Annotated in this window: 258 protein-coding genes, 1 tRNA gene, 4 pseudogenes, 4 riboswitches and 1 other annotated feature (2 of these 268 cut by a window edge); of the genes and pseudogenes, 220 read left to right on the top strand and 43 right to left on the bottom strand. The window is 41.5% G+C overall.

The window, feature by feature from the left end; translation table 11 throughout:
- Together ACSLGF_RS03150 and ACSLGF_RS03145 are read left to right on the top strand one after the other, a co-directional pair.
- A protein-coding gene (locus ACSLGF_RS03150) for a DEAD/DEAH box helicase (RefSeq protein ID WP_456002469.1) crosses the window boundary here: on the top strand, positions 1 to 572 show its end. 748 nt of this gene lie to the left of the window's left edge; the window shows 572 of its 1,320 coding nt (coding positions 749-1,320); its start codon lies beyond the left edge, outside the window; its stop codon occupies positions 570 to 572.
- 9 nt (positions 573 to 581) lie between these two features.
- Positions 582 to 1,475 carry a deoxyribonuclease IV gene (locus ACSLGF_RS03145; protein WP_456002466.1) on the top strand — a complete coding sequence of 298 codons (894 nt, stop codon included), beginning with the start codon at positions 582 to 584 and terminating at the stop codon, positions 1,473 to 1,475.
- A 49-nt stretch (positions 1,476 to 1,524) separates the two neighbouring features.
- On the opposite strand, the gene ACSLGF_RS03140 is transcribed toward ACSLGF_RS03145, so the two are convergent.
- Positions 1,525 to 1,779 carry a DUF2624 domain-containing protein gene (locus ACSLGF_RS03140; RefSeq protein ID WP_034319529.1) on the bottom strand — a complete coding sequence of 85 codons (255 nt, stop codon included), beginning with the start codon at positions 1,777 to 1,779 and terminating at the stop codon, positions 1,525 to 1,527.
- A 140-nt stretch (positions 1,780 to 1,919) separates the two neighbouring features.
- On the opposite strand from ACSLGF_RS03140, the gene ACSLGF_RS03135 reads away from it, so the two are divergent.
- The 5 genes from ACSLGF_RS03135 (at position 1,920) to ACSLGF_RS03115 (ending at position 6,019) form a co-directional block, all read left to right on the top strand.
- On the top strand, positions 1,920 to 2,801 hold the full coding sequence (locus tag ACSLGF_RS03135) for a YitT family protein (RefSeq protein ID WP_456002463.1): 882 nt from the start codon (positions 1,920 to 1,922) through the stop codon (positions 2,799 to 2,801).
- A gap of 135 nt (positions 2,802 to 2,936) precedes the next feature.
- On the top strand, positions 2,937 to 3,713 hold the full coding sequence (locus ACSLGF_RS03130; RefSeq protein WP_456002460.1) for a metal ABC transporter ATP-binding protein: 777 nt from the start codon (positions 2,937 to 2,939) through the stop codon (positions 3,711 to 3,713).
- The gene (locus tag ACSLGF_RS03125; protein ID WP_007501274.1) at positions 3,713 to 4,573 is read left to right on the top strand and encodes a metal ABC transporter permease; all 861 of its coding nucleotides are present in this window, start codon (positions 3,713 to 3,715) and stop codon (positions 4,571 to 4,573) included. Before ACSLGF_RS03130 ends, ACSLGF_RS03125 begins: the two co-directional genes overlap by 1 nt.
- Entirely contained in the window at positions 4,551 to 4,979 is a 429-nt protein-coding gene (locus ACSLGF_RS03120; protein WP_456002457.1) for a Fur family transcriptional regulator, read from the top strand. The genes ACSLGF_RS03125 and ACSLGF_RS03120 overlap by 23 nt, the downstream gene beginning before the upstream one ends.
- Positions 4,980 to 5,113: 134 nt before the next feature.
- Complete coding sequence (locus tag ACSLGF_RS03115; RefSeq protein ID WP_456002454.1) at positions 5,114 to 6,019, top strand: ROK family protein; 906 nt, start codon at positions 5,114 to 5,116, stop codon at positions 6,017 to 6,019.
- On the opposite strand, the gene ACSLGF_RS03110 is transcribed toward ACSLGF_RS03115, so the two are convergent.
- Positions 6,016 to 6,594, bottom strand: coding sequence for a 5' nucleotidase, NT5C type (locus tag ACSLGF_RS03110; RefSeq protein ID WP_456002452.1), 579 nt, complete (start codon positions 6,592 to 6,594; stop codon positions 6,016 to 6,018). The genes ACSLGF_RS03115 and ACSLGF_RS03110 overlap by 4 nt on opposite strands.
- Before the next feature lie 139 nt (positions 6,595 to 6,733).
- Here ACSLGF_RS03110 and ACSLGF_RS03105 point away from each other — a divergent pair, with 139 nt between their 5' ends.
- On the top strand, positions 6,734 to 7,096 hold the full coding sequence (locus ACSLGF_RS03105; protein WP_309175298.1) for a DUF308 domain-containing protein: 363 nt from the start codon (positions 6,734 to 6,736) through the stop codon (positions 7,094 to 7,096).
- Between the two features lie 29 nt (positions 7,097 to 7,125).
- On the opposite strand, the gene ispG is transcribed toward ACSLGF_RS03105, so the two are convergent.
- Together ispG and ACSLGF_RS03095 are read right to left on the bottom strand one after the other, a co-directional pair.
- A complete protein-coding gene (gene ispG, locus ACSLGF_RS03100; protein ID WP_456002449.1) occupies positions 7,126 to 8,244 on the bottom strand; it encodes a flavodoxin-dependent (E)-4-hydroxy-3-methylbut-2-enyl-diphosphate synthase in 1,119 nt (372 codons plus the stop codon).
- A gap of 105 nt (positions 8,245 to 8,349) precedes the next feature.
- A complete protein-coding gene (locus ACSLGF_RS03095; RefSeq protein ID WP_456002446.1) occupies positions 8,350 to 8,652 on the bottom strand; it encodes a LysM peptidoglycan-binding domain-containing protein in 303 nt (100 codons plus the stop codon).
- Positions 8,653 to 8,926: 274 nt separating this feature from the next.
- Between ACSLGF_RS03095 and ACSLGF_RS03090 the strand changes: the two are divergent.
- Positions 8,927 to 9,142, top strand: a pseudogene (locus ACSLGF_RS03090) (GNAT family N-acetyltransferase); the annotation flags it as partial.
- Between the two features lie 131 nt (positions 9,143 to 9,273).
- Here ACSLGF_RS03090 and ACSLGF_RS03085 read toward each other — a convergent pair.
- Complete coding sequence (locus ACSLGF_RS03085) at positions 9,274 to 10,026, bottom strand: DUF1189 domain-containing protein (RefSeq protein WP_456002443.1); 753 nt, start codon at positions 10,024 to 10,026, stop codon at positions 9,274 to 9,276.
- Positions 10,027 to 10,170: 144 nt separating this feature from the next.
- Here ACSLGF_RS03085 and ACSLGF_RS03080 point away from each other — a divergent pair, with 144 nt between their 5' ends.
- The 11 genes and pseudogenes from ACSLGF_RS03080 to pstB (ACSLGF_RS03030) all read left to right on the top strand — a co-directional run bounded on the left by ACSLGF_RS03080 (position 10,171) and on the right by pstB (ACSLGF_RS03030) (position 20,162).
- Positions 10,171 to 10,656, top strand: a complete 486-nt coding sequence (locus ACSLGF_RS03080) for a DUF456 domain-containing protein (RefSeq protein ID WP_456002521.1) — start codon at positions 10,171 to 10,173, stop codon at positions 10,654 to 10,656.
- A 187-nt stretch (positions 10,657 to 10,843) separates the two neighbouring features.
- The gene (sodA, locus tag ACSLGF_RS03075; RefSeq protein WP_007501264.1) at positions 10,844 to 11,452 is read left to right on the top strand and encodes a superoxide dismutase SodA; all 609 of its coding nucleotides are present in this window, start codon (positions 10,844 to 10,846) and stop codon (positions 11,450 to 11,452) included.
- A gap of 122 nt (positions 11,453 to 11,574) precedes the next feature.
- Positions 11,575 to 12,861: an MFS transporter gene (locus tag ACSLGF_RS03070; RefSeq protein WP_456002440.1), complete on the top strand. Its 1,287-nt coding sequence runs from the start codon at positions 11,575 to 11,577 to the stop codon at positions 12,859 to 12,861.
- A gap of 122 nt (positions 12,862 to 12,983) precedes the next feature.
- Positions 12,984 to 15,119: a peptidoglycan D,D-transpeptidase FtsI family protein gene (locus tag ACSLGF_RS03065; protein WP_456002437.1), complete on the top strand. Its 2,136-nt coding sequence runs from the start codon at positions 12,984 to 12,986 to the stop codon at positions 15,117 to 15,119.
- 214 nt (positions 15,120 to 15,333) lie between these two features.
- The gene (locus ACSLGF_RS03060) at positions 15,334 to 16,251 is read left to right on the top strand and encodes a phosphate ABC transporter substrate-binding protein (protein WP_456002434.1); all 918 of its coding nucleotides are present in this window, start codon (positions 15,334 to 15,336) and stop codon (positions 16,249 to 16,251) included.
- 79 nt (positions 16,252 to 16,330) lie between these two features.
- The gene (gene pstC / locus ACSLGF_RS03055) at positions 16,331 to 17,257 is read left to right on the top strand and encodes a phosphate ABC transporter permease subunit PstC (protein WP_034319569.1); all 927 of its coding nucleotides are present in this window, start codon (positions 16,331 to 16,333) and stop codon (positions 17,255 to 17,257) included.
- A complete protein-coding gene (pstA, locus tag ACSLGF_RS03050; RefSeq protein WP_456002430.1) occupies positions 17,257 to 18,141 on the top strand; it encodes a phosphate ABC transporter permease PstA in 885 nt (294 codons plus the stop codon). Before pstC ends, pstA begins: the two co-directional genes overlap by 1 nt.
- 23 nt (positions 18,142 to 18,164) lie before the next feature.
- Positions 18,165 to 18,323 (top strand): annotated as a pseudogene (locus tag ACSLGF_RS03045) (phosphate ABC transporter ATP-binding protein); the annotation flags it as partial.
- Positions 18,319 to 18,528, top strand: a pseudogene (locus tag ACSLGF_RS03040) (phosphate ABC transporter permease PstA); the annotation flags it as partial. The pseudogenes ACSLGF_RS03045 and ACSLGF_RS03040, both read left to right, overlap by 5 nt.
- Before the next feature lie 23 nt (positions 18,529 to 18,551).
- Positions 18,552 to 19,364, top strand: coding sequence for a phosphate ABC transporter ATP-binding protein PstB (gene pstB / locus ACSLGF_RS03035; RefSeq protein WP_410608547.1), 813 nt, complete (start codon positions 18,552 to 18,554; stop codon positions 19,362 to 19,364).
- A gap of 15 nt (positions 19,365 to 19,379) precedes the next feature.
- Positions 19,380 to 20,162: a phosphate ABC transporter ATP-binding protein PstB gene (gene pstB / locus ACSLGF_RS03030; protein ID WP_099726636.1), complete on the top strand. Its 783-nt coding sequence runs from the start codon at positions 19,380 to 19,382 to the stop codon at positions 20,160 to 20,162.
- 43 nt (positions 20,163 to 20,205) lie between these two features.
- Here pstB (ACSLGF_RS03030) and ACSLGF_RS03025 read toward each other — a convergent pair whose 3' ends face one another.
- Together ACSLGF_RS03025 and ACSLGF_RS03020 are read right to left on the bottom strand one after the other, a co-directional pair.
- Complete coding sequence (locus tag ACSLGF_RS03025) at positions 20,206 to 20,706, bottom strand: endolytic transglycosylase MltG (RefSeq protein WP_456002427.1); 501 nt, start codon at positions 20,704 to 20,706, stop codon at positions 20,206 to 20,208.
- On the bottom strand, positions 20,703 to 21,050 hold the full coding sequence (locus tag ACSLGF_RS03020; RefSeq protein ID WP_456002424.1) for a hypothetical protein: 348 nt from the start codon (positions 21,048 to 21,050) through the stop codon (positions 20,703 to 20,705). Before ACSLGF_RS03020 ends, ACSLGF_RS03025 begins: the two co-directional genes overlap by 4 nt.
- A 450-nt stretch (positions 21,051 to 21,500) precedes the next feature.
- Between ACSLGF_RS03020 and rpmG the strand changes: the two genes are divergently transcribed.
- The 10 genes from rpmG to ACSLGF_RS02970 all read left to right on the top strand — a co-directional run bounded on the left by rpmG (position 21,501) and on the right by ACSLGF_RS02970 (position 30,548).
- Positions 21,501 to 21,650 (top strand): 50S ribosomal protein L33, encoded by a 150-nt coding sequence (gene rpmG, locus ACSLGF_RS03015; protein ID WP_008360061.1) that lies wholly within the window; start codon positions 21,501 to 21,503, stop codon positions 21,648 to 21,650.
- A gap of 48 nt (positions 21,651 to 21,698) precedes the next feature.
- Positions 21,699 to 22,259: a 5-formyltetrahydrofolate cyclo-ligase gene (locus ACSLGF_RS03010; protein WP_456002421.1), complete on the top strand. Its 561-nt coding sequence runs from the start codon at positions 21,699 to 21,701 to the stop codon at positions 22,257 to 22,259.
- Positions 22,260 to 22,400: 141 nt separating this feature from the next.
- The gene (locus ACSLGF_RS03005) at positions 22,401 to 22,574 is read left to right on the top strand and encodes a hypothetical protein (protein ID WP_017367602.1); all 174 of its coding nucleotides are present in this window, start codon (positions 22,401 to 22,403) and stop codon (positions 22,572 to 22,574) included.
- A gap of 86 nt (positions 22,575 to 22,660) precedes the next feature.
- On the top strand, positions 22,661 to 24,199 hold the full coding sequence (locus tag ACSLGF_RS03000) for a rhomboid family intramembrane serine protease (RefSeq protein WP_456002418.1): 1,539 nt from the start codon (positions 22,661 to 22,663) through the stop codon (positions 24,197 to 24,199).
- 70 nt (positions 24,200 to 24,269) lie between these two features.
- Positions 24,270 to 24,473: a YqgQ family protein gene (locus ACSLGF_RS02995; protein ID WP_456002415.1), complete on the top strand. Its 204-nt coding sequence runs from the start codon at positions 24,270 to 24,272 to the stop codon at positions 24,471 to 24,473.
- A 13-nt stretch (positions 24,474 to 24,486) separates the two neighbouring features.
- Entirely contained in the window at positions 24,487 to 25,440 is a 954-nt protein-coding gene (locus tag ACSLGF_RS02990) for an ROK family glucokinase (protein WP_456002412.1), read from the top strand.
- 212 nt (positions 25,441 to 25,652) lie between these two features.
- Positions 25,653 to 27,572, top strand: coding sequence for an LTA synthase family protein (locus ACSLGF_RS02985; protein ID WP_456002409.1), 1,920 nt, complete (start codon positions 25,653 to 25,655; stop codon positions 27,570 to 27,572).
- Positions 27,573 to 27,657: 85 nt separating this feature from the next.
- Positions 27,658 to 28,782 (top strand): M14 family metallopeptidase, encoded by a 1,125-nt coding sequence (locus ACSLGF_RS02980; protein WP_456002406.1) that lies wholly within the window; start codon positions 27,658 to 27,660, stop codon positions 28,780 to 28,782.
- Positions 28,783 to 28,902: 120 nt separating this feature from the next.
- Positions 28,903 to 30,156: an MFS transporter gene (locus tag ACSLGF_RS02975; protein ID WP_456002403.1), complete on the top strand. Its 1,254-nt coding sequence runs from the start codon at positions 28,903 to 28,905 to the stop codon at positions 30,154 to 30,156.
- Positions 30,157 to 30,233: 77 nt separating this feature from the next.
- Entirely contained in the window at positions 30,234 to 30,548 is a 315-nt protein-coding gene (locus tag ACSLGF_RS02970) for an MTH1187 family thiamine-binding protein (protein ID WP_024427984.1), read from the top strand.
- Between the two features lie 221 nt (positions 30,549 to 30,769).
- On the opposite strand, the gene ACSLGF_RS02965 is transcribed toward ACSLGF_RS02970, so the two are convergent.
- Positions 30,770 to 30,943, bottom strand: coding sequence for a DUF2759 domain-containing protein (locus tag ACSLGF_RS02965; RefSeq protein WP_003217333.1), 174 nt, complete (start codon positions 30,941 to 30,943; stop codon positions 30,770 to 30,772).
- Positions 30,944 to 31,100: 157 nt separating this feature from the next.
- On the opposite strand from ACSLGF_RS02965, the gene ACSLGF_RS02960 reads away from it, so the two are divergent.
- The gene (locus ACSLGF_RS02960) at positions 31,101 to 31,739 is read left to right on the top strand and encodes an MBL fold metallo-hydrolase (protein WP_456002400.1); all 639 of its coding nucleotides are present in this window, start codon (positions 31,101 to 31,103) and stop codon (positions 31,737 to 31,739) included.
- Between the two features lie 55 nt (positions 31,740 to 31,794).
- Here the strand turns inward: ACSLGF_RS02960 and ACSLGF_RS02955 are convergent, their stop codons facing one another.
- Positions 31,795 to 32,037 carry a DUF2626 domain-containing protein gene (locus tag ACSLGF_RS02955; RefSeq protein ID WP_003217440.1) on the bottom strand — a complete coding sequence of 81 codons (243 nt, stop codon included), beginning with the start codon at positions 32,035 to 32,037 and terminating at the stop codon, positions 31,795 to 31,797.
- A gap of 200 nt (positions 32,038 to 32,237) precedes the next feature.
- Between ACSLGF_RS02955 and ACSLGF_RS02950 the strand changes: the two genes are divergently transcribed.
- A complete protein-coding gene (locus tag ACSLGF_RS02950; protein WP_034319603.1) occupies positions 32,238 to 32,618 on the top strand; it encodes a Spx/MgsR family RNA polymerase-binding regulatory protein in 381 nt (126 codons plus the stop codon).
- A 55-nt stretch (positions 32,619 to 32,673) separates the two neighbouring features.
- Here ACSLGF_RS02950 and ACSLGF_RS02945 read toward each other — a convergent pair.
- Positions 32,674 to 32,744 (bottom strand) — tRNA-Gln (locus ACSLGF_RS02945).
- Positions 32,745 to 32,843: 99 nt separating this feature from the next.
- Between ACSLGF_RS02945 and ACSLGF_RS02940 the strand changes: the two genes are divergently transcribed.
- From ACSLGF_RS02940 to ACSLGF_RS02900, 9 genes are all read left to right on the top strand, one after another.
- A complete protein-coding gene (locus ACSLGF_RS02940; protein WP_456002397.1) occupies positions 32,844 to 33,704 on the top strand; it encodes an STAS domain-containing protein in 861 nt (286 codons plus the stop codon).
- Between the two features lie 176 nt (positions 33,705 to 33,880).
- Positions 33,881 to 34,951, top strand: coding sequence for a competence type IV pilus ATPase ComGA (gene comGA / locus ACSLGF_RS02935; RefSeq protein WP_456002394.1), 1,071 nt, complete (start codon positions 33,881 to 33,883; stop codon positions 34,949 to 34,951).
- The gene (gene comGB / locus ACSLGF_RS02930; protein WP_456002391.1) at positions 34,932 to 35,972 is read left to right on the top strand and encodes a competence type IV pilus assembly protein ComGB; all 1,041 of its coding nucleotides are present in this window, start codon (positions 34,932 to 34,934) and stop codon (positions 35,970 to 35,972) included. The genes comGA and comGB overlap by 20 nt, the downstream gene beginning before the upstream one ends.
- Positions 35,973 to 35,988: 16 nt before the next feature.
- Positions 35,989 to 36,282, top strand: a complete 294-nt coding sequence (comGC, locus tag ACSLGF_RS02925) for a competence type IV pilus major pilin ComGC (protein ID WP_008360227.1) — start codon at positions 35,989 to 35,991, stop codon at positions 36,280 to 36,282.
- Positions 36,275 to 36,721 (top strand): competence type IV pilus minor pilin ComGD, encoded by a 447-nt coding sequence (gene comGD, locus ACSLGF_RS02920; RefSeq protein WP_456002388.1) that lies wholly within the window; start codon positions 36,275 to 36,277, stop codon positions 36,719 to 36,721. Before comGC ends, comGD begins: the two co-directional genes overlap by 8 nt.
- Positions 36,705 to 37,019, top strand: a complete 315-nt coding sequence (gene comGE / locus ACSLGF_RS02915) for a competence type IV pilus minor pilin ComGE (RefSeq protein WP_456002385.1) — start codon at positions 36,705 to 36,707, stop codon at positions 37,017 to 37,019. The genes comGD and comGE overlap by 17 nt, the downstream gene beginning before the upstream one ends.
- Entirely contained in the window at positions 37,006 to 37,458 is a 453-nt protein-coding gene (gene comGF, locus ACSLGF_RS02910; protein WP_456002382.1) for a competence type IV pilus minor pilin ComGF, read from the top strand. The genes comGE and comGF overlap by 14 nt, the downstream gene beginning before the upstream one ends.
- Positions 37,455 to 37,838, top strand: a complete 384-nt coding sequence (locus ACSLGF_RS02905; protein ID WP_456002379.1) for a hypothetical protein — start codon at positions 37,455 to 37,457, stop codon at positions 37,836 to 37,838. The genes comGF and ACSLGF_RS02905 overlap by 4 nt, the downstream gene beginning before the upstream one ends.
- 60 nt (positions 37,839 to 37,898) lie before the next feature.
- The gene (locus ACSLGF_RS02900; protein ID WP_008360237.1) at positions 37,899 to 38,087 is read left to right on the top strand and encodes a YqzE family protein; all 189 of its coding nucleotides are present in this window, start codon (positions 37,899 to 37,901) and stop codon (positions 38,085 to 38,087) included.
- 33 nt (positions 38,088 to 38,120) lie between these two features.
- Here the strand turns inward: ACSLGF_RS02900 and ACSLGF_RS02895 are convergent, their stop codons facing one another.
- The gene (locus ACSLGF_RS02895) at positions 38,121 to 38,447 is read right to left on the bottom strand and encodes a YqzG/YhdC family protein (RefSeq protein WP_456002376.1); all 327 of its coding nucleotides are present in this window, start codon (positions 38,445 to 38,447) and stop codon (positions 38,121 to 38,123) included.
- A gap of 248 nt (positions 38,448 to 38,695) precedes the next feature.
- On the opposite strand from ACSLGF_RS02895, the gene tapA reads away from it, so the two are divergent.
- From tapA to tasA, 3 genes are read left to right on the top strand one after another with little or no spacing between them, the layout of a single operon-like run.
- Positions 38,696 to 39,223: an amyloid fiber anchoring/assembly protein TapA gene (gene tapA / locus ACSLGF_RS02890; RefSeq protein ID WP_456002373.1), complete on the top strand. Its 528-nt coding sequence runs from the start codon at positions 38,696 to 38,698 to the stop codon at positions 39,221 to 39,223.
- Positions 39,224 to 39,274: 51 nt separating this feature from the next.
- The gene (sipW, locus tag ACSLGF_RS02885; RefSeq protein WP_456002370.1) at positions 39,275 to 39,847 is read left to right on the top strand and encodes a signal peptidase I SipW; all 573 of its coding nucleotides are present in this window, start codon (positions 39,275 to 39,277) and stop codon (positions 39,845 to 39,847) included.
- Positions 39,848 to 39,904: 57 nt separating this feature from the next.
- Positions 39,905 to 40,705 (top strand): biofilm matrix protein TasA, encoded by an 801-nt coding sequence (gene tasA / locus ACSLGF_RS02880; RefSeq protein WP_456002367.1) that lies wholly within the window; start codon positions 39,905 to 39,907, stop codon positions 40,703 to 40,705.
- Positions 40,706 to 40,771: 66 nt separating this feature from the next.
- On the opposite strand, the gene sinR is transcribed toward tasA, so the two are convergent.
- The 4 genes from sinR to ACSLGF_RS02860 all read right to left on the bottom strand — a co-directional run bounded on the left by sinR (position 40,772) and on the right by ACSLGF_RS02860 (position 43,969).
- The gene (gene sinR, locus ACSLGF_RS02875; protein WP_099726659.1) at positions 40,772 to 41,107 is read right to left on the bottom strand and encodes a transcriptional regulator SinR; all 336 of its coding nucleotides are present in this window, start codon (positions 41,105 to 41,107) and stop codon (positions 40,772 to 40,774) included.
- Positions 41,108 to 41,140: 33 nt separating this feature from the next.
- A complete protein-coding gene (locus tag ACSLGF_RS02870; protein ID WP_099726660.1) occupies positions 41,141 to 41,305 on the bottom strand; it encodes an anti-repressor SinI family protein in 165 nt (54 codons plus the stop codon).
- Positions 41,306 to 41,486: 181 nt separating this feature from the next.
- Positions 41,487 to 42,284, bottom strand: a complete 798-nt coding sequence (locus tag ACSLGF_RS02865) for a YqhG family protein (protein ID WP_456002364.1) — start codon at positions 42,282 to 42,284, stop codon at positions 41,487 to 41,489.
- Between the two features lie 14 nt (positions 42,285 to 42,298).
- Entirely contained in the window at positions 42,299 to 43,969 is a 1,671-nt protein-coding gene (locus ACSLGF_RS02860; RefSeq protein WP_456002518.1) for a DEAD/DEAH box helicase, read from the bottom strand.
- A 250-nt stretch (positions 43,970 to 44,219) separates the two neighbouring features.
- Positions 44,220 to 44,327: riboswitch (glycine riboswitch) on the top strand.
- Between the two features lie 3 nt (positions 44,328 to 44,330).
- A riboswitch (glycine riboswitch) is annotated at positions 44,331 to 44,426 on the top strand.
- 105 nt (positions 44,427 to 44,531) lie between these two features.
- Between ACSLGF_RS02860 and gcvT the strand changes: the two genes are divergently transcribed.
- From gcvT to gcvPB, 3 genes are read left to right on the top strand one after another with little or no spacing between them, the layout of a single operon-like run.
- On the top strand, positions 44,532 to 45,629 hold the full coding sequence (gene gcvT, locus ACSLGF_RS02855; RefSeq protein WP_456002361.1) for a glycine cleavage system aminomethyltransferase GcvT: 1,098 nt from the start codon (positions 44,532 to 44,534) through the stop codon (positions 45,627 to 45,629).
- Between the two features lie 16 nt (positions 45,630 to 45,645).
- Entirely contained in the window at positions 45,646 to 46,992 is a 1,347-nt protein-coding gene (gcvPA, locus tag ACSLGF_RS02850; protein WP_456002358.1) for an aminomethyl-transferring glycine dehydrogenase subunit GcvPA, read from the top strand.
- Positions 46,985 to 48,445, top strand: coding sequence for an aminomethyl-transferring glycine dehydrogenase subunit GcvPB (gene gcvPB / locus ACSLGF_RS02845; protein ID WP_099726665.1), 1,461 nt, complete (start codon positions 46,985 to 46,987; stop codon positions 48,443 to 48,445). Before gcvPA ends, gcvPB begins: the two co-directional genes overlap by 8 nt.
- A gap of 42 nt (positions 48,446 to 48,487) precedes the next feature.
- Here gcvPB and ACSLGF_RS02840 read toward each other — a convergent pair whose 3' ends face one another.
- Positions 48,488 to 48,868 (bottom strand): rhodanese-like domain-containing protein, encoded by a 381-nt coding sequence (locus tag ACSLGF_RS02840; protein ID WP_456002515.1) that lies wholly within the window; start codon positions 48,866 to 48,868, stop codon positions 48,488 to 48,490.
- Between the two features lie 220 nt (positions 48,869 to 49,088).
- On the opposite strand from ACSLGF_RS02840, the gene ACSLGF_RS02835 reads away from it, so the two are divergent.
- From ACSLGF_RS02835 to ACSLGF_RS02825, 3 genes are all read left to right on the top strand, one after another.
- Positions 49,089 to 49,925: a lipoate--protein ligase family protein gene (locus ACSLGF_RS02835; RefSeq protein WP_456002355.1), complete on the top strand. Its 837-nt coding sequence runs from the start codon at positions 49,089 to 49,091 to the stop codon at positions 49,923 to 49,925.
- An 85-nt stretch (positions 49,926 to 50,010) separates the two neighbouring features.
- Entirely contained in the window at positions 50,011 to 50,445 is a 435-nt protein-coding gene (mntR, locus tag ACSLGF_RS02830; RefSeq protein WP_003215946.1) for a transcriptional regulator MntR, read from the top strand.
- Between the two features lie 310 nt (positions 50,446 to 50,755).
- Complete coding sequence (locus tag ACSLGF_RS02825) at positions 50,756 to 51,631, top strand: patatin-like phospholipase family protein (RefSeq protein ID WP_456002352.1); 876 nt, start codon at positions 50,756 to 50,758, stop codon at positions 51,629 to 51,631.
- Here ACSLGF_RS02825 and ACSLGF_RS02820 read toward each other — a convergent pair.
- Both ACSLGF_RS02820 and ACSLGF_RS02815 read right to left on the bottom strand, forming a co-directional pair.
- Positions 51,628 to 52,026 (bottom strand): SA1362 family protein, encoded by a 399-nt coding sequence (locus ACSLGF_RS02820; protein ID WP_099726668.1) that lies wholly within the window; start codon positions 52,024 to 52,026, stop codon positions 51,628 to 51,630. The two genes, ACSLGF_RS02825 and ACSLGF_RS02820, sit on opposite strands and share 4 nt — an antisense overlap.
- Positions 52,027 to 52,064: 38 nt before the next feature.
- Positions 52,065 to 53,021, bottom strand: a complete 957-nt coding sequence (locus tag ACSLGF_RS02815) for a DUF1385 domain-containing protein (RefSeq protein WP_099726669.1) — start codon at positions 53,019 to 53,021, stop codon at positions 52,065 to 52,067.
- A 221-nt stretch (positions 53,022 to 53,242) separates the two neighbouring features.
- On the opposite strand from ACSLGF_RS02815, the gene ACSLGF_RS02810 reads away from it, so the two are divergent.
- The 29 genes from ACSLGF_RS02810 (at position 53,243) to ACSLGF_RS02670 (ending at position 78,764) form a co-directional block, all read left to right on the top strand.
- Positions 53,243 to 53,770: a YqhR family membrane protein gene (locus tag ACSLGF_RS02810; protein WP_456002349.1), complete on the top strand. Its 528-nt coding sequence runs from the start codon at positions 53,243 to 53,245 to the stop codon at positions 53,768 to 53,770.
- A gap of 108 nt (positions 53,771 to 53,878) precedes the next feature.
- The gene (gene aroQ / locus ACSLGF_RS02805) at positions 53,879 to 54,322 is read left to right on the top strand and encodes a type II 3-dehydroquinate dehydratase (RefSeq protein ID WP_099726671.1); all 444 of its coding nucleotides are present in this window, start codon (positions 53,879 to 53,881) and stop codon (positions 54,320 to 54,322) included.
- Positions 54,319 to 55,380 carry a M24 family metallopeptidase gene (locus ACSLGF_RS02800; RefSeq protein WP_456002346.1) on the top strand — a complete coding sequence of 354 codons (1,062 nt, stop codon included), beginning with the start codon at positions 54,319 to 54,321 and terminating at the stop codon, positions 55,378 to 55,380. Before aroQ ends, ACSLGF_RS02800 begins: the two co-directional genes overlap by 4 nt.
- Before the next feature lie 25 nt (positions 55,381 to 55,405).
- Complete coding sequence (gene efp, locus ACSLGF_RS02795) at positions 55,406 to 55,963, top strand: elongation factor P (RefSeq protein ID WP_012010541.1); 558 nt, start codon at positions 55,406 to 55,408, stop codon at positions 55,961 to 55,963.
- 374 nt (positions 55,964 to 56,337) lie between these two features.
- Positions 56,338 to 56,622, top strand: coding sequence for a YqhV family protein (locus tag ACSLGF_RS02790; RefSeq protein ID WP_099726673.1), 285 nt, complete (start codon positions 56,338 to 56,340; stop codon positions 56,620 to 56,622).
- Positions 56,623 to 56,688: 66 nt separating this feature from the next.
- Complete coding sequence (spoIIIAA, locus tag ACSLGF_RS02785; RefSeq protein ID WP_456002343.1) at positions 56,689 to 57,612, top strand: stage III sporulation protein AA; 924 nt, start codon at positions 56,689 to 56,691, stop codon at positions 57,610 to 57,612.
- Positions 57,606 to 58,121 (top strand): stage III sporulation protein SpoIIIAB, encoded by a 516-nt coding sequence (spoIIIAB, locus tag ACSLGF_RS02780; protein WP_099726675.1) that lies wholly within the window; start codon positions 57,606 to 57,608, stop codon positions 58,119 to 58,121. Before spoIIIAA ends, spoIIIAB begins: the two co-directional genes overlap by 7 nt.
- A gap of 19 nt (positions 58,122 to 58,140) precedes the next feature.
- Entirely contained in the window at positions 58,141 to 58,347 is a 207-nt protein-coding gene (gene spoIIIAC, locus ACSLGF_RS02775) for a stage III sporulation protein AC (RefSeq protein ID WP_003153142.1), read from the top strand.
- Positions 58,344 to 58,757 carry a stage III sporulation protein AD gene (gene spoIIIAD / locus ACSLGF_RS02770; RefSeq protein WP_099726676.1) on the top strand — a complete coding sequence of 138 codons (414 nt, stop codon included), beginning with the start codon at positions 58,344 to 58,346 and terminating at the stop codon, positions 58,755 to 58,757. Before spoIIIAC ends, spoIIIAD begins: the two co-directional genes overlap by 4 nt.
- A 19-nt stretch (positions 58,758 to 58,776) precedes the next feature.
- On the top strand, positions 58,777 to 59,970 hold the full coding sequence (gene spoIIIAE, locus ACSLGF_RS02765; RefSeq protein ID WP_456002340.1) for a stage III sporulation protein AE: 1,194 nt from the start codon (positions 58,777 to 58,779) through the stop codon (positions 59,968 to 59,970).
- Between the two features lie 14 nt (positions 59,971 to 59,984).
- Positions 59,985 to 60,617 carry a stage III sporulation protein AF gene (gene spoIIIAF, locus ACSLGF_RS02760; RefSeq protein ID WP_456002337.1) on the top strand — a complete coding sequence of 211 codons (633 nt, stop codon included), beginning with the start codon at positions 59,985 to 59,987 and terminating at the stop codon, positions 60,615 to 60,617.
- Positions 60,610 to 61,281, top strand: a complete 672-nt coding sequence (spoIIIAG, locus tag ACSLGF_RS02755) for a stage III sporulation protein AG (protein ID WP_456002334.1) — start codon at positions 60,610 to 60,612, stop codon at positions 61,279 to 61,281. Before spoIIIAF ends, spoIIIAG begins: the two co-directional genes overlap by 8 nt.
- Complete coding sequence (locus ACSLGF_RS02750) at positions 61,281 to 61,913, top strand: SpoIIIAH-like family protein (RefSeq protein WP_456002512.1); 633 nt, start codon at positions 61,281 to 61,283, stop codon at positions 61,911 to 61,913. Before spoIIIAG ends, ACSLGF_RS02750 begins: the two co-directional genes overlap by 1 nt.
- A 194-nt stretch (positions 61,914 to 62,107) precedes the next feature.
- Positions 62,108 to 62,590: an acetyl-CoA carboxylase biotin carboxyl carrier protein gene (accB, locus tag ACSLGF_RS02745; RefSeq protein WP_456002331.1), complete on the top strand. Its 483-nt coding sequence runs from the start codon at positions 62,108 to 62,110 to the stop codon at positions 62,588 to 62,590.
- 11 nt (positions 62,591 to 62,601) lie between these two features.
- Complete coding sequence (gene accC / locus ACSLGF_RS02740) at positions 62,602 to 63,951, top strand: acetyl-CoA carboxylase biotin carboxylase subunit (protein ID WP_456002328.1); 1,350 nt, start codon at positions 62,602 to 62,604, stop codon at positions 63,949 to 63,951.
- Between the two features lie 25 nt (positions 63,952 to 63,976).
- Positions 63,977 to 64,384 carry an Asp23/Gls24 family envelope stress response protein gene (locus ACSLGF_RS02735; RefSeq protein ID WP_034319693.1) on the top strand — a complete coding sequence of 136 codons (408 nt, stop codon included), beginning with the start codon at positions 63,977 to 63,979 and terminating at the stop codon, positions 64,382 to 64,384.
- Positions 64,385 to 64,592: 208 nt separating this feature from the next.
- The gene (nusB, locus tag ACSLGF_RS02730) at positions 64,593 to 64,988 is read left to right on the top strand and encodes a transcription antitermination factor NusB (RefSeq protein WP_099726682.1); all 396 of its coding nucleotides are present in this window, start codon (positions 64,593 to 64,595) and stop codon (positions 64,986 to 64,988) included.
- Between the two features lie 11 nt (positions 64,989 to 64,999).
- The gene (gene folD / locus ACSLGF_RS02725) at positions 65,000 to 65,851 is read left to right on the top strand and encodes a bifunctional methylenetetrahydrofolate dehydrogenase/methenyltetrahydrofolate cyclohydrolase FolD (RefSeq protein WP_099726683.1); all 852 of its coding nucleotides are present in this window, start codon (positions 65,000 to 65,002) and stop codon (positions 65,849 to 65,851) included.
- 70 nt (positions 65,852 to 65,921) lie between these two features.
- A complete protein-coding gene (gene xseA / locus ACSLGF_RS02720; RefSeq protein WP_456002325.1) occupies positions 65,922 to 67,268 on the top strand; it encodes an exodeoxyribonuclease VII large subunit in 1,347 nt (448 codons plus the stop codon).
- Entirely contained in the window at positions 67,265 to 67,525 is a 261-nt protein-coding gene (locus tag ACSLGF_RS02715) for an exodeoxyribonuclease VII small subunit (RefSeq protein WP_003215880.1), read from the top strand. The genes xseA and ACSLGF_RS02715 overlap by 4 nt, the downstream gene beginning before the upstream one ends.
- Positions 67,509 to 68,408: a polyprenyl synthetase family protein gene (locus ACSLGF_RS02710; RefSeq protein WP_456002322.1), complete on the top strand. Its 900-nt coding sequence runs from the start codon at positions 67,509 to 67,511 to the stop codon at positions 68,406 to 68,408. The genes ACSLGF_RS02715 and ACSLGF_RS02710 overlap by 17 nt, the downstream gene beginning before the upstream one ends.
- A gap of 151 nt (positions 68,409 to 68,559) precedes the next feature.
- Positions 68,560 to 70,461: a 1-deoxy-D-xylulose-5-phosphate synthase gene (gene dxs / locus ACSLGF_RS02705; protein ID WP_456002319.1), complete on the top strand. Its 1,902-nt coding sequence runs from the start codon at positions 68,560 to 68,562 to the stop codon at positions 70,459 to 70,461.
- On the top strand, positions 70,458 to 71,312 hold the full coding sequence (locus ACSLGF_RS02700; protein ID WP_456002316.1) for a TlyA family RNA methyltransferase: 855 nt from the start codon (positions 70,458 to 70,460) through the stop codon (positions 71,310 to 71,312). Before dxs ends, ACSLGF_RS02700 begins: the two co-directional genes overlap by 4 nt.
- Positions 71,313 to 71,472: 160 nt before the next feature.
- Positions 71,473 to 71,922: a transcriptional regulator AhrC/ArgR gene (ahrC, locus tag ACSLGF_RS02695; RefSeq protein WP_456002313.1), complete on the top strand. Its 450-nt coding sequence runs from the start codon at positions 71,473 to 71,475 to the stop codon at positions 71,920 to 71,922.
- 34 nt (positions 71,923 to 71,956) lie between these two features.
- On the top strand, positions 71,957 to 73,690 hold the full coding sequence (gene recN / locus ACSLGF_RS02690; protein ID WP_456002310.1) for a DNA repair protein RecN: 1,734 nt from the start codon (positions 71,957 to 71,959) through the stop codon (positions 73,688 to 73,690).
- Positions 73,691 to 73,888: 198 nt separating this feature from the next.
- A complete protein-coding gene (gene spoIVB / locus ACSLGF_RS02685; RefSeq protein WP_456002307.1) occupies positions 73,889 to 75,166 on the top strand; it encodes a SpoIVB peptidase in 1,278 nt (425 codons plus the stop codon).
- A gap of 284 nt (positions 75,167 to 75,450) precedes the next feature.
- Entirely contained in the window at positions 75,451 to 76,254 is an 804-nt protein-coding gene (gene spo0A / locus ACSLGF_RS02680) for a sporulation transcription factor Spo0A (protein WP_456002304.1), read from the top strand.
- 446 nt (positions 76,255 to 76,700) lie between these two features.
- Positions 76,701 to 77,801, top strand: a complete 1,101-nt coding sequence (locus tag ACSLGF_RS02675) for a response regulator aspartate phosphatase (RefSeq protein ID WP_456002301.1) — start codon at positions 76,701 to 76,703, stop codon at positions 77,799 to 77,801.
- Between the two features lie 225 nt (positions 77,802 to 78,026).
- Positions 78,027 to 78,764, top strand: a complete 738-nt coding sequence (locus tag ACSLGF_RS02670) for a glycerophosphodiester phosphodiesterase (protein WP_456002298.1) — start codon at positions 78,027 to 78,029, stop codon at positions 78,762 to 78,764.
- A 198-nt stretch (positions 78,765 to 78,962) separates the two neighbouring features.
- On the opposite strand, the gene ACSLGF_RS02665 is transcribed toward ACSLGF_RS02670, so the two are convergent.
- Positions 78,963 to 79,199, bottom strand: a complete 237-nt coding sequence (locus tag ACSLGF_RS02665) for a DUF2627 domain-containing protein (protein WP_034319728.1) — start codon at positions 79,197 to 79,199, stop codon at positions 78,963 to 78,965.
- Positions 79,200 to 79,648: 449 nt separating this feature from the next.
- Between ACSLGF_RS02665 and ACSLGF_RS02660 the strand changes: the two are divergent.
- The 9 genes and pseudogenes from ACSLGF_RS02660 to ACSLGF_RS02620 form a co-directional block, all read left to right on the top strand.
- Positions 79,649 to 81,418 (top strand): annotated as a pseudogene (locus ACSLGF_RS02660) (sigma 54-interacting transcriptional regulator); the annotation flags it as partial.
- A gap of 126 nt (positions 81,419 to 81,544) precedes the next feature.
- Positions 81,545 to 82,438: a phosphate butyryltransferase gene (gene yqiS, locus ACSLGF_RS02655; RefSeq protein WP_456002295.1), complete on the top strand. Its 894-nt coding sequence runs from the start codon at positions 81,545 to 81,547 to the stop codon at positions 82,436 to 82,438.
- Between the two features lie 25 nt (positions 82,439 to 82,463).
- The gene (bcd, locus tag ACSLGF_RS02650; protein ID WP_249705708.1) at positions 82,464 to 83,558 is read left to right on the top strand and encodes a branched-chain amino acid dehydrogenase; all 1,095 of its coding nucleotides are present in this window, start codon (positions 82,464 to 82,466) and stop codon (positions 83,556 to 83,558) included.
- Between the two features lie 33 nt (positions 83,559 to 83,591).
- On the top strand, positions 83,592 to 84,713 hold the full coding sequence (gene buk / locus ACSLGF_RS02645; protein WP_099726698.1) for a butyrate kinase: 1,122 nt from the start codon (positions 83,592 to 83,594) through the stop codon (positions 84,711 to 84,713).
- On the top strand, positions 84,703 to 86,127 hold the full coding sequence (gene lpdA / locus ACSLGF_RS02640; RefSeq protein WP_456002292.1) for a dihydrolipoyl dehydrogenase: 1,425 nt from the start codon (positions 84,703 to 84,705) through the stop codon (positions 86,125 to 86,127). The genes buk and lpdA overlap by 11 nt, the downstream gene beginning before the upstream one ends.
- A 17-nt stretch (positions 86,128 to 86,144) precedes the next feature.
- The gene (locus tag ACSLGF_RS02635) at positions 86,145 to 87,137 is read left to right on the top strand and encodes a thiamine pyrophosphate-dependent dehydrogenase E1 component subunit alpha (protein ID WP_456002290.1); all 993 of its coding nucleotides are present in this window, start codon (positions 86,145 to 86,147) and stop codon (positions 87,135 to 87,137) included.
- Between the two features lie 12 nt (positions 87,138 to 87,149).
- Positions 87,150 to 88,133, top strand: coding sequence for an alpha-ketoacid dehydrogenase subunit beta (locus ACSLGF_RS02630; RefSeq protein ID WP_456002288.1), 984 nt, complete (start codon positions 87,150 to 87,152; stop codon positions 88,131 to 88,133).
- Positions 88,134 to 88,151: 18 nt separating this feature from the next.
- On the top strand, positions 88,152 to 89,393 hold the full coding sequence (locus ACSLGF_RS02625; RefSeq protein WP_456002285.1) for a dihydrolipoamide acetyltransferase family protein: 1,242 nt from the start codon (positions 88,152 to 88,154) through the stop codon (positions 89,391 to 89,393).
- 69 nt (positions 89,394 to 89,462) lie between these two features.
- Complete coding sequence (locus ACSLGF_RS02620; RefSeq protein WP_456002282.1) at positions 89,463 to 89,753, top strand: YesK family protein; 291 nt, start codon at positions 89,463 to 89,465, stop codon at positions 89,751 to 89,753.
- A gap of 18 nt (positions 89,754 to 89,771) precedes the next feature.
- Here ACSLGF_RS02620 and ACSLGF_RS02615 read toward each other — a convergent pair whose 3' ends face one another.
- Entirely contained in the window at positions 89,772 to 90,662 is an 891-nt protein-coding gene (locus tag ACSLGF_RS02615; protein ID WP_456002278.1) for a YegS/Rv2252/BmrU family lipid kinase, read from the bottom strand.
- Between the two features lie 167 nt (positions 90,663 to 90,829).
- Here ACSLGF_RS02615 and ACSLGF_RS02610 point away from each other — a divergent pair, with 167 nt between their 5' ends.
- The 6 genes from ACSLGF_RS02610 (at position 90,830) to ACSLGF_RS02585 (ending at position 95,360) form a co-directional block, all read left to right on the top strand.
- Complete coding sequence (locus tag ACSLGF_RS02610; RefSeq protein ID WP_099726705.1) at positions 90,830 to 91,267, top strand: BrxA/BrxB family bacilliredoxin; 438 nt, start codon at positions 90,830 to 90,832, stop codon at positions 91,265 to 91,267.
- Between the two features lie 196 nt (positions 91,268 to 91,463).
- A complete protein-coding gene (locus ACSLGF_RS02605; RefSeq protein WP_456002275.1) occupies positions 91,464 to 92,228 on the top strand; it encodes a transporter substrate-binding domain-containing protein in 765 nt (254 codons plus the stop codon).
- A gap of 126 nt (positions 92,229 to 92,354) precedes the next feature.
- The gene (locus ACSLGF_RS02600) at positions 92,355 to 93,008 is read left to right on the top strand and encodes an amino acid ABC transporter permease (protein ID WP_456002272.1); all 654 of its coding nucleotides are present in this window, start codon (positions 92,355 to 92,357) and stop codon (positions 93,006 to 93,008) included.
- Positions 93,001 to 93,723: an amino acid ABC transporter ATP-binding protein gene (locus ACSLGF_RS02595; RefSeq protein WP_456002269.1), complete on the top strand. Its 723-nt coding sequence runs from the start codon at positions 93,001 to 93,003 to the stop codon at positions 93,721 to 93,723. The genes ACSLGF_RS02600 and ACSLGF_RS02595 overlap by 8 nt, the downstream gene beginning before the upstream one ends.
- Before the next feature lie 120 nt (positions 93,724 to 93,843).
- Positions 93,844 to 94,797 carry an aromatic acid exporter family protein gene (locus ACSLGF_RS02590; protein WP_456002266.1) on the top strand — a complete coding sequence of 318 codons (954 nt, stop codon included), beginning with the start codon at positions 93,844 to 93,846 and terminating at the stop codon, positions 94,795 to 94,797.
- A 53-nt stretch (positions 94,798 to 94,850) separates the two neighbouring features.
- Complete coding sequence (locus ACSLGF_RS02585) at positions 94,851 to 95,360, top strand: L,D-transpeptidase (protein WP_456002263.1); 510 nt, start codon at positions 94,851 to 94,853, stop codon at positions 95,358 to 95,360.
- A gap of 38 nt (positions 95,361 to 95,398) precedes the next feature.
- On the opposite strand, the gene prli42 is transcribed toward ACSLGF_RS02585, so the two are convergent.
- Entirely contained in the window at positions 95,399 to 95,491 is a 93-nt protein-coding gene (prli42, locus tag ACSLGF_RS02580; RefSeq protein ID WP_149865350.1) for a stressosome-associated protein Prli42, read from the bottom strand.
- A gap of 101 nt (positions 95,492 to 95,592) precedes the next feature.
- On the opposite strand from prli42, the gene mce reads away from it, so the two are divergent.
- Genes mce through ACSLGF_RS02560 form a run of 4 tightly spaced genes read left to right on the top strand, consistent with a single transcriptional unit; the run spans position 95,593 to position 99,088 of the window.
- Positions 95,593 to 96,015 (top strand): methylmalonyl-CoA epimerase, encoded by a 423-nt coding sequence (gene mce / locus ACSLGF_RS02575; RefSeq protein ID WP_456002260.1) that lies wholly within the window; start codon positions 95,593 to 95,595, stop codon positions 96,013 to 96,015.
- Complete coding sequence (locus tag ACSLGF_RS02570) at positions 96,002 to 97,471, top strand: acyl-CoA carboxylase subunit beta (RefSeq protein ID WP_456002257.1); 1,470 nt, start codon at positions 96,002 to 96,004, stop codon at positions 97,469 to 97,471. The genes mce and ACSLGF_RS02570 overlap by 14 nt, the downstream gene beginning before the upstream one ends.
- Positions 97,472 to 97,487: 16 nt before the next feature.
- On the top strand, positions 97,488 to 98,609 hold the full coding sequence (locus ACSLGF_RS02565; protein ID WP_456002254.1) for a tripeptidase T: 1,122 nt from the start codon (positions 97,488 to 97,490) through the stop codon (positions 98,607 to 98,609).
- A 14-nt stretch (positions 98,610 to 98,623) separates the two neighbouring features.
- Positions 98,624 to 99,088, top strand: a complete 465-nt coding sequence (locus ACSLGF_RS02560) for a chemotaxis protein CheW (protein ID WP_099726712.1) — start codon at positions 98,624 to 98,626, stop codon at positions 99,086 to 99,088.
- Between the two features lie 237 nt (positions 99,089 to 99,325).
- Here ACSLGF_RS02560 and ACSLGF_RS02555 read toward each other — a convergent pair whose 3' ends face one another.
- Together ACSLGF_RS02555 and ACSLGF_RS02550 are read right to left on the bottom strand one after the other, a co-directional pair.
- On the bottom strand, positions 99,326 to 100,144 hold the full coding sequence (locus ACSLGF_RS02555) for a membrane protein insertase YidC (RefSeq protein WP_456002251.1): 819 nt from the start codon (positions 100,142 to 100,144) through the stop codon (positions 99,326 to 99,328).
- A 26-nt stretch (positions 100,145 to 100,170) separates the two neighbouring features.
- Positions 100,171 to 100,452 carry a hypothetical protein gene (locus ACSLGF_RS02550; protein ID WP_008342247.1) on the bottom strand — a complete coding sequence of 94 codons (282 nt, stop codon included), beginning with the start codon at positions 100,450 to 100,452 and terminating at the stop codon, positions 100,171 to 100,173.
- Positions 100,453 to 100,633: 181 nt separating this feature from the next.
- Here ACSLGF_RS02550 and ACSLGF_RS02545 point away from each other — a divergent pair, with 181 nt between their 5' ends.
- The 10 genes from ACSLGF_RS02545 to ACSLGF_RS02500 all read left to right on the top strand — a co-directional run bounded on the left by ACSLGF_RS02545 (position 100,634) and on the right by ACSLGF_RS02500 (position 110,972).
- Positions 100,634 to 101,626, top strand: coding sequence for a carbon-nitrogen hydrolase family protein (locus ACSLGF_RS02545; protein ID WP_456002248.1), 993 nt, complete (start codon positions 100,634 to 100,636; stop codon positions 101,624 to 101,626).
- Between the two features lie 148 nt (positions 101,627 to 101,774).
- A complete protein-coding gene (locus ACSLGF_RS02540) occupies positions 101,775 to 103,019 on the top strand; it encodes a DNA polymerase IV (RefSeq protein WP_456002245.1) in 1,245 nt (414 codons plus the stop codon).
- A 98-nt stretch (positions 103,020 to 103,117) separates the two neighbouring features.
- Entirely contained in the window at positions 103,118 to 104,527 is a 1,410-nt protein-coding gene (gene gndA / locus ACSLGF_RS02535; RefSeq protein ID WP_456002242.1) for an NADP-dependent phosphogluconate dehydrogenase, read from the top strand.
- A gap of 114 nt (positions 104,528 to 104,641) precedes the next feature.
- Entirely contained in the window at positions 104,642 to 105,487 is an 846-nt protein-coding gene (locus ACSLGF_RS02530) for a GRP family sugar transporter (protein ID WP_456002239.1), read from the top strand.
- A 12-nt stretch (positions 105,488 to 105,499) separates the two neighbouring features.
- On the top strand, positions 105,500 to 106,285 hold the full coding sequence (locus ACSLGF_RS02525; RefSeq protein WP_456002236.1) for an SDR family oxidoreductase: 786 nt from the start codon (positions 105,500 to 105,502) through the stop codon (positions 106,283 to 106,285).
- A gap of 186 nt (positions 106,286 to 106,471) precedes the next feature.
- Positions 106,472 to 106,783 carry a PTS sugar transporter subunit IIB gene (locus tag ACSLGF_RS02520; RefSeq protein ID WP_456002233.1) on the top strand — a complete coding sequence of 104 codons (312 nt, stop codon included), beginning with the start codon at positions 106,472 to 106,474 and terminating at the stop codon, positions 106,781 to 106,783.
- 3 nt (positions 106,784 to 106,786) lie between these two features.
- Positions 106,787 to 107,119, top strand: coding sequence for a PTS lactose/cellobiose transporter subunit IIA (locus ACSLGF_RS02515; RefSeq protein WP_456002230.1), 333 nt, complete (start codon positions 106,787 to 106,789; stop codon positions 107,117 to 107,119).
- Positions 107,120 to 107,144: 25 nt separating this feature from the next.
- A complete protein-coding gene (celB, locus tag ACSLGF_RS02510) occupies positions 107,145 to 108,491 on the top strand; it encodes a PTS cellobiose transporter subunit IIC (protein ID WP_456002227.1) in 1,347 nt (448 codons plus the stop codon).
- On the top strand, positions 108,475 to 109,881 hold the full coding sequence (locus ACSLGF_RS02505) for a glycoside hydrolase family 1 protein (RefSeq protein WP_456002224.1): 1,407 nt from the start codon (positions 108,475 to 108,477) through the stop codon (positions 109,879 to 109,881). Before celB ends, ACSLGF_RS02505 begins: the two co-directional genes overlap by 17 nt.
- 368 nt (positions 109,882 to 110,249) lie before the next feature.
- Positions 110,250 to 110,972: a GntR family transcriptional regulator gene (locus tag ACSLGF_RS02500; protein ID WP_099726724.1), complete on the top strand. Its 723-nt coding sequence runs from the start codon at positions 110,250 to 110,252 to the stop codon at positions 110,970 to 110,972.
- A gap of 47 nt (positions 110,973 to 111,019) precedes the next feature.
- Here ACSLGF_RS02500 and zwf read toward each other — a convergent pair whose 3' ends face one another.
- On the bottom strand, positions 111,020 to 112,495 hold the full coding sequence (gene zwf / locus ACSLGF_RS02495) for a glucose-6-phosphate dehydrogenase (RefSeq protein ID WP_456002221.1): 1,476 nt from the start codon (positions 112,493 to 112,495) through the stop codon (positions 111,020 to 111,022).
- A 221-nt stretch (positions 112,496 to 112,716) separates the two neighbouring features.
- On the opposite strand from zwf, the gene rnz reads away from it, so the two are divergent.
- Positions 112,717 to 113,646, top strand: coding sequence for a ribonuclease Z (gene rnz / locus ACSLGF_RS02490; RefSeq protein ID WP_456002218.1), 930 nt, complete (start codon positions 112,717 to 112,719; stop codon positions 113,644 to 113,646).
- 139 nt (positions 113,647 to 113,785) lie between these two features.
- Positions 113,786 to 115,093 carry an aminotransferase class I/II-fold pyridoxal phosphate-dependent enzyme gene (locus ACSLGF_RS02485; protein ID WP_456002215.1) on the top strand — a complete coding sequence of 436 codons (1,308 nt, stop codon included), beginning with the start codon at positions 113,786 to 113,788 and terminating at the stop codon, positions 115,091 to 115,093.
- Between the two features lie 46 nt (positions 115,094 to 115,139).
- Here ACSLGF_RS02485 and ACSLGF_RS02480 read toward each other — a convergent pair whose 3' ends face one another.
- Together ACSLGF_RS02480 and namA are read right to left on the bottom strand one after the other, a co-directional pair.
- The gene (locus ACSLGF_RS02480) at positions 115,140 to 115,904 is read right to left on the bottom strand and encodes an alpha/beta fold hydrolase (protein ID WP_456002212.1); all 765 of its coding nucleotides are present in this window, start codon (positions 115,902 to 115,904) and stop codon (positions 115,140 to 115,142) included.
- 118 nt (positions 115,905 to 116,022) lie between these two features.
- A complete protein-coding gene (gene namA / locus ACSLGF_RS02475) occupies positions 116,023 to 117,039 on the bottom strand; it encodes an NADPH dehydrogenase NamA (protein ID WP_456002209.1) in 1,017 nt (338 codons plus the stop codon).
- A gap of 140 nt (positions 117,040 to 117,179) precedes the next feature.
- On the opposite strand from namA, the gene ACSLGF_RS02470 reads away from it, so the two are divergent.
- Positions 117,180 to 118,793 carry a M20/M25/M40 family metallo-hydrolase gene (locus ACSLGF_RS02470; RefSeq protein WP_099726730.1) on the top strand — a complete coding sequence of 538 codons (1,614 nt, stop codon included), beginning with the start codon at positions 117,180 to 117,182 and terminating at the stop codon, positions 118,791 to 118,793.
- A 33-nt stretch (positions 118,794 to 118,826) separates the two neighbouring features.
- Here ACSLGF_RS02470 and proC read toward each other — a convergent pair whose 3' ends face one another.
- Entirely contained in the window at positions 118,827 to 119,657 is an 831-nt protein-coding gene (gene proC / locus ACSLGF_RS02465) for a pyrroline-5-carboxylate reductase (protein ID WP_456002206.1), read from the bottom strand.
- A gap of 41 nt (positions 119,658 to 119,698) precedes the next feature.
- Positions 119,699 to 119,910 (bottom strand) — a binding site (T-box leader).
- A 168-nt stretch (positions 119,911 to 120,078) separates the two neighbouring features.
- On the opposite strand from proC, the gene ACSLGF_RS02460 reads away from it, so the two are divergent.
- Together ACSLGF_RS02460 and ACSLGF_RS02455 are read left to right on the top strand one after the other, a co-directional pair.
- Positions 120,079 to 121,029 (top strand): MBL fold metallo-hydrolase, encoded by a 951-nt coding sequence (locus ACSLGF_RS02460; RefSeq protein ID WP_456002203.1) that lies wholly within the window; start codon positions 120,079 to 120,081, stop codon positions 121,027 to 121,029.
- A gap of 12 nt (positions 121,030 to 121,041) precedes the next feature.
- Positions 121,042 to 121,818 carry an SDR family NAD(P)-dependent oxidoreductase gene (locus ACSLGF_RS02455; RefSeq protein ID WP_456002200.1) on the top strand — a complete coding sequence of 259 codons (777 nt, stop codon included), beginning with the start codon at positions 121,042 to 121,044 and terminating at the stop codon, positions 121,816 to 121,818.
- 155 nt (positions 121,819 to 121,973) lie between these two features.
- Here ACSLGF_RS02455 and ACSLGF_RS02450 read toward each other — a convergent pair whose 3' ends face one another.
- Both ACSLGF_RS02450 and ACSLGF_RS02445 read right to left on the bottom strand, forming a co-directional pair.
- A complete protein-coding gene (locus ACSLGF_RS02450) occupies positions 121,974 to 122,249 on the bottom strand; it encodes a VOC family protein (RefSeq protein ID WP_456002197.1) in 276 nt (91 codons plus the stop codon).
- Positions 122,250 to 122,266: 17 nt separating this feature from the next.
- On the bottom strand, positions 122,267 to 123,595 hold the full coding sequence (locus tag ACSLGF_RS02445) for a CoA-disulfide reductase (protein WP_456002194.1): 1,329 nt from the start codon (positions 123,593 to 123,595) through the stop codon (positions 122,267 to 122,269).
- Positions 123,596 to 123,783: 188 nt separating this feature from the next.
- On the opposite strand from ACSLGF_RS02445, the gene coaA reads away from it, so the two are divergent.
- Positions 123,784 to 124,743 (top strand): type I pantothenate kinase, encoded by a 960-nt coding sequence (gene coaA / locus ACSLGF_RS02440; RefSeq protein ID WP_456002191.1) that lies wholly within the window; start codon positions 123,784 to 123,786, stop codon positions 124,741 to 124,743.
- A gap of 230 nt (positions 124,744 to 124,973) precedes the next feature.
- Here the strand turns inward: coaA and ACSLGF_RS02435 are convergent, their stop codons facing one another.
- The 4 genes from ACSLGF_RS02435 to ACSLGF_RS02420 form a co-directional block, all read right to left on the bottom strand.
- Complete coding sequence (locus ACSLGF_RS02435) at positions 124,974 to 126,209, bottom strand: MDR family MFS transporter (protein WP_456002188.1); 1,236 nt, start codon at positions 126,207 to 126,209, stop codon at positions 124,974 to 124,976.
- Between the two features lie 235 nt (positions 126,210 to 126,444).
- Positions 126,445 to 126,789 (bottom strand): YolD-like family protein, encoded by a 345-nt coding sequence (locus ACSLGF_RS02430; RefSeq protein ID WP_456002185.1) that lies wholly within the window; start codon positions 126,787 to 126,789, stop codon positions 126,445 to 126,447.
- Positions 126,790 to 126,804: 15 nt separating this feature from the next.
- Positions 126,805 to 128,037 (bottom strand): DNA polymerase IV, encoded by a 1,233-nt coding sequence (locus tag ACSLGF_RS02425; protein ID WP_456002182.1) that lies wholly within the window; start codon positions 128,035 to 128,037, stop codon positions 126,805 to 126,807.
- 151 nt (positions 128,038 to 128,188) lie between these two features.
- Positions 128,189 to 128,638 carry a YfmQ family protein gene (locus ACSLGF_RS02420; RefSeq protein WP_456002179.1) on the bottom strand — a complete coding sequence of 150 codons (450 nt, stop codon included), beginning with the start codon at positions 128,636 to 128,638 and terminating at the stop codon, positions 128,189 to 128,191.
- Between the two features lie 284 nt (positions 128,639 to 128,922).
- Here ACSLGF_RS02420 and ACSLGF_RS02415 point away from each other — a divergent pair, with 284 nt between their 5' ends.
- Positions 128,923 to 129,402: a GNAT family N-acetyltransferase gene (locus tag ACSLGF_RS02415; RefSeq protein ID WP_456002176.1), complete on the top strand. Its 480-nt coding sequence runs from the start codon at positions 128,923 to 128,925 to the stop codon at positions 129,400 to 129,402.
- Positions 129,399 to 130,358 (top strand): GNAT family N-acetyltransferase, encoded by a 960-nt coding sequence (locus ACSLGF_RS02410; RefSeq protein WP_456002173.1) that lies wholly within the window; start codon positions 129,399 to 129,401, stop codon positions 130,356 to 130,358. Before ACSLGF_RS02415 ends, ACSLGF_RS02410 begins: the two co-directional genes overlap by 4 nt.
- Before the next feature lie 21 nt (positions 130,359 to 130,379).
- On the opposite strand, the gene ACSLGF_RS02405 is transcribed toward ACSLGF_RS02410, so the two are convergent.
- Positions 130,380 to 131,087: an expansin EXLX1 family cellulose-binding protein gene (locus tag ACSLGF_RS02405; RefSeq protein ID WP_456002170.1), complete on the bottom strand. Its 708-nt coding sequence runs from the start codon at positions 131,085 to 131,087 to the stop codon at positions 130,380 to 130,382.
- Between the two features lie 219 nt (positions 131,088 to 131,306).
- Between ACSLGF_RS02405 and ACSLGF_RS02400 the strand changes: the two genes are divergently transcribed.
- The 3 genes from ACSLGF_RS02400 to ACSLGF_RS02390 all read left to right on the top strand — a co-directional run bounded on the left by ACSLGF_RS02400 (position 131,307) and on the right by ACSLGF_RS02390 (position 133,450).
- Complete coding sequence (locus tag ACSLGF_RS02400) at positions 131,307 to 131,633, top strand: iron-sulfur cluster biosynthesis family protein (protein ID WP_034319861.1); 327 nt, start codon at positions 131,307 to 131,309, stop codon at positions 131,631 to 131,633.
- A gap of 12 nt (positions 131,634 to 131,645) precedes the next feature.
- Entirely contained in the window at positions 131,646 to 131,885 is a 240-nt protein-coding gene (locus ACSLGF_RS02395) for a DUF2552 family protein (protein WP_456002167.1), read from the top strand.
- Positions 131,886 to 132,187: 302 nt separating this feature from the next.
- Positions 132,188 to 133,450 (top strand): response regulator aspartate phosphatase, encoded by a 1,263-nt coding sequence (locus tag ACSLGF_RS02390; protein WP_456002164.1) that lies wholly within the window; start codon positions 132,188 to 132,190, stop codon positions 133,448 to 133,450.
- Positions 133,451 to 133,476: 26 nt separating this feature from the next.
- Here ACSLGF_RS02390 and ACSLGF_RS02385 read toward each other — a convergent pair whose 3' ends face one another.
- The gene (locus ACSLGF_RS02385) at positions 133,477 to 134,403 is read right to left on the bottom strand and encodes an alpha/beta hydrolase (RefSeq protein WP_456002161.1); all 927 of its coding nucleotides are present in this window, start codon (positions 134,401 to 134,403) and stop codon (positions 133,477 to 133,479) included.
- A gap of 122 nt (positions 134,404 to 134,525) precedes the next feature.
- Here ACSLGF_RS02385 and ACSLGF_RS02380 point away from each other — a divergent pair, with 122 nt between their 5' ends.
- A complete protein-coding gene (locus tag ACSLGF_RS02380) occupies positions 134,526 to 134,750 on the top strand; it encodes a YqkE family protein (RefSeq protein WP_456002158.1) in 225 nt (74 codons plus the stop codon).
- Between the two features lie 29 nt (positions 134,751 to 134,779).
- Here ACSLGF_RS02380 and ACSLGF_RS02375 read toward each other — a convergent pair whose 3' ends face one another.
- Positions 134,780 to 135,709 carry an aldo/keto reductase gene (locus ACSLGF_RS02375; RefSeq protein ID WP_456002155.1) on the bottom strand — a complete coding sequence of 310 codons (930 nt, stop codon included), beginning with the start codon at positions 135,707 to 135,709 and terminating at the stop codon, positions 134,780 to 134,782.
- A 166-nt stretch (positions 135,710 to 135,875) separates the two neighbouring features.
- Here ACSLGF_RS02375 and ACSLGF_RS02370 point away from each other — a divergent pair, with 166 nt between their 5' ends.
- The 23 genes from ACSLGF_RS02370 (at position 135,876) to lysA (ending at position 153,842) form a co-directional block, all read left to right on the top strand.
- Positions 135,876 to 136,433 carry an NUDIX hydrolase gene (locus ACSLGF_RS02370; protein WP_099726749.1) on the top strand — a complete coding sequence of 186 codons (558 nt, stop codon included), beginning with the start codon at positions 135,876 to 135,878 and terminating at the stop codon, positions 136,431 to 136,433.
- Positions 136,430 to 137,611 carry a TIGR00375 family protein gene (locus tag ACSLGF_RS02365; RefSeq protein ID WP_456002152.1) on the top strand — a complete coding sequence of 394 codons (1,182 nt, stop codon included), beginning with the start codon at positions 136,430 to 136,432 and terminating at the stop codon, positions 137,609 to 137,611. The genes ACSLGF_RS02370 and ACSLGF_RS02365 overlap by 4 nt, the downstream gene beginning before the upstream one ends.
- The gene (locus tag ACSLGF_RS02360) at positions 137,598 to 138,050 is read left to right on the top strand and encodes a GNAT family N-acetyltransferase (protein WP_456002149.1); all 453 of its coding nucleotides are present in this window, start codon (positions 137,598 to 137,600) and stop codon (positions 138,048 to 138,050) included. The genes ACSLGF_RS02365 and ACSLGF_RS02360 overlap by 14 nt, the downstream gene beginning before the upstream one ends.
- Before the next feature lie 68 nt (positions 138,051 to 138,118).
- Positions 138,119 to 138,346: a hypothetical protein gene (locus ACSLGF_RS02355; RefSeq protein ID WP_456002146.1), complete on the top strand. Its 228-nt coding sequence runs from the start codon at positions 138,119 to 138,121 to the stop codon at positions 138,344 to 138,346.
- 104 nt (positions 138,347 to 138,450) lie between these two features.
- Positions 138,451 to 139,581 carry a S8 family peptidase gene (locus ACSLGF_RS02350; protein ID WP_456002142.1) on the top strand — a complete coding sequence of 377 codons (1,131 nt, stop codon included), beginning with the start codon at positions 138,451 to 138,453 and terminating at the stop codon, positions 139,579 to 139,581.
- A gap of 117 nt (positions 139,582 to 139,698) precedes the next feature.
- Complete coding sequence (spoIIM, locus tag ACSLGF_RS02345; protein WP_034319889.1) at positions 139,699 to 140,343, top strand: stage II sporulation protein M; 645 nt, start codon at positions 139,699 to 139,701, stop codon at positions 140,341 to 140,343.
- Positions 140,344 to 140,464: 121 nt separating this feature from the next.
- Positions 140,465 to 140,917 carry a ferric iron uptake transcriptional regulator gene (gene fur, locus ACSLGF_RS02340; RefSeq protein WP_456002138.1) on the top strand — a complete coding sequence of 151 codons (453 nt, stop codon included), beginning with the start codon at positions 140,465 to 140,467 and terminating at the stop codon, positions 140,915 to 140,917.
- A 117-nt stretch (positions 140,918 to 141,034) separates the two neighbouring features.
- The gene (locus tag ACSLGF_RS02335; RefSeq protein WP_003215798.1) at positions 141,035 to 141,262 is read left to right on the top strand and encodes a YqzK family protein; all 228 of its coding nucleotides are present in this window, start codon (positions 141,035 to 141,037) and stop codon (positions 141,260 to 141,262) included.
- A 6-nt stretch (positions 141,263 to 141,268) separates the two neighbouring features.
- Positions 141,269 to 142,159 carry a site-specific tyrosine recombinase XerD gene (xerD, locus tag ACSLGF_RS02330; RefSeq protein WP_456002135.1) on the top strand — a complete coding sequence of 297 codons (891 nt, stop codon included), beginning with the start codon at positions 141,269 to 141,271 and terminating at the stop codon, positions 142,157 to 142,159.
- Between the two features lie 153 nt (positions 142,160 to 142,312).
- Positions 142,313 to 143,497 (top strand): phosphopentomutase, encoded by a 1,185-nt coding sequence (gene deoB / locus ACSLGF_RS02325; protein WP_456002132.1) that lies wholly within the window; start codon positions 142,313 to 142,315, stop codon positions 143,495 to 143,497.
- 11 nt (positions 143,498 to 143,508) lie between these two features.
- Positions 143,509 to 144,321 (top strand): purine-nucleoside phosphorylase, encoded by an 813-nt coding sequence (locus tag ACSLGF_RS02320; RefSeq protein ID WP_456002129.1) that lies wholly within the window; start codon positions 143,509 to 143,511, stop codon positions 144,319 to 144,321.
- A 159-nt stretch (positions 144,322 to 144,480) separates the two neighbouring features.
- Positions 144,481 to 145,635 carry a D-alanyl-D-alanine carboxypeptidase family protein gene (locus tag ACSLGF_RS02315; protein ID WP_456002510.1) on the top strand — a complete coding sequence of 385 codons (1,155 nt, stop codon included), beginning with the start codon at positions 144,481 to 144,483 and terminating at the stop codon, positions 145,633 to 145,635.
- Between the two features lie 162 nt (positions 145,636 to 145,797).
- The gene (gene spoIIAA, locus ACSLGF_RS02310; protein ID WP_099726758.1) at positions 145,798 to 146,151 is read left to right on the top strand and encodes an anti-sigma F factor antagonist; all 354 of its coding nucleotides are present in this window, start codon (positions 145,798 to 145,800) and stop codon (positions 146,149 to 146,151) included.
- A complete protein-coding gene (spoIIAB, locus tag ACSLGF_RS02305) occupies positions 146,148 to 146,588 on the top strand; it encodes an anti-sigma F factor (protein WP_099726759.1) in 441 nt (146 codons plus the stop codon). The genes spoIIAA and spoIIAB overlap by 4 nt, the downstream gene beginning before the upstream one ends.
- A gap of 12 nt (positions 146,589 to 146,600) precedes the next feature.
- Entirely contained in the window at positions 146,601 to 147,368 is a 768-nt protein-coding gene (sigF, locus tag ACSLGF_RS02300) for an RNA polymerase sporulation sigma factor SigF (protein ID WP_456002126.1), read from the top strand.
- A gap of 113 nt (positions 147,369 to 147,481) precedes the next feature.
- Positions 147,482 to 148,102: a stage V sporulation protein AA gene (locus ACSLGF_RS02295; RefSeq protein ID WP_456002123.1), complete on the top strand. Its 621-nt coding sequence runs from the start codon at positions 147,482 to 147,484 to the stop codon at positions 148,100 to 148,102.
- Positions 148,092 to 148,508, top strand: coding sequence for a stage V sporulation protein AB (locus ACSLGF_RS02290; RefSeq protein WP_456002120.1), 417 nt, complete (start codon positions 148,092 to 148,094; stop codon positions 148,506 to 148,508). Before ACSLGF_RS02295 ends, ACSLGF_RS02290 begins: the two co-directional genes overlap by 11 nt.
- 20 nt (positions 148,509 to 148,528) lie before the next feature.
- Positions 148,529 to 148,981, top strand: coding sequence for a stage V sporulation protein AC (gene spoVAC / locus ACSLGF_RS02285; RefSeq protein ID WP_456002117.1), 453 nt, complete (start codon positions 148,529 to 148,531; stop codon positions 148,979 to 148,981).
- A 12-nt stretch (positions 148,982 to 148,993) separates the two neighbouring features.
- Positions 148,994 to 150,010, top strand: coding sequence for a stage V sporulation protein AD (gene spoVAD / locus ACSLGF_RS02280; protein ID WP_456002114.1), 1,017 nt, complete (start codon positions 148,994 to 148,996; stop codon positions 150,008 to 150,010).
- Entirely contained in the window at positions 150,010 to 150,360 is a 351-nt protein-coding gene (gene spoVAE, locus ACSLGF_RS02275) for a stage V sporulation protein AE (protein ID WP_230030347.1), read from the top strand. Before spoVAD ends, spoVAE begins: the two co-directional genes overlap by 1 nt.
- 6 nt (positions 150,361 to 150,366) lie before the next feature.
- Entirely contained in the window at positions 150,367 to 150,975 is a 609-nt protein-coding gene (locus ACSLGF_RS02270; protein ID WP_456002110.1) for a stage V sporulation protein AE, read from the top strand.
- The gene (locus ACSLGF_RS02265; RefSeq protein ID WP_456002107.1) at positions 150,929 to 152,401 is read left to right on the top strand and encodes a spore germination protein; all 1,473 of its coding nucleotides are present in this window, start codon (positions 150,929 to 150,931) and stop codon (positions 152,399 to 152,401) included. The genes ACSLGF_RS02270 and ACSLGF_RS02265 overlap by 47 nt, the downstream gene beginning before the upstream one ends.
- A 115-nt stretch (positions 152,402 to 152,516) precedes the next feature.
- Complete coding sequence (gene lysA / locus ACSLGF_RS02260; protein ID WP_456002507.1) at positions 152,517 to 153,842, top strand: diaminopimelate decarboxylase; 1,326 nt, start codon at positions 152,517 to 152,519, stop codon at positions 153,840 to 153,842.
- A 40-nt stretch (positions 153,843 to 153,882) separates the two neighbouring features.
- Here the strand turns inward: lysA and ACSLGF_RS02255 are convergent, their stop codons facing one another.
- Positions 153,883 to 154,767, bottom strand: coding sequence for a DUF1002 domain-containing protein (locus ACSLGF_RS02255; RefSeq protein ID WP_456002104.1), 885 nt, complete (start codon positions 154,765 to 154,767; stop codon positions 153,883 to 153,885).
- A gap of 294 nt (positions 154,768 to 155,061) precedes the next feature.
- Between ACSLGF_RS02255 and ACSLGF_RS02250 the strand changes: the two genes are divergently transcribed.
- The 7 genes from ACSLGF_RS02250 (at position 155,062) to ACSLGF_RS02220 (ending at position 159,515) form a co-directional block, all read left to right on the top strand.
- Positions 155,062 to 155,499, top strand: a complete 438-nt coding sequence (locus ACSLGF_RS02250; protein ID WP_008359679.1) for a peptidylprolyl isomerase — start codon at positions 155,062 to 155,064, stop codon at positions 155,497 to 155,499.
- A 443-nt stretch (positions 155,500 to 155,942) separates the two neighbouring features.
- A complete protein-coding gene (locus ACSLGF_RS02245; RefSeq protein ID WP_099726770.1) occupies positions 155,943 to 156,179 on the top strand; it encodes a DUF2164 domain-containing protein in 237 nt (78 codons plus the stop codon).
- 237 nt (positions 156,180 to 156,416) lie between these two features.
- Positions 156,417 to 156,761, top strand: a complete 345-nt coding sequence (locus ACSLGF_RS02240) for a hypothetical protein (protein WP_456002101.1) — start codon at positions 156,417 to 156,419, stop codon at positions 156,759 to 156,761.
- Between the two features lie 115 nt (positions 156,762 to 156,876).
- A riboswitch (FMN riboswitch) is annotated at positions 156,877 to 157,018 on the top strand.
- Positions 157,019 to 157,268: 250 nt separating this feature from the next.
- On the top strand, positions 157,269 to 157,919 hold the full coding sequence (ribE, locus tag ACSLGF_RS02235; RefSeq protein WP_456002098.1) for a riboflavin synthase: 651 nt from the start codon (positions 157,269 to 157,271) through the stop codon (positions 157,917 to 157,919).
- Between the two features lie 11 nt (positions 157,920 to 157,930).
- Entirely contained in the window at positions 157,931 to 158,557 is a 627-nt protein-coding gene (gene ribB, locus ACSLGF_RS02230) for a 3,4-dihydroxy-2-butanone-4-phosphate synthase (RefSeq protein ID WP_456002095.1), read from the top strand.
- A gap of 26 nt (positions 158,558 to 158,583) precedes the next feature.
- Positions 158,584 to 159,048, top strand: coding sequence for a 6,7-dimethyl-8-ribityllumazine synthase (ribH, locus tag ACSLGF_RS02225; protein ID WP_034318783.1), 465 nt, complete (start codon positions 158,584 to 158,586; stop codon positions 159,046 to 159,048).
- 113 nt (positions 159,049 to 159,161) lie between these two features.
- Positions 159,162 to 159,515: a GNAT family N-acetyltransferase gene (locus ACSLGF_RS02220; RefSeq protein ID WP_034318785.1), complete on the top strand. Its 354-nt coding sequence runs from the start codon at positions 159,162 to 159,164 to the stop codon at positions 159,513 to 159,515.
- Between the two features lie 24 nt (positions 159,516 to 159,539).
- Here ACSLGF_RS02220 and ACSLGF_RS02215 read toward each other — a convergent pair whose 3' ends face one another.
- Positions 159,540 to 160,064, bottom strand: coding sequence for a DUF309 domain-containing protein (locus tag ACSLGF_RS02215; protein WP_456002092.1), 525 nt, complete (start codon positions 160,062 to 160,064; stop codon positions 159,540 to 159,542).
- 88 nt (positions 160,065 to 160,152) lie between these two features.
- Complete coding sequence (locus ACSLGF_RS02210; RefSeq protein WP_012010430.1) at positions 160,153 to 160,245, bottom strand: YjcZ family sporulation protein; 93 nt, start codon at positions 160,243 to 160,245, stop codon at positions 160,153 to 160,155.
- A 209-nt stretch (positions 160,246 to 160,454) separates the two neighbouring features.
- Here ACSLGF_RS02210 and ACSLGF_RS02205 point away from each other — a divergent pair, with 209 nt between their 5' ends.
- The 15 genes from ACSLGF_RS02205 (at position 160,455) to ACSLGF_RS02135 (ending at position 174,860) form a co-directional block, all read left to right on the top strand.
- Positions 160,455 to 161,213 (top strand): segregation/condensation protein A, encoded by a 759-nt coding sequence (locus tag ACSLGF_RS02205; protein WP_099726774.1) that lies wholly within the window; start codon positions 160,455 to 160,457, stop codon positions 161,211 to 161,213.
- Positions 161,203 to 161,796, top strand: a complete 594-nt coding sequence (gene scpB / locus ACSLGF_RS02200; RefSeq protein ID WP_099726775.1) for an SMC-Scp complex subunit ScpB — start codon at positions 161,203 to 161,205, stop codon at positions 161,794 to 161,796. Before ACSLGF_RS02205 ends, scpB begins: the two co-directional genes overlap by 11 nt.
- Before the next feature lie 304 nt (positions 161,797 to 162,100).
- The gene (locus ACSLGF_RS02195; RefSeq protein ID WP_456002089.1) at positions 162,101 to 162,580 is read left to right on the top strand and encodes a YpuI family protein; all 480 of its coding nucleotides are present in this window, start codon (positions 162,101 to 162,103) and stop codon (positions 162,578 to 162,580) included.
- Positions 162,581 to 163,094: 514 nt separating this feature from the next.
- On the top strand, positions 163,095 to 164,246 hold the full coding sequence (locus ACSLGF_RS02190) for a D-alanyl-D-alanine carboxypeptidase family protein (protein ID WP_456002086.1): 1,152 nt from the start codon (positions 163,095 to 163,097) through the stop codon (positions 164,244 to 164,246).
- Positions 164,234 to 164,821, top strand: a complete 588-nt coding sequence (locus ACSLGF_RS02185; RefSeq protein ID WP_456002083.1) for a nucleoside recognition domain-containing protein — start codon at positions 164,234 to 164,236, stop codon at positions 164,819 to 164,821. Before ACSLGF_RS02190 ends, ACSLGF_RS02185 begins: the two co-directional genes overlap by 13 nt.
- A 4-nt stretch (positions 164,822 to 164,825) precedes the next feature.
- A complete protein-coding gene (locus tag ACSLGF_RS02180; protein ID WP_099726779.1) occupies positions 164,826 to 165,362 on the top strand; it encodes a spore maturation protein in 537 nt (178 codons plus the stop codon).
- 135 nt (positions 165,363 to 165,497) lie between these two features.
- Complete coding sequence (rluB, locus tag ACSLGF_RS02175) at positions 165,498 to 166,232, top strand: 23S rRNA pseudouridine(2605) synthase RluB (protein ID WP_249705727.1); 735 nt, start codon at positions 165,498 to 165,500, stop codon at positions 166,230 to 166,232.
- A 90-nt stretch (positions 166,233 to 166,322) separates the two neighbouring features.
- Positions 166,323 to 166,853 carry a thiol-disulfide oxidoreductase ResA gene (resA, locus tag ACSLGF_RS02170; RefSeq protein ID WP_456002080.1) on the top strand — a complete coding sequence of 177 codons (531 nt, stop codon included), beginning with the start codon at positions 166,323 to 166,325 and terminating at the stop codon, positions 166,851 to 166,853.
- Position 166,854: 1 nt separating this feature from the next.
- Complete coding sequence (gene resB / locus ACSLGF_RS02165) at positions 166,855 to 168,534, top strand: cytochrome c biogenesis protein ResB (RefSeq protein WP_456002077.1); 1,680 nt, start codon at positions 166,855 to 166,857, stop codon at positions 168,532 to 168,534.
- Entirely contained in the window at positions 168,518 to 169,696 is a 1,179-nt protein-coding gene (gene ccsB, locus ACSLGF_RS02160; protein ID WP_456002074.1) for a c-type cytochrome biogenesis protein CcsB, read from the top strand. The genes resB and ccsB overlap by 17 nt, the downstream gene beginning before the upstream one ends.
- A gap of 86 nt (positions 169,697 to 169,782) precedes the next feature.
- Positions 169,783 to 170,505 (top strand): response regulator transcription factor, encoded by a 723-nt coding sequence (locus ACSLGF_RS02155; protein ID WP_003215596.1) that lies wholly within the window; start codon positions 169,783 to 169,785, stop codon positions 170,503 to 170,505.
- Positions 170,502 to 172,283 (top strand): ATP-binding protein, encoded by a 1,782-nt coding sequence (locus tag ACSLGF_RS02150; RefSeq protein WP_456002070.1) that lies wholly within the window; start codon positions 170,502 to 170,504, stop codon positions 172,281 to 172,283. The genes ACSLGF_RS02155 and ACSLGF_RS02150 overlap by 4 nt, the downstream gene beginning before the upstream one ends.
- 202 nt (positions 172,284 to 172,485) lie before the next feature.
- The gene (gene sigX, locus ACSLGF_RS02145; protein ID WP_099728825.1) at positions 172,486 to 173,094 is read left to right on the top strand and encodes an RNA polymerase sigma factor SigX; all 609 of its coding nucleotides are present in this window, start codon (positions 172,486 to 172,488) and stop codon (positions 173,092 to 173,094) included.
- Complete coding sequence (locus tag ACSLGF_RS02140) at positions 173,006 to 174,112, top strand: sigma X negative regulator (RefSeq protein ID WP_456002067.1); 1,107 nt, start codon at positions 173,006 to 173,008, stop codon at positions 174,110 to 174,112. The genes sigX and ACSLGF_RS02140 overlap by 89 nt, the downstream gene beginning before the upstream one ends.
- Positions 174,113 to 174,212: 100 nt before the next feature.
- Positions 174,213 to 174,860 carry a peptidoglycan DD-metalloendopeptidase family protein gene (locus ACSLGF_RS02135; RefSeq protein WP_456002064.1) on the top strand — a complete coding sequence of 216 codons (648 nt, stop codon included), beginning with the start codon at positions 174,213 to 174,215 and terminating at the stop codon, positions 174,858 to 174,860.
- 35 nt (positions 174,861 to 174,895) lie between these two features.
- On the opposite strand, the gene serA is transcribed toward ACSLGF_RS02135, so the two are convergent.
- Positions 174,896 to 176,470 (bottom strand): phosphoglycerate dehydrogenase, encoded by a 1,575-nt coding sequence (gene serA, locus ACSLGF_RS02130; RefSeq protein ID WP_456002061.1) that lies wholly within the window; start codon positions 176,468 to 176,470, stop codon positions 174,896 to 174,898.
- 287 nt (positions 176,471 to 176,757) lie between these two features.
- Positions 176,758 to 176,889: riboswitch (FMN riboswitch) on the top strand.
- A gap of 142 nt (positions 176,890 to 177,031) precedes the next feature.
- On the opposite strand from serA, the gene ACSLGF_RS02125 reads away from it, so the two are divergent.
- Positions 177,032 to 177,616 (top strand): ECF transporter S component, encoded by a 585-nt coding sequence (locus ACSLGF_RS02125; RefSeq protein ID WP_456002058.1) that lies wholly within the window; start codon positions 177,032 to 177,034, stop codon positions 177,614 to 177,616.
- A gap of 236 nt (positions 177,617 to 177,852) precedes the next feature.
- Here the strand turns inward: ACSLGF_RS02125 and ACSLGF_RS02120 are convergent, their stop codons facing one another.
- Positions 177,853 to 178,101 carry a ferredoxin gene (locus ACSLGF_RS02120; RefSeq protein WP_003215700.1) on the bottom strand — a complete coding sequence of 83 codons (249 nt, stop codon included), beginning with the start codon at positions 178,099 to 178,101 and terminating at the stop codon, positions 177,853 to 177,855.
- A gap of 268 nt (positions 178,102 to 178,369) precedes the next feature.
- On the opposite strand from ACSLGF_RS02120, the gene ACSLGF_RS02115 reads away from it, so the two are divergent.
- From ACSLGF_RS02115 to fni, 17 genes are all read left to right on the top strand, one after another.
- Positions 178,370 to 179,422 carry a helix-turn-helix domain-containing protein gene (locus ACSLGF_RS02115; protein WP_456002055.1) on the top strand — a complete coding sequence of 351 codons (1,053 nt, stop codon included), beginning with the start codon at positions 178,370 to 178,372 and terminating at the stop codon, positions 179,420 to 179,422.
- The gene (locus ACSLGF_RS02110) at positions 179,415 to 180,923 is read left to right on the top strand and encodes a RecQ family ATP-dependent DNA helicase (RefSeq protein WP_456002052.1); all 1,509 of its coding nucleotides are present in this window, start codon (positions 179,415 to 179,417) and stop codon (positions 180,921 to 180,923) included. The genes ACSLGF_RS02115 and ACSLGF_RS02110 overlap by 8 nt, the downstream gene beginning before the upstream one ends.
- On the top strand, positions 180,920 to 181,561 hold the full coding sequence (locus ACSLGF_RS02105) for a CPBP family intramembrane glutamic endopeptidase (protein WP_456002049.1): 642 nt from the start codon (positions 180,920 to 180,922) through the stop codon (positions 181,559 to 181,561). Before ACSLGF_RS02110 ends, ACSLGF_RS02105 begins: the two co-directional genes overlap by 4 nt.
- The gene (locus ACSLGF_RS02100; protein WP_456002046.1) at positions 181,506 to 182,267 is read left to right on the top strand and encodes a LysM peptidoglycan-binding domain-containing protein; all 762 of its coding nucleotides are present in this window, start codon (positions 181,506 to 181,508) and stop codon (positions 182,265 to 182,267) included. Before ACSLGF_RS02105 ends, ACSLGF_RS02100 begins: the two co-directional genes overlap by 56 nt.
- A 61-nt stretch (positions 182,268 to 182,328) precedes the next feature.
- Entirely contained in the window at positions 182,329 to 182,781 is a 453-nt protein-coding gene (locus ACSLGF_RS02095) for a DUF2663 family protein (RefSeq protein WP_456002043.1), read from the top strand.
- Between the two features lie 86 nt (positions 182,782 to 182,867).
- Complete coding sequence (locus ACSLGF_RS02090; RefSeq protein ID WP_456002040.1) at positions 182,868 to 183,656, top strand: metallophosphoesterase; 789 nt, start codon at positions 182,868 to 182,870, stop codon at positions 183,654 to 183,656.
- Positions 183,657 to 183,823: 167 nt separating this feature from the next.
- The gene (locus tag ACSLGF_RS02085) at positions 183,824 to 184,408 is read left to right on the top strand and encodes a genetic competence negative regulator (RefSeq protein ID WP_099728104.1); all 585 of its coding nucleotides are present in this window, start codon (positions 183,824 to 183,826) and stop codon (positions 184,406 to 184,408) included.
- 196 nt (positions 184,409 to 184,604) lie between these two features.
- Entirely contained in the window at positions 184,605 to 185,879 is a 1,275-nt protein-coding gene (locus ACSLGF_RS02080; RefSeq protein WP_456002037.1) for a Glu/Leu/Phe/Val family dehydrogenase, read from the top strand.
- A gap of 124 nt (positions 185,880 to 186,003) precedes the next feature.
- Positions 186,004 to 186,975 carry a YpdA family putative bacillithiol disulfide reductase gene (locus ACSLGF_RS02075; RefSeq protein WP_456002504.1) on the top strand — a complete coding sequence of 324 codons (972 nt, stop codon included), beginning with the start codon at positions 186,004 to 186,006 and terminating at the stop codon, positions 186,973 to 186,975.
- Between the two features lie 158 nt (positions 186,976 to 187,133).
- A complete protein-coding gene (prsW, locus tag ACSLGF_RS02070; RefSeq protein WP_456002034.1) occupies positions 187,134 to 187,790 on the top strand; it encodes a glutamic-type intramembrane protease PrsW in 657 nt (218 codons plus the stop codon).
- A gap of 151 nt (positions 187,791 to 187,941) precedes the next feature.
- A complete protein-coding gene (gene sleB, locus ACSLGF_RS02065) occupies positions 187,942 to 188,844 on the top strand; it encodes a spore cortex-lytic enzyme (RefSeq protein ID WP_370461105.1) in 903 nt (300 codons plus the stop codon).
- A gap of 16 nt (positions 188,845 to 188,860) precedes the next feature.
- Positions 188,861 to 190,210, top strand: coding sequence for a germination protein YpeB (gene ypeB, locus ACSLGF_RS02060; protein WP_456002031.1), 1,350 nt, complete (start codon positions 188,861 to 188,863; stop codon positions 190,208 to 190,210).
- A gap of 102 nt (positions 190,211 to 190,312) precedes the next feature.
- Positions 190,313 to 190,960, top strand: coding sequence for a flagellar brake protein (locus ACSLGF_RS02055; RefSeq protein ID WP_456002028.1), 648 nt, complete (start codon positions 190,313 to 190,315; stop codon positions 190,958 to 190,960).
- A gap of 63 nt (positions 190,961 to 191,023) precedes the next feature.
- A complete protein-coding gene (locus ACSLGF_RS02050) occupies positions 191,024 to 191,206 on the top strand; it encodes a DUF5359 family protein (protein WP_003215744.1) in 183 nt (60 codons plus the stop codon).
- Positions 191,207 to 191,277: 71 nt separating this feature from the next.
- The gene (gene cmk, locus ACSLGF_RS02045; RefSeq protein ID WP_456002025.1) at positions 191,278 to 191,955 is read left to right on the top strand and encodes a (d)CMP kinase; all 678 of its coding nucleotides are present in this window, start codon (positions 191,278 to 191,280) and stop codon (positions 191,953 to 191,955) included.
- A gap of 223 nt (positions 191,956 to 192,178) precedes the next feature.
- Positions 192,179 to 193,330 carry a 30S ribosomal protein S1 gene (rpsA, locus tag ACSLGF_RS02040; RefSeq protein ID WP_456002022.1) on the top strand — a complete coding sequence of 384 codons (1,152 nt, stop codon included), beginning with the start codon at positions 192,179 to 192,181 and terminating at the stop codon, positions 193,328 to 193,330.
- Between the two features lie 14 nt (positions 193,331 to 193,344).
- Positions 193,345 to 194,412, top strand: a complete 1,068-nt coding sequence (gene fni / locus ACSLGF_RS02035; RefSeq protein WP_456002019.1) for a type 2 isopentenyl-diphosphate Delta-isomerase — start codon at positions 193,345 to 193,347, stop codon at positions 194,410 to 194,412.
- Between the two features lie 164 nt (positions 194,413 to 194,576).
- Here fni and ACSLGF_RS02030 read toward each other — a convergent pair whose 3' ends face one another.
- Positions 194,577 to 194,708, bottom strand: coding sequence for a YpzI family protein (locus ACSLGF_RS02030; protein ID WP_456002016.1), 132 nt, complete (start codon positions 194,706 to 194,708; stop codon positions 194,577 to 194,579).
- Positions 194,709 to 194,828: 120 nt separating this feature from the next.
- Between ACSLGF_RS02030 and ACSLGF_RS02025 the strand changes: the two genes are divergently transcribed.
- From ACSLGF_RS02025 to ypjB, 36 genes are all read left to right on the top strand, one after another.
- Positions 194,829 to 195,431, top strand: coding sequence for a YphA family membrane protein (locus tag ACSLGF_RS02025; RefSeq protein WP_456002013.1), 603 nt, complete (start codon positions 194,829 to 194,831; stop codon positions 195,429 to 195,431).
- On the top strand, positions 195,428 to 196,312 hold the full coding sequence (locus ACSLGF_RS02020; RefSeq protein WP_456002010.1) for a YIEGIA family protein: 885 nt from the start codon (positions 195,428 to 195,430) through the stop codon (positions 196,310 to 196,312). The genes ACSLGF_RS02025 and ACSLGF_RS02020 overlap by 4 nt, the downstream gene beginning before the upstream one ends.
- Positions 196,313 to 196,318: 6 nt before the next feature.
- Entirely contained in the window at positions 196,319 to 196,513 is a 195-nt protein-coding gene (locus tag ACSLGF_RS02015; protein WP_456002007.1) for a capping complex subunit for YIEGIA, read from the top strand.
- Positions 196,514 to 196,674: 161 nt separating this feature from the next.
- Positions 196,675 to 197,985, top strand: coding sequence for a ribosome biogenesis GTPase Der (gene der / locus ACSLGF_RS02010; protein ID WP_456002004.1), 1,311 nt, complete (start codon positions 196,675 to 196,677; stop codon positions 197,983 to 197,985).
- Between the two features lie 14 nt (positions 197,986 to 197,999).
- A complete protein-coding gene (locus ACSLGF_RS02005; RefSeq protein WP_456002001.1) occupies positions 198,000 to 199,037 on the top strand; it encodes an NAD(P)H-dependent glycerol-3-phosphate dehydrogenase in 1,038 nt (345 codons plus the stop codon).
- Positions 199,038 to 199,303: 266 nt separating this feature from the next.
- Positions 199,304 to 199,507, top strand: coding sequence for a DUF2768 domain-containing protein (locus tag ACSLGF_RS02000; protein WP_034318888.1), 204 nt, complete (start codon positions 199,304 to 199,306; stop codon positions 199,505 to 199,507).
- Between the two features lie 18 nt (positions 199,508 to 199,525).
- On the top strand, positions 199,526 to 200,251 hold the full coding sequence (locus ACSLGF_RS01995) for a hypothetical protein (RefSeq protein WP_456001998.1): 726 nt from the start codon (positions 199,526 to 199,528) through the stop codon (positions 200,249 to 200,251).
- 205 nt (positions 200,252 to 200,456) lie between these two features.
- On the top strand, positions 200,457 to 201,935 hold the full coding sequence (gene spoIVA, locus ACSLGF_RS01990) for a stage IV sporulation protein A (RefSeq protein ID WP_456001995.1): 1,479 nt from the start codon (positions 200,457 to 200,459) through the stop codon (positions 201,933 to 201,935).
- A gap of 373 nt (positions 201,936 to 202,308) precedes the next feature.
- A complete protein-coding gene (gene hbs / locus ACSLGF_RS01985; protein WP_003215863.1) occupies positions 202,309 to 202,587 on the top strand; it encodes a non-specific DNA-binding protein Hbs in 279 nt (92 codons plus the stop codon).
- A 190-nt stretch (positions 202,588 to 202,777) separates the two neighbouring features.
- Positions 202,778 to 203,347: a GTP cyclohydrolase I FolE gene (gene folE / locus ACSLGF_RS01980; RefSeq protein WP_456001992.1), complete on the top strand. Its 570-nt coding sequence runs from the start codon at positions 202,778 to 202,780 to the stop codon at positions 203,345 to 203,347.
- A 23-nt stretch (positions 203,348 to 203,370) separates the two neighbouring features.
- Positions 203,371 to 203,601 carry a trp RNA-binding attenuation protein MtrB gene (gene mtrB / locus ACSLGF_RS01975; protein ID WP_034318894.1) on the top strand — a complete coding sequence of 77 codons (231 nt, stop codon included), beginning with the start codon at positions 203,371 to 203,373 and terminating at the stop codon, positions 203,599 to 203,601.
- Positions 203,602 to 203,716: 115 nt separating this feature from the next.
- The gene (locus tag ACSLGF_RS01970; protein ID WP_099728089.1) at positions 203,717 to 204,484 is read left to right on the top strand and encodes a heptaprenyl diphosphate synthase component 1; all 768 of its coding nucleotides are present in this window, start codon (positions 203,717 to 203,719) and stop codon (positions 204,482 to 204,484) included.
- A 3-nt stretch (positions 204,485 to 204,487) separates the two neighbouring features.
- Positions 204,488 to 205,192 (top strand): demethylmenaquinone methyltransferase, encoded by a 705-nt coding sequence (locus ACSLGF_RS01965; RefSeq protein WP_456001988.1) that lies wholly within the window; start codon positions 204,488 to 204,490, stop codon positions 205,190 to 205,192.
- A 24-nt stretch (positions 205,193 to 205,216) separates the two neighbouring features.
- Positions 205,217 to 206,179 (top strand): heptaprenyl diphosphate synthase component II, encoded by a 963-nt coding sequence (gene hepT, locus ACSLGF_RS01960; RefSeq protein ID WP_456001985.1) that lies wholly within the window; start codon positions 205,217 to 205,219, stop codon positions 206,177 to 206,179.
- A gap of 128 nt (positions 206,180 to 206,307) precedes the next feature.
- On the top strand, positions 206,308 to 206,754 hold the full coding sequence (gene ndk, locus ACSLGF_RS01955; protein WP_456001982.1) for a nucleoside-diphosphate kinase: 447 nt from the start codon (positions 206,308 to 206,310) through the stop codon (positions 206,752 to 206,754).
- Between the two features lie 145 nt (positions 206,755 to 206,899).
- Positions 206,900 to 207,679 (top strand): CheR family methyltransferase, encoded by a 780-nt coding sequence (locus tag ACSLGF_RS01950; RefSeq protein WP_099728086.1) that lies wholly within the window; start codon positions 206,900 to 206,902, stop codon positions 207,677 to 207,679.
- Positions 207,680 to 207,752: 73 nt separating this feature from the next.
- The gene (gene aroC, locus ACSLGF_RS01945) at positions 207,753 to 208,925 is read left to right on the top strand and encodes a chorismate synthase (protein WP_456001979.1); all 1,173 of its coding nucleotides are present in this window, start codon (positions 207,753 to 207,755) and stop codon (positions 208,923 to 208,925) included.
- Entirely contained in the window at positions 208,925 to 210,016 is a 1,092-nt protein-coding gene (gene aroB, locus ACSLGF_RS01940; protein ID WP_456001976.1) for a 3-dehydroquinate synthase, read from the top strand. The genes aroC and aroB overlap by 1 nt, the downstream gene beginning before the upstream one ends.
- A complete protein-coding gene (gene aroH / locus ACSLGF_RS01935) occupies positions 210,013 to 210,396 on the top strand; it encodes a chorismate mutase (RefSeq protein WP_456001973.1) in 384 nt (127 codons plus the stop codon). The genes aroB and aroH overlap by 4 nt, the downstream gene beginning before the upstream one ends.
- A gap of 232 nt (positions 210,397 to 210,628) precedes the next feature.
- Entirely contained in the window at positions 210,629 to 212,176 is a 1,548-nt protein-coding gene (gene trpE, locus ACSLGF_RS01930; RefSeq protein ID WP_456001970.1) for an anthranilate synthase component I, read from the top strand.
- Positions 212,148 to 213,170 carry an anthranilate phosphoribosyltransferase gene (gene trpD, locus ACSLGF_RS01925; RefSeq protein WP_456001967.1) on the top strand — a complete coding sequence of 341 codons (1,023 nt, stop codon included), beginning with the start codon at positions 212,148 to 212,150 and terminating at the stop codon, positions 213,168 to 213,170. The genes trpE and trpD overlap by 29 nt, the downstream gene beginning before the upstream one ends.
- On the top strand, positions 213,163 to 213,915 hold the full coding sequence (trpC, locus tag ACSLGF_RS01920; protein WP_456001964.1) for an indole-3-glycerol phosphate synthase TrpC: 753 nt from the start codon (positions 213,163 to 213,165) through the stop codon (positions 213,913 to 213,915). Before trpD ends, trpC begins: the two co-directional genes overlap by 8 nt.
- Positions 213,912 to 214,580 (top strand): phosphoribosylanthranilate isomerase, encoded by a 669-nt coding sequence (locus ACSLGF_RS01915; protein WP_456001961.1) that lies wholly within the window; start codon positions 213,912 to 213,914, stop codon positions 214,578 to 214,580. Before trpC ends, ACSLGF_RS01915 begins: the two co-directional genes overlap by 4 nt.
- Complete coding sequence (trpB, locus tag ACSLGF_RS01910) at positions 214,561 to 215,760, top strand: tryptophan synthase subunit beta (RefSeq protein WP_456001959.1); 1,200 nt, start codon at positions 214,561 to 214,563, stop codon at positions 215,758 to 215,760. The genes ACSLGF_RS01915 and trpB overlap by 20 nt, the downstream gene beginning before the upstream one ends.
- On the top strand, positions 215,757 to 216,560 hold the full coding sequence (gene trpA / locus ACSLGF_RS01905) for a tryptophan synthase subunit alpha (RefSeq protein WP_456001956.1): 804 nt from the start codon (positions 215,757 to 215,759) through the stop codon (positions 216,558 to 216,560). The genes trpB and trpA overlap by 4 nt, the downstream gene beginning before the upstream one ends.
- 11 nt (positions 216,561 to 216,571) lie before the next feature.
- Complete coding sequence (hisC, locus tag ACSLGF_RS01900) at positions 216,572 to 217,669, top strand: histidinol-phosphate transaminase (RefSeq protein ID WP_456001953.1); 1,098 nt, start codon at positions 216,572 to 216,574, stop codon at positions 217,667 to 217,669.
- Between the two features lie 115 nt (positions 217,670 to 217,784).
- Entirely contained in the window at positions 217,785 to 218,900 is a 1,116-nt protein-coding gene (locus tag ACSLGF_RS01895) for a prephenate dehydrogenase (protein WP_456001950.1), read from the top strand.
- A 10-nt stretch (positions 218,901 to 218,910) separates the two neighbouring features.
- Positions 218,911 to 220,197: a 3-phosphoshikimate 1-carboxyvinyltransferase gene (gene aroA, locus ACSLGF_RS01890; RefSeq protein WP_456001947.1), complete on the top strand. Its 1,287-nt coding sequence runs from the start codon at positions 218,911 to 218,913 to the stop codon at positions 220,195 to 220,197.
- A 289-nt stretch (positions 220,198 to 220,486) separates the two neighbouring features.
- Positions 220,487 to 221,758, top strand: a complete 1,272-nt coding sequence (locus ACSLGF_RS01885) for a tetratricopeptide repeat protein (RefSeq protein ID WP_456001944.1) — start codon at positions 220,487 to 220,489, stop codon at positions 221,756 to 221,758.
- Between the two features lie 75 nt (positions 221,759 to 221,833).
- Positions 221,834 to 222,373 carry a ReoY family proteolytic degradation factor gene (locus ACSLGF_RS01880; protein ID WP_008344562.1) on the top strand — a complete coding sequence of 180 codons (540 nt, stop codon included), beginning with the start codon at positions 221,834 to 221,836 and terminating at the stop codon, positions 222,371 to 222,373.
- Positions 222,374 to 222,434: 61 nt separating this feature from the next.
- Positions 222,435 to 222,881: a YpiF family protein gene (locus ACSLGF_RS01875; protein ID WP_456001941.1), complete on the top strand. Its 447-nt coding sequence runs from the start codon at positions 222,435 to 222,437 to the stop codon at positions 222,879 to 222,881.
- 145 nt (positions 222,882 to 223,026) lie between these two features.
- Positions 223,027 to 223,533, top strand: a complete 507-nt coding sequence (locus ACSLGF_RS01870) for a ubiquinol-cytochrome c reductase iron-sulfur subunit (protein WP_007500911.1) — start codon at positions 223,027 to 223,029, stop codon at positions 223,531 to 223,533.
- Positions 223,534 to 223,535: 2 nt separating this feature from the next.
- Positions 223,536 to 224,210 (top strand): menaquinol-cytochrome c reductase cytochrome b subunit, encoded by a 675-nt coding sequence (qcrB, locus tag ACSLGF_RS01865; protein ID WP_003215804.1) that lies wholly within the window; start codon positions 223,536 to 223,538, stop codon positions 224,208 to 224,210.
- A 41-nt stretch (positions 224,211 to 224,251) separates the two neighbouring features.
- Entirely contained in the window at positions 224,252 to 225,019 is a 768-nt protein-coding gene (locus tag ACSLGF_RS01860) for a c-type cytochrome (RefSeq protein ID WP_456001938.1), read from the top strand.
- Positions 225,020 to 225,120: 101 nt separating this feature from the next.
- Positions 225,121 to 225,714 carry a lipoprotein heptaprenylglyceryl N-acetyltransferase LhaT gene (lhaT, locus tag ACSLGF_RS01855; RefSeq protein WP_456001935.1) on the top strand — a complete coding sequence of 198 codons (594 nt, stop codon included), beginning with the start codon at positions 225,121 to 225,123 and terminating at the stop codon, positions 225,712 to 225,714.
- Positions 225,715 to 225,779: 65 nt separating this feature from the next.
- Positions 225,780 to 226,583 (top strand): sporulation protein YpjB, encoded by an 804-nt coding sequence (ypjB, locus tag ACSLGF_RS01850; protein WP_099728070.1) that lies wholly within the window; start codon positions 225,780 to 225,782, stop codon positions 226,581 to 226,583.
- Positions 226,584 to 226,614: 31 nt separating this feature from the next.
- Here the strand turns inward: ypjB and ACSLGF_RS01845 are convergent, their stop codons facing one another.
- The gene (locus ACSLGF_RS01845; RefSeq protein WP_003215598.1) at positions 226,615 to 227,487 is read right to left on the bottom strand and encodes a YitT family protein; all 873 of its coding nucleotides are present in this window, start codon (positions 227,485 to 227,487) and stop codon (positions 226,615 to 226,617) included.
- 137 nt (positions 227,488 to 227,624) lie between these two features.
- Between ACSLGF_RS01845 and ACSLGF_RS01840 the strand changes: the two genes are divergently transcribed.
- Positions 227,625 to 227,924, top strand: the 5' portion of a protein-coding gene (locus tag ACSLGF_RS01840; RefSeq protein WP_008344575.1) for a nucleotide pyrophosphohydrolase. 36 nt of this gene lie beyond the right edge of the window; only the first 300 of its 336 coding nucleotides appear in the window; its start codon is at positions 227,625 to 227,627; its stop codon lies off the right edge, out of view.

Below are 227,924 nucleotides of genomic sequence, written 5' to 3'. Positions count from 1 at the left end.
TCATCTTTGCCAATACAAAATCAACCGTTGATGAAATTGCTTCATTCCTTCAAGAAAAAGGAATGAAAATTGGTGTGCTTCATGGCGGACTAACGCCGCGCGAACGTAAAAAAGTCATGAAACAAATTGATGATTTGGAGTTCACCTATATTGTGGCATCTGATCTTGCAGCCCGCGGAATTGATATTAAGGGCGTCAGCCACGTGATCAACTATGAACTTCCATCTGATCTGGATTTCTATGTTCACCGTGTTGGAAGAACAGCTCGAGCTGGTTCCTCTGGAATTGCGATGACCATTTATGATCTCGCTGATGAGGATGCACTTGTTCAGATTGAGAAAATGGGTGTTGTGTTTGAGAACAAAACCATTGTTCACGGAGAATGGCGAGATGCGGATGACCGTCTGAAGCGTCAAAGACGTAAAAAAGCACCAAATGAAATTGAAGAAAAAGCGAAGCGTCTTGTGAAAAAACCGAAAGCCGTCAAACCTGGATATAAAAAGAAAATGACACGTGAGATGGATAAAATCAAAAAGCAGGAACGTAGAAAGTCAAAGCGTAACGGAAAGTAGGGGGAAACATTGTTGAAGATTGGATCACATGTATCCATGAGCGGAAAACATATGCTTCTTGCAGCGAGTCAAGAAGCTGCCTCTTATGGTTCGAATACTTTTATGATTTATACAGGTGCACCACAAAATACACGCCGTAAAAAAATTGAAGACCTTAATATTGAAGCTGGACAAGCGCATATGAAAGAGCATGGCATGACAGATATCGTCGTTCATGCACCGTATATTATCAATATTGGGAACACAGTCAATCCAGCGACATTCGAGCTTGGAGTGGACTTCCTTCGCTCAGAAATAGAGCGTACGGAAGCACTTGGCGCAAAACAAATTGTTCTCCATCCAGGTGCGCATGTCGGAGCAGGGGCAGAAGCGGGAATTCAAAAAATCATCGAAGGTTTAAACGAAGTCATTGTGAAAGGACAAGAGGTTCAAATTGCACTTGAAACAATGGCAGGCAAAGGCTCAGAGTGCGGAAGAAGCTTTGAAGAGCTTGCCCAAATTATCGACGGTGTGACACATAACGAAGCACTTTCTGTCTGCTTTGATACGTGTCACACGCATGATGCTGGTTATCCGATTGTGAGTGACTTTGACGGTGTGCTAGAAGAATTTGATCGAATCGTCGGTATTGACCGAATCAAAGTTCTTCATATTAATGACAGTAAAAACGTACAAGGCGCAAGAAAAGACCGACATGAAAATATCGGTTTTGGTGAAATTGGCTTCGATGCATTGAACTATATCGTGCATCATCCGCAGCTTCAAGATGTGCCGAAAATTCTAGAAACGCCTTATGTAGGTGAAGATAAAAAGAACAAAAAACCACCTTACAAATTCGAAATTGAGATGCTGAAAGAAAAGCAGTTTGATGAAGGCTTACGAGAAAAAATTACGGGTCAGTAAAAAAAGCATGCAATGTGATGAGGTGCCGCTAAATGCGGCCCTTTTTTGCCTAATTTGTAAATTGGTTAAACAGATCATTGACAGTCTGTGCTGTTTGTTTAGAAGTAATCGCTTCCACTTGTTTAAGAAGCCGACTGCGCTCTGCATCATTAAAAATATTGACGTTTTTCCCATTCATGAGTTTGGCGACTTCAGCAGCCTGAGTTGATGTTAAGCTAACCCCATACTGTTTCGCATACCTTAACAAATCATTTGCTGTGATCTGGTTGAGCCGTTGCAGCACAATTTTTTGAATTAAGATCAATTCCATTCCTCCCCTCTGTAACAATGTATGGTCGAAAACGGAAAATGTGCAAAAAATTTAATTTTACTCTGTGAAATGATAAAATAGTAAAGAGTATAAAATGTTCATTGAAAATTTAACAAGTGTAGAAGGGAGAACGTATGGCAAATAGTAAACAGCATAGAAAGGAATCAGTGCCTCATTTTATTATGAGAATTTTTCTGATTCTAGTAGGCGCTGCATGTGCAGCAGTCAGCATTGAATTATTTTTAGTGCCAAACAATATTATTGATGGGGGCATCATCGGCATTTCGCTTATTTTGGATTATCTCTTTACAGATAACCCATTCATTAATTTTGCGACGATTGTTGTCATTTTAAATATTCCATTTATGATATCAGGATACAAACATATTGGGAAAACCTTTCTCATTTCCACTGTGATTGGGATTGTCAGCTTAGCCGTGATTGAATCTTCACTCCATCATGTAGAGGCATTTACAAATCAGCCGATCTTAGCCACTGTATTTGGAGGACTGTTACTAGGGTTTGGCGTTGGACTCGTCATTCGGAATGGAGGCTCAATGGACGGAACAGAGATTTTAGGAATTCTTCTGACGAAAAAAATTCCTTTCTCCGTCGGTGAGTTTGTCATGATCGTCAATGTGTTCATTTTTATTTGGGCAGGCTTTGTCTTTGGACCAGAGCAGGCTATGTATTCTGTCATGACATATTATTTGGCAATGAAAACAATTGATGCTGTTATTCAAGGGCTCGATGAAACAAAAGCTGTTATTATCGTGTCAGATTATTATGATGAAATTTCAGATGCAATTCTTCACCGTCTTGGTAGGGGAACAACAAAGCTTAGAGGAAAAGGCGGCTATACAGATGAAGAAAAAGATGTCATTTACGCCGTTGTAACAAGGCTTGAAATAACAAAGCTCAAATCCATTGTCTTTGAAATAGACGGCAATGCCTTTATTACAATTATGGATACGCATGAAACTAAAGGCGGTAAGTTCAAAACAGCCATTCATTAGCTTTTATTTTACTTTTTTATTTTTCTTTTATATAATGAGACGTATGTATGGACAAAGAAAATGGCTCTTGCCATTTTCTTTTTGTTGTATAAATCGTAATCATTCTTTTTATATTGATTAAAGGTGGAAAGATTCATGGCAAAGCCAATTATTGAAATGAAAGACATTTCGTACTCGTATGGGCAGCGAAATGTCATTGATCACATTCATTTAACAGTAGAGGAAGGGAATTTTCTGGCACTCGTTGGACCGAATGGATCTGGTAAAACAACCCTATTAAAATGTTTGCTTGGGCTAATTAAACCCCAACAAGGTGAATTAAAGCTATTTGGCACCCCTGTTTCAAAATTCAGAGACTGGGATCAAATTGGATTTGTTTCACAAAAAGCGAACAGCTTTAATACAGGATTTCCTGCTTCTGTGTACGAGGTGGTCGCAAGTGGATTGACGGCGAAAATTGGTTTATTCAAGCGAATGAGTAAGCAGGATAAATGGCAGGTTGAAGAGGCTATTCGTTCAGTTGGTATACAAGATCTAAAGCACCAAAACATTGGTGAGCTGTCTGGTGGCCAGCAGCAGCGTGCATTTATCGCCCGTGCGCTCGTCAGCCAGCCGAAGCTGCTCATTTTAGATGAACCGACTGTTGGAGTGGATCAACGAACAGTAGAAGGCTTTTATCAGCTGTTAGAAACATTGAACAAAGAAAAAGGAATGTCTTTAATTCTCGTCACACATGACGTTGGAACCGTCTCTGATAAAGTCACCCATGTGGCTTGCTTAAATCAGACCCTTCATTTCCATGGAGATGCGGAAACGTTTGATTCAATGGATGATCAGGCGTTATCTCAATTTTACGGACATGACATTCAAGTGATTCACCACGACCATCACCATCATGGGGGACATGAATAATGCTATTTCCATTTTTTCATTATGAATTTTTACAAAATGCGTTTATCGCAGGAATGCTGATTGGTTTTATTGCGCCCTTACTTGGTGTATTTATTGTCGTGAGAAGGCTTTCGCTTATTGCAGATGCCCTTAGTCACGTGTCACTGGCAGGGATTGCAGCGAGCCTGTTCTTAGATAAGAAATTTGGACTTCTGACAGGGGTTAGCCCGCTGTACTTAGGGATGGCTTTTTCTGTTGCCGGTTCATTGTTTATTGAACGCCTGCGCTCTGTATATAAGCATTATCAGGAGCTTGCGATTCCAATTATTTTATCAGGTGGTATTGGGATTTCTGTCATTTTCATTTCACTTGCTAATGGCTTTAATACAGATTTGTTTAGTTATTTGTTTGGTAGTGTCAGTGCGGTTTCGAGACTGGATCTTTGGATTATTGTTGGGATCTCACTCGTTGTTGTGTTAGTTGTTGTACTTTTATATAAAGAATTGTTTTTGCTTTCTTTTGATGAAGAGCATGCAAAGGCTTCTGGTATTTCAGCAAAATGGATTCATTTTATTTTTATCTTAGTCGTCGCACTTGTCATTGCGGCATCGATGCGTATCGTAGGTACACTGCTTGTGTCCGCGCTCATGACGCTGCCTGTTGCGGCAAGTATTCGGATTGCCAAAGGGTTTAAACAGGCGATTTTCCTTTCTATCTTGTTCGGTGAATTGTCTGTCATGGTCGGATTGATCTTAAGCTATTATCTTGATTTAGCGCCGGGCGGAACCATTGTGATGCTGTCCATTTTGATTTTAATCGGATGTATTAGTATTGGAAAATTCAGAAGGGGGAATCATCATGAACGTACAAGAAGCGCTTGATTTATTAAAGGAAAAAGGCTACAAATATACAAGCAAACGTGAAGATATGCTTCATTTGTTTTCTGATTCTGACAAATACTTAACAGCTAAAAATGTGTTAACGTCATTAAGTGAAGACTACCCGGGTCTTAGCTTCGATACGATTTATCGGAACCTGTCCTTATATGAAGACCTTGGGATATTAGAGACAACGGAATTGTCAGGGGAGAAACTATTTCGTTTTAAATGTTCATTTTCCCACCACCATCACCACTTTATTTGTCTTGCATGCGGTAAAACAAAGGAGATCGATGCGTGTCCTATGGACAAGCTTGAAGCCGATCTAGAGGATTATCATATTAGCGGACATAAATTTGAAATATACGGAACGTGTCCTTCCTGCGAACCGAAGGAAGTTCACTCGTAAAAAGCCAGCCGCGAAGCTGGCTTTTTTGTTTTGTCTTTTTGAAAACGTTTTACAAAGGACAGCTGGTTCATTAGAATGGGATCAGGCAGGTTCAAGCAATCTTGAGTCTTTTGGAATATAGGGAGGGGTCAAAAGTGGCATATTATATCGTGTTCGATGTAGGCGGAACGAGAACAAAACATGGATTAATGGATGAGGATGGGGAGCTGATCACTGGCGGTGACTATGAAACGAATTGCCGGCAGCTTGAACCGTTTTTAGAGGCAATGGAGGACGTGGTTAAGCAATATCAAAAGACTCGAGATGTCAGCGGAATCGCCATCAGTCTTCCGGGGTTTGTGGACAGTCAAACGGGTTTTACGGAATTTGCAGGAGCAATCATTGCCTTAAATGGTCAAAATATAAAAACGCTTTTAGAACAAAAAACATCTCTTCGTGTCGAAGTGGAAAATGATGCGAACTGCGCAGCCCTGGCAGAAAAATATAGTGGTCATGCGAAAGATTGTGACAGCTTTATTTGTATGACGATCGGCACAGGTGTTGGCGGCGGTATTTTTGCTGGCGGCCAGCTTGTTCGCGGGGTCTCCTTTCGCGGTGGTGAATTTGGCATGATGCTGACAGAAACAGAAAACGGCCAGTTTACGACACTCAACAGCAGTGCTTCAACGGCTGGATTAATTCGAAGCTATAAAGAAAAGCAAGGAATTTCGCAAAGTAAACAAATAGACGGTCAAGCGATATTTGATAAGATAAAGCACGATCCGTCTATTGAGAAGCTGGTGGATCAGTGGTACAAACGAATAGCCATTGGTATTTACAATGTAGCAACTGTCCTCAATCCAGAGAAAATTCTCATTGGCGGCGGGGTGAGTGCAAGGCCGGATTTGATTTCAAGCATTGAGAAACATTTACATACACTGCATGCCTGGAAGAACATTCAGGTGAAGCTGGAAACATGCTACTATTTGAATCAGGCTGGCATGAAGGGGGCACTGTACCATTTTTTAATGAAAGAAGGACATCTTGATTCACTACATTAATAAGCAGTTTGCAGACGCTGTTCGTATTGTTTAATCCATTGAGACGCTTCTTGCCAGTTATTGACGCGAATGATTCTATCGTCAATTGGCATTTGATTATAAGGTGAGTTAAAAAGAATGACCGGAATGTCAGCCTCTTTTGCAATCAATGTGGCATTGCCATGATGATCCTCGAAAAACACATCAATCTTGTGCTTTTGAACAGCTTCCAGCTTATGATGACCGCCAACCAGCTCAATGTCATCATAGTGCACGTGATTTTCTTGAAACCACGTGTAGGTGACATCTGTGTGATGCTGCCTTCTTGCTGTGATATAAATCAGTTTGTGGTGATGTTTCATTTGATCGAGGATCTCTTTTGCACCCTCAGCAGGCTTTGCCTGTTTATAAATAAGAGGCTCATGCTGATCCATCCAGCCCCAAAATTCTTCATTTGAAATCTTTAAAAGCTTCGTCAAATCATATTCTGTCATATCATCTAGTGTAATGGCACATTGAAACGACTCATTTAAGTAGGGAACAAAGGTGTCCTGCGCCGTCACTGTGCCATCAATATCAATTCCTAAACGTAACATGCCCACACTCCTCATATTTATACTCTTTAAGTGTAACATAATCAATTCACAATTCCAGCAAGTTTTAGCAAACATGAAACAGACATTTTTGCTCATACTAAAAAAGCTCCTTTCTATTAACCACAAGGGGGAATTGATCATGGAAAGAGACGAGGATTTCAGAAGAAATGATCGTGAAATCGACACACACTTTAGTAATGATGATGGCTATTTAGAGGAAACAGCTGCTGAAATTGCAGAGCCATATCAGGCATCAAGAGAACGAGAAGACAGACGAGAACGTGACCATGTAGGTGACGATTCAGGCAGTAAGGGGATAGGCTATACAGCACTCGCGATTGCGATTATCTCATTATTTGTCTTGCCGGTGCTATTAGGGGTAGCGGCAATCGTCGTTGGTTATATTGCAAGAAGAAAAGGAGCACATGCGCTTGGCGCGTGGTCAATCGGGATCGGAATTGTTTCCGTCATCCTTGGCATATTTATCACCCCGTTCTTTTAACAAGAACAGAAAAACGCCTGACAGTGACGTCAGGCGTTTTTGCTATGCTTTTCTTTTTCAGCTTCCATTTTCGCATAGTGTTCTTCAGCGATTTTATCGATTTCTTTTTTCAGCTCTTCGACCATTGTTTCTTCTGGTACTTTACGCACAATTTCACCTTTACGGAACAATAGGCCTTCGCCTCTAGCGCCTGCGATTCCGATGTCAGCCTCACGCGCTTCACCTGGACCGTTTACAGCGCAGCCGAGAACAGCTACTTTAATCGGTGCTTTAATTGTAGAAATATATTCTTCGACTTCATTTGCAATGCTAATGAGATCAATTTCAATTCGTCCACAAGTTGGGCAAGAGATCAGTGTTGCTGCATTTGCTGCAAGACCAAATGATTTCAACAATTCACGTGCTACTTTTACTTCTTCGACTGGGTCAGCACTTAATGAGATGCGGAGTGTGTTACCAATCCCCATATTCAAGATAGCGCCAAGTCCAGCTGCACTTTTTACTGTACCTGCAAATAACGTACCTGATTCTGTAATCCCAAGGTGAAGAGGATAATCAAAGGCTTTTGCCGCTTTTTCGTACGCCTCAATCGCAAGGTTTACATCAGATGCTTTCATACTGACGATAATGTCATGAAAGTCTAGGTCTTCTAGAATTTTAATGTGATGCAGTGCACTTTCGACCATGCCATCTGCTGTTGGGTAGCCGTATTTATCAAGAATCTTTTTCTCTAATGAGCCGGCGTTTACACCAATACGAATCGGAATACCTTTTTCTTTTGCTGCTTTCACAACAGCTTCGACTTTTTCTCGTCTTCCGATGTTTCCTGGATTGATGCGGATTTTGTCTGCACCTGCTTCAATGGCTTTTAGTGCAAGCTTGTAGTCAAAATGTATATCAACAACAAGCGGGATGTTGATTTGTTTTTTAATGTCCGCAATCGCATTTGCTGCACGCTCATCAGGGCATGCGACACGCACGATTTGACAGCCTGCTTCTTCTAAACGTTTAATTTCAGCTACTGTCGCTTCGACATCATGTGTTTTGGTTGTTGTCATACTTTGAATGACAACCTCATTATTTCCACCTATAGTTAAAGGTCCCACTTTGACGGGACGCGTTTTAGTACGATGTGTGACTTCACTCACTTGTCAATCGCTCCTTAGTGTACACGCAATCATTTGCCATGTACGTCGTGTTTTACAGTTCATATTGTACCAGTCTCTTTGTATGAATGACAAGGAATTAACGTTTTATCTCTTATAGACCGGAAACTTATATGTCCTGCCTGCCCGAATGTCGTTCGCTTTGACGCCTTTATTCAGCTCCTCGAAATCTTCAATGACTTCATCAAGTGGCTTACTTGTATGTACAATGGATACGACGGTTTCACCTTGTTTGACAGTGACCGTCTTATACGCTTTTTTCTCAGTTGTTTGAAAGGCACTTGCAGGAACAGCAGGCTCTTCTTGAACAGGAATGGTTCCATTTTTTAAATCAAAAAAGATAATAAAGAGCACAAACAAACTGATTAGTAAAAAAACAATTCGCCGCATTTCACTCACCGCTTTTAAGAGTTTACTTCAGTGTATGCATGTCCTGAAATGATAGAACCAAAAAGGGCAGGAAAGCTAGAATCTGTGGTTCTAGTTTGTTCTAGCAAGCCTTGTAATGGATTGAAAAACCCCATTTTATCTTCTTTTCAGCGTGATAGAAAGCCCTTGAAGTCTGGAAGGACGAGTACAGGAGCGAATTTGACATTCGTGAGCACCGGCACGCAAGAATGACACCGAATGCGAGGGTTTGTCTTCACGCTATCACCAAAACCTTATGACAGAGGCTATTCGTTTAATCATCGATTATGCCTTTTATGAACTGCACCTCCATCGTATTGAGGTTGGAGTAAAGCCGGATAACATTGGTTCCATTCGTGTGCTTGAAAAGACAGGTTTTGAAAATGAGGGACTCAATCGTAAAAAAGTAAAGATTAATGGAGTGTGGGAGGATCACTATTTATTTGCGATCATCCATCCAGATGAATCATAGAGCACGAACATACATAAAAAGCTCCTCCAAGTCGGGGGAGCTTTCAGCGTGAAGACAAACCCTTGCATTTGCCATACATTCACTCTGTTCCAGTGCTCGTCCTTCTTACTGAAGCCACTTTGACAAGGGATTTATTTTTTAGCGGGTATTTCTTTGACGACAAGATATAAGAAGATGAAGTTAATGACCCAATTTAATAAAAATGAGTTTGCAACAGGCGTGTTTAACGCACTCATAATGGCGAAAAAGACCGTCGTTAACGTGAGTGAATAGGCTGAGAGCTTCCACAGCATTTGGAAGGAAAGCTCTTTTTGCTGCATCCGTTTAATAAATGTACCAAGCATCGCAAGGAATGTCGCGCTGATGAACATGAGAGCCGCAGTTGATAGATACAGCAGCACACAAATGACGGGGATAATGATCGCTTGGTTCTGGTTTATGACGCGAGCGAGTTCATCTTTTGTGAGCGTCCCGCCAAGGAGCTGGTATGGGATATCTGTCATTTGTCCATCAATGGCAATCACTGCTTTTTCTTTTAATAAAGCAATAGCCGTTTGTTTTGTTTCAAGCTCACTTGTTTTTATTTTTTCAGCAGGGTCAAAGATGATCGTGATGCCGTTTTCTTCTTTCTCTATCGGTGCACTTTGATCAGCTTGAAGCTTTCCTTTTTCAATTGAAAAGTCGGGTAAATCCTTTTTGATCACATGCTGAAATCCTGACATCGCATTCGAAATATCCTGACTCATATGATAACTCTGAGGAACAGCTGCGATGATCGAAAGGATAAAAATGAACAAAATCGCTTTTCCAATCCCTGTAAACCGTGCTCTAGCAACATCTTTTGGTGAGTAAATTCCTTTTAATAATAGACTAAATACGTTCAACCGATTCACTTCCTACATTCTTTTCTATTTCTCACATTGTATCAATGTCTATCCATCAAGTACAAGTACGGCCTTCATAGCTGGTTAAGATACAAGGAATGAGGCATAATGTATACAGCATATAAAAAGGAGGCGGCAGTGACTTTGGACGTGCTGTATTGGATTTTGATTGGCTGTGCATTTATCATTGCGTTTGTTGGACTTGTCTATCCAATTATTCCCAGTGTTGTTTTTATGGTTCTTGGGTTTATTCTATATGGTTTCTTTTTCACCTTCGAGCCGCTTACGCTGACGTTTTGGCTCATTCAAGCCATGTTTACAGCCGTATTATTTGCGGCAGATTATGTCTCAAACCTCATTGGAGTGAAGCGTTTTGGCGGCAGCCGGGCAGCCATTTGGGGAAGCACCATTGGGTTATTAGTCGGTCCTTTTGTCATTCCCATTGCAGGAATTATCATTGGTCCATTTATCGGCAGTGTCATTGCAGAGCTTCTCGTTCATCAAAAAGATATGAAGACAAGTGTGAAAGTAGGGTTAGGCTCATTAATTGGGTTTGTATCGGGTGTATTTGCCAAAGGATTGATTCAAGCACTGATGCTTGGAATCTTTTTATTTTATGTGCTTCGCTAAATCGAGAAATGGTGTTTAAAACTTTTTCTAAAGGGCTAAATACACAATAAACACTGAAATGTTTCAGATCATGAGCAATAACGTTGAAACAAGCCGTTTCTTTTGATACTCTTTGAGTAGGGTGAAATGCTTCCTTACTAACTAAGGAAGCATTTCAGTACATACATTTCTAAGGAGGAATTTAACCATGGCTTTTAAACTTCCAGAATTACCATATGCTTACGATGCATTAGAACCACATATCGACAAGGAAACAATGACGATTCACCACACAAAACACCATAACACTTACGTAACAAACTTAAACAAAGCAATCGAAGGTGTATCAGCTCTTGAAGATCAATCAATCGAAGAGCTAGTGGCTAACCTAAACTCTGTGCCTGAAAACATTCGTACAGCTGTACGTAACAATGGCGGAGGACATGCTAACCACTCATTATTCTGGACGCTCCTTTCACCAAACGGTGGCGGCGCACCAACTGGTGAACTTGCAGATGCAATCGAAAAAGAATTAGGTGGGTTTGAAAAATTCAAATCTGATTTCGCTGCAGCAGCTGCAGGACGCTTTGGTTCTGGTTGGGCATGGCTTGTTGTGAACAATGGCAAACTTGAAATCACAAGCACTCCAAACCAAGATTCTCCTTTAACTGAAGGAAAAACACCAATTCTAGGACTAGACGTTTGGGAGCATGCTTACTACCTAAACTACCAAAACCGTCGTCCTGATTACATTTCTGCTTTCTGGAATGTTGTGAACTGGGATGAAGTAGCTCGCCTTTACAGCGAAGCTAAATAAATCATTTGATTCGAAAAGACCTGCTCTGAAAAGAAGCGGGTCTTTTTATATTTTCCCTCCTTTTTTTACATATCTGCCTTTTGATGAGACAGACTATTGTGTAGAAAAGGAGAATGAAATGTATGAGCAGATTAAAGAAAATGTTCGGGGACATGGATGTCACAAGAGATTTATTGCTCCTCCTCACGATTGGTGGATTATACGCACTTGCCATTGCGCTTTCGAATACGTTTGTGAACGTGTATTTATGGAAACAGTCTGGGAAATTCACAGATCTTGCGATTTATAACCTGGCGATTGTTGTGCTGCAGCCCATTACCTTTTTATTCGCTGGTCGGCTCGCTAAAAAAATAGATCGGGCGTTTGTTCTTCGTTTTGGTGTGATCTTCTTAGCCGCTTTTTACTTAATTGTTTTAATAGCAGGAGAACAAGCGGCCGCGCGGCTTGTTTTATTAGGAAGTGTCCTTGGGATCGGCTATGGTTTTTACTGGCTTGCTTTTAACGTGCTCACTTTTGAAATCACAGAGCCTGAGACAAGAGATTTCTTTAATGGATTTCTAGGGGTGCTCACATCTACAGCTGGCATGATCGGTCCACTGATTGCGGGTATTGTCATTTCTCAATTAACGAATGATACGGGCTATACAGTGATTTTTACTTTATCGCTTATTTTGTTTTCATTAGCGGTTGTGATGAGTTTTTTCCTTAAGAGAAGGCAGTCAAAAGGGAAATTTATGATCAAGCAAATTTGGAAAGAACGGCATGCGGACGAGAATTGGCGTAAGATTACAACGGCTCACTTTTTTCAAGGGCTTCGTGAAGGTGTGTTTGTCTTTTTAATTAGTGTCTTTGTGTTTATTGCGACAAACAGTGAGCTTGCTCTAGGGACATTTGGTTTAGTAAATTCAGGTGTTGCCTTTTTTGCTTATTTCTTCGCTTCACGTTTGATTAAGGAAAAATGGCGGAAGAAAGCCATTATGCTTGGCGGGCTTATTTTATACGGTGCTTTATTTCTGATTATTTTTCACTTGTCCTATGTATCGCTGCTCATGTATGCAGTGGCCATAGCGATAGGGTATCCGCTCCTTCTTGTTCCTTATGTATCCTTAACATATGATGTGATCGGTCATGCTAGGTATGCAAGAAAAGCCCGAATTGAATATATTGTGGTCAGAGAGCTATTTTTAAATGCCGGCCGTATTTGTTCCATTGTCTTATTTCTTTTGTCTGTCACCCTACTAGGTGATGAGCTCGGCATCCCTGCTTCACTTGTTGTGCTTGGAGCGGGGCACACACTCATTTATTATTTTGTGAAAGATATTCATTTAAAAGAAAAAACAGCGGATATGAAAGAGACTGACGGTCAAAAGCCAGTATCTCACACGAACCTTATTAAGGGAGAAAGGTAAAATTTCTTACCAATGGAACATCAAATTTCTAGATAAATCATAGAAAAACCGCTAAAATGATGATGGCACCTTTTATACACAAAAAGGGGTGCCATTTCTTTCTTGATAGAAAAGGTGATGTGATGAGAAACAAGAAAAACAAAAAAGACGCGAAGGAAGGGCGCAAAACACTTCCAATACGGCTGAATTTATTATTTTTAGCTGCGTTCATTATTTTTACTGGTGTTGTGGTTAGACTTGGGTTTGTGCAGATTGTCAATGGAGAGGATTATAAAAAGCAGGCAGAAAAACAAGAGGATGTGAATGTCAGCTCATCTGCTCCGCGCGGAAAAATTTATGATCGAAACTATAACACGATTGTCAGCAATAAAGCGCTAAATGCCATTACATATACGAGAACCTCGACGACTTCACAAGAAGAGCGGCTCAAAGTGGCAACAAAATTAGCGGATATGATTCATGTGAGTACGAAAAAAATCACAGACCGTGACAAAAAAGATTTCTGGATCTTAACACATCCGAATGAAGCAAAAAAGCTTGTTCAAAAGGAATCAGAATTAAAGGGTGACGATAAGGTTTCTGATGATAAACTATATGATCTTCAACTGAAACGCATCACAGACAAGGAATTAAATCAACTGACGAAAAAAGATTTGCAAGTGCTAGCGATTAAAAGGCAGATGGATGCAGGCTATGCACTCACGCCTCAATTCATTAAAAATGAAGATGTGAAGCCAAGCGAAATTGCTTACGTCTCTGAGCATTTGGACGAGCTGCCAGGCGTTGATGTCACCACAGACTGGTCGCGCAGCTATCCTTATAAAGGACTGCTCCGCAGTATGCTCGGCAGTGTGTCCTCAAGTGATGAAGGTCTTCCGCAGTCACTCCTTGAACATTATCTATCACTCGGCTACAGCCGAAATGACCGTGTAGGAAAAAGCTATCTTGAATATCAATATGAAGATGTCTTGCAGGGCCAAAAGGAAAAAGAACAGAGTACAACCGATAAAGAGGGCAATGTCACAAGCTCTAAAGTCTTAACAGAAGGAAAGAGCGGGAAAGACCTTGTGCTCACAATTGATATTCAGCTGCAAAAAGCGGTTGAAAAAATCATTGAAAAGAACTTGAGAAGTGCGAAGCAAAGAGGTGGAACAGAGCTTCTTGACCGTGCGTTTGTTGTGATGATGGACCCGAGAAATGGAGAGGTTCTCTCGGTTGCGGGTAAACAGATTACAAACAAAAACGGAAAATACAAATTCGGTGACTACGCACTAGGAACCATGACATCATCGTATGCGATGGGATCAGCAGTGAAAGGGGCAACTGTACTGACAGGATATAAAACAGGCGCGCTTCATATTGGAAGCACCCAGTATGATGAACCGCTCTATATCGCTCAGTCACCTCCAAAGAAATCCTATCAAAATATGGGACTCATTAATGATTTAACGGCACTAGAGCGTTCTTCTAACGTGTATATGTTCAAAACAGCGATTGCCATTGGGAAAGGGGAATATCGTAAGAATCAGCCGCTCCCAATTGATACGAAAGCATTTGATACGTTCCGCTACAATTTCAGTAAATTTGGTCTTGGGGTTGAAACGGGCATCAATCTGCCAAACGAAGCAACTGGCTACCGAGGAACGTCTACACAATCTGGTCTCTTACTTGACTATGCGATTGGACAATATGACACGTTTACACCGCTGCAAATGGCGCAGTACGTCTCAACGATCGCAAACGGCGGTTATCGTTTACGTCCGCAGCTAGTAAAAGAAGTCAGAGAGCCCGATCCGCAGCGCGGAATTGGAGCCGTGACGGAATCCGTTAAGCCGGATGTATTGAATAAGCTTGATATGACAAGTGATGAGATCAAGCGTGTACAGCAAGGCTTCAAGCTTGTGATGCAAAATCCAAGAGGGACAGCCTATTCAAACTTTGGCAACAAAAAGTACAATCCAGCTGGCAAAACAGGGACCGCTCAATCATTCTATGACGGCCCAATTAAAAGCAAACGCGGCACACCGACATATAACACAACACTTGTTGCGTATGCGCCTGCTGATAATCCAGAAGTGGCCATTTCAGTCGTCGTACCGTGGGTGTACCAAGACTACAACCAGCGTTATCCGATTACGAATGATATTGGTGAACAAGTATTAGACAAATACTTTGAACTGCAATCAAAACAGGAAAGCAATGATACACAAGCGAAAAACAAAAATAAAATTGAAAATGAAGCAGATACAAATGACTAGACCTTTACTAGGTAAAAACGCTCACTTTTTGTGGGCGTTTTTTTATGGTTTCTTCAAACTTTTCGATATAAATTGACAAAAACCACAAAAAACTTCGCAATATCTCTACAAAACTTCGACATTTACAAAACCTTAACATTCCATTTAAACGAAATTAATAAAGAACCTTTAATGTATTACTCGTAGGACAAATTATTCAGGGGGTATTCTTGAAATGAAAAAGAACAAATTATGGCTGCTTACTTTCCTTACTATCGCATTGTTAGCATTCGTCACAGCATGCGGAAACAGCAGCTCAAGCGGAGATTCAAAAGACAGTAAAGGAAATGCTTCAAACAAAGATGAGGCATCAGGTTCCATTACCATCTCAGGATCATCTGCGATGCAGCCTTTAGTTCTTGCGGCAGCAGAAAAATTCATGGATAAACATCCAAAAGCCGATATTCAAGTACAAGCCGGCGGTTCTGGAACAGGACTTTCTCAAGTATCAGAAGGATCTGTACAAATTGGTAACTCAGATGTATTCGCAGAAGAGAAAGACGGAATCGACGCAAAAGCTTTAAAAGACCACAAAGTGGCAGTTGTTGGAATGGCAGCAGCTGTAAACCCTGAAGTTGGTGTCAAAGACATCACAAAGGACGAATTGAAAAAAATCTTCACTGGTAAAATCAAAAACTGGAAAGAGCTTGGCGGGAAAGACCAAAAAATCACTCTTGTAAACAGACCTGACTCTTCAGGAACTCGTGCAACATTTGTGAAATATGCTCTTGATGGCGCAACACCTGCAGAAGGAATCACAGAAGATTCTTCAAACACAGTGAAAAAACTGATTGCAGAAACACCAGGTGCGATTGGATACCTAGCATTCTCTTATTTAACAGATGACAAAATTACACCGCTTAGCATTGATGGTGTGAAACCAGAAGAAAGCAATGTAGAAAGCGGTAAATATACAATTTGGGCATACGAGCACTCTTATACAAAAGGTGAGCCGGAAGGTCTAGCAACACAATTTTTAGATTACCTCATGAGTGACGAAGTACAAAAAGAAATCGTAAAAGACCAAGGTTACATCTCAGTCTCTAATATGAAAGTAGAAAGAGACGCAACAGGCAAACAAACAGATAAGTAAGAGGTCTTGAATTGCTGATGAAGGAAAAGTGGAGCTTTTCACTTTTCCTTTTATGACATTCATAGGAGTGTAGAAAAAGATGAAGCAGATAGAACAGACAGAAGCGAGCGATCGACTGATCAGCTCGAAGAAAAATAGGCAAATGGATGAAGTAAGGGGAAGTATTTTGGTGAGATTTTGCGCATTCTTAATGATTGCTGTATCCATCGCCATCACGATCTTCCTTGGCATTAAGGGTTTACAATCTTTCATCGTAAATGGTGTAAGCCCAATTGAGTTCTTAACCAGTATCAATTGGAACCCAACAGCAGAAAACCCGCAATACGGCGCATTTCCATTTATCTTTGGATCAATCGCCGTCACGCTCCTATCGGCACTCATTGCAGCGCCGCTAGGCATCGCAGGCGCAATCTTTATGACAGAAATTGCACCTGCTTGGGGACGGAAAATTCTCCAGCCAGTCATTGAATTGCTTGTAGGGATTCCATCCGTTGTTTACGGATTCATAGGTCTTACAGTATTGGTGCCGTTTATTGGACATTTCAAGTCAAGCGGCTCAGGGCATAGTGTGTTAGCAGGAACGATTGTCCTGTCTATTATGATTCTGCCAACCGTTACATCCATTGCAACTGATGCAATGGCTTCACTTCCAAAAAGTTTACGTGAGGGATCGTATGCATTAGGCGCAACAAGATGGCAAACGATCAGACGTGTGCTTGTACCAGCAGCTCTTCCGACATTAATGACAGCGGTCGTGCTTGGAATGGCAAGAGCATTTGGAGAAGCCCTTGCCGTTCAGATGGTCATTGGAAACACGCGTAATCTACCAGAGAGCATTATGGACACAGCTGGTACATTAACAACCATTATTACGTTAAACATGGGTCACACAACGTATGGAAGTGTTGAAAACAATACACTTTGGTCAATGGGACTTGTCCTTCTAGTTGTATCATTTATGTTCATACTCATTATTAGATACTTGTCGTCTAGGAGGAAGATTTAATGAATAGCAAAATGACCGATCGTTTTGCCACATTTGTTTTTGGATTATGTGCCGCCGTTATTACGGCGATTCTTGTTGGTTTGTTTTCTTATATCATTTTCAACGGTGCAAAAGAATTAAATTTTGACTTTTTGACAACTCGCTCAAGTGCGATTGGCTCTGGCGGCGGCATCAGGGATCAGCTGTTTAACTCGTTTTACATTCTCTTTATTACGATGCTGATCACAGTGCCCCTTGGCGTCGGCGGCGGAGTGTACATGGCAGAGTATGCGCCTCAAAACAAAGTCACAGATTTTATTCGTACATGTATTGAAGTGCTGTCTTCACTTCCGTCTATCGTCATTGGCATGTTTGGTTTACTCATGTTTGTGAATTTAACAGGCTGGGGCTATACGATCATTGGGGGAGCTCTTGCACTCACTGTGTTTAACCTGCCAGTGATGGTCAGGGTGACAGAAGACGCGCTGCGTTCTGTACCGAAGGATCAAAAGGAAGCATCACTTGCGCTCGGTGTAACGAAGTGGCATACGGTGAAGACAGTCCTTATTCCAGGTGCGATTCCTTCTATTATTACCGGTGCGATTTTAGCATCAGGAAGAGTCTTCGGGGAGGCGGCTGCTCTTCTTTTCACAGCAGGTCTCTCAACACCGCGTCTTGATTTTACAAACTGGAGTCCATTTTCTGATACGTCACCGCTGAATGTTTTTAGACCGGCAGAAACATTAGCCGTTCATATATGGAGCGTCAATACACAAGGAATCATTCCAGATGCAGAGGCCATTGCAAATGGTGCATCAGCCGTACTTGTGCTTTCAGTCTTATTGTTCAACTTAGCTGCTAGATGGCTTGGTTCATTTATTCATAAGAAGCTTACGTCAAAATAATGTGAAAGAGGTGTGAAGGGGATATGGTTCAAATGCTAGCAGAAAAAAAAGAGATTGCAGCGAAAAAGGCTCCACTTCAAGCGGAAGAGATTTTACAGGTGCAGGATTTAAGCATTTATTATGGTGAAAAAAGAGCGGTTAATCACATTTCATTCGAGATTGAGAAGAATGCGATTACCGCTTTCTGATACGTCACCGCTGAATGTTTTTAGACCGGCAGAAACATTAGCCGTTCATATATGGAGCGTCAATACACAAGGAATCATTCCAGATGCAGAGGCCATTGCAAATGGTGCATCAGCCGTACTTGTGCTTTCAGTCTTATTGTTCAACTTAGCTGCTAGATGGCTTGGTTCATTTATTCATAAGAAGCTTACGTCAAAATAATGTGAAAGAGGTGTGAAGGGGATATGGTTCAAATGCTAGCAGAAAAAAAAGAGATTGCAGCGAAAAAGGCTCCACTTCAAGCGGAAGAGATTTTACAGGTGCAGGATTTAAGCATTTATTATGGTGAAAAAAGAGCGGTTAATCACATTTCATTCGAGATTGAGAAGAATGCGATTACCGCATTAATCGGTCCATCCGGCTGCGGGAAATCAACCTTTTTACGCAGCATTAACCGAATGAACGACCTGATTCCAGGCGCGAGAAGTGAAGGGGCGATCATGTACGAAGGGTTAAATATTTTGGATGACCGCATTAATGTGGTGAATTTAAGAAGAGAAATCGGCATGGTATTCCAAAAACCAAATCCATTTCCTAAATCGATCTACAACAACATTACCCATGCGTTAAAGTATGCGGGTGAAAAAAGAAAATCAGTGCTTGATGATGCGGTAGAGGAAAGCTTAACAAAGGCGGCGCTATGGGATGAGGTCAAAGACCGTCTGCACCGCTCTGCATTGTCATTATCAGGAGGTCAGCAGCAGCGCCTTTGTATTGCACGTACACTTGCGATGAAGCCTAGCGTGCTTTTATTAGATGAACCTGCTTCCGCTCTAGACCCGATCTCAAATGCAAAAATTGAAGAGCTGTTAACAGAATTAAAACATGATTATTCAATCGTCATTGTTACACACAACATGCAGCAGGCGTTACGTGTATCTGATCGTACGGCCTTTTTCCTGAACGGTGATCTAGTGGAATATGATGCCACTGAACGTATCTTTACACGTCCTGCGCAGCAAAAAACAGAAGACTATATCAATGGTCGATTTGGATAAGGCGGGTGGATTTTGATGAATGCAGTAGCAACTAAAGCAGCAGCAAAAGAAGTGTTTCGTGTGAATGATATGAACCTTTGGTATGGCCAGCATCACGCACTGAAACATATTGACTTAGCCATTAGAGAGCATGAAGTCACAGCGATTATCGGCCCATCAGGCTGCGGGAAGTCAACGTTTATTAAAACTTTAAATCTCATGGTCAAAACAGTGCCAGGTGTGAAAATCACAGGGGATATGATGTATAACGGCGACAACATCTTAAAAGGACGTGTCGATTTAGTAGAACTGCGTAAAAATGTCGGGATGGTGTTTCAAAAAGGAAATCCATTCCCTCAGTCTATCTTTGATAATGTCGTATATGGCCCAAGAATTCATGGAGTGAAGAGCAAGCAGCAATTGAAAGAAATTGCTGAAAAAGCGCTTCGGGATGTCGCACTTTGGGATGAAGTGAAAGATCGATTAAGCGCGCCTGCATTAGGTCTTTCCGGCGGTCAGCAGCAGCGTCTTTGTATCGCAAGAGCGATTGCCACAAGCCCAGACATCCTATTAATGGATGAACCCACATCAGCGCTTGATCCTGTTTCAACATTAAAGATCGAAGAATTGATTATGAAACTGAAGGAGAAATACACGATTGCCATTGTGACGCACAATATGCAGCAAGCGGCAAGGGTATCTGATCGAACAGCCTTTTTCTTGATGGGCGAGCTTGTTGAGGTCAATGATACAAATGTGATGTTCTCAGAGCCAAACGATCAAAGAACAAATGATTATATATCTGGACGATTTGGATAATAAACATCCCCTGGCGGCGCTGACCTCCAGGGGATGTTTGATGTTATTTTGTTAAGGCTTTGACGATTTGTTTGAATGTCATACCTGTTTTTAAATTGAATTTGCCGGCACGAATTTCTTTATGGTAACCTGCGTCAATCACGTAATCATTAAAATCTTTAGACGAGTTAATGATTCCGTCTTTTTCAAGCATGTCTGAAACATCACTTGTGCTCATACCGTTTTTAATCACGAATTTAACCGATTTGCCTTTTGGCTTGTCCGTTGTTTGGTGATCGCTCTTAGAATCGCCGTCTTCGTTCGCTTTCAGCGCTTTTTCTTTATAATCAAGAAGCTGCTGATACGTTTCGCGGCTGACGGATACTTCTTTCTTAGAGTCTAAGTAATTTTTCACGTCAGTGTCTGTCACTTTCGCTGCGAGGGTTTCTTTTGTCGTAGAATCAGCTGCTGCTTCATCTTTTCCTGTGAGGAAAAACACGATGGCCAGAACACCAGTTGCAAGAATCATACCTGCTGCGAACGTTTGGATGCTTTTTTTCGTCATACAAGCACCCTCTCGTTGTCTTTAATGATCATGTTGACATCTTCTACAGACACATGCTCAGCGCGTGCAATCGCCTCAGGAGACATGCCATTTTGATGCTTTGAAATGATTTGTCTTGCGATAGATGGATCAATTTCTGAATGCTTGCGGACAACGATGTTTGTTTCAAGCAATTCTTCTTCAAGGACTTTCATTTTCTTTTTCAGTTTATAGATTTCTTGCATTGCAGATAGTTGAAGTGTTTCAAGTTCCTGCTCTACTTCTTTAATCGGTTCTCTTTGAAAATATGAGAATGCGACCAGTACAATACTGACAACAAGCAATCCGATAATTGCAATTTCCATGTTTCATCACCTTTTATTCATATTTTAATGCCGAAAGCCAAAAAAGGCTTTCATGATTGTTTCAGACAGTTTTCGACCCTTCTTTTTTATACCACAAAAAAGCTAGTTTCAAAAGGAATTGCTGAAGAAAATCACCTTTTTTTCATCTTTTTTCTTTTTATATGTAAAACGAGTATGAAAACCTTGCCCGCTGTCAAAATAAAAGAAGACTGATCGGATCAAAAAAAGCTGTGGATGGAAGAGGGATTCTCATCTATACAGTACGACAAAGAATGAGGTTTTATAGGGGAGAAGTCGATTTTTCATCACATGACAATGCAATGTGGATCAGGATGCGGGTGGAATGCACTGAAAAATGAAATTGGTGAAAAACATTCTAGCATTCCTAAGCTAGAAGTGGTATTATAGTTAGGTCTGAATGTGAATTGATTTTAGTTTGGAGGGAAAAATATGCGCGTAAATATTACTCTAGCTTGCACTGAATGCGGTGAGCGTAACTATATTACTAAAAAGAATAAGCGAAACAATCCAGATCGCGTTGAATTCAAAAAGTATTGCTCACGTGATAAAAAACAAACTTTACATCGTGAAACAAAGTAAGCAGCAGGGAATTTTCCTGCTGTTTTTTTATGATGGGAGATGATCCTTGTGAAAAAAGAGCTTCGTCGTCAAACAATAGCAAAGCTTGAGCAGATGAGTTCTGAGGAATTTAAACAAAACACGACTTTACTATATGAGCATCTGTTTCAATTAACCGCATGGAAACAGGCGAAAACGATTGCGCTGACCATGTCTAGAGGAAAAGAGGTACCGACAAGACCTCTGATTGAAAAGGCGTGGGAGGAAGGTAAAACAGTGTGCGTACCCACCTGTTTCCCGGAAACGAAAGAGATGACGTTTTATGAATATACACCGCAAACGAAGATGACATCCAGGTACTTTGGGCTATCGGAACCAGACCCTGAGACATCGGCAGCTGTACATAAAAAAGCGATCGATTTGGTGATTGTTCCTGGGGTATGCTTCGATCAGCAAGGCTACCGAATTGGATACGGTGGCGGTTATTATGACCGTTTCTTAGCTGACTATCACGGCGTAACACTTGCTCTTTGCCTGTCTGTCCAGCAAATAGAGCATGTTCCGGCTGAAACGCACGACATACCGGTGTCTATGATTGTCAGTGAGAAAGGTCCGTTATATCAAGAGTAAAAGTCCGCTGCTTACGCATAAGAGCGGATTTTTTGTTGATGACGTTTCACCATAGGAAAGGTGATCACTTCCGATAAAAAAGGATGTTCATGCATAAACAAATCCTATTTAAGCCACGATACGAACATAGGAGGGAATATCATGAATAAAATGATTTGGAGCATTGTGTTCACACTGTTTGCATTCGTTCTCGTGCAAAATCGTTATCGGCTGATGAATTTGATCTTAGGTCAAAATCAAGTGCGTCACTTTTTTATTAAGTGGCTGATGAAAATCCCATATTTTCGGACGAAATTTATTCGCCAAGCATTCTAATCCCGCAAAAGCCGGGATTTTTTTGTTCAGAAATGCGGATAAGAACGATTCTTGTTATAATAATGTAAAAAATGGAGCGCGAATAAATGAATGTCATAGATAGTCTATTTTGGCGAGTTGTTGATGAACTAAGACAAAAAGGATATGAGATGATTCAAAGTCCTTACCCAGAAGATGAAATATTTTTTGAAGCACCACGAAACTCAGGATATGATCTCATCCGTCTATATAGAAAAGATGTGAACTTTAGACAGGAGATCGTTCGAGATATTGAAGAGCAGACGTTTCGGATGAATCAGCTGAGAGAAGCCATGCGTAAACGATCTCTCCATCTCTTGCAGCTTCAATTTACAGCTGACGATCCAGTAGATGATTGGAAAGATATAAACGGTCAGCCGCATAAAAAACAAAAGGTGACAATTACACCTGTTTTATTCAATCAAGAAGCTCTTCAAAACGATGTGCACGAGCTGCGAAAATGGCTGAATACATCACTTTCAGTTGATGTAGAAGAGGCGAAGGCAGATACAGCTGAAGATGCCGTGCAGCTTAAAATGAACGTGCTACAGGCGTTTGACGACCAGGAAAAGCAGCGGGAACGAGAACGGGCCGTTTTTCAAAATGGCAGACCGATTTTCACCTACTTGCTGATCGCTGTTCAAGTTGTCATGTTTCTTTTACTTGAGCTGTCTGGCGGAAGTACAAATACGGCAACTTTAACTGCGTTTGGTGCTAAAAATAATGTGCTGATCTTAGATGGTGAATGGTGGCGCCTCATTACACCGATGTTTTTACACATTGGCTTGACGCATTTACTCTTCAATACATTTGCTCTTTGGTCCGTTGGTGCGGCTGTTGAGAGAATTTATGGGTCAGGAAGATTTTTGCTCATCTATTTGGTTTCCGGCATATTTGGCTCAATTGCGAGCTTTGTGTTTAATACGGCGATCGCAGCCGGTGCATCAGGCGCGATCTTTGGCTGTTTAGGCGCACTGTTATATTTAGCGATCTCTAACCGCAAGCTTTTCTTTCGGACGATGGGGACAAATATTATTGTGATCATCTTGATCAACTTAGGAATAGGGTTCACCGTATCAGGTATTGATAATGCCGGTCACCTTGGGGGCCTTGTTGGCGGTTTTTTAGCAGCCTTAGCTGTCCGCCTGCCTAAACAGCTGCAGCCTGTCAAAATGCTTCTTGCCAGTCTTCTCCTTCTGCTTATTGGCGGTTTTGGATTGTATACAGGATTTCATTCCGACGATCAAAAGGAAGCAGCGGCAACAAGTGAGGCAGCGAGTTTATTTGATGATAAGAACTATAGCGAAGCAAGTAAACGTCTAGAGGAATATGTGCACCAAAAGGATGCATCAGCTGAAGCACTTCATATATATGCACTCTCTGAAGCACAGCTGGGTCACCTTGACAAGGCGGTACAATTTTTGCAAAAGTCGCTCGAAAAAGACCCAAATGAACCGAATAAACTGTATCATTTATCATTGTTGTACGTAGAAAAAGGGGAGACAGCAAAAGCAGAAAGCCTAATTGAGAAAGCGTTAAAACAAGATCCTGAAAATGATCAATTTTTAAAGCTGAAACAATATATCGAAAATACTCAAACACGTTGAATGACTTGACTGAAAGCGCATTTATGAATACGCTTATCCTATCTGTTGATTGAAAGAAATGGTGGAAATATTGAAAACGTTATATGATGTACAGCAGCTGCTCATGAGATTTGGAAATTATGTGTATTTCGGAGATCGTGAAGTGGAGTTAGAATTTATGGCAGATGAATTGAAGGAAATGTATACATCGGGAATCATAGACCGAAACGAATGGTCAAACGCAATGACCATTCTTCAAATGGAATTGGCCAAATTAAATCGAAAAACAATGTGAAGGTGGAGGGCATATGACAGGGGATTGGTTTGTAGGGATTGATCTTGGCGGTACGACAATTAAGCTTGCGTTCATTAATCTATATGGTGAGATTCAGCATAAGTGGGAGATTCCTACGGATAAATCTGGGCAGACGATCACATTCGATATTGCCAAATCAATTGATCATAAACTGGTTGAGATCAGTATGCCAAAATCGGCTCTCATTGGTATAGGAATGGGCGCACCTGGACCCGTCGATAAAGTATCCGGAATCGTCTATAAAACAACGAATTTGGGCTGGACAAACTATCCTTTGAAAGATCACTTAGAGGCCGAAACGGGACTTCCATCTGTGATTGAAAATGATGCGAACATTGCTGCACTCGGTGAAATGTGGAAGGGTGCAGGAGATGGTGCAAAAAACATCCTTATGGTTACACTTGGAACGGGTGTTGGCGGCGGCATTATCGTAAATGGAGAGGTTGTTCAAGGTGAAACAGGTGCTGGCGGAGAAATTGGCCATATTTGTGCAGTTCCATTTCAAGGAGCACCATGTAACTGCGGAAGAACAGGCTGTATTGAAACCATTGCGTCTGCCACCGGCATCGTCCGGCTTGCAAAGGATAAATTAGAAACCGAGCAGCATACATCTTCACTTGGGACGCTCGCTTCGCTGTCTGCAAAGGATGTGTTTCAGGCGGCAGAAAACGGAGATGATCTTGGAATGCGTGTCGTAGAAGAAGTGACGACCCACCTTGGCCTTGTCCTAGCGAATCTTGCTAGTGCTTTAAACCCAACAAAGATCGTCATTGGCGGTGGTGTTTCTAAAGCAGGAGAGCTTCTTCGCAGTAAAGTAGAGCGCGTGGTCAAACATCATGCATTCCCGCCTTGTGCTGAAGATGTTGAAGTTGTCATTGCATCACTTGGAAACGATGCAGGTGTGATCGGCGGGGCATGGATGGCAAAAAATAAATGGCTGTCCTGAACAAAAAAGTCATAATGATGTCATTTTTATTAAAAAAGCGATATATGGGCATGAAATTGAATGTTTAGCATATTCATAAGTTTGTCATGGGGAAGAAGACATTGATTTTCCAGCACAGACAGGATAAGATATATTTTAGTTGTTTTTGAAGAAGCGCCAATAATTAGGGTATACCCCTAACCTGAGTGCGCGTCAAGCATAAGGAGGTTACAATGCGAAAGAAAAGATTACAGGCGATGTCATTTTTACTGATTGCGACTTTGTTAATGTGGGTCAAAACCTATGTTATCTATAAATCTAGCTTTAATATCAAAATTGAAAATTTCATGCAGGAGTTTATCCTGTTTATTAATCCGCTTAGCTTTCTCTTGTTTATCTTCGGTATCGGTTTATTCTTTAAAGAAAAAAATCGCAATCGATATATCATCGTGACGAGCTTGATCCTGACATTCATTTTGTTAGCCAACATTGTATTTTATCGATTCTATAGTGATTTTCTAACCATCCCCGTCCTATTTCAAACAAACAATATGGGTGACCTCGGGTCAAGTATTACCTCTTTAATTGAACCAGTCGATTTTCTGATGTTCGTTGATATCATCATTTTAATTTGGCTCTATAAAAAACAGCCTTCCTTTAGAACGGATGTCACCATTTCACGAAAGGAACGAGCAGCCTATTACTTATTTGTGGCAGCCACATTCTTCTTTAACCTTGGCTTGGCTGAAACTGAAAGACCAGAACTGTTAACTCGTTCATTCGACCGTGAGATGCTAGTGAAAAATCTTAGCTTATATAACTTCCATATTTATGATGGGGTTCTGCAATCGAAGCAGTCCGCTCAACGGGCCCTTGCTGACAGCAATAGCTTAACCGAAATTGAAAACTATGTAAGCGCGAATCAAACCGACCGTAACGAAAAAACGTTTGGTCAAGCAAAAGGACGAAATGTCATTCTTGTATCACTTGAGTCTACTCAGAGCTTTGTGGTCAACGAAAAATTGAATGGGAAAGAAATCACCCCGTTCTTGAACAAATTAATCAAGAAAAGTTACAACTTTAGCAATTTCTATCATCAAACAGGTCAAGGGAAAACCTCTGACTCAGAGTTTATTGTTGATAATTCTCTCTACTCACTTGGAAGAGGAGCCGTGTTCTTTACAAATCCAAGTAATGAGTATACAGCCATACCTGAGCTGTTAAAGGATGAGGGCTACCACTCTTCTGTTATTCATGCGAATAACAAAAGCTTCTGGAACCGTGACCTGATCTACGATAGCTTTGGCTACGATAAGTTTTTTGATATTAACTCATTTGATGTGAATGAAGAGAACTCAGTTGGCTGGGGATTGAAAGATGGTCCGTTCTTCGAGCAGTCAGCGGAATTGATGAAGTCTATCCCGCAGCCTTTCTATACGAGATTGATTACATTAACGAATCACTTTCCGTTTGATCTAGACGAAGAAGATAAGCTTATTGATGAATATGATTCTAAGAGCAAAACGTTAAACAAGTTCTTCCCTACAGTGCGTTATCAGGATGAGGCACTTAAGATTTTCTTTGAAAAGATGAAGGAAGCAGGTTTATACGACAACTCCATTTTTGTTTTATATGGGGATCACTACGGAATTTCAGAAAACCATAACGAAGCTATGGGACAATTCTTAAATAAAGAGATTACACCATTTGAAGAAGTGCAGCTTCAAAAAGTACCGTTTGTTGTACACATACCAGGGATAACGGATAAGAATCCAAAAGAAATTGATACGGTGGGTGGTCAGGTGGATATTCGTCCAACTGTACTCAATCTTCTAGGAATTGATACAAGTAAGCAAATTCAATTTGGTCATGACCTATTATCGAAAGATACAAATGACTTTACAGTGCTCCGTGATGGAAGCTTTATTACGAAGGACAGCATTTTCACAGACGGTGTTTGCTACAATAAAGAAACGGGCGAGCCGAGAGACGATGAAACCGTTTGTCAGTCTTATGAAGAAAAGGCGAAGCAAGAGCTTCAATTCTCTGATCAAATTATCTACGGGGATCTCCTTAGATTTTATGACCGGAGCAGCCCGGACCATTCACCTTCCAAAAAAGAAAATGAGAGTAAGTTGAAAAAGGCGTCCTAACATATGAGAAAACCTCTGCTATTTTAGAAGCAGAGGTTTTCTTTTTTTGCATGCTGGTTCATATAGTATGAGAGGAGGGATGTAAATGAAGACAACGTCGTTTGGAAAAATTGAATGGCAGCTGGATGAAGCCAAGCTGGATGATGTGGCAAAGCAGCTTGGAATAGGGAAAGCGGCTTTCCATTTATCCAATCAAACAAGTACCGAGCATCTTCTTTTACCGGGGTATAGATTCCCAGAAGGTACCCATGCATTTCATTCCATAGGTGATTTGCAGAGATTTATTTCGCCTTACCGGCTGCAGCAATCAGATGATTGGATCAACGGAACATTTGAATACGATAGTGCTCAATTAGAAGAAGAGTTAAGACATTTGAAAGCCGTATTTCCTTTTCTTCATATCAGTGTGATTGGTCATTCAGTGCTTGATACGCCTATTTATGAAATTCGGACAGAGCCTGCTCAGCATTTACATTCTATTCATCTCAATGCCTCTTTTCATGCAAATGAATGGATCACCACCTCTGTTTTATTAAGATGGTTGAAATCCCTTTGTTTAGCAGCGTCTGACCCAGTGCAAGCAAGACATTATGAAGCGGTTCATATACTGCAAACCACTGCACTATCCATCGTGCCAATGGTTAATCCAGATGGAGTGGATTTGGTTCGCAATGGCCCAGAATCACTAGGTCTAAGCAGTGAAGAATTGACATCGCTAAATGGTGGGTTTTCCGATTATCGAGAATGGAAAGCGAATATTCGAGGGGTTGATTTAAACAATCAATTTCCTGCTTATTGGGAAATCGAATACTACCGTAATCAGCCGAAGGTGCCGTCTTATAGGGATTTTCCTGGTGATCAGCCGTTAACAGAACCAGAAGCGAAAGCGATGGCAAATCTTGCGTTACGCAAGCGCTTTGACCGGCTGATTGCCCTTCATACACAAGGAGAAGAGATATACTGGGGCTTTCTTGGCCACGAACCAGCGATATCCAAAGATACGGTCAAACGATTCGAACAGGTGAGCGGCTACAAACCGATTCAATATCTTGATAGCTATGCAGGCTATCGTGATTGGTTTATTTATCAATTTCAAAGTGAGGGCTATACAGTGGAGCTTGGTCTAGGGAAGAATCCTCTTTCCATGAATCAATTTGATTCCATTTATGAAAAAACAAAGCGGCTATTATGGGAAGCTTGTAAGTGTTAAAAAGCAATTTCTTATTGTCAATAAAAACAGCGTTGAAGTGATTGACGAGAGCCTCCTTGTAAGCTATTGTGAAAGAAATAGATGTAAAAAAAAGGATATGTTTTAGGGAGATGTCGATCATTGAGTGCTCAAAGCCTGTGGAAAAGAAATTTTACTTACTTATTTGTTTCTAAAATGTGCAAAATCACTGCTGATAGTTTATCTTTCAACACCATCTTGTGGCTTTTAGTGCTAGGCGGGAAAGGGGCAATAGGGACAGCGTTTTTTATTGCGGTCAGCTTTGTTCCTCAAGCGATCGTCGGGCCATTTATTACCCCAATGATGAGGCCGCATCAATTGAAATTCTGGATGTGCTTTGCTGATTTAACGCGAGGAGTGATTATCCTTGTGATCGTGATCAGTTACTTTCATGGTTTTTCCCCATTAGCACTCATCATTGGCGGTATGCTGCTGCATTCGGCGACAGGAGGCTCCTATGAACCGGCGTCGGTATCAATTATTCCAAAGCTTGTGCATGAGGACGTCATACAAAAAGCGAATGCAACTATCCAATCAGCAAGTCATGTGGTAAGGCTTGTGACGGTTACGATTTGTGGTGTCATGATCGCGTTTGTGGGGGTAGGGTATACAATGCTTGTGATCATTCCTCTTTACCTCATATCAGCTTTATTGGTTTTAATGATTACATATCAAGCAGAAGTCATCATTGATAAAGGCAAAAAAGGGTTATCATATGGCAAAAGATTAATGAGGGGATTTTCACTTGTTAGGAGCCATCATATTTTGTTTCCATTAGCGATTTTTTGCGTCTGCTCAAACTTTGCTGCAGCGCCCTGGGAAGCATTGTCTGTTATTTATTTGACAGAAGAATTAAATAGTGGACCGGTGGTTTATTCATTGATCAAAGTCACAACAGCACTAGGCGCATTTTTGATGGGGTTTGTTTTGACAAAGATCAAAGTGAATCGGTATGGATTGCTGTTTATAGGCGCTGGGATCGTTGATGGAATCGCATTCTTCATCACAGGAATGAACGCATTATTACCACTTGTGTTTATATCAGCTTTTGCCTTAGGCGCAGCGATCAGTGCAGTCAATGTTCCCGAACATACGATGATTCAATTGTCAGTGAAGGCAGAGGATCAGCCGCAGGTGTATGCGATTATCAACATGATCTCCTACTTAATGATTCCATTAGGTGCCCTCATCGGCGGCTATATGGCGACTCTATTTGGTTCTGGGTACGTCATTGCGGCAGGAGGAATCATTGAAGCTGTTTCTGGTATCTGCCTGCTTCTGTTCACAAAGATTGGGAAGGTAGAGAGGACGGATTTGACGATAGAACGAGACAAACCTGGCTTAAACGCAACGTGATCATGGCTTTTTTAAATGAGGATAGGTTACAATGAGGACGAGGAAACATGAGGATTCAATTGAAAGGAGCAAGAAACATGGCCATAGCAGATGTCACCATCATTCCAATAGGCACTGAAACACCAAGCGTGAGTGCATATGTAGCAGATGTACAAAGAATTTTGGAAGGCTTTCAACAAGAAGGGAAAATCAAATATCAGTTAACACCAATGAATACGTTAATTGAAGGTGAATTATCCGTTTTATTTGAGGTCATTCAGCGCATTCATGAGGCACCTTTTGAAAAGGGATTACACCGAGTAGCAACCAATATCCGCATTGATGACAGACGGGATCAAACAACAACCCTTACAAGCAAATTAGAAAGCGTGAATAAGCACTTGAATCAATAAAAAAGCCTGCTACATGCAGGCTTTCAGCGAGTAGACAAACCCTCGCATTCGTTGTCAGGTCTGCGTGCCGGTGCTCACGAATGTCAAATTCGCTCCGCTCCGGTACTCGTCCTTCCTAGACTGCAAAGGTTTTCTATCACGCTGAAAAGAAGACAAAGGGCTAAAATAAAGATCATTTTAGCCCTTTGTCAACAATCTAAAAGCCTGCTACATGCAGGCTTTTAATGTGCAGTTGGATAACCGCTATAGATGATAGTCATGACGGTAAACCATCCAAAAACTAAAAATGTAGCGCCAGCAAAAGCGATGGCAAGTACGTTCACTTTTTTAAGTGAGCGATAGATGCCGAGAGCGGCTAAAATCGTGACTAGACCGAAAATAATGACGAGCATCATATGAAAATCCCCCTTTGTCATCAATCCCCTTGATTTCCTTTCTTTTCATTTTAACCGTTTTCATAAAGCTTGTCGAGTAGATTCCAGTTGACGATTGTTTGAATTTTTATTGAATAGCCTTCATAATAAAAAAGAATGAATAAAGTAGGTGATGAAAATGAATTGGAGAAGAATGCCACTAGGCTATGTACAAGCAAATGCATATATTTGGAAAAACGAGCATGGAGAATGCTTAATTTTTGATCCAGGTGGTGAAGCGCAAAAGCTGATTTCTTATGTGAAAGAAAAACAGCTAACACCGCTCGCTGTCTTACTGACACATGCCCATTTTGATCATATTGGTGCGGCAGATGAGGTGCGCGCAGAGTGGGGAGTACCACTATATGTACATGAACATGAAAAAGAGTGGCTCACGAATGCTGAGTTAAACGGCTCAGCTCGATTGATTGGAAATGGAATTACTGTCAAAGAAGCTGAAAAATTGATTACGTCAGAAGGAACTCTTCAAATCGGATCGTTTACATTAGACATATTCCATACACCTGGGCATTCACCAGGCAGTGTGTCTTACTACTCGGCGGAAGAGGGATTTGTCATTTCTGGTGACACGTTATTCCAAGGCGGCATCGGGAGAACAGATTTAGTGGGCGGCAGTCAGGAAATGCTGCTTCAATCGATTCATGACAAATTGTTATCATTGCCAGAATCAACTCTCGTTTTAAGTGGACATGGCGGGGAAACAACTGTGCTCACGGAGCAGGAGCAAAATCCTTTTATTAATGGTTTTTCTCTTTAACCGTAGGCATGAAAAAAGCAAGCATCTCTCTAAGAAGAGATGCTTGCTTTTTCTATTAATGTCCGGTGCCGGGAACCATGATGAAAATCGAATAATATGTAAATCCGGCAAAGAAAATCGTCAAGTACGCTCCGAAAATGTAAATATACATTCTTTCGGATAAATTCAAGTAGGATAAAAATACAAAAAGAACGGTTTGACCGAAGAACAGCAAGGATGCATCTTTCATATGTCCTAAATAGAACATGACAGCAAAAATACCCGTCCAAAAGCCAAGCACGCGGAACATGCGATTCATTTCTTTCCCTCCCCTTAAAAACCCCTTTGATTCATATTATAGCTGATCATCACTGGTTATGTAAACATTTACATTTTTGACAACGTGTGAACATTTATTTAGTAAGATGAAAAAATTTTTTTGAAAAAGTGTTTATGCCTAAATACATAAGGGTACTTACTCCATAAGAGAAAAGGTTAACGACCTAAGGAGGAAGACTAATGAGTGACATTACTTTTTATTCATACCCGAGCTGCACGTCTTGCCGCAAAACAAAACATTGGCTAAAGGCGAATCAAATTGATTTTAAAGAGCGTCACCTTTTCAGAGAAACCCCAACTCTAGATGAATTAAAAAAGATTCTTTCCTTAACGACAGAGGGAATGGATGAAATTTTAGCCACGCGAAGCCAAGCTTTTAAAAGCTTAAATTTAAATATTAATGATTTAAAAGTAAACGAGGTACTTGAGCTTCTCATTGAAAAACCAAAGTTGCTGCGGAGACCGATCATCATTGATGGGAATAAGTTAGTGGTTGGCTATAATCCAGGGGAACTCATGAAAATATCAAAAAAGAAAGCGATTCATCAATCGGTTTCCTAATAAAAAACGAAGATCAGCTGAAACATGCTTCAGCCGTCTTCGTTTTTGTGCTGAACTGGGCTAGCTGGGTTCGAACCAACGATCACGGAGTCAAAGTCCATTGCCTTACCACTTGGCTATAGCCCAATATCAAACGTGTAATGATATTGTTCACCATCTGCGGTCATTTATACATAAAGTTTGGTTTGTCACTAGTTTTAAGTGAAAAAGGAGCGAAAGAAATAAATGAAAAATGAAAAATCTGAGCAATTATATGAATTTATTCTAAAAGAAGCCCCTGTCATGACCGAAGAATGGCTGAAAACAAGAACAGAAGAAGGTTCATTATACTCTAAACATGGTTCAGAGGAGACAGAAAAGAAGCTGAAGGAACAAAACAAAGCGTTTATTCAAACCATTGCAGCGACGCTTGTAACGGTATCAGACAAAGTAGAGAACCATTTGAAAAAGTGGTCTGTTGATATCGCACGTGATCGAGCAGTTCACGAGGTGCCTTTATATGAAATCATCGGCCAATTTAAGGTATTCCGCCACATCTTCTGTTCGAGAATTGAGACATTCACACAAGAAACAGAGCTAGAAGTGACGCTGCAAGATGTGTGCGGATGGAATCAGCATTTTCACGGGACGTTTGATGATATGATTGAGCGTTTATCAGAAGAATATGACCGCGTGACACTGAGTCAGCTAAATGCACAAAGAGAAATGATCCAAGAACTTAGTGCCCCTGTTATTCCAGTATCAAAAGAGATCGGGATTTTACCGCTGATCGGCGAAATTGATACGTACCGGGCCAAAATTATTTTGGAGTCAGTACTAGAACAGGCTTCAAGACTGCGTTTGATCCATTTATTTATTGATATATCTGGCGTACCAGTTGTTGATACAATGGTTGCTTATCAGCTCTTTAAAGTGGTTGATAGTGCGAAGCTTCTAGGAATTGAGACGATTATTTCAGGTATCCGGCCAGAGATTGCTCAGACAGTTGTCAAACTTGGCATTGATTTCTCAAAAGTAAATACTGAACATAGCCTTGCAAAAGCGTTAGAAAAGAGAGGATTCCGTATCTTTGAAGAGGCAATATGATCAAAAAACCTGCACTTGTAAAAGTCAGGTTTTTTGATTTACTCTTTTTTATATTTAATAAAATGCATCCTAAGTTAAGGATTTTAACGCTTTATCAGTCATTAAAATCGTGAAATGCGCTTTTGTCAGACTGGTTCCTCCATCTTACAATAGGGTCAGAGAAAGGAGTGAACCACTTGTATGGTATTGAATATTTGGGACAAGAGCTGCTAGAAGAAGCATGCCGCATGAGAGCATCTGATGTGCATATTGTCCCAAAAGAAAAGGAAGCTTCGGTATCTTTCCGTGTAGACTCAGATTTAATCCAGCAGCGAGCCATTGATAAAAAAAGCGGGGAGCGGTTAATTGCTCATTTTAAATTTTTATCCTCCATGGATATCGGCGAAAAAAGGAGACCGCAAAACGGGTCATTGGCTGTGATGCTAAGAACTGGCCAAGTGTTTGTTCGAATGTCTACATTACCGACTGTAAATGATGAAAGTTTAGTGATTAGGATTTTACCGCAGGATCATATCCCGAAAACAAAATATCTGTCGTTATTTCCGAAAGCCTCAGCCAGATTATTATCATTTTTGAATCATTCGCATGGACTCATTTTATTTACTGGGCCAACCAATTCAGGGAAAACAACAACACTTTATTCATTGATACAGTTTGCAAAAAAGCATTTTAACCGAAATATTATTACACTTGAAGATCCTGTGGAAACAAGAAATGAAGAAGTGTTACAGGTCCAAGTCAATGAAAAAGCAGGCATCACGTATGCGGCGGGATTACGCGCTATTTTAAGACATGACCCAGATATGATTGTGCTAGGAGAAATAAGAGATGCTGAAACAGCCAAAACGGCAATTAGAGCAGCACTGACAGGCCATTTAGTGATGAGTACGCTGCATGCGAAAAATGCAAAAGGTGCCCTTTACCGAATGCTTGAATTTGGTGTGACGATGAATGAGCTCGAACAAACAATGGTTGCGATTGCTGCGCAGAGATTAATCGAGCTCAAGTGTCCATTTTGCGGGGAAACGTGTCAGCTATATTGCAAATTAAATCGACCGGTCAGACGAACGAATGTTTTTGAATTACTTTACGGAAAGGAACTTGGTGAGTGTATCAAAGAGGCCAAAGGAGAATATGCTCACTCGTCATATGAAACACTGCAAAGATTAATTCGTAAAGGAGTGGCACTGGGCTATCTATCGAAAAACACATATCATCGCTGGGTTTATGAAGAAGCGAGTCTCTAAAGCCTGGTCTAGAAGAGAACAAGCTGAATTTCTATCAAAACTTGCTCAATTGATTCAAGCTGGATATACATTGATTGAGGCATTAACGATGGTGAATATCCAGTTATCAAAGAAGCAACAGCAGCTATTAACAAGGGGCATTCAGTGGCTGCTTGAAGGGGAGTCTTTTTATGTGGTGCTGGAGAGACTCCATTTTCAGCGGGAAGTCATCGCCATTCTCTGTTTTTCAGAGAAGCATGGCAGTCTAGCACGCGCTCTTGAGCAAAGCTCACGTTTTTTAGAGAAAAAAATCAAGCAGTTAGACACGTTCAAACGTATGTTACGGTACCCGATCTTCCTCGTCTTTACGGTCTTGGTTGTGCTGATACTTGTTCAGCAGATGATCATTCCTCAATTTTCTTTATTGTACTCATCGATGGATACCCGCATGTCATGGCTGATCCAAGGGATGTTTGGACTCTTTCAATTCCTACACGCTTTCCTCCTCATCATAGGCTGTATGTGTATCTGCCTGGCTGGATATTATCATGTCTTTTTTAGGAAAAAGTCAGCCCTTGAGAAACTGAGAGTGATGAGCAGGCTGCCTGTGTTATATAAAGGGATGCAGCTGATGCATACGTATCTTTTTTCCCTTCAGCTAAGCGGGCTTCTTCAAGCTGGATTATCGATGTATGAAAGCTTGCAAGCTTTCAAACAGCAAAGCTATTTACCCTTTCTTCAAGAAATATCTGAACAGATGATTGGAGAATTAAGAAAAGGAGAAAGCATGGAACATCAACTAAGCGGGTCTCCTTTTTTCGAAAAACATTTTGCAGCTGTCATCAAGCATGGTGAAGCTAGCGGGATGCTTGCAAGAGAATTGTACACGTATAGTCAGTTCCTATTAGAGAATGCAGAGCTGAAAATTGAAAAATGGGTTTCATGGCTGCAGCCGGTCATATATGGTTTGACAGCGCTCCTTATCCTCATTGTGTATTTATCTATTCTTTTACCGATGTATGAACTAATGGAACAAGTGTGAGGAGGAGGACAAAGGCATGAATGATAAAGGATTTACACTGTTGGAAATGTTAATTGTCATGCTCGTGATTTCCATTCTTTTACTCATTACCATTCCGAATATCACACGTCACCATCAAAGCATTCAAGCGAAGGGCTGTGAAGGGCTCAAATCAATGGTGAGTACACAGGTGATGGCATATGAATTAGAGCATGATGGCAAGACACCATCTTTAGCTGAATTAGAAAAAGAAGGCTATGTCAAAAAGGGATTAACTTGTCCTAATGGAAAAGCCATTGTCATTCAAAACGGCGACGTGAAGCATGAATAAATTGCTTTTACATGAGAAGGGTTTTACCCTTATTGAACAGCTCATGATCTTACTTATTTTATCTATTCTATTGTCGATCATAGGAGGAAAAGTCCCAAGTATATTAGAAAGTGCTGAAGCAAAAAAACAAGTGAACATCATGAAACAAGATCTCCAATTGGCTGCTTATACGGCATTTATCAAAAAAACCCGTGTGAATGTTGACATTCATCCACACCATGTATCCTATCAGATAATATATCAAAATGGTGATGAGGTGATTGCTTCTTATCAGCATAAAAAAGGCATCATCAAGCATTCTACATTTCCACAGGGGATCCACTTTAATGTAAATGGACATCCGAGCAGCGGCGGATCTCTCATTGTTCAATTTGGCAGTCAAACTTATAAACTCACGATTTATTTAGGGAGCGGGCGGATCCATGTTCAAAAACAATAGAGGATTTAGTACGTTTGAGATGCTGTTAGCTTGCCATACCTTTCTATTTGCAGCTCTTGTACTCATGCCAGCCTATGAAAAACTAATGATGGGGAAAAAGGAATTAAGAGCAAAACTTGAAGCTTACCAAGTGTTACATGAACATATGAACGAAGCGTTCATAGAAGGTACAAAGCCATCCGTCAAAAAGAAGAGAGGCGAGATCACATATGAACTCCATTGGAGTAAACAGAAGGGATGTGTATCATACAAAGTACAAAAAAAGAAGACGATATGCTTTCGTCATGTTGAACGATGAACAGGGATTTACACTTGTACAAGCTTTGTGGCAATTGCAACTATTTCTGTTCCTTTCTTTTGGCTGTGTGCTCATCTTTTCTGTTGCAGAGAAAGCCCATCCATTTGAAGAAATCAACCAATTTTCACAAATGGAGTGGAAGCAAACTGTACTGCAATTAGAGGAGGAATTAAGCCGTGCACTGGCTGTTAGAGCGGTGAAGAAAGGAAAAGCGTTAGAATATATTTCCGACCAAGGGCGAGTTGTGAGGGTTGAGCCATATCAAGAGATGCTGCGGAAGCGAATGGATCAGGCAGGGCATCTTCCTTTATTGCAAAAGGTGAAACAATTTCGCGTCAGAACAGATCAGCAAACAACAAACCTTGAAGTCACAGATGTATCTGGTAAGGTGTATGAAGCCGTTTTTTTCACATATAAAGGAGTGGTTCCTAAAACGTGAAAAGTGAAGAAGGGTTTATCTATCCGCACGTACTTGCTACGAGTCTTTTCTTCCTTTTGATCCTAGGCTCGATGACGATTGGGTTTCAAAATGAGCTGAAAAGTGCAGAGCTGACGATTTCCTTTTATAAAAAACAGCAGCTATTTAGAATGGGTGTAAGTGAGGCTGCGAGCAAATTAAATCGTATTTGTGATCAGCCGAATACTCATGTGGACACTGAAGAAGGACGTGTGACATTGAAACAGATCGGGTGTGATCAAAAGAAAAAACTTGTCCACATGCTGGTCGGCGTTAAAACAAAGGATGGTTTAGCAGATGAGCGGGAATTGGTGATGGATGGGAAGACCGGTGAAATCATGAAATGGACAATCCCTGATTAGCCAGTGTATAAAATCACACTCTTCCTGGTAACACTTTAAGGAAGAAGAGGTGAATGTTCGTTGAAAACAAATGACTATGTAAAATATATGACACAGGAAATCATTAAATATATGAATACACCACGTGACGAACGGAAGGAACATAAACAAGAAAAGATGGAAACAAAACCACCATTTTCACAGCGTTTATTTGGTGTTCTGCCGTTTGGCTTTTCAATGATGCTAAAAAAACGACATCGACAAAAGTAAAAAGCCGCCAGCAGGCGGTTTTTTTGTGCCGCTTTAGCTGTATTCTTCAACGACAATGACTTTATTGACCTTGTTTGAGTAAGGGTTATAGGAAATGGTGACAAATACCCCAAATTCTTTGGCATGATCTTTTAATGTAATATGATACTGTTTCACAGATTCTTTTTCCCGGTGCCTGTCCCATACTTTTTGTTTAAATAAGACTTGTGCTAACGGATATCTTTTCTTTGCTTCTTTGACAGCTCTTGTTTCCCATTGATCTGCGGCAGTAGTGAATCCTCTCGCATCTGCAGGTTTGGCGTCTTGTATGACAGGACCCAACAGTAAACTGAGCATGATCATGATTTTTCCATATTTCACTTAACATCACCTCATCAATTATTATCCTGACCAAATCCTACACTTTTATGTAAATTTTTAAGAAGTACAAATGTCACAGAAAAAAATATAGAATATGGCGAAAGAATGAGAAAATGGAAGAATTTTCTCGCAAGAGTTCTTGTTTAAGAACAAAATGGACTAATTTGACGTTTTGGGTTTTATAGGTATTTCCTTATACTGAATATAATCGTTCTCTTTAAAGAACAATCGTCCAAGGAGTTGGAAGAATGAAACAGTCGCTCTTTGTACTCTTTAGTGCCATTTGTTTAATTTTCACGTCTCTTCTTATCACATCTACTAACGCTTCTTTTAACGATGTCGAGCATACAAATTTTGTGATGAACACGTGTGAAGATTTTGAACAGACAGACCAGCATTGTCAGCCAAAGAAATGGGATAAAAGTGATTTAAAGCTCATAGATCAAACGATGATCGAAGGAACAGTCTGTGCGCCTCAAAAGCTGAGCATGACATTAAAAAATATTGGACAATCCATAGCACACTCTGAATGGAAGTGGGAATTACACAAAGTAGAAAGTGATCAGAAACCATTACAGGATGGTCATATTCTTGAAAAGAGCTCTATACAGCACCTTTCATCAGAAGAAACGACGACTGTCACAACAGATAAAGCAAAAACGAATGGAATCTATGCATTTAAAATCTATTTTCCTAATGGATTTGGTGCATCTGAAAAAACATTCTTTTGGTCTAAACATATGCAGCTCTCAAGCTGTCAAGAAAAGATATCCTAAATGGAGCTGTCTGCTGAATGAAAAAAATGATATGAGAAGGGGAGAAGGGACATGAAAAAATGGATGAAAATGTCTGGCAGTATTCTTTACGCAACGGTTTTCACGATGATGATTGCATGTATTATTGTCGTGTTGTCATCAAGAACAACAGGTGGAGATCCTCAGATTTTCGGTTATCAATTCAAGCAAGTATTATCTGGCTCAATGGAACCGGAATTTTCGGCTGGGTCGCTGATTGTAGTACAACATGTGACCTCACCTGATACGCTCAAAAAAGGGGATATTATCACTTTTCAAACGAAGCAAGACAAGTCCTTTGTGACTCACCGAATTGTTGGTGTAAAAGGAAATGGGACAAATAAAGCCTTTGAGACCAAAGGAGACCACAATATGTATCAAGACGGCACGCTGGTAAAAGCGGATCAAGTGGTTGCGCAGTATACGGGAATGAACATCCCTTATGCAGGAAAGCTTCTTTCGTATGCCGGTACTTCGGCTGGAACCGCTTTGCTGCTGATTATACCAGGTGTGATGCTGCTCGTTTACTCAACAATTCATTTTGTGGGTGCTGCGAAACATCGAAGACACACGGCTGATTTACATATGTCAGAGAAGCAAGCATAAATTTTCGTTTGTAACCTCATTAGGTTTCAATAAAACAATTTATTAGGGGGTTTATTCATGGCTATCAAAAAAACAATTCGTTTAGGTGTATTATCAGGGGCATTAGGCCTTGCTCTAATCAGCGGGGGAACTTGGGCGGCGTTTAATGATGTAGAAAAGGCAAACGCGGTCTACTCGACAGGAGAGCTGAATTTATCTGCAAAAGAGAACTCCGGCGCCATCAACCTTGCGAACTTAAAACCTGGTGACCGAATAAAGAAAGAATTTAATTTTGAAAATAAGGGGTCGCTTGCGATTAATCAAGTGCTGATGAGTCTTGATTATAGCCAGTTTAAAGATGGAACTTCTGCGAAGAATGGCGGTAAGAATACAGCTGAAGAATTCCTCAGCCAGTTTCAGGTGAGTGTTCTTACGGTTGGAGCCGAAGGTGGAAATGGTTATCCGAAAAATATCATTTTAGACCATGCAAACCTGCTTGACCTGCATCAATTAACGTCAAAACAGGATCAGACCGCATTTGAAAAGCTTCGTCATGCCGTCGATGAGAAGTTTTTACATGAAAGTGGTAAAATTAATGTAGCAACCGTTGATGGAACAGTGGCTCCAGAGTATGACGGCATTCCAAAGAATCCGTTTGATTACGATAAAATGGAAATGATCATTGAATTTGTCAATGACCAGACGAAGGATAAAGCTGGTCACTATATCCAAAATAAATACCAAGGCGATGCGATTCAAATTGATCTTTCCTTCGAAGCGACTCAGTGGAATGGTTTAACGATCAATCCCAAAAAGCATACGGATGAAAAAGGCTACGTGAAAGAAAACGAAAAAGCACACAGCGAAGATAAAAAATAAATCCAGTCTTTAGACTGATATAAGCTCTGCATAGCAATTGGAGGAGTATGCGCTAAAACGTGCGCTTTACTCCTCTTCTTGCTGTTTTTTCCAGATTTGATAATCTAAAAATTCACGAAATTGCTTTTTCGAAACCCCTGATGTCATTGCATCTCGAACTAGTTTTTCCCATTCACTATCTAATTGACCATCGTATTCGGTTTCATCTTTTTCGTGTAACAGTGTATGAACCGAGACGTCCAGAACAGCGGAGATTTTTTCAAGAAATTGAATGGAGGGGTTTGTTTGCAAGTTTCTTTCTATTGAGCTTAAATAAGACTTCGCTACCCCAGCCTTTTCGGCCAGTTCTGATAGTGAGTAGCCTTTTTCATTGCGGTATTGTTTAATACGCTGGCCAATCAATGTCATCACCTTCCTTTCGATATTATAGCACATTCAGAAAGGTTTGATAGAATGACTTCTTACCAGAGGGGGAGACTCAGAGGACTTTTCTTTTGATTTGAGAAAATGACGGACTTCTTCAACTGTTAGTCCTGCTTTGCGAGCTTCGCGTAATAATTGAACCCATTCACTGTCTAATAATTTCGTTTTCTTTTCCATACAAATACCCTCCTAAAATACTGAATCGTGTATTTCAGGCACTTAACGCATTAAATGGAAAGACACAGGTGGTAAGATCTCATAGATTGCTTGCGTCATGTTTCCGCCCAATACAAACAGACAAACTTTTTTTTGACTGATCGAAAATCGTATGTCACATGAAGGGGAGGGGACTCGTGAGTCAACCTCCTCTTTTTTGCTGTAAGTAAAAAAGCCCGCCATTTTCAATCGTAAGACTGATTTTTGGTTCGTATAAAGTTTTAAGTGCTTGTCTTTCTATTTCATATTCTACAGATGTGTCTGAAGTCCCTTCATAAAATTGGTTTAAAAGTTCCGAGTCTTCTTTCCACTTTTGAACAGCCCTCACCGCCCAATCGTCCGGCTCCTCATGGGCATAACGCTCCATCAGGCTATAGAGCCGTTTGACGCCGCTTTCTGGCTTAATCATTGTACTCATCGTAAAGCAATAATCAGGAATTTGAGACGACAGCTCACGGGCTTCGAGCTTTTCTTGAAATTGTTCTATGACTTCTCCTCGTATCAGATGAAGCCCAAGTGACAGCAGCTTATCCTTTTTACGGTCTGCCAGATAGGATATTTTCACATTGAGACCAAGCCATGGCTCCAGTGCGATCTGGTTGTTGCTAAGCGGTCTCACTTTTTCGTAGAGCCGGATAAATCGGCCCTGCTGTTTAACAGCCTCGAATATTTGAAATAAACGAGGGGAGCCGAAGTGGACAAATTCACCTTCGACCGTGTCACCGGCTTTTTTTTGATCGGTGATTAAGGTTAATTGCCGCGGTTCAGGTACACCGCCCGTTTTTTCGAGCCAGTGCCAATAAAAAGGGCGGTTCATAATCAATTTATCCATTTCGATTGTCAGTTGGACTGTCATATGTCCTGCACTTTCTTCTAATATGTCGCATTGGTTCGCCTGAAAGAAACGGAGAAGAAATGTATGAATGTGACGCTGCTCCATTGATCAACTCTCCTTTATGAGCCTTGCTGCCTTTTTTCTAAAAGCGGTGTTTGTGCTTCTGTTAAATAAGAAGCAAACTGGGTTAATTTCTTTTTCATGTCTCCGTCAGATTCGTGCTGAAAGAGTATATGATGCAATTCTGTTTCGGCATCTTGGATATCAATTCGCGTTAAAATATCATCTAGATCGCCAATGACGTTTTCAAACAGCTGAATTTTTTCATATAAAAGCTTTAGAATATGTTCCTCGACTGTTCCATTCGTTGCCATATTGTAAATGTGGACATCCCGCTCTTGGCCAAGGCGGTGGATACGTCCAATTCTCTGTTCTAGACGCATCGGATTCCACGGAAGGTCGTAGTTGATGATCTGGTTACAAAACTGAAGGTTAATCCCTTCGCCGCCGGCTTCTGTAGCAATTAATACTTGAGCCCGTTCTCTAAATAAATCTTTCATCCAGTCTTTTTTGCTCCGCTTAAAGCCGCCTCGAAAAGGAACCGAGCTAATGCCGTTTTGCTGAAGAAACCATTGTAAATAAATTTGTGTCGCACGATATTCAGTGAAAATAATCACTTTCTCATTTAACTGCTGAATGAGTTTGACGACTTCCAGCGCCTTTGAATTTTGCTCGACTTGGTTGATTTTCTCCATGATTTGCGCAATGGCAGAAGATCCTAAAATGTGTTTTTCTTCTTCCTGCATTTTTTTTATCGTCATATAGACCGCCTCACGGCTTGAGCAGCATTCCCGTTCCAAGGTCATGATTGAAAACATGTGCTTTGTATAAGCTGGATTCTCTTTCAGCTTGCAGATTTCATCATATAACGCTTGCTCTGTCGGAGAGAAATGAATGGAAATCGTCTTGACATGCCGTTTTGACCACTCGATGCCAGTGTCTTCTCTTCGGTTACGAATCATCACTTTATTGATTAGCTGTTTCAATCGATCATGATCTTCAAGCTGCAAGTCCTTTTTGGCAAAAACATCTTTAAACTGATGTTCATTCCCAAGATGGCCTGGCTTCAGAAGGGAAACGAGATTGAAAATTTCTCCGATTCGGTTTTGAATAGGCGTAGCTGTAAGCAGCAGGCAGAACTTCTTATTTAGATTTCTCACAAATTCATAGTTTTTCGTTTTATTGTTTTTCAGTTTGTGTGCTTCATCAATAATAACCATATCGTAGGCGATAGATAAAATCGTGTCTCGATGCGGCTGTCTTTTGGCTGTATCAATTGAGGAAACCACGACGTCACACTGCTCCCACACATAGCTTTTTTTTTGTTCGACAGCATCAATGTAAAATTTCGTCCGCAGCTCCTGCACCCATTGAGACACAAGGGAGGCGGGGACGAGAATGAGAATCTTTTTGGCAAGTCCACGAATCATGTATTCTTTGATAATGAGTCCTGCTTCTACAGTTTTCCCAAGTCCCACTTCATCTGCTAGAATGGCTTTCCCGTTCATCTCTTCTACGACTCTTCTGGCTGCTTCGAGCTGGTGTTTTAAAGGAGTGAAGTCAGGTAGGTGCGTAGGAGCTTGCAAACCCTCGAATGAATCAATCGCCGTGACTTTCTGAACCTGCGTCGCTAATCGGTACATATCCCAGTTCGCCCAGGGACCGTCTGCTGAAAGCCGCTGCTGAAATTCACTTGCCCATTCCTGATCAAAAATCGTTTGAATATTCAATGTCATCGCCTGCCTTTCTAGTCGGTTTATGATAAAAACGTTCTGTTTTTAAACGCTTCATTTTTTAAGAGGTCTTTAAAAGACTGTATATTTCAATAAAAGCGAACGATATTGAACATTTATTTTAAAAATGTTAATGATTTTTCTGTTGCTCTTGATCCATTTCTAGTGGTAGGATGTTGGTAAGTGATCTAGAAAATAAGTCACCCATTTTGATAGTATGTCCAATAAATGTGAAGAATATGAGCGGATGATGGTATGGGGAGAGACTTGGCGGTTATTTTGCACTGGCAGGCGCCGAAGGAGCAAGCTGAATTGATTCAGTGAATCTCTCAGGCAAAAGTACTCTTACCGGACGCAACTCTGGAGAGTGTTTGCTCATTGTTTTTTAGCAAACCACCAAAGGGGAAAACGCACAATGATGTTGTGCTGTAAACTTTCAGGTGCAAGGACAGAGACTTCTTTTTGATAAAAAGGGAGCTCTCTGTCCTTTTTTGCTGTGATTTTTTTCTGAAAATTCAGCTTGTGATCTGCACTGTAAGAAAAAAGGGGGAAACGATTGATGTTGAAACGAACACCGCTTTTTCATGCGTATGAAACGTTTGGCGCAAAAACCATTGACTTCGGGGGCTGGGAATTACCTGTCCAATTTTCTTCCATTAAAGAAGAACATGAAGCTGTTCGAACAAAAGCAGGGCTTTTTGATGTGTCTCACATGGGTGAGGTGGAAGTCAAAGGTCAAGATGCCCTTCCTTTTTTACAAAGGTTATTAACCAATGATCTGTCTAAGCTGACGGATGGTAAGGCACTATATACAGCCATGTGTTATGAAGATGGCGGGACGGTGGATGACCTGCTCGTCTATCAAAAAGAAAAGAACAACTATTTACTTGTCATTAATGCATCAAATATCGAAAAAGATGTGGATTGGCTGCTCAAGCATCAGGGGGAGGATGACGTATTGATCAAAAACGTCTCTGATCAAATCGCCTTGCTAGCACTTCAAGGACCTCTTGCTGCTGACATCATCAAGGATGTGGCGGGCGAAGAGGTGACATCTCTCAAGCCATTTACGTTTTTATCACAGGCTGAGGTCGCTCAAAAAGAGGTGCTTGTTTCAAGAACTGGCTACACAGGAGAAGACGGCTTTGAAATCTACTGCCAGTCAGAAGATGCAGTGCACATTTGGTCGGCTTTATTACAAGCGGGCCAGCCTAAAGGGTTAATACCGTGCGGGCTCGGTGCACGTGACACCTTGAGATTTGAAGCAAGACTCCCGCTTTATGGTCAGGAGCTCACAAAGGATATTTCCCCATTAGAGGGCGGGATTGGTTTTGCTGTCAAAACGGATAAAGAAGCTAATTTTATTGGGAAAGAAGCGCTCAAAAAGCAAAAAGAAGAAGGAACGAAGCGAAAGCTTGTCGGCATTGAAATGATTGATAAAGGGATTCCGCGTACAGACTATCCGGTCTTTTCAGGAGAGAAGCAGATTGGAATTGTCACAACGGGTACACAATCTCCAACGTTAAAGAAAAATGTCGGGCTTGCTTTGATCGAAACATCAGAGGCGCAGCTTCAGGCAGAGGTGGAAGTACAAGTTCGTAAAAAACGTCTAAAAGCCAAAATCGTCGCCACACCATTTTATAAAAGAGCCAAATAACGAGGGGGAATAGAGGATGAAGCACAGGTATTTGCCGCAAACAGAGCAAGATCAAAAAGAAATGCTGGATGTCATCGGCGTTCAGTCGATTGATGAGCTTTTTTCAGATATCCCAGAGAAAGTACGATTCAAAGGAGCATACAACATCAAAGAAGCCGCATCTGAAACAGAGCTTGTGCGGGAATTATCTCGCTTAGCTGCAAAGAATAAGGATACTGTTTCCTATGCATCGTTTCTTGGTGCTGGTGTGTATGATCATTATCAGCCTGTCATTGTAGATCACGTCATCTCACGCTCTGAATTTTATACAGCGTATACACCTTATCAGCCCGAGATTTCGCAAGGTGAATTGCAAGCCATCTTTGAGTTTCAAACGATGATCGCTGAGCTGACCGGCATGGATCTTGCCAACTCCTCGATGTATGATGGCGGAACCGCATTAGCTGAAGCGGCGATGCTGGCTGCAGGACATACAAAGAAAAAGAAAATTGTTGTCTCTGAGTCGGTTCACCCTGAATCAAGAGCGGTGCTGAAAACATATGCCAAAGGACAGCATATTGAAGTAGTTGAGGTACCTGCGCGAAAAGGGCAGACGGATGTAGCGGCATTAGAAGAGGCCGTCTGCGACGAAACAGCAGCTGTTCTTGTACAATATCCAAACTTTTTCGGTGTAGTCGAACCGTTAAAAGAGATTGAACCGATTGCCCATAAAGGAAAGAGCCTGTTCATTGTCTCAAGTAATCCGCTTGCACTCGGTTTACTGACGCCGCCAGGAAAACTGGGGGCAGATATTGTTGTTGGTGATGCACAGCCGTTTGGCATTCCGGCTGCATTTGGCGGACCTCATTGCGGGTATTTTGCCGTGACGAAAAAATTAATGCGAAAAGTTCCAGGGCGTTTAGTCGGTCAAACAGAAGATGAAAATGGCGTTCGTGGATTTGTGCTGACCCTTCAAGCACGTGAACAGCACATTCGAAGAGACAAAGCGACGTCAAATATTTGTTCGAATCAGGCATTAAATGCGTTAGCCGCTTCTGTTGCGATGACGGCACTTGGAAAGACAGGCATAAAAGAAATCGCCTATCAAAACGTGCAAAAAGCCCATTATGCCAAGACGCAGGCGGAAAAACATGGGCTTCAGGCTGATGTAGAAGGAGCCCATTTTAATGAATTTGTGATCAAGTTAAATGAGCCTGTAAAAGAAGCCAATAAACGATTGCTTGAAAAAGGGATCATCGGCGGCTATGACTTAGGGATAGACTACCCAGAGCTTCAGCAGCACATGCTTGTAGCCGTGACAGAGCTAAGAACAAAAGAAGAAATTGATACGTTCATCAAGGAATTGGGGGATCGCCATGAATAAACAAGATCAGCCGCTTATTTTTGAATTATCCAAAGAAGGAAGAATTGGTTATAGCCTGCCTGATTTAGATGTACCCGAACAGGAGCTCCCGGCTTTATTTGATGAAACGTACATTCGTCATGAGGATGCTGAGCTTCCGGAAGTATCTGAGCTTGATATCATGCGCCATTATACGGCACTATCAAGACGTAATCATGGAGTTGATTCCGGATTTTACCCTCTTGGCTCTTGTACGATGAAATATAACCCAAAGATTAACGAAAAGGTTGCACGCCTTGCAGGCTTCTCGCAAATTCATCCACTTCAAGAAGCAGACACTGTGCAAGGAGCATTAGAATTACTTTATGACCTAGGCGACCATCTTGAAGAAATCACAGGGATGGACGCAGTGACATTACAGCCTGCGGCAGGTGCACATGGCGAATGGACGGGGCTCATGATGATTCGTGCGTACCATGAAGCAAGAGGAGATCATAAGCGAACAAAAGTCATCGTGCCGGATTCTGCTCATGGAACGAATCCGGCATCTGCGACAGTGGCTGGGTTTGAAACGATTACCGTTGCATCTGATGAAAATGGGCTTGTTGATTTAGAGGATTTACGCCGTGTTGTGAATGAAGAAACAGCGGCTCTTATGCTGACAAACCCGAATACACTCGGCCTTTTTGAAGAAAACATTTTAGAAATGGCTGAAATCGTTCACGGAGCTGGCGGTAAGCTTTATTATGACGGAGCGAACTTGAATGCCGTTTTAAGCAGAGCAAGACCAGGAGATATGGGATTTGATGTGGTTCACTTAAATCTTCATAAAACCTTTACAGGTCCACATGGAGGCGGAGGTCCTGGTTCAGGTCCAGTTGGAGTGAAAAAGGATTTGATTCCGTACTTGCCAAAGCCAGTGCTTGTGAAGAAGGAAGGTCGTTTTTATTTTGATGATGATCGTCCACAATCAATTGGACGCGTCAAGCCGTTCTATGGCAACTTTGGCATTAACGTCAGGGCATATGCGTACATCCGCTCTATGGGTCCAGACGGCTTAAAGGCTGTAACAGATAATGCTGTGTTAAATGCGAACTATATGATGCGCCGCTTATGTGCTCATTACGATTTACCATTTGATCGTCACTGTAAGCATGAATTTGTCCTTTCAGGTAAACGTCAGAAGAAACTAGGTGTGCGGACACTTGATATTGCCAAACGATTACTTGATTTTGGCTATCATCCGCCAACGATCTACTTCCCGCTGAATGTAGAGGAATGTATCATGATCGAACCAACTGAAACAGAATCAAAAGAAACACTTGATGCATTCATTGAAGCGATGATTCAAATTGCAAAAGAAGCAGAAGAGAATCCAGAAGTTGTGCAGGAAGCGCCGCATACAACGGTTGTCAAACGAATGGACGAAACAAAGGCTGCGCGGAATCCAGTTCTTGTTTTTGAAAGAAAATAAAAAAGACTCAAAGGGGGCGGCTAGCTCCCAGAGTCTTTTTTGTTAGTTTTTCGTTTTGATGCGGCCGCCCCATTTTTTAAAGCCGCCCTTTAAATTATAAATCTCACGACATCCGTTTTTACGTAAAGTTTGGGCTGCTTTCCCGCTTCTCAAATTATTTTGGCAATAGAGATAAACAGGCTTGTCAGGACGTATTTCATTTTTTCGCTGCTTTAGTTGTGAAATGGGGATGTTTCTTGCCCCTAAAATATGTCCGCCTTCAAACTCATTTGGCTCTCTCACATCAATGAGTTGAGCTTTGCGGTAACCTTTAATGAATTCTTCTTCCGTCAGCGTTTTCATAATGCGCTGCTGATAAATGTAACTGCCGATGGAATAAAGAACGAAAAGTCCACAAAGTGAGAGGACGATATAGTTGAATATTGGCAATACGACTCGACTCCTTCTTGAGCATCAGCACAGTGGCCTGTCTGATGGTACGGTTTAGACAAATACTATTATAGTAAAGCAAAAGAAACTTGTCATCATAAAAGGTAAGAATTATTTTCAATTCCTTTCCTATTTGATAGACTGATGAAGAGAGAAAATCGGTGGTCACCACCATCATCTAACATTGACTACGTAAAAGAGAAGGGATTTTTATATGCAAAAAGAGAAATGGTGTTTCATTGATACAGGAAACCAAGACCCTGCCTTTAACATGGCAATGGACGAAGCCTTGCTTTATTGGCATAGTGAGAAGCTCATCCCGCCTGTGATCCGTTTTTATGGATGGAATCCGGCAACATTGTCTGTTGGGTATTTTCAGCATGTTGAAAAAGAAATCAACATGGAAGCAGTCAAGCGCTATGGTCTCGGATTTGTCCGCAGACCAACAGGAGGGCGGGGGGTTCTTCATGATCAGGAGCTGACCTACAGCGTGATTGTGTCAGAGGAGCATCCAGAGATGCCAGCGACAGTGACAGAGGCGTACCGTGTCATTTCAGAAGGCATTTTAGAGGGCTTTAAAGAACTGGGACTCGATGCGTATTTTGCCATTCCTCGTACAGAAAAAGAAAAGGAAAGCTTAAAAAACCCAAGATCGTCTGTATGCTTTGATGCCCCTTCGTGGTACGAGCTTGTTGTAGAAGGCAGAAAAGTAGCAGGCAGTGCTCAAACGAGACAAAAAGGTGTGATCCTTCAGCATGGCTCGATCTTAATTGACCTTGATGAGGACAAATTGTTCGATTTGTTTCTTTATCCAAACGACCGGGTAAGAGAGCGGATGCAGCGCAGCTTTAAAAACAAGGCGGTCGCAATCAATGAAATTTCAGATCGAACATGTACATTAGACGATGCACGTGTTGCGTTTAAACGAGGGTTTGAAAAAGGATTAAATATCGAGCTTGTGCCTTATGAACTGACAGATGAAGAATTAGCGTTTGTCCACCATCTCGCCAAAACGAAATATGCCTCAGATGATTGGAATTACAAGCGTTAAGACGATGGACACTTCTTGTTTTTTAATGGGCGATGGTGTAGAATTGTTATGATTATTAAGTAAAGGTGCATTTTGGAGGGGTTTTATGACTACACCTAGTATGGAAGATTATATTGAACAAATTTATATGCTGATAGAAGAAAAAGGATATGCCAGAGTATCTGATATTGCAGAAGCCCTCGCTGTCCATCCCTCCTCTGTAACAAAAATGGTTCAGAAGCTAGATAAAGATGAATACCTTATTTATGAGAAATATCGTGGTCTGATTTTAACCCCGAAAGGCAAAAAAATTGGAAAACGTCTCGTATACAGACATGAACTACTAGAGCAATTTTTAAGAATCATTGGTGTAGATGAAGAGAAAATTTATGATGATGTAGAAGGCATTGAGCATCATCTCAGCTGGAACAGCATTGACCGCATCGGCGATCTTGTTCAATTCTTTGAAGAAAACGACGAGCGATCTGTACAGCTGAAAGCGATTCAAAAGAAAAACGAACAAACAAATCAAGAATCTTAAGAAAAAGGGACACCCTCAGCATGGGTGTCCTTTCAGATTGTTGACAAAGGGCTAAAATGATCTTTATTTTAGCCCTTTGTCTTCTTTTCAGCGTGATAGAAAACCTTTGAAGTCTAGGAAGGACGAGTACCGGAGCGGAGCGAATTTGACATTCGTGAGCACCGACACGCAGGACTGACACCGAATGCGAGGGTTTGTCTACACGCTGAAAGGGACACCCTCAGCATGGGTGTCCTTTTTGAATAAAGTTCTAATTGAAAGCAAATGCTCCTACACTATTAATAGTGTGAGATAAAAAGGGGGCTCCTTAATGAAGATAGATGGTGTGTTCTCAGGTGGAGGCATTAAGGGTGCAGCGCTTGCAGGTGCTTATGAGGCGCTTGAAGCGAGAGGATTTCAATTTGTCCGCCTTGCTGGTACAAGTGCTGGAGCGATCATTGCTTCACTCATCGCAGCAGGTTTTACGAGTCAGGAGATTCGGGAGCTTTTAGATGAAATGGATGACCATCAATTGCTTGACCGAAGGTGTCAATTCATCCCGTTTAAAATGCTCAGGTGGGTATCCATTTATTGGCGTCTTGGTCTTTACAAAGGAGACCGGCTGGAAAAATGGCTCACAGATGTTTTAAAACGAAAAGGGGTTACCGTATTTGGGGATCTCAAAAAAGATTCGCTCAAAATCGTCGCTTCTGATTTAACAAATGGAAGAATCCTCGTCCTGCCAGACGACCTTCCTTCATATGGATTAAATCCAGAACGGTTTTCCGTTGCACGTGCCATTCGCATGAGCTGCAGCCTGCCATATTTTTTCGAGCCAGTCAAACTAAAGTCTTCAAAAGGCATTTGTACCATTGTTGATGGCGGAGTCCTCAGCAACTTCCCGATTTGGTTATTTGCTGAAGAGAAAAAAAGACCGTTTGTTGGTGTTACGTTAACCCCAAACGAAAAAGAACGCCCTCAACACTCCATCCGCAATGCGTTTGAACTGTTTGGCGCTCTTTTTGAAACGATGCGTGGTGCTCATGACGAAAGACATATCGCCACAAAACACGAACGTCATATTATTTTTATTCCTGTAGAACACGTTATTGCCACTGATTTTCATCTCATGACAGAAAAGAAAAGGGCGCTCGTCGATCTAGGTAGACAGAAGGCCGAGCAATTTTTAAAAAGCTGGACATTTTAAAATAAGGCGCGATTCTTCTTTTTGTTTTTTTTGCCTTCAATCACAGTTAATTGTGTTTGGCTTTTCTTTTTGAGAAGGACGGGCTTAGACTTGTGGTCAGTCGGCACGCTTCGCAAATGAGTGACCCGATTTTTCATCTGGCTTTTCGTTTTTGGTTTAGGCTGCTGCTGGTAGCGACGTTTTGATTGTTTGACTGCTTTACGATAAAGATTGCCTTCTGTTCCAATTCTTCGATTCATCAGCCATCTAAATAGGAAAAACACAACCGCTCCAATGATCACAACTGATAGCAGCATCGTAAAGAGTCTGCCTGGGTTCGTTGTGAGTAAATACACAAATCCCAAAACACCTAAAGCGAAAATAATGGTAAAAGCAGGATGTACTCGGCGATTCATAACTGTCCACCTCCGAAGGAATTTACCGGATTTATAAGTTAGATCACTTGATGAGCAGAATCTGACGCTTGTTTCTCAGACGCTTCCTCTAAACGAAGAAGTTCATTAAAACTTGCAATGGCTACCTCGACTTGATCGTCAGAGGGTTCTTTTGTTGTGAGCAATTGCAGCCAAAGGCCAGGATAGCCAAGCACTTTTAGCACAGGCACTTCTCGGAGTTTGTTCGTGAGCTGCAAGACTTCAAATGAAATGCCCAGAACAACCGGAATGAGCGCCAAGCGGTTCAGAACTCTCACCCATAAAGGATCTGTCGGTACGAGTAAATAGACGAACATTCCGACAATGACAGTGAATAAAATAAAGCTGCTACCGCATCGATAATGCAGCCGGGATTGGCTTTGGACATTTTCCACTGTGATGTCAAGATTCTGTTCATAGCAGTTTATGACTTTATGTTCTGCCCCATGATATTGAAATACCCTTTTAATTAAAGGGGTCATGGAAATAAAGTAAATATAGCCTAATAACAGGATCAATTTAAAGAATGTTTCAACTGCGATTTGTGCGAAATTTCCAGAAAACACAGGCCGCACAAGCTCAGCTAAAAAGACAGGTACTAGGGTAAAGACAAATTTACTAAAAAGAAGAGAGAGAACTCCGATCACAGCAATGCCGAAGATCATCGATAATTTCGAGCCTTTTTGTTCTTTTTCAAGAGAATGATCTTCAGAAGGATCTAAGTCATAGCGCTCACTGGAGAAGTTTAAGTGCTTACTGCCGTTTGCGCTTGCTTCAACAAGTGCAGCAACACCCCTGACAAATGGGATTTTCTTGAGAAAGGCGGTTCGTTTATTGGATGTCCGGGGAAGCTTCAAAAATTCAATGGACTGATCCTTACGCCGAATCGCTGTCACATAGTTCTTTTTACCTCCGAACATGACACCTTCGACAACTGCCTGCCCTCCATATGCTGGAGATTTTGTTTGATTGGACATATTTCATCAACCTGCCTGTTTCCTGTAATTTACATGCATTTCCTTATACCTTTATTGTACAGGAAATGAGGGGAAATCACTAGCTCACAGGTCGATTATCTACTAGAATTCTATCTACCTCTTTTTAGTCAGTATACCCTGTTATAAAAAATTTACACTCATGCATGGAAATCCTTTTTTTTCATGACATATTGGACATACTACTTGCTGGAGGTGTTCATATGAAACGTGATGAAAAGAAAAAACAAGAAGAAAAAAATCAGTCAGTGCAAACGTCATCGATCGTGGCAAGAGCAGCTGCTACTGGCTTTGTTGGCGGTGTTTTTTGGGGCTTTATCGGATTTCTGACCCATATGTTTCATTTTTCAGAGGTGAGTCCGAATATGCTGCTTCAGCCTTTTGTGCTCGGAGAATGGAAAAAGGGCGGACTTGGCACTTTTATTAGTATTGTGCTTTTAGGCCTTTTATCTATTGGAGCGGCCTTTATTTATTACGGGCTTTTAAAACGGATCAAAGGTTTTTGGGTGGGGCTGATTTATGGGGGGTTGTTATGGTTGCTTGTTTTTTATGTATTTAATCCTATTTTCCCAGATGTGAAGCAAGTGCAAGATTTGCAGCAAAGTACCATTGTGACGACATTTTGCATATATATTTTATATGGCATGTTTATTGGATACAGTATTTCGTTTGAATACAATGAATTAACGAGTCAGAAGCTAGCGAGGGCACTCGGGAAAAAGACAGAATAAAGTGTAAATCACCCATTCATATGATAAAATATTTTTGGAAACGAAAGGTTTCTAAGGAAAAAGAAACAGATATCGATATAGATTGAATTAGGGTGAAGGAGTGGTCATATGCCTCATTTTCTTATGCTGAATGGACCCAACTTAAATAGGCTTGGCAAGAGAGAGCCTGCTGTTTACGGAAGTAAAACGCTGACGGATTTAGAAACGGATTTGTTTCAGTTCGCAGAAAGAGCAAATATCCAACTAACGTTCTTTCAATCGAATCACGAAGGGGATCTGATCGATGCGCTCCACGAAGCAGAGGATCAGTACGATGGCGTCGTGTTTAACCCGGGTGCTTTTACCCACTATAGTTACGCGCTGAGAGATGCCATTGCAAGTATTTCTTTACCTGTCATCGAAGTACATATCTCAAATGTTCATAAGAGAGAGGAATTCCGTCATCATTCTGTACTTGCTCCAGTATGCCAAGGGCAAATCGTTGGTCTTGGTTTAGAAGGGTATAAATTGGCGATTCGTTATTTAGTCAGTGAAGGGGGAGCGGTATCATGAAGCTTGAAAAACTAAGAAAACTTTTAACCAAATTAGAGATTGATGGTCTTGTGATTACGAGCAGCTTTAATTTGCAGTACATGACCAGCTTTACTGGATCAGCCGGTCTTGCAGTCGTTTCAAAGGATCGAGCGGCCTTTATTACGGATTTTCGCTACACAGAACAAGCCAAGGATCAAGTGAAAGGCTATGACATCATTGAACATAAAGGGAACATTGTGGAAACAGCTGCTCAAACGGCAAGGGAGTTTGGGGTAAAACGTCTTGGGTTTGAACAAAACCATATGACATTTGCCACTTATCAGCAGTATGCTGAAAAAGCAGGCGGTATCGAGCTTGTTCCTGTCTCAGAATCAGTTGAAAAGTTGCGCTTGATTAAGTCTAGTGAAGAGATTAAGATATTAGAGGAAGCTGCGAAGATTGCAGATCACGCCTTCGATCATATTCTCACTTACATCAAGCCGGGTCTGACAGAAATTGCGGTCATGAACGAGCTTGAATTTTTCATGAGAAAAGAAGGTGCTGAAGGATCTTCATTCGATATGATTGTCGCCTCAGGTGTTCGTTCAAGCCTGCCACACGGGAGAGCGAGTGAAAAGGTGATTGAATCTGGTGATTTGGTTACACTTGATTTCGGAGCCTACTATAAAGGCTATTGTTCTGATATGACAAGAACGATTGCCGTCGGAACACCAAGCGACAAGCTAAAGGAAATTTATCATATCGTATTAGAAGCAGAAAACGCTGGTGTGGATAGAATCAAGCCAGGCTTAACAGGAAAAGAAGCTGATCGCATCACACGAGACATCATTGAAAAGTATGGCTACGGTCAATACTTCGGGCATTCAACTGGACACGGGCTTGGTATGGAAGTACATGAAGCGCCGGGCCTTTCCTCACGCTCAGAGGTCGTGTTAGAAGAGGGAATGGTCGTGACAGTTGAGCCGGGAATTTACTTGCCGGATGTCGGCGGCGTGAGAATTGAGGATGATATTGTCCTGACAGCTGACGGCAATAAACGATTGACCCACTCACCGAAAGAACTTATCATATTATGATGGTGAAATGTAGGAGGATGACAAAATGATTTCAGTAAATGATTTTCGTACAGGCCTGACAATTGAAGTGGACGGCGGTATTTGGCGTGTAGTGGATTTCCAACACGTAAAACCAGGGAAAGGCGCAGCATTTGTTCGTTCTAAACTGCGTAACCTTCGTACGGGTGCTATTCAAGAAAAAACATTCCGTGCAGGTGAAAAAGTAGCGAAAGCTCAAATTGAAACAAAAACAATGCAATACTTGTATGCAAATGGCGACCAGCATGTATTCATGGATACAAGCTCATACGAGCAGCTTGAACTAAGTGAAACACAAATTAAAGATGAGCTGAAATACTTGCTTGAAAATATGTCAGTTCAAATCGTGATGTACGGTGCTGAAACCCTTGGAGTTGAACTTCCAAACACGGTAGAACTAGAAGTAGTAGAAACAGAGCCTGGTATTAAAGGTGACACAACATCAGGCGGATCAAAACCTGCGAAAACTGAAACTGGTTTAATCGTCAACGTTCCTTTCTTTGTGAACCAAGGAGATAAACTAGTGATTAATACATCTGACGGTTCATACGTTTCAAGAGCGTAATGAACGAATAAAGACTGTAAATCTCGTGTTTACAGTCTCAGCGTGTAGACAAACCCTCGCATTCGCCCGCAGGTCTGCGTGCCGGTGCTCACGAATGTCAAATTCGCTCCGCTCCGGTACTCGTCCTTCCTAGACTGCAAAGGTTTTCTATCACGCTGAAAAGAAGACAAAGGGCTAAAATAAAGATCATTTTAGCCCTTTGTCATCAATCTGAGACTGTAAACCTCGTGTTTACAGTCTTTTTTATTGGGAAAAATATGTCTCTCTGTCAGAACCCCCTCACTCTATTCTCTCATCCAACTCTTCTACGTCTGAAAAACAAGACTACTTCCAGCTAGTCAAGCATATAGTGTAAAAAAAGCTGGAGGTTCTATATGAAACAATTTCTTTTCCCAGGCATACACCCATCAGTGGCTGCGATGGCAGGCATGAGGTTCTTATCTGCAACTATTGAGCTGACGGCCGCCATCCTCATTTTGATCACAAATGATATACGCAAAGCGGTTGTCATCAATAGTATATTGGCGATCATCGGTCCGCTCATTTTTATTATCACCATGACGATTGGAATCTATCAAATGGCAGGGCAGTTATCCTATGCCAAGCTCGTGTTTATTTTCATTGGTGTCGTGTTTATTCTTGTTGGGATCTATAAGTGAAACGGCTTGGCATAATTAACGACTCGCATCATACATTTTAGAGAAGAAAAAAAGGAGGGGAATTCGTTGCGGAGTTTGTTGGATATTCTCCCGCACTCGATTGGACAAGAACTCAGGCTTCTAAAAGAGACAGAATGGGCGCAAATAGAAGAAATCCGCATTCGCACGGATCGTCCGATTGAATTGATGCAAGGCGGAAAACCGCGCTTTCTTTCCTACCACATAACAGGAGAAGATGCGTCTCAGCTATTAGGCAGGCTAAGCAATTACAGCATGTACACACTTGAGGAAGAATTAAAACAAGGCTATATCACCATATCTGGCGGACACAGGGTGGGTCTTGCAGGAAAGGTAATCGTTGAAAATGGATTCGTCAAAGGATTAAGAGATATTTCTTCATTTAATATTCGCATCGCAAAAGAAAAAATCGGGATTGCACTTCCCTTTCTTCCTTATCTATATGAACAAAATTGGTGCAATACACTCATCATTGGCCCTCCGCAAACAGGGAAAACGACATTGCTGCGTGATGTAGCGCGTATTGCTAGTACAGGCACAAAAACAATTTCTCCTAGAAAAACAGGAATTATTGATGAACGCTCTGAAATTGCCGGGTGTATAAGAGGGGTGCCGCAGCATCATTTTGGGCACCGGATTGATGTGCTTGATGCGTGTCCAAAGGCTGAGGGCTTGATGATGATGATTCGGTCCATGAGCCCAGAGGTCATCATTGTAGATGAAATAGGAAAAAGTGAGGATGTACAGGCACTTTTAGAAGCGATTCATGCCGGAGTCACCATTATCGTCTCAGCTCATGGGTATTCACTTGAAGATTTATATAAACGGCCATCATTTAAGCCGTTATGGCAGCTCCGTGTGTTTGATCGATATGTTGAATTAAATAGAAAAAATGGTCCCGGCACGATCGGACGGATGTATGACCAAGATGGAAAAGAGATGAAGTGGAGGCAGGGAGTGGACATATGTTAAAGCTCATTGGCGCTATTTTCATTGTCGCAGCCACGACATGGGGAGGATTTGAGTTTGCTAAACGGTACAGCGACCGGCCTAAGCAAATTCGACAGCTCCGGTTTGCTCTCCAGTCTCTTGAAGCTGAAATCTTGTATGGTCAAACTCCTCTAGCGCGGGCAGCAGAGCAAATTGCGTCGCAAGTAGGCCCCCCAGTGAATCGGTTATTTGAACATTTTGCAGAAAAGCTCAAAGTCGGGACTTTTTCTGCACGGCATGCATGGAATGAAAGTCTGGAGGATGTTTGGAAAAAGACCGTTTTGAAAAAAGGCGAATACGAGGCGCTGAAGCACTTTGGAGAAACACTTGGTCAGCATGATGTCACTGCTCAGCAAAAGTATATCAAGCTAGCTTTAGGCCATTTGGAATCAGAGGAGAAGGAAGCTGAAATCGCCCAAGCGAAAAATGAGAAAATGGTCAGAAGCCTCGGATTTTTAAGCGGATTACTACTGATTCTTTTATTGATGTGAGAAGAAGGGAGTCGAGAGCATGGGCGTTGATGTAAACGTCATTTTTCAAATTGCGGGAGTAGGCATCGTCGTGGCTTTTCTCCATACGATTTTAGATCAAATGGGCAAAAAAGAGTACGCTCAGTGGGTGACGCTGCTTGGGTTTATCTACATTTTGTTTATGGTGGCAACCATTGTGGATGATTTGTTTAAGAAGATTAAAGCCGTATTTCTATTTCAAGGATAGGGGAGGGCTTACAAATCGAAATCATACAAATTGTTGGACTTGGTTTAATCGCTACTTTCTTAGCATTAATCGTCAAAGAACAAAAGCCAACCTTCGCCTTTATGCTTGTTGTGTTTACAGGGTGTGTGATTTTTCTTTATTTAATTGATCAAATCTATGCCATTATCTCGATGATTGAAAGAATTGCGGCAAGTGCCGGCGTCAATATGAAGTATGTTGAAACCATTTTAAAGATTATTGGCATTGCTTATATTGCGGAATTCGGCGCCCAGCTCACGAAGGATGCTGGACAAGGCGCCATTGCATCGAAAATAGAGCTTGGCGGTAAGATCCTCATCTTGGTCATGGCAGTCCCGATTTTAACAGTCATCATTGAGACCATCTTAGGCATGATTCCGTCTATGACTTGATTGAAAAGAGGTGATGACAATGAAACGAGTGACAGCTGTTATGGGACTTATGTTTTTCTTTTGGCTGATCGCTCCGCATGCAGGTGCAGAAGAAAATGTGCCTTTATCAAATGAAGAACCAGTAGCTGAAGAAGTAGCGAATGGACAGGCTGATGCATTAGAGCTTCATTCCATTAGTGACTTTTGGGAAACCATATTGGACGAGTATGGCGGCTTTCTCCCAGAAAGCCAAAAAGGCACAGTGAAGGAAATGATTGATGGCGATAAAGAACTGTCTCCACAAACGTGGCTGAAAGCATTTGTTCATTATCTTTTTCATGAGGTCATTGCAAACGGAAAGCTCCTTGGAACACTGATTTTACTCACCATCTTTTGTTCGCTGTTGCAGCTTTTGCAAAATGCTTTTGAGCAAAGCACCGTCAGTAAAGTCGCATATGCTCTCGTTTATATGGTGCTCATCATTATTGCACTCAACAGCTTTCATGTAGCGATTTCCTATGCAACAGAAGCCATTCAAACGATGACCAGTTTTATTCTTGCTCTTATTCCTCTTTTATTAGCACTCATTGCTTCATCAGGCGGGCTTGTCTCGGCCGGTTTCTTTCATCCCGTTATTTTATTTTTGATGAACACGAGCGGCGTTTTTATTCAGTATGTCGTCCTTCCGCTTATCTTTTTATCAGCAATATTGAGCATTGTCAGTACGCTGACCGAACAATACAAGGTCACCCAGCTTGCCCATCTGTTAAGAAATGTAGCAATTGGCGGACTAGCCGTTTTTTTAACCGTTTTTCTCGGCGTCATTTCCGTGCAAGGTGCATCTGCTGCCATTACTGATGGCATCGCTCTTCGTACAGCCAAATTTATCACCGGAAATTTCATCCCTGTGCTTGGCAGAATGTTTACAGATGCGACGGATACAGTCATCAGCGCCTCTGTTTTGCTCAAAAATACGGTCGGTCTTGTAGGAGTTGCCATTTTGATTTCCATTGCAGCCTTTCCGGCGATTAAGGTTCTGTCGCTTGCCCTTATATATAAGCTTGCTGCTGCCATTCTTCAGCCTCTAGGGGGTGGACCGATCATTAGCTGTCTTGATGTCATTTCAAAAAGTGTTCTTTATATATTTGCCGCACTTGCTGTTGTGTCGCTCATGTTCTTTTTAAGCATTACCGTCATCATTACTGCTGGTAATCTGACCATGATGATGAAGTAAGGAGGGGGCACCTTTTGAGTTTTCTGACAGAATGGATCACAAGTATTATCCTATTTATCTTATTTGCGATTGTGATTGATCTTTTGCTTCCCAATTCAAGCATGCAAAAGTATGCCAAAATGGTCGTCAGCTTATTGTTGATCGTCGTCATGCTTAATCCCATTTTTGCCTTATTTCGGGCGGATCCTGACCAGATTTTTTCAGAATTAATGAAAGGGAAGGAAGAAGCACAGTCAGAAGAAATAAAAAATCAGATGAATTTAGAAAAAAAAGAAATACAAGCCTCTCAGCGTGCATATATTTTAAAGCAAATGGCTGTCCAACTAGAAAAAAGCGCAAAGGAGCCACTGGAGAAGGAGAGCTATGAAATGAAACACGTAGAAGTGTTGGCAGATGAGGAGCACCTTGATCAGAACATGGAGGCAGATCAATTTCGCATCAAAGCAGTCCTTTCCCCGCTCGCAGGTGATGCTGTAGAAACGGTGGCAAAGGTGGACATTGATCTCTCCAGACAAAAGGAGGAAAGCGCTGGATCGTCATCAAAAGAGATCGAGAGGATGAAAAAGACGCTTGCTGACATATGGAATACGAGTCCTGAACACATTGTGCTGAACATCGAGGGAGGTGACGCAGCAGATCATGAATAACAAGGACTGGAAACAAAAGCTGAAATCATTGTTCCAACCACCTGAAAAAGGTGAAGGGAAACCGAAATTAACAAAACACCATTACTTGCTGCTTGTATTCATTATCGGCGTGTCTTTCATGTTAGTCAGTCAGCTCCTGTCACCGCCATCAAACAAACAACAGGCTGCTGTTCCTGCTTCTAAAAAAACATCCTCCGAAGAACAGGCGGTATTCAAACCGGCATCCTCGGGTAAACCAAAGGACTCGATTGAGGACGTTGAGCAAGAATACGAAAATCAGTTGAAAGAAATTTTAGAGACGATCATTGGTGTTGAGGATGTATCCATTGTAGTAAATGTAGACGCGACTTCCTTAAAAGTGTTTGAAAAAAACAAATCCAATAAAAGCACAACGACCGAGGAAACAGATAAAGAAGGCGGCGTGCGAAGTGTCACGGATCAAACAAAAGAAGAAGAGATCGTCATCATTAAAAATGGCAATGAAGAAACACCTGTTGTTGTCCAAACGAAAAAACCAGAGATTCGAGGTGTCCTCGTTGTTGCTCAAGGAGTAGACAACGTTCAAATAAAGAAAACCATCATTGAAGCTGTTACACGAGTGCTTGATGTACCGAGCCATAGAGTGGCTGTTGCCCCTAAAAAAATCAAGGAGGATTCGGAATGATGTTAAAAAAACAAACGGTTTGGCTATTAACGATGCTAAGTTTAGTTGTCGTATTGAGTGTGTACTATATCATGTCGCCACAAGGTGAGAATGCAGTGACAGTAGAAGATATGAAATCAAAAGGAACTGAAGAGAAAAAGACCGAAACAGAAAAAAGGACTGACAAAGGAACGGAAAAAGGCTCAGGTGACAAGTCCACTGACAAAGAAACAAACGGCAAACAAGAGGATGTTGAAACAAGTGGTGAAGAAGGAAAGGCTGCTTCAGAGCAGACAGACGATGAACTTTTTACAACATACAGGCTAGAGCTTGAAGATAAACGCAGCAAGCAGCGCGAAGAATTCAACGAAATCGTGTCAAGTGATGATGCAACAGCACAAGAAAAAAGTGAAGCCTATGATCAAATGACAGCTCTCAGTGAGGCAGAAGGAACAGAGCGTCAGCTTGAGACATTGATTAAAACGAAAGGATACAAAGATGCTCTAGTGAGTGCTGAAGGAGATAAAGTGAGCATCACGGTTCGTTCTGATAAAAAATCAAAGTCCCAAGCGGCAGATATTATTGATATGGTTACAAAAGAAATCAGAGGGCTTGATAACGTAGCTGTCACGTTTGAGCCATCCAATCAATAAAAAATGAACAAACGTCCTTTGTCGAAAAGGGCGTTTTTTGATGCGGTTTGACGCCCTCTTCAAGGTACTCACGCGAGGTGTCTGATCACAATAGTAGTTGAATTCAACGAAATCCTCCTGTAAGATGGTTATAGTATGTACTTTTAGTACTAGCCTATAAAAAAAGATAAATCCATACATAGGGGTGCAAATCCATGTTAAAAATCGAAGAAATTCATGAACTGATTAAATTAATTGACGAATCTACAATTGATGAATTTACGTACGAAAACGAAGGTGCAAAAATCAAACTGAAGAAAAATAAAGAAGTCGTTCAGCAAGTTGCGGCACAAGCACCAGTGGCTCCTGTCCAAGCAGCTCCAGCTCAACAAGCTCCTAAAGCACAAGCTCCAGCTCAGACCGAAGCCCCTGCACAAGAGGCAACTGCGTCTGAAAATCTGCATAAAATCACATCCCCAATGGTTGGCACATTTTATGCTTCTTCTTCACCAGAAGCAGATCCATACGTGACAACAGGTTCTAAGGTGAAGGAAAGCTCAGTTGTATGTATCGTGGAAGCGATGAAACTGTTTAATGAAATCGAAGCAGAAGTAAAAGGCGAAATCGTCGAAGTATTAGCTGAAAACGGTCAGCTCGTAGAATTCGGACAACCCCTCTTTCTAGTGAAAGCAGAGTAAGGAGTACGATCATGATTAAAAAGCTATTAATTGCAAACAGAGGAGAAATCGCAGTTAGAATCATTCGCGCTTGCAAAGAGCTGGGAATTGAAACAGTTGCGGTATTTTCTGAAGCGGATCGCGATGCGCTGCATGTTCAAATGGCTGATGAAGCATATTGCATCGGACCGACTGCTTCAAAAGATAGTTATTTAAATGTCACAAACATAGTCAGTGTAGCAAAACTAACAGGTACAGATGCCATCCATCCAGGATACGGCTTCCTTGCTGAAAATGCAGACTTCGCAGAGCTTTGCGAGGAATGTAATGTTATCTTTGTTGGACCAACGGCGTCAGCGATTTCCAAAATGGGAACGAAAGATGTCGCAAGAGAAACAATGAAGCAGGCAGGAGTTCCGATTGTCCCTGGTTCTCAAGGAATTGTTAAAGATCTTGATAATGCCGTTTCAACAGCAGCAAGCATTGGGTATCCTGTTATTATTAAAGCAACTGCAGGCGGCGGTGGTAAAGGGATCCGCGTAGCTCGTACTGAAGAAGAGCTCATTAACGGTGTCAAAATCACGCAGCAGGAAGCAGCACAAAACTTTGGTAACCCAGGCGTCTATTTGGAGAAATTCATTGAAGACTTTAGACACGTGGAAATCCAAGTGCTTGCAGACAAGCATGGGAATACGATTCACTTAGGAGAGCGTGATTGCTCAATCCAAAGAAGAATGCAAAAGCTTCTTGAAGAAACACCATCACCAGCACTGAATGCAGACATCCGTGAGCAAATGGGTGAAGCAGCTGTGAAAGCAGCAGAAGCTGTTGAATACACAGGCGCTGGAACGGTTGAGTTCATTTATGATTATAATGAAGAGAAGTTCTACTTCATGGAAATGAATACTCGCATTCAAGTAGAGCATCCTGTTACGGAAATGGTCACAGGCGTTGACTTGATCAAAGAACAAATCATGGTTGCATCAGGTGAGAAGCTTTCTCTAACCCAGGAGGATGTTGTATATGCAGGCTGGGCGATTGAATGCCGTATTAACGCAGAGAACCCAGAGAAAAACTTCATGCCCTCAGCTGGTGAAATTAAAATGTATCTTCCGCCAGGCGGTCTAGGTGTACGTGTTGATTCTGCGGCTTATCCGGGCTATGTGATTCCACCATATTACGATAGCATGATTGCAAAAGTGATCACGTATGGTAAGACGAGAGAAGAAGCGATTGCGAAAATGAAACGTGCGCTTCAAGAATTCGTCATTGAAGGAGTCTACACAACGATTCCATTCCATCTCAGATTGCTCGAGCATGAAACATTTGTGAGTGGTAATTTTAATACGAAGTTTTTAGAAACGTATCAAATCATGAAATAATAACAGCTTTCGGAGGTGAATGATCGTGTCAGAAAACAATTTGCTTGAGATGAACCTTGATGAAGATCAATTGGGAAAAGTGCAAATTGCGCCAGAAGTGATTGAAGTCATTGCTGGGATCGCTGCTTCAGAGGTCGAAGGAATTGCCGAAATGCGCGGCAATTTCGCTGCTGATGTAGCAGAACGCTTTGGTAAGAAAAATCACCGTAAAGGTGTAAAAGTAGATGTCTCTGATGAAGGCATCACAATTGATGTGTATTGTGTGGTTGAATTTGGCCTATCCATTCCAAAGGTATCCACTGCTGTTCAAGAAAATATCCGTCAAACCCTTTTGAACATGACTGCCTTAACGATTAATGAAATCAACATTCATGTCGTTGGCATTCAATTTGATACAAAAGCACCTGAGGCTGAAGTAGATCAAGAAGTGTAAAAAGGGTTCAAGTGAAACCAAGGAGGCATCGCCTCTTTGGTTTTTTAAAGCCCATTTTTGGGTAAGTCCGAATATTGATTACGTCACGTGTTGATTTATTCGTTTTTCGCCACAGCCCGCATGGATCTTGGTGCGACCACGGTCAAAATATGTTATGATCTCTGTATGGCTTAACGACAAGCGGATAAAGTGGTTAAAGGAGTAAATAATGAAAAGAAGAACTGCAAGAGAAAAGGCGCTACAAACATTATTTCAAATTGATGTCAGCAATATTGATCCGAAAGAGGCCATTACACATGCGCTGGATGAACAAGAATCAGATCCTTTTTTCGAGGAACTGGTTTTCGGTGTGCTTGAACAAAAGGACAAGCTCGATGACATGATCTCGCAGCACCTTGTGAATTGGAAACTCGATCGTATTGCGAACGTAGACAGAGCCATTTTAAGGCTGTCTGTGTACGAGATGGTGTATCAAGATGACATCCCGGCTAGTGTTTCAATGAATGAAGCCATTGAACTGGCCAAATTATTCGGTGATGATAAAGCACCGAAATTTGTAAATGGTGTACTTTCAAACATTAAAAACGACCTAAAGCAGCAATAGGAGGATTCGACATGACAGCAACAATCATCGATGGGAAAGAAACAGCAAAAGAAAAGCGTGAACAATTAGCAAAAGAAGTAGAAGAGCTAAAACAAAAAGGAGTCACACCTGGTCTTGCCGTTATTCTAATCGGTGATGATCCGGCGTCACTTTCTTACGTACGCGGGAAGAAAAAAGCGGCAGAAGCAATGGGCATGCACTTTCAACTTGATCATTTAGATGCTTCTTTAACAGAAGAGGAATTGCTTCAGCTGATTGATCAGTACAATGCGAACGATCAATTCCACGGGATTCTTGTTCAACTTCCACTGCCGAAACACATTTCTGAAAAAGCCGTCATTGAACGTATTTCACCAGAGAAAGATGTAGATGGTTTTCATCCGTTAAATATCGGGAAAATGCTACTAGGGGAAGATACATTCCTTCCTTGTACACCAGCAGGTATTGTTGAATTGCTAAACAAAACAGGTGTCAATCTTTCTGGAAAAGAAGTGGTTGTTGTAGGGCGAAGCAATATTGTCGGCAAACCAGTTGGACAATTACTGTTAAACGAACATGCAACCGTCACATACTGTCATTCAAGAACGGCGAATATTTCAGAACATACGTTAAAAGCGGACATTTTAGTTGTTGCCGTCGGTCGAGCAAACTTTATTAAAGCTGACCAAATTAAAGAAGGCGCTATTGTCATCGATGTAGGAGTCAATCGTTTAGATACTGGGAAACTTGTAGGAGATGTTGATTTTGAAGAGGCGAAAGAAAAAGCTTCTTATATCACACCAGTCCCTGGCGGAGTCGGTCCAATGACGATTACGATGCTTGCACATAATACGGTTAAATCAGCAAAACGTACATTAGCATAAGCTTTATCCATTCATCCACCTGCATGCTGCCGGTGGATGAATGTGCGTTTTTGAAGAGGAGGAATACGTCATGAGTGAAAAAGCCTTTGTGACGGTCACAGCCCTTACAAAATACATAAAAAGAAAATTTGATGTGGACCCTCACTTAGAAGATATTTGGATCAAAGGTGAGTTATCCAATGTGAAGATTCATTCAAGAGGTCATGTTTACTTCACCTTGAAAGATGAAAACGCACGCATGCAAGCTGTCATGTTCCAGCGCTCCGCTTCCAAGCTTCCTTTTTCACCAAAGAGCGGGATGAAAGTGTTTGTACGCGGCGGGATTCAAGTATATGAACCAAGCGGCAACTATCAATTATATGCAAAAGAAATGCAGCCTGATGGTGTTGGTGCTCTTCATCTTGCTTATGAAGAGCTGAAGAAAAAGCTAGCAAGTGAAGGCTTATTTGATGCGCGCTATAAAAAACCAATTCCTGAATATCCAGAAGTCGTTGGTGTGATTACATCCCCAACAGGAGCTGCTGTTCGAGATGTCATTACAACCATCAACCGGCGCTATCAGCAGGCCAAGATCATTGTGCTTCCGGCGTTAGTCCAAGGTGAAAATGCCACCCGTTCAATCGTTGAGCGGATCAAAGAAGCAAATGAAAAACAGATCTGCGATGTCTTGATTGTCGGAAGAGGAGGAGGTTCGATTGAAGAACTTTGGGCCTTTAATGAAGAAGCAGTCGCAAGAGCGATCTTCGCATCAGACATTCCAATCATTTCTGCAGTTGGGCACGAAACGGACTTTACGATCAGTGATTTTACTGCAGACATGAGAGCACCCACACCAACAGGAGCAGCCGAGCTAGCTGTTCCAAGCACAGCCGATTTAATTGAACGAATCAAATCGATCGACATTCGGTTAACAAGGGCCGTAAAGAATCGAACTTCACAAGCGAAAGACCGCCTTGTGGCGCTTCAATCCTCTTATGCCTTCCGTTTTCCAAAGCGATTACAAGAGCAAAAAGAGCAGCAATTCGATATGGTATTTGACCGTTTTCAAAAACAGCTGACGAGACAAATTGATCAAAAACGCAGTCAACTTGACCGCCAGACATACAGACTGAAGCCGCTTCATCCAAAAGAGCAGCTGCTTCAGGCGAAAAAACGTCACGCTAATGAAACAGATCAACTCATCCGCAGTATGAATGTGCAAATGAAAACAATTCATTCGCAGTTCCAATCTGTTCTTGGTAAACTAAATGCATTAAATCCGCTTCAAGTGATGGAAAGAGGCTACAGTTTAGCCTATAAAGAAGATGAACTGATTAAAAGTGTGAACCAAGTAGATACGAAGGATCAGCTAACCATTACAATGAAGGATGGGCGTCTTATTTGTGAGGTTATTGAGAAGGAGGGACAATCATCATGACAGAATCAAATAAACAAAAAGAAGAACAAATGACATTTGAAGAGGCCATGAAAGGCCTTGAAGAGATTGTTGGGAAGCTCGAAGAGGGAGATGTACCGCTTGAGCAAGCCATCCATTATTTCCAAGAAGGCATGACACTTTCAAAGCTTTGTCATGAAAAATTACAGCATGTTGAAAAGCAAATGGATTTCATTTTAAAAGAGGACGGTGAGCTGGCTCCTTTTTCAGTAAAGGAGGCAGATGCTGGTGACAAGTAATTTAAATAATTTTTTGACAACACGAAAACAGGCAATCGAAGATTATTTATTTACATATGTTCAGGAATTGATGATTCCAGAACAATTAAAATCTTCTATGCTTTACTCTCTTAAAGCGGGCGGGAAAAGGCTTCGTCCTGTTCTCGTTCTTGCCCTATTACATGCCTACGGAAAAAACGAAGAAGATGGCATACCTGTTGGCTGTGCAGTAGAAATGATTCATACGTATTCATTGATACACGACGACCTTCCTTGCATGGACGATGATGACCTTCGCAGAGGAAAGCCGACCAACCATAAAGTATACGGGGAAGCAACAGCAGTTCTTGCAGGCGATGCGCTTTTAACCGAAAGCTTCCGCCTGATTACATCGCAACTATCTGACAATGTATCCGCTGATCAAAAGCTCAGAATCATAGATGAACTTGTGAAATCAGCAGGTGCGCTTGGAATGGTTGGCGGTCAATTTGATGATATGAAAGCAGAGCAAAAACAACAAATACCTCTTGCTGAATTAGAATCCATTCACGCCCGGAAAACAGGAAAGCTTCTGACCTTCAGCGTGGCAGCAGGTGCGATGCTGGCAGGTGCACCTGATGACGATATCGAAAACTTGAGAGAATTCAGCTATCATATTGGCATTGCTTTTCAAATCCGTGATGATATTTTAGATCTCGAAGGAAGCGAAGAAAAGATAGGAAAACGGGTCGGCTCCGATACAGCAAATGAAAAGTCAACATATCCTTCTTTATTAACGCTTTCAGGCGCAAAAGAAAAACTAAATGAACACATCACACGTGCAAAAGAAATTGTCTCAAATCTTAAGTTAGAGCAGCAATTGTTGCATGATTTATGTGATCTGATTGCCTCAAGAGATCATTAAAAACAGCCTAGATTTGAGGGTCCTCGAGCAATTGTGGTAAACTGTAAACAGTTTATTATGATGAGACAACTCTTATTCCTTCATGGGTTTTCATAGGAATAAGGCATTATATATGTATGTAGAAATTTTGTTGAAAGCGAGTTGATCCTGATTGGATCTTTTATCAATAAAAAATCCAACGTTTCTAAAAGGAATGTCAAATGCAGAATTAGAGGAGCTTAGTGCTGACATTCGCATGTTTTTAATTGAGTCATTAGCTAACTCTGGCGGGCACATCGGTCCGAACCTAGGTGTCGTTGAACTCACTGTTGCACTTCACAAAGTATTTGACAGCCCGAAAGACAAATTCCTTTGGGATGTTGGACATCAGTCTTACGTTCACAAGCTGTTAACTGGGAGAGGTGCGGAGTTTGATACACTTCGTCAATATAAAGGACTTTGCGGTTTTCCTAAACGAAATGAAAGTGAACATGATGTATGGGAGACGGGTCACAGTTCAACCTCATTATCTGGCGCGATGGGTATGGCGGCAGCGCGGGATATCAAAGGAACAGATGAATATATTCTTCCGATTATCGGAGATGGTGCGTTAACCGGCGGTATGGCGTTAGAAGCGCTGAATCATATCGGTGATGAAAAGAAAGACATGATTGTCATATTAAACGACAATGAAATGAGTATTGCACCAAACGTCGGTGCCATTCACACAATGCTTGGCAGACTGCGCACAGCTGGTAAATATCAATGGGTAAAGGACGAGCTCGAATACTTATTCAAGCGCATTCCAGCCGTAGGCGGGAAACTTGCTGCAACAGCAGAGCGTATTAAAGACAGCCTGAAATATTTACTTGTGTCTGGCATGTTCTTTGAGGAAATGGGCTTCACCTACTTAGGTCCTGTAGATGGACATTCCTATGAAGATCTTTTTGAAAATCTTGAATATGCAAAGAAAACGAAAGGTCCTGTTCTCCTGCATGTCATCACGAAAAAAGGAAAAGGCTATCAGCCGGCAGAATCTGATAAAATCGGAACTTGGCACGGCACAGGTCCATACAAAATCGATACAGGTGATTTTGTGAAACCGACAGCAGCGGCTCCGTCATGGAGTGGTCTAGTCAGTGAAACCGTCAGAAAGCTGGCGCGGGAAGATGAACGAATTGTCGCCATTACGCCTGCGATGCCTGTTGGCTCAAAACTTGAAGGGTTTGCAAAGGAATTTCCAGAGCGAATGTTTGATGTAGGGATTGCAGAGCAGCATGCAGCCACAATGGCGGCTGGACTTGCAACGCAGGATATGAAGCCGTTCTTAGCAATTTACTCAACCTTCCTTCAAAGAGCCTATGATCAAGTGCTGCATGACATTTGCCGTCAGAACCTCAATGTGTTTATCGGAATTGACCGTGCGGGCCTTGTCGGTGCAGATGGAGAAACGCATCAAGGTGTGTTTGATATTGCCTTCATGCGCCATATGCCGAATATGGTCCTGATGATGCCAAAGGATGAAAATGAAGGACAGCACATGGTCAATACAGCCATTCATTATGATGACGGTCCTATTGCGATGCGCTTCCCGCGCGGAAATGGACTTGGCGTCAAAATGGATGAACAGCTGAAAACCATTCCGATTGGCTCCTGGGAAGTTCTTCGTCCAGGGAAGGATGCCGTGATTTTAACATTCGGTACGACCATTAAAATGGCGCTGCAAGCAGCAGAGGAACTGCAAAAAGAAGGGAAATCGATTCGTGTCGTCAATGCTCGTTTCATTAAGCCCCTTGATGAAGAGATGCTAAATGAAATACTGTCTGAAGACATTCCGATTTTAACGATTGAAGAAGCTGTTCTCCAAGGTGGATTTGGAAGCAGCGTATTAGAATATATACACGACAAGAAAGCGTCACATATAAAGGTAGAACGTATGGGCATTCCAGATGAATTTATTGAGCATGGAAGTGTCGATGCCCTGCTTGAAGAAATTGGTCTGACGAAAGCGCAGGTCGCTGAGGCTTTACGTACCCTGCTTCCCGCAGCACCAAGAAAAGGAATTGGATCATGACATCAAAGAAAGAACGACTTGACGTTTTATTAGTCGAACAAGGACTAATGGAAACGAGAGAGAAAGCAAAGCGTGCCATCATGGCAGGGATTGTTTACTCAAATGAGAACCGTTTAGATAAACCAGGAGAGAAAATCGCTCGTGATACACCGCTCACTGTGAAAGGGAATCCTTTGAAATATGTGAGCCGCGGCGGGTTAAAACTTGAAAAAGCGCTAAAAGAATTTGACTTAACAGTTGAAGGGAAATTGCTGATCGATATCGGCTCATCAACAGGCGGATTCACAGATTGTGCACTCCAAAATGGAGCGGTCAAATCATACGCTGTTGACGTTGGCTACAATCAGCTTGCGTGGAAATTAAGGCAGGATGACCGAGTGATCGTGATGGAACGCACCAATTTCCGCCATTCTGTCCCAGCTGATTTTACTGAAGGATTGCCAGAGGTTGCCTCGATTGATGTATCTTTTATTTCACTCAAACTCATTCTTCCGGCTTTAAAGCATATTCTTGTCCCAGGCGGTGACTGTATCGCGCTTGTCAAGCCCCAATTTGAAGCAGGCAGAGAGCTTGTCGGAAAAAAAGGCATCGTGCGTGATCCATCTGTCCACCTCGGTGTGCTAGAAGAAATGAATCAATTTGCTGCAAAAGAAGGCTATGACGTAAAGGATGTTTCTTTTTCACCAATCACTGGTGGAGATGGGAATATTGAATTCCTGCTTCATTTGGTGCTTCATCCTGATCAAGAGGAGAATGCGGCACTTCCGGCTTCTGAACTTGAGAAAGTGGTCAAGGAAGCCCATTCCATATTGAAAGAAAAGAAAAACAGTCCTGAGCCGGCTGACACATGAGATCATTCAAACAAAAGGAATAATAGCTCGCTATTATTCCTTTTTACATGGACAAAAGACGAGAATCGACAGTTTCTCACGTAATGCTTGTTTTTTGAAGTGTGCATCATATAACATAGAACGTAAAGACAAATGAGAATCAAACGCCTAGGGGGTCAAAATGAATAAAGGTCAGAGGCATATTAAGATTAGAGAAATCATAGCAAGCCAAGAGATAGAAACACAAGATGAATTAGTCGATATGTTGAAATCCGATGGTTATAACATCACACAGGCGACTGTATCAAGAGATATTAAAGAGTTACATTTAGTGAAAGTACCGACGAACAATGGAACGTATAAATACAGCCTTCCTGCGGATCAGCGGTTTAACCCGCTGTCAAAACTGAAGCGTTCCCTAATGGATGCATTTATTAAGATGGATGCTGCCAGCCATTTAATCGTCCTGAAAACAATGCCAGGTAATGCTCAGGCCATCGGTGCTTTAATGGATAATTTAGATTGGGAAGAAATTATGGGAACCATTTGCGGAGATGATACCATTTTGATTATTTGCCGCACACCAGATGATACGGATACAGTTTCGACCAAAATTTTAGAGCTTTTATAAAGAGATCAGGTTTACAAAAAGAGGTGTCAAATGAGTGTTAGCAGAACTAACCATTAAAAACTTTGCAATCATTGAAGAGTTAACGGTTTCATTTGAAAAAGGACTCACGGTTCTAACAGGGGAAACAGGTGCCGGAAAATCTATCATGATTGACGCTGTCTCACTTCTTGTCGGGGGAAGAGGATCATCTGAATTTGTTCGTTACGGTGAAAAAAAAGCAGAGCTGGAAGGGCTTTTTCTTGTGCCGGAAAATCATCCTGTATTTGCCCTATGCGAAGAGCAAGGAATTGATGCATCGGATGAAATGATGATTCTTCGCCGTGATATGAATCAAAGCGGGAAAAGCATCTGCCGCATTAATGGTAAGCTTGTCACGATCTCTCTTCTGAGAGAAGTAGGAAGGCTTTTGCTCGATATACATGGACAGCACGATAATCAGCTATTGATGGAGGATGAAAACCATCTGCATTTGCTTGATCAATTTGGAGCAGAAGAAATTGCACCAGCTTTATCACAATACCATGAAGCGTATGATCAATATATCAAGACCGCTCAAAAGCTAAAACAGCTGTCAGAAAATGAGCAGGAGATGGTGCACCGTTTAGACTTACTGCAATTTCAGCTGGAAGAGATTGAAGCGGCCCAATTAGAGCCGGGAGAAGATGAGAAGCTTCAGGAAGAACGTCATCAAATCAGCAACTACGAAAAAATTTATTCCTCGCTTCAAAACGCGTATAACGCCCTGCGCAATGAGCAAGGAGGGCTTGATTGGGTTGGGATGGCTTCAAGCGAGCTAGAGCAGGTTTCTGAGATCAATGATGATCTGAAAAAGCTTTCTGAGCAAGTTTCGAACTCCTATTACTTATTAGAGGATTCTACCTTCCAAATGCGCAGCATGCTGGATCAGTTAGAATTCGACCCGGCGCGTCTTGATTTTATTGAGTCTAGGCTGAATGAAATGAAGCAGTTAAAGCGAAAGTATGGCGCAACGGTTGAAGAAATCTTGGAGTATGCGGCTAAGATTGAAGAAGAAATAGATCAAATCCAAAATCGAGACAGCCACCTGCAAACGCTCAAAAACAAACTGGATGCGATGAGCCGCGATGCACTGCTGGAAGCACTCAACGTTTCAGAGCTCCGCAAAAAATGGGCCAAGAAGCTAGCGAAGCAAATCCAAGCAGAGTTAAAGGATTTGTATATGGAGAAGTCATCCTTTGATACGGCTTTTGCCATTCGCTATGCGCCCTTTGGCAGCACGGACAGCCCCCTTTTAGACGGAAAGCCCGTCCAGCTTGGAAAAAATGGAATAGACCAAGCGCAATTTGTCATTTCTACAAATACAGGCGAACCGATGAAATCTTTATCAAAAGTAGCCTCCGGTGGAGAAATTTCACGTGTCATGCTGGCAGTGAAGAGTATTTTCTCAGCCAAACAAGAAGTCACATCCATTATTTTCGATGAGGTTGATACAGGCGTCAGCGGCAGGGTCGCACAGGCCATTGCCGAAAAAATTTATAAAGTAGCGGCAGGATCACAAGTACTCTGCATCACACATCTGCCCCAAGTAGCTGCAATGGCTGACACCCATCTTTTCATTTCTAAACGCTCTAAAGCCGGCAGAACACTAACGAATGTCAAACCATTAAGTCATGAAGAAAAAGTGAGTGAAATTGGCCGGATGATTGCAGGTGTGGAAGTCACTGAGCTGACAAAACAGCATGCAAAAGAATTATTGCACCAAGCAAATGATGTCAAAACGACAGGGTAGCTGAATGACCAGCTGCCTTTTTTATGTTGTCTAAAATTCGCTGTATATACGCATGAAATCGTCTTTTTCTTTTATCAATTTATCCAATCATTTTCTACATGTGCCAGTTATAAATCCTCGCGAAGAAGGCAAAAGTATAGATGTAGCCAAAACATTAGTGTTCTGGTGTGGGTAAGGAGCGAGGAGAGTGAAAAATGAATGCCCGAAAAAATGAGAAAAGCCATTGGTGTGATTCTCCTTGTTTCTTTAATAAGTACAGGGTTTATGAGCATAGTGAAGGAATATATCAGCATTCCAACAAATGTTGCTGTATTTGAAAAAGAAAAGCACTCAATTGAGACATCGATTGAAGCCTCAGCCAATACTTCTTCACCAGCCTTTAGTCTTTCAGAGAAAAACAATCAGCTTGAAGTAACCGGACAAAAGGCGGGGAAAGCCGAAATTGTTTATGATTTTAAAGGATTTCCTATTAAGAAAACAAAAGTCGATGTTCTCCCTGAATTAAAAGTCATTCCTGGAGGACAATCCATTGGCGTCAAGCTCCACTCTGTCGGAGTTCTCGTTGTAGGTTTTCATCAAATCACAACAGCAGACGGCAAAAAATCGCCAGGTGAAGCCGCAGGCATTCAATCAGGGGATATGATCATGGAAATAAATGGTCAAAAGATGGAGAAAATGAATGACCTCACCCCATTTATCCAGAAAGCAGGGAAAACGGGGGAAACACTTCATTTACTCATAAAAAGAGATCATAAAACCTTTCAAACAACATTAACACCCGCAAAAGATGCAAGTGAAGGCACCTATCGAATTGGTCTTTACATTCGTGATTCCGCAGCAGGAATCGGAACGATGACCTTCTTTGAACCATCTTCTAAAAAATATGGTGCCCTTGGGCATGTGATTTCTGACATGGATACAAAAAAACCAATCGTTGTCGACAATGGTGAAATTGTCAGATCAACCGTAACATCGATTGAAAAAGGCACAGGAGGCAATCCTGGAGAAAAACTGGCGAGGTTTTCTTCCGAGCGAAAAACGATAGGTGATATCTCGCGCAATAGTCCATTCGGTATATTTGGTACATTAACCGAAAAGCTCGAAAATCATGTAGTGGACAAACCACTTCCAGTCGCTTTATCAAATGAAGTAAAAGAAGGTCCAGCAGAGATCTTAACCGTTGTGGACCATGATAAAGTGGAGAAGTTTGATATCAAAATCGTCAGCACAACACCGCAGAAATTCCCGGCCACAAAAGGGATGGTACTGAAGATAACAGATGAACGATTATTAAACAAAACAGGCGGAATTGTACAAGGAATGAGCGGAAGCCCCATCATCCAAAATGGCAAAGTCATTGGAGCTGTCACACACGTATTCGTCAATGACCCGACAAGCGGATACGGCGTACACATTGAATGGATGCTGTCAGAAGCAGGAATCGATCTTTATCAAAAAAACAAAAAAGCAAGCTGATCACAAACTGCCGCGAATCTTCCGGCAGTTTTTTTCTACCCTTTCTTTCTCTGACATCATGTTATAAAATAAGGAAAAAGAGATTTTTCGACAAAATGGAAAATAGTATGTTGTCAAATTGCAATAATCGTCGATTCGTTAAGAAAAACGTAGAAAAAGCTAGATAATGCTCTATTATTCGGAAAATTAAAGTTTTTTAAAGGGGATAGCATGGTTTTGTCGAATTGAACACTCAGAAGAGAAATGCAAAAGACTAAAGGAATCGACATTGGGGAGGAAAGAACGTGGAGAAAATTAAAGTGTGTGTAGCTGATGATAATCGAGAGCTTGTTGGCCTTTTGACAGAGTATATTGAGGGACAGGAAGATATGGAAGTACTTGGCGTGGCGTATAATGGTCAGGAATGTCTGACATTATTTAAAGATAAAGAGCCCGACGTTCTCCTCTTAGATATTATCATGCCTCATTTAGACGGTCTTGCTGTACTGGAACGACTCCGTGAAAACTCTGATATGACCAAGCAGCCAAGTGTGATTATGCTAACGGCATTCGGACAAGAAGATGTAACGAAAAAAGCAGTCGATTTGGGCGCATCCTATTTCATTTTAAAGCCATTTGATATGGAAAACCTAGTAGGTCATATTCGTCAAGTCAGTGGAAACGGCACACAAGTTACCCATCGATCTTCATCTATCCAAAACAGTATCCTTCGTAACAAACCTGAACCGAAACGTAAAAACTTAGATGCGAGCATTACGACGATTATTCATGAAATTGGCGTGCCAGCTCATATTAAAGGGTATTTATACTTAAGAGAAGCGATTTCTATGGTGTACAATGATATTGAGCTTCTCGGAAGCATCACAAAAGTATTGTATCCAGACATTGCGAAGAAATTTAACACGACAGCCAGCAGGGTGGAACGAGCAATTCGTCATGCCATTGAAGTCGCTTGGAGCAGAGGAAACATTGATTCCATTTCATCACTCTTTGGTTATACAGTCAGCATGTCAAAAGCCAAACCGACCAATTCAGAATTTATTGCCATGGTGGCTGATCGTCTGCGTTTAGAGCATAGAGCAAGCTAGTTCATTTTAGATGAAAAAACGTTTCTTCATTGAGGCGTTTTTTTATTTTTGAAAAAGATTGTTAAAAAATGGTTGTATTGATAAAATCATCTTAATGTTTAAATTGGACAAATGGGCTGCTTTATTTTCAGAATAAAATGAAAAATAAAGCATGAAAGAAATCAATATGACATAAAGTAGTGGTAATCAGCTACGCCAATCTATCGATGTAGAAGAAGAAAACGCTCATTCGTAAGAAAAAGGATGAGAGGAAAAGGTCTTATGGAATTGGTAAATAAAGCAAATGAGATCGAAAGTTCTATTTCTATTGACCTGATTGGTTGGCGTTTTAAAGTCACTGGCTTCTTAGAGATTGTGCCATTTGAACTGAATATTCCCCTTGTCGAATTTAATAATTTTCACATTCTTTTACTATGCTATAATAATGAAAAGAAGAGGGTGAGGTTATGGGAAAGCTGAAAATCCACTCTGCTGAGGTAGCGAACGAAATTAGCAAGTGGACGAGGGTCATTTCTCAGAATGACCTAGAAAAATCTGCTGTCTATAAAGAGAAAATTCTGAATTTGCTAAAAAATACAGATGAAGACCGCGAAGTTCTCCTTTATTATCAGCTTGTTGACGGCAGACATGAAATGTTACTTGGAAATATTGAAAAAGCCAATCAAATTATGAAAACTGTCGGAACGCTGGATGAGAAAGCAGATGACATTATTAATTTTTATTTTTACTTTTACAAAGGCCAATACGCCGCATATGTAAAGAAGTATGATGAAGCCATCAGTTTTTACAAAATTGCAGAACAGCGCCTAAAACGTGTAAATGAAGATCTGGAAGTGGGAACTTTTCACCATAAGGTCGCTTCTATCTATTACGAACTGAAACAAAATTTCATTTCCATTAATCATATTAAAAAAGCCATCGATACGTTCAAAGCGCATGAAGAATATACAGCTCAGGCGATTGACAGCTTAATTTTACATGCCAGCAATTGTATTGATTTGTTCCAATTTGAAGAAGCAGAGAAAAAATATAAAGAAGCACTTGAGAAAAGTAAGCGCATTAACAATGAAGTGCTGATTGGGAAATGCTATCACAATTTAGCGGTCCTTTATTATGCAAAGCCTGATTATGAAAAAAGCGCACAATACGCCAAAAAAGGGATGGGCATTCAAATTCACCGCGACAATAGCCATTATTACATCCAATCTTTATATGTTCTGGCAAATGCCTTAGTTCATCAAGGAGATCAAGAGGCGAAAGAATATATCAAAGAGGGCATTCAGTATAGCTGTGATATCCAAAATAATGAATATATAGTAAAATTTGAAATTTTAGATTTGATGTGCGAAAATAGTGGAGCAGCAGACGTATTCTCTGAAAAATTAGACTACATAGAAAAAAATAGATTATATGTGGAGCTTGAGGATTTGTCTGAACAAATATCGAAATACTTCAAGGAACGAAATGACTATCAAAATGCCATTCGTTTTCTTGAAAAGAAATTCGATGCACAAATACTTCAAAAGAAAGTGGAGGTTATCTTATGAAAAAGTTGTTGTTAGGTGTAACAGTCGTTACAGCAGTCGCAGTTGTTTCTTCCCTTTTTGCTCTCGACGCAGAGATGACAGAGCAAGCCATCAGAGCGATTACGTGATCGAATTTATCTTTCAACCTCTTCGCACTTAAAAGAAGAGGTTTTTTATGTGTCCAAACTGGAAAAACTGAAAAAGACCCGTCATAATGAAGGTAAGCAACATATTTAGAGGTGACATATGACGAAAATTTTCGCACACAGAGGCTTTAAAGGAATCTATCCTGAAAACACCATGATAGCCTTTGAGCATGCACTCCATTCTGGAGCTGACGGTATTGAGCTTGATGTTCAGCTGACCAAAGACGGCAGACTGGCTGTCATTCACGATGAGAAGCTGAACCGAACGACGGATATGAAAGGTTTAGTGAAAGATCATACATATGAAGAGTTAAAAGCAGGAGATGCGAGTCATTCTTTCTATGAAGAAACAGGCGCTGTGTCCATTCCCCTTTTAGAGGAAGTATTGGAGCTAGTTGCGCAGCAATCATCATTGATCATCAATATTGAGCTGAAAAACTCCATTTATCGATATCCAGGTATCGAAGAGAAAGTAAAAGAGCAAATTGAACACTTTCAAATTGAGGATCGTGTACTTGTCTCATCCTTTCATCACGGCAGTTTAGCTCTTTTCCACAAGCTGATGCCGCAAATTGAACTTGCGGTACTTACGATGGATGTGATTCATCAGCCCGAGATGTACTTAAAAACAATACCTGCAAGGGGATACCATCCAAATATTAAGGGTGCTGGGGTGACAAAAGAGGTCGTATCAGCTCTCCGTGCGGCTCATCAAGTGATGAGGCCGTTTACCGTAAACAGTGAGCAGCAGATGCAAAAAATGTTCTCCTTAGGTGTCGATGGGATTTTCACTGATTTTCCTGACAGAGCCGTGAAAATAAGAGAAGAAATGAAATAAAGACCTGCAATCATCAGCAGGTCTCACCGTGTAGACATCAGTCCTGCGTTTCAGTGCTACGAATGACAAATTCGTTCCGGTACTCGTCTCAAGGGCTTTCTATCACGGAAAAAAGAGACAAAGGACTAAATTAAAGATCATTTTAGCCCTTTGTCAACTATCTGAGATCTGCTTTCTTTAGCAGGTCTTTTTTTATGCTTATCTTTGCTTAAAGCGAGCAGTCACTTTATTACGTTTACGGTCTCTATATAAAATAAACCCAGCTACAACATAAAGACCTCCCCCTAAAAATAACAACCCTGCAATTCCTTGCAGCCATAAAAATGGAAATGGTGCAATGATGATGCCAAAAACAGTGTCACGCAGCAGCTTAATCCCAAGTGCTGCAAAGGCGCCAGGTATTAAAATAATCACTAATGCAAGTATTCTCCCCATCAAATGTCCCCTTAATCGTCATTTATTTCCATTGTCTAATTCAAAAAATATTTTGTCAAGAAAGGAAAACGTGGTAATATAAGAGTTGTGCAATTTTTTGCAACGGAAAAATATGGTGTGCAAATTTTTTCATACAAAGGGGTAACGGGATGCAGAGAGTCTTGATTGTCGGTGCAGGACAGGGTGGATCAGCATTGCTTGAAACATTGCTAAAAACAAATATGATTCAAATCATCGCGATCGCTGACCTTGATCTTGGGGCGCCGGGGATGGTAGAAGCGAAAAAGAATGGAATTGATACGACAACGGATTGGAAAGAATACATAAAAGATGACATTGATATCATTATTGAAACAACAGGCCGTTCTGCTGTGTTAAAGGAACTGATTGAAAAAAAACCAGAGCATGCTGTCATTGTTCCAAGTTCGATGGCATACGTCATATCGGAATTAATGTCAGAAAAGCAGCAGCTTATTCAAATACTAAAGGAACAAACCTATAAACATGACCGCATTTTCAATGCAACAAATGATGGCATGATGTTTATTAATATGGATGAAGAAGTGGTCCTATTTAATCGATCGGCTGCCAAAATGGTTGGACGTTCACAAAAAGATGCAATTGGTCGTCACATTCGAGAAGTGATTCCAAATACAAAGCTTCCCGACATTTTAAGGTCAAGAGAGCCAGAATTTAACCAAAAACAATTTTTGAATCAGCAAATTCAAATTGTTACTACGCGTCTGCCGATTATTGATGACGCAGGGAGAATGCTCGGCGCTTTATCCATCTTTAAAGATATTACAGATGCGGTTGAGCTTGCAGAGGAAGTAACAAACCTCAAAGAAGTGCGAACGATGCTTGAGGCCATCATTCAATCATCAGATGAAGCCATATCGGTTGTCGATGAGCAAGGAAAAGGAATTTTAATTAACCGTGCTTATACGAAAATGACGGGTTTAACGGACAAAGAGGTTGTGGGTAAACCAGCAGGTGCAGATATTTCTGAAGGAGAAAGCATGCACTTGAAGGTTCTTGAAACAAGAAGACCTGTTCGAGGCGTCAGAATGAAAGTCGGACCAAACAAAAAAGATGTGATCGTCAACGTAGCGCCAGTCATCGTTGATGGCATCCTCAAGGGCAGTGTCGGGGTCATTCACGACGTATCAGAAATTCAATCACTCACAAATGAATTAAATAAAGCAAGGCAGCTTATCCGGACACTAGAGGCCAAGTACACGTTTGAAGACATTATTGGAGAAAGTGAGCAAATGCTTGTGGCACTTGAGCAGGCAAAGCTAGGTGCAAAAACACCGGCTACCATTTTACTCCGAGGAGAATCAGGTACTGGGAAAGAGCTGTTTGCGCACGCCATTCACAATGAAAGTGACCGGAAATATAACCGCTTCGTACGGGTTAACTGTGCGGCCTTATCGGAGACCCTTTTAGAGTCAGAGCTTTTTGGCTACGAGGAAGGAGCGTTTTCTGGTGCAAGGCGCGGCGGGAAAAAAGGGCTATTTGAAGAAGCGAATCACGGCAGCATCTTTTTAGACGAAATTGGTGAAATGTCCCCAAGTACTCAAGTGAAATTACTTCGCGTCATGCAGGAGAAAGAAATTGTGAGAGTAGGCGGAACAAAAGCCATACCGGTGGATGTGCGTGTGATCACGGCAACAAATGTCAATATTGAAAAAGCGATGGCGGAAGGGAAGTTCAGAGAGGATTTATATTATCGGATGAACAGATACCCGATCTCCATCCCCCCGCTCAGGCAGCGTCTTGAAGATATTGACTCATTAAGCAAGCGTCTCATCCAGAAGATCAATTTAGACTATGGACGGAATGTGAGTGGTTTAACAGAACATGCACTCAATAGACTTCGTTCATACAGCTGGCCTGGCAACGTGAGAGAGCTTGAAAATGTGCTTGGACGAGCTATGATCTTTTTGAACCCGCAAGAAGAATGGATTGATGAAGGGCATATTGCATTCATGGAATCGGAAAAGCATGAAGAAAAAGAGCAGGAACTTGCTGTCAGCCAATTTGAGGGTGAGACGCTTTCGGACGCCGTTGAAGCATTTGAAGCGCAGCTAATTAAACAAACCCTTGAAAAGCATCAATTCAATCGTACCAAAACAGCGAAAACGTTAGGGATCAGCATTCGAAACCTTTACTATAAAATGGATAAATATCAGCTTGCAAAAGATAGCATGCAATAACATGCATGTTGCCTGCAAAAAAATGCACGCATTTATCGGGGAATGGTTCATTTTCCTCGCGTTTCAAGCTGGCACGGAACTTGCATAAAGAAAAGATGAACCGAGCACAAGGAAAGGTGGGCATGTATGAAGCTGGACGATCTGATTATCAAAGCCTCGCAGCTGCAGAATAAAACAGCGGCTGTGGCTCATGCAGAAGACAAAGAAGTGCTTCATGCCATCAATATGGCAATTGAACGAAAGGTCGCTCGCTTCCTGCTAGTTGGGAACAAAAGTAACCTGAAGGAGCTAGTCAAACAGCATGAAATCAATGAAGACTGGATAGATATTATTCATTCTGATTCACCCGAAGAATCTGCCAAAATTGCCGTACAGGCAGTGAGTGAGAAGCATGCAGATATTTTGATGAAAGGGAATGTCCCGACAGCAGTCCTTTTAAAAGCGGTACTGAATAAAGAGTACGGACTTCGAACAGCGAGTGTCCTATCACATGTCGCGGCATTCGAAGTGCCAGGCTTCGACCGTTTTATCTATGTAACAGATTCTGCGATGAACATCGCGCCGGATTTAAATATGCTGAAAGAAATTACGATCAATTCTGTTCAAGTAGCACATGCTGTCGGAAACGACATGCCAAAGGTTGCGGTGTTATCTGCGGTAGAGGTAGTCAACCCAGCAATGGATTCGACGCTGACTGCTGCAAGTCTTGCCCAAATGAATCGAAGAGGTCAAATTTCTGGCTGTCTCATTGATGGGCCGCTTGCTTTAGATAACGCCATTTCTCAAACGGCGGCTTCTCATAAAAATATTACGAGTGATGTCGCTGGCCATGCAGATATTTTGCTTGTGCCAACAATTGAAGCAGGCAACATTCTTTATAAATCTCTCATCTACTTTGCACATGCAAAGGTTGGGGCTGTAGTGGCAGGAGCGAAGGCGCCGATCGCTTTAACAAGCCGGTCTGATTCAGCCGAAAGTAAGCTCTATTCAATTGCACTTGCCATCTGTACATCAAATTAAGCGGAAGTATTAGGAGGAATAGACAATGGAACTTTTTAAATATATGGAACGATACGATTATGAACAGCTTGTATTTTGTCAGGATGAGCAGTCGGGCTTAAAAGCCATTATCGCCATTCATGATACAACACTTGGGCCAGCACTAGGCGGAACGAGAATGTGGACGTATGAAAACGAAGAAGCAGCCATCGAAGATGCTTTGCGTCTAGCAAGAGGGATGACTTATAAAAATGCGGCAGCAGGGCTTAATCTTGGCGGCGGGAAAACAGTCATCATCGGTGATCCGAGAAAAGACAAGAATGAAGAAATGTTCCGTGCGTTTGGACGTTACATTCAAGGGCTGAATGGCCGCTATATCACAGCTGAAGATGTCGGTACAACTGTAGAAGATATGGATCTTATCCATGAAGAAACAGACTTTGTTACAGGCATCTCTCCTGCGTTTGGTTCTTCCGGGAACCCATCTCCTGTCACAGCTTACGGTGTATATAAAGGGATGAAAGCAGCTGCAAAAGCTGCATTCGGGACGGATTCATTAGAAGGAAAAACGATTGCCGTCCAAGGTGTTGGAAATGTGGCCTACAATCTGTGTAAACATCTACATGAAGAAGGCGCACAGCTGATTGTGACAGATATCAACAAAGACTCTGTTCAGCGAGCGGTAGAAGACTTCGGTGCAAAAGCTGTAGACCCTGACGATATTTATGATCAAGCATGTGATATTTATGCGCCGTGTGCACTAGGTGCAACCATTAACGATATGACGATTCCTAAACTAAAGGCAAAAGTCATTGCAGGTGCAGCGAATAACCAGCTAAGAGAAACTCATCACGGGGATCTTATTCATGAAATGGGCATTGTGTATGCACCTGATTATGTCATCAATGCAGGTGGTGTGATTAACGTTGCTGATGAGCTTTACGGTTATAATGCTGATCGTGCAATGAAAAAAGTCGAAGGCATTTACCAAAATATTGAGCGTGTCATTGAAATTTCAAACCGTGATGCCATTCCAACCTATAAAGCGGCAGACCGATTGGCTGAAGAGCGAATTGAAAGAATGCGCAAATCAAGAAGTCAATTCTTGCAAAATGGTCAGCATATTTTAAGTCGTCGCTAATTTGAAGAATGAGTTGAAACGGAGGTTTTGTTTTTGCAAACAAAAGAATGGCGTATTCTCACGATTAATCCTGGCTCTACTTCAACAAAAATCGGTGTGTTTCATAATGAACGGTCCATCTTTGAAACGACACTCAGACATACAGATGAGGAATTAAAGCAGTTTCCTCATATCATTGATCAATTTTCATTTCGTAAGGAAACAATTCTGAAAACCCTGCATGAACAGGGGATGAACATCTCAAAGTTTGATGCAGTTTGTGCCCGCGGCGGTCTTCTTCGCCCAATTGAAGGAGGCACATATGAAGTAAATGAGCAAATGGTCGAGGACCTAAAAGCAGGGTATGCCGGACAGCATGCGTCCAACCTAGGCGGTATCATTGCACGAGAAATTGCACTCGGCCTGAATATCCCAGCTTTTATTGTCGATCCAGTTGTAGTGGATGAACTAAAGCCGATTGCTCGTATTTCAGGGCTGCCAACGATTGAGCGAAAAAGCATTTTTCATGCCTTGAATCAAAAAGCGGTCGCAAGAAAAACAGCCGCTTCTTTTGGAAAGCGTTACGAAGATTTGAACATGATCATTACGCATATGGGCGGCGGTATCACAATTGGTGTACATGAAAAAGGAAAGGTCATTGATGTCAATAACGGGCTTCATGGCGAAGGCCCTTTTAGCCCAGAGCGGGCAGGTACGCTTCCAACAGGTGACCTCGTCAACCTTTGCTTTTCTGGTGAATACTCGCAAGAGGAAATGCTCAAGCGCATTATTGGTGAAGGTGGTCTTGCGGGCTATCTCGGCACGACAGATGCTGTCAAAGTAGAGCGCATCATTGAAGCAGGAGATGAACGTGCAGCGCTCATTTATGAAGCGATGTGCTATCAAATCGCAAAGGAAATTGGTGCAGCTAGTGCGGTTTTAAAAGGAGCAGTTGACGTCATTGTGTTAACAGGCGGCCTTGCGTACAGCAAACAAATTACGTCAAGTATTAGAGGGTACATTGACTGGATTTCAGATGTCGTTGTCTATCCAGGTGAAAACGAATTGCAATCCTTAGCAGAAGGTGCACTTCGTATTTTAAAAGAAGAAGAATCACCGAAAGAATACCCAAATGATCAAAGGACAAAGAAAGGAGTGACAAGTCATGGCAACTGAATATGACCTCGTCATTCTTGGTGGAGGCACAGGCGGATATGTAGCGGCCATCCGTGCCTCACAGCTTGGATTGAAAACAGCAGTCGTAGAAAAATCACAGCTTGGAGGAACATGTCTTCATAAAGGCTGTATTCCGTCTAAAGCGCTGCTCAGAAGTGCAGAAGTCTATCAAACGGTCAAACGTGCGGCCGATTTCGGCGTGGAGGCAAGTGGTATCACCTTACAATTTGCAAATGTGCAGAAAAGAAAAGCAGAGATTGTAGAAAAACTAGCAGGCGGCGTTAAACACTTAATGAAGCAAGGAAAAATTGATGTATACGAAGGGCTTGGTCGTATACTTGGCCCATCTATCTTTTCGCCAATGCCAGGAACCATCTCTGTAGAAATGGCGAATGGGGATGAAAATGAAATGCTGATTCCAAAGCAGGTCATCATTGCGACAGGTTCAAGACCGCGCGTGCTGCCTGGGCTTGAAGCAGACGGAACGCATATTCTCACATCAGATGATGCACTTGAACTGCAAGAGCTGCCTCAGTCGATGCTGATTGTCGGCGGCGGGGTGATCGGGATCGAGTGGGCATCCATGCTGAATGATTTTGGGGTGAAAGTCACTGTAATCGAGTATGCAGATCGCATTTTGCCAACAGAAGATCAAGACATTTCTAAAGAAATGGAAAAGCTTTTATCTAAAAAAGGTATCACCTTTGTCACAAATGCGAAGGTACTGCCCGATACAGTAGAAAAGCAAGAGAATCTCGTCAAGATTCAAGCGGAAAAGGACGGAGACATTCAGTCGTTTGAAGCGGAAAAACTCCTTCTTTCAGTCGGCCGAGTACCAAATATTGAAGGCATAGGGCTCGAAAATACGGAGATCCAAACAGAAAAGCATGGCATTGTCGTGAATGAACATTATCAAACGAAGGAATCACATATTTACGCGATAGGAGATGTCATTGGCGGGCTTCAGCTGGCACATGTGGCTTCACACGAAGGCATGATTGCCGTGGAACATATGGCCGGAAAAGAACCGAAGCCGCTCGATGAAACGCTCGTGTCTAAATGTGTTTACTCTCACCCAGAAACCGCTAGTGTTGGACTCACTGAACAGGCGGCAAAAGAGCAAGGCTATGAAGTCAAGATTGGGAAATTCCCTTTCATGGCGATTGGAAAAGCACTTGTGTTTGGGGAGTCTGATGGGTTTGTCAAAATCATTGCTGATCAAAAAACAGATGATATCTTAGGGATTCATATGATTGGTCCTCATGTAACAGATATGATATCTGAAGCTGGATTAGCCAAAGTACTTGATGCAACGCCGTGGGAAGTGGGACAAACGATTCACCCGCACCCAACTTTGTCAGAGGCGATTGGCGAGGCAGCACTTGCTGTTGACGGTAAGGCGATCCATTTTTAATCAAGGAGGGAAACATGATGAGTAACATGCGTCATCAGGAATTAGGATTATCAGATGAACAAGCAATTGACATATATAAAACAATGCTGCTAGCAAGAAAAATCGATGAACGGATGTGGCTGTTAAACCGTTCTGGGAAAATTCCATTCGTGATTTCTTGTCAAGGGCAGGAAGCGCAGCAAGTCGGAGCAGCCTTTGCGCTCAACAGAGAAGAAGATTATGTATTACCTTACTACCGTGATATGGGTATTGTCCTGGCATTTGGAATGACAGCGAAAGATTTAATGATGTCTGGTTTCGCAAAAAAAGACGATCCAAACTCAGGCGGAAGACAGATGCCGGGTCATTTTGGACAAAAATCAAACCGAATTGTGACCGGATCATCACCTGTCACAACGCAGGTTCCTCATGCGGTGGGGATCGCACTTGCTGGACGTTTAGAGAAGAAAAACTTTGTCAGCTTTGTCACGTTCGGTGAAGGCTCTTCAAACCAAGGCGATTTTCACGAAGGAGCCAACTTTGCTGCTGTGCATAAGCTGCCTGTTATTTTCATGTGTGAAAACAACAAGTACGCGATTTCCGTTCCGTATGACAAACAAGTGGCATGTGAACGCATTTCAGATCGTGCGATTGGGTACGGAATGCCTGGCATCACCGTAGATGGAAATGATCCGCTTGAAGTATATGCAGCTGTCAAAGAAGCGAGAGATCGTGCGGCAAGAGGCGAAGGCCCGACATTGATTGAAGCTATTTCTTACCGTTTAACTGCGCATTCAAGTGATGACGATGATTCAAGCTATCGAGAAAAAGAAGAAGTGCTCGAAGCGAGAAAAAAAGACCCGCTCATCCAATATGAAACGTATTTAATCGAAGGTAACGTCATGACTTCTGAAATGAAAGAAGAGATGACAAAAGAAATCATGCAAATCGTAAACGAAGCCACTGATGAAGCGGAAAACGCAGCTTATGCTGATGCAGAAAGCGCACTTCGTTACGTGTATGCGGAGTAAGGGGGAAGAAAAATGTCTGTTATGTCATATATAGACGCCATTACACTGGCGATGAAAGAAGAAATGCAGCGAGACCCGAAAGTGTTTGTGCTCGGAGAGGATGTCGGGAAAAAAGGCGGCGTATTTAAAGCGACAGCGGGTCTTTACGAGCAATTTGGAGAAGCGCGCGTGATGGATACACCACTTGCAGAATCAGCCATTGCTGGTGTAGGTATTGGGGCAGCGATGTATGGAATGCGCCCGATTGCAGAGATGCAATTTGCGGATTTCATTATGCCTGCTATCAACCAAATCATTTCTGAGGCTGCAAAAATTAGATACCGCTCAAATAATGATTGGAGCTGTCCAATGGTCATCCGTGCACCTTATGGCGGCGGTGTTCATGGGGCGCTTTATCATTCACAATCGGTCGAAGCGATTTTTGCCAATCAGCCGGGCTTAAAGATTGTGATGCCTTCTACACCTTATGATGTAAAAGGTCTTTTAAAGGCCGCAGTGCGTGATCCAGATCCTGTATTGTTCTTTGAACACAAACGTGCATACCGTCTCATTAAAGGAGAAGTGCCTGAAGAGGATTATACGCTTCCTATTGGAAAAGCAGATGTGAAACGTGAAGGCGATGATATCACGGTCATTACATATGGCCTATGTGTTCATTTTGCGCTGCAAGCAGCAGACCGCCTTGCAAAAGACGGAATTTCCGCTCATATTCTCGATTTGCGAACAGTTTACCCGCTTGATCAGGAAGCGATTATTGAAGCGGCATCAAAAACGGGCAAAGTTCTTCTTTTAACGGAAGATACAAAAGAGGGAAGCATTATGAGTGAGGTTGCGGCGATCATTTCGGAGCATTGCTTATTTGATTTAGATGCACCTATTAAACGTCTAGCAGGACCTGATATCCCGCCAATGCCATATGCCCCGACAATGGAGAAATTCTTCATGGTCAATCCGGATAAGGTAGAAGCTGAAATGAGAGAGCTAGCAGCGTTTTAAGAAAGAGGAGGGTTCCAAGTGGCAATTGAACAAATGAAAATGCCTCAGCTAGGTGAAAGTGTAACAGAAGGAACCATTAGCAAATGGCTCGTTTCACCTGGCGATCAAGTGAATAAATACGATCCCATTGCGGAAGTGATGACGGATAAAGTGAACGCAGAGGTCCCGTCATCCTTTACAGGAACGATTACAAAGCTATCGGCTGAGGAAGGAGATACACTTCAAGTAGGAGAAGTGTTTTGTGAAATTGAAGTAGAAGGCAGCACGCAGCAGAGTGCAAAAGAAGAAGCGGCACCTGGGCAAAGCGAAGCGCCTGAAGCGGATCAAAGTCAAAAGAAGCGTTACTCTCCAGCAGTCCTTCGTTTAGCAGATGAGCATGGAATTGATTTAGCGGCTGTTCAAGGAACAGGAGCAGGCGGCCGAATCACAAGAAAAGATTTGCTTCAGCTCATCGAAAATGGAGGCGTAAAAGAAAAGGCAGCACCTGTCAGTGAAGGAGCGGTTCAAACGGAGCCTGCGCAGCCGTTAAAAGCAAAAGATGCTCCTTCCATCTCTTCAATGCCTGGTGATGTCGAGCTGCCCGTCACGCCGATCCGGCAGGCGATTGCAGCAAATATGCTGAGAAGCAAACATGAAATTCCGCATGCATGGACGATGATGGAAGTTGATGTGACAAACCTTGTGACAAGAAGAAATCAGCTAAAGGATCAATTTAAAGCAAAAGAAGGCTTTAATTTGACGTTCTTTGCATTCTTTGTCAAAGCAGTGGCTCAGGGCTTAAAGGAATTCCCTGAAATGAACAGCATGTGGGCTGGAGATAAAATTGTTCAAAAGAAAGCGGTCAATGTTTCGATTGCTGTCGCTACAGATGACGCTCTTTTTGTTCCAGTGATTAAGGATGCTGATGAAAAGACCATTAAGGGCATCGCCAAAGAAATTCATGAGCTTGCTTCCAAGGTAAGGCAAGGAACGCTGAAGCAAAGTGACATGGAAGGCGGCACCTTCACCGTAAACAATACGGGATCATTTGGTTCGGTACAATCCATGGGAATCATTAATTACCCGCAAGCGGCCATTTTACAAGTAGAATCGATCGTGAAGCGTCCAATGATTGTGGGTGGAATGATTGCGGCAAGAGACATGGTGAACCTTTGTCTCTCATTAGATCACAGAGTACTTGATGGTCTTGTGTGCGGCAGATTCCTTCAAAGAATTAAACAAATCCTTGAAGGCATCGACGAGCAGACATCGGTCTATTAAAACCCATTTAAATTCCCCCTCCCGATCATGAGAGGGGGATTTCCATATCAATGAGAAAGGAGCGATGATATGTCCGGACTAGATTTTTTTGCTTTTTTAACGATTGGCCTCATGTTTATCACAGCGATTGCGTTCGCTTTTCTTCGGTATATTTCCAAATCACGCAATCATCCTGAAAGGTTACTACTCATCATATCCATCGTTTCAATCATTCAAATTGCGTACTGCTTGCTACTTGTAGGTGGATTGAAAGGAGCAGCAAATAGCTTTTTAGGAATTTCACTTCTTTTAGGCACACTGCTTGGGTATGCACTTGAATATTTATACAGACGCTACATTAAAAAAACGCCCGAATCTTAATGATCTCGGGCGATTTCTTTATTCTGCTGGAACAATAAAGGTCAAATGTTGCTTTAATACTTCGAGGAAAGAGGGGGCTGTCATGTATACTTCACCATCTGTATCTGCATCCATTTCCTCTTTTGTATGGATATGAACGCGAGACGCTTGGATGAAAGACAGGTCGCCTGTAAAATCCTCTAGCTCTTCTCGGTTCATTGAAAATATCTCTTTTAAAGCAGAGAAACTAGTATTTCTGCAAATTAAAGTTTCGGCTTTTCCATCATCAATTGCTGCATTTGGCAAATCAATTTTATGTGTACCGATAAATTGTCCGTTCATCACAAGCACGATCACAGCTTCCTCTTCCCAGTTTTCCTCTTCGGTTTCAATACGTACGTGAAAAGGATCTGTTTGAAGAGTTCGAAGAGCGCTTGTGAAGTAGCTGATTTTGCCGAGTACGGCTTTTTCCTTGTCATTAATATTATTGGAGGTGTCTGCAATGAGCCCGATCCCCCAGAAGTTTAAAAGGTATCGATCTTCTGCTTTGATTAAGTCGACCTTTTTTCGGGCGCCGTCTACAATCATTTGAGCGGCTTTTGCCATTTGTTGAGGTATGCCTAGCGTTCTAGAAAAATCATTGCATGTCCCGCCAGGCAATATCGCTACAGCAGGTCTTTTTTCTAAACCGCCGATTCCGTTCATACATTCATGGACGGTTCCATCCCCTCCTAATATAATCAGCAATTCAACCGTTTCATCTATCCTGCGGCAGAAATGATACGCATCATTTGGCTGTTTTGTCGGTTTAAGGATGAGTTCATCAATATGTAGAGAAAGAAGAGGCACTGTTTGACCTAGTGTTTTTTCCATGTTTTTTTGTCCAGCATTTCCATTATAAATAAGCATCGCTTTTTTGAATTGTGCCATCACGCTGTTCTCCCTTTCGTTTCTTTATCATCACTTTTCCCCAACTTCACAGCTCATAAACGATGTTTGGAAAAAGTGAAAGGGGAAAGACAACACATTTGCCCGCCGGCGTTTTCCTTGATATGATGTAGTTAAAATGGTTTGGTACGTAGAAGGAGTGGACGGAAATGAATATTGATTTTAATTTATTTATGAATGATATTGTGAAACAAGCGAGAGAAGAGATCAAGCAGGCAGGCTACACGGAACTGACAACAGCTGAAGAAGTAGACGAAGCACTGACGAAAAAAGGCACGGCACTTGTGATGGTGAATTCAGTGTGCGGTTGTGCTGGCGGTATTGCAAGGCCAGCTGCTGGCTATTCTGTTCATTACGATAAGCGTCCAGATCAATTGCTCACAGTGTTTGCTGGACAGGACAAAGAGGCAACGGCAAGAGCACGTGAATACTTTGAAGGCTTCCCGCCGTCTTCACCATCATTTGCACTACTAAAGGATGGTAAGATCATCAAAATGGTAGAGCGTCATGAAATTGAGGGACACGAACCAATGGAAGTTGTGTCAAAACTTCAAGCCGCTTTCGATGAGCATTGTGAAGAAATATAAAATGTACCTTTTGAATGAATAAATATGAAGCAGTCCGGTCTTTTGATCGGTCTGTTCTTTTGTTTTATAAGACAATTGAATCAAAATAATTTTAGTGAAATACTATTGCATCTTAAAAAGAAAGTGTTTAAAATACATTATAGTGAATAAATATTCAAATCTACACATGAGTTTAAATACTGGGAGGCATCATCATATGAAAAAGTGGTTATTATTACTTATGACAGCTGGTCTTGCAGCTGCCCTAGCAGCATGCGGAACTTCTTCTAATAATTCAAACGCATCAGGAGACGACAAAACACTCATCATGGCGACATCAGCAGATTATCCGCCATTTGAATCAAAAGATGGCGATAAAGTTGTCGGTTTCGATGTAGATCTTGCAACAGCACTAGCGAAAAAGAACGGCTACAAGCTAGAAATTCAAGATATGGACTTTGCAAGCCTTGTATCAGCACTTAAAACAAACAAAGCTGATATTGTCCTTGCAGGAATGACACCTACAGAAAAACGTAAAAAACAAGTTGATTTCTCTGATGTCTATTACAATGCTGAAAACATGGTTGTATCAAAGAAATCTAGCGGAATGAAAGCAGAGAAAGATTTAAAAGACAAAACAGTCGGCGTTCAATTAGGTTCTATTCAACAGGATGAAGCAAACGGTTTGCAAAAGAAATATAACTTAACAGTTGAAGATCGTAATAAAATCTCTGATATCATTCAAGAGATCAAAGCAGGCCGCTTTGATGCAGCGATTATTGAAGATAAAGTGGCTGCTGGTTATTTAAAAAAGGAAAAAGAATTCCAAGCATTTGGATTGAATAGCTCAAACGAAGGTTCAGCCATTGCATTCAAAAAAAATAGTGACTTAACAGCGAAATTCAATAAATCTTTAAAAGAAATGAAGGATAATGGCGAACTTGATCAATTGATTAAAAAATGGTTTGCTGATGAAAAATAATTCAGGAAAAGGATCAGCGTCATTCATGAAAATCAAGTAGTAAGCGCTGAAAAGTTCAACACGTGTTGAACTTTTTCCTGTTTATTCTTTGATTTCGTATGAAGGCAAAAAAAGGAGAATATAATGATGGATTTTAAAGATGTAATACCTCAAATGCCCTTTATTTTAGAAGGTCTTAAGGTCACGCTTTCTATTGTAGTGGTGTCACTTTTCCTTGGTTTTATCTTAGGAATTTTATTAACGCTCTGCAAAATTAGTGTGTTTAAGCCGCTCATTTGGCTTGCAGATTTTTATACGTCAATCTTCCGAGGCACACCGCTTGTGCTTCAGCTTCTTATTATCTATTTTGGTCTGCCTCAGCTACTTGGCTTTCAAATCGATCAATACTGGGCTGCTGTAGCGGCATTTTCACTCAACTCGGCGGCATACGTATCTGAAATTATTCGAGCTGGTATTAATGCCATTGATAAAGGTCAAAAAGAAGCGGCCGTTGCTTTAGGCATCCCTTATGCTAAAATGATGAAGGACTTATTGCTTCCACAAGCATTCAAAAATATTTCACCTGCACTTGTGAACGAAACGATTACACTGACAAAAGAATCAGCGATTGTCACAGTCATTGGACTGGGCGATGTAATGAGACGAGCCTACCAAGCAGGTGCCGTCACGTATAATTATCTTGAACCGCTTATTTTTGCGGGTCTCATCTATTATGTCATCGTGCTTGTTCTCACCTTAGTCGGCAAATCGGTGGAAAGGAAGTTAAAATCAAATGATTAAAATAGAGAAGCTCACAAAAACATTTGGCAAAAATGAAGTACTAAAAGGAATCGACACCACCATTAAAGAAGGGGAAGTGGTCGCGGTCATTGGACCATCTGGTTCAGGAAAATCGACGTTCCTTCGCTGCATCAACTTACTTGAAAAGCCGACTTCCGGTGTCATTACGATTAAGGATACGGAGATTACAAATCCAAAAACCAATGCACTAAAAGTACGTGAGAACATTGGAATGGTGTTTCAGCATTTCCACCTGTTCCCGCATAAAACCGTGCTGGAAAATATCACGTATGCGCCAATGAATGTGAAGAATCAATCGAAGGCAGACAGCATCAAACAAGCTGAAGACCTGCTCAAAAAGGTAGGGCTCTTAGAGAAAAAAGATGATTTCCCGAACCGCTTGTCCGGTGGTCAAAAGCAGCGTGTGGCCATTGCACGTGCGCTTGCGATGACACCAGACATTATGCTGTTTGACGAACCAACTTCTGCACTTGATCCTGAAATGGTGAAGGAAGTATTAGAGGTCATGAAAGAGCTGGCTCAATCAGGAATGACGCTCGTGATCGTCACACATGAAATGGGCTTTGCAAAAGAAGTGGCTGACCGCGTCATCTTTATGGATGACGGGAAAATTGTGGAGGATGCGAACCCTGTGCAATTTTTTGAATCACCGTCTTCACAGCGTGCGCAAGACTTTTTACAAAAAATATTATAAAGAAAAAAGAGAAGGAGACTTAACATCTTCTTCTTTTTTTGATTATAATGGGGAAAGTAAAAAAAGTTCATCATTTCACAAAAGTGAATGGAAACAAGACAGAAAAGAGTGAATCACATCATGTTTAAAATCGGCTACCGAACGCTGAAAACAGCATTAGGAACAGCTATAGCCATTTATATTGCACAAATGCTTGGCTTGGAAAATTATTCAGCTGCCGGGATTATTACGATCCTTTGCATTCAAGTGACGAAAAAAAGGTCACTGTTAGCATCAGGGGCCCGGTTTGCAGCATGCAGTCTCGCCATCTTATTTTCTTATTTATTTTTCGATCTGATTGGTTATCATCCTTTCGTTATTGGTCTGATGCTGCTCGTCTTTATTCCGACAACCGTTTTGCTCAGAATGAAAGAAGGGATTGTCACAAGCTCTGTGATCATTCTTCATTTGTACATGTCCGGCGGGATTACCCTTCAGCTCATCTGGAATGAGCTGCTGCTGATCACAATTGGTGTTGGGGTAGCGCTCATTATGAACCTGTATATGCCAAGTGTCGATAAAAAGCTCAAACGATACAGTGAACAAATTGAAGCCAATTTTGCGAAAATCTTTGAAGAAATCGAGCAATACTTAATGACAGGGAAACAAGACTGGACAGGGAAAGAAATACCAGAGACACACCAATTGATCAAAGAAGCGAAAGCTCTCGCATATCGTGATGTTGAAAACCATGTGCTAAGGCATGAAAATCTGTATTATCATTATTTCAACATGAGACAAAAGCAATTTGAAATCATTGAGCGCGTACTTCCGAAAATTACGTCTATTTCCATCACAACGGAGCATGGGCAAATCATTGCAGAATACGTCAGAGACTTGCGCGAACATATTCACCCAGGTAACACGGCGCATAAGTTTTTAAGACGCCTGATTGATATGAAAGAAGAGTTCGATGCCCTCCCGCTTCCGCAAACACGAGAAGAATTTGAGGCAAGAGCCGCACTCTTTCATTTCCTCGGGGAAATGGAACAATATTTAGTGCTGAAAAGCTATTTTAAAGGCATGAAAGAATAGAGACGCATGAGTTCCTCCTTCATTGGTCAATCTAATGAAAAAAGGAGGAGCCTATGCGTCTTTTATTTTATATCGTGCTGACCATGTCCCTTTCGCCTATTTGGCCGCTTGGACAGAACCCGCTTCCCGGAGACCCATTTGTCATTATTAATAAACAAACGAATGAACTTGCCTTTATTGATCAAGGAAAAATCCAAAACGTATATCCTGCTTCTACAGGGAAAACAGTTGAGTTAACGCCAGAAGGTGAATTTACCATTATGATTAAAGCGAAAGATCCTTATTACAGAAGAAAGGATATTGAAGGCGGTGCGAAGAATAACCCTCTTGGCCGAAGATGGATTGGATTTGATGCACGAGGGACAGATGGAAGAACCTATGGGATTCATGGAACAAGCGACGAAACATCGATAGGGAAATTTATCACGGCAGGCTGTGTGAGACTTCATAATCAAGATGTAGAACGGCTGTTTGACCAGCTTCCAATTGGAACAAAGGTGTGGATTACAAAATCAAGCGATTCATTTGAAAAGCTAGCCAAAGACAAACAGGCCATTCGTTGATCGAACGAATCACCTGCTTGTCTGCTTTTATCAAAACCTTATAAAAAGGTTGCCGCTCCTGCTAATAGTGAAGAAATTAACAGCAAGCTAATCATGAGCAATACCATAAATTTCATGAATTTCTGAGACATATCGCACCCCTATAACCAAAGATTTTTGCGACGAGCGCACCTTTCCTTATTCTAGCTCGTTTTTTCGTACGCGACAAGTGATCAACAAAGGAAGTGAACAGATGAACCAAATCGATCATATCGCCATTGCTGTCTTTTCTATTAAAGAAACAAGTCAAACGCTTCATCAGCTGTTTAACTGGCAATTTTCAGACATACAAGAAATTCCTGAACAAGAGATTAAGGCGTCCTTCGCTTCACTTGGTGACCTGCACATTGAATTGATTGAACCGATGGCAGATCATAGCAAATTACATACCTTCTTAACAAAAAGAGGAGAGGGTCTTCATCATATTGCATTAAAGTCAGATGACATTCAGGCTGATCTTAGCCATCTTGATCACTTAGAGGTGCAGCTCCTTCAAAAAACAGCACAAATGGGTGCCAGCGGAAAGCGTATCGCGTTTATTTCACCAAAAGAAACATCCGGTGTGTTAGTTGAATTGTGTGAGCCCTTGAAAGGAGAGAAATATGGCGATGAATGAATCGTTCAATGACTTGTCTGAATGGCGAGAGAAGGCTTTAAAGGGCGGTGGTGAAAAACGAGCAGCGACCCACCGGAACAAAGGAAAGCTGACTGTTCGTCAGCGGTTGCATGAACTTCTTGACCAGGACAGCTTGATGGAAATTCAGCCGTTTGCAACAGGTCACAGGTCAGAGCATGTAGGTGACGGTGTCGTCATTGGAACGGGACTCATTCATGGAAGGCCCGTATGTGTTTATGCACAAGATGCGACCGTATATGGGGGCTCATTAGGCGAAATGCATGCCAAAAAAATTGCCTCTTTAATGGATCTGGCGGCTGAAAATCAAATGCCTATCATCGGTCTAAAAGACTCAGGTGGTGCGAGAATTCAAGAGGGTGTGGTATCATTAGAAGGATACGGTCAGATTTTTAAACGTAACGTGCTGTACTCTGGTCAAATCCCGCAAATATCCGTTATTTTAGGCTCATGTGCTGGAGGTGCAGTTTATTCTCCTGCATTGACTGATTTTGTATTCATGACGGAGCAAACAGCCCATATGTTTTTAACTGGTCCGAAAGTCATAGAAAAGGCAACGGGAGAAACGGTCTGTCCTGACCGGCTTGGCGGTGCAAGTGTTCAGCATCAGACAAGCGGGAATGTGCACTATACTGGGAAAGATGAGAGGGACGTGTTAAAAGCGGTTCGAACTCTTTTAACGTACATACCAACAAAACAGCAGGCTGTCATTCATAGAGAGGTACGCAAGCATGATGCTATCGATCCAGGCGGCATCTTGCCAAAGGATCCATCACGCACCTATGATGTCAAACAAGTGGTGACAGCGATAACCGATCACGGCTCATTCTTTGAAACGCAGCCTTGTTTCTCGAAAAATATCGTCACAGGTTTTGCCAGATTACAAGGGTCTTCGATTGGTCTTGTCGCCAATCAGCCAAAGGTGCTGGCAGGAAGCCTTGATCTTGACGCTGCTGATAAAGCGGCCAGGTTTATCCGGTTTTGCGATGCGTTTCATATTCCCATCTTAACTCTTGTGGACGTTCCTGGGTTTTTACCAGGGGAGAAGGCCGAGCATGCGGGAATTATCCGGCACGGCGCGAAGCTTTTATATGCGTACGCAGAGGCGACAGTTCCTAAAATCACCGTGATTTTAAGAAAGGCGTTTGGCGGTGCATATGTCGCCATGAATAGTAAGGGCTTAGGCGCTGACTTTGTTTATGCATGGCCAGAGGCAGAAATTGATGTCATGGGAAAAACGTTCGCAGACGAAATTGTTCATCCTGCTTCGCGGGAGTTTGACAAAGAACCGAGTGTATTGAAAGCGGCTCAGTCAGGGCTGGTAGACGATATTTTAACGCCAGCTGAAACGAGAGAGCGATTGATTCGCTCATTTGACCTGCTTCGCAGTAAAGAAGAAGATAGACCGTTAAAAAAGCATGGCAACATGCCGCTATAAGAGGAGGAGCACCATCATGATCAATGAGAAACGCTTACTAGACGAATTTTTAGAACTTGTTCAGGTTGATTCGGAAACAAAACACGAAGAAAAAATTGTTGAAGTATTAAAAGAAAAATTCACCCAGCTTGGTCTTAAAGTGGTTGAAGACGATTCAAAAGCGACAACTGGCCACGGTGCAGGTAACCTGATCTGCACACTGGAAGGAAATCAAAAGGCGGATACGATCTATTTCACTTCTCATATGGACACTGTTGTTCCAGGGAATGGCGTAAAACCAGTCATTGAAGACGGATATGTGAAAACAGATGGAACAACCATTCTTGGTGCTGACGATAAAACAGGACTTGCCGCTATGTTTGAAGCCATACGCGTGCTGAAAGAGAAGAATTTGCCTCATGGTACGATTGAATTTGTCATCACGGCAGGTGAGGAATCAGGACTTGTTGGAGCAAAAGCGTTAGATCCGAAACGGATGACAGCGAAATATGGCTATGCTCTTGATTCAGATGGAAAGGTCGGCACGATTATCGTGGCTGCGCCAACACAGGCAAAAGTACGCGCAACCATTTATGGAAAAACAGCTCACGCAGGTGTAGCACCTGAAAAAGGCGTGTCTGCGATTACGATTGCATCAAAAGCAATTGCCAGCATGCCGCTTGGCCGCATTGATGAAGAAACAACCGCGAATATCGGCCGTTTTGAAGGCGGAACGCAAACGAATATTGTCTGCGATCAAGTCGATATTCTTGCTGAGGCACGCTCTTTAGAACCTGCAAAAATGGAAGCGCAAGTAGCGAAGATGAAAGAAGCCTTTGAAAAAACCGCTAAAGAAATGGGCGGAAGTGCCGATGTACAAATTGACATCATGTATCCAGGCTTCAAATTCTCTCACGGCGATCAAGTCGTAGAAGTGGCGAAAAAAGCGGCTGCGAAAATTGGCCGTCCTTCAGAACTACAGACAAGCGGTGGAGGCAGTGATGCAAACGTCATTGCCGGGAACGGCGTCCCAACCGTCAACCTAGCTGTTGGATATGAAGATATTCATACGAAAAATGAGAAAATGCCGATTGAAGAATTAGTCAAAACAGCTGAAATGGTTCTCGCCATTATCGAAGAAACGACAAATCCATCGTAAAGGCAGGAGACTCTGTGAGCACGCAAAAGATCATTATTTTCCAGGTGGGACAAGAGGATTTTGGCATCAGTGTAGAGCATATTCGTTCGATTGAGAAGGTCCCTTATTTACAAGAAGTATCGAACCTTCCAAAAGAGATTAAAGGACTCATGTCATTAAGAGGAGAGGTTATTCCAGTCAGCGACACAGGTGTGATGCTTCACGGAAAGTCTCTTGATGTGAACGAACAGTCCAAGGTTTTACTATTTGAATTAAACGATCAAATGATTGGCTGCCTTGTCTCAGATGCTAAAGATATCATTGATATCGAGCTAAGCGAGATCAAGCCATTTCATATGAACACAAAAGCATCTGAATATTTCTTCGGCGTTGTGGAGAGAGAGAACAAGATGATTTTACAAGTGGACCCAAGTAAGTTTCTTGGGAAAATTGAGGACCTCGATCAATTGCCAGAGCGAATGAAAGAAGAATTGGCTTAAAGAAAAGCCCCTTATCCGTTGATAAGGGGCTTCAGCGTGTAGACAAACCCTCGCATTCTTTGTCAGTCCTGCGTGCCGGTGCTCACGAATGTCAAAATTCGCTCCGCTCCGGTACTCGTCCTTCCTAGACTTCAAAGGTTTTCTATCACGCTGAAAAGAAGACAAAGGACTAAAATAAAGATCATTTTAGCCCTTTGTCAACAATCTGAGAGCCCCTTAAAGATAAGGGGCTAATTTTTATTCAGCAGCTGGGTTGACTTGATCGTTTGCCTCAGCTTTCGTTTTTGACTTTTGGTACATCACATTTAAAATAATCGTCTGAATCGTGAGTAATAGTCCGCTTGTCATCCAGTATAAAGGAAGAGCAGCAGGGGCATTGATTGAAATAAATAGCATCATGATAGGAAAAATCATGCCCATGATTTTGGCCTGCTTGAGCGCAGCCTCTGTTTGGGTGCCTGATTGCTTCGCATATCTTTGCGTGACATAAAATTGCAAGAAATACATAGCGCCTGCAAAGATCGCTACGAATACATCAGTTTGTCCTAAGTTAAACCATAAGAACGAATGCGTTGCGATCTCTGGTGTTGAGCGGATAGCCGAGTAAAAGCCGAGAACAATTGGAATTTGAATCAGCATAGGCAGACAGCCCATCGCCAGCGGGTTCACGTTGTTCTCTTTGTAAATATTCATCATTTCCATTTGCAGTTCTTTTTGTTTCTCAGGTTCTTTCGTTTTCTTCAATTTGCTTTGTATTTGGTCAATCTGAGGTTTGATCAATGCCATTTTCTCCTGCATGACTTTTTGTTTCTTAAATTGATTCGCAAAAAGCGGGAAAATGAGCAGGCGTACAATGAGTGTCACAAACATAATGGATAAGCCATAATCATCATGAAAGAAGTTCGCAAGCCAAATGATCAACTCAGAAAAAGGCTGGACAAAATAATGATGGAAAAACCCATCAGAGCTCGTATTCGTTTGCGCACTTGCCGCAAATGCAGGTGACGCAATCATCATCAAAAATACAGTAGTACAAACAGTCAATAAACGTTTCAATTCGTTTCCTCCTCAATAATGAAAATCTAATAAGAGAGAGGAAGCGAATGGTCTTCATCATCATTTGATGATCTTTTCATTCGAATGACTTTACTAATCCAAGTTGTAATGCGATCATATATGATAAACAGAAAGTCTGTTCGATTCAAGCAAGATGCGTCCAACTCTTCCAAACGATGTCCACCAAGGTGCTCGTTCATTCGGCAATCTTTTAATAAAAACGCAATGCCGATGGCCGTCAGTGCTGGAAGAATAATCGTAAAGAATTCAACAAGGAAAAAGACTTCATTGAATGTATCAATAATCATGATTATCACATCCATTTCATTACTCACAGTGTACTATACACATTGTTAAATGTCTAACAGAACCACGTGTTTGCTTCATTGAATAAAAATCCTGATTTTAACTAAAATGGTAATTGTAATCCAAACTTCATAATTCCTATCTTATAATTAAGTGGAATAGAAGAAATGGAGGTTTTGAAGTATGACAAGCATTTACCCTAAATTTCGAGCAGCTGCGGTACAAGCAGCACCCATCTATTTAAATTTGGAGGCAACAGTTGACAAATCATGTGAAATGATTGACGAGGCAGCTTCAAATGGTGCAAAGCTTGTGGCATTCCCAGAAGCATTTTTGCCTGGTTATCCTTGGTTTGCTTTTATTGGTCATCCAGAATATACAAGAAAGTTCTATCATGAATTGTATAAAAACGCAGTGGAAATCCCCAGCTTAGCAATTCAAAAAATAAGTGAGGCAGCGAAAAGAAATGAAATGTACGTTTGTATATCGTGCAGTGAAAAAGATGGAGGCTCTCTCTATTTAGCTCAACTTTGGTTTAATCCAAATGGAGATTTAATAGGAAAACATCGAAAAATGAGAGCTTCTGTAGCAGAAAGACTAATTTGGGGTGATGGAAGCGGAAGTATGATGCCGGTTTTTCAAACGGAGATTGGAAATCTTGGTGGGTTGATGTGTTGGGAGCATCAAGTGCCGTTAGACCTTATGGCGATGAATGCCCAAAATGAGCAGGTACATGTTGCATCTTGGCCAGGTTATTTTGATGATGAAATTTCAAGCAGATATTATGCCATCGCGACACAGACATTTGTGCTGATGACTTCATCTATATATACTGAGGAAATGAAAGAGATGATTTGTTTAACACAGGAGCAAAGAGATTACTTTGAAACATTTAAGAGTGGGCATACGTGCATTTACGGTCCGGATGGAGAACCGATCAGTGATATGGTTCCAGCTGAAACAGAGGGGATTGCTTACGCTGAAATTGATGTGGAAAGAGTGATTGATTTTAAATATTATATTGATCCGGCTGGACACTACTCTAATCAAAGTTTGAGTATGAATTTTAATCAACAGCCCACGCCGGTTGTTAAACATTTCTACCATAGTAAAAATGAAGTGTTAACATATGAGGATATTCAATATCAAAATGGTATACTTGAAGAAAAAGTTTAAATGAACGTGGAGCCTTCTCTTTCTTAGGAGAAGGTTTTTTTGAGGAAAGGTGAATCAAATCAATGTATAATTGAGCATAAAAGGTAATCTACAATGATTGATTCATTCTGAACTGATTCAAAATATAGGTAGACAAGAGAATGGGGTTATGCCAATGTCAAATATTATTTTTCACATAGACATGAATGCTTTTTATGCCAATGTAGAAATGGCGTATGACCCTTCTCTGAGAGGGAAACCTTTAGCCATTAGCGGAAATGCGAAAGAGCGTAAAGGGATTGTTGTGACGTGCAGCTACGAGGCAAGGGCATTAGGTGTGAAGCCGCCGATGCCATTGTGGGAAGCGAAGCGGCTTTGTCCGGGACTGATTGTCCGATCGCCAAACTTTGACCGATATCGCAGCTCCTCACAAGAAATGTTTACGATACTAAGAGAATATAGCGATTTAGTTGAACCGGTATCGATTGATGAAGGCTATATTGATTTAACGCATACGCCATATGCCGAACATGCAGTGAAAACCGCTCATGATATTCAAACGAGGCTAGTAGAAGAGCTCATGCTTCCTTCAAGTATCGGCATTGCACCGAATAAATTTTTAGCCAAAATGGCGTCTAATTGGAAAAAGCCAATGGGTATCACCATTTTGCGTAAACGAGATGTCCCGCAAATGCTCTGGCCGCTGCCAGCAGGTGACATGCACGGTGTTGGGCAAAAAACGGCAGATAAATTGAAAACGATCGGAATTCATACCATTGAAGATTTAGCAAAAGCAAATGAGTATGCGTTAAAAGAATTGTTAGGTATCAATGGGCCGAGATTAAAGCAAAAGGCGAATGGTGAGCATGACGGTATCGTTGATCCAGACAGGATATATGAATTTAAATCCGTCGGTAATTCTTCAACCCTTCCGCATGATTCTGACGATACAGATGAGCTCGTCACTTTAATCGATAAACTGTCACAATCCGTGAGCGCAAGATTAAGGAGAAAAGAAGTGATGGCGAATCGGCTGCTCATTATGATTCGGTATGCTAGCTGGAAAAATATCACGCGAAGCGTCATGCTCACGAATCCAACCGATCGAAAGGAAGATCTATTTGAGGCGGCAAAGCAGTTATTCCTTAAGCATTGGAATGACCAGCCGGTAAGGCTCTTAGGTGTGACGGGGACAGATCTTGTAGAACGAAAAACAGCCGTCAAGCAGCTTGATTTATTTTCTTATACAGAAGATGCAAAAGAAGAGCCGCTTCAATCCATTTTAGACGATCTCAAAGAAAAATACGGAAAACCATTGATTCAAAGAGGGATGACCATTAAGGAAAAAGAGAGCAAAACAAGCGGTACAAGTTTTAATAAAGACTTTTTTCAGGACGAAAGAGGAAATGACTAGCCTGAAAACTTGATAAAAGAGGTGATGTTGTGGTAATTTCAAAGGGTACATCATTTCAGCAGTAATCAATATAGTGTGTTAGAAGGGACGTTAGAATTATGTCAAAACAACAAATCGGTGTGGTTGGACTAGCCGTTATGGGGAAAAACCTTGCCCTTAATATTGAAAGCCGCGGTTTCTCCGTGTCTGTTTATAACAGATCTAGCAGCAAAACAGAAGAATTTCTTCAAGAATCAAAAGGGAAAAACGTTGTAGGCACATACAGCATCGAAGAATTTGTTCAGTCGCTTGAAACACCGCGTAAAATTCTTTTAATGGTGAAAGCTGGTGCAGCAACTGATGCAACCATTCAATCATTACTTCCTCACCTAGAGAAAGGTGACATTTTAATTGATGGTGGAAATACATATTACAAGGATACACAAAGACGTAATCAAGAGCTTGCGGAAAGTGGCATTCACTTCATTGGAACGGGTGTTTCTGGCGGTGAAGAAGGCGCACTAAAAGGCCCATCTATTATGCCTGGCGGTCAAAAAGAAGCGCATGAGCTAGTGAAACCAATTTTAGAAGCGATCTCTGCAAAAGTAGACGGCGAGCCTTGTACAACGTATATCGGTCCAGATGGAGCAGGACATTATGTCAAAATGGTCCATAACGGCATTGAGTACGGAGACATGCAATTGATCTCTGAGTCATACTTTATCTTGAAGCATGTCGCTGGATTATCAGCACAAGAGCTTCATGAAGTATTCTCAGAGTGGAATAAAGGCGAGCTTGACAGCTACTTAATCGAAATTACAGCTGATATTTTCACAAAAGTGGATGAAGAAACAAACCAGCCGCTTGTGGATGTCATCTTAGATAAAGCTGGACAAAAAGGAACTGGAAAATGGACAAGCCAAAGCTCACTTGATCTAGGTGTCCCGCTTCCAATCATTACAGAGTCTGTTTTTGCGCGCTTTATTTCAGCGATGAAAGATGAGCGTGTTGAAGCAAGCAAATTAATCCAAGGCCCTGAGCCGACTCAATCAGCTGATGATAAACAAGCGCTGATCGAAGCTGTCAGAAAAGCTCTATTCATGAGTAAAATTTGTTCTTACGCTCAAGGTTTTGCGCAAATGAAAGCAGCATCTGATGAATATAACTGGGATTTAAAATACGGTGAAATTGCGATGATCTTCCGCGGTGGATGTATCATTCGTGCAGCCTTCTTACAACAAATTAAAGAAGCATATGACCGTAACCCTGAACTGAAAAACCTATTGCTTGATCCTTACTTCAAGGATATCGTCGAAAGCTATCAATCATCACTTCGTAAAGTCATTTCACTTGCAGTTGAACAAGGAGTTCCTGTTCCTTCATTCTCAAGTGCACTTGCTTACTTTGATAGCTATCGCACAGCTGTGCTTCCAGCGAACTTAATTCAAGCACAACGTGACTACTTCGGTGCACATACGTACGAGCGAACAGATAAAGAAGGCGTATTCCATACTGAATGGATGAAATAAGCATAAAGCGGCAGAAAACCTTACCTTTGGTAAGGTTTTTTTGTTTTCATATTTCCGGCTAAAAATGCGAAAAAGAGGGATGCTATGTAAAAAAGAATGAAAGTAGGGATAGAGGTGGGCATTTTATATGCACTTCTCCCAGCGATATTTTGGGGAAGTATTGTTCTCATCAGTGTTAAACTTGGCGGTAATGCGTACCAGCAAACACTTGGCATTACCCTTGGCGCCTTTTTATTTTCAATTGGCGCCTTTTTGATCAAAATGCCCGTGCTCACACCGCTTATTTTTGCGGTTTCAGTCATTTCAGGGATTTTTTGGAGTATTGGCCAAATGAATCAGCTCTCAAGTGTCGCCTTTCTCGGAGTGTCTAAGGCAGTTCCTTTATCAACGGGCATGCAGCTTGTGAGCACAACATTATTTGGCGTCATGGTCTTCAAAGAATGGCAAACGATGACGGTCATACTTATTGGTTCTTGTGCCATTTTACTGATCATTGCAGGCGTTGTGATGACATCACTCGGTCAAAAAAAGAATGGCGGGAATGGCAGAGGCAATTTTAAAAAAGGGATCATCATTCTACTCATTTCAACCGTTGGCTACGTCGGATATGTCGTCATTTTAAGATGGTTTGATATTGATGGATGGTCTGCCCTCGTCCCGCAATCCGTCGGCATGCTGCTTTCATCCTTGGCCATTAGTCTAAAGCAAGATCCGTTTAGCAAATATACGTTCAGAAATATCATTGCAGGGCTTGTTTGGTCGACAGGAAATCTAGGGCTTCTTTTAGCCATTCCGCTAATTGGCGTAGCCGTGAGCTTTTCGATGTCACAGACAGGGATTGTCATCTCAACATTGGGCGGCATTTACTTATTAAAAGAGAAAGCATCTAAAACAAGCTTTGTGATTGCAGGCTGCTTGATGATCATTGCAGGCGGCGTGCTATTAGGCTTTACAAAATAGGAGGTTAAACGAATGTATCCAGATTTAGAAGGAAAAACAGTACTGATCACTGGAGCAGGTACAGGGATCGGTCAAGCGATGGCGCGCCGATTTGGACAAGAAAAAGCCAATGTGGTGATCAATTACTTCTCCGATAAAGAAAATCCGGATGACACCATTGCGGACATTCAAAAAAATGGCGGACAGGCTGTCAAAATCAAGGGAGATGTATCAAAGGAAGAAGATATGCGAGCGATGATCGATAAAGCCGTTGATACGTACGGCAGTCTTGATGTTATGATCAATAATGCAGGAATAGAAAATGAAGTTCCTTCCACAGAAATGACGTTAGATAATTGGAACAAAGTGATGTCCACCAATTTAACAGGCATGTTTCTAGGCTGCCGTGATGCACTGAAGTATATGACGGATCATGGAATAGAAGGCTCAATCATTAATATGTCGTCGGTTCATCAGCAAATCCCATGGCCTCATTTCGTCCATTATGCAGCAAGTAAAGGAGGTGCCAAGCTTCTGACAGAAACGCTGGCACTAGAATATGCCCCTAAAAAAATTCGCGTAAACAGCATTGCACCAGGAGCGATTGATACCCCAATTAATGCCGAGAAATTTGATGATCCAGCATTGAAAAAAGGCGTCATTGAACTGATTCCAATCGGCTATATCGGAAAGCCTGAGGAAGTGGCAGCATGCGCCGTCTGGCTTGCGTCAAAAGAGGCAAGCTATGTCACAGGAGTGACGTTATATGTAGACGGCGGCATGACAAAGTACCCTGGGTTCCAAGCAGGAAAAGGATAAGGAGAAAGACAAAGAGCTAAAGCAAAGATCATTTTGCCCTTTGTCAATCATCTGAAAAGAGTATACATAGATATGCTCTTTTTTTTATAAAATACAGACAAATAAACTGAAATGTCTAGACATTTAAAAATAAAAATATATAATATTATTTGGAAGCGCTTTTATTACAACAATGGGGTGAGAGAAATGAAACGTATTTTATTAGCATGCAGTTCAGGAATGTCTACGAGTTTACTAGTCACGAAGATGAAAGCCTATGCCGATTCGATTGGGGACGAAGCAGAGATTTGGGCAGTCGGGCAAGATCAAGCGAGAAAAGAAATGGCGAATGCGGATGTGGTGTTAATTGGACCGCAAATGAGCTTTTTAAAAGGCGACCTTCAAAAAGAAGCAAAAAAATATGGGATTGAGGTAGAGGTCATTGATATGCAGGCCTATGGGCTTGCAGATGGACAAAAAGCGTATGAACAAGCGGTTGCATTGATGGGGGAATCTTAAAGGATGGAAAAGAAAACGCTCGAAGGACTCACCGAGGAACAAGTTAGTTTTCAATTGATCTTACACAGCGGCAATGCACGAAGCAAATTACTTCAATCTCTTAAACAATTTCGAGAAGGTCAAGAAGAAGAAGCGTTTGACCTCATGAAAGAAGCTGAAGAAGATTTGCGGAATGCACATGAAATCCATTTTCAGCTCGTGCAGCAAGAGGCAAGCGGGGAGACCACATCATTCTCCTTACTGCTCATGCACGCTGAAGATCACTTAATGTCGACCATTACCATCAAGGAGCTTGTGGGAGAGCTCCTGCCGATATTCCAATCTCTAAAACAATAAAGGGTGTAAACAAGGGGGGAAACCAATGTTTGATAAAATAAGTGCCATTTTGGTTCCGATTGCTGGGAGATTGAACAACAACCGCTATTTAGGCGTATTACGGGATGCCTTTATGCTTGCGTTCCCGCTCACCATCTTTGGATCCATTATGGTTGTGTTAATGAATTTGCCATTTTTAGATAAAATCATGAGTCAAACAGCACTGGAAGGGTTTCAGTCTGCACTGAATATCGCGCCAAGTGCGACCATCAGCATTATGAGTGTGTTTGTTGTATTTGGGATTGGCTACTATTTATCGAAAAGCTATGAAGTGGAAGCTGTATTTGGCGGTGTCATCGCTTTAGCATCGTTTTTACTACTGACGCCATTTTTACTAGAACAAGAGGGCGCTGCTTCCATTGCAGGAGTGATCCCAGTCGACCGCTTAGGTGCAAAGGGTATGTTCCTTGGAATGATTACAGGCTTTTTATCAGCTGAGATTTATCGTTATTTTGTGCAAAAGAAATTCGTCATCAATATGCCTCAAGGGGTTCCGCCAGCTGTTTCAAAGTCTTTTGCTGCACTGATTCCGGCTACCCTTACATTAACAGCCTTTTTGCTGATCAATATCATCATTACACAAGGCTTTCATACAAACATGCATGATCTGATTTATCATGCAATTCAGGCCCCGCTTGTTGGTCTTGGAAGCGGTATCATTCCGACGCTGATCGCCGTTTTCTTTATACAAATTCTTTGGTTTTTTGGATTGCACGGCCAAATTATTATTAACTCTGTCATGGACCCGATTTGGAATACGTTGTCCATTCAAAACCTTGAAAGCTATACAAAAACAGGTGAGGTTCCTAACATCATCAGCAAACAGTTTATCGAAATATATACCGTTGGAATGGGTGGAACCGGTATGACGCTGGCTGTTGTGTTTACGATTTTAATTTTCCTGAAAAGTAAGCAATTAAAACAAGTGGCAAAGCTCGGCTTAGGACCAGGATTATTTAACGTCAATGAACCGATTATCTTCGGTTTACCAATTGTGATGAATCCGCTTATTCTGATTCCGTGGATTTTGGCGCCAATGGTCATTACATGTATTTCTTATTTTGCGATGGCCGCAGGCATTGTACCGCCGCCGACAGGCGTGAATATTCCATGGACGGTGCCGATCTTTATTAGCGGGATCATGGCAACAAATTCATTAGCAGGCGGTCTGCTTCAGCTGTTTAATTTAATGATTGTGTTTGTCATTTGGTTCCCGTTCCTGAAATTTATTGACCGTATGAATGTGAAAAATGAAAAAATAACAACAACAGAAAAAACAAAGGCAGCAAATATCAAAGGCGAAGGAGACTCAATACATGTCGATGGAAACTAACAGGCAATCATATACATTCCCAGAAGGTTTCTGGTGGGGATCTTCTGCCTCTGCTACGCAAACAGAAGGTAGTAGTCCGGGAGATGGAAAGGGACCGAACATTTGGGATCACTGGTTTGAAAAAGAGCCGACACGTTTTTTTAATGGTGTAGGGCCGAACGTGACATCTCAATTTTACCGAAAGTATAAAGAGGATATCCGCCTTATGAAAGAAATTGGGCACAATTCGTTTCGGCTATCAATTTCATGGTCACGCCTTTTACCTGAAGGAAAAGGAGCGGTCAATGAGGAAGCTGTGGCTTTTTACAATGATGTGATCAATGAACTCATTGCACATGATATCGAGCCGTTTGTGAACCTGTACCATTTTGATATGCCAATGGCGCTGCAGGAGAAGGGCGGATGGGTGAACAGACAGGTGGTAGACGATTATGTCAGCTATGCGGCATTGTGCTTTCAGTTATTTGGTGACCGGGTGAAAAAATGGTTTACCCATAACGAACCGATTGTTCCTGTAGAGGGCGGATATATGTATAGCTTTCATTATCCAAACGAAGTCGATTTCCAAAAGGCAGTGCAAGTCGGTTTTCATGAAATTTTATCAAACGCTAAGGCAATTGCGGCTTATAAAGAGATGCAGCAGGACGGGAAAATCGGCATCATCCTGAATCTCACCCCTTCGTATCCGCGAAGCCAGAATCCTCGGGATGTAGAAGCAGCTGAGATGGCTGACGCTTTCTTTAACCGATCCTTCCTAGACCCTGCGGTCAAAGGACACTTCCCTGAAAAACTAGTAGAAGTGTTAAAGAAAGAAGGTTTTATGCCTCGTATGGAGGAGGGAGACCTCGCGCTCATTCAAGAGAATACGATTGATCTTCTCGGTATCAACTATTATCAGCCAAGAAGAGTGAAAGCAAAGGAGCATATGCCGCATCCTCATGCACCATTTATGCCAGACCATTATTTTGATTCTTTTGATATGCCAGGAAGAAAAATGAATGTATATCGAGGCTGGGAAATCTATGAAAAGGGCATTTACGATATATTGAAAAAAGTCCAAACAGACTATGATAATATTGAATGCTTTATTTCTGAAAATGGGATGGGTGTCGAAGGAGAAGAGCGATTTAAGGATGAGGAAGGCATGATTCATGACGATTACCGCATTGACTTTATTTCTGAGCATCTCAAATGGGTCCATCAAGCCATTCAAGAAGGAAGCAATGTGAAAGGCTATCACCTGTGGACGTTTATGGATAACTGGTCATGGTCGAATGCGTATAAGAATCGTTATGGATTTGTCTCAGTTGACCTTCAAGAAGACGGGAAGCGAACCATTAAGAAAAGCGGATACTGGTTTCAATCTGTTTCAGAGAATAACGGTTTTTAATCAAGATACTTCAGATTGTTGACAAAGGGCTAAAATGATCTTTATTTTAGCCCTTTGTCTTCTTTTCAGCGTGATATGAAAACCCTTGAAGTCTAGGAAGGACGAGTACCGGAGCAGAGCGAATTTGACATTCGTGAGCACCGGCACGCAGGACTGACAACGAATGCGAGGGTTTGTCTACACGCTGACTTGCTCTTTTCTTGAAAAGGGCAAGTATTTTTCTTATGTCACAGTGCAGAGAATCAAACAAAAATCGCTGGAACCTTTTAAGCTCACTAGGCTTAGTGTAGAATGAGAGGAAGGCTAAAAAACGCCATAAAGAAAGCGCTATAATATGGTATGAAAAAACAGTCAGTTGGTGGTGTGAGATGAAAAAGTACGAACTCATTTCAGAAGAAATCAGAAAACGAATAGGAACAGCATATTATCCAGAAGATCAACCCATTCCAGATGAAAACTCGCTTGCCGCTGAATTTCAATGTAGCAGAATGACGATGAAGCGTGCGCTCGATCTTCTCGTGGCAGAAGGTCTGCTCTTTAGAAAAAGAGGTCACGGCACATTTATTGTGAAGGCAGCGCTAAATCAAGGTGCAATCAACGTCTCAGGCCATGAAAATAAAGGATTCACGAAAGTCATGGCAGATAAAAACGTGACGAGCCAAATCATTCGCTTTGATGTGCATTTCCCAAGTGAAGAGGTGGCAGCCCACCTATCGATTGACTCAAGCACACCCGTTTATGACATCATCCGGCTCCGCCTTGTGGATGAAGAACCTTATGTATTAGAAAAAACCTTTATGCCTGTAAATGTGATTAAGGGAATAGATGAAGAGGTTCTGCTGGGTTCTATCTATGACTACATATCAAAGAAACTTCATTTGAAAGTGGCAGGAGCGCACAAGAAAATAAGGGCGGCAAAATCAGATCAGCTTGATCAGCAGTATTTAGGCTGTGATCCAAGTGATCCGGTGCTTGAAGTCGAGCAGGTTGCTTATTTAAACACAGGCCGGCCTTTTGAATACTCCTTTAGCCATCATCGCTATGATAAATTTGACTTTTCAACTGTTGAAATTACGAAAACAGGACGATAAAAAAAGAGCAGAACCCTTAGGGAGACTGCTCTTTTTTCGTATCGTTTTTATATATTCCACCAATGGTACCCGTCTTTCTCTAGAAGCTGATCCGCTTCTTTCGGTCCCATAGAACCAGCAGGGTAATTTGGTTTTAAGGTTTTATTTTCTGCCCATTTCTCAGAAATTGGATCAACAAAGTTCCAAGAAAGTGCCACTTCATCCCAGTGAGCGAAGTTTGTTGCATCGCCCAATAAGCAGTCATGAATCAGCTTTTCGTATGCTTCTGGTGTATTCATGATGTCATTATAGTTCGTTTGGTAGTCGAGCTTAATTGGTTTCGCATACGTTCCGCCATCAAGCTTACGAGCGTTCAGGTGAAGGGTAATGCCTTCATCTGGCTGAATATGAATAACGAGTAAGTTTGGATGCATAGAATTCCCGTTTCCATAGTACAGGTTCATTGGAATGTCTTTAAATTGAACCACGATTTGAGTGGATTTCTTTTCTAAGCGTTTTCCTGTACGAATGTAAAATGGCACGCCAGCCCATCTAAAGTTATCGATCAGCAGCTTCCCTGCAACGAATGTTTCCGTATTAGAGTTCGGGTCAACATTTTGCTCTTCAAGATAGGAAGGAACCATGCTGCCATCCATCGTACCAGCATCATACTGCCCGCGGACAAAGAATTGATCGACCTCATCTTTAGAGAAAGGACGAAGAGCACGCAATGCTTTCCGTTTTTCGCTTCGGATTTCCTCTGTATTCAGCTTAATTGGAGGCTCCATTGCTAAAAGTGCGACCATCTGAAGCATATGGTTTTGAACCATGTCTCTTAGTGCACCAGAACTTTCGTAATATCTAGCCCGGTCTTCTACACCTAAAGATTCACTCGATGTAATTTGGATGTTTGAAATATAGCGGTTTGTCCAAAGAGGTTCGAAGATCGCATTCGCAAAACGGATGACCTCAATGTTTTGAACCATTTGTTTACCGAGATAGTGGTCAATACGATAAATTTGATCTTCTGTAAATGCATCACGAATTTCTTCATTTAACGTTTTGGCACTTGGCAGGTCATGTCCAAATGGTTTTTCGATGACAAGACGTGACCAGCCGGTTGTTTTTGATACGCCTTCACTTTTTAGGAACTTGGCAATTGTTCCGAAGAATTCCGGTGCCATGGCTAAATAGAACATACGGTTATTTGGGATACTGTACGTATCTTCAAGACCGGAAAGAAGAGTGTTGAGTGCCTGATAGGAAGCAGGGCTTGATACGTCAAAATCATGATAATAGAAATGAGAAATGAATTCCTCTGCTTTCGCTTCTGCATCATCAGAAGAGACAGATTCTTTTACCACAGCTCTGAGGTCCTCATGAGACCACGGGCGGCGCCCGACACCTACAACGGCGAATTGATCTCCAAGCTTTCCGCTATGATAAAGTCTATGTATAGAAGGGTAGAGCTTGCGTTTGGCAAGATCTCCTGTTGCGCCAAAAATGACAATGACTGCTTTTGGATTGTTAGTTTCTGTATTCACGAAAAGTACCTCACTTTATTCGTAGCATTGTAGTAAAAACCGAGAATGTATGTACATTTTCTTTATTTTAAAGGTTCATTGTTCGTAAAGCAAACATTTGATTCGACTTTTCTGCTCTAGTTTGACTTTTTTCAAAAATTCCGCTGAATTCACATTTACCTTGTCTTCATGTATTCTATATGAATGAAGATATTGTATACCGGCTGTAGGAGGAAAAAGTAATGGAACTGCTCTTTTTAGGAACAGGTGCAGGCATTCCTGCAAAAACAAGAAACGTCACTTGCACAGCGCTAAAGCTCTTAGAAGAGAGAAAAGCAGTGTGGCTTTTTGATTGCGGGGAAGCGACGCAGCATCAAATATTACATACAACGATTAAACCGAGAAAGATTGAGAAAATATTTATCACGCATATGCACGGTGATCATGTATATGGTCTCCCAGGACTGCTTGGCAGCAGGTCCTTTCAAGGCGGAGAGGATGAATTGACGATCTATGGTCCAAAGGGCATCAAAGCCTTTGTGAGCGCGGCACTTTCAGCTACACAAACGCATTTGACATATCCGCTGCATATCATAGAAATAGATGAAGGAGTCGTATTTGAGGATGATACCTTCCAAGTAGAAGCAAGACGGGTGTCGCACGGTATCCCAGCTTACGGTTATCGGGTTGTAGAAAAAGATGTACCTGGTGCATTAAAAGCCGAAGACCTAAAAGAAATCGGAGTAAAACCTGGACCTTTGTATCAGAAGTTAAAAAACGGGGAAACCATTACACTTGAAGATGGCAGAATCATTGACGGAACCGATTATTTGGAACCCCCTAAAAAAGGGAGGATTGTTGCATTTTCAGGAGATACTCGTTTGTGCGAGAATATAACAAGGCTTGCCAAGAATGCGGATGTGTTAGTCCATGAAGCAACATTCGGTAAAGAAGATGCAGAATTAGCCTACAATTATTATCACAGCACGACAGAACAGGCAGCGAAAACAGCGCAGGAAGCAGGCGCAAAAAGACTAATTTTGACCCATATTAGTGCACGGTACCAAGGAGAAGAGGCACTGAAACAACTGTTGAAAGAAGCCCGCGATATATTCCCGCTGACAGAAGCTGCACATGATTTCTCTTCTTTTACTATTGACCGCACCCTGTAAAAATTGGATGAATCGTTAAAAATAGTTGTGTGATTTTTTTGATATTTATGATGACGCTCTTTTTCAGGTAGTGGTAAAATGGTGAAGAAAAAACAAATGACATATCAAACTATGAAGAATACGGGAGGCACAATCAAAGATGAGCGGTTTTACAGCGTTAAGTGAAGCAGAATTGAATGACCTTTATTTGGCACTACAAAATGAGTATGAAACGTACAAAAGTAAAAACTTACACTTAGACATGTCTAGAGGTAAGCCTTCGCCAAAACAGCTTGATTTGTCTATGGGCATGCTCGATGTTGTGACATCAAGGGATGTGATGACAGCTGAGGATGGCACAGATGTGCGAAACTATGGCGGCTTGACAGGCCTTCCTGAAACGAAAAAATTTTTTGCAGATGTGCTCAATCTGAAGCCAGCACAAATCATCATTGGCGGTAATTCCAGCCTGAATATGATGCATGATACGATTGCCCGTGCCATGACTCACGGCGTATATGGCAGTAAAACACCTTGGGGAGAACTGCCAAAGGTAAAATTCCTTGCACCAAGTCCAGGGTATGACCGTCATTTTGCCATTTGTGAGCTATTTAACATAGAGATGATCACGGTAGATATGAAGGCTGATGGACCTGACATGGATCAGGTGGAAAAATTGGTCGCAGAAGATGAAGCCATTAAGGGCATTTGGTGTGTACCGAAATATAGCAACCCAGACGGTATTACGTATTCGGATGAGGTCGTTGACCGCCTTGCTTCAATGAAAACAAAAGCAGACGACTTCCGTATCTTTTGGGATGATGCCTATGCAGTCCACCACCTAACAGATACACCTGATACATTAAAAGATATTTTTCAAGCAGTAGAGGAAGCAGGACATCCAAACCGTGTGTTTATGTTTGCGTCTACTTCTAAAATTACATTCCCAGGCTCAGGTGTTGCACTGATGGCGTCTAGTCAAGACAATGTGAGCTTCACTCAAAAGCAATTATCAGTACAAACCATCGGACCAGATAAAATCAATCAATTAAGACACCTTCGTTTCTTTCAGAATCCAGAAGGCTTGAAGGAACATATGAAAAAACATGCTGCGATCATTAAGCCGAAGTTTGACCTCGTTCTTTCTATCCTTGACGAAAAGCTTGGCGAGAAAGGCATCGCTGAATGGCACAAGCCAAATGGCGGATATTTCATTAGTTTAAATACACTCGATCATTGTGCAAAAGCTGTTGTGCAAAAAGCGAAAGAAGCAGGTGTCACACTGACAGGTGCAGGGGCGACATATCCATATGGAAAAGACCCGCTTGATCGTAACATTCGCATTGCGCCAACGTTCCCAGCACTTGAAGAACTTGAGCAAGCGATTGATATCTTTACGTTATGTGTTCAGCTTGTCAGTATTGAAAAGCTGCTTTCTGAAAAAAGTCAATCTGCCCCAACGGCATAAATCAAAGAAACTCCTTGACTCATGACCGGTCAAGGAGTTTTCATTTTTAATTGGCTGTTTGATAATAGGAGACGGGTTGTTTGGCCGCGCACCATACATCATAGATTGCAAGCTGCACAATGTGCGGTTCATCGTGATGAATATAGTGCGAGCTGTTCTGCGCCTGAATCCATCCGCTTTGTGAGGATAAAGTCAGCATTCGTTTATGAAGCCTAAGCCAAGCTTCATGCGCTGGATGAAACAACCGGCTTTTGCCTGATGAAATGACAAGAAGCGGCATCATCCCATAATGTGTTTGTTCCTCTTTGATCGTGTTCAGCATTTGCTGAAAGTCCTCATGCGTACATTCTGCTGTGAATTGCGCCATATAGGAAGCACGTTCTTCCTTTGATAAAAGCGGCAGAATGATCTGCTCTTGCTCCTCACTTGCTGGGTCTAACAGCACCATGCCGATGACATCTTCTCTTCTGCGGCTTGCCCATAACCGGCTGATTAGAGAACCGAATGAGTGAGCCACAATGAGAAAGGGCGGCTGAATATTGGCTTGTTTTAAGAGCGCATCTAAATCATCTGCGAGGTCATGCAGGGTTCTTCCTTCATGGCTTTCACTGCTGTTTCCATTTCCTAAACGGTCGTATAAGAAAACCCCAAGTTCTGGGTCAATATCACGGGCCATATTTGTCCATGTATCGCCAGAAATTCCGTAGCCTGCTTCAAAGATAATGGTCGCTTGCCTTTTGCCTTGACGATGCTTCGTATTAAAGTGATGTCCATCTATATGATAAGTTCTTTCAATCATTACCGAGTTCATTCTTCCATCTCCTCTAAGTCGTTCTTTAGCTAAAAGACGGCACAAAAGGCAAAGATGTTTCTCTTAAAAACAAAAAAGAAGCCTATTTCAAAAAATAGACACCTTTTTCCTAGATACCTTACCAAGCGCGATCGTATTGACGCGGGGCTTCAATGGATGTTCGAAGCTCTTTGGCAGCTGTTTTTGGGAAATAAGGATCCCGTAAAAATTCTCTGCCGATAAAGATCAAGTCAGCACGATGGTTTTGCAAAATTTCTTCTGCCTGTACACCAGATGTGATCAAACCGACAGCTCCTGTTTGAATGCCGGCACCTTCTTTTATTTTCTCTGCGAACGTCACTTGGTAGCCGGGGAATATTTTGATTTTGGCCTGCACGACAGCGCCTGAGCTGACATCGATTAAGTCGACACCTTGTTCTTTCAGCCATGTGGCAATGCCAATATAATCAGCAATATCAAGCCCTTTTGTCGTGTAATCAGAAGCGGATACACGGATAAATAAAGGTCCATCCCATACGTCATTGACGGCATCAACGACTTCTCTTAAAAAGCGATAACGGTTTTCTGGTGAACCACCATACTCATCTGTTCGTTGATTCGCAAGCGGTGAAAGAAATTCGTTAATTAAATAGCCATGAGCACCATGAATCTCAATAATGTCAAAGCCAGCTTTTTTTGCCCGGACAGCCGCATCTTGAAACGCCTGAACGGTGTCTTTGATTTGATCGACAGACATCTCTACAGGTGTTTTAGACCGTTCATCAAACGGAATGCTGGATGGTGCAAGGATGTCACCGTCTAGTTCAGCTTTACGTCCTGCATGGGCGAGCTGGATGGCTGTTTTTGTTCCGTATGCTTTGATTTGTTCGTTTAATGAGGCAAATCCTTCAATGTGCTCATCACTCCAAATCCCGAGGTCTTGATCACTAATTCTTCCCTCAGGGGAAACAGCGCTCGCCTCAACCATGATCAGCCCAGCCTGACCTTGCGCGCGGGAAATATAATGTGCAAAGTGGAAAGGCTGTAATTTCCCATCGCGGTCATAGGATGAATACATACACATCGGGGACATCACGATGCGGTTTTTGAGCGTAACACCTTTTAATGTCCAAGGTGAAAAGAGTTTTGTTTCCAAATACCTTCGCCTCCTCATTGAATTGTATAGCCGATTATAACAGCCATTCAAACTTTCGTCATAAAAGGTGCTCAAAGAATATAGCTTTTATATACGTTTTTGTATAATAGAGGGAAAGAGACAACAAAGGGGGAAAACGGATGAAATGGCAAACAGAGAGTGAACTAAAAGAGCTGCTCACAGCTCTGATGCAGTATGAAAGCATATCTGGTACAACAGGAGAAGTAGCGTTAGCGGAATATTTATATTACTTGCTGAAGGAGCGGCCTTATTTTGAGCAGAACCCTGATCATTTGGCTTTGCATCCGATGAAAGATGGCCGGTATTTTTTAACGGCTCTAGTGAAGCGCAGCATGCTGCCACGTACCGTTTTGCTTCTTAGTCATTTTGATGTAGTCGATACAGAGGATTACGGAGAATTTCAAAACATGGCATGTAAGCCAGAAGAGCTGATGGCCTCCTTTTCGCAAAAAAGTGCGCTTCTTCCAAAGAGGGCAAGAGAGGACCTTGCTTCAGGCGACTGGCTGTTTGGAAGAGGTGCCATGGATATGAAAGCAGGTCTCGCCGTGCAGCTTTCTATGCTGGAAAGAGCGATGACAGATAGCTTTGAAGGAAATGTCCTGCTCGTCACAGTCCCGGATGAAGAGGTGAATTCACAGGGAATGCTGGAGGCTGTCCCTAAGCTAAAAGAGCTCAAGGAGGAGTATGACCTTGATTATACCGCGTGTTTAAATAGTGAGCCGATGTTTGAAAAGTATCCAGGTGATACGCACCAATATATCTATACAGGCAGTATAGGGAAGGTGCTTGCCGGATTTTTTTGCAAAGGGATTGAAACGCATGTAGGAGAGCCATTCTCAGGCTTAAATGCAAATTTTATGGTATCTGAATTAAACCGGTTGTTAGAGCTGAATAGTGATTATTGTGAGGAAGTAGATGGTGAAGTGACACCTCCTCCGACCAATTTGATGCAAAAGGACTTAAAAGAAGCCTATTCCGTTCAAACGCCTCACACGGCTGTTTCTCTATTTAACGTGCTCATGATGAAACGCTCAAGTGAAGAGCTGCACGGGCTTCTCTACGACACTGCGAAACAAGCAGCAGTCCAAATCGAGGCCAATCTTAGACAGAAAACAGCTGAATTTCAGCGCTTTAAACATTTCACCCCGATTGACACGAGCATCACGGTTCTCACGTATCAAGAGCTGTATCAAAAAGCCGCTGAACGATCAGGTACGCAGGAGGTCGAGCGAATTGTCAACTATGCATTCGCGAACCGAGGTGAGCTTGGAGATCGCGACTTTTCAACAAAAATCGTATCAGAGCTGACGACGCTTTGTAAGGAAGAGGGACCGCTGATTGTTCTGTTTTATAGTCCGCCATTTTACCCTTCTGTGTCCTCAACGGATGAGCCGCATATCCAGACAGCCTTAAAGAAGATTCAAAGGAAGGCAAAGGAGGTCTATAGGCTTGAAGTAGAGGAAGTGAAATATTTCCCCGGATTGTCTGATTTAAGCTACTTGCAGCTCGAAAAACAGAATGTAGGCGATTACACGACCAACATGCCGCTTTACCAAAAAGGTTATTCATTACCACAAGGAGAAAAGGAGGCTCTTTACGTTCCGGTCATCAACGTTGGTCCATTAGGAAAAGACCCGCACAAATGGACAGAACGGCTGCATGTCCCGTTCTCTTTCGGTATATTGCCGTCATTACTAGAATCAACGATTCATGCTTTATTAGAAAAGAATTAAGTGAAAGCTCTATCGCGATGATAGGGCTTTTCTTTATCTTTTATAGGTGTTTGCTGAAAACATGTCGTTTAATTCTGCGGCACGTTTTGTCGCTGTTTTCACACAATCGACAATCGCTTCTTCAAATTGATAGGAAGCAAGTGTGTTCAGTCCGGCTTCGGTCGTTCCGCCTTCGCTTGTGATTTCTTTGCGCAGTTCAGCAGGTTCCTTTTCGCTATTTTGAAGCATATTGGCAGCGCCTGCAATCATTTGGCAAATGAGCAATTTTGCTGTTGCTTGGTCCATACCAAGTTCAGAAGCGCCTCGCTCCATTCCTTCAATCAAATGATAAATGAAGGCAGGACCGCTGCCTGCGATGGCTGTGACAGCATTTAGCTGTGATTCGTCTAATACCGTCACATGACCGATCGTTTCAAACAGCTCGACCGCCTTTTTCTTTTGCTCCTCAGTGACTTCATCACTTACCGCAATGCCTGTTGCTGATTGCTGAATCGCCGCTGATGTATTGGGCATCGCGCGAACCACCGCAGTTTTCCCGCCAGCATAGTGTTGAATTGTTTCAATGGAGATACCCGCTAAAATAGAAATGATCAGCTGTCCATTTAAGTAAGGGCGTACCTCACAAATCCCGCTTTCCGCATCTTTCGGTTTTAAAGCAAATACCAAAATATCCGCTTCTTCATAAATAAAGGAACGAGAGAAATCCGTTTTGATCCCATAACGCACCTTTAATTCGTTTAATCGTTTTTCGTTTGTTTTATTTGTGACAATGATATCTTCATTTGACATGATACCACTTTTTAATAAACCTTTAATCATAGACTCCGCCATCGAGCCTGCACCGATAAATCCAATTTTACTCATAAGCTGCTCCCCCTTGTAGAAAATAAAAAAACCTCTCGCCTGAAAAGGACGAAAGGTTTTTCGCGGTACCACCCTCAATTAGCATGCAAACATGCATACTCAGCTCTAGTCCCTTAACGCGGGAAACGTTTAGGTTTGCCTAACAGCTCAAAGGGCAGGTTCAGCAAATAAGAGGATGGTGAAGTCTTACAGCCGGCGGACCTCACTCTCTTGCATCATTATTTTGCCTACTAATCCTTGTCATCGCGCATCTTATATTTGTTGTTCATTATGCAACGATGGACAAGTTTGTGTCAATAGGGGCAGATAAAAAATTGACCATCCAAACCGCATGACAGTCTGCCCTTTGCAAGATACAATGAATAAAGAAGGTTGAGTTGTGATCATCCATGAGTCAAAAAGCAGGAGATGACGTATAAAAGTGAAAGAAGAAATCATTCAATTATCCATCCCTACACCGTTTGCCGTTGGGGATGTGCATGCATATGTATTAAAAGGAGATGCCGTGACCTTAGTGGATTGCGGGCCGATGACACAGGAGGCGGAGCATGCCTTTGTCATGCAATTAAAGGAACATCATTTATCGATAGACGATATTGATCAAGTGGTTTTGACCCATCATCATGCAGATCATGTCGGTCTTTTAAATCTGATGAAACCTCATGTCCGTGTGATCGGACACCAGTTAAATGAGCGCTATATTAGTCAGGATTCAGCATTTAAGCAGCGCCAAATTGACTTTATGGATCGTTTTTTTCAGCAGTTAGGTGTACCGCTTCGTCAAGATGAGTGTGAAAGAATCGTGAAGCAATCTTATACATATTCTTGTACAGCACATGTTGATGATGTCATAAAAGAAGGCGATCGTTTGAAGGGGCATGAACACTTCTTTGTGATGGAAACCCCAGGACATGCACAGTCGCATCTTTCCTTTCTAGATGAAACAACAGGGAATTTCATTGGCGGTGACCTGCTGCTGACGACCATTTCCTCAAACCCGCTAATGGAAGCGCCGAATGAAGGCAAGGAACGTCAAAAATCGCTGCTTCAGTATAAAACATCCCTCAATCGATTATTGCGTTTGCCAATCAAGACCATCTATCCAGGACACGGTCAGCTGATTACATCCCATCTCGAATTGATCGAAGAACGATTTAAGAAACAAGAAAGGCGGGCAAATACCATGTATCAGCTGCTCAAACGAAAAGAAATGACCGCCTTTCATCTTTGCCGCACGCTGTTTCCAGTACTGTATGAAGAGGCTTTATTTTTAACCATGTCTGAGACAGTCGGACAGCTGGATGTACTCTTAGCGGCTGAACAAATTGAAGAAGTGCAAAAAGACGGAATCCTCTATTACCGAGCAAACTAAGGAGTGAAACGCATGGGGCGATTAACAGGAAAGAGAATATGGATTACAGGCGCATCTGGCGGCCTTGGTGAGAAAATGGCGTACTTGGCAGCAGAAGAAGGCGCAGAAATCATCATTTCAGCAAGACGAATCGAGAAGCTTACAGGTGTGAAAGAACAGATCATGAGCGCTGGCGGGGTGTGTCACATCGCTCAGCTTGATGTCAGCCAGCTTGAGGACATTGATCGAGCGTATCAAGAAGTAGGTGCCGTTGATATTTTGGTCAACAATGCCGGCTTTGGTGTATTCGATCTCGTAGAAGATGCGTCCATTGAGGAAATGGTGTCGATGTTTGAGGTGAATGTGTTTGGCTTAATTGCCTGCACGAAAAAGGTCATCCCAGAGATGAAACAAAGAGGGCAGGGGCATATTATCAATATCGCGTCTCAGGCAGGTAAAATTGCCACCCCCAAATCAGCGATTTATTCAGCATCAAAGCACGCCGTCCTTGGATTTTCAAACAGCCTCAGAATGGAGCTGGCAGACTGCGGCATTCACGTCACGACAGTGAACCCGGGACCGATTGCTACAGACTTCTTTACCATCGCAGATCGCAGCGGTGAATATGTGAAGAACGTTGATTTTATGATGCTTAGTGCAGACAAAGTGGCAGGGAAGGTCGTATCAGCTATGATGACGAAAAAAAGAGAAATTAATTTACCAGGCTGGATGAACGCTGGGAGTAAATTGTATCAATTATTCCCGTTTTTATTTGAAAAAGCAGCACGCAAAGCGATGATGAAAAAATAACTCAAAAAAGAAACCGGTCATCAACTGGTTTCTTTTTCTGTTTGATGGGGCTTAATATTGGTGACGCCAAAGACATTGCCATCAACATCCTCGAAGCTAAAACCACCTAAGTCTGGCTCAGCTAATAGTTGAATATCCGATACTATCACTTCATGCTAGATGAGATACTGATGGAACTTTTTTAAATCCTTCACAAACAGATCAATCATACTATGTCGAACCCCTGTAAAAGAGTTCATAAAGTAGATTCGTTTCTCGCTTTCTGTTTTGACAAGATAAAAGGAAGGACCCTTGCCATGAGTAAAGGTGAGCATGGCCGCTTCTTCTGAATGATGTATGACTGTCATATCTAATAGCTTTTCATACCAAGAGATGGCCCGACGGATATTTGTAACAGGAATTTCAATGGTGGCAATTTGTTGAATGTACATTGTATTCACATCTTTTTTTATGTTCGCCTTGCAGCTTGCTGAAGTGGATCCCATACACTGTTAATAGGCGGTGCATAGCTAATATCTAAATCTTCAAGGTCTGTCATGGTCAGCTCTTGGTAAAGGGCAGCTGCCATGACATCGATTCGTTTATCTACACCGTTTCTGCCGATGATTTGGGCACCAAGCAAGGTGTGGTCATCGCTTCTGTAAACCAGTTTTACTTTCATTTTCTGCGCATCTGGGTAGTATCCAGCGTGATCAGTACTGTCAATGGTGATGGTGGAGAAAGGGATGCCCGCTTCTTTTGCTTCTTTTTCTGATAAGCCCGTTCGTCCCGCTGTCACGTCCATAAATTTCATCACCGCTGTTCCGGTCACGCCTTGAAACGCCCGGTGTGTCCCTGTCATATGAAAGCCTGCGATTCTTCCTTGTTTATTCGCTGTCGTGCCGAGCGGAATATAATCCAGTGCTTTTTTTATGCGGTGATAGGTCGCTGCGCAATCCCCGGCAGCATAGATGTCTTTTACATTGGTCTGCATGTATTCATTCACCGCAATTGCTCCATTTTGAAGACGATTGATCCCTATGCCGTCTAAAAAGGCTGTTTGCGGAGTGACACCAATGGCGATGATGACCATATCCGTTGCAATGGTCTGTTTGTCTGTTTGAACAGCTGTTACATGTGTCCTGCCCTCTAATTTCTGCACTGTTTCTCCAAGCACCACGTGAATGCCTTGATCGTCTGCTTCTTCTTTAAGATATTTTGCCATATCGGGGTCAAAGCCTGGACCAAGTGTTGCCCCTCGTTGAATGATGTGAACGTCTTTTCCTAGCGCTTTTAAATTTTCTGCCATTTCTAAGCCGATATATCCTCCGCCGATGATGGTGATATGTGTGACGTCTTTTTTTAAATGGTCTAAAATGGACAGCGCATGTGGGATTGTTTTTAATACGTGTACGCCTTCTAATGGATGGCTATCTAGATCCAGTGCAACGGGGCTTGCTCCTGTCGCAATTAACAGCCTGTCATACGTTTCTGTAAATGGTTCTTTTGTTTTGGTGTGAATGCCCGACACCGTTTTTTGCTCTGGGTCAATGGATGTCACTTCGTGTAAGCATCTGGCGTCAATTCCATATTTGTCGCGAAAGGTTTCAGCGCTGCGTGCGATGAGCTTTTTGTGATGATCAATGAGACCGCCGATCAAGTAGGGGAGTCCGCACTGTCCATATGAGAAAATCTCTCCTTTTTCAAAAGCCACAATGTGTGCGTCTGGATCCTCTCTATATATTTGCATAGCGCAGCTCATTCCTGCTGCATCTCCGCCAATCATCACATATTTCATTTGGTGTGCTCCCTTCTATCTATCAAACTGAATACTCTTATTTACCCTCATTTTCCTTTTTTTAATGCTTTTTTTTCGCAAAAGAAGCAAACTTTAGTTGAAAAATAAAGACAGCGCCTTCATTTTAGGCTACAATCGGATTATCGTCTTTTTGGTTATGAGCTTAGTGAAGATTGGTGGGAAAGACTTTGAGTGACGAACGACTGGATTTTAATACACTATATACACGCCATACGAGAGAGGCCTGGGCAGCTCTTGGGGAATATATGCCGGTATCTATTTCAGAAGAGGAAGCAAGAGCGCTTCAAGGGTTAAACGACTATTTATCGCTTGAAGAAGTTCGAGATATTTACATACCACTTATTCGTTTTCTGACATTACATGTCTTTGCAGAAAAACAAAAAAACCAGCATGTGAATACTTTTTTAAACTACCCACATCATGCCAAAATCCCCTTTTTAATTGGGATTGCTGGAAGTGTGGCTGTTGGGAAAAGCACGACTGCGCGTATCATTGAGACTCTTTTATCAAGGCTTGGAGATGGGCGGAAGGTGAGTCTTGTGACAACTGATGGCTTTTTGTATCCCCAAAAAGAGTTAAAAGATCGAGGGCTGATGGAAAAGAAAGGCTTCCCAGAAAGCTATGATGTCAAAGCCCTTCTTTCTTTTTTAAATGAATTGAAATCAGGTAAACAAACTGTGCATGCCCCGGTGTATTCGCATCTTACCTATGACCGGCTTGATGGGGTGTATGAAACAGTGGAGGATGCAGATATTGTGATCATCGAAGGGATCAATGTGCTGCAATCACCAGCACTTGAAGATCTAAAGGATGAACCGCGCGTGTTTGTATCAGATTTCTTTGATTTTTCGATTTATGTGGATGCCGCTGAAACCCAAATTCAATCTTGGTATAAAGAGCGGTTCCGTTTGCTGCGGGAAACAGCCTTCCAAGACCCTGAATCCTTCTTTCATCAATACAAAGATTTGACGGATGAAGAGGCGGATCAGATGGCAAGCACGATTTGGAATACAGTGAATCGCCCTAACTTATATGAAAATATTTTGCCGACAAAATATCGAGCTGATTTGATTTTGAAAAAAGGCGATCAGCATAAGGTGGAAGAGATCGCCATCCGCCGGGTATAAAGAAAACCGCTCACACATGAGAGCGGTTCAGCGTGTAGACAAACCCTCGCATTCGGTGTCAGTCCTGCGTGCCGGTGCTCACGAATGTCAAATTCGCTCCGCTCCGGTACTCGTCCTTCCTAGACTGCAAAGGTTTTCTATCACGCTGAAAAGAAGACAAAGGGCTAAAATAAAGATCATTTTAGCCCTTTGTCAACAATCTGAACCGCTCACACATGAGAGCGGTTTTTTTAATGACCTCCACTTACTTTAACAGCCACGTCAGCCGACGATCGTTTTTTCAGTCGGTAGTATCCGATGAGTAAGAACGGTACACCCGCAATCGTGACAATGGACAGCACTGAAAAAATAGAAAGGGGATGCGCTGCGCCAAAATAGTCAATACACAATCCGCCGGCCCACGGTCCGATGACGCTGCCAAGCTGAGAAAATCCCATTGCGCCAAAGTACGATCCCTTCACTTCAGGCTTTGCAATATTGTCCACAAAGAGATCCATCATTGCAAACAGCAGTACTTCACCAATCGTAAATACGACAATGATGAAAGCAAGCATGCCAAGACTTTGTGAAAAAGAAATGGCAAACAAACTACCGGCAAGAAGAATATTCCCAGTGGTCAACGACAAAATGGTTGAGTAGCGCTTGGCGATCATGATGAGCGGATATTGCACGACAATGACAACGACTGCATTTAAGGATAAAAGATATCCAAACAGCTTAGGGCCATCCTCAATAACAGGAGACGCTGATAAATATTGAGGCAGCGTTGAGCTTAGATGTGAATAGCCAAACGAACATAAGGTAACGCCGATGAGGATAATGCTAAAGACCGTATCTTTTTGGATAATAGAAAGGGCTTTTTTGACGCTGATTTGTTTGATGCTTTCTGGAGCAGCAACTGGATGTTTCTGAAATTGCCATGCCAGCATTAATCCGTATAAAAAGTAAATAAAGGCAGCGACGAGAAACGGAAAGGTTGTTTTCGATGACCCAAGATATAAGCCGAGCAGCGGGCCGAAGATCACACCAATGTTAATGGCTGTATACCGTAAATTAAAAACAAATAATCGTATGCTTGACGGGGTGACATCTGATAAGAGCGCCTTAGATGTTGGCTCAAAAAGTGCACGGCACAGCCCATTTAAAGCGTTCATGATAAAGAAGACCCAAATGGCATCTGCAAATGCAAAGCCAACAAAAACAAGTGCCCAACCGAAGATGGATAGAAGCATGACCTTTTTTCTGCCGATTCGGTCAGAAATATAGCCTCCGTAAAAACTCGCAACGATCCCAATAAGAGAGCTAACAGCAATGATTAACCCAGCTGAAGAGGCTGAGGCTCCTTTGACTTGAGTCAAATAAACGGCTAAAAAAGGAATACTCATGGACGTCGCCATTCGGCCAAATATTGTGCCGATGATGATCGTCCAACTAAGTGGATGTAAAGTACGTAAGTTATTTTTCATGCTGTTTCTCCCTTGAGTTTGTAAGATGTTCCAATCATACATGAAAAATTGTGCAAATTAAATACACAATTTGATGGAGGAGACATCCGCCATATGGCAGAGAAGCTTGAACTGGTCACAAATTCGGAGAGCGTGTTTCTTGTTGACGATGCATTTGAGGCCTTGATGGATATTGATTTTTCAGAAAAAGGAAGCGGATGACTTTCCGCTGATTCGCACTGTCATTTGACGACAATCAATCGAGCTCAATGGCAACAATTTGCTGCAAGGACAGGTTTAGAACATCTTCATCATTGATGATTTTCATGCGCTGCGTTTCATAATGAATGGCTTTGACCCAGCCCCAAAACTGCTCTTTCACACCTGAGGAGACATACGTGATGCAAATGGCTTGATCCTCGGTAATCGACTGTGTGATCAAAAAATTCATTTCCTCTAGCTGATCGGTGCTCAGCGGGGGAGGCGTATATTCTTTTTTCTTTCGTTTTTGAGCAAGAAGCTGCTCCCGGTGCTCTGGCAGCATCATTCGGCTCGATTCCCACATGATGTTGTATCCAGGTGTTAATTTATTGGGATTCATAGTTGTTTGCCTCCGTTATTTATAATGTCCGCCAATTTTTTCGGCGCGGTGATATGCCTGCCCTGCGCTTGTGAGTGACGAAGCGTGCAGTAATGCAGCAGGACCATACTTCATATGAATCGCATCGAATACTTTGCTGAGTTTGTCTTTCTTAAAATGGTGATCAAATAAAGTCAGCTGATATTGGCTGTCAGACTGCAGCTGTGAGAGAGTAATGCCCACACTGCGGATGGGCTGACCATCCCAGTGCTGCTGGCATAGCTGTATGGCTGCTTCTGCAATATCTGTGCCGTACTGTGTGGGTGAATGAAGCTTGATTTGTCTATGAAATCCTGTCGGATGTGAAAAATCAGCGCCTCTCACGCCGACAGACACCGTTTGCCCAAGATAATGCTTAAAACGTGCACGCCTTGCCACTTCTTCACTCAATTCAATAAGGGCGACTTTGATGTCCTCAAAAGACGCATAATCATGGGGAAGGGTCATATGATGCCCAACGGCTTTTTGCTGATCATGTGTGTGAACGGTGACCGGTGAGGGATCGATCCCTAAAGCTGTTCGCTGCAAGAGCTCCCCATTGATTCCCCAGCGTTTTTGTAGCCGGTCTAATGGATAAGTAGCAAGTGTCCCAATGGTACTGATGCCCATTCGTTTTAAATGATGCTCCATTCGTTTGCCGACGCCAAATAATTTCCCAATCGGAAGCGGCCATAAATCAGCAGCAACCCGGTCTGCACGAAGTTCATAGATGCCAGATGTGTTTTTTTTAGCAAAGTGGTCACAGGCCATTTTAGCGAGCACTTTATTAGGACCGATGCCAATACGGGCGTAAATGCCAGTCTGGTTCATGATGGTGGTTTGTATATTTTCAGCGATCTCGTGCGGAGAGCCGAGTAGTGTAAGACTGCCTGTAATATCAAGAAACTGTTCATCAATTGAATACGGTTCGACAAGGTCTGTGTATTGTTCAAGCAGTTCTGTCATCATGACAGAGACATCAAGATAGCGCTGCATACGTGGACGTACGACCACTGCTTCGGGACATTTCTCCTGTGCTTCCCATAATCTTGATGCATTTTGTACGCCTCGTTTCTTGGCGAGAGGGCAGGCTGCAAGTACGACCCCGCTTCGCCGCTCTGGATCTCCTGAGACAATGAGCGGCACATCCTCCAAATGAGGAGCCTCCACTTTTTCTACTGACGCATAAAATGACTGCATATCCACAAGCAGAATCGCTCGTTCATTCATTGTTTTCACCTCTTAGAACATATGTTCTTATTGTAACCGTCAGGAGGCGGAATTCATACTGGTAAATCATTCAAAGAAAAGAGTGTATATCCATACAAAAAAGACGAAGTGGAAGACACTTCGTCTAATCTGATGCAAAATGAGCATGTTTTCATGCATGTGCCATGTTGTGGGATGTTTGGAGCGGTTCAGAACGCAAACGATAAGCTGTAAGCTTTTTCTTTGGCTTATGTGTAAACTGCCGCACCACATCCACGTGGTCATCATAATGAAACAAATAAAGGGTCACATCCTGCTTGCCAAGCTTTGTTTGCATTGTAAGCGGCGCCGGCCCTTCATTCGGATGAAGAAAACGCTCTTCATCACCAGGATAAATATAATAGCGTTCAATAAAGATCGCTTCATTAAAATGTTGAATGATTTCAGATTTTTGCTGATCATCGAGCGGACGACCTTGAAACGTCATATTTGTTTGATCACTTGTTACTTTTGCATGCACCGCATAACGACTAAAAAGGCGTTCAACAACACCAGAAGGCAGCGAAGTGACAAGCAACTTTAACAGACTAAACACAACAAGCGAAGTAACAATCCAAACCAATATCATCATCTCCAATAAACATTTGTTACATTTCCTATATGAACCATCTTAACATAACAAAAGAATGAAACCTTCGCACAAAAAGTGAACATTATGAAATAAGTGTGAAGATTTAAAAGGAGAAGGGGGCTGAAAGCACGAAGAACCAACAAAGCTGAAATGACAAAAGGCGGACACGTGATCTTTACAAACAATTGATCGGACCGGTAGAATATTGAAAGAATAGCTTTTTTGTGAAAAAAGAGAGAGCGGTAAAGCTAAAAATGAAAAGGGGCGAGGTCAGCATGATACGTCAAGTGAAGCCATCAGATTTTTACGCCGTCACATCCGTCATTCAAAGCTGGTGGGAAGGCAGAGCTTTGCGTGCAAAATTGCCAAAGCTATTTTTTGAACATTTTCAGCAAACAAGTTTTGTCGTCATTGAAAAAGGAGAACTGATCGGCTTTTTAGTCGGTTTTCTATCGCAATCTCATTCTGATGAAGCCTACATTCATTTTGTAGGTGTACATCCAGACCATCGGAAATTAAAAATAGGGGAAATCCTGTATCAAGCCTTTTATGATGTGGCAAAACAGGAAGGAAGAACAACCGTTAAAGCGGTAACAGCACCTGTAAATAAAGTATCGATTGCCTATCATGCAAAATTGGGCTTTCAAATTGAAAAAGGGGATAAAACTGTAGAAGGAATCTCCGTGTTTTCAGACTATGATGGAATAAATGAAGATCGTGTTTTATTTGTGAAAAAGTTAGAGGCAATGCAATGATTGTCAATTTAGATCAAACAATAAGTGATGTAGCAAAGAAGATCTTACATATTCAACTAGCTGCATACCAACAAGAAGCTGAACAAATTGGCTATGCTGATCTTCCGCCATTAAAAGAGACCATTCAAGATGTAATGAAAGCAAAAGAGCAATTTATTGGTTTTGAGCAAAAGGAAATCTTATTAGGTGTAGTCTCTTATGAAGAGCAGAAAGATTATTTGATCATTAGTCGATTGGCTGTGCATCCAAAAGCGCTAAAGCAGGGTATTGGAACAAGACTTATGTCTACAATTATGGAGAAAAATGTCCCTATAGAACTGACCACAGGGCAAAAAAACACCCCTGCAAAAAGGCTATACGAAAAGTTAGGATTTCTTGAAACAAATGTGGTTCAAGTTGCAAAAGAGCTCACCTTATCAAAAATGAAATGGACACCGAGGCGAAAGGTTGAGGTTGTCGAATTCAAAAAAGAATGGCATGAAGAATTCCGTCAAGAAAAGCAGCAACTCAAGCAAATCATTCAAAAGAGCTGGATAGAAGGACATCATATTGGTAGTACGTCAGTTGAAGGACTTGTTGCCAAACCAATTATTGATATATTAATAGAAGTAAGCCATATAGAAGAGATCGATAGAAAAAAAGAGAGATTTGAACACCTTGGATACCAAGCGCTCGGTGAAAATGGCATAAAAGGGAGACGTTTTTTTCAAAAGGGTGGCTTGAATCGTACGCATCATGTCCATGTTTATGAAAGGAATCACCCTGATGTGAAAAGACATTTATTGTTTCGAGATTACTTAAGAGTCTACCCAGAACGAGCTGCAGCGTATGCGTCTGTCAAGGAACAATTAGCAAATCAGTATCCGGAAGATATACAAAGCTATATGGCAGGAAAGAATGAAATCATAAAAGAAATAGAAAATGAGGCATATCGCTGGGATAGAGGAAGCTCTTAAATAAGCTACCTCTTTTCCTCGTTAATTAGGAAGCTGAACATTGCCTTTTACAATATAGGCCTGTGAAGCAGCAGTAGATGGAAGAGCGGGTAATTTATCCTTTACTATGACCCCGCGGATATCTGTGATTCGAACAGGAAGAGATGTAGACCCCATATTAAATCCAAGGAAATGGTTGTAGTCTGTCTTTTCCATGTTCACCCATTGTCCATCTTTGTAATATTCCATTTTCATAATCGGATATTTATGATTGCGCACTTGAATCGCAGCCCACCACTCACTGCTACCTTCTTTTATTCTGTAAGCTACATTTCCGCTAATCGGTGCTTTTATAATTTTCCAACTAATTGGGATTTTCCCGTCTGCCATATTGCCGATTTTGGCAAAGGCATTATGAGAAAGATCAAGAGCTCCTTTTGCTCCTTCTGGATATTTATCGGTTACATACACAACGGTTTTTCCTTTTGGACCCTTTACTTCAAGGTAAGCCCCTGCAAGTGCCGCATTTATCCCTTTATAGTTATAGTCATGGGGATTTAAAGCCGTAATTTTCATGTCAGATGGAATAGGATCTAATAATGCGGCGCCCCCTGAGTAACCAGATCCCGTATAAGTCGCATAGCTTTCTCGTACTTCATCAAGGACAGATGCCGCTTTCATGTTTGGCACAGCGAAACTCAACATCAATATCAGTGCCCCGATGAAGCAGAGAGATAATCTTTTTTTCACGATCTAAAACCTCCTGTTTATTCTTTTAAAATTGGTAGCGTCATAAGTATAATTCTAAAAAACAAGAAGCAAAAAGAGCCAATAGATAGATATAATCCTAGTGAGAAGAGCGTGTATTTCAAAGAATATGGCTTTCGGATTTAGTCGTGTGTCATGTTTTATGTTTTATGGTGTTTTATGTGTTACAATGTAAGCATCAATTTAAAAAGGATGTTCGCCATGTATATTCACATCACAGAACTGGCTAAAACATATATAGAAAAACAGCAAACAGGAAACGAAACGAAGGAATTACTGCTTCGCTACGATTCAGAAGGTTGTGGCTGTGCAGTGAGTGGCGTACCAATGCTTTGGTTAACAAGTGAAAGAACAGGTGAATGGGAACAACTGAATAATAGCCAACATTTAAAACTATATATACACATTGCACAGAAGGTATTCTTTGATGAGGAAATGACCATCGATTTTAATGAAAAAGCCAATACATTGATGCTGAAAAGTCCTCAGCAAATACTCAGTCCAAGAATGGGCATACTTGTAAAGTAAGGTGGAAACGTAGTGGATCAGAAGCTTAGAGTGATACAAAACACGGCACAAAATAAAACATGGGTGTCGTTTTTAAATAACAATCATCCCTATAGCCTTTTGCACTGGTCAATAGGTGGAATGGATTCGGTGAAAAAGGACGTTTGGCTTCTTCAAGATGAAGTCACATTTGAAACGGAAGAATTTCAAACACTCGAATTAGCAGTAGATTGGATCAAAGAGAATATGGAACAAGTAACAGATGTATTATAAAAAGCCCTTTGCTGAGAAGGGTTTTTTTGTGCGTTCATCATCTCATTAAACAACAGGGCTGTCTAATCTGAAAAATGCTCTTTTTAAACGGAAAAAAGCAGTTTTTAACAAAAGATTCGACAAAACGAGAAAAATGGAAATGAAAAAATAGTGCCTGTAAATGCCGAAAAATAGGCAATGGAAGCGTTTATTGCGGGATACCGAAAACTTTGCGAAAAATGACATTTCATATTTCTTCCATTCGAGGAAATGTGATAGAATACAACATGTATCGTATATGAGAAGGGAGGTGCTAAAGTGAATTGAAGCTCAAGTTGTCATCGCCTCAGGTTGGAATCAAAATAAACGAATGGTATAGACAGATTTGCGGATTTCATGTCATGAAAGCAGAGAAGCTGAAGGCCGAGATCGAGCAGGAAATCCTTGAGATGGAGCAGGATCAAAACTTGTTATTGTTTTACCAGCTGATGGATTTTCGCCATAAGGTAATGCTTGAATATTTTGAACCGGCAAAGAAAGCCTCGAATGATGAAGAAATTAAGAATCTCCTTGAAACGATTGAACATTCGCAAACGAAATTAACGGATATGCTTGAATACTATGTTCATTTTTTCACAGGAATGTTTGAATTTGAGCAGAGAAACTATTTGAGCGCCATTGCTTATTACCGTTCAGCAGAAAAAAAGCTCAATCTCATATCAGATGATATAGAAAGAGCAGAATTTTACTTTAAATTAGCAGAAATATATTACCACATGAAACAAACCCACTTTTCGATGCACTATGCCTTGCAAGCGTTAGATACGTACTCTGCCTATAGAACGTACACGCTGAGAATCATCCACTGTGAATTTGTCATCGGTGCAAACTATGATGATTTGAAATGCTATGAACATGCATTGCCCTACTTTAAAAATGCTCTAAAGCGAGCACGCTCAATTGGAAACCCTCGAGTCATAGGTTCGGCCCTTTTCAACTTAGGTAACTGTTATTACCAAATGAATGATCTTCCGGAAGCAAGTCGTTATCTGAAAGACTCTCTTGAAGTGTTTGAAAAGGAGAATTTAACCCATCTAAATCGCTCTCTAGACCCACTATTTATGCTGACCCAAATCCTGTTTAAACAAAAAAAGATAGAAGAGTCGTTATCCCTCTATCAACAAGGTATTATGAAAGCCTGTGAATTAGAAGATGAAATTTACATTTGCAAATTTCAGTTTCTAAAAGCACTATACGTTGATGCAGAAATAAAGATCATAGACGATACATTAGACCTGTTGGAGGACAAGCGCTTATACCCAGATATTGAGGAATTGGCACTTGATGCGGCTCATTATTATAATGAGCTCGGACTATTTGAAGTATCTACCCGGTTTTACGAAAGGAAAATTCAAGCTATATCAAAAATCCAAAATGGGGGTCATTTATATGAAAATGAGTTTGATAGTTCTTTTATTGGCAGCAACTGCAGGATTATCGGTCATGAGTCAGCAGCAATCGGAAGAGAGCCATATGGAGCTGGCGGGCAGACACCATACAACAGTGGTGACTATCGTATAAGTTAGCTGAAAAAGAGGAGATGAACTGCTGTTCATTCTCCTCTTTCATCTTGATTGAGTTCAAATCTTTGAAGAAATGCTTGGACCTCTTGTTCATAAGCTTCCTTATTTTCGCTAAAAGACATCGCATGAGCCCCATGTGGCGCAATAAATAACTGTTTATCACCCTTTTTTCGTGTATATAACTGCTGACTTTGCACACAAGGGATATAGTCGTCATGAAGGCTATGGATAAAGAGCACAGGTTCTTTCACTTGATCGATCACATCAAGCGGGGAAACTTGCCGGATGCGATATCCGTCCCGCCATTTTAACACTTGATCACTCAGTGGAAGAATCCAATGACCTGAAAGGCGAAAATCCGTTTTTAACCGATACACCAGCTGATCCTCAAAAGAAGCGAAGGGACAATCGGCAATGTAAAAATCTGCGGCTGCTTCAGGTTTTGCAGCATATAACAAGGTAGTGACTGCACCCATCGATTCCCCGTGTACACCAATGATGGCACTTTCCCCGAACCTTTTTCTGAGCCACTTCACCACCTGCGCTAAATCTTCTTTTTCATAGTATCCATAACTAGTGGTTTTCCCGCCGCTCATCCCATGTCTTCTATGATCATAAAGCATCACATTCCATCCGAGCTTTTGGAATAATTTCATATACTTAACTGAATTGATCAGACTGACAGTAACGCCGTGGCAAAGCACGATGGTGCGAGTTGTATGTGGAAACGGTACAAAATAGCCATGAAGATCATAACCAAAGGATGAGGGAATACAAACTTTCTCTTTTTTGAGCTGTTTAAATTCCTCGTGATGATAATGACCTTCATCTGATTCTCGTTTGATTAGCTCTTCATCCGTTAATTTACGAATATACATCATTTTATTGGTGAAAAAAATGCCGACTGCGATGAGTGGGAATAATATAAAGGCAAGTAGAGCGATCCATTTCTTCATTAAGCCGATTCTTCCTTTCCGAAGTTTTCCTACGATGATCATACCACATGTTGGGAGATTGGTGTGACTCTTGTTCAGCAAATAAAACGGATGATACACTAAGGCAAAAGGAGAGAGGCACAATGAAAAAGACCAATCAAGATCAAGCGAAGCTAAAGGACGGCATAAATGATGATATGAAACAGCAGCTTCTTCAAATGAAGCAGAACCTTGCCGTCGAGACAGAAAAAAGAGAAGAACAAAAACGACAAGACCTCCTTCGGCAGCAGAAAGAAAAAGAGAAAAATAAAAGCTTCTCAGAGCTGCTAGATGAAAGTCATTTAGACTGGAGAAAATATAAAAGCTAAAAAAGAGACCACATGACGTGATCTCTTTTTTACGTTCTATTCAAACGATGCGCCTCATACACAGATGGTTTTGTATAGTATGTCAATGCTTTTACTTCTTGGTCGCTTAAAGAACGTGCATTTGCCGCTGCTACATTTTCTTTTAACTGTTCCACCGAGCTTGCGCCAAAAACAACGGAGCTGACAGCAGAATGCTTGAGCAAATATTGAATGGACAGCTCGGTGAGCGATAGGTCATAAGCGACTTTCTTTAAAGAAGGAATGACCTGCTGAAGCTCATCAAATGAGTATTGAAGATAGCCGTTATGTTGAATGGCTGCACTTGCTTGAGAGAGTGGTTTTTCAGTTAAAAGCCCTTTTGCTAAAGGCCCTCTTGCGACGACGCTAATGCCTTGTTCTTCAAGAAGAGAAAACCATTCTTCAGGACGGCGGTCGAGTAAACTATATTGCATCATCACACTGACAATGTTCGACTTTTTGGCATATTCTTTAATGACATTAGGACGGATAGAAGATATGCCGTAATATCGAATGACGCCTTCTTCCACTAATTCTTCAAAAGCCTCAATGGTCTCATCAATTGGGTCATCAATCGTGCCGCCATGCAATTGATATAAATCAATATAATCTGTCTGAAGCCGCTTGAGGCTCTGTTTTACTGCCTCTTTTATGTACGCCTTTGAAGGGTCCCAGTCCCAGCCCGGTTTGCCTTTTTCAAAGCGGTTCCCGCCTTTTGTGGCCAAAATCAAATCTTGCCGTCTGTTCTTAATGGCTTCCCCGACAATTTCCTCATTTGTCCCAAAATCATATAAATCGGCTGTATCCAAATAGTTAATCCCAAGATCAATGGCCTCATTTAATAAAGAGAGCGCTTTTTCTTTTTCAGTCCCAAGGGACATACATCCTAGTGCAGCCTCGCTCACTAAGAGCTCAGAGGTACCAATTCGTCTTTTTTTCAATTCAATCACACTCCTATCTTCACATTAAGTGAAAAAAATCTGGAATTCAAGTTAGGTGATTTCAAATGGCGCATTTGAAGCGAGCGTTCGCTCTTCGCTTCTCCTAAATCATCTATGTTAAAATGAATGAAGTAAAATGTGAAAGTAGAACGAGGAGCTGACAAAATTGAAGGACTTTGAAGAAAAAACATTATCATCTAAAGAATTATACAACGGAAAAATCATTGATTTGGTTCTTGAAGATGTAGAATTGCCAAACGGAAAACAGGGCAAACGAGAAATCATCAAACATCCAGGTGCAGTAGCAGTCATTGCACGTACGGACGAAAATAAAATCATTTTGGTCAAGCAATACCGTAAAGCACTAGAGAGAGCCATCGTTGAAATTCCGGCTGGGAAATTAGAACAAGGGGAAGAGCCGGCACATACAGCACTGAGAGAATTAGAAGAAGAAACAGGGTACACAGCTCAGCAGCTTAAAAAGCTGACTGCTTTTTATACATCGCCTGGGTTTGCAGATGAACTTGTCCACATCTATCTTGCAGATCAGTTGGTTCCGCTTGAAGAAAAAAGAGAGCTGGATGAAGATGAATTTGTAGAAGTGATGGAAGTTTCATTAGAAGAAGCACTGCACCTCATTGAAAAACAGCATATTTATGATGCAAAAACAGCCTATGCCATTCAGTATTTACAACTGCAAGAGGTACTTGAGTCTACAAAATGAGGGAGTTTTTTGCCGACATCCATATTCATATAGGCAGAACGAGAACAGGCAGGGCTGTCAAAATTACAGGTGCGAGGTCGCTCACAATTGACCAAATTTTAATAGAAGCGTCACAAAATAAAGGGATGGGGATGATTGGTGTGATTGATGCACAATCTCCTGAAGTCCTAGAAGAGTTAATAGAGGGTGTAGAGGAAGGAAAGTACACTGAACTGAATGATGGAGGTCTATCATTTGGACAGACAGTTTTACTTTTAGGCAGTGAATTAGAAATCAATGACGACCATTCAAAGGGTCCGATTCATGTGCTTGCGTTTATGCCCACATTACACAAAATGTCTAAGTTCTCCGCATGGCTCTCACTTCATATGAAAAATGTGCATTTGAGTTCACAGCGCCTATATGTTGATGGGAGAACACTTCAGCACAAGGTCAAGGAGCTTGGAGGATTATTTATTCCTGCCCATATTTTCACGCCGCACAAAAGTTTATACGGTAAAGGAGTAAACACTTCTTTAACAGAAGTATTCGATCCGGAACTCATTGATGCGGTTGAGCTTGGGCTTAGCTGCGATACGTCAATGGCCTCCCAGCTAAGTGAGCTGAATCGTTATCCTTTTTTAACGAATTCAGATGCTCATTCCTTAGGGAAAATTGCGCGAGAATATACAAAAATCCAAATGGATCATGCCTCTTTTGCCGAATTCAAACTAGCCCTTCAAGGAAAAGATGGCAGACACATCACAGGAAATTATGGACTCGCCCCGCGGCTTGGAAAATATTATCATACGACCTGCGAGAAATGCGGGGTAAGACCTGACAGCCCAGACCAAGAAAAGTGCCACGTATGCGGACATACCCGGATGATAAAAGGAGTGAGTGAGCGTTTAAAGGAGCTTGCTGACCAAGAAAGTGACAAAGGGACGAGACCTCCTTATGTTCACCAGCTCCCTCTTCAATTTATTCCGGGAGTCGGAGCCAAAACGTTAGACAAGCTAAAAGCCGTGTTTCACACAGAAATGAATATTCTTCATCAAGCAACAGAACAAGAACTAAAAGCTGTTCTGCCAGAAAAAACAGCCAATTACATCATCAAAGCAAGAAAAGGTGAAGTCGGACTGATCGCTGGTGGAGGCGGAGTTTACGGCAAGGTGGATATTAATCATGAGTCAACTTAAATGGACATGTCAAACATTTGAACAACTGCCCAAAGAGGACCTTTACCTTATTTTAATGGAGAGAGTCAACGTGTTTGTCGTAGAACAAACATGCCCTTATCCTGAAATCGATCATCGAGACCAAGAGGCACTTCATATCATCGCAAAAGAGAACGGCATCATTGTGGCTTATTGCCGAATTTTCCAAAGCGGGATCATGTACGAAGAGGCATCCATTGGCCGTGTCCTTGTGACGGAGGCTGGCCGGAAAAAAGGCTATGGGAAAATGCTGCTCAGCAAGGCTTTGGAAAAGCTCAGTGAATTAGGTGAAACAAGTGTCAAAATTCAGGCACAAGCCTACCTGAAATCGTTTTACGAATCGTTTGGTTTCAAAGCCGTCTCAGATTGTTATGATGAAGATGGCATCCCGCATCTTGATATGGTGAAAACAGAAAGATAGGCGTGTATACGTCTATCTTTTTTATGTGCTTTCGTGTATCATAACGACAACGAAAGGGGTTTTGCCAAATGGGAAAAAGCAAAGCAAAGAAAAAACGAGAACATATTCAAAGGCAGCACAGCCGAAATCCAGAACTGTCAAGAGGATTCGTGCCGCATTTTAGCACACATGAAAGAAAGACTAAAACAAAACAAGAAGCCATGCAGCATATGATGAAGAAACATAAAGGAAGGAATGCTTATGATCGCTATCAAGAGGATCATAAGCATTTTATTTTGCTTTTTTGTGACAAGTAGATTAAATAAATGGAAAAATTTTAAAAAATAGGACAAACGGTCGTTTCTTTTTGTCTAAAAATGTAGTTAAATGACAAAAAGCAATGAAAGGGAGAGTGAGTATCGTGAACGTCAAGTCATTTGGAGCAGGGCTTTGTATGGCAAGTATGCTGCTGGCATCAATCACGTTCGGTGCGTCAGATATAACTGCAAAGGAGCAAGCAAAAAAAGAGTATATGATCGGCTTTTCTTCTTCCGTTCAAGACAAAGCACAAAAACAGCTTGTAGAAGAAGCTGGTGGACATGTGAAAGAATCCATAGACCAAATAGATATGATGAAAGTTTCATTGAATGAGACCTCGAAAGAGAAACTGAATCAAGCAAAAGAAGTTACCTTTATTGAGGAGGACCAAAAAGCAAAAACAAGCGGTCAAACCGTCCCATATGGCATTAAAAGCATCAAAGCACATAAGGTACATAAACGAGGATATGCCGGACAGAATGTCAAAGTAGCTGTTCTTGATAGCGGCATCGATGGCAAACATGAAGATTTACACGTAACCGGCGGAGTCAGCTTTGTTCCAACAGAGTCCGATCCGCTCGTTGACCCGCATGAACACGGAACCCATGTGGCAGGCACGATCGCAGCATTAGATAATAAAGTGGGCGTCATTGGTGTTGCGCCAAAAGCTTCTATCTATGCTGTCAAGGTGGCAGATCAAAATGGTGACGGCTACTATAGCTGGATCATTAAAGGCATTGAGTGGGCGATCGAGAATGACATGGATGTCATCAATATTAGTATGGGGGGAGCAAGTGAATCTGAGGCGCTGAAAGAAGCGGTAGATAAAGCGTATGACAAAGGGATTCTCATTGTGGCTTCTGCCGGGAATGCTGGGAGTTATGGCTCACTCAATACGATTGACTACCCGGCCAAATACAGCTCAGTGATGGCTGTCGCATCTGTTGACCAAAGGAAGCAAAGAGCCTTTGATTCCTCTGTTGGCGAAGAGGTGGAAGTATCAGCACCAGGCGTTTCAACGCTAAGCACCATTCCTCATAACGAATATGGCTACAAAAGCGGGACGTCAATGGCATCACCTCATGTTACGGGTGCTGCGGCTGTGATTCTATCAAAACATCCTAATCTGACAAACGAAGAAGTGCGCGAAAGACTTTCAAAAACAGCAACAAAGCTTGGAGATCCTTTTTATTATGGTGACGGGCTTGTGAACGTACAAAAAGCGTCTCGATAAATGAAAAAGAGAAAGCAGCCTGTACACTGCTTTCTCTTTTTTCTTTCGATAAAACCGTCATGTTTCGTATTCTCTCTCATAGAATCTAGTAACCTTTACTATTTGGGAGGAAGACGCATGCGGAAAAAGTCTTGGAAGGAACATCTTCTTCAGCACGTAAAAGATCATCTATCGATTTATTTGTTTGTCTCGGTACTCTTTTTAATGGGCGTCATCTTTGGGGCTATTATCGTCAACAGCATGACAATCAGTCAGAAAGAGGATTTATTCTATTATTTAAATCAATTTTTTGGTCAGCTGACGAATGAGAAAGCAGCAGAATCAAAAGAAATGTTTTTGCAAAGCTTCCTGCATCATATGAAATATTTAGGCCTCATGTGGATACTAGGAATTTCCATCATTGGTCTGCCGCTCATCTTTCTCATGATTTTTTTAAAAGGGATTGTCGTTGGCTTTACTGTTGGTTTTCTAGTGAATCAAATGGGGCTCAGTGGATTTTTTCTTTCTTTCGTATCGGTTCTTCCGCAAAATATTTTGCTCATTCCAGCATATTTAGTCATCGGAACATGTGCGATTGCGTTTTCCATCCGTCTCATTGGACAGCTTTTCATGAAAAAAACGATCAGTCAAGCGCCAGTCCAGTGGTTTGGACGGTATGCATCTGTTCTGCTGATGATATTAGCGCTTGCTGCACTTTCATCCTTTTTTGAATCGTACTTATCATTCATGCTGATGAAAAAGCTAGCGGGTGTCCTTTTTTGAAATTTTTATAATCATTATTAAATAATAATCAATTTATTTATTAATTTAAAATGATTATAGTTGGCTCTCTGCACATCATTTGATATAATGATCAAGTAATGTGGCGTAGGAGGGAAAGTCAATGGAAAATCGGATTGATCGAATTAAGAAACAGCTTCATTCTTCCAGCTATAAGCTCACGCCACAGCGTGAAGCAACAGTCAGAGTACTGCTTGAGAATGAAGAAGACCATTTAAGTGCAGAAGATGTATACCTCCTCGTAAAAGAGAAGTCTCCTGAAATTGGTCTTGCTACTGTTTATCGGACGTTAGAATTGCTAACTGAACTGAAAGTTGTTGATAAAATTAACTTTGGAGACGGCGTTTCGCGATATGATCTTCGCAAAGAAGGAGCCGCCCACTTCCATCACCATCTTGTCTGCATGGAATGCGGGACAGTCGATGAGATAGAAGATGATTTATTAGAAGATGTTGAAGAGATTATTGAACGCGACTGGAAATTTAAAATTAAGGATCATAGATTGACATTCCATGGTATTTGCCATCGCTGTCATGATGATGATTCCGGCCAATAATCCGAATTGGAACCTTTTCATTTCATATGAAGAGGTTTTTTGCATTTTCGCTGTATATTCCTTGTCCCACCTGGCATATGCTGAAGTAATGAGAAGATGAGAAAGGACATGAAGATCATGCGAAAATGGCTCAAAACAACAGGTGAAGTGATGAAAGTATTTATCTTGTTCACTGGTTTTACCGTCCTGTTCTATTATGCTATGATATGGATAAATTCAGAATATGAAAGCTACCATCGTTATGATAAACCAGAGGGTGCAGCGATTAAAGTGATGGAAATGGATCAGCCGAATCAAGACAACTGGCAAGACCGATTGATTTATTTTTATCAAAACGGGGAGTAGAAACCATTGAACGATCAATTATCCGACTTTATTCATTTTATGACAGTAGAGAGAGGACTCTCTGAAAATACCATTGTCTCTTATAAAAGAGATTTACAGAACTACTTGTCTTTTTTAATGACACACGAGCAGCTAGCCGATATCAAAGACGTCACGCGTCTTCATATCATTCATTATCTAAAGCAGCTAAAAGAGAAAGGGAAATCGAGCAAAACGTCCGTAAGGCATCTATCATCGATTCGCTCCTTTCACCAATTTCTGCTACGGGAAAAAGTGACAACAGATGACCCGTCATGGAACATTGAAACGCAAAAAACAGAGCGGAAATTACCGAAAGTTCTATCACTCGGTGAGGTTGAAAAGCTGCTTGATACACCAAAGCAGCATACACCATTTGACTACCGGGACAAAGCCATGCTGGAGCTTTTATATGCAACAGGCATTCGTGTGAGTGAAATGCTGGATCTGACCCTTGCAGATGTTCATCTTACAATGGGCTTTATCCGCTGCTTTGGAAAAGGAAGAAAAGAGCGAATTGTGCCAATTGGCGAAGCCGCTGCAAGTGCGATTGAAGAATATATAGAAAAAGGAAGAAGCAAGCTGCTAAAAAAACAGCCAGCCGATGCCTTATTCCTCAATCATCACGGGAAAAAGATGTCGCGGCAGGGCTTCTGGAAGAACTTAAAAAAACGAGCCATCGAAGCAGGCATTCAAAAGGAATTGACGCCTCATACGCTCAGACATTCATTTGCTACACATCTGCTTGAAAACGGTGCTGATCTAAGAGCCGTACAGGAGATGCTCGGGCATGCGGATATATCAACAACACAAATTTATACACATGTGACGAAAACAAGACTGAAAGATGTGTATCACAAATTCCATCCAAGGGCATAAGTAAAGCATGGCACGGTGAACGTGTACCATGCTTTTTGATGTTTGTACCGTTTATAGTTGTCAATTGACTTGTAAACGGTTTATACTTGAGATGTCTGACCTCTCTATATTTGAAAGGTCAAAGGACAAGAATATTGAAGGAGGCGCTTTTTAATGCCTGATTATCAGTATAAACGCATGTTCCTCATTGTGATGGATTCAGTAGGGATTGGTGAAGCACCAGATGCTGCTGATTTTAATGATGTAGGTGCAGATACACTTGGACATATTGCTGAAAAAATGAACGGGCTTCATATGCCGAATATGGCGAAGCTTGGGCTGAGTCATATTAAAGAAATCAAAGGAATTCCAGCGGACGAAAAACCGCTTGCGTATTATGGAAAAATGCAAGAAGCATCAAATGGTAAAGACACAATGACAGGACACTGGGAAATAATGGGTCTTTACATAGACACACCGTTTAAAGTCTTTCCAGACGGATTCCCAGATGAACTATTAAATGAACTAAAAGAAAAAACAGGACGGGGCATCATTGGGAATAAACCAGCGTCTGGGACAGAAATTCTGGATGAGCTTGGCGAAGAGCACATGAAAACAGGCGATTTAATCGTTTATACATCTGCGGATTCTGTTTTGCAAATTGCTGCGCACGAAGAAGTTGTGCCGCTGGAAGAGCTTTACCGCATTTGTGAAATTGCACGAGAACTGACTTTAGATGAAAAATATATGGTAGGACGCATTATCGCTCGTCCGTTTGTCGGGGAGCCTGGGGCATTTGTCAGAACGCCAAACCGTCATGATTATGCTTTAAAACCATTTGACCGTACCGTCATGAATGAGCTGAAAGATGATGGGCTTGATGTCATTGCCATTGGAAAAATCTCTGATATTTATGACGGTGAAGGAATTACATCTTCTCTCAGAACGAAATCAAATATGGATGGAATGGACAAACTGATCGAGACACTTAAAACAGACTTTACAGGACTCAGCTTTTTAAACCTTGTTGATTTTGACGCTCTTTATGGGCACAGAAGAGACCCAGAGGGCTACGGGAAAGCACTAGAGGAATTTGACGCACGTCTTCCTGAAGTGTTTGACCTGTTAAAAGAGGATGATCTCCTTGTGATCACAGCAGATCATGGAAATGATCCAGTTCATCACGGAACAGACCATACAAGAGAATACGTTCCGCTTATTGCTTACAGTAAAAAGCATCGGGAAGCAAATGAACTGCCAACAGCGAAAACCTTTGCTGATCTTGGGGCAACGGTAGCAGATAATTTCAAGTCAGCGATGCCAAAATACGGTACAAGCTTTTTATCTAAACTCAAATAGGGGGAAATCTCGTGGGAGCACAGTTTTCAGAAGCGGCGGCATACATTAAACAAGCATCGACATACGTACCAACAGTTGGATTGATCTTAGGTTCAGGGCTTGGCATTTTAGCAGATGAGATTGAAAATCCAATCAAATTGAAATATGAAGATATCCCTGGATTCCCTGTTTCAACAGTAGAGGGACATGCAGGACAGCTCGTTATCGGGACGCTGAAAGGCACCGTCGTATGTGCAATGCAAGGACGTTTTCATTTCTATGAAGGATATGATATGAAGCAAGTGACGTTTCCTGTCCGTGTGATGAAAGAAATTGGCATTGAGACATGTATTGTGACAAATGCAGCCGGCGGCGTGAATACGTCCTTTCATCCAGGCGATCTGATGCTGATTACAGATCATATCAATATGATGGGGACCAATCCATTAATTGGACCAAATGACAGTCAAGGCGTTCGTTTCCCTGACATGTCTGCACCATACGATAAAGATTTGCTGGCACTTGCAGAAAAAACGGCTCAACACTTAGACATATCTGTACAGCAGGGAGTATATGCAGGGATGACAGGCCCTTCATATGAAACACCTGCTGAAGTTCGTTTCCTACGAACACTTGGAGCAGATGCGGTAGGAATGTCGACTGTTCCAGAAGTCATTGTTGCGCGTCATGCAGGAATCAAAGTACTTGGCATTTCATGCATTTCCAATGCGGCATCTGGTATTTTGGATCAGCCGCTGTCTCATGATGAAGTGATCGAAGTAACGGAAAAAGTGAAAGCAAGTTTTCTTGATTTAGTAAAAGACATTGTCAAACAACTTTCATAATATGTTTCCAAAAGTCTTCTGTTCATCAAACAGAAGACTTTTTTTATGTGTAATCAAACGATCTCTGAATAAAACAGCCTGTATGAGGAAAAAATAGAAAGGATTACGATAATGGAGGTCTGCCACTTGAAACGTCATATATGTGCATTGTTTATTTTAATGATCCTTATCTCAATGGTTTCACCATCAGCGATAGCAAAAGAAAAGATTGAAAAACCAGGAGAAAAACAAACATCAGAATTGGCACACGAAGCCAAATCAGCGATCTTAATAGAACGAGACACGGGAAAGGTGCTTTACAACAAAAACAGCGATGAAAAGCTTGCACCCGCAAGTATGACCAAAATCATGACGATGCTTCTCATCATGGAAGCCATTGATCAGGGTAAACTGAAAATGACAGACAAGGTCAGAACGAGCGACTATGCAGCATCCATGGGAGGCTCACAAATTTTCCTTGAACCAGGAGAAGAAATGACTGTGAAAGAAATGCTGAAAGGCATTGCAATTGCTTCAGGAAATGATGCATCTGTTGCCATGGCAGAGCATATTGCTGGATCTGAAGAACAGTTCGTTGAGCAGATGAACAAAAAGGCAAAAGAACTCGGGCTCACCTCAACAGTCTTTCAAAATCCAACGGGACTTCCTGAAAAAGATCATTACAGCACAGCTCATGATATGGCAAAAATGGCGAAAGAGCTGTTGAAATATGAACAAATCACCAAATTCACAGGTGTCTATGAAGACTATCTCCGTCAAAACACAGATAAAAAATTCTGGCTTGTGAACACGAACCGACTGATTAAATTTTATCCAGGCGTCGATGGGTTGAAAACAGGTTTTACAGGCGAGGCAAAATACTGTTTAACCGCATCAGCTAAAAAAGGCAACATGCGCGTCATTGCTGTCGTATTTGGCGCAAGTACACCGAAAGACAGAAACGCCCAAGTGGTCAAAATGTTAGACTATGCATTTAGTCAATATACAACCCATCCACTTTACAAACGAGGACAAGACGTGGCAGAGATCAAAGTGAGCAAAGGGAAAAAGAAGAAAATTCAGCTTGTCACTTCTGAACCGATCTCCCTTTTAACGAAAAAAGGCGAAAATGTGGATCAGATTAAAAAAGAAATCAAATTGTCTCATGATGTCACGGCTCCATTTTCAAAAGGGGCGGAACTTGGCACCATTGTCTTGAAAAAAGACGGTAAAGTACTGCATGAAAGCCCTGTAGAAGCAAAAGAAGGAATGGAAAAAGCAGGGGTTTGGACTTTCTTCAAACGGGCCATGGCCGAATTTGTAAAATGGAAATAAAAGGCGAAAGACTGCTGCAATTGGCAGTCTTTTTGCTATGAGCGAGAAGAAAAGAACAGCTAAATGTGACGAATGATCACTAGTTTTGTCATGGTGAAGGATTTACTTTGTTTAAAAGAGAAACATTCTTTATCCGAAATTAGAGCAAGGAGGAAGAAAAAGATGAGCCTTAGTATTGATTTTCAAGTAAAAGAGAGCGTACTTTGCATTCGGTTGACAGGAGAGCTCGATCATCACTCCGCAGAAACATTGAGACAAAAGGTGACGAATTATTTGGAAACAGAGGACATTCGCCACATCGTGCTGAATTTGGCTGATTTATCGTTTATGGACAGCTCTGGACTCGGGGTGATTTTAGGGAGATATAAAGAAATCAAGCAGCTTGGCGGTGAAATGGTCGTCTGCGCGATTTCGCCAGCGGTGAACCGTTTATTTGATATGTCTGGCTTATTTAAAATTATCCGTATGGAGCCTTCAGAGCAAACCGCTTTGCAAACATTGGGGGTGGCATCATGACAAATGAAATGAACCTGACCTTCTCTGCATTGAGTCAAAATGAATCCTTCGCAAGGGTAACAGTCGCGGCGTTCATCGCCCAGCTTGATCCAACATTAGATGAATTAACAGAAATCAAAACCGTTGTATCAGAGGCCGTGACAAACTCCATTATCCACGGCTATGATGGGAATCCAGATGGCAAGGTGCATATTCATGTCACACTAGATGACCATGTCGTTTACCTCACCATCCGTGACGAAGGCATGGGAATTACAGATCTTCAGGAAGCAAGACAGCCGCTTTTCACAACAAAACCAGACTTAGAACGCTCTGGAATGGGCTTTACCATCATGGAGAATTTTATGGATGATGTCATGGTGGACTCATCACCAGAAATGGGCACGACGATCCGTTTAACAAAGCATCTATCAAAAAGCAAAGCGCTTTGTAATTAAGGAGCTGCTCATATGGATGTGGAGGTAAGAAAGCAAGCAAAAAAAGCACAGCTGTCAAATGATGAAGTCAAAGAGCTCATCAAAAAAAGCCAAGACGGAGATCAGCAAGCAAGAGACCTCCTCGTAGAAAAAAACATGCGTCTTGTTTGGTCCGTTGTTCAGCGCTTTTTAAATAGAGGATATGAACCAGATGATCTATTTCAGATTGGCTGCATTGGACTGCTAAAATCTGTTGATAAATTTGATTTGTCCTATGATGTGAAGTTTTCGACCTATGCCGTTCCCATGATCATTGGTGAAATTCAGCGCTTCATCCGCGATGATGGAACGGTCAAAGTCAGCCGGTCATTAAAGGAACTTGGAAATAAAATTCGGCGGGCAAAAGATGAATTGTCTAAGTCTCAAGGAAGAATGCCGACCGTACAGGAAATTGCTGAATATCTTGACATCACACCAGAGGATGTCGTTCTCGCCCAAGAAGCGGTCCGCTCACCGTCATCGATTCATGAAACCGTGTATGAAAATGACGGAGACCCTATTACATTGCTGGATCAAATTGCCGATCATTCAGAAGAAAGATGGTTTGATAAAATCGCGCTGAAAGAAGCGATCAAGGAATTAGAAGAGCGGGAGAAACTGATTGTGTACTTAAGGTATTATAAAGACCAAACACAATCTGAGGTAGCAGAGAGGCTGGGTATTTCACAAGTACAAGTCTCACGGCTTGAAAAGAAAATTTTAAAGCAAATCCAAATGCAAATGGATCAGAAAGACAGCTAGCCAATTCGGCTGGCTTTTTTATGTGGTAATTACCGGTAATTCAAGTTCTGTCAGTATGAGAACCATTTTTCACCACATACTATTTTTAACCCATCGTATAGGAAGTGACTTGGATGGACGGACAAATCTTTATTCGGCTGCGCCATCGAATCAAGACCGGTATTGATCAGCTCATTTATTTAGAGGATATCGCCCAAATCACTGGTGGTGAGTTTACTGTGCAAAAGCTTAGCAAAATGCCGATGTATCATGTCAGCAAAAAGGATCGTCACATCGTCGTTCTAGACATCATGCATGTCGTCAAAACGATCAAAAAAACGTGGCCAGACATCGACATTCAAACCGTCGGAGGCTCTGAGGCGATTGTTGAAATTGATACAGGCAAACGCCAGCTCTCTCCCGTTTTATTTGTGTTTGTATGGCTCCTATTATTTGTCGGAGCGGCTCTTGCCATCATGAATTTCCATGAGGATGTCAGTATGCGGCTTGTTCATATTCGCCTATATGAAATGATCACAGGAAAAACGGTTGAGCATCCTTATTTATTACAAATTCCATATAGCTTTGGATTAGGTTTGGGCATGATTTTATTTTTCAATCATGTATTTAAGAAGCGTTTAAATGAAGAACCAAGTCCGCTCGAAGTGGAAATGTTTAAATATCAGCTCGATCTCGATCATTATGTCGCACTTAAAGAAAATAAAGAAACATTGAAAGATATCCATGATCGGTAAGTGGCTTTTTGTCGCGCTCGTTGGACTTGGCGGCGGTTTAACGGTCGGAGCAGGATTTGTGGCATTTCTAACAGTGCTTGGCATCATCCCTCGATTAATGCAATTAACCAAAACGCAGCGCTTCATACAAGGGTACGAGGCGGCTGTCATCAGTGGAGCGGTCGTTGGCGGATGGGCCACCTTGAGTCAAATGCATTTGCATTTATCCAAATGGCTGGCGCTGCCGATTGGTCTTTTATCAGGCATCTTCTACGGTATGCTTGCAGCCGCATTGACTGAGGTATTAAATGTACTTCCTATATTAACGAAAAGAATTGGAATGGACGGGAAAATTGTTTTGCTGCTCATGGCCATCGTCTTAGGAAAGGTATTTGGTTCATTATTTCATTGGCTTATTTATATTTAAAAATTTGGAGGGAACAACACGTGTCGAGTTTAAAAGAGAACTATTCATCTAAGGTGAAAACGTATCAGCCCAAACCTCCTTATGTACTCAACTGCATTAAGGCTTTTCTTGTTGGCGGCTTGATCTGTGTCATAGGCGAGGGATTGCAAAACTTCTATATTCACTTTTTTGATTTTAATGAAAAGACAGCGGGGAATCCAACAGTGGCGACCCTCATTTTAATTTCTTCAATTTTAACTGGTATCGGTATTTACGATAGAATTGGCCAGTTTGCTGGAGCGGGATCCGCTGTCCCGGTGACAGGGTTTGCAAACAGCATGACAAGTGCTGCTCTTGAGCATAGAAGTGAAGGGCTTGTGTTAGGTGTAGCCACGAACATGTTTAAGCTTGCTGGGAACGTCATTGTTTTTGGTGTCGTCTCGGCATATATCGTAGGGATCATTCGATACATCTTGGAAAAGGTGTTTTCGTAGGAGGAATGAAACGTGAAACTAACAGGTAAACAATCTTGGGTATTTGAGCATAAGCTTTATGTCAATGCAGAAGGAACAGCTGCAGGACCGAAAGAAAAAGAAGGCCCGATCGGTCATCTAATTGATAAAACATACGACGAAATGCATTGTGATCAAAAGAACTGGGAAATGGCTGAAAGGCAGCTCATGGATGATGCGATATCAACCGCTTTATCAAAAGCAAATTTGCAAAAAAGCGATATTGATCTTTTGCTGGCAGGAGACTTACTGAATCAAAACGTCACAGCAAACTATGTGGCAAGAGAACTTAAAATCCCGTTTCTTTGCTTATTTGGAGCATGCTCCACATCAATGGAATCGGTCGCCATTGCTTCGGCATTAGTAGATGGTGGTTTTGCAAAAAGAGCCATTGCTGCGACAAGCAGTCATAATGCGACGGCAGAACGCCAATTTCGTAATCCGACAGAATACGGCGGGCAAAAACCAGATACAGCGACAAGTACAGTGACTGGGAGCGGGGCCGTTATTATCAGCCAAGAGCCCTCCCAAATTCAAATTACAAGCGCAACTGTGGGACGAGTCATGGATCTTGGTATTACAGACCCATTTGACATGGGATCTGCAATGGCACCGGCAGCAGCAGATACCATCAAGCAGCACTTAGAAGATCTAGGGAGAACGGTTGACGATTACGATCTTATTTTAACAGGTGATCTATCTGGTATTGGCTCACCGATCTTAAAGGATCTGCTCAAAGAAGACAGCATTCAGCTCGGCCGCAAGCACGATGATTGCGGATTAATCATCTACACACCCGATCAAAATGTGTTCGCTGGAGGCAGCGGCTGTGCGTGTTCAGCTGTTGTGACATTCAGTCACATCTTTCAAGAAATGAAGGCAGGGAATTTGCAAAGAGTACTGGTTGTCGCAACCGGGGCACTTCTCAGCCCGACGATGGTCCAGCAAAAAGAGACCATTCCAACCATTGCGCATGGTGTCGTATTTGAGCGTGCAGGAGGAGAAAGCTAATGGAATATCTGATCGCTTTTGTTGCAGGTGGACTTATTTGTGTCATCGGCCAGCTTTTATTGGACGTACTCAAACTCACGCCTGCACATGTCATGACCATCTTTGTTGTGGCAGGAACCATATTAGACGGGTTCGGAATTTATGATAAATTTATTGAATTTGCAGGTGCAGGTGCAACCGTACCTATCGTTAGCTTTGGTCATAGTTTGCTTCATGGAGCAATGCACCAGGCAGATGTACACGGATTCATCGGAATCGGGATCGGCATTTTTGAATTAACCTCTGCTGGAATATCAGCTGCGATTTTATTCTCATTTATTATCGCACTTATCTTTAAACCGAAAGGATAACCTCATATGGGGCAAAGACGTAAAGTCATTTTAGTGACAGACGGAGATATATATGCTGCCAAAACGATTGAGCTTGTCGCCAAAAACGTCGGCGGACGATGTATTTCTAGCTCAAAAGGGAATCCAAGCAAACGGACAGGACCTGAACTTGTCCAGTTGATTTTAAAGACGCCGTATGATCCAGTGTTTGTCATGTTTGATGATTCTGGTTTGACGGGTGAAGGAACAGGGGAGACGGCGATGAAGCATGTGGCGTGTCACCCTGAAATTGAAGTGATTGGAGCCATTGCAGTTGCATCCAAGACGCATCAAGCCGAATGGACCAAGGTGCATGTCTCCATTGACCGGGAAGGTGAACTAACAGAATACGGTGTCGACAAACACGGACTTCCAGAAATGGAGCCACATAAAATGAGCGGGGATACGGTGTATTGTCTCGACTCACTCCATCTTCCGCTTGTTGTCGGGATTGGGGATATTGGCAAGATGGGACGGAAAGATGATCTGAGCAAAGGGTCTCCAATCACGATGAAAGCAGTTGAGTTAATATTAGAAAGGAGTGGTTTCCATGAAGAAAGACAAGGTAAACGTGTACCGAGACCCGAAGAAAAATGAAGATTACTTCAAGGATAATGTCGGGATGGGTCTCAGCTTTGACCTTGGCGTTCGGAAAATCTATATACATGATCAGGAAATCCAACTTTACTATGTAAACGGATTGTGTGATACGCAGTATGTCATCTATTTATTAAAAGAACTGATTGAAATCAATGACAACGAACCTGAATCAGATGACCTCGCTTATGTGGTCGAGAACCGCCTTGTCAATCAGCAGGTCTCAAAAGTTGAAACGCTGGATGAAGCAGTAGATCAAGTGCTGTCGGGACTTGTAGCAGTCGTTGTAGAAGGTGAAAACTACGCATTTATCATTGACGTCAGGAGCTATCCTGGCAGAATGCCAGAAGAGCCGGATACAGAAAAGGTTGTCAGAGGAGCAAGAGACGGGTTTGTTGAAAACATTATTGTGAATACAGCGCTCATCCGAAGAAGAGTGCGAGATGAAAAGCTGCGATACAAAATGCTCAAAGTAGGCGAACGTTCAAAAGCAGATGTATGTGTTTGCTACATTGAAGATATTGCGGACCCAGATCTTGTGGATATTCTTGAAAAAGAAATATCAGGGATCAAAGTCGATGGGCTGACGATGTCTGATAAAACGATTGAAGAATTTATTATTAAACAAGGGTATAATCCCTTTCCGCTTGTGCGATACACCGAGCGCCCAGATGTAGCTGCTAACCATATATTAGAAGGGCATGTTATCATCATTACCGATACATCGCCTAGTGTCATCATTACTCCAACCACAATTTTTCATCACGTTCAGCATGCAGAAGAATACCGTCAGGCACCGGCAGTAGGCACGTTTCTAAGATGGGTACGCTTTTTAGGCATATTATGTTCTACCTTTTTATTGCCAATTTGGTTTCTGTTTATCCTAGAACCAAATCTCCTGCCTGACAATTTAAGCTATATTGGGTTTAACAAGCCTTCACATATCCCTGTTATTCTCCAAGTATTTCTTGCTGATTTTGGGGTGGAGTTCTTAAGAATGGCAGCAATTCATACGCCAACTGCACTGTCGACCGCCATGGGGCTGATTGCGGCCGTTTTAATTGGACAAATTGCCATCGATGTCGGTTTATTTACACCGGAGGTCATTTTATACGTCTCACTAGCAGCCATCGGCACATTTACAACGCCGAGCTATGAACTGAGTGTCGCCAATAAGATCGTGCGACTCATCATATTAGCACTAGTGGCGATCTTTAAGCTGAATGGACTCATCATTGGTTTTACCTTGTTACTCATTTATTTAACATCCATTCGTTCATTGCAGACGCCTTATATGTGGCCGTTCATTCCTTTTAATGGAAAGGCTTTGTGGCAAGTGCTGATTCGGACGTCTGTTCCTGGCTCAAAAGTAAGGCCAAGCATCGTACACCCTCAAAACAGATCAAAAATTCCGCCAAATTCTTAACGCTCATTGAAAGTGGCTGAAGATTGTGATATTGTATTTTTAACTTTGAGAAACGGCAAAAGGCAGCTCACGCAGCTGTCTTTTTTCAGCCGAGGCGGAGAAAGAGGGAATGACATTGTATTTACACGGCACTTGCAGACAAAATGAACTCGGTCATTTAGAAATTGGTGGTGTTGATGCCGTTTCTTTAGCTGAAACGTATGGGACACCACTTTATGTATATGATGTGGCTTTAATACGGGAGCGCGCAAAAAGCTTTCAAAAAGCGTTTATAGAAGAAGAATTAACGGCGCAGGTAGCATATGCGAGTAAAGCATTTTCCTCTATTGCCATGTTTCAGCTTGCCAAAGAAGAAGGATTATCTCTTGATGTCGTATCTGGCGGAGAGCTGCATACAGCCATTTGCGCCGGATTTCCAGTAGATAAAATTCATTTCCATGGCAACAACAAAAGCAGAGAAGAATTAAAGATGGCATTAGAGTATGGGATCGGCTGTATTGTAGTTGATAATTTCTATGAAATGAAACTCATTGAACAGCTTGGTCAAGAGCTGTCAAAAAAGGTGAAAGTGCTGCTCCGTATCACGCCAGGTGTCGAAGCGCATACTCATGATTACATTACGACAGGCCAAGAGGATTCAAAGTTTGGCTTTGATCTTCATAATGGACAAGCAGACGAAGCGGTGAAACAAGTGCTTGGGTCAGAAGTGATCGATCTTTTAGGTGTCCATTGCCATATCGGTTCACAAATCTTTGATACGGCTGGTTTTGTCCTTGCAGCAAATAAAATCTTTATGAAGCTGGATGAATGGAGAGAATCCTTTGGCTTTATCTCCACAGTGTTAAACTTAGGCGGAGGCTTTGGAATCCGTTATACAGCAGAGGATGAACCACTTCCTCCGATAGAATACGTTGAGAAAATAATTCAAGCTGTCAAAGCGAACGTAGCCCGCTATGAGTTCGATATGCCAGAAATTTGGATTGAGCCAGGCCGCTCTCTTGTTGGAGATGCAGGAACGACTCTTTATACGATCGGCTCATCAAAACATGTCCCTGGAATTCGTGATTATGTAGCCATAGACGGCGGAATGAGTGACAACATTCGCCCTGCTTTATATCAAGCGAAATATGAAGCAGCGAGCGCCAATAAAATGAGCCAAACGCATGATCAAACGGTTTCAATTGCAGGGAAATGCTGCGAGAGCGGAGATATGCTCATTTGGGATATTGACCTGCCAGAGTTATCACAAGGAGATTTATTAGCTGTCTTTTGTACAGGAGCTTACGGCTACAGTATGTCAAACAACTATAACCGCATCCCGCGCCCGGCTGTTGTGTTTGTAGAAGATGGGGAAGCGCAGCTTGTAGTTGAGCGTGAAACATATGAGGACATTGTCAAACTGGATTTACCCTATCAATCAAAAGTGAAGTCATCTACTTAAAAACGCTGCCTGGTCATCAGGCAGCGTTTTTTTATGAAATTTATTTTCCGCCAGTGAATACAGACGCAATCGCGTTCCAAATGGAGACAAAGAAATCCCAAATCTTTTGTAGAAGGTTTTTACCTTCATCTGATTCTATGAATTTCGTAATCTTGTCTTTTGCTTTATCGATTTGAGACCCTACTTGGTTCCAATCGATATTGATGTTTTTCATTTTATCAAAGAGGGAGACTAGCTGATCCTTTTGCTCTTGCGTCAGATTTAAGTTCAAATCGGAAGCGGCTTGATTCACTTTTTCTTCCACTTCTTTTGTTGTTTTAGGGACACCGTTTTTCGCAATGTCATCTTTGATTTTTGCAATAAGAGCAGAAGCATTGTTTTTTCCGATGGAGTCACCCAATTTAGATGTTGTCACAAGTTCTTCGTTTGCGACCTGCTTCACATCTTCTGGAATGGCTTTGTCACTTGACACTTCATAGGCTTTTAATAGACCTGTCAGTGCGGCTGTACCGGATACTTCAAACGGAGCAGTCACGACCACCTTCGCATCCTTGACACCTGCTGTCATTAACGCATTTAAATACATCTCATCAGTAATGGTCTTAATGTTATGTGTATCCACAGTCAGACCAGTACCTGATTTTTCTATGGTGATGGATGAAGATGATAATGCTCTAGTCCCGATATCAGAACGAGGGATATACTTTCCTAAATATTCGTGCTCTTCTTTATTGGTTACTTCAATTTTTGTCGCATTTTCAGGTGGATTCAACTCGTCAAGCACCTTCTGGCGATCAGCCGGTGTTAAGTCTTGCCCGAGTGTGACGATGACATCGCCGGCAGCTGCATCCGCTAAGCTGACTTTTGGCGCACCAATCAGTAAAAGGAGCGCTGCCATCATACCAAGCATCGTTTTTTTAAACATGTTGACCTCCTTCAAGTCGAAAGCGTTCCTCTTTTGAGAGAAACTCATCTTTTGAGTACACGTGTGAAGCGTACTCCAACATATAGACGTAACAAGTCAGCCTGACGTTTCAATTTTCTTTTGAAGATGTTTTGATCAGTCTAACTTCATGTACTTAGGAGAAAAGGATCAGGCTCTTCTATTTTAACAATGATGAGATGGGAGGTAAATAACATTCAAAAAGCAGGGGATGTTTAACATCACTGAAAATGTGCTATAATGAGCGTTGTTTAACCTGAAAGGAGAATGTGAAAAATGGCGAAAAAAGGATACATACAATTAACGAATGGAAAGAAAATTGAGTTTGAACTTTACCCAGAGGCTGCTCCAGGTACAGTAGCAAACTTTGAAAAACTAGCAAATGAGGGCTTCTACGATGGATTGAAATTCCACCGCGTGATCCCAGGCTTCGTCAGCCAAGGGGGCGACCCAAACGGTAATGGAACTGGAGGCCCTGGTTACACAATTAAATGTGAAACAGAAGGAAACCCTCATCAACATGAAAGAGGTTCATTATCAATGGCGCATGCTGGTAAAGACACAGGCGGCAGCCAATTCTTTATCGTACATGACCCGCAGCCGCATTTAAATGGCGTGCACACTGTTTTTGGTAAGGTAACATCTGGTATCGAGGCTGTTCTTGATATGGAGCAAGGCCAAGGTATGGAAAAAGTCGAAGTTGTAGATGCTTAATCCAAAACACCGCTTAATCGCGGTGTTTTCAGCGTGTAGACAAACCCTCGCATTCGGTGTCAGTCCTGCGTTCCGGTGCTCACGAATGTCAAATTCGCTCCGCTCCGGTACTCGTCCTTCCTAGACTTCAAGGGTTTTCTATCACGCTGAAAAGAAGACAAAGGGCTAAAATAAAGATCATTTTAGCCCTTTGTCAACAATCTGAAAACACCGCTTAATTGCGGTGTTTTTTGATTTATATCTTCATTTTAAAAGCGTATTTTGATCAATTTTTTTCAAAATGCGCTTTTTCTTTTTGAACAACCATGCACAGAACCTGTTTCTGTGGTATGATAACAGAACAAACATTCGCACTTGTGGTTGTCAACCATACAGATGAAACACGAGTGACATCTGCAAATCATGAAAGCGTGTGGTCATGCTGAAAGAAAGCAGGAGATACTTTGAAACCATTAACAAAAGAAGAAAAAAATCAAATGATGATTGACATTCAGCGTTACTTTGCCGAAGAACGAGAAGAAGAGATTGGTGAATTAGCTGCCATCAATATACTAGAATTTATCACAAAAAATCTTGGAAGCTACTATTATAATCAAGGGGTTCGTGACAGTCGCAACATCGCTGTTCAGCGATCACAATTGTTAGAGGAAGACCTATTCGCACTCGAAAAAAGAGTATAATCAAAAAGCCTACATTCTTTTGGTGTGTGTTTTACTAATGATAAAAAGGAAAGATACCCCCTTAAAAAAGAACGCATATTCGTATCATATGTAATGATTAAAAGGTGGAAACCAAAGGTCCGTCTCAATCGTTATATAAGTAACCATTAATGAAAAATTGCTCTTTTGGTTTTATTTCATCATGATAAGGAATAAAACATACAAAAAGGCGAAGTGCAGATGATGGAGGTTCTAAATATGGGGAAAATTAAATTAAAAATTGCGATCTTATTTGTTTTACTGCTTTGTTTAGGCGCAGGTTATTTATACATGAATGGCATGAAAATTGAAGATGTGCCAATAGCCATTGGCGAAAGCTTAACGAATAATGATAAAGATTACACAATCTATGAATATACCATTACGAAAATTGATGGAGATGAATATTACGGTCAAGCGAAAAACGGCACGAAAATCATTTTTAATGGAAAGAAATTTGAAGATGATGTCGCTGATTTGAAGAAAGGTGATCGTATTAAAGCCTACTTTAGTAATGAAAAAAGAATAGATGGTCTTATAAAAGTAGTAAAAGTCGTTAATTAACATGTCTCCTTTCCTATAAGGAGGCTTTTTTTATAAAATATGTAGGGAAATCTTGATTGTTGCATTTGTCAAAAAGGATCGCTATAATAGCCCCTAAGGACAGCTGAATATCGATTGTATCCTTCGGGGCAGGGTGGAAATCCCGACCGACGGTAATAAAGCAAATGCTTTACAGCCCGTGACCCGTTAATTTATTAACGGTTGATTCAGTGAAAAGCTGAAGCCGACAGTGAAAGTCTGGATGGGAGAAGGATAAAGAAAGCTATGAATGAAAAATATTTGTTGATCATAGTTTTATTTCTAATGCAAAAAAACCACAGCCCCGGAATTTTTTCCGGGGCTTTCTGTATGTACATGAGTATAGACGGCATGCAGTGTTATTAGGTGATCCCTCATTTACCTTGTATGGACCATAAAAAGCGACGAAGGTGCTCAATCGATCACATGTCCCTAACATCGCTTTTTGATAAAGTGAGAAATACAAATGAAAGAGAAAGGGAGGATCACATGTTTACGGGAATTATTGAAGAAGTTGGCTCAGTCCAGTCATTAAGCAAAAAGTCAGCAGATGCCATGGAAATTGTCATAAAGTGCAGCCGTGTGCTAGAAGATGTTCATCTTGGAGATAGTATCGCGATCAACGGCGTATGTCTCACAGTCACAAGCTTTACAAAAGAACAGTTCACGGCAGATGTGATGCCTGAGACGGTGAAAGCCACATCGCTGGATCACCTTACATCAGGCAGTCCAGTCAATTTAGAGCGAGCGATGTCCTCGAATGGACGATTCGGCGGCCATTTTGCATCAGGCCACGTCGATGGGACGGCGATCATTACCCGAATAGAAAAGAAGAGTAATGCCATTTACTATGATTTAGAGATGGAAAAGACCCTCACAGACATGCTCACCAAAAAGGGATCAATTGCGATAGATGGTGTCAGCTTGACCATTTTCGATTTGCGTGATGCACACGTCACAGTCTCTATTATTCCTCATACGCTTGAAGGAACTATTTTCCCGACTAAATCTATGGGGGATATAGTGAATATAGAGTGTGACATGATCGGTAAGTATATTTATCGCTTTTTAACAAAAGAGCCAAACGGAAAGCAGCCATCCCGATTGACCCCATCATTTTTAAAAGAGCACGGATTCTAGGAGGCGATTGTATGTATCATTCAGTTGAGGAGGCAGTAAATGCCCTCAAACAAGGAGAAATCATTATCGTAGTAGATGATGAAGACAGAGAAAATGAAGGAGACTTTGTGGCACTTGCTGAGCATGCAACGCCGGAAGTCATTAACTTCATGGCTTTACATGGAAGAGGTCTCATTTGCACGCCAGTCCATGCGTCGATTGCCAAACACCTGGACCTGCATCCAATGGTAGAGCGAAATACGGATGCACACCATACAGCGTTTACAGTGAGCATCGACCATACGTCAACGACGACCGGTATTAGTGCCTTTGAGCGCTCAACCACCATGTTGGCCATGTTAAATAAAGACGCAAAACCAGAAGAGTTTGCCCGCCCAGGTCATGTATTTCCGCTCATTGCAAAAGAGGGCGGCGTACTAGAAAGACCGGGTCATACAGAGGCGGCCGTTGATCTTGCTAAGCTTGCGGGTTCAGAGCCAGCGGGTGTCATATGTGAAATTATGAATGTAGATGGATCAATGGCGCGCGTCCCTGAACTGAAGGAGATTCAAAAAGAACATGATTTAAAGATGCTTACAATAGAAGCATTGCAGACACATTTAAACAATAATCAAACAAAAACGATGGAAACAAAATAAAAATCACAAAAAAGGATGATGAACATATGAATACAATACAAGGGCATGTAGTAGCAGAAGGACTAAAATTTGCAATCGTAGTGGCAAGATTTAATGATTTTATTACAAGTAAGCTGCTAGATGGAGCAGAAGATACATTGCTTAGACACGGAGCAAACGGTGACGATATCGATGTTGTGTGGGTACCGGGCGCTTTTGAAATACCGTATATGGCAAAAAAACTAGCCGAAACAAAAAAATACGATGCGGTCATTACACTTGGAACAGTGATCCGAGGCGCAACAACTCACTATGATTATGTTTGTAACGAAGCGGCCAAAGGAATTGCTCAAAGTGCCATCTCAACAGGGGTACCGATTATCTTTGGTGTACTGACAACAGAATCCATTGAACAAGCCATTGAAAGAGCCGGTACAAAAGCTGGAAATAAAGGCAGCGAATCGGCTGCAGCTGCCATTGAAATGGCCAACCTAAATCGAACGTTTCGTTAATTTAATGAAAAAGAGTTTAAAAACGGCATGAAAATGTTTATAATGTGTGATGAGCAAATGATTCATAAGACATTTGCTGGAAAATAGGACAATTTTAATATTGAGGGGTATATATGTTAATTCGTTACAAGAGGTCTTTTGAAAAAATTGCCATGGGACTTCTGTCCTTTATGCCGGGTGAGAAAGACGTCAAACAGCTTCAGCAGACGATGAAGTCATATGAAATGGATGAAGATCGGCAGCTGTTCCTTTGGAAAGATGGCGAGGATATCGTAGGTGCCATTGGTGTGCTGAAAACAGACGACCAAGTGCAAATCGAGCATATTAGCGTCAATCCATCCCATCGTGATCAAGGAATCGGCAAGGAAATGGTTTTAGCCGTGGAAGAGGTATTCAAAACCAAAACACTCATTCCAAATGAATTAACGCAAGGCTTCTTTCATAAGTGTCACAGTGAAACAAATTAAATATCACACATGTAAAAGCAGAGGCTACAGTCCTCTGCTTTTTTTACGTTTGATCTGCTTCTCCCGTTCAAGCAATACATCTGTCCGGTCACGCAGTCTATGTTTTTCGATTAAAAACGTGTGGGATAAGTTACTTTCCTGTCCAAAGGTCAATCCTTCTTTTTGAGCCATTTCTCTGCATAAAGAAAGAAGCGCTTGATCTTTGATTGGAAGCATCACACTCTCATAGGGCCTGTCTTCATCCATTTTCTTTTTCAGTGTTCTAAGAAGCAAAATAAACGCCTCATCATCAAGACCTAGGTTCGATAAAACTGGCCGATTTGCTTCTAACAAGTGAAGGCTGTTTGAAATGAGCCGTTTCGCTCCTTTTCCATTTCCCCGTCTTTGATGATACAAAGCAACAGCAAGCTGAATCAGACCAACCCAATATGCTTTGCGCTGCTCCGGGAGATCTTCCTTCCAATATTCTTCAAGAATTTCATGACACTCAAAATAATCTCTTGTCGTATGAAATTCGTGTAAAAAAGCCACGTACGCTTCAGGATACACAGCGGTCATCTCCTTTTCCACTATCAGTCTAACACACCGAAAAGAAAAGAAGAAAGAGCGCCCTTTAGTGAAAGGACGCGCTGTTTCTTTAATAAACCCAAGCCGCGCCAACGATGATCAGCAAGATGAAAAGCACGACAATAAGTGCGAATCCTCCGCCGAAGTTATAGCCATCTCCCATAATGATACGGCCTCCTTTTTCATCAGTTCTGATTACAATGGTATTCTATGTATAAGTGCCCTCATTGGTATGGGCGATTCCACTGTTTTTCTTGTTTTGTCTAGGGCATCATGGTCGAAATTATATTGGACGAGAGCTTTATCCTGTCTTATACTTAAGGTTAGCCGGTGAAACGGTACTTAGAAGACAGTAGAAATGGTGAGAAAAGAATGCTGGAATATCAGGTGAAAATAGATTCGTTTGAGGGTCCTTTGGACTTGCTTTTACATTTAATCAACCGTCTGGAAATTGATATTTATGATATTCCCGTCGCGAAAATTACGGAGCAGTATTTATTATATGTCCACACGATGAGGGAGCTTGAGCTCGACGTTGCGAGTGAATATTTGGTGATGGCTGCAACCCTCCTAAGTATTAAAAGCAGAATGCTTCTTCCGAAACAAGAGGAAGAGCTATTTGATGAAGACCTGCTCGAAGAGGAAGAGGATCCTCGAGAAGAGCTGATTGGCAAATTGATTGAATACCGAAAGTATAAAAATGCAGCGCAAGAACTAAAGGAGCGCGAAGAAGAAAGGCAAAATGCCTTTACAAAACCACCGAGTGATTTAAGTGAATTTGCAAAAGAAGCGGAAGCAAAGGACACAAACTTACATGTAACGGTGTATGATATGTTAGGTGCGTTTCAAAAGGTATTAAACCGAAAAAAAATAACGAAACCAGCTCCATCAAAAATTACAAGACAAGAAATTCCGATTGAAGACAAAATGAATGAGATTATGAACCATTTAAGAAAAACAAAAAAACGGACCAATTTCATGACTTTATTTCAACATGATCAAAAGGAACACCTTGTCGTGACGTTTCTTGCTGTTCTCGAATTGATGAAAAGTCATCACATCATGTTAGAGCAGGAAGGGAACTTTGAAGACATTTATATTATAGGGAGTGAAACGATTCATGACGCTTGATATCGTGAATTGGAAAGCCATCTTAGAAGCGCTGCTGTATGCAGCAGGTGACGAAGGCTTAACAAGAAAGCAGCTCATGTCTGTTCTTGAAGTAGATGAGGCGGCATTACTCGATATGATGTCTGCCGTAAAGGAAGAATATCAAAAACAAGAACGTGGGATTGAGCTCATCGAATATGCAGATTCATATATGCTGCTGACTAAAAAAGAATACAGCATTTATTTAAAAAAATTAGTAGAGACACCTTCCAAAGGTTTGTCACAGGCCGCGCTGGAGGTGCTTGCAATTGTCTCTTATAAACAGCCGATCACGCGTAGTGAGGTAGAGGAGATCAGGGGAGTCAAATCAGAGCGGGTGCTTCATAGCCTAGTAGCCAAAGCGCTGCTCTGTGAAGTTGGACGTGCCGATGGCCCAGGACGAGCGATTCTTTATGGCACAACGCCTACCTTTTTAGAGCAATTTGGCTTAAAAGCCCTAGATGAATTACCACCGCTTCCAGAGAATGTTGAAGCAGATGGTGTGCAAGAAGAGGCTGATCTATTTTTTGAAAACTTCAATCAAACATTTGAAGAGATAAAATAGTTCAAAATAAGGAAAAATGTATGATAAAATATAAAAAAGATTTTAGGTCTAAAATCTTCAGGCTGTCGAGAAAATCTCGACAGTTTTTTTGAAGGTCTAGATACACCGTATATTGAATGTAACGAAAGCGAAAAACACCATATATCGTTTCGTGAACAGTTAAAAAGACAAAAATGAGGGCTTTGTTGACACCTTGTCTTGAAAACCCCCACTTTCTCTTTAATCTGAAGATTTTAGGTCTAAAATCTTTTAATGAAAGATAAAATGGTGACAAAGCCATGAGGGGAAGGTAAACACGAAACAAATGGCACATATGAATGTAAAGGCTCAAGTTGATCAAGCAGGCGTCTTTTTATTAAAGGTTGCAACTGAAGTGAATGGTTTTTTGAACGAAGCTACCTTGTCGAGCTTGAAACGATTAAACCCCGAAGCGGAAGCCTATTATTGTGACATATTGAGTACATTACGGAAGCTTGCAGTGTATAGCGAGGATGCAGCGGCAGTTTGCAAAAAAATCGGCCAGCAGCAGACATTCCCGCAGCAAGCGGCTCAGCAGATGCTTCACCGTATTTATCATCAATGTATTGAAGAATTTTTTACGCCGAAAAAGGATACATGGTATGAAGATAGCCGTTCGGCCTACACAGGGAAAAGCAGCATTGTTTTCCGCCATGAAGTATCGGCTGATGTAAAGCGATTATTTTCTTCATTAGAAAAAGACTTTTTAGCAATGAGAGAAGAGCTAGAATATACAACATCTCATCAGCAAATGAAAATGGTATAAGCAAGAATGAAAAGCGACTCTAAATATAGAGGCGCTCAGATTGTTGACAAAGGGCTAAAATGAACTTTATTTTAGCCCTTTGTCTTCTTTTCAGCGTGATAGAAAACCTTTGAAGTCTAGGAAGGACGAGTACCGGAGCGGAGCGAATTTGACATTCGTGAGCACCGGCACGCAGGACTGACACCGAATGCGAGGGTTTGTCTACACGCTGAGCGACTCTAAATATAGAGGCGCTTCAGATTGTTGACAAAGGGCTAAAATGATCTTTATTTTAGCCCTTTGTCTTCTTTTTTTCAGCGTGATAGAAAACCTTTGCAGTCTAGGAAGAACGAGTACTGGAGCGGAGCGAATTTGACATTCGTGAGCACCGGCACGCAGGACTGACACCGAATGCGAGGGTGTGTCTACACACTGAGCGGCTCTAAATATAGAGGCGCTTTTTTTATGGACGAGGCATCATAACTTTTTCAGCCGCGCATACACTTGTACAAAACGGACAAGGACGTGAATGAACATGCCCTATTTAAAAATTGGAACAGCAGTCCTTCTTCTATTTACACTCTTACTGCCTTTTTCCTCAGCTGCTCAAGCAGACATATCGTTATCGGTGAGTGCAAGAAGCGCCATTTTAATAGATGGACAGTCAGGCAGAGTCCTATTTGGGAAGGACGAGCACGAAAAAAGGAGAATCGCCAGTATTACAAAAATTATGACGGCTGTATTAGCCATTGAATCAGGAAAAATGAAAGACACCGTCAAAATATCAAAACGGGTGATTCAAGCGGAGGGCTCATCGATCTATTTAAAGGAAGGGCAGAAGGTGAGCTTAGAAGACCTGATGTACGGGCTGATGCTGCGTTCTGGAAATGATGCAGCTGTTGCCATTGCTGAACATGTTGGCGGCAGCTTAGAAGGATTTATTTTTATGATGAACCAAAAGGCGTCTGAACTAGGAATGGAAAATACGAATTTTCAAAATCCACATGGGCTCGATGATCATAAAAACCATTATTCCTCAGCCTATGACATGGCGATTTTAACTAAATACGCTATGGAGCATAAACAATATCAAAAAATTGCCGGCACGACTTTCTATAAAGCGAAGACAATGGAAGGCTATTGGAAAAATAAAAACAAGCTGCTCACCGGTTTATATCAATATTCGACTGGAGGGAAAACAGGATATACGAAGCTTGCAAAACGCACGCTCGTCTCCACAGCTGCAAAAGGGGATGCTGCGTTAATTGCTGTGACCATTAATGCGCCGGATGACTGGAAAGATCATATCTCTATGTTTGAGTATGCATTTGATCACTACAAAACGTATGTGCTTGCTGAAAAGGGAAGGCTTGCTTCGTTAAAAGGGACCTTTTACGAAAAAAAAGCGTTTATTCAGCGTGATGTGGACTATTTTTTAAATGAAGATGAGAAAAAACTAGTGGAGATTGAAACTGAAATGCTCACCCCTGAAAAGAAATGGGAAAAAAACGCCGAAGCCATCCCGGATGTCGTAGGAAAAATGACGTTCTTATTAGATGGTCAGGTGATCGAGCAAGTACCGATTTTTTATGAAAATAAACGCAACCGAATGCCTCAAAAAAGCTTTCAAGAAATGTTTAAGTCTGTCTTTCAGACATCTATAGGCGGATCTTCATGGTCAATCTAATTTGGGTATTTCTCACTGTCATCGGGCTTGTTTATGCGATGTTTAACGGAACGATGCAGGAAGTGAATGAAGCTGTATTTAAGGGATCAAAAGAAGCGGTCACCATTTCAATTGGTCTGATTAGTGTACTTGTTTTTTGGCTCGGACTGATGAAGATTGCAGAAGAAGCGGGTCTGTTAAACTTCTTTAGTAAATTGTGCCGCCCTTTTATTTCAAAGCTATTCCCAGATATTCCTCCTAATCATCCAGCAATGGGGTATATCCTGTCCAACCTCATGGCGAATTTCTTTGGTCTCGGGAATGCCGCTACACCGCTTGGAATTAAGGCGATGGAGCAGATGAAAACATTAAATGGCGGGAAAAATGAGGCGACCCGATCTATGATTACATTTTTAGCTGTCAACACATCCTCTATTACACTTGTGCCAACAACCGTCATTGCCATTAGAATGACCTATGGCGCAGATCAGCCAACAGACATTGTTGGACCAACCATTTTGGCGACACTTATTTCAGGAATCGGTGCGATTATCATTGATCGCTATTTCCACTATCGCAGAAGCAGGCGGGGGTGATCTTGTGGCATTTATTAACTGGCTTTCACTTGCTTTGATTCCACTGATCATCGCAGGCATTTTGATTGCTGGAACCATCAAAAAAGTACCGACTTATGAAACATTTGTGGAAGGCGGGAAAGAAGGCATTCAGATTGCCTTTTCAATCATTCCATATTTAGTTGGCATGCTTGTAGCCATAACGATATTTCGTGCGTCAGGTGCACTTGACTTTGTCATGGGGTTATTAAAACCCATATTTACAGCGATTGGCTTTCCTACAGAGTTGGTGCCGCTTGCGTTTATTCGTCCGATATCAGGAACAGCTGCACTCGGCATGACATCAGACTTAATTGCGACATATGGTCCAGATTCTTTTATTGGCCAGCTCGCAGCCGTCATGCAAGGATCAACAGACACCACTCTTTACATTTTAACGGTCTATTTTGGAGCAGTCGGTATTAAAAAAATGGGAGATGCGCTGAAAGTAGGTCTGTTAGCAGATCTCATTGGTGTCATTGCATCTGTTATTATCGTCAGTTTGTTATTTAGCGGCGCCTAATCAGGCGCTTTTTTGTATTTAATGGATGGAAAACAGTTTTTTAGCTGAAATTAGACAGACGAAACGCTTATTTTTCGACGAATGCTTGTTTGTTTTAAGTCAAGCAAGTAAGATAGTACATGAGGTGAAAGATAAATGGAACGTTTACAAAAAGTAATTGCACATGCCGGCGTCGCTTCTAGGCGGAAGGCTGAAGAATTAATTAAAGAAGGACGAGTTACCGTTAATGGTCAAACAGTGACAGAGCTTGGAGTGAAAGTGGGCTCTTCAGATAAAATTGAAGTCAACGGATTAAAGCTAGAAAGAGAAGAACCGGTTTACTTTATGCTTTATAAACCGCGCGGCGTCATTTCAGCTGCCGAGGATGATAAAGGACGTAAAGTTGTCACAGACTTCTTTGATGATGTCCCGCAGCGCCTTTATCCAATCGGCCGTTTAGATTATGATACGAGCGGTTTGATTTTGATTACAAATGATGGCGAATTTGCCCATACGCTCATGCACCCGAAATATGAAATTGATAAAACGTATGCAGCGAAGCTAAAAGGTATCCCTTCAAAGGAATTGCTCAGAAAGCTCGAAAAAGGGATCATGCTAGATCATAAAAAGACAGCACGTGCTCGTGCCAAAATGCTTTCTATTGATAAACGAAAGCAAACATCTATTGTTCAATTAACCATTCATGAAGGTAGAAACAGACAGGTGCGCCGCATGTTTGAAGCGATTGGTCATGACGTTTTAAAGCTAAAAAGAGAGCAATATGCATTCCTTCATATTGAAGGCATGAGACCGGGAGAGCGCAGAGAATTAACTCCGCATGAAGTAAAGCGCCTAAGAGCGATTGCTGATCACGGGAAAAGTGCTAACTAATTTTCACATAAACTTCAAAAAATGAAGAAGCATCAAAAGAAGGAGAATGCTATAATTTACCTGGATGTCTAAGGGGAAGGGGTATTTCAGATGAAGAAAAGACGATTTTTCATACGGACGGGCATTCTCCTCGTGATGCTTGCTGCACTATGTTATACAATGTATAACTCAGTATTTGCCAAACAGGATCAAGTCAAAGAAGGATCTATTGCACCTAACTTTGTCCTTCAATCTGTGGATGGGGAGCAGATTGAATTAAAGGACTTAAAAGGCAAAGGCGTCTTCCTGAATTTTTGGGGTACATGGTGCGGTCCATGTAAACAAGAATTCCCTTATATGGCGAATCAATATCAAGTGTTCAAGGATCGCGGTGTGGAAATTGTTGCAGTGAATGTTGGGGAATCAAATATTGCCGTTAAGAATTTTATGGATGCCTATGGTGTGAATTTTCCGGTTGCCATGGACAAAGACCGGCAAGTCACAGAGGCATATGATATTACGCCGTTGCCAACCACATTTTTAATTAATTCTGAAGGCAAGGTAATCAAAGTCATAAAGGGAACCATGACAGAACGTAATGTCTATGAATATATGAATTTGATTAAACCAAAGGGGTCATAGAATGAAAGAGGTAAAGTGCGAGTGTGGACATATTAATCCAATCGGTACTGTTCTATGTGAATCATGCGGGAATCCCATTGTGGCAAAAGAGAAAAACTCTTCAAAGCTGCTAGATATGAGATATGACGGCAGTGCGAGACGCTCGCAAACGTACAACAAAACGATTGTTGATAAAGTGTGGAACTTTTTTTCTTCCGTTAAAGTAGGTGTGTGGCTGATTGTCATCACACTTTTAGCTTCCTCGCTTGGAACCATTTTTCCGCAGGAGCGATTTATTCCGCCAGGTGCATCAGCTTCCACCTATTATGAAGAGCAATATGGATCGTTTGGCAAGCTATATTACATACTTGGATTCCATGATCTTTATAATTCTTGGTGGTTCTTAGCCCTTGTAGCCTCTATTGGAATTTCACTTGTGATTTGCAGTCTCGACCGGGTCATTCCTCTTTATCGGGCACTCAAAAATCAAGGTGTTGTCAAAAAAGAAAGCTTTATGAGAAGGCAGCGTCTATTCAGCGAAACAGACAAAACATTAGATCAGCATACATATGAAGGCATCGTTAGAGCGATGAAACAAAAGCGTTACCGCGTGCGAGAAGAAGATGGACATATTTTAGCTGAAAAAGGCCGCTTTTCACGCTGGGGACCTTACGTCAATCACATCGGATTAATTATCTTTCTCATTGGCTCGATGCTCCGGTTTGTCCCAGGCATGTATGTCGATGAAACGCTGTGGGTGAGAGAAGGCGAAACAGCACCGATCCCTGGCACGGATGGTCAATACTTCTTGAAAAATAATGCGTTTTCAATTGATCGTTATGAATCTGGAAATGAAAAAGAAGTGTTTGAAAATGCCATTGAAAAAGCTGGCGACGGTCAAGTGGTGAAAAGTTATAAAACCGATGCCATATTATACAAACGTGAAGGGGACGTTGTTTTTGGTGAAAAGCCCAAGCTGAAGCGGGTAACAGAACACGATATTAAAGTGAACGAACCGCTCAAGTTTGACAATTTCTCATTATATCAAGTGGATTTTAAACAAAATGAACTCGATCAAATGGTCTTTCAGCTGATTCGAAAAGATACAGAAAAATCTTTTGGAACAGTGAAGATTAATCTGCTGGAGCCTAAGTCAGAATATGATCTTGGTAGCGGTTACAAAGTCAAGGTGATGAGCTATTTGCCTGATTTTTATTTTGACGAAGATGGAACGCCAAGTACGAAAACAAGGAATCCGAATAATCCTGCTTTCGTGTTTGAAATGATTTCTCCTGAAAAACCTAAAGGTGAAAAAAGCTTTGTGGCCATTCAAGAGACAGTAGAGGGTTCTGATAACAATATATATAAGATGAAGTTTGATCGTGTTGAAACGAAAAACGTAACAGGATTGACCGTTAGAAAAGACTTAACACTTGGGATACTAATCGTTGGCGGGATCATCTTCATGATTGGTGTCGTGCAGGGGATGTACTGGCAGCATAGAAGAATCTGGCTGTCGGCAAAGGACGGAAAAGTATTTGTGGCAGGACACACAAACAAAAACTGGTTCGGATTAAAGTCCGATCTCAATGTGTTACTGAGTGGCAGTGGCATCAAACAGCCAGTTGATCAAAAAGAACTGCCTGATACAACGAGTATCAGCAAAAGCAAGGGGGAGGGATTAGATGGCGGCAGTCAGTGAAAATCTGTTATTTGCAGCTTTTCTATTTTATTTAGCGGCAGTTCCTTTTTTTGGCGGTGCCATTAAAGGAAAAAAGAAAGAGGATGGACCGCGCAGAAATAAGGCGGCACTCATCGGCATTACGCTCACCATCATCGGTTTTTTGAGCCAATTTGGTTATTTTATTTCAAGATGGATGGCGTCTGGTCATGCACCAGTCAGTAATTTATTTGAGTTCACAACGGCTTTTGGTATGATGCTGGTGCTTGCATTTATCATTTTATATTTTGTGTATCAAGTATCTGTACTTGGGTTATTCACACTTCCAATAGCCTTATTGATTATTGCCTATGCAAGCATGTTTCCATCAGATATTTCACCGCTGATTCCTTCACTTCAAAGTAATTGGCTATACATTCACGTGACAACAGCAGCACTTGGGCAAGCCATTTTAGCGATCAGTTTTGTGGCAGGTGTCATCTTCCTTTTAAAGCATGTCGATCAAACAAAGCCAGGGAAGAAGACGTTTGGTTTAGAGCTTGTCATGTTTATGATTGTGGTGACACTTTCGTTTATCGCTGTCACTTCAGTTTTTAGAATGACAGGATATGAAGCGAAGTTTAATTGGGTAGATAAAAATAAAGAAGAAAGTGTCATGGTTTATGAGATGCCAGCCTTAGTCGGGCCTCATAAAGGGGAACTTGTGACGCAAGATCGATTGGAGCCTTTCGTTGATTTACCACCTGTTTTTTCAGGCAGAAAGGTCAATACAGTGTTATGGTCCTTTGGCGTCGGGCTGATCATTTACGGACTGCTTAGATTGATCGTTCGCAAGCGACTAAGTGCTCTGCTTCAACCGCTCGTGAGACAGATAAATCTCGATTTAGTCGATGAAATTGGGTACAGAGCTGTATCCATTGGTTTCCCTGTATTTGCGTTAGGTGGACTGATCTTTGCGATGATCTGGGCGCAAATTGCATGGACAAGATTTTGGGGCTGGGACCCGAAGGAAGTATGGGCATTGATTACGTTTCTCTTTTATGCAGCCTATCTCCATCTTCGGTTATCGCGAGGCTGGCATGGCGAAAAGTCCGCTTGGCTTGCCGTGATCGGTTTTGCCATTATTATGTTTAATCTCATCTTTGTCAATCTTGTGATTGCGGGACTGCATTCTTACGCATAATCACAAGAAAAAGGCCAGCCTTTATGATTCAATTCGGCTTTTTGTTAAAATGAATGTAACAACGGAGAAAGCAGGAGGATTGTCTAATGGAACACACAACTCAAACGAAAATATTAGTCGTAGATGATGAGGCAAGAATTCGCCGCCTTTTAAAAATGTATTTAGAACGTGAAAATTATGAAATCGATGAAGCGGAAAATGGGGACGAGGCGATTCAAAAAGGGCTTCAAACGGATTATGACCTCATTTTGCTTGATTTAATGATGCCTGGCACAGATGGGATTGAAGTGTGTAATCAAATTCGAGATAAAAAAGCCACACCAATCATTATGCTGACGGCAAAAGGTGAGGAAGCGAACCGTGTCCAAGGATTTGAGGCAGGAACGGATGACTATATTGTAAAACCTTTCAGCCCGCGTGAAGTTGTTTTACGCGTGAAGGCATTGCTTAGAAGATCGTCTCAAACGTCTTATCTCAATACTGGGACCACAACAAAGGATGTGCTTGTGTTTTCTCATTTATCTATTGACCATGATGCACATAGAGTGACAGCTGATGGTAAAGAAGTAAGCCTCACGCCGAAGGAATATGAGCTTTTATACTTCCTCGCGAAAACACCAGATAAGGTCTATGACCGCGAGAAGCTTTTAAAAGAAGTGTGGCAATATGAATTCTTTGGTGATCTGAGAACGGTAGATACCCACGTGAAACGACTTCGAGAAAAACTGAATAAAGTGTCCCCAGAAGCTGCGAAAAAAATCGTGACTGTATGGGGTGTCGGGTACAAATTTGAGGTCGGCGCTGAATGAAGCTTTGGAAAAGTGTCGTAGGAAAGCTATGGTTAACCATTCTCTTCCTCGTCCTGATTGTTTTATCTATTTTGACCGTGCTTCTTTTAGAATTCATTGAGAATTATCATGTGGAAGAAGCAAAGTCTGATTTAACACAAATGGCAAACAAAGTAGCGGTCATTTTAGAAAGACATGAGGATCAATCGCTTGCAAGGTCAATTACGTCAGAGCTTGCTGACAAATTGACGAGTATTGCGATAATTCAAGAAGATGGTCTAGAATGGTATTCGTCTGAAAAAGGCGGAAAGCTTCCTGCGATCACAAAGGAACAAATTGAAGCGGACAAAGATTTGAACGAGGCACTCAAAGACCGAAAGAAAATCAGTAAACGTGCAGAACCTGATACAGGCAACCAGAAGGATGAACGAATTGTAGTAGGTGTTCCTTTTGAGGCAAACGGAAAAAAAGGCATGGTCTTTCTTTCTCAGTCACTCCTCGCTGTAGAACAAACAACCAAACATACGACGCGTTATATCTTCTTAGCTGCCGGAATTGCGATCGTTCTTACCACAATATTTGCTTTCTTCTTATCTACACGTGTCACCTACCCTCTGAGAAAGATGAGAGAAGGAGCGCAGGATTTAGCGAAAGGGAAATTCGATACAAAAATCCCTATTTTAACGCAAGACGAAATTGGCGAACTGGCTATCGCCTTTAATCAAATGGGGAAGCAGCTTAAATTTCATATTACAGCCTTAAATCAAGAAAAAGAACATTTGTCCAACATTCTAAGCAGTATGGCTGATGGCGTCATCACCATCAATATTGATGGAACGATCCTTATGACCAATCCTCCTGCAGAAAGATTCTTGCAGGCTTGGTATTACGAGCAAAATATGAAGATCAAAGATGGAGATGAACTGCCGCCAGAAGCGCGAGAACTGTTTCATACAGCCGTCAGCACGGAAAAAGAGCAGATGATCGAAGTATCGCTGCAAGGTCGTACTTGGGTTCTTCTCATGTCTCCGCTTTATAATCAGCAGGATGTCAGGGGAGCAGTCGCGGTACTTCGCGATATGACAGAGGAACGAAGACTCGATAAGCTGAGAAAAGACTTCATTGCCAATGTTAGTCATGAACTTCGCACACCAATTGCTATGCTGCAAGGATATAGTGAGGCCATTGTAGATGACATTGCTGGTTCAGAAGAGGAAAAGAAAGAAATTGCGCAAATTATCTATGACGAATCACTTCGAATGGGGCGTCTTGTGAATGATCTTCTGGATCTAGCACGGATGGAAACTGGTCATATAACGCTTAATCTTGAATCAACAAATACAGAAGAGCTGATTGAGAAAATCTATCGTAAGTTTCTAGGTATTGCGAAAGAAAAACAAATCAACCTCACGTATGAGATTCAAGTGGAAGAACCGCACTTTGTATTCGATCCAGATAAGATTGAGCAGGTTTTCACCAATCTCATTGATAACGCCATACGTCATACACCAGAGGGCGGAGAGGTTCATTTCTCAGTTCAATCGGTGGAGAACGGGCTGAAGATGGATGTGAAAGATTCGGGCAGCGGAATCCCAGAAGAGGATCTGCCATTTATTTTCGAACGGTTCTATAAAGCGGATAAAGCAAGAACGAGAGGTCGTTCTGGTACTGGGCTTGGTCTTGCGATTGTGAAGAACATTGTAGAGGCACACCAAGGCTCCATTCATGCACACAGCAAAGCCGGTACAGGTACACACTTTACCTTCTATATCCCTAGAAAAAGGCAGGAACTCGTCTAATCTTGACGAAGAATCTTGTTACATGAGAAACACTTCTTTTCGAAAGAAAACGAAGTGTTTTTTCTGTTTTCATATTTTTAAGGAGAAGTTAAACAAAAAGCCCTTTCCAAATTGTTGTACTTGTAATATATTTGTCATAAAGTTGTAATGTAACGTTTTGTAAGAGTCACTCGACAAAAATAAGTGAACGGAGGGGTTTCCTATGCATGAAACCTTTCAAAAAATATATGATTCGTACCATCAAGATTTGTACCAGTTTTTATTTTATATGGTAAAAGATAAAAATCAGGCAGAGGATCTCGTTCAGGAGGTTTACATTCGGGTACTTCACTCATATAAAACTTTTGAAGGAAGAAGCAGCGAGAAAACATGGCTGTTTTCAATTGCAAGGCATGTGGCGATTGACTGGTTTCGCAAACAGCAAACCATTAGACAACGGGTGCTCGGCACGTTTGATTGGGATAAGCAGGATGTGAAAGATCCAGATTTACTCCCAGATGAACTGGCTGTACAGGATGAAAATGTAAAAGAAATCTATGCCGCACTTGATCATTGCACCATTGATCAAAGAGCTGTCATCATTTTAAGGTTTATCCATGGCTACTCAATCTTGGAGACAGCAAAGGCGTTAAAGTTCTCGGAAAGCAAAGTCAAAACAACTCAGCACCGAGGCCTGAAAGTGCTCCGAAAACATATGGAGCTTTTGAAGGAGGAGCTAGTGAATGAAAACGAACAGGTCCGATTGGAGCGAAGAACGAATCAAGGTGTTACTAAGTCAGCTTCCAAAGGTGGAGGACAACCGTTCATCTAAGCAGATTTATCAGCAGATGCTGCTGGCAAGCGGGAAGAAAAAGAAAAGTGTCAAATGGATCGGTCCAGCGGTGGCTACCGTTGTGGTTTTATTTATGGCGTTTTTGATTTCTCCTTATTTATTTCAGCCGGCTGCTCACGATATGAAGCGAGTAAAGATGGAATCGAGTGCTGACAAAGGGCAGGTGAATGCAACATTAGAGGCGGTAAAACATACAAATGAGCCCTCACATGTTGTTTCGAATGCTGACCAGCAAAAGTATATGACGATTGCATACATAGATGAATCGACTTCTCAAGTTGTCCCGATTAGTATTGAAAAAGAGAATGAGCACGACCATGTGCAGGCAATGCTGAGCACATATGAACAGGTGCAGCTGCCTGACATGACAAAGCCTCTTCAATCTTATATTGATATGGTGGATATTAGTGAAAAAGGGGATACGCTGGTCTTTCAGCTAAAAAGTGATTTGTCTCTTGATACATTAAAAGAAGCCAACCGGTTTAAAGACATGGTAAAAGAAACACTGAAATGGAGCCGATATAACCAAGTGCAAGTCAAGTCAGTCAAAGGCTCTCATCTTCAATTAGGGGCAAATGGAAGCATTGGAACGATTTCAATTGATAAACAAACAAGGCACGCTTATTACGTATTAGAGAATAAGAGCGGGACATTTTTGGTGCCCTCAAAAACTCATTATTCATCTTATGAAGATGCGGTAGAGGCCATGACGCGGGCAAGCGATGCAGGACTTGATCCATTAATTAAAGAAGAACCAATTAAAGAAGTGACATCAAAAGGAAAACATGTGACCATCACGTTTGGAGCATCAGCACAATTAACGGACTCAATTGATCATATTCTACTTATTGAAGGTCTGCTGCTCACAGCGAAAGATTTTGGTTTTACAGATGTCACGATTCAAAATGCAGGGACAGATCAAGTAGGACCATATGAATTAAAAGAACCAATAGAGGTGCCGGCTCTGCCAAATCCAGTTGTCATAAAAGATCGTTAAAGGACGCAACATATTGCGTTCTTTTTTGATGTATAGAAAAGGGCATCCTTGCTGTATACTAAGCTGTCATGAAAAGAACCTCAAAGAAGGGGAGTCACTGATGAAAAGATATTGCTTCATATGCGCCAGCTGTTTTTTGCTCCTTATTTTATCACCATTTGCACATGCACAGAAAACAACCGAATGGGTGGAACCAGTGAAAGGAGAGGTTACCGATTTGTTTGGGACAAGAGGTGGTTCTCATAAGGGATTAGACATTGCTGCGCCAGAAGGAGAATCCATTTTTGCTGCAAGCGAAGGGGTGGTTACTCGTTCTTATGTATCTGCTACATATGGAGAAGTCGTGTTTATTCGGCACCCAAATGGGTATGAAACCGTCTATGCCCATTTACACGAGCGCTATGTTACAAATGGAGACCATGTACAAGCAGGACAGCCGATCGGCATCATAGGCAACACAGGGGCCTCTAGAGGCACTCACTTGCATTTTGAGGTGCACCGCGGCCATTGGTCAGTGAGCAAAGAAGATGCGGTCGACCCACTCACCATCATCGCGAGGGATCGTTTTCAAGAGCCAGCCCTTCATGTAAACGGACATGAAAAACATACATATGTCATCCAACAAGGAGATACCCTCTGGTCGATTGCTAAAGCACACCAGATGACCGTGGATCAATTGAAAAAGATCAATGAGCTCACAACTCATGTCATTCGAACGGGTGAGCATTTAATGATTTCAACAAAATAAACCTCATGGCTTTTGCATGAGGTTTACCGTTGTTTTTATAGGTCGATCAGACGTACAGAAAGAATATCTTGTACTTCAGTTAATTTTTGGACAATTTCATCCTCAAGATGCTTGTCGAAGGAAAGCATCATGATAGCTTCGCCGCCTTTTTCTTTACGTCCTACCTGCATTGTCGCAATGTTGACATCATGGTCGCCTAAAATCTGTCCAACTTGACCAATCACACCAGGTGCATCCGTGTGCTGAATGTAGACAAGATGTCCATCTGGGTAAAAATCAATATTAAATCCATTAATAGACACAACGCGTTCCCCTAGATGCGGGATATAGGTTGCTTTTAAAGTAAAGGTTGAAAGATCACCTTTGACTTCAATTGAAATGCTGTTCTCGTAACCAGATTCGCTGGAAGAAATTTTTTCACTAAAGCTAATGCCGCGTTCTTTCGCTACCATCCCAGCATTTACTTCATTCACAGTTGAGTCGACGCGCTCTTTTAAAAAGCCAGACAGTAAACTTTTTGTAATAAAGGATGTTTCGAGTTTTGAGATAGAGCCTTCGTAAGAAATGCTCACTTCTTTGACAGGTTCTCTCATGGATTGAGAGACAAGACGTCCAAGTTTCCCTGCAAATTGATGGTAAGGCTGAATCTTTTTGAACTCGTCTTTTGTCATCGCTGGTAGATTGATAGATGACATGACAGGAAGTCCTTTTGCAAATTGAAGCACTTCTTCAGATACTTGAGCCGCTACATTTAATTGTGCTTCTTTTGTAGATGCACCAAGATGCGGAGTTGCAATGACATGCGGATGATCTACAAGCGGATTATCGGTAGGCGGTTCTACCTCGAATACATCGAGTGCAGCTCCTGCGACATGGCCGCTTTCAAGTGCTTCAAGAAGGTCACCTTCGTCAATAATGCCGCCGCGTGCACAGTTAATCAGGCGAACGCCTTTTTTCGTTTTTGCAATCGTTTCTTTATTTAGAAGTCCTCTTGTTTCTTTTGTTAATGGGGTATGTACAGTAATAATATCTGATACTTCGAGTACTTCATCAAGTGATTTGGCATTGACACCGATTTTCTCTGCACGTTCTTTTGTGAGGAATGGGTCAAACACGTTGACAGTCATGCCAAAAGCTCTTGCACGCTGGGCGATTTCGCTTCCGATTCTACCTAAGCCAACAATCCCAAGAGATTTTCCGTAAAGCTCAGCACCGACATATGCGCCTCTGTTCCATTCTTTTGATTTAACAGAAATATTGGCTTGCGGAATATGACGCATGAGAGATGAGATCATTGCAAACGTATGCTCTGCTGTTGAGATCGTATTACCGTTTGGTGCATTGATGACAATGACGCCATGCTTTGTCGCTTCATCAATATCAATATTGTCTACTCCCACACCGGCACGGCCAACAATTTTTAATGAAGTCATTTTTTCATAAAGTTCTTTTGTAACTTTAGTGGCACTTCTGACAAGTAAGGCATCAAACGTGTGTAATTCATCTTCTGCTTCTGTTACATTTTTTTGGACAATTTCAACAAAATCTGATTCTAAAAGTGGTAAAAGACCATCATTGCTCATCTTATCTGAGACTAATACTCGAAACATCGTAAGATTTCCTCCTAAAATAAACGTCATAAATATCTGATAATTTACCATATTCCTTTTCACTGTGTCAATCAAATTAAAGCAGTAAAGCGAAAAAGAAAACACGAACGTTTCTTAGTGTCTTTATAAAGAATGGACACCTTTAAACAAAAGATAACCAATTTTTGCGCATTTGTCATTATAATTTTTACGTTTTTTACGATTTCTTAAAACTGATGAAATTGCTCAGGATTTTTATCTGTACAAATGCTCATATATCATATATAATGATGTCGAATTGAATAATGATCAATCTTCGGGGCAGGGTGCAATTCCCTACCGGCGGTGATGAGCATAGTCTCTAAGCCCGCGAGCCTTTTTTGGCAGGATTCGGTGTGATTCCGAAGCCGACAGTATAGTCTGGATGGGAGAAGATGGAGGTTCATAAACGTTGAAAACATCGTTGTTTACACGTTTATTTGTCTAGCCTAAATTCCCCGCTCCTGTTTTCAAGAGCGGTTTTTTTATGGCTGAAAATTGAACAATCCTCTTTTCGAAAGATTTGATCGAAAAGGAGAGAGAATGGTGAATCAAAGTAGAGTAAAACGTTTAGTAGTCACAAGTATGCTCAGTAGTATTTCGTTTGTTTTAATTTTATTGGATTTCCCTTTTCCAGGGCTTCCAGCGTATTTAAAAATTGATTTCAGCGATATTCCAGCGATTATTGCGATATTAATTTATGGACCGGGTGCAGGGATTGCCGTTGAGGCATTAAAAAATGTGCTGCATTACCTCATCCAAGGCAGTATGTCTGGCGTTCCTGTTGGGCAAGTCGCCAACTTTATCGCAGGCACACTATTTATCTTGCCAGTCGCCTTTATGTTTAAAAAAATTAAATCAGCAAAAGGGATGGCATGGTCTATGATCATGGGAACGTTGCTTATGACTGTGATGATGAGCATTTTAAATTACTTCTTGTTCCTTCCCGCGTATACATGGTTTTTAAATGCGCCTGAACTGTCAGATCATGCGCTCAAGACAACCATTACAGCAGGGATCTTACCTTTTAACTTTATTAAAGGGATCATCATTACCATCGTATTTAGTTTCATTTTTGTAAAAATGCGTCCATGGTTTGAAAATAAACGCCGACTTCAAAATAGTTAATATAAAAAAGCCCCTGCATAAGGGGCTTTCAGATTGTTGACAAAGGGCTAAAATGATCTTTATTTTAGCCCTTTGTCTTCTTTTCAGCTCAGCGTGATAGAAAACCTTTGAAGTCTAGGAAGGACGAGTACTGGAGCGGAGCGAATTTGACATTCGTGAGCACCGGCACGCAGGACTGACACCGAATGCGAGGGTTTGTCTACACGCTGAAAGCCCCTGTATAAGGGGCTTTTATACTATTCATGCTTAAGTGGGTCACCCTCGAAAGATTCGTCCGCAACTTTGATTGAGTCAGTTGGACACCCTTCAAATGCATCAAGCATATCTTCTTCAAGTACTTCTGGAACTTCTACAGTCCCTTGGTTGTCATCAAGCGTAACAAATGCAATGCCTTCATCATCATAATCATAAATGTCTGGAGCAGCTGCACCGCATGCGCCGCAAGCAATACATGTGTCTTTGTCTACAATTGTATATTTTGCCATGTTAAAAAAATACCTCCCAGATTGTTCGATGGAACAAATGGTTTAACCTTTTTAGTTTCACCGATAAAAAACCAATTTCCTCAAACCTTATTGTAATGATTTTAAATTCACATTTCAACTGTAAAGTGATTGAGAATACTTATCACATAAGGGTTTGTTCATAACTTTCCCCCATAAATTGAGTTTAAACATTTCTTCTTCTATGAAATCTGTTAAAATAAAGGGAGAAAATATTCGAATTTTGTCAGGAAGACAGGTGCTTTGATGAATGACGATTCATTACTTGGATGTCATGTTAATGGACAGCGTACATAAATTGAACGGCGAACGCTCCATTAGCGCTGTCTACCATCTTTTTAAAGGAAAAAAATCATCACAAACGATACAGGATGCAAGTTTGTTTCAACTTTCTAGCTATTTTGGCTGTTATCCAGGTTTTACGCGGGGTCAGCTGAATCGCTCTGTTCGAAAGCTTGAAGAGGAACACTTCATTAGAAAAACAGGGGATACATTCAGCGTCACAGATACAGGAGAGCATATGCTAAAACAGTATTTTTCTGAAAAACCGCTGCCCGCTTATTTTCATGGTGCCCAGTATCATGATAAAGCAAAGATGCTATGGATGAGGCTGTCTTTACTTGTACAAGTGCTTTCTCATTATGCGGCAGGGTCACATCAATATGTGCCAATTCAAAGAGATGTATCGGTTCAAAGCTGGACGAAATCTTTCTTAAAACAGCATCATCATAAGAAAAAGCTTTCTGAAGATCTGCATCATGAACTTGAAAAGCTCCTTGCTCGTTTAAGTGATCGAGAAGCACTGATCTTTGTTTATTCATTGACCTCAAATGAAAGAATCGGGCGTACGTATCAGCAAATGGCTGAGTGGGTGAAAGAAGATGTGTGGTATGTGTACCTGCTTTTTTGGAATGTGCTCCACTATTTTATTCATTCTGCACAAAAAGGTGAGGCGCCGATCATGCAGCTGATCGTAGGTGACCTTGAATTCAAACGTGTGTTAACAACCTCTACCCACAAAACGCTTGAGCTTGTACAAAAAGGGTTTAGCATTGATCAAATTGCCCACATTCGTTCATTAAAAAAGGCAACGATCGAGGACCATATTGTGGAGCTGTCCATACATGAGCCGAGCTTCTCAATAGAACCGTATGTGAGCCCCGAAGAGCAGCAGGCGATCCATGATGTAGCCAGCCAGCTTCAAACAAACAAAATGAAGCTGATTAAAGAAAACCTCGAGCATCCATTTACTTATTTTCAAATACGATTGGCACTGACAAGGATGGTGAAAGCAAATGGATAAGCTTCATCAGACGCTCATGCGATACTTTGGTTACGACTCATTTAAAGCGGGTCAAGAGGACATTATTCAAAGTGTACTGAATCAAAAAGATACGGTTGCTATGCTGCCTACTGGCGGAGGGAAGTCACTTTGTTATCAAATTCCCGGCTATATGACAGAGGGGTTAGTTCTCATTATTTCGCCGCTTTTATCACTCATGGAGGATCAAGTAGAACGAATGAAAATGCGCGGGGAAAAACGAGTGGCGGCGCTTAACAGCACACTGTCTTTTCAGGAGAGACGACATATCATTCGGCATTTGCCATCATATAAATTTTTATTTGTCGCGCCTGAGGCATTAATGTCAGAGGTGCTGTTAGAGCAGCTCCAGTCGATGCATATTGGTCTTTTTGTCGTCGATGAAGCCCATTGTATATCAGAATGGGGGCATGATTTTCGTCCTGAATATTCCAAGCTGGGAGAATGGAGAGAAGCGTTAGATCATCCCCCGGCTTTAGCACTGACGGCAACAGCTACTAAGCAAACGCTAAAGGATACAGTGCAAACTTTGCGCCTGCAGCATCCAGATTTTCATATTCATTCCGTGAACCGGTCTAACATTGCATTAGTCAAAGAAGCGCATGAAACAAAAGAAGCGAAAGAGAAACGAGCCATTGAGCTTGTGGAAACTTTGCAAGGGCCTGGCCTGATTTATTGCCCGACCCGGCAAATGACAGAAGATATTTCACTCTTCATCAAACAAAAAACCCATCAACGTGTAGAATTTTATCACGGCGGAATGGATGCAGGAGACCGCATGCTCATTCAACAGCAATTTATCAGCGGGCAAATTGATCTCATTTGCTGTACAAGTGCTTTTGGGATGGGAATTGATAAAGCAGATATACGATTTGTGATTCATATGAGCCCCCCGCAATCAATTGAAGCCTTTATGCAGGAAATTGGAAGAGCGGGACGGGACGGGAAAAACAGTGTGAGCGTTCTTTTATATACAGAAGAGGATGCGGATATTCAAAGTCATTTGATTCAAGCAGAAGGCTTTGATGATCCAGAAATTGATTTTTTCTTAGCCCAATTAACACAAATGCCGACAAATGCCGAAAAGAAATTACGTGAACGATTGATGGAAGCAGGGCTTCAGGAAACGCGTGCGAGGATGCTGACGCATTATTACATCATGTACCAATCCGAACAGCCTCGCGTGCTCATCAAAAATCTGAAAGAAAAACTGCAGGACAGGCAAACAGAAAAGCTAAGAAAAGTGTGGCAATTTAAAGAGCGAATCACTCATCAAGGCTGCTTTAGACAATCTCTGTTATCATACTTTTACGAACAGCTTGATCAAACGGAGGGCTCTTCCTCTGCAAACTGCTGCTCTTCTTGCGGGCTTGACCTATCTGATTATGAAAAAAAAGATCGACAATTGGAGCTGAATGAAATGAAACACTGGAAGACCGTGCTGGAGCGTATGTTTCATCTGACAAAAGAGGCGCAGCATTGATTGAACAACATCGCCGAATCATTGAAAAATTAACCGATCGACAAGTAGTAGAACAGCTGTATTTCACGCAGCTGCTCATGCTTATCGTTTCTTGTTTACTAGGTATTTTTATGTTCGATCATTGGACTGATTTTACTGCACTTTGGCAGATCCATGATATGCGGATACTGACTTATGGAATCGGCGGCGCTTTGCTTGTGATGATGGTGGATGCAATTGTCATGAAGGTGTTTCCCGCTCATATGTATGATGATGGCGGCTTAAATGAAAAAATGTTCAAAAACCGCAGCATACTGCATATTGTTTGGTTAACACTGTTCATTGCCTTTTCAGAGGAAATTTTATTCCGCGGGATCGTTCAACAGCAATTTGGGCTTGAAATCGCCAGCATTGTGTTTGCGCTTCTTCACTTTCGCTACTTATCAAAAATACTCTTGTTTATCCTTGTGGTTTCCATTAGTATTTTTTTAGGACTTTTATACGAGTGGACTGGGAATTTATTTGTTCCTGTCATGACCCATTTTGTCATTGACTTCGTTTTTGCATGTCAAATTCGTTTGAAATATAGGGGGAGGGATGAACATGGAAGAAATGTCGAGAATGAAGAGAAAAAAACAGCAGCTGACAAACATCCATGACGATGTAGAGGAAAACCTTGAAGAAGAAGTGCATCCTTCAGATGACTCGCACTTTCCTACACGGGAAGATTTTCATGAATATAAAAAACAGCGCACGAAAAAGGTGCGCAATCCATTGTTTACGACATTGGCTATTATCTTTCCTATTATCGTCATCGGTGTTTTCTTCCTTTTGATCTACTACACATCAGAGGAAATCAAACATAACAACAATCAAGACGTATATATTGATAAAACATCAAGTGCTGACACAGACCCAGTCCCGTCAGCGCTTGTCGAAACGAAAAATGATTCAAGCGCTGATAAAGCGGATGCGTCTGCTGAAGAGAAGAAAAAGAAAGAGGCAGAAAAAGAAAAGCAGCGATCGAAAGAAAAGGCTGAACAAAAGAAAAAAGAGCAAGCCGCTAAAGAGAAGGCAGAGCGTGAAAAAGCAGCAGCTGCAAAAAAGCGTGAACAGCAGCAGCTAGCTTTGCAAAAACAGCAGGAAGAGAAAAAACGAAAAGAAGCTGAAGAGAAAAAGAAGCAGGAAAAGAAACCAGTTCGTGTCGTACAGCATACCGTTGGACCAGAGGAAAACCTGTATCGAATCTCCATGAAATATTACCAAAATCGTTCGGGTGAAGACAAGATCAAAGCGTATAATCATTTAAAAGGAAATAGTGTGTACAGCGGACAAGTGCTGAATATCCCATTAGAAAACGAATGATCTGACATGAATCAATGGAAAACCACATACATATGTAGAAAAAAGGGACAGGGTGTATGTGATGACATTGCAGGCAATCAGCCGCTATATGGATCAGCCGACACAGAAAATGATTGAAACATTGATCAAAAGAAAGCGCAAATATGAGGGCTTTGCAAAACTGTGCAAAAGGTGGCAATGGACAGCCCTTTTATCTCTAGCGATTCTTCTGTTTTATTTTGTCATAACAGCTAATAGCGGGGGCTCGCTGCAGCCGGAAGCTATGATTGCAACACTGCTTGGTCATGAGGTGTTTCTGTTTTGGATCATGGCAGAAGTGTTTGCTTTTTACGCATCGTATTATTATAAGAAAAAAGAAGAAAAGGCTGAGGATGAATATCATAAGCTCAGATGTGAAATTATACAAAAAAGCACAGATTTATGGCCTCAATCAAATCAGTGGAAAGAGCGTGAGGCGGTTTTTCACTACATGCAGAAGCAATATGACATTAATCTCTATTATGAAAGTAAATAAATGAAGGAAAAGACGTTTAACAGTTGAAACGTCTTTTTTCATTCAAGCGTCTTATGAAAGAAAGATATATAAGGGAGCCATTTATGATGAAATATGCCATCGGATTTACTGCCGCCATTGCGGCTGTTACAACAGGTGTGTGTGTAACGGCAAAAATGGTGAAAACGGCAAAACAAAACAACATCAAAAAGCATTACTTTACAATAGAAGCACTTCAATCAGATAGACCCGCAGTCATTTTCTTTATTTCTGATACGCATCGACGCCTCATTAGTGACACATTATTAGCAGAAGTAAGGCAGGAAAAGCCAGATGTGATTATGATAGGCGGGGACTTAGCAGAAAAAGGTGTACCCTATGCCAGGATTGAAGAAAATGTGAAACGTTTATCAAGAATTGCGCCGGTTTATTTTGTTTGGGGAAATAATGATCATGAGCTGCATCAGCAAAAGTTTAAAGAGATTCTTCATGCTTATGATGTCACCACATTGCAAAATGAAACGGCTGTGTGGGATTTTGAAGGCCAGCCCATTAAAATTGGAGGAATCGACGATATTCGGCTTGAAAAAGCAGATTATGAAGCGATACGACCTGAGTTTGTTAAAGATGAAGTGAATATTCTCTTATCACACAATCCAGATGTGCATCACATGATGAGTGAGGAAGAGGGAATCGATCTTGTCCTGAGTGGTCATACCCACGGAGGACAGATCCGCATCGGGAAATTTGGCCCGTATGAAAAAGGGAGAACAGGCCAAGTCAAAGGCGCTTTTTTTCTGATTAGTAATGGCTATGGAACAACAAAGATTCCAATGCGTCTTGGGGCTGAACCAGAAACCCATCTGATCTATCTAATGCCTCTAAAAACTCGTTAACTTGATGCACCCTCAATATTTTCCATAAAAGTCACCGTAAGCATGGCTTCATGCTTGTCTTCCGTCTTGACACAGTGTAAACTGAATACAAAATTAAGAACCTATGACTCATCATCTCATATACTACAGTATGATGTGTGTTAGAAGAGGCAGGAGGGAACAACGTTATGCGACTGGAGCGTCTGAATTATAATAAAATCAAAATTTTTCTCACACTAGATGACCTGACAGACCGAGGTCTTACGAAAGAAGACCTTTGGAAAGATTCGTTCAAAGTTCATCAGCTGTTTAAAGACATGATGAACGAAGCGAATCAGGAGCTCGGTTTTGAAGCGAATGGACCGATTGCTGTTGAAGTATTTTCTCTTCAGGCGCAGGGGATGGTCGTCATTGTGACAAAGAGTCAGCAGGAAGATGATGCTGATGATGAGTTTGATGAAGATTACATTGAGATGCAAGTCAAGCTCGACGAGAGCAAGCATGTGCTCTATCAATTTGCCTCGTTTGAAGATGTGATTCAACTGTCCCATAGTTTAAGTCGTATTGGACTTTTAGGGGGTACAGTTTACCATTATGAAGGTCAATATTTTCTCAGCCTAGATGATGTTGATGAAGAACTGTCTGCTGATACTGTCATTTCCATTTTAGCGGAATTTGGTTCTCCTACGACATTAACCATTCACCGGCTAAAAGAGTATGGAAAAGTGATTATGCAAGAAGATGCAGTGAAAACGATTCAGATGTATTTTTAATCATTTTTTTCTATTATATTTAATACTGTTGTGATGAAACAACAGTATTTTTTTATATCCTTTTTTATATTTATAAACGCTGATATTTTATTTTGATAAAAAACGCTTTTTACCTTTGCTTTACCAGTACGAAGGTGTATACTATTGCTTGAAAGGGAGCAGTAGATCATGAAAGATTTCTAGGGGGTTTATTTTAATGGCAGCCGATCAAAACGCCGCTCATAACGCAGAAGATAAGCTAGATGTTTTAAAGTCAACTCAAACCGTCATACATAAAGCGCTTGACAAATTGGGATATCCGCAAGAAGTATATGAATTGCTGAAGGAACCAATTCGTCTATTAACGGTCAAAATTCCAGTACGTATGGATGATGGATCGGTGAAAATTTTCACTGGTTACCGCGCGCAGCACAATGATGCTGTCGGTCCGACAAAAGGCGGAATTCGATTCCACCCGAACGTAACTGAAAAAGAAGTAAAAGCGCTTTCAATTTGGATGAGTTTAAAATGTGGTATTGTGGATCTTCCTTATGGCGGAGGAAAAGGCGGTATTATCTGTGATCCAAGAGAAATGTCGTTCAGAGAGCTCGAAAAACTAAGCCGCGGCTATGTGCGCGCAATTAGTCAAATCGTGGGACCAACAAAAGATGTTCCAGCACCAGATGTATTTACAAACTCTCAAATTATGGCATGGATGATGGATGAATATTCTAGAATTGATGAATTTAACTCGCCAGGATTTATTACAGGAAAACCGATTGTTCTTGGAGGGTCACACGGACGTGACACCGCAACAGCAAAAGGTGTGACGATCTGCATCAAAGAAGCGGCGAAGAAAAAAGGGATTGACATCAATGGGGCTCGTGTTGTTGTACAGGGATTCGGAAATGCAGGAAGTTACTTGGCTAAATTCATGTATGATGCTGGAGCAAAAATCGTAGGGATTTCAGATGCTTACGGCGGATTATACGATGAAGATGGTCTAGACATTGACTACTTGCTTGACCGGCGTGACAGCTTTGGAACCGTCACTAAATTATTTAACGATACAATTACAAACAAAGAGCTGCTTGAGCTGGATTGTGATATCTTAGTACCTGCAGCCATTGAAAATCAAATTACAGAAGATAATGCGGCAAACATAAAAGCCCAAATTGTCGTAGAAGCAGCAAATGGTCCGACGACACTAGAAGGAACAAAAATTCTTTCAGATCGTGGTGTACTACTTGTCCCAGACGTACTTGCGAGTGCGGGTGGTGTCACTGTTTCTTACTTTGAATGGGTTCAGAATAACCAAGGGTTCTACTGGACAGAAGAAGAAGTAGAAACTCGTTTAGAAGATATGATGGTGAAATCATTTAATAATATTTATGAAATGGCGCAAAACCGCCGCATCGATATGCGTCTTGCTGCATATATGGTCGGCGTACGTAAAATGGCTGAAGCTTCTCGATTCAGAGGCTGGATTTAAGCGGCTTATTTGCATCGAGTCTTAAAATCTCCTATCCTTATATAGGAGATTTTTTTATGTAATGGAACAAAGAATCAAACAGCCCAGCAATTGTTATTGCAGTGAAACGACAGGAGTGGAACAAATGAAACAAGAAAAAGCGATCATAATAGGAGGCGGTCCGTGCGGGCTATCAGCTGCCATCGCATTCAAGCAAATCGGTATCGATGCACTTGTGATTGAAAAGGGGAATGTGGTCAACAGTATATATCATTATCCAACACATCAAACCTTTTTCAGTACAAGTGAAAAGCTTGAGATCGGTGATGTCGCTTTTATTACTGAAAACCGGAAGCCAGTTCGTATTCAGGCACTTTCCTATTACCGAGAGGTGGTCAGAAGAAAAAGCCTGCGTGTTCATGCTTTTGAAAAAGTAAACGCTGTGACGAAAAAAGATGGGCGTTTTACCGTCAGCACATCCAAAGACGACTATTCATGTGACTACGTCGTGATTGCCACTGGCTACTATGATCATCCAAACTATATGAATGTCAAAGGGGAAGACCTGCCTCACGTGTATCATTATTTTAAAGAAGGGCATCCATACTTTGATAAAGATGTGACGGTCATCGGGGGGAAGAACTCCAGTGTCGATGCCGCGCTAGAACTAGTGAAATGCGGAAGCAGAGTCACTGTGTTATATAGAGGAACTGACTATTCGTCCAGCATCAAACCTTGGATTTTACCAGAGTTTGAAGCCCTTGTCCGTAATGGAACCATTCGAATGGAGTTCGGCGCGCAGGTGAAAGAAATCACAGAAGAAGAGGTTGTCTTTACAAACCAGCAAGACCAAACGGATCGAGTGAAAAGTGATTATGTGTTTGCGATGACAGGCTATCACCCTGATCATTCTTTCTTAGAAAAAATGGGTGTAATGATTGATCAAGAATCAGGCCGCCCAGCCTTTGATGAACAGACAATGGAAACAAACGTAGAAGGTATTTTCATTGCAGGAGTCATTGCAGCTGGAAACAACGCCAATGAAATTTTCATTGAAAATGGAAGATTTCATGGAGGTCTGATTGCAGAAGAAATCAACAAAAGAATCAACAGCTAAAAAAAGAACTGGATCCTTCAAAGGGATTCAGTTCTTTTTTTATATATAAAATGGGATTATATAGAAAGTTATTTTAAGAAAAATGGGCTCGAGTCATATAAAAAAGGGGTAAATCATGGTACGATAATGAAGGATAATGTAGGGAAAGAGGTCTGATTATGATCGCAATCATCTCAGCAGGTTTAGCTCCCGGCATCGCACTTTTAAGTTATTTTTATTTGAAAGATCAGTACGACAATGAGCCGGTTCACATGGTCATCAGATCTTTTATGCTAGGTGTCATACTTGTGTTTCCAACCATGTTTATTCAATATGTCCTTCAAGAGGAAAATATCGCAACAAACCCTATCTTGATTTCATTTGTGACGTCGGGCTTTTTAGAGGAATCATTAAAATGGTTTATTTTAATGGTCAGCGTCTATGCGCATGTCCAGTTTGATGAACACTATGATGGGATTGTGTATGGAATAAGTGTCTCTCTCGGTTTTGCGACACTTGAAAATATTCTTTACTTAGTCGGTCATGGGGTAGAATATGCGTTTACACGCGCCTTATTACCCGTATCAAGTCACGCTTTATTTGGTGTTGTGATGGGATTTTATATCGGCAAAGCTCGTTTCTCTGATAAAAAAGAGCAGCGCAAATGGCTGATCCTTTCTTTAACACTCCCTGTGCTTTTTCACGGCTTATATGATTTCATTCTTCTTGGGATGAAAAATTGGGGATATATTATGCTGCCGTTCATGATTTTTTTATGGTGGTTTGGTCTGCGGAAAGCAAAAAAAGCCCGTGCGGTGAAAATGGTGCAAATTTAATTTGGAAAGCGTCCTGTAAGTTCACAGGGCGTTTTTTTGTCTTTTCCATCCAATTCCCTCCTGTGATGAATGTATAAAAATAGGGATCGGAAGAAACATATATTCAAACATCAAAAGTACAGGAGGATCAAATATGGACAAAGCTCGTTTCATGAAACAAATCGTCCTTATCTTCTCAATCGTTCTACTCGCGTCTTCACTTTTGACAGCTGAAAAAAGTGAAGCTTTCACCAATCAAGTCATTCAGAGAGGAGCAACAGGAGAAGATGTAGTCGAGCTGCAAGCAAGGCTCCAATACAATGGTTTTTACAATGGCAAAATTGATGGCGTGTACGGCTGGGGGACGTACTGGGCCGTTCGTAACTTTCAAAGCAAATTTGGTGTAAAGAATGTCGATGGACTCGTAGGTGCTAAAACAAAAAGCCTATTAGTTCAAAAGACGAAATACTATAAAGAGTTTGTGCAGCAGCAGCTGCAAAAAGGGAATCAGTTTACCCATTATGGCGGGAAGCCTCTTGATCAGCAAACAAAGGCTCCTGGGCAAAGAAGCTCACAAAAAAAGACGGCTCAAGGTGCAAAAGAGAAGCAAAAAAGTCAAAGCGGAGGAAGCGGGTCATCTGGGAAGTCTGGAAACCAGTCAGGCAATCAGCAAGCAAATCAAACGCCGAAGCAAACGGCTGCCAACATGCCAGGTGGTTTCTCTAGCAATGACATTCAGCTTCTTTCACAAGCGGTTTATAGTGAAGCAAGAGGTGAGCCGTATGAAGGACAGGTGGCCATCGCTGCCGTCATTTTAAACCGTTTGAACAGTTCAACCTTTCCAAATACCATTGCTGGTGTCATTTTTGAGCCGCTTGCGTTTACAGCGGTAGCAGATGGACAATTTTATATGGCACCAAATGAAACCGCAAAAAAGGCAGTGTTTGATGCAATTAATGGCTGGGATCCATCTGAAAGCGCCGTCTATTACTTTAATCCTGATACAGCAACAAGTCCATGGATTTGGGGAAGACCACAAATTAAACGAATCGGGAAACATATTTTCTGTGAATAAAAAGAGGTGTAAATAAATGATCAGAGGAATATTGATTGCTATTTTAGGAATTGCTGTCATCTCAACAGGTTACTGGGGCTATAAAGAGCATCAAGAAAAAGACGCAGTGCTGCTTCATGCAGAAAACAACTACCAAAGAGCCTTCCACGATTTAACGTACCAAGTCGATCAGCTGCACGACAAACTTGGAGCAACACTTGCGATGAACAGCCAAACATCGATCTCACCAGCACTTGCAGATGTATGGAGAATGTCATCAGAGGCGCATAACAATGTCAGTCAGCTTCCGCTCACATTGATGCCTTTTAACAAAACGGAAGAATTTCTAGCGAATGTCGGAGACTTTAGCTACAAATCATCAGTTCAATCTTTATCAGATGAACCATTAAACAAAGATACGCATAAAACCATTACTGCTTTATATGATCAAGCGGCAGATATCCAAAACGAGCTTAGACAAGTGCAGCATCTCGTACTCAACAAAAATTTAAAATGGATGGATGTTGAAATGGCGCTGGCGGACGGCGATAAAAAGAACGACAACACCATTATCGACGGTTTGAAAACAGTCGAGAAAAATGCAGATGCATTTGCGGATGTCGATCTCGGTCCTACAAATGTGTCATCAGAATCAGAATCACGAGGTTACAGTCATTTAAAAGGCCAAAAGATTTCAAAAAAAGAAGCGATCCGCATTGCACAGCAATTCGCGCCTGACCATAATCAAGATTTTAAGGTGAGAAAAAGCGGAAGCAAAACAAATCGAGATGTGTACAGCTTATCGATGTCAGATCCAGATAGCAAAGCGAATTTTTATTTAGACTTGACTGAAAAAGGAGGACACCCAGTCTACCTTCTTCAAAATCGAGACGTCAAAAAACAGAAAATCAGTTTAAATGAAGCATCTGAAAAAGCATTAAGTTTCCTAAAAAAGCATGGATTTGATACGGAGTCGTTCCATTTAGATGAAAGTGCGCAATTTGATAATATAGGCGTATTTACCTATGTTCCCCTTCAAAAAAATGTGCTGCTTTATCCAGATAGTATTCGCATGAAAGTCGCTTTAGATGATGGAGAGGTCGTTGGGTTCTCAGCGAAAGACTACTTGACGAATCATAAAAAACGTGACATCAAAGCACCTAAAATCTCGCAAAAAGAAGCAGAGAAAACGTTGAATAAGCATGTAAAGATTGAAGATACTCATTTAGCTATTGTTCAAAATGATATGTCAGAGGAAGTTATCTGCTATGAGTTTCTTGGAACAATTAAAAATGATACGTACCGGATGTTCATCAATGCAGATACTGGAAAAGAAGAAAGAGTAGATAAGCTGAAAAACGCAGAACCTATATATAAAGACCTATAGAAAAGGAAGCGAGGAAAAGGCTAATAAGTCTTTTCCTTTTGTTTTATACATGGTTTAATATAGGAGAGGATACGATTTCACAGATGAAAAGAGTGATGAGGAATGTTACAAATAGGGGATGCAATCACAATTGAGTATGTCAATGAGAACAAAGAAGTGAAAACAGCAAAATCGAAAGTTTTGGAAAATAATAACGATGATATTTGCATTCATTATCCAGCTGATAAAGAAACGGGGCGCACGATCTATTTAAACCAGCAAACAGAAATCACCGTGTTCTTTTTCGATGAAAATCAAATTCCATACAAATGTACAAGCGAGGTCATCGGAAAAAGAAAAGAGGATATTCCGATGGTTGTTATTTCAATTCCGCCAAAAGAAGAGATGATTCGGCTTCAGCGCAGAGAATATCTCCGAGTGGATACGATGGTGAAAGCCGCCATCACACAAACGGATGAAGAGGCCTTTGACACTTTTATTGTCAATATGAGTGCTGGCGGCGTAGTAATTGCTGTTCCAGAAGGCGTCTCGCTCAAAGAATACGGAGAGGTGAGCACAGAGTTTGAACTGCCGCTTAAAGAACCCGTAAAAATTAAAGCGGTTGCAGAAATGAATCGAGTATATCAAGATGAACAGACTGGCAAAACAAGAGCGATCATGGAATTTTCTGAGATCACGAATGACCACCAGCAGCACATCATGAAATACTGCTTCCAGCAGCAGCTTTTAACACGTGTGAAAAAAGCATAAGAATAAAGGGTGTAAAAATCTTCCATACTAGAGGTGAACGAATCTAGCATGGAGGCTTTTTGTATGAAGACAATGGAAAGATGGTTATTTAAAGCGGTGCTGATTCAGCTTGTTCTGTTATTAGCCGTTCAGATCACACTTCATTTGACGAAAGGAGAACTGTTTTTGTCAAAAGTCGTGCAATACGAGGGTGTGAATAACATGAGTATTGAAGATTGGATTGAGACGTTTAAGCAGAAGGATTGATAGAAAATTCCCCCGTTTAAGCGGTGATCGTGTTACAATTCATAAGGGAGATTCAATCAAGGAGAGGTATTATGAAAAAGAAATTATCTATCGCAATTGACGGTCCTGCTGCAGCAGGAAAAAGCACTGTGGCAAAAATTGTCGCAGCGAAAAAATCATATATTTATATCGATACAGGTGCGATGTACCGCGCGATTACACTTGCGGCACTCAATCATGGTGTAAACCTTGAAGACGAACAGGCACTTGATGCATTACTGAAAAAGACAGTGATTGAACTTGTGTCAACGGACGAAGGTCAAAAAGTACATCTAAACAACACCGATGTCACAGAGGATATTCGAACAGACCGCGTGAGCAACCAAGTATCTGTTGTTGCAAAGCACAGAGCTGTTCGAGAAGAAATGGTTCGCCGGCAGCAAGAGCTTGGCAAACGAGGCGGCGTCGTCATGGACGGTAGAGACATTGGCACACACGTTCTTCCAGATGCAGAAGTGAAAATTTTCTTGCTTGCTTCAGTAGAGGAAAGAGCAAAACGCCGTTTTGAAGAGAATCAGAAAAAAGGTTACGATGTTAATTACGATCAGCTGATCGAAGAGATTGCAAGACGTGACAAGCTTGATTCTGAGCGGGAGGTGTCACCGCTGAAGAAGGCTGATGACGCGATTGAAATTGACACAACTTCCCTTTCCATTCAAGAGGTGGCAGGTAAAATTTTAGACGCAGCAGACCGCGTGGAAAAACAGTAAGAAATTTTAGAAAACTTTTATAAGTTAGAGGTTTATCTCTTGACAAACAAGGTCTTTTATTAGAAGTTTATACTAATACTATTTTTATTGATCATTCAAGCAATTATGTTGATTTGAATGTTTCTATAATACATATTCGGCTGGCAATCATCATGCTTAAGACACATATTCACCCAGTCGTTTTAACTAAGCTGTGTAGGTTTGGACCAAGGAGGTTATCGAAATGACAGAGGAAATGAATCAAATCGATGTTCAGGTACCAGAGGTTGGAGATGTAGTGAAAGGGATTGTTTCTAAAGTTGAGGACAAGCATGTAAATGTAGATATCGTCAATGTGAAACAACCTGGGATTATCCCAATCAGTGAATTATCAAGTCTTCACGTTGAAAAAGCATCAGATGTCGTGAAAGATGGCGACGAGTTAGAGCTTAAAGTAACAAAAGTCGAAGACGATGCTTTGATTTTATCGAAACGTGCTGTTGATGCAGACCGCGCTTGGGAAGACCTAGAGAAAAAGTTTGAAACAAAAGAAGTATTTGAAGCTGAAGTAAAAGACGTTGTGAAAGGTGGTCTTGTCGTAGACATTGGTGTGCGAGGATTTATTCCTGCATCTCTTGTTGAAGCACACTATGTAGAAGACTTCACAGACTACAAAGGAAAAACGCTCTCACTTGTCGTGGTCGAACTTGACCGCGAAAAAAATCGTGTGATTCTCTCACACCGTGCAGTGGTTGAGCAAGAGCAATTAGACAAAAAGCAAGACTTCCTGCAAAAGCTTGAAGTAGGTAGTGTGATTGATGGAAAAGTACAGCGCCTGACTGACTTTGGTGCTTTTGTTGACATTGGCGGCATTGATGGATTAGTTCACATTTCTCAACTATCCCATGCACATGTTGAAAAGCCGTCTGACGTTGTTGAAGAAGGGCAGGAAGTCAAGGTCAAAGTACTTGCTGTTGATCGTGATAACGAACGTATCTCACTATCTATTAAAGAAACATTACCAGGACCTTGGAGCCAAATTGGTGAAAAGGTAAAACAAGGTGATGTGCTTGAAGGAACCGTTCAACGCCTTGTGAGCTTTGGTGCATTTGTTGAAATTCTACCAGGTGTAGAAGGGCTTGTGCATATTTCCCAAATTTCTCATAAACATATCGGTACCCCTCAAGAAGTCCTTGAAGAAGGGCAGACTGTGAAAGTGAAAGTGCTTGATGTGAATGAAGATGAAGAGCGCATTTCACTAAGCATCCGTGATTTAGAAGAAAATCCTGAAAAACAAATAGAAGAGAATTATCGTCAATATCAGGCGAAAGAAGAAAACACAAGCGGATTCCAGCTTGGTGATCTGATCGGTGATAAACTCAATAAACTAAAATAATTTGGTGATCAAAATTGACGCGAGCAGAAAGAAAGAAACAGCATATTGAACATGCTTTGTCGACTGGCCAGCATGCAGCAACAGGTTTAGAGGATGTTTCCTTCGTTCACGTCGGTCTACCAGATCTTGCGACATCACAAATTGATACACATACGACAATTGGCGGACTGACTTTCGGTTCGCCAATTTTTATCAATGCAATGACTGGTGGGGGTGGAGAGTCGACCTATGAGATCAATCGCTCTTTATCGATCGCAGCGAAGGAAACCAATATTCCAGTAGCAGTCGGATCACAAATGGCTGCACTGAAAGATGAAGAAGAAAGAAGAACGTATGAAGTCGTTCGTAAGGCCAATCCGGATGGACTTGTTTTTGCGAATTTAGGCAGTGAAGCGACAATCAAGCAAGCTCGGGAAGCTGTCGACATGCTGGAGGCAAATATGCTCCAGATTCACTTAAATGTCATTCAAGAGATCGTGATGCCTGAAGGGGATCGTGATTTTAGAGGTGCAATTGAGCGAATCGCAGTCATCGCTGAATCAGTTGGCGTGCCTGTTGTCGTAAAAGAAGTCGGATTTGGCATGAGCAAAGAAACGGCAAAGAAGTTATTTGATGCCGGAGTTGCGGCCGTTGATGTAGGAGGATTTGGCGGAACGAACTTTTCTAAGATCGAAAATCTTCGACGCCAAAAAGCACTTCGTTATTTTGATCAATGGGGGATTCCAACTGCAGCGAGTCTTGCTGAAGTACATACAGCCTTTCAGGATCAAACGGTTTTAGCCTCTGGAGGGATTCGAGATGCACTAGATGTGACAAAATCAATCGCTCTTGGCGCGTCCGCTGCTGGGTTAGCTGGTTTTTTCTTAAAATCACTCACTAGTGGAGGAGAAAGCGGCCTCATCTCTGATATCATCGATCTTCAGGAAGATGTGAAGATGATGATGACAGTGCTTGGGGTGAAGACGATTGAAGAACTGAGACAAACTCAGGTTGTGATTACAGGTGAAACGAGTCATTGGCTCAAAGAAAGAGGCGTAGATACAACATACTATAGTTTAAGATCCAGTAAGAGAGGCATGTGATGATCACATGCCTCAGCGTGTAGACAAACCCTCGCATTCTTTGTCAGGTCTGCGCTCCGGTGCTCACGAATGTCAATTCGCTCCGCTCCGGTGCTCGTCCTTCCTAGACTGCAATCTATCACGCTGAAAAGAAGACAAAGGCATGTGAGGGTCACATGCCTTTTTTATTGATTTCTTTTTCGAGCGTTTTCTGGACCTTCTAATTTTGTTGCCCCTTTATGATGAATTGATTGATCACGATCAGATTCAACTCTTCTTGACGCCTTTAGGCGTTTTTCCTGTCTATCCTTACCCATCATACATCCCTCCTCAACCATTAGGGTGTCACCTCTTGTTCATTTCATACAAAGCCCGTAACGCTCCCGCACGTTTAAAAACTGGAGATTTTCCCATAATGTAATTGAGGTGATGAGGCGTTGGAGGCTCTGTACTATTATTGGTCAATATGGTTCGTTTGGATTATGGTGACGTTTATCATGGAAAAAAGCACTTTGCGCAGCGTGCTAGGAGTATGTGTACTTGTTCATATTATCTTCAGTCATTTCATGATATCCATTTTAGACATCAGCATCAATGCAGGGTTTTTGATGACCTTTTTATATGCTTGTATGGCCTTCGTCATATTCCGGCCTGCTTATCGAATTATGAGAATCATGCAATTATGTTCAATGGTTAGCGCGTATGCCTTTTTTATGATTTTTGCATTATATGACCCGGTTTGGTTCACGATAATAAAGGTGGATTGGGCTATATTTGCTTTGCTGATCCTGATGTGTTTGACATATGGACACCAGTTAACGGAACGAATGACCTTATGGATGATGTCTGTGTGTCTCGGCGAAGCTCTTTATGCGCTTACGATTCATCGTCTCACATCATCGATTGTCATAGGAGATCTCTCGTTTCTTTCCCTTGTTGTTCAAGGCGCCATCTTCCTATTAGGTGTAGATCAGCTTGAAAAGCTCTTGAGCGCCCGTTCTTCCAGAAAACCAGTTAAAGGGGCTGCAAAATCAACATGACGGATTACACGTTTCCTGTGATTATTGGTGTCATCTTTGGGATGGCGGCCAGGCTTTATATGCTAAGAACAGATTATCGGCAATACCCTACGTATATTCATGGACAAGTGATTCACATTGCACTTGGTTTTATCGCGTCAGGGCTTGGTGCAATCATTATGCCTGCACTGATTCAGGAGGAATTTACTGCGATTACCTTTCTAACGCTAGCAGCCACGCAATTTCGTGATGTACGTAATATGGAAAGAAATACGTTAACCCAATTGGATTCATATGAGCTTGTTTCAAGAGGCAGTACATATATTGAAGGCATTGCCATTGCCTTTGAAAGCCGAAATTATATTGCCATTCTCACTGCGCTTATTACAACCACAGCCTGTATTTTCTTCTCGCTCGTTGTTGGAACAGTGGTCGGTATTCTTTGTATTTTCATGGCAAAGCTATTGATGTCTGGCAGCCAATTAAAGGATATCGTCAATATTCAAAAAGGCGAACTTCGCTTTGACGGGGCAGGACTTTACGTGAATGATATTTACATTATGAATATCGGGCTTCCTGAAAAGCAAAAACTAATATTAGAGCATGGAATGGGATTCATCTTGACTCCGAAGAATTTTAACTCGGCCACAACGATTGCAAACCTTGGACAGCGGCAAGCGATTTTATTTGATTTATCCAATGTGCTTGGCGTGTATCGTGATTCTGGTGAACCATCGCTTTGTCCGCTTGCAAAACGTGATCTGAATAACGGCACACTTGGCGTGTTTATTTTACCACAATGGAAACGTGAAGATTTGGCTGTTCGTGTATTAGAAGAGGTGCCAATTCTAGAAAATGCCATTAGAATGCCGACAGATTTCATTAAAAAGAAAGCGAGGTAATGAGAAATGGCGAACACAATTGAGCAATTCATATTGGCTGTGGCCACAACAAATAAAGAGCGAGTCATTGGAGGAACAGCGGTTTTTTTCTGTGAAAATAAAGAAGAACTCGACATGTATGCTATGAATTTAGAGGCCATTTTGGATGGGGTTGCACACGGAATTGGTGAAGATCTTTACTTGATTGTTAAACATTTTTAAGTTATTCATTGTGGTCTGATTAAAAATTGATATAATATATAAGTTGAACCCTTCATGTTTGAAGGGTTTATTTCATAAAAAACTGAATGAAAATTTTAAATCCCGGTTGAAACATGATGATGAACATATTGAATCGCGGCTGGATTGAAAGGAAGGGTACTATGGGTAAACCTGTCGTAGCCATTGTTGGAAGGCCCAACGTTGGAAAATCTACAATTTTTAATCGAATCGCAGGCGAAAGAATATCGATTGTAGAAGACACACCTGGTGTAACAAGAGATCGAATCTATAGCTCTGCTGAATGGTTAAATTATGACTTTAATTTAATAGATACTGGTGGAATAGATATTGGAGATGAGCCGTTCTTGGCGCAAATTCGCCATCAGGCAGAAATCGCAATGGATGAAGCGGATGTCATCATCTTTATGGTGAATGGCCGAGATGGTGTGACATCTGCGGATGAAGAAGTCGCAAAAATTTTATATCGCACGAAAAAACCAGTCGTACTTGCTGTCAATAAACTGGACAACCCTGAAATGAGAAGCGACGTTTATGACTTTTATGCACTTGGATTTGGCGAGCCATATCCGATTTCTGGAACGCACGGATTAGGCCTTGGTGATCTGCTTGATGCAGTCGCAGAGCATTTTAAAAACTTGCCAGATACACAGTATGATGAAGAGGTTGTACAATTCTGCTTAATTGGCCGCCCGAATGTAGGGAAATCTTCTTTGGTGAATGCTATGCTCGGGGAAGAACGCGTGATTGTGAGCAACATTGCTGGTACGACAAGAGATGCTGTCGATACGATGTTTACGTACAATCAGCGTGACTTTGTCATTGTCGATACAGCAGGTATGAGAAAAAAAGGGAAAGTGTATGAAACAACAGAGAAATACAGCGTGCTACGTGCATTAAAAGCCATTGATCGTTCTGATGTGGTTGGTGTTGTTCTTGATGGTGAAGAGGGAATTATTGAGCAGGATAAACGTATTGCAGGCTACGCACATGAAGCCGGTAAAGCCGTTGTAATCATTGTGAACAAATGGGATGCTGTTGAAAAAGATGAGCGTACAATGAAGGAATTCGAGCAAAACATTCGCGAGCATTTTCAATTCCTTGATTATGCACCTGTTTTATTCATGTCGGCTCTCACGAAAAAGAGAATTCATACGTTAATGCCGTCGATCATTACAGCTAGTGAAAATCATGCGATGCGCGTTCAAACCAATATTTTGAACGATATTATCATGGATGCCGTTGCGATGAATCCAACGCCGACCCATAATGGACAACGCCTGAAAATTTACTATGTAACACAGGTGGCCATCAAGCCTCCATCCTTTGTTGTGTTTGTAAACGATCCAGAGCTTATGCACTTTTCTTATGAGCGTTTCTTAGAAAACCGGATTCGAGATGCATTTGGTTTTGAAGGAACACCGATTAAAATATTTGCGAGAGCGAGAAAATAAAAAGGGTGAGCAGGATGAAGAAAATTTCAGTACTTGGAGCAGGCAGCTGGGGAACAGCTCTTGCGCTTGTATTAGCTGATAATCATCATGATGTACACATGTGGGGACATAGACAAGAGTTGATTGATCAAATTAATGAGAAACATGAAAATCATGATTACTTGCCAAATGTCGCACTGCCAGCGTCTATTAAGGCGACAACAGATATGAAGCAGGCTTTAGAGGGGACAGATGCGATTATTGTCGCTGTGCCAACAAAGGCCATTCGTGAAGTATTGAAGCAGGCAAATGAGCTGATCTCAACGAAAGTGCCATTTGTTCATGTCAGCAAGGGAATTGAACCAGATACACTTCTCAGAATTTCTCAAATGATTGAACAAGAAGTCCCAGCCTCGCAAAGAGAAGCTGTGGTTGTCCTATCAGGACCGAGTCATGCAGAAGAAGTAGGCTTGCGTCATCCGACAACAGTCACTGTCTCATCAGAAAATATTGAAGCGGCTCAATTTGTTCAAGATTTGTTCATGAACAACAACTTTAGAGTGTACACAAATCCTGATGTGATTGGTGTGGAAATTGGCGGAGCACTGAAAAATATCATTGCCCTTGCGGCAGGAATCACTGACGGACTTGGATATGGTGACAATGCGAAAGCGGCACTCATCACAAGAGGACTGGCTGAAATCGCACGTCTTGGTACAAAAATGGGAGGGAATCCCCTTACATTTGCCGGTTTAACAGGCGTTGGAGATTTGATCGTCACATGTACAAGTGTTCATTCGCGTAACTGGCGCTGCGGGAATTTACTCGGTAAAGGGTATAAGCTTGAAGAAGTACTTGAAAAAATGGGGATGGTTGTCGAAGGCGTCCGCACAACAAAAGGCGCATACCAGCTCTCCAAAGAATACAAGGTCAGCATGCCCATTACAGAAGCGCTTTACCATGTCCTGTTTGAAGGGAAAAAGGTAGACGATGCTGTAGAATCACTGATGGCACGTGTGAAAACACATGAGATGGAAGACCTTGTGAACATGTTCGAAAACCAAACAAAATAATTGGAAGACTGAACTTAGGCATGTAGAGGATGCAAGAAGGGGAAGACTTGCATAACATAGCAATGAAGTTTGAATAGAGCTTTGCCTCTACAGAATGAGGAAAAATAGTCGACTTAATGACTGAAGCAGAGTCCCCCCTCTTTGCTTCAGTTTTTTATGCGCTTTTTCCCGAATGATTGGAAAAATGATTGATATTTACCTTATTTTTGGTTTAGAATGAAATATAAACGCTTACAATTTGTTCGTTTTGAAGGGGGACAGGCACGATGAGTTTTGCTTTAATCAAGATGTGGTTTGCGCTTGGTTCAATGGGGCTCATGTTTTTAGCCGTAGTAACCATCTATTTCAGCAGGTTTAAGCTGAAAAGCCGATTTCTGAAAATAACAGCCTCGACCGTCGCATACAGCTTGATGCTCATATCAGGCATCATTGTATTTTTAGTTGTATTTAGCGGGCCGGTCAATGAATAAAGAAAAAGGAAGAATGTGATGATCAAAGCGAAAGTCAGTGTCACGTTGTTAGCACTTATTTTACTTACAGGATGTCTTTATCCAGAGAATCGCAAAGCTGAAAACCGGGTGCCATACGAGGAGCAGCTGCAAAGTGTGCAGACAGCGATCGAGGAGTTTCAAAAAGCGACAAATGGTCTTTTGCCAATTGAAACAAAAGAAGCAGACACGCCAGTTTATCAGAAGTACGTCATCGACTTTAAGCGCTTATCACCAAGGTATTTACACGATGTACCGTCTACATCCTTTGAAGGCGGAGGCGAATATATTTATGTCCTCACAGACGTCGAAAAAAACCCAACTGTGAAACTGCTTGATGTCAAAATGACGCAAACCATCAGTGAATTACGGCTTAGAATTAAAATATATCAAGACGAACATACATATCCGCCCTACGGCAAAGTTGTGTCCAAAGATTTATATACGTTAAATGAAAAAAAACTAGGATTAAAAGCGCCGCCTACGGTCATGAGTCCTGTTACGGGGAATTCCCTCCCATTACTCATTTCATCAAATGGCGAAATCTATGTGGACTATCGCAGTGATTTTGCTCATATTTTGAAAAACACGAAACAAAAGCTGAAACCAGGTGAAAACATTCAAGATGTATATTGGCAGGAAACCCCGTTTGTACCCGCGTTTTCTGTGCCATATACAATCAACAAAAAAGGTGAGCCTGCCTTTTTAGAAAAAAAGACGACATAAACAAGAATGAACCTTTTTCCTCTGCATATAAATGAGGAGAAAGGTTTTTTTATGGCTAAACTTACTCTCAAAACAAAAAAGGTGTCATATTCAAATAGGACAACGTCATACACATATATTGTCCAGACACCTTTCAAGCACAGTTTGATTGAAGTATAGAGTATTTTATTTGAAAACGAGGATAGCAAGTCCGGGAGGGGATCACTTGGAAAAAGTCGATATTTTCAAGGATATCGCTGAACGAACAGGAGGCGATATATATTTAGGAGTCGTTGGAGCTGTTCGTACAGGGAAATCTACGTTTATTAAAAAGTTTATGGAGCTCGTGGTGCTCCCGAATATCAATAATGAGGCAGACCGTGCAAGAACACAGGATGAATTGCCTCAAAGCGCAGCAGGAAAAACCATTATGACCACAGAGCCAAAATTTGTGCCAAATCAAGCGGCATCTATTCACGTGAGTGACGGTCTTGATGTCAACATCAGGCTTGTAGATTGTGTAGGATACACAGTCCCTGGTGCACGCGGGTATGAAGATGAAAATGGACCGAGAATGATCAACACACCGTGGTATGAGGAACCAATCCCATTTCATGAAGCAGCAGAAATTGGTACACGCAAGGTCATTCAAGAGCATTCAACCATCGGTGTTGTGATTACAACAGACGGATCAATTGGCGAAATCCCAAGACATGACTATATTGAATCTGAAGAACGTGTGATTGATGAACTCAAAGAGGTTGGAAAGCCGTTTATTATGGTAATCAACTCCGTGAGACCATATCATCCTGAAACAGAAGCGCTGCGCCAGGAACTCAGCCAAAAGTATGATATTCCAGTACTCGCCATGAGTGTGGAAAGTATGAGAGAGCAAGACGTACTCAGTGTTCTTCGTGAAGCATTATATGAATTCCCAGTGCTTGAGGTGAATGTGAACCTGCCAAGCTGGGTCATGGTGCTAAAAGAAGATCATTGGCTAAGAGAGAGTTATCAGGATTCAGTGAAGGAAACCGTAAAGGATATTAAAAGATTAAGAGATGTCGACCGCGTCGTTGGTCAATTCAGTGAATTTGACTTTATTGAAAGAGCGGGCTTAGCGGGTATTGAAATGGGTCAGGGCATCGCAGAAATTGACCTGTATGCGCCAGATGATCTATATGATCATATTTTAAAAGAAGTGGTTGGTGTGGAAATTAGGGGCAAAGACCACCTTCTAGAGCTCATGCAAGATTTTGCGCATGCAAAGACAGAATATGATCAAGTGTCAGACGCATTAAAAATGGTGAAGCAAACTGGCTATGGGATTGCAGCGCCCGCTTTATCAGATATGAGTTTAGATGAGCCTGAAATCATTAGGCAAGGATCAAGATTCGGCGTGAGATTAAAAGCAGTTGCTCCATCTATTCATATGATTAAGGTGGATGTAGAGAGCGAATTTGCACCGATTATCGGAACAGAAAAACAAAGTGAAGAGCTTGTCCGCTACTTAATGCAAGACTTCGAAGATGATCCGCTTTCGATTTGGAATTCAGATATATTTGGACGCTCACTCAGCTCCCTTGTCAGAGAAGGCATTCAAGCAAAGCTGTCTCTGATGCCAGAAAATGCAAGATATAAGCTGAAGGAAACACTTGAAAGAATCATCAACGAAGGATCAGGCGGTCTGATCGCGATTATTCTATAACATGTGAGACCTCTCTTTAATAGGGGTCTTTTTTTTGCGTGCTATATGAGTCATAAAAAGACAATTGTATAAAGATTAGTCAGATTCAACTAAAATTAGGAATATTCGTTCGCAAAAGTGCCCTTAATCCTTGACGAATAAGGATTCTTCCCTTTAAAATGCTTGATATGGTATTTCATATGTGTTAATCTACTTACAGAAAATCTTCACTTTGTTGGACAAACATTCCTTCAAAGAGAAGTTTTCTAATGAAAAGCCATGTATGACGCTTTCTAGACGCTCTTTTTTTCAAAAAAGTGTATAGAAAGAAGATGAATTGTGAAGAAATGATAACAATCTACTGACTGCATATTTTTGGGAGGAGGTGAAAGGCATGAACAAGACAGAACTTATTAACGCGGTTGCTGAAGCAAGCGAGTTATCTAAAAAAGACGCGACAAAAGCAGTTGACTCTGTTTTTGATACAATTTTAGATGCACTTAAAAATGGTGACAAAATCCAACTTATCGGTTTTGGTAACTTTGAAGTACGTGAGCGTTCAGCTCGTAAAGGACGTAACCCACAAACTGGTGCAGAGATCGAAATCCCTGCAAGCAAAGTACCTGCTTTCAAACCAGGTAAAGCACTTAAAGACGCGGTGGCAGGTAAATAATCGTTATGTGTAATCATCCTATTTAAGGAGTTATACATATACAGTTTCACACTGGTCTAGAAAAGCCCCTTCGATAAGGGGCTTTTCCTTTTGATTCAAAAGGTTCGTTTAGAACGCTCTCCTTTGCTTTTAGGATCTGAAGTGTGCTAGAATCTGATTGAAATGTAATCGCCTTTGGAGGATATAATACATGAGTGAAATAAATAAAGAACTAATCGAACACGCTGTACGCGATATATTAAAAGCGATCGGAGAAGATCCGGATCGTGAAGGACTTCTTGATACCCCAAAACGAGTAGCAAAAATGTATGAAGAAGTGTTCTCGGGATTAAATGAAGATCCAAAAGAACATTTTAAAACCATTTTTGGTGAAGATCATGAAGAACTCGTTCTTGTAAAAGATATTGCTTTCTATTCAATGTGTGAACACCACCTTGTACCTTTCTATGGAAAAGCCCATGTCGCTTATATTCCGCGCGGAGGGAAAGTAACGGGACTTAGCAAGCTTGCAAGAGCAGTAGAGGCCGTTGCAAAGCGCCCGCAGCTTCAGGAACGTATTACATCAACCATTGCAGATAGTATGGTGGAAACACTAAATCCGCATGGTGTGATGATTGTCGTTGAAGCAGAGCATATGTGCATGACGATGCGCGGAGTGAAAAAGCCTGGTGCCAAAACGGTCACATCAGCAGTGCGCGGCACATTTGCAAATGATGCGGCAGCAAGAGCAGAAGTGCTTTCCTTTATTAAAAACGACTAATCAATAGATGGAAGGTGAACAGATTGAGTGAAAAAAAAGCATCTGATTTTGTGGTCATTAAAGCCATTGATAATGGTGTAAACGTAATCGGCTTAACTAGAGGCTCTGATACAAGATTTCACCATTCCGAAAAACTCGATAAAGGTGAAGTCATTATCGCACAATTTACTGAGCATACGTCAGCCATTAAAGTAAGAGGCGATGCTGTCATTCAAACAAGCTTCGGTGAAATTCAAAGCGAAGCAAAGAAATAGAGCACGAGTATGCACTTGATAGCATAAAAGTGAGAGCTCATATGGTATAATAAATCTCTATACAATGTGCAGGGCTACATATGAAACTGTAATTTTTGGGACAAGGGTGATATCTTTGCAAGACATCTACGGAATTTTATCTAATCTAAATATAAAATTAAATAAAAAGCTTTCTCATCCTTATTTGGCAAAGCATTTGCGTGCGCCACTCATCGATGAAGATAAGCTCCTTCTTTTTCATGCTATGTTTGATGAAGCTCAAATTGATGCAGAGAAAAAAGAAAATTATATTCTAACGGCGATGCTTGTGCAAATTGCCCTTGATACCCATGACGAAGTCACAACTGCTGCAGCCATCAAACAAGACGAATTCAAAAATCGTCAGCTGACCATCCTAGCAGGAGACTATTTCAGCGGTCTCTATTATTCTCTTCTCTCTGACATGAAAGACATTTACATGATCCGCACGCTCGCTACGGCAATTAAAGAGATTAATGAACATAAAATTAGACTGTATGATCGATCCATTCAAGATGCAGCGCACTTTTACAAAAGTGTAGCTACAGTGGAGTCTGCGCTATTCCAAAGGATTTCTGAGCATTTTCAATTAACGCATTGGAATGAGATTGCAAGTCGTTTCCTTGTTTATAAGCGTTTTATGAAACAAGCAGAAGATGACAAACATTTAAAACTTTTTTTGAACGATAGCTATACGGACGCCTATACATGTTTTGACAACTTTGAGAATGAAGGCTATGAGCAAGCCAAACTGCCGATCAAGAAGTATCTTGATTCATCTCCGGTCGTTCAAAAAGAGCTATTAAATCGCTTGGATCATATGAAAAATGAGCCTGCGTACCATCAGAAAGTGGAAGAAGGGTAAGTCATGCAGCAATCAAAAGAACAGCGAGTACACGGTGTATTTGAAAAAATTTATAAAAACTATGATCAGATGAACTCTGTCATCAGCTTTAAACAGCATAAAAAATGGCGCGATAAAACAATGAAGCTCATGAATGTTCAAAAAGGAGCCAAAGCATTAGATGTATGCTGCGGAACAGCCGATTGGACCATTGCGCTTGCAGACGCTGCCGGAGAAAAGGGCGAGGTCAAAGGCCTTGATTTTAGTAAAAATATGCTGAGTGTCGGTGAAACGAAGGTGAAGACAGGGGGCTACAATCAAATTGAATTGATCCACGGCAATGCAATGGAGCTTCCTTTTGAGGATAACACATTTGATTATGTGACAATTGGTTTTGGCCTTCGAAATGTCCCTGATTACTTAACGGTGTTAAAGGAAATGACAAGAGTGGCGAAGCCTGGTGGAATGGTTGTCTGCCTTGAGACATCACAGCCTGAGATGATTGGCTTTAAACAAGGCTATTATGTCTATTTCAAATACATCATGCCGCTTTTTGGTAAGCTGTTTGCCAAAAGCTATCAGGAGTATTCATGGCTTCAAGAATCAGCCAAAACGTTTCCTGGCATGAAAGAGCTGGCGGCTCTTTTCGAAGAGGCCGGTTTGTCTGATGTCTCGTATCATCCATTTACAGGCGGTGTAGCAGCAACACATATCGGAAAGAAGCTTTGAATAAACGATATTTGGGTGAAGATAATGAAACTAAAAGCAATGATCTCTTTTTTAAATCATGATATCGATATAATTGAAAAAGAGCTTGAACAAACAGTTCGCTCTGATTATGCATTATTAAGTGAAGCAGGTCTTCATTTGCTGCAAGCGGGCGGAAAACGAATCCGCCCCGTTTTTGTTCTCCTTTCAGGCATGTTTGGCGACTATGACATTAATAAAATTAAATATGTTGCTGTTGCCCTGGAATTAATTCATATGGCATCGCTTGTTCATGATGATGTCATTGATGATGCAGAGCTGAGAAGAGGGAAGCCAACGATTAAGGCAAAATGGGACAATAGAATTGCCATGTACACAGGGGATTACTTGTTTGCACGATCGCTTGAGTACATGACTAAGATCAATCACCCAATGGCACATGAAATTTTGTCAAAAATGGTTGTCGAGCTCTGTCTTGGTGAAATAGAGCAAGTAAAAGACAAATACAACATGGGTCAAAATCTTCGTACATATTTAAGAAGAATTAAGAGAAAAACAGCCTTGCTCATTGCAGGCAGCTGTCAATTAGGTGCCATTGCAGCAGGGACAGATGAAAAAACACATAAAGCCCTTTACTGGTTTGGATACTATGTTGGCATGTCTTACCAGATCATTGATGATGTCCTTGACTTCACATCAACTGAAGAAGAGCTAGGGAAGCCTGTTGGTGGAGACCTTTTACAAGGGAATGTCACACTTCCAGTCTTATATGCACTAAAGGATCCGACACTAGAAGGACAATTGAAGCTGATTAATAGCGAAACGACCGAAAAGCAGCTGAAGCCTGTGATTGAACATCTCAAACAAACAGATGCGATCGACCGCTCCATTCGAGTGAGTGAAATGTATTTGAAAAAGGCATTTGAACAGCTTGACAAGCTTCCACGTGGACGAGCGAAAACGTCGTTAGCCTCCATTGCAAAATATATTGGGAAACGAAAATTCTAATCAACTTTTGGTTGATTGGTTTTTTGTGAAATTTTTTGTCAAAAATTGATTATTATAAAAAAAAATGATACGATCACTCTGTAACAATGTAAGCCTATACATACATAACGACGGGGTGGAAAACGTATATGGACAAAACATTTCTTATGGTCAAACCTGATGGTGTTGAAAGACAATTAATCGGTGAAATTGTGTCAAGATTCGAAAAAAAGGGACTTCAGCTTGTTGGTGCAAAACTAATGAGTATTCCGAAAGAAGTAGCAGAAACACATTACGGAGAGCATAGAGAAAAACCATTTTTCGGAGAATTGGTTGACTTTATTACGTCAGGACCTGTATTTGCTATGGTATGGCAAGGTGAACAGGTAGTAGATGTGACAAGGCAGATTATTGGAAAAACAAACCCGAAAGAAGCACTGCCAGGCACAATAAGAGGAGATTATGGATTAACCGTTGGAAAAAACATTATCCATGGCTCAGACTCACCAGAAAGTGCTGAAAGAGAAATCAACTTATTCTTTAAACAAGAAGAACTCACAAACTGGGATCAAACCATCTCAAGCTGGATTTATTAAGGTTCAAGCCAAGGTGTTCATCAATTGAGCACTTTGGCTTTTTTTATATTGATATTTCTATACGAAATTTCGCATGAGATGATACAAATTTTTAATAAAAACAGCTATACTAGGACAAAGATAGATGAGACAGGAGAGGACATTGATGGATCAATATCAAGTATTTGTTGGAAAATGGAAAAAACTAACCGGGGTTGATCTGAATCTCTATAAAGAAGCACAAATGAAACGAAGATTAACATCACTTTATGATAAAAAAGGATATAAAGATTTTGAAACATTCGCGGCTGCTCTTGAAAAGGATAGAGTGCTGTTAGATGAAACAATGGACAGAATGACCATTAATGTGTCAGAATTTTACCGAAACTATCAGCGCTGGGAAGTACTTGAGCAAAAAATTCTTCCGCTGCTTTTAAAAAACAGTGGAAACGTAAAGATATGGAGTGCAGCATGCTCGACAGGAGAAGAACCGTATACCCTTTCGATGCTGCTGTCAAGTCATCCTCTTGTGAAGGACTTCCAAATTATTGCAACTGATATTGATGATAAAGTCCTGCAATCAGCACAAAAAGGGAGATATCATGAACGCTCTCTGCAAGAGGTGCCAGATCAGATCAAACAAAAATATTTCACAAAAGAAGATTCTTCATTTTACACTGTGAAAGATGAGATTCGAAAGCACATTCAATTTAAGAAGCACAACCTTTTAGCAGATCCATATGAAAAACAGCTTGATCTCATCGTCTGCCGAAATGTACTTATTTATTTTACAGAAGAGGCGAAAGAAGAGATTTACTTGAAAATGAGCAACAGTTTAAAGCAAAATGGTGTGTTATTTGTTGGTTCCACAGAACAAATTTTTCACCCGGAAAAGTTTGGACTGACATCTGCTGATACTTTCTTTTATCAAAAGAAGGGTATCTAGCTGACTTTTTAGTAGCAAGTGTGTTATCATAGTTTTACTTAAAAGCGTTAATGCGATGAAGGGAGATTAAGTCATGAGGTACTTAACAGCAGGTGAATCACATGGTCCACAACTGACCACAATTATTGAAGGAGTTCCAGCAGGACTTTACATAGAGCAGGATGATATCAATTATGAACTGGCTAGAAGACAGAAAGGTCATGGCCGAGGAAGAAGAATGCAAATCGAAAAAGACCAAGCAAAAGTGTTAAGTGGTGTTCGCCACGGGAAAACATTAGGTTCTCCTATTACACTTGTTGTTGAAAACAATGACTGGAAGCACTGGACAAAGGTGATGGGGGCAGAGCCGATCACTGAGGAAGAAGAGAGTGAAATGAAGCGTCAAATCTCTCGCCCAAGACCAGGGCATGCGGATTTAAATGGTGCGATTAAATATGGTCACCGTGATATGCGAAACGTATTAGAGCGTTCATCAGCCCGCGAGACAACAGTTCGCGTGGCAGCAGGAGCAGTAGCCAAACAAATCTTAGCTCATCTAGGGATCAAGGTAGCTGGTCACGTCCTTGAAATTGGCGGAGTGAAAGCTGCTGATACTGCATATGAGTCTATTGAAGATTTGCAAAAGGTAACAGAAGAATCACCAGTTCGCTGTTATGACAGTGAAGCAGGTCAAAAAATGATGGATGCTATCGACGAAGCTAAGAAAAACGGCGATTCGATTGGCGGCATTGTCGAAGTGATTGTTGAAGGTATGCCAGTTGGAGTCGGCAGCTATGTTCATTATGACCGCAAATTGGACAGCAAGCTTGCTGGAGCTGTCCTTAGCATCAACGCTTTTAAAGGGGTTGAATTCGGTATTGGCTTCGAGGCGGCTTCTAAAAATGGCAGTGAGGTCCATGATGAAATCATCTGGGATGAAGAAAAAGGCTATACGAGAAAAACAAATCGCTTAGGTGGTCTTGAAGGCGGAATGTCAACTGGCATGCCGATTGTCGTTAGAGGGGTCATGAAGCCAATCCCAACTCTTTATAAGCCTCTTCAAAGCGTTGATATTGAAACGAAAGAACCCTTCTCTGCAAGTATTGAGCGTTCTGATAGCTGTGCTGTTCCTGCCGCAAGTGTTGTCGCAGAAGCAGTCGTGGCATGGGAAATTGCCAATGCAGTCGTTGAGCAGTTTGGTCTTGACCAAATGGATCGCATTAAAGAAAATGTTGAAAAAATGCGCCAGCTTCAGAGGGAGTTTTAATGAAAACACTGGAAGTGAAGACGTCTTCAGCCACTTATCCTGTATATATCGGTGATGGGATTAAACGCAATATCGTAGACTTGATGACTTCCACTGGGCATTCCTTTACCAAGCTCATGATCATCACAGATTCAGCCGTTGATGCTATTTACGGTGATGAAATGGTGCGATTACTTGAACAGAAGTGGTCAGTACAAAAAGTGGTGGTGCCAAACGGAGAACAATCGAAATCTTTTGCGCAGTTTGAGCATATTCATACGAAAGCCATTCAATTTCAGCTCGATCGCTCCTCCTGCATCATTGCGCTAGGAGGAGGCGTGATTGGCGACTTGGCTGGATTTGCTGCTGCCACTTATATGAGAGGCATTGATTTTATTCAAGTTCCGACCACGTTGCTAGCACATGACAGTGCAGTCGGCGGGAAAACAGGGATCAATCATCCGCTTGGTAAAAATTTAATAGGTGCGTTTCATCAGCCGAAAGCTGTGATCTATGATACTAGTATGCTTGAGACACTTTCTCAAATTGAGCTGAGATCGGGCTTCGCTGAGGTCATCAAACATGCGCTGATTTCAAGTGAAGACTTTTTATCAGAACTGCTGTCCATTCGTTCTTTGACGGAATTATCAAAGGGCAAGCTGGCACATATGCTGTATCAAGGGATCCAAGTCAAAGCATCGATTGTTCAAGAAGACGAAAAAGAACAAGGCGTGCGCGCATATTTGAATTTAGGCCATACACTTGGGCATGCCATTGAAGCGGAGTATGGATACGGAGCCATCACTCACGGAGATGCGATTGCGATTGGTATGCAGTTTGCTTTATATGTGAGCGAAAAGCAACTAGGACTCCGCCTTCATCGTGAGGAACTAAAAATGTGGATGAAAGAACTGGGATTCCCAGTACAAGTCACGCAAGATATTTCAACGAAAACATTTGTTGATCGCATGATTGGTGATAAAAAGGCAAGAGGCGGCAGTGTTCAATTTGTTTTATTAAAACAGGTTGGAGACGTTACCCTGCATTCTTTCACAAAAGATGAGCTGTATCATTGGCTCGAAGAATGGAAACGGGAGGAGGGGTGTCTATGATGTTTCGCGGGATACGTGGGGCTACAACTGTGACAGAAGATACAGAAAAAGAAGTGTTAAACAAAACGAAACAGCTGCTAGAAGCCATTATTTCAAAAAACCAAGTAGATCCAGAGCGTGTCGTGCAGATCTTGATTTCAGCTACACAAGATATTCACTCCGTTTTTCCGGCAAAAGCACTTCGTCAGTTTGAAGGCTGGACATATGTGCCTGTCACTTGTATGCAGGAGCTGGACATTGATGGCGGTCTAAAACAGTGCATTCGGGTGTTAATGACCGTCCAGACAGATACAAAGCAGGAAGACATACAGCATGTGTACTTGGAAGAAGCCGTTACGCTTCGCCCTGATTTACAGTTGACAAAAAACAAGGAATTATAATACGATATGAACAGCCGAAGTTTACACATAGGTGTAAACGGCAAATGCAAGCTTAGAGAAGATGAGAATGAGACTAGGGTAGTTGAGATGAGTAGAGTTGAGCTGAGATACGATACTTCTATTTAATCATACTGCCTAAAAGAGCAAACCTCTTTTAGGCTTATTTCGTATACTCACACAAACCCTCTATATGTCCCCTCATTCTCCTTAATCCCATTTAAGGAGTGTGTTTATGAAATTCCAATCAAACCTTACCCAATTTTTAAGGGACAGTGAGTCCTACAAAACGATACCGATTGTTGAAACCATTACAGTCGATACACTTTCACCCATTCAAATTGTTGAGAAACTTAAGCAGGATATTGTGTATCTGCTAGAAAGCAAAGACGAATCTTCTAGCTGGTCGAGATATTCCTTCATCGGATTACACCCTTTCTTAACCTTGCATGACGACCAAGACCAATATATTGCATGTGATGCTACGGGGCAGGAAGTGATGCAAAAGCAAGAGCTGAAAGATTTACTAGACTGGATGAAAGAGCAATACCAAATCAAGACACCAGATGTTGACATTCCATTTACAGGCGGAGCCGTTGGGTACTTGAGTTATGATCTCATTCCAAGCATTGAACCTTCTGTCAGGCCGCATAGGAACGCATCGCCTGCAGACCATTGCACATTATTTGTCTGTCAAACGATGATTGCTTTTGACCATGAAACGAATCATGTTCATTTTATTCAATACACTCAGCTGACTGGAAATGAAACAAAGGACGAAAAAATACAAGTTTACAAGAAAAATCAAGAGCGGCTTGAACATTTGATTCAGCAGCTTCACACGAAGATTGATATGAAAGAACTGATTTTATCAGGGAATATGAACGAACCACCGTCCTTTGAACAAGTGACGTCAACATATGAAAAAACGCAATTTTTAAAGGACGTAGAAAAAATCAAAGAGTACATTAGAGCGGGTGATATTTTCCAAGGGGTACTCTCACAGCGGTTTGATATTCCTGTGTCAGTGAGTTCATTTGAATTGTACCGTGTGCTTCGGATTGTGAATCCATCTCCTTATATGTATTTTATGAAATTAAAAGATCGCGATTTAGTTGGAAGCTCGCCAGAACGATTAATTCATGCCAAGAATAGGCACTTAGAAATTCATCCAATCGCAGGCACAAGAAAACGAGGAACGACAAAAGAAAAGGATGCTGCACTAGCGAGAGAGCTGCTAGATGATGAAAAAGAAAAAGCAGAGCATTATATGTTAGTAGACCTTGCCAGAAATGATGTAGGCCGCGTGGCAGAATACGGCAGTGTATCCGTCCCGACTTTTACAAAAGTAGTGAACTTTTCACACGTCATGCACATCATCTCCATTGTGACAGGAAAGCTGAAGCAAGATACGCATCCAGTCGATGCGCTCATGTCTGCTTTTCCAGCAGGCACATTAACAGGTGCACCGAAAATTAGGGCGATGCAATTATTAAATGAAATGGAGCCAGAGCCAAGAGAAACGTATGGCGGCTGTATTGCTTATATTGGATTCGACGGCAATATCGACTCCTGTATTACCATTCGCACCATGAGCGTTAAAAATCAGACCGCCTCTATACAAGCAGGCGCTGGTATTGTCGCTGATTCTGTTCCTGAAAATGAATGGGAAGAGACATGTAACAAGGCAGGGGCGCTTCTGAAAGCCATTCAGCTTGCTGAACATATTTTCTCAGAAAAGGAGAGTGTGCAAGATGAATCAACGACTATCAGCTCTTGTTAATGGAGGATTCCTATCAGAAAATGAAGCGAACAGACTCATGCATGATATGATGAGCGGCTCTTTAACAGATGCTGAAGTCGCTGCAAGTCTATCCATTTTAGCGCTTAGAGGGGAAACCTCTGAAGAGATGACAGGCTTCGTGAAAGCAATGAGGCAAAATGCAGCGCCAATGAAAGCGTCGCTTGATGTCGTTGATACGTGCGGTACAGGAGGTGATGGGCTATCGACATTTAATATATCAACTGCCGCAGCCATTGTAGCATCCGCTGCTGGTGCCAAAATCGCCAAACATGGAAATCGGTCGGTCTCTTCTAAAAGTGGGAGTGCTGACGTGCTAGAATGTCTTGGGATCCAAATTCAGTCCACACCAGAAGAAACGAGACAACAAATACAGCAGAAAAACATGGGCTTTTTATTTGCACCGCTCTATCATTCATCTATGAAACAAGTAGCAGCAGTCCGCAAGCAGCTTGGATTTCGGACGGTATTTAATCTATTAGGTCCGCTTTGCCATCCGATGCAAGCCAAAAAGCAAATCATCGGGGTGTATTCAAAGGAAAAGGCAAAATTAATGGCGAAAGCCCTTGCACCTTTAGTGCCAGAACATGTCCTGTTTGTTTGCGGGGAAGATGGGCTGGATGAATTAACGATTACAGCAAATTCATATGTGATTGAACTCAAAAAAGATGTCATAACAGAATATACGCTAAACCCAGAAGACTTTGGGCTGGAAAAAGGGCACTTATCAGACATTCAGGTCCAGTCACCGGAAGAGAGTGCTAACTTAATTCAGAATATATTGAATCATCAAACGGGAGGAGCGCCGCTTCATATTACAGCCCTCAATGCTGGAGCAGCTCTATATGTCGCAGGAAAGTCAGAAAGCCTGATGGCAGGAACATTAAAAGCGTTAGAAACGATTAAAAACGGCGCAGCCAAAGAACAATTAGCCCGTTTAAAACAAAAAAAGAAAGAGGTAGAGATCTATGCTTAATCAAATTATCGCTCGTAAAAAAGAACATATCCAAACCTTGCAATTACCTGATGATGAACACTATGAAAGACGATCATTTAAAGCAGCACTTATGAACCCTCATCGCTCGATCGGACTTATTGCTGAGGTAAAAAAAGCGTCTCCTTCCAAAGGAATCATTCAGCCAAATTTTGATCCTTTACAAACAGCAAAAGCATACGAAAAATCAAATGCAGATTGCTTATCTGTCTTAACGGATGAACCGTTTTTCCAAGGGAAAAACGAGTACTTGTCCCTCATTAAAGAACACGTAGCATGTCCAATTTTAAGAAAAGATTTCATCATTGATTCCATACAAGTAGAAGAATCAAAACGCATAGGGGCTGATGCCATCTTATTAATTGGAGAAGTCCTTGAGCCGCAAAAGCTGTATGAGCTGTATGCTGAAGCAAAAGAAAAAGGACTTGATGTCCTCGTTGAGGTACATGCAGCAGATACACTGGCAAATATCTTAAATATGTTCACTCCTGAGATCATTGGAGTGAACAACCGGAATCTAAATACATTTACAACAACAGTCGAGCAAACAAAAGAGATTGCACCACTTGTTCCAAAGGATGTCTTACTAGTGAGTGAAAGCGGTATTCAGACATTTGATGATCTGACCTTTGTGAAAAAGCATGGAGCGAGTGCTGTTCTTGTAGGCGAATCATTAATGAGAGAACAATCCCAGGAAAAAGCTGTTCAGACATTGTTTGGAGAATGAACATGACGAAGCCTTATTTAAAATATTGCGGGGCTGTCACACAAGAGGATGTCGATTGCATCGCGCAATCTCAAGCGGACGCCATCGGCTTTATCTTTGCTCCAAGTAAAAGACAAGTCCATCCAGATCAAGTGAAACACTGGCTCACCCAAACAAAGTGCGAGAAAGATATCGCCGGTGTGTTTGTGAATGAAAAAATACAAAAAGTGTGCGACATCACAAAGCACATTCCTTTAGATATCGTGCAGCTTCATGGAGATGAAACAAGAGAACACGCAAAAGAAATAAAACAACAAACAGGGGCTATCGTGTGGAAAGTATTTCACCACGAGCCCAATGTAACAGGAACGCTCGAAAAAATGATGGCATTTGCACCCTTTGTCGATGGCTTTCTCATTGATGCGAAAGTAAAAGGGATGAGAGGCGGTTCTGGAACAGCTTTTGCATGGGAGGCGGTGCCTACATACGTTCAGCATGCAAAGCATCTGAGAAAAAATTGCGTCATTGCAGGCGGAGTGACGCCAGTAACGATTACAGAGCTGCTTGCCTACGGTCCAGAAGCGATCGATCTTTCAAGTGGAATAGAAGAAAACGGGAAGAAAAGCAGAGCAAAGATCAAAGCGCTCGAAGAAAGGATGTTAAACGATGTACGCATATCCAAATGAGATTGGCAGATATGGAGAATTCGGAGGGAAATTTGTCCCAGAAACGCTCATGCAGCCACTAGAAGAAATCGAGAAAGCATTTCGTGACTTAAAAGAAGACCCTGCTTTTCAAAAGGAATATATATCGCTTCTGCAAAACTATTCAGGCAGACCGACTGCGCTCACATATGCTGACCAATTATCAGCATACCTCGGTGGTGCAAAAATCTATTTAAAAAGAGAAGATTTAAACCATACAGGCGCTCATAAAATTAACAATGCACTTGGTCAGGCCCTGCTAGCGAAAAAAATGGGGAAATCAAACATTATCGCCGAAACAGGAGCAGGTCAGCACGGAGTAGCTGCTGCAACGGTGGCAGCAAAGTTTGGATTATCCTGCACCGTATTTATGGGAAAAGAAGACGTGGAAAGACAATCACTCAATGTATTCCGAATGAAACTGCTCGGCGCTGAGGTCATACCTGTCACAAGCGGGAACGGCACATTAAAAGATGCAACCAACGAAGCCATCCGCTATTGGGTCCAGCACTGCAGCGATCATTTTTATATGATTGGATCAGTCGTTGGACCTCATCCGTATCCTCAAATCGTCAGTGAATTCCAGCGGATGATCGGTGATGAGGCAAAATCGCAAATACTTGAAAAAGAAAGTCAGCTTCCTCATAAAGTCATTGCCTGCGTTGGTGGCGGGAGTAATGCCATTGGAATGTACAGAGCATTCTTAGATGAAGAGGTAGATATCATTGGTGTAGAAGCAGCAGGGAAAGGAATAGATACCCCCCTTCATGCAGCGACCATCACGAAAGGAACAAAAGGTGTAATTCATGGATCTTTAACATATCTGATCCAAGACGAATTTGGCCAAATTATTGAGCCGTATTCTATTTCCGCTGGATTAGACTATCCCGGGATCGGACCAGAGCACGCATATTTGCATGCAAGCGGCCGGGTTCAATATGTCAGTGCCACTGATCAAGAAGCACTAGATGCGCTAAAGCTGCTGACAGAAAAAGAAGGAATCCTGCCAGCGATTGAATCAGCACATGCCTTAGCCAAAGCGTTTGAGATGAGCCAGAATATGAGTGAAGACGAAATCGTCCTTGTCTGTCTGTCAGGAAGAGGAGATAAGGATGTGCATACATTAATGAATGTGCTTGAAAGTGAGGACAAAACAAAATGATCACATTTCAATTAGAGCAAGATGAGAAATTATTCATTCCATTTATCACGGCAGGAGATCCGTCAGAAGAGATCACCATTGATTTAGCCATCACTCTTCAAGCAGCTGGTGCACATGCGATTGAACTAGGTGTTCCTTATTCCGATCCACTAGCGGACGGTCCTGTCATTCAAAGAGCCTCCAAAAGAGCTCTAAATCATGGCATGAATATCGTAAAAGCGATAGAATTAGCAGGGAAGATGAAAAAAAACGGTGTAAAAATTCCCGTAATTCTATTTACGTATTACAATCCTGTGTTACAATTAGACACAGAATACTTTTTCGCTTTACTGCGCAAAAATCATATTTCGGGACTCTTAACACCCGACTTGCCGTTTGAAGAGAGCAGCGAGCTGCAGAAGAACTGTCAAACACATGACATTTCATATATTTCGCTCGTTGCACCAACAAGCAAAGAACGATTAGAAAAAATCGTAGAGCAGGCAGAAGGTTTTGTGTATTGTGTTTCATCTCTTGGTGTAACAGGTGTCCGGCAATCCTTTGACGCATCGATTACTGATTTTATTCAACAAGTGAAACAGCTGAGTCACATACCGGTTGCGGTAGGTTTTGGCATTTCAACAAGAGAGCAGGTAGACTCAATGAATAAATTGAGTGACGGTGTCGTTGTAGGCAGTGCACTTGTGAAAAAAATTGAAGAGCTTCAAGAACAATTGTTAGCAAGTGATACACGTCAAGATGCTTTAAGAGAATTTGAAACATATGCAAAAACATTTAGTCCCCTCTATTCATTCAAATGAGGTGAAACATTTTGCAAATCAAGGATCAATTAAAACAACTAAAACCGTATCAACCTGGGAAACCAATTGAAGAGGTCAAAAAAGAATATCAATTAGACAAAATTGTGAAATTGGCTTCAAATGAAAACCCTTTTGGATGTTCCACACATGCAAGAGAGGCGATACAAGCCGAACTTGAACAATTAGCGATTTATCCAGATGGATACAGCGCGAGTTTAAGAACGGAGCTGGCCGAATTTCTTCAAGTGAGTGAAAAACAATTAATATTCGGGAATGGCTCAGATGAACTTGTGCAAATTATTGCTAGAGCATTCCTTGACCAACATACAAATACCGTCATTCCGTCTCCATCTTTTCCGCAATACCGTCACAATGCAGTGATTGAACATGCAGAGATTCGAGAAGTGCCTCTTTTAGAGGAAGGAGCTCACGATCTCCAAGGGATGCTGGATGCGATTGATGAAAAAACGAAGGTCTTGTGGGTATGTAATCCAAATAACCCGACTGGGAATCATTTATCAGAAGCAGAGCTTGTGGCGTTTTTAGATCAAGTACCACCTCACGTGCTTGTCGTTCTAGATGAAGCGTATTTTGAATACGTTCGGGCGGAAGACTTCCCGAACAGTTTATCTTTATTAAACTCATATCAAAATATCATCGTACTTCGTACGTTTTCTAAAGCCTATGGGCTTGCGGCGCTTCGAGTAGGCTATGGGCTTGCGTCAGAGGAACTGATTACTGCCATTGAACCAGCGAGAGAGCCATTTAATACAAGTCGTATCGCTCAGGTAGCTGCGCGTGCAGCCATAAAAGATCAAGACTTTATTCAATCGTGTAGACAAAAAAATGAAGCAGGTCTTATGCAATATCAAGAATTTGCTGACCGTTTTGGACTATTTATCTATCCGTCTCAAACAAACTTTGTACTCATTGATTTTAAAAGAGATGCAGACGAACTGTTTCAAGCATTATTGAAAAAAGGCTATATTGTTCGTTCTGGTAAAGCACTTGGTTTCCCAACTTCTTTACGTATTACTGTGGGAACAAAGGAGCAAAATGAAGAAATTCTAACTACACTTGCCGATTTATTACAAGGCATTCGTGCGTAGCATAACAATGAAGTCATATCCTGCTATAGGATATGGCTTTCATTGTACCAATCCAATATACATATAAGCTTTTGAAATGGCTTGTTTAATTTTTGCGAAAAATCAGGTGATGAACATGAACGATGCAAACGAAACAATATTAATCGCTGGACTTGGTTTAATTGGTGGTTCCATTGCACTGTCGATTAAAAAAGAGTATCCTCATAAAAAAATTGTAGGCTACGATGTTTCCAAAGAGCAAATGGTTGCTGCAACAAAGCTGGGTATCATTGATGCAACAGCCGATTCATTAATGGCAGGTTTAAATGAATCAGCAACCATTATTTTGGCAACGCCAGTCCAACAAACCGTCAAGATGCTTAGTGATATTGCAGCATCTGGGATTGAAAGAGAGCTCACGATTACTGATGTTGGCAGCACAAAGCAAAAGGTCGTCAATTTTGCTGAAAAAACGCTGCCTGACCACTACCAATTTATTGGTGGACATCCAATGGCAGGCTCTCATAAGTCAGGTGTCATTGCAGCGAAAGACTTTTTATTTGAAAATGCATTCTACATTTTAACGCCGGCAAAGGAAACGAATCGTCAGGCTGTTGATCGTTTGAAGGATTTGCTAAAAGGGACAAATGCTCATTTCATTGAGATGACCCCAGAAGAACATGACGCTGTGACAAGTGTTATTAGTCATTTTCCTCATATTGTGGCAGCCAGTCTTGTGCATCAAGCGCATCATTTTGAAGAACAATTTCCTCTTGTAAAACGGTTTGCCGCTGGAGGCTTTCGTGATATTACGCGAATTGCTTCAAGTAATCCTGCAATGTGGCGAGATATCCTTCTGCACAATAAAAACAAGATTTTAGATCGATTCCATGAATGGAAAAAAGAGATCGACCGCATTGAGTCCTTTGTGCAGCAAGAAGACGCTGAAGGATTGTTCTCTTATTTTCAAGATGCAAAGGAATATCGCGATGGTCTTCCTCTGAGGAAAAAAGGAGCGATTCCTGCTTTCTATGACCTTTATGTGGATGTTCCGGATCACCCGGGGGTCATTTCGGAGATTACAGGATATTTAGCTAGTGAAAACATCAGTATTACAAATATCCGGATTATTGAAACACGAGAAGACATTAACGGGATTTTACGCATTAGTTTTCAAACAGATGATGATCGCAAGCGTGCAGAAATCTGTATAAAAAAGAGAGCGAATTACGATACATTTTATGCTGACTGAGGTGACAAACATGAAAATTCATAAAAATGCTCCTATGAACGGAGAAATTCATATTCCAGGCGATAAATCCATTTCTCATAGATCAGTGATGTTTGGTGCAATTGCTGATGGGACAACGGTGGTGAAAAACTTTCTTCCTGGAGCCGATTGTTTAAGTACGATTGATTGCTTTAGAAAGATGGGCGTTGAAATTGAACAAAAAGGTACAGATGTGATCATTCATGGCAAGGGATTGAAAGAGCTTAAGGAGCCGGTTGACATCCTCGATGTTGGTAATTCTGGTACAACCATTCGATTAATGATGGGGATCTTAGCTGGTTGTGAGTTTCACAGTACACTGATCGGTGACGAAAGTATTGCCAAAAGACCAATGAAACGGGTGACGGGTCCACTTAAACAACTAGGGGCCAAAATAGATGGCAGATCAAACGGTGAGTATACGCCACTGTCTATTCGTGGTGGCAATTTAAAATCCATCTCTTATGAGTCTCCTGTTGCAAGTGCACAAATTAAGTCTGCTGTCCTTTTAGCTGGACTTCAAGCAGAGGGAATGACGACGTTAACTGAACCACATAAATCAAGAGATCATACAGAAAGAATGCTCTCAATGTTTGGTGTCTCGCTACATGAAGATGCACAAAGTGTTTCAATCAAAGGTGGACAAACGTTAAAAGCAACAGATATATTTGTCCCTGGGGACATCTCTTCAGCTGCGTTCTTCCTTGTAGCTGGATCTATCGTTCCTAACAGCCGGATTGTATTAAAAAATGTCGGCCTAAATAAAACAAGAACGGGTATTATTGATGTGCTGAAACAAATGGGTGCGAATCTTCACATCAATGAAGTGGATGCCAAAGGCGGAGAACCATATGGTGATTTAACGATTTCTACCTCTTCATTAAAAGGGATTGAAATTTCTGGTGATATGATCTCAAGACTCATAGACGAAATTCCTATTATTGCGCTTCTTGCTACCCAAGCGGAAGGAACGACGATCATTAAAGATGCTGCTGAGTTAAAAGTAAAAGAAACCAATCGAATTGATACAGTGGTTTCTGAACTTAAAAAACTTGGTGCCGATATTGAAGCAACGGATGATGGAATGAAAATTCATGGTAAAACCACGCTTACAGGCGGTGCAGTCGTCTCAAGCTACGGAGATCACCGAATCGGTATGATGTTAGGAATTGCCGCATGTATCACAGAACAAGCAGTCGAGATTGAAGATACAGATGCCGTACGTGTATCTTACCCGAATTTCTTTGAACACATTGAATACTTAACGAAAACAGTCTGAGGATGTCCTCAGGCTTTTTCTTTCCTTTTGCATATTTGAAAGAAATATAGCATAGCTTGTCTCAAGGTGAAACCTTGAAAAAAATCATTTTGCCCGATAAAAAATGATTTTTGAGTGCCTGCAGTTTACAAATCGTCAGTTTCGTAAAGGATTAATTGAAAAAGAGTCTTTAAAAAACTAAAATGGGTTCATTTTAAAAGGGCAACATATTTGCTGGATGTGTAGCAGTCGATTATGATATGAAGTAACAACAGTTTAAGTTTTTGGAAACAGAAAGGAACGGTTTGATTTGAATAGTTCATTACAAGAAGCCATAAAATTAGTTGAGGCAGGTGAGACTGAAAAAGGACTTCAAACACTTGCTCGAGCAGAAAAGCAGTTGCATGATGAAGAAAAAGCGCAGGCAGCTCAGTTATATTATGACTGGGGAGATATCGACAAAGCGCGGAATCTCATTAGTGATTTACATGATTTATATCCAGAGGAAACCGGATTAACGTGTTTTTATGCAGAACTATTAATTGACTCAGATGAAGAAGAGAAGGCGATTGCTGTATTAGAAACGATTCCTGAAGATGACGATGCGTATCCAGAGAGTTTATTATTAATGGCAGATTTGTATCAAATGCAAGGACTATTTGAAGTCAGTGAACAAAAGCTTTTAAAAGCGAAAGAACTACTTCCGAATGAAGCCATCATTGATTTTGCATTAGGTGAATTGTATTTTTCTCAAGGGCTTTCAAAGAAAGCAGCCGACTATTTCTACAAAGTTGCAGATCAACAAAATGAGGTTGGCGGCGTCAATGTATACCAGCGGCTCGCTGAATCGCTCAGCACAGCTGGGGAATTTGAGGATGCGCTTGAATGGTACGAAAAGGCAGTAAAAGATCAAGCGGACCCGAATACACTCTTTGGCTATGGGTTTACAGCGATGAGAGCTGGCAGAACGAAAACAGCCATTCAGCAGCTTTCACAACTAAAAGATATTGATCCGTCTTATTCATCACTTTATATGCCTTTAGCGAAAAGTTATGAGGAAGAAGGGCTATATCATGAGGCTTTAGAGGTAGTAAAAGAGGGTATTAAAGTTGATGAGTATAACAAAGAATTATATTTATATGGTGCAAAGATTGATTTGAAAAATGGTGATTCAGAAGATGCGAAAAAGCTGCTTCAAGAAGCACTTGCCCTTGATCCAGGATATATTGAAGCGATTCAAACATTGCTTGCGATCTATCTAAATGAAGAACTTTTTGATGAAATCCTTGATGTCATTCAAGAAGTTAAAAGCTTTGGGGAAGATGATCCAAAATGGAATTGGTATGCTGCATCTGCTTCTGTCGGACGAGAGGAATACAAAGAAGCAGCCGAGTACTTCAAGCTTGCTCTGCCTGATTTTGATGAGGAGCGTGACTTTTTATATGAATACGCTTCGTTCCTTTTAGAAGAAGGCAGACAAAAAGAAGCCTTGCCGTTATTACGTAAAGTTCTTCAGAAAGATGGCACGAATGAAGAAATTGAAGAAACGATTTTAAGAATTGAAGACGAAATTTCCTTATAGTTTGCAGGAATGAAGAACTGGTTTGTTGAATAATTCATGTATAGCAATTTAATTTACGATAGAGGAGGGAATAACATGCAGACCCCTGTTTCTGTCAATGAAAAGAAGGAATTTATCCGGTGGTTCTTAAACCATTATCAGTTAAAGCGAAGAGAGTGTGTTTGGATATTAAATTATTTAATGAGTCACGACTCTTTGATGGAAAAGGTTCATTTTGTAGAGCAAGCAGAATTTTGCCCAAGGGGAATCATTATGTCAACACACTGTGTGGATGAAGTTCCCTTTAGATTTTATAAAGAAAACATTATGACGACAGATGCTGAAAAGTCATTTCATGATATTCGTTTGAATAAACAGCAAGATTTGTTTATTCAATTGAATTTCCGTTCTGCTTATCGTTCGCCGGAATATGCAGCTGTTCTTGAAACAAATCCACATATTCCAAAGGATCTTTATGAAAATGAAAAAGATAAAGATCTTGCTGAGAAAGTGCTAGAGCACTCTATCGCTACTTTCCAAAAAGAACGACTTATGAAAGAGATAGATGAAGCACTTGACCGTCATGATCAAGAAACATTTAATAAGTTAGCAAAAGAATTAAGCCTATTATCATAAACTGAACCAATAAGCCTTGCCCTATACAGGCAGGGCTTATGTCATGAAAGAGGGGAAATAGATGAAGTTTCAGGCGGAGGATGCGGACCGCTTTTTGCAATCTAAATATTACATTGATACCGCTATCATTCCATTAGTTGGAATAGATGCGAACCAAATCAAACAAACCGTGTCTCTAGGTGAGTTTACAATTCTTGTGGCAGAGGAACTTGAAAGGCAACTGAAAGGGCGGGTGTTTCTTTTTCCATCACATACATATTTAGAAGTAAATGATCGTAAACAAGAAGACATACTTGCGGTCAAGCAGTCCTTACAAGAGCATTTTCAGCATGTCGTGTTCATCACATCTGATCACAACTGGAAAGAGCATTCAGAAATCAGCGAATCACTATTTCTGTTGAAGCCGGTTCCGCTAGAGCACTTAAAGGTCGAATTAAAGCAAAAAGTCATTCAAGATAGTGTAGAACAAATTTTGAACTTTTTGTTACAAAAATGGAACCCTTCATAAAAACCCTTACATTTGCATTGTACATAGCTTTTTAGGCTGTTGACCTTGTGAATAGATTGATATATTATGAGGGTGTCCTAGTTTTATGAAATTTTTTCTAATTCAGTTATAAAGTAGCTGACGACCTGAGGGGGGGGAGAAAAAAATGAGCGAGAAGAGACATGGAGTGTCCAGACGTCAATTTTTGAATTACACGTTGACCGGCGTGGGGGGATTTATGGCCGCTGGAATGCTCATGCCTATGGTTCGCTTTGCGCTTGACCCTGTGCTAAAAGGAACAGAGGATCAGGATATGGTTCAAGTTGTCAGTGTTGATGAACTGACGAAGGAACCGAAGCGCTTTGACTTTAAAATTGATCAAGTAGATGCGTGGTATGAGTCAAAGGAATCTAGGTCAGCATGGGTGTACAAAGAAGGGGATGAAATTGTCGCTTTATCGCCAATCTGTAAACATTTAGGATGTACAGTGAACTGGAACAGTGATCCGAAAAATCCAAACAAATTTTTCTGCCCGTGTCACTATGGGCTGTACGACAAGGATGGTACAAACGTACCCGGAACTCCACCGCTTGCACCGCTTGACCATTATAAGCAGCAAGTGAAGGACGGATACCTCTATCTTGGAAAAGCTGTGCCGAAAGGGGAAGGGTAACGATGCTTAACAAGATTTACGATTGGGTAGATGAGCGGCTAGACATTACACCGATATGGAGAGATATTGCGGATCATGAGGTGCCAGAGCATGTCAATCCAGCGCATCATTTCTCCGCTTTTGTGTATTGTTTTGGCGGTCTAACGTTTTTTGTGACAGTCATTCAAGTCCTTTCGGGCATGTTTTTAACGATGTATTATGTGCCGGACATTAAAAATGCATGGGAATCTGTCTATTATTTGCAGAATGAAGTGGCATTTGGTCAGATTGTCAGAGGAATGCACCACTGGGGTGCGAGTCTAGTGATTGTCATGATGTTTTTACATACGCTAAGGGTCTTTTTCCAAGGGGCGTATAAAAAGCCTAGAGAGCTAAATTGGATTGTTGGTGTGCTCATTTTCTTTGTGATGCTTGGACTTGGTTTTACAGGTTATCTTTTACCATGGGATATGAAGGCGCTGTTTGCGACGAAGGTTGGTCTTCAAATTGCAGAGGCAACACCTTTCATTGGAAAAGAGATCAAAACGCTGCTTGCAGGTCATCCTGACATTGTAGGAGCACAAACGCTGACGAGATTTTTCGCTATCCATGTCTTTTTCTTGCCAGCGGCATTATTTGGGCTGATGGCTGCCCACTTTATTATGATTCGTAAGCAAGGAATTTCTGGACCGCTATAAAAATTTGCGTTTGATGAATGTTCAATGAGGAGGGGATGACTTTGCATAGGGGAAAAGGGATGAAGTTTGTCGGAGATTCTAGAATTCCGGCAGAAAGAAAACCTAACATACCTAAAGACTATTCCGAATATCCGGGAAAAACAGAAGCCTTTTGGCCGAACTTTCTTTTAAAGGAATGGCTTGTAGGTGCCGTTTTTTTAATTGGATTTCTTGTCCTAACTGTTGTTCATGCACCTCCGCTTGAGCGGATGGCTGATCCAACAGATACTGGCTACATTCCGCTGCCAGACTGGTATTTCCTATTTTTGTACCAGTTATTAAAATATGAATTTGCTGCAGGAAGCTATACTGTAGTTGGCGCGATGATTATGCCTGGAATTGCGTTTGGTGCACTATTGCTCGCACCATTTCTTGATTCTGGTCCTGAACGCAGACCGTATAGAAGACCGATTGCAGTCGGGATGATGATCCTTGCAGTTGGTGCAGCAATATATTTAACTTGGGAGTCTGTTGCTACTCATGATTGGGAAGCAGCTGCGAAACAAGGTGAAATTAAGAAAGAAGCGGAGATTGACACCTCAGCCGAAGAGTATAAAATTTATCAAGAGCAAACATGTATCTCCTGTCACGGGGATAATATGCAAGGTGGAGCAGCCGGACCGTCACTTGTTGACAACGGCCTAACACCTGAGGAAATTGCTAAAATTGCTGTAGAAGGAAAAGGCAACATGCCTAAGGGTATCTTTAAAGGCAGCGATGAAGAACTTGAAAAGCTCTCTAAATATTTATCTGAGGTCAAATCTAAATAATTCAGTTGTTTAAATGCAAGTACAAGGATATACTCAAAAGAGAAAAAAGCTGGCGCTGTCAGCTTTTTTCTGATTTTAACAGATCGTGAGTGAAGAGAAATATGAGATGGATTCAATATCTGCTAGCCACGCGCTACATGCTTGTACTGGTGCTTATTGTCAATTTCCTTGGCACTGTGTACGGCTACTATTGGTATATTCCTCAGCTCGTAGAGACACCGGCTATCTTTTTAGCTTTTGTTCCAGACAGCCCAACGGCAAGTTTTTTCTTTTTATTTGTATTACTTGCGTTTCTGATGAAACGTCACGCCCCTTATTTTGAAGCACTTGCTCTTGTGACCTTGATCAAATATGGTTTATGGGCTGTAGGAATGAATATCTTCGTGCTTTTATCTGTTGATGACTTTCCGTGGGAAGGATACATGCTCATTGGGTCTCACTTTGCGATGGCGGTTCAGGCCGTATTATTTGCGCCTTATTATCGTTTTCACATGCGCCATTTGGTTGTAGCTGGCATATGGATTTTACATAATGATGTGATTGATTATGTATTTGGTATGATGCCGCGGTATTCTATGCTTTCTGCATATTCGAATGAGATTGGGTATGTCACGTTTTGGTTGAGTATCGCTGTTCTTCTTGTTTCGTATTATCTCGTCCTATCGAAAAAATCGGTCAAGCTTGAACTCCCTTAACAATGTTGGTCTAACCTTGTCCTTTTCTTCATACGCTGTATGGAAAAGGGCTAGGAGGGACTTGCATGAAACGAAAGCCAATCGCGATGATTCTATTATTTTTTCTCGTATTACATCCAGCTGTAGCTAAAGGTGAGGAAACAGCCGCTAAAGCGCTGCAAGAATTAACGGAGCTATCAGATTCAATCTTTCAATTAACGAGACAAGCTAAATATGATGAGGCATTACAGGTCGCATTGTATGTTGAAAAGACATTTAAAGCTGAGAATTGGCGTGGAACTTTGACGAATACACAGGTTCGGCAAATTACCCTTGGCTATCAAGATATCATTAAAGGGCTCCCGCAGGAAGAATTGAATGAGCGCGAAAAGCTTCGTTATGCTTCTCAGTTTAGAATGCTGATCGATGCGATTCAATCGGATTCTGAACCTCTTTGGGGTTCGCTGGAGAAGCCCATTATGGGGTCTTTTCCTACTTTGAAAAAGGAAGTGGAAGATCCAGAATCCACAACGTTCTATGAAACTTGGAATGAGCTGGTTTCTTTATACGATATGATTTATCCGAGTTTAACCATCGATATTTCGCCTGAAAAGCTTCAAACGATTAAGCAGCACATGGAAGTGATCGAACAAGGTGGATTTTTAAAAGCTTCGAGTGGGACAAAGCTTGAGCGTCTCACAAAGCTGGAAGAGGATTTATCGAGTGTATTTGCTAACGTCGATCAAGATGAAGCGGATCCATCGCTTTTATGGGTCATCTTAACAACAGGCAGTATGATTTTACTCACTTTAACGTATGTTGGATTTCGGAAATACCGTGCTGAAAAAGAGAAGAAACAAAAGCGGCAGGCTGATTATCCAAAATCATGAAAAAAGAAGCACCATTTTTGGGCTTCTTTTTTTAATGGGGATTGAGCGGCTTTTTGTGTTCATCTAATGTGAAGCCTTCACCAAGTACGTCATGCACGTCACTCACTGATACAAACGCATGAGGATCAACTGAGGTGACGACGCTTTTGAGGTGGACAAGCTCATTTTTTGGAACGACACAATAAAGAACATTGCGTTCCTGTTTCGTATAGGAACCGACACCTTTTAAAATGGTCACACCGCGTTCCATTTCTTCCGTGATTTTCTTTTGAATGATGTCATCCTTTTCAGAAATAATCATTGCCCCTTTGGCTGCGTAAGCGCCTTCTTGCATGAAGTCGATAACTTTTGCAGCAACAAACACTGCGACGAGGGTATACATGGCTTCTTTGTAATTTAAATAGGTGAGAGAGATGGTAATGACGCATGCGTCGAAGATAAACATCGTTCTTCCCATAGCTACCTGATAATGTTTGTTGATCAGTCTTGCGATAATGTCCACGCCGCCTGTTGTACCGCCGAATTTAAAGATGATCCCGAGGCCTGTTCCGATAAACACACCTGCAAAGAGTGCGGCTAAGGCTAAATCGTGCTGCAGAGGCATATGTATTTGAAAGCGCTGGAAGATGGCAAGGAAGACAGAAAGACTGACGGTTCCTACAATTGTATAAGTAAACATGGTTCTGCCGAGCATTTTCCAGCCGATAAAAAAGATCGGAATGTTTAAGACAAGGTTTGAAATGGATGGGTCAATGTGAAATAGAAAATATAAAAGCAGTGTAATACCTGTAAATCCGCCTTCCGCCAAGTTGTTCTGCATATTAAAATGAACAAGACCGAAAGAAAAAATCGCAGATCCTATTAAAATAAAGACGATATTTTTAAGACGAATTTCTTTTAGCAAAAGATCACTCCTTTTTTTGCTTAGACAGCGATAATATTATATGGTATGGGAGACAAACAAGCAAACTGAGTTTTAAACATTTGTCAAATATTTATGATTTCGCTAACATGTAAGAGACGGATAGGAGGATGAGCTTCATGACGAATGAAAAAACGCTGCGTCACGTGCAGCAAGAAGTAGATGATTACATAGGACAATTTAAAGAAGGCTATTTCAGCCCGCTTGCGATGATGGCCCGTCTGACTGAAGAATTAGGCGAGCTGGCAAGAGAGGTTAACCATTATTATGGAGAGAAGCCGAAAAAAACAACCGAAACGGAAAAAAGCATGGAAGAAGAAATTGGTGATGTATTGTTTGTGTTAACATGCCTGGCCAATTCACTCAATATATCACTTGAAGAAGCTCATGATCGTGTGATGCATAAATTTAATACTAGA

This window comes from Bacillus sp. A015, from assembly GCF_053851875.1.
Note: the sequence above shows the minus strand (reverse complement) of the source record. Positions and strands in the feature narration are given on the sequence as shown.

Coding starts and splice junctions, on each gene's coding strand:
- ccsB (WP_456002074.1), top strand. CDS start 168,518: ATGGCGGCAGTCAGTGAAAATCTGTTATTTGCAGCTTTTCTATTTTAT.
- ACSLGF_RS01995 (WP_456001998.1), top strand. CDS start 199,526: ATGATCAAAGCGAAAGTCAGTGTCACGTTGTTAGCACTTATTTTACTT.
- ACSLGF_RS02005 (WP_456002001.1), top strand. CDS start 198,000: ATGAAGAAAATTTCAGTACTTGGAGCAGGCAGCTGGGGAACAGCTCTT.
- ACSLGF_RS01870 (WP_007500911.1), top strand. CDS start 223,027: ATGAGCGAGAAGAGACATGGAGTGTCCAGACGTCAATTTTTGAATTAC.
- mce (WP_456002260.1), top strand. CDS start 95,593: ATGAACCAAATCGATCATATCGCCATTGCTGTCTTTTCTATTAAAGAA.
- ndk (WP_456001982.1), top strand. CDS start 206,308: ATGGACAAAACATTTCTTATGGTCAAACCTGATGGTGTTGAAAGACAA.
- ACSLGF_RS02595 (WP_456002269.1), top strand. CDS start 93,001: ATGATTAAAATAGAGAAGCTCACAAAAACATTTGGCAAAAATGAAGTA.
- ACSLGF_RS02435 (WP_456002188.1), bottom strand. CDS start 126,209: ATGAAAAATAACTTACGTACTTTACATCCACTTAGTTGGACGATCATC.
- ACSLGF_RS02470 (WP_099726730.1), top strand. CDS start 117,180: ATGAAATGGCAAACAGAGAGTGAACTAAAAGAGCTGCTCACAGCTCTG.
- ACSLGF_RS02540 (WP_456002245.1), top strand. CDS start 101,775: ATGCCAATGTCAAATATTATTTTTCACATAGACATGAATGCTTTTTAT.
- sipW (WP_456002370.1), top strand. CDS start 39,275: ATGAAAAAATGGATGAAAATGTCTGGCAGTATTCTTTACGCAACGGTT.
- gndA (WP_456002242.1), top strand. CDS start 103,118: ATGTCAAAACAACAAATCGGTGTGGTTGGACTAGCCGTTATGGGGAAA.
- ACSLGF_RS01965 (WP_456001988.1), top strand. CDS start 204,488: ATGCAGCAATCAAAAGAACAGCGAGTACACGGTGTATTTGAAAAAATT.
- ACSLGF_RS02185 (WP_456002083.1), top strand. CDS start 164,234: ATGGTCAATCTAATTTGGGTATTTCTCACTGTCATCGGGCTTGTTTAT.
- ACSLGF_RS02450 (WP_456002197.1), bottom strand. CDS start 122,249: ATGTACATTCAACAAATTGCCACCATTGAAATTCCTGTTACAAATATC.
- ACSLGF_RS02620 (WP_456002282.1), top strand. CDS start 89,463: ATGTCCGGACTAGATTTTTTTGCTTTTTTAACGATTGGCCTCATGTTT.
- rpmG (WP_008360061.1), top strand. CDS start 21,501: ATGCGCGTAAATATTACTCTAGCTTGCACTGAATGCGGTGAGCGTAAC.
- ACSLGF_RS01880 (WP_008344562.1), top strand. CDS start 221,834: ATGCAGACCCCTGTTTCTGTCAATGAAAAGAAGGAATTTATCCGGTGG.
- trpC (WP_456001964.1), top strand. CDS start 213,163: ATGCTTAATCAAATTATCGCTCGTAAAAAAGAACATATCCAAACCTTG.
- ACSLGF_RS02090 (WP_456002040.1), top strand. CDS start 182,868: ATGAAATATGCCATCGGATTTACTGCCGCCATTGCGGCTGTTACAACA.
- serA (WP_456002061.1), bottom strand. CDS start 176,470: ATGTTTCGAGTATTAGTCTCAGATAAGATGAGCAATGATGGTCTTTTA.
- ACSLGF_RS03065 (WP_456002437.1), top strand. CDS start 12,984: ATGAGAAACAAGAAAAACAAAAAAGACGCGAAGGAAGGGCGCAAAACA.
- ribE (WP_456002098.1), top strand. CDS start 157,269: ATGTTTACGGGAATTATTGAAGAAGTTGGCTCAGTCCAGTCATTAAGC.
- proC (WP_456002206.1), bottom strand. CDS start 119,657: ATGAGTAAAATTGGATTTATCGGTGCAGGCTCGATGGCGGAGTCTATG.
- fur (WP_456002138.1), top strand. CDS start 140,465: ATGGAAAATCGGATTGATCGAATTAAGAAACAGCTTCATTCTTCCAGC.
- pstB (WP_099726636.1), top strand. CDS start 19,380: ATGAATGCAGTAGCAACTAAAGCAGCAGCAAAAGAAGTGTTTCGTGTG.
- resB (WP_456002077.1), top strand. CDS start 166,855: ATGAAAGAGGTAAAGTGCGAGTGTGGACATATTAATCCAATCGGTACT.
- ACSLGF_RS02670 (WP_456002298.1), top strand. CDS start 78,027: ATGACGAAAATTTTCGCACACAGAGGCTTTAAAGGAATCTATCCTGAA.
- ACSLGF_RS01915 (WP_456001961.1), top strand. CDS start 213,912: ATGAACATGACGAAGCCTTATTTAAAATATTGCGGGGCTGTCACACAA.
- ACSLGF_RS02960 (WP_456002400.1), top strand. CDS start 31,101: ATGAATTGGAGAAGAATGCCACTAGGCTATGTACAAGCAAATGCATAT.
- lpdA (WP_456002292.1), top strand. CDS start 84,703: ATGGCAACTGAATATGACCTCGTCATTCTTGGTGGAGGCACAGGCGGA.
- comGF (WP_456002382.1), top strand. CDS start 37,006: ATGTTGAACGATGAACAGGGATTTACACTTGTACAAGCTTTGTGGCAA.
- ACSLGF_RS02605 (WP_456002275.1), top strand. CDS start 91,464: ATGAAAAAGTGGTTATTATTACTTATGACAGCTGGTCTTGCAGCTGCC.
- ACSLGF_RS02100 (WP_456002046.1), top strand. CDS start 181,506: ATGGAAGAAATGTCGAGAATGAAGAGAAAAAAACAGCAGCTGACAAAC.
- sleB (WP_370461105.1), top strand. CDS start 187,942: ATGAAACAAATCGTCCTTATCTTCTCAATCGTTCTACTCGCGTCTTCA.
- ACSLGF_RS02095 (WP_456002043.1), top strand. CDS start 182,329: ATGACATTGCAGGCAATCAGCCGCTATATGGATCAGCCGACACAGAAA.
- ACSLGF_RS02110 (WP_456002052.1), top strand. CDS start 179,415: ATGGATAAGCTTCATCAGACGCTCATGCGATACTTTGGTTACGACTCA.
- ACSLGF_RS02610 (WP_099726705.1), top strand. CDS start 90,830: ATGAATATTGATTTTAATTTATTTATGAATGATATTGTGAAACAAGCG.
- ACSLGF_RS02455 (WP_456002200.1), top strand. CDS start 121,042: ATGGGGCGATTAACAGGAAAGAGAATATGGATTACAGGCGCATCTGGC.
- ACSLGF_RS03120 (WP_456002457.1), top strand. CDS start 4,551: ATGAACGTACAAGAAGCGCTTGATTTATTAAAGGAAAAAGGCTACAAA.
- ACSLGF_RS02120 (WP_003215700.1), bottom strand. CDS start 178,101: ATGGCAAAATATACAATTGTAGACAAAGACACATGTATTGCTTGCGGC.
- spoIIM (WP_034319889.1), top strand. CDS start 139,699: ATGCGGAAAAAGTCTTGGAAGGAACATCTTCTTCAGCACGTAAAAGAT.
- ACSLGF_RS02870 (WP_099726660.1), bottom strand. CDS start 41,305: ATGGAAAAGAAAACGAAATTATTAGACAGTGAATGGGTTCAATTATTA.
- sodA (WP_007501264.1), top strand. CDS start 10,844: ATGGCTTTTAAACTTCCAGAATTACCATATGCTTACGATGCATTAGAA.
- ACSLGF_RS03070 (WP_456002440.1), top strand. CDS start 11,575: ATGAGCAGATTAAAGAAAATGTTCGGGGACATGGATGTCACAAGAGAT.
- rnz (WP_456002218.1), top strand. CDS start 112,717: ATGGAACTGCTCTTTTTAGGAACAGGTGCAGGCATTCCTGCAAAAACA.
- ACSLGF_RS01950 (WP_099728086.1), top strand. CDS start 206,900: ATGGATCAATATCAAGTATTTGTTGGAAAATGGAAAAAACTAACCGGG.
- ACSLGF_RS03000 (WP_456002418.1), top strand. CDS start 22,661: ATGAATGTCATAGATAGTCTATTTTGGCGAGTTGTTGATGAACTAAGA.
- ACSLGF_RS02030 (WP_456002016.1), bottom strand. CDS start 194,708: ATGGGTAAGGATAGACAGGAAAAACGCCTAAAGGCGTCAAGAAGAGTT.
- ACSLGF_RS02630 (WP_456002288.1), top strand. CDS start 87,150: ATGTCTGTTATGTCATATATAGACGCCATTACACTGGCGATGAAAGAA.
- ACSLGF_RS02210 (WP_012010430.1), bottom strand. CDS start 160,245: ATGGGAGATGGCTATAACTTCGGCGGAGGATTCGCACTTATTGTCGTG.
- comGB (WP_456002391.1), top strand. CDS start 34,932: ATGAAGAAGCGAGTCTCTAAAGCCTGGTCTAGAAGAGAACAAGCTGAA.
- hbs (WP_003215863.1), top strand. CDS start 202,309: ATGAACAAGACAGAACTTATTAACGCGGTTGCTGAAGCAAGCGAGTTA.
- pstC (WP_034319569.1), top strand. CDS start 16,331: ATGAAGCAGATAGAACAGACAGAAGCGAGCGATCGACTGATCAGCTCG.
- aroH (WP_456001973.1), top strand. CDS start 210,013: ATGATGTTTCGCGGGATACGTGGGGCTACAACTGTGACAGAAGATACA.
- der (WP_456002004.1), top strand. CDS start 196,675: ATGGGTAAACCTGTCGTAGCCATTGTTGGAAGGCCCAACGTTGGAAAA.
- ACSLGF_RS02140 (WP_456002067.1), top strand. CDS start 173,006: ATGAAAACGAACAGGTCCGATTGGAGCGAAGAACGAATCAAGGTGTTA.
- ACSLGF_RS02075 (WP_456002504.1), top strand. CDS start 186,004: ATGAAACAAGAAAAAGCGATCATAATAGGAGGCGGTCCGTGCGGGCTA.
- ACSLGF_RS02000 (WP_034318888.1), top strand. CDS start 199,304: ATGAGTTTTGCTTTAATCAAGATGTGGTTTGCGCTTGGTTCAATGGGG.
- ACSLGF_RS02265 (WP_456002107.1), top strand. CDS start 150,929: ATGAAGAAAGACAAGGTAAACGTGTACCGAGACCCGAAGAAAAATGAA.
- trpB (WP_456001959.1), top strand. CDS start 214,561: ATGTACGCATATCCAAATGAGATTGGCAGATATGGAGAATTCGGAGGG.
- ACSLGF_RS02940 (WP_456002397.1), top strand. CDS start 32,844: ATGAAAAATGAAAAATCTGAGCAATTATATGAATTTATTCTAAAAGAA.
- trpA (WP_456001956.1), top strand. CDS start 215,757: ATGATCACATTTCAATTAGAGCAAGATGAGAAATTATTCATTCCATTT.
- ACSLGF_RS03125 (WP_007501274.1), top strand. CDS start 3,713: ATGCTATTTCCATTTTTTCATTATGAATTTTTACAAAATGCGTTTATC.
- ACSLGF_RS02505 (WP_456002224.1), top strand. CDS start 108,475: ATGTCGATGGAAACTAACAGGCAATCATATACATTCCCAGAAGGTTTC.
- ACSLGF_RS02965 (WP_003217333.1), bottom strand. CDS start 30,943: ATGATGCTCGTCATTATTTTCGGTCTAGTCACGATTTTAGCCGCTCTC.
- ACSLGF_RS02360 (WP_456002149.1), top strand. CDS start 137,598: ATGAGTCAACTTAAATGGACATGTCAAACATTTGAACAACTGCCCAAA.
- ACSLGF_RS02715 (WP_003215880.1), top strand. CDS start 67,265: ATGACAGAATCAAATAAACAAAAAGAAGAACAAATGACATTTGAAGAG.
- efp (WP_012010541.1), top strand. CDS start 55,406: ATGATTTCAGTAAATGATTTTCGTACAGGCCTGACAATTGAAGTGGAC.
- ACSLGF_RS02050 (WP_003215744.1), top strand. CDS start 191,024: ATGAAGACAATGGAAAGATGGTTATTTAAAGCGGTGCTGATTCAGCTT.
- ypeB (WP_456002031.1), top strand. CDS start 188,861: ATGATCAGAGGAATATTGATTGCTATTTTAGGAATTGCTGTCATCTCA.
- aroC (WP_456001979.1), top strand. CDS start 207,753: ATGAGGTACTTAACAGCAGGTGAATCACATGGTCCACAACTGACCACA.
- comGE (WP_456002385.1), top strand. CDS start 36,705: ATGTTCAAAAACAATAGAGGATTTAGTACGTTTGAGATGCTGTTAGCT.
- ACSLGF_RS02270 (WP_456002110.1), top strand. CDS start 150,367: ATGGGGCAAAGACGTAAAGTCATTTTAGTGACAGACGGAGATATATAT.
- ACSLGF_RS02150 (WP_456002070.1), top strand. CDS start 170,502: ATGAAGCTTTGGAAAAGTGTCGTAGGAAAGCTATGGTTAACCATTCTC.
- spoIIIAE (WP_456002340.1), top strand. CDS start 58,777: ATGAAACGAGTGACAGCTGTTATGGGACTTATGTTTTTCTTTTGGCTG.
- ACSLGF_RS02430 (WP_456002185.1), bottom strand. CDS start 126,789: ATGAATCCCAATAAATTAACACCTGGATACAACATCATGTGGGAATCG.
- ribB (WP_456002095.1), top strand. CDS start 157,931: ATGTATCATTCAGTTGAGGAGGCAGTAAATGCCCTCAAACAAGGAGAA.
- ACSLGF_RS02115 (WP_456002055.1), top strand. CDS start 178,370: ATGACGATTCATTACTTGGATGTCATGTTAATGGACAGCGTACATAAA.
- gcvT (WP_456002361.1), top strand. CDS start 44,532: ATGTTGAAACGAACACCGCTTTTTCATGCGTATGAAACGTTTGGCGCA.
- accB (WP_456002331.1), top strand. CDS start 62,108: ATGTTAAAAATCGAAGAAATTCATGAACTGATTAAATTAATTGACGAA.
- comGC (WP_008360227.1), top strand. CDS start 35,989: ATGAATGATAAAGGATTTACACTGTTGGAAATGTTAATTGTCATGCTC.
- ACSLGF_RS02015 (WP_456002007.1), top strand. CDS start 196,319: ATGGCGAACACAATTGAGCAATTCATATTGGCTGTGGCCACAACAAAT.
- scpB (WP_099726775.1), top strand. CDS start 161,203: ATGACGCTTGATATCGTGAATTGGAAAGCCATCTTAGAAGCGCTGCTG.
- resA (WP_456002080.1), top strand. CDS start 166,323: ATGAAGAAAAGACGATTTTTCATACGGACGGGCATTCTCCTCGTGATG.
- ACSLGF_RS03095 (WP_456002446.1), bottom strand. CDS start 8,652: ATGCGGCGAATTGTTTTTTTACTAATCAGTTTGTTTGTGCTCTTTATT.
- ACSLGF_RS03105 (WP_309175298.1), top strand. CDS start 6,734: ATGGAAAGAGACGAGGATTTCAGAAGAAATGATCGTGAAATCGACACA.
- ACSLGF_RS02970 (WP_024427984.1), top strand. CDS start 30,234: ATGGCCATAGCAGATGTCACCATCATTCCAATAGGCACTGAAACACCA.
- ACSLGF_RS02055 (WP_456002028.1), top strand. CDS start 190,313: ATGTTACAAATAGGGGATGCAATCACAATTGAGTATGTCAATGAGAAC.
- aroQ (WP_099726671.1), top strand. CDS start 53,879: ATGCCTCATTTTCTTATGCTGAATGGACCCAACTTAAATAGGCTTGGC.
- ACSLGF_RS02080 (WP_456002037.1), top strand. CDS start 184,605: ATGGCAGCCGATCAAAACGCCGCTCATAACGCAGAAGATAAGCTAGAT.
- ACSLGF_RS02815 (WP_099726669.1), bottom strand. CDS start 53,021: ATGTCCAATCAAACAAAATCTCCAGCATATGGAGGGCAGGCAGTTGTC.
- ACSLGF_RS02675 (WP_456002301.1), top strand. CDS start 76,701: ATGGGAAAGCTGAAAATCCACTCTGCTGAGGTAGCGAACGAAATTAGC.
- ACSLGF_RS02020 (WP_456002010.1), top strand. CDS start 195,428: ATGACGGATTACACGTTTCCTGTGATTATTGGTGTCATCTTTGGGATG.
- ACSLGF_RS02825 (WP_456002352.1), top strand. CDS start 50,756: ATGAAGATAGATGGTGTGTTCTCAGGTGGAGGCATTAAGGGTGCAGCG.
- ACSLGF_RS02240 (WP_456002101.1), top strand. CDS start 156,417: ATGGGGAAAATTAAATTAAAAATTGCGATCTTATTTGTTTTACTGCTT.
- hepT (WP_456001985.1), top strand. CDS start 205,217: ATGAAACTAAAAGCAATGATCTCTTTTTTAAATCATGATATCGATATA.
- bcd (WP_249705708.1), top strand. CDS start 82,464: ATGGAACTTTTTAAATATATGGAACGATACGATTATGAACAGCTTGTA.
- ACSLGF_RS02520 (WP_456002233.1), top strand. CDS start 106,472: ATGAAACGTATTTTATTAGCATGCAGTTCAGGAATGTCTACGAGTTTA.
- ACSLGF_RS02820 (WP_099726668.1), bottom strand. CDS start 52,026: ATGAATCGCCGAGTACATCCTGCTTTTACCATTATTTTCGCTTTAGGT.
- ACSLGF_RS02135 (WP_456002064.1), top strand. CDS start 174,213: ATGAAAAGATATTGCTTCATATGCGCCAGCTGTTTTTTGCTCCTTATT.
- ACSLGF_RS02485 (WP_456002215.1), top strand. CDS start 113,786: ATGAGCGGTTTTACAGCGTTAAGTGAAGCAGAATTGAATGACCTTTAT.
- gcvPB (WP_099726665.1), top strand. CDS start 46,985: ATGAATAAACAAGATCAGCCGCTTATTTTTGAATTATCCAAAGAAGGA.
- rluB (WP_249705727.1), top strand. CDS start 165,498: ATGGAACGTTTACAAAAAGTAATTGCACATGCCGGCGTCGCTTCTAGG.
- ACSLGF_RS02410 (WP_456002173.1), top strand. CDS start 129,399: ATGATTGTCAATTTAGATCAAACAATAAGTGATGTAGCAAAGAAGATC.
- ACSLGF_RS02500 (WP_099726724.1), top strand. CDS start 110,250: ATGAAAAAGTACGAACTCATTTCAGAAGAAATCAGAAAACGAATAGGA.
- ACSLGF_RS02480 (WP_456002212.1), bottom strand. CDS start 115,904: ATGAACTCGGTAATGATTGAAAGAACTTATCATATAGATGGACATCAC.
- ACSLGF_RS02085 (WP_099728104.1), top strand. CDS start 183,824: ATGCGACTGGAGCGTCTGAATTATAATAAAATCAAAATTTTTCTCACA.
- ACSLGF_RS02800 (WP_456002346.1), top strand. CDS start 54,319: ATGAAGCTTGAAAAACTAAGAAAACTTTTAACCAAATTAGAGATTGAT.
- ACSLGF_RS02590 (WP_456002266.1), top strand. CDS start 93,844: ATGTTTAAAATCGGCTACCGAACGCTGAAAACAGCATTAGGAACAGCT.
- ACSLGF_RS02710 (WP_456002322.1), top strand. CDS start 67,509: ATGCTGGTGACAAGTAATTTAAATAATTTTTTGACAACACGAAAACAG.
- celB (WP_456002227.1), top strand. CDS start 107,145: ATGTTTGATAAAATAAGTGCCATTTTGGTTCCGATTGCTGGGAGATTG.
- accC (WP_456002328.1), top strand. CDS start 62,602: ATGATTAAAAAGCTATTAATTGCAAACAGAGGAGAAATCGCAGTTAGA.
- cmk (WP_456002025.1), top strand. CDS start 191,278: ATGAAAAAGAAATTATCTATCGCAATTGACGGTCCTGCTGCAGCAGGA.
- ahrC (WP_456002313.1), top strand. CDS start 71,473: ATGAATAAAGGTCAGAGGCATATTAAGATTAGAGAAATCATAGCAAGC.
- ACSLGF_RS02190 (WP_456002086.1), top strand. CDS start 163,095: ATGCCCTATTTAAAAATTGGAACAGCAGTCCTTCTTCTATTTACACTC.
- ACSLGF_RS02195 (WP_456002089.1), top strand. CDS start 162,101: ATGGCACATATGAATGTAAAGGCTCAAGTTGATCAAGCAGGCGTCTTT.
- ACSLGF_RS02750 (WP_456002512.1), top strand. CDS start 61,281: ATGTTAAAAAAACAAACGGTTTGGCTATTAACGATGCTAAGTTTAGTT.
- ACSLGF_RS02835 (WP_456002355.1), top strand. CDS start 49,089: ATGCAAAAAGAGAAATGGTGTTTCATTGATACAGGAAACCAAGACCCT.
- aroB (WP_456001976.1), top strand. CDS start 208,925: ATGAAAACACTGGAAGTGAAGACGTCTTCAGCCACTTATCCTGTATAT.
- spoIIIAB (WP_099726675.1), top strand. CDS start 57,606: ATGTTAAAGCTCATTGGCGCTATTTTCATTGTCGCAGCCACGACATGG.
- prli42 (WP_149865350.1), bottom strand. CDS start 95,491: ATGTCTCAGAAATTCATGAAATTTATGGTATTGCTCATGATTAGCTTG.
- tasA (WP_456002367.1), top strand. CDS start 39,905: ATGGCTATCAAAAAAACAATTCGTTTAGGTGTATTATCAGGGGCATTA.
- ACSLGF_RS02865 (WP_456002364.1), bottom strand. CDS start 42,284: ATGGAGCAGCGTCACATTCATACATTTCTTCTCCGTTTCTTTCAGGCG.
- pstA (WP_456002430.1), top strand. CDS start 17,257: ATGAATAGCAAAATGACCGATCGTTTTGCCACATTTGTTTTTGGATTA.
- ACSLGF_RS02355 (WP_456002146.1), top strand. CDS start 138,119: ATGGGAAAAAGCAAAGCAAAGAAAAAACGAGAACATATTCAAAGGCAG.
- ACSLGF_RS02565 (WP_456002254.1), top strand. CDS start 97,488: ATGATCAATGAGAAACGCTTACTAGACGAATTTTTAGAACTTGTTCAG.
- ACSLGF_RS02220 (WP_034318785.1), top strand. CDS start 159,162: ATGTTAATTCGTTACAAGAGGTCTTTTGAAAAAATTGCCATGGGACTT.
- ACSLGF_RS02810 (WP_456002349.1), top strand. CDS start 53,243: ATGAAACGTGATGAAAAGAAAAAACAAGAAGAAAAAAATCAGTCAGTG.
- gcvPA (WP_456002358.1), top strand. CDS start 45,646: ATGAAGCACAGGTATTTGCCGCAAACAGAGCAAGATCAAAAAGAAATG.
- mntR (WP_003215946.1), top strand. CDS start 50,011: ATGACTACACCTAGTATGGAAGATTATATTGAACAAATTTATATGCTG.
- prsW (WP_456002034.1), top strand. CDS start 187,134: ATGATCGCAATCATCTCAGCAGGTTTAGCTCCCGGCATCGCACTTTTA.
- ACSLGF_RS02425 (WP_456002182.1), bottom strand. CDS start 128,037: ATGAATGAACGAGCGATTCTGCTTGTGGATATGCAGTCATTTTATGCG.
- spoVAE (WP_230030347.1), top strand. CDS start 150,010: ATGGAATATCTGATCGCTTTTGTTGCAGGTGGACTTATTTGTGTCATC.
- ACSLGF_RS02990 (WP_456002412.1), top strand. CDS start 24,487: ATGACAGGGGATTGGTTTGTAGGGATTGATCTTGGCGGTACGACAATT.
- ACSLGF_RS03060 (WP_456002434.1), top strand. CDS start 15,334: ATGAAAAAGAACAAATTATGGCTGCTTACTTTCCTTACTATCGCATTG.
- trpE (WP_456001970.1), top strand. CDS start 210,629: ATGAAATTCCAATCAAACCTTACCCAATTTTTAAGGGACAGTGAGTCC.
- ACSLGF_RS02380 (WP_456002158.1), top strand. CDS start 134,526: ATGAAAAAGACCAATCAAGATCAAGCGAAGCTAAAGGACGGCATAAAT.
- ACSLGF_RS02155 (WP_003215596.1), top strand. CDS start 169,783: ATGGAACACACAACTCAAACGAAAATATTAGTCGTAGATGATGAGGCA.
- ACSLGF_RS02525 (WP_456002236.1), top strand. CDS start 105,500: ATGTATCCAGATTTAGAAGGAAAAACAGTACTGATCACTGGAGCAGGT.
- yqiS (WP_456002295.1), top strand. CDS start 81,545: ATGAAGCTGGACGATCTGATTATCAAAGCCTCGCAGCTGCAGAATAAA.
- deoB (WP_456002132.1), top strand. CDS start 142,313: ATGCCTGATTATCAGTATAAACGCATGTTCCTCATTGTGATGGATTCA.
- ACSLGF_RS03020 (WP_456002424.1), bottom strand. CDS start 21,050: ATGGAAATTGCAATTATCGGATTGCTTGTTGTCAGTATTGTACTGGTC.
- ACSLGF_RS02445 (WP_456002194.1), bottom strand. CDS start 123,595: ATGAAATATGTGATGATTGGCGGAGATGCAGCAGGAATGAGCTGCGCT.
- ACSLGF_RS02665 (WP_034319728.1), bottom strand. CDS start 79,199: ATGGGGAGAATACTTGCATTAGTGATTATTTTAATACCTGGCGCCTTT.
- tapA (WP_456002373.1), top strand. CDS start 38,696: ATGAAACAGTCGCTCTTTGTACTCTTTAGTGCCATTTGTTTAATTTTC.
- ACSLGF_RS02515 (WP_456002230.1), top strand. CDS start 106,787: ATGGAAAAGAAAACGCTCGAAGGACTCACCGAGGAACAAGTTAGTTTT.
- spoIVB (WP_456002307.1), top strand. CDS start 73,889: ATGCCCGAAAAAATGAGAAAAGCCATTGGTGTGATTCTCCTTGTTTCT.
- ACSLGF_RS02980 (WP_456002406.1), top strand. CDS start 27,658: ATGAAGACAACGTCGTTTGGAAAAATTGAATGGCAGCTGGATGAAGCC.
- ACSLGF_RS02985 (WP_456002409.1), top strand. CDS start 25,653: ATGCGAAAGAAAAGATTACAGGCGATGTCATTTTTACTGATTGCGACT.
- ACSLGF_RS02205 (WP_099726774.1), top strand. CDS start 160,455: ATGCTGGAATATCAGGTGAAAATAGATTCGTTTGAGGGTCCTTTGGAC.
- ACSLGF_RS01875 (WP_456001941.1), top strand. CDS start 222,435: ATGAAGTTTCAGGCGGAGGATGCGGACCGCTTTTTGCAATCTAAATAT.
- xseA (WP_456002325.1), top strand. CDS start 65,922: ATGAGTGAAAAAGCCTTTGTGACGGTCACAGCCCTTACAAAATACATA.
- ribH (WP_034318783.1), top strand. CDS start 158,584: ATGAATACAATACAAGGGCATGTAGTAGCAGAAGGACTAAAATTTGCA.
- ACSLGF_RS01895 (WP_456001950.1), top strand. CDS start 217,785: ATGAACGATGCAAACGAAACAATATTAATCGCTGGACTTGGTTTAATT.
- trpD (WP_456001967.1), top strand. CDS start 212,148: ATGAATCAACGACTATCAGCTCTTGTTAATGGAGGATTCCTATCAGAA.
- ypjB (WP_099728070.1), top strand. CDS start 225,780: ATGAAACGAAAGCCAATCGCGATGATTCTATTATTTTTTCTCGTATTA.
- ACSLGF_RS02545 (WP_456002248.1), top strand. CDS start 100,634: ATGACAAGCATTTACCCTAAATTTCGAGCAGCTGCGGTACAAGCAGCA.
- ACSLGF_RS03135 (WP_456002463.1), top strand. CDS start 1,920: ATGGCAAATAGTAAACAGCATAGAAAGGAATCAGTGCCTCATTTTATT.
- ACSLGF_RS02255 (WP_456002104.1), bottom strand. CDS start 154,767: ATGTTTAAAAAAACGATGCTTGGTATGATGGCAGCGCTCCTTTTACTG.
- ACSLGF_RS02365 (WP_456002152.1), top strand. CDS start 136,430: ATGAGGGAGTTTTTTGCCGACATCCATATTCATATAGGCAGAACGAGA.
- ACSLGF_RS02400 (WP_034319861.1), top strand. CDS start 131,307: ATGTATATTCACATCACAGAACTGGCTAAAACATATATAGAAAAACAG.
- spoIIIAC (WP_003153142.1), top strand. CDS start 58,141: ATGGGCGTTGATGTAAACGTCATTTTTCAAATTGCGGGAGTAGGCATC.
- ACSLGF_RS02385 (WP_456002161.1), bottom strand. CDS start 134,403: ATGAAGAAATGGATCGCTCTACTTGCCTTTATATTATTCCCACTCATC.
- ACSLGF_RS03110 (WP_456002452.1), bottom strand. CDS start 6,594: ATGTTACGTTTAGGAATTGATATTGATGGCACAGTGACGGCGCAGGAC.
- ACSLGF_RS03005 (WP_017367602.1), top strand. CDS start 22,401: ATGAATAAAATGATTTGGAGCATTGTGTTCACACTGTTTGCATTCGTT.
- spoIIIAG (WP_456002334.1), top strand. CDS start 60,610: ATGAATAACAAGGACTGGAAACAAAAGCTGAAATCATTGTTCCAACCA.
- ACSLGF_RS02700 (WP_456002316.1), top strand. CDS start 70,458: ATGACATCAAAGAAAGAACGACTTGACGTTTTATTAGTCGAACAAGGA.
- spoIIAA (WP_099726758.1), top strand. CDS start 145,798: ATGAGCCTTAGTATTGATTTTCAAGTAAAAGAGAGCGTACTTTGCATT.
- pstB (WP_410608547.1), top strand. CDS start 18,552: ATGGTTCAAATGCTAGCAGAAAAAAAAGAGATTGCAGCGAAAAAGGCT.
- aroA (WP_456001947.1), top strand. CDS start 218,911: ATGAAAATTCATAAAAATGCTCCTATGAACGGAGAAATTCATATTCCA.
- ACSLGF_RS02125 (WP_456002058.1), top strand. CDS start 177,032: ATGGTGAATCAAAGTAGAGTAAAACGTTTAGTAGTCACAAGTATGCTC.
- sigF (WP_456002126.1), top strand. CDS start 146,601: ATGGATGTGGAGGTAAGAAAGCAAGCAAAAAAAGCACAGCTGTCAAAT.
- ACSLGF_RS02635 (WP_456002290.1), top strand. CDS start 86,145: ATGAGTAACATGCGTCATCAGGAATTAGGATTATCAGATGAACAAGCA.
- ACSLGF_RS02295 (WP_456002123.1), top strand. CDS start 147,482: ATGGACGGACAAATCTTTATTCGGCTGCGCCATCGAATCAAGACCGGT.
- ACSLGF_RS02550 (WP_008342247.1), bottom strand. CDS start 100,452: ATGATTATTGATACATTCAATGAAGTCTTTTTCCTTGTTGAATTCTTT.
- rpsA (WP_456002022.1), top strand. CDS start 192,179: ATGACAGAGGAAATGAATCAAATCGATGTTCAGGTACCAGAGGTTGGA.
- nusB (WP_099726682.1), top strand. CDS start 64,593: ATGAAAAGAAGAACTGCAAGAGAAAAGGCGCTACAAACATTATTTCAA.
- ACSLGF_RS02250 (WP_008359679.1), top strand. CDS start 155,062: ATGGCGAAAAAAGGATACATACAATTAACGAATGGAAAGAAAATTGAG.
- ACSLGF_RS03025 (WP_456002427.1), bottom strand. CDS start 20,706: ATGACGAAAAAAAGCATCCAAACGTTCGCAGCAGGTATGATTCTTGCA.
- spoIIAB (WP_099726759.1), top strand. CDS start 146,148: ATGACAAATGAAATGAACCTGACCTTCTCTGCATTGAGTCAAAATGAA.
- ACSLGF_RS02415 (WP_456002176.1), top strand. CDS start 128,923: ATGATACGTCAAGTGAAGCCATCAGATTTTTACGCCGTCACATCCGTC.
- folE (WP_456001992.1), top strand. CDS start 202,778: ATGAGTGAAATAAATAAAGAACTAATCGAACACGCTGTACGCGATATA.
- ACSLGF_RS02570 (WP_456002257.1), top strand. CDS start 96,002: ATGGCGATGAATGAATCGTTCAATGACTTGTCTGAATGGCGAGAGAAG.
- lhaT (WP_456001935.1), top strand. CDS start 225,121: ATGAGATGGATTCAATATCTGCTAGCCACGCGCTACATGCTTGTACTG.
- comGD (WP_456002388.1), top strand. CDS start 36,275: ATGAATAAATTGCTTTTACATGAGAAGGGTTTTACCCTTATTGAACAG.
- ACSLGF_RS02950 (WP_034319603.1), top strand. CDS start 32,238: ATGAGTGACATTACTTTTTATTCATACCCGAGCTGCACGTCTTGCCGC.
- ACSLGF_RS02290 (WP_456002120.1), top strand. CDS start 148,092: ATGATCGGTAAGTGGCTTTTTGTCGCGCTCGTTGGACTTGGCGGCGGT.
- ACSLGF_RS02790 (WP_099726673.1), top strand. CDS start 56,338: ATGAAACAATTTCTTTTCCCAGGCATACACCCATCAGTGGCTGCGATG.
- ACSLGF_RS03130 (WP_456002460.1), top strand. CDS start 2,937: ATGGCAAAGCCAATTATTGAAATGAAAGACATTTCGTACTCGTATGGG.
- folD (WP_099726683.1), top strand. CDS start 65,000: ATGACAGCAACAATCATCGATGGGAAAGAAACAGCAAAAGAAAAGCGT.
- ACSLGF_RS02585 (WP_456002263.1), top strand. CDS start 94,851: ATGCGTCTTTTATTTTATATCGTGCTGACCATGTCCCTTTCGCCTATT.
- ACSLGF_RS02335 (WP_003215798.1), top strand. CDS start 141,035: ATGCGAAAATGGCTCAAAACAACAGGTGAAGTGATGAAAGTATTTATC.
- sigX (WP_099728825.1), top strand. CDS start 172,486: ATGCATGAAACCTTTCAAAAAATATATGATTCGTACCATCAAGATTTG.
- ACSLGF_RS02315 (WP_456002510.1), top strand. CDS start 144,481: ATGATCCTTATCTCAATGGTTTCACCATCAGCGATAGCAAAAGAAAAG.
- ACSLGF_RS02955 (WP_003217440.1), bottom strand. CDS start 32,037: ATGAATCGCATGTTCCGCGTGCTTGGCTTTTGGACGGGTATTTTTGCT.
- ACSLGF_RS02600 (WP_456002272.1), top strand. CDS start 92,355: ATGGATTTTAAAGATGTAATACCTCAAATGCCCTTTATTTTAGAAGGT.
- ACSLGF_RS02615 (WP_456002278.1), bottom strand. CDS start 90,662: ATGGCACAATTCAAAAAAGCGATGCTTATTTATAATGGAAATGCTGGA.
- qcrB (WP_003215804.1), top strand. CDS start 223,536: ATGCTTAACAAGATTTACGATTGGGTAGATGAGCGGCTAGACATTACA.